This is a genomic window from Arthrobacter sp. SLBN-122, from assembly GCF_006715165.1.
In the GTDB taxonomy this organism is placed as follows: domain Bacteria; phylum Actinomycetota; class Actinomycetes; order Actinomycetales; family Micrococcaceae; genus Arthrobacter.
In genome coordinates, this window is record NZ_VFMS01000001.1 from 1,530,915 (window position 1) to 1,761,600 (window position 230,686).

The following is a 230,686-nucleotide window of genomic DNA, read 5'->3' on the forward strand; positions in this document are numbered from 1 at the left end:
GGGACGGCCAGCTCCCAAAGTGCATGTCCTGCCTGGCTGGACGTTCCGGACGGCAGGCCTTGTCTCAGCCGGTGCCCGAGAACTGGCCGAGATGCTGTACCAGTTCGAGCGGCCGTTCATCATGGACTCGGCCGCGTCGCAGGCAGCCCTGGACGTCAGCCCCACCCCGCTGGAAACGGCTGCTGCCGCCACCGTGGACTGGTGGCGGCAGCAGGGGTAGTGCTCCGGGCGGCGAGGGGCCCAGTGTTAGCGGCTGGGAACCTCTTCCAGGGGTTCGACGCCGGGCTCCCGCGGCCGTGCAGCGCTCGGGCCGTCCGTGCGTCCCAGCTTGCTGGGCCACCAGATCTTCGGTCCGATGTCGTAGGCCAGGGCCGGCACCAGCAGCGAGCGCACCAGGACGGTGTCCAGCAGCACACCGAACGCCACAATGAACGCCAGCTGGACCAGGAACATGATGGGAATGACGCCCAGCGCCGCGAACGTGGCGGCGAGCACCACGCCTGCGGAGGTGATGACACCGCCGGTCACCACCAGGCCGCGGAGGATGCCGGGCCGGGTGCCGTGCTTAAGGGATTCCTCCCGGACCCGGCTCATCAGGAAGATGTTGTAGTCCACGCCCAGGGCCACCAGAAACACGAAGCCGAACAGCGGCACTGTGGCATCGGCGCCGGGGAAGCCAAAGATGTTGTTGAAGACGAAGGCCGACACGCCAAGCGCCGCCGCGTAGGAAAGCACCACGGAGAGCACCAGCAGGACCGGCGCCACGATGGAGCGCAGCAGCAGCATCAGGATGAAGAGGATCACCACCAGGACCACGGGGATGATGACCACCAGGTCATGCTGGGCGGTGGTGTTGGTGTCGAGCGCGGTGGCGGTGACGCCGCCCACCAGGGCGCCGGGGTCGACAGCCTTCACCTCGGTGCGCAGGGCCTTGACGGTTTCCTCCGCCTCCAGCGAGTCGGCCGCATCGTTGAGGGTGGCGTTGATGATCACCCTTCCGTCCCGGACGTCCGGGGCGCTGGGAGCTCCGGGGGCTCCGGTGATGGGCACACTGCCCGGGCCCAGCAGGTAAGCCTCGCCCACGCCGTCGTCCGCTTTCACGCGGTCCAGCACCTCGGCCGCCTTGGCCTGGTCGGCAATGACGACGGCGGGGCTGCCGCTGCCGGCGTCGAAGTGGCGGGCCAACGCGTCCTGGCCGTCAACGGCGTTGGAGGCGGTGAGGATGACGTCGGTCTGCGGCACGCCGTTGGCCTTGAGCTGGAACAGGCCGCCTGCCGCAACCAGCAGCAGGAGGACCGAGGCCACCCAGACGGTCCGGGGCCGCCGTGCCACCAGCGAACCGGTGGCACGCCACAGCCCCTTCTGGCCTTCCAGACCCGTGACCAGCTCGGGTTCACGCTGGTCTGCGGGGAGGAGTTTGGGGCGGAACGGCCAGAAGGCGGCACGGCCCAGCAGTGCCATCAGCGCGGGCAGCAGGGTCAGCGCGGCGAACAGGGCGCACAGGATGCCTGCGGCAGCCACGGGGCCCAGGGCCTTGTTGGAGTTCAGGTCGGAGAAGAGCAGGCACAGCAGCGCAATGATCACGGTGGCGCCGGAGGCCAGGATGGGCTCGAAGGAGGCCTTCCATGCGGTGAGGACGGCGGCCGTGCGGTTGGTGGTGTGGGTGAGCGCTTCCCGGAAGCGTGCCACGAACAGCAGGGCGTAGTCCGTGGCCGCGCCGATCACCAGGATGGAGAGGATGCCCTGGCTTTGGCCGTTGAGTTGGATCCAGCCGGCCTTGGCCATGCCGAACACCAGCAGGATTGCCGCGCACAGGGCAAACACGGATGTCAGCAGCACCATGATGGGCAGCAGGAGGGACCGGTAGACGATGAGGAGGATCACGAACACGGCGGACAGGGCAACCAGCAGGAGGATGCCGTCAATGCCGCCGAAGGCTGCGGTGAGGTCGGCTGCGAGGCCGGCTGGGCCGGTCACGAATGTCTGCGTGCCCTCCGGTGCTGCTTCCGTCACCGTTTCGCGGAGTTCCTTGGCCGCGTCCTTGACCTCAACCGAGGACCCGACCGGGACCACGAACTGGACTGCCTTGGCGTCCTTGGATGGAATCGGGCCAATCACCGTGCTGCCCAGCTTGAGCTCTTCAAGGCTGGCCTTGAGCGTGGCCAGTTCCCCCAGTTGCGCGGGCGTGAAAGCCTCGTTCTTCTCGATGACAATGATGCCCGGAACCTCGTCCGAGTCACGGAACTTTGCCTGCCAGTCCTGGGCCTCGGTGGCCTCGGCGCTGGCGGGCAGGAACGACGCCTGGTCGTTGGAGGACACCTCCTCCAGCCGGCCGAATGTGGGGCCGCCAACCCCGGCCAGTCCCAGCCAGGTCAGCACCAGGATGACGGGGACCAGCCAGCGCAGCCAGAAAGGGACTCGCTCCTTGGCAACTTTTGTGCGGTTCATGGCGCCTTCCATCAATAAGCGGGTGGAGTAGTATTTGTTCCAGCATAGATTATCTCCATGATAGACATAAGTGGCTGCCAAGCTTTTTTCAGCTGCTGAAGACGCAAGCGGACCTGCAGTAATATCCGTCAGTACGGCCGGACAGAAACGTTCGCGTGGAACAAGGAATGCAGGGAGGTGGACATGGCAGGGAAAACTTCGCCTGATGCGGCCCCGGGTCCGCTCGCCGGCGCGCCCGGAGGTCCCCCTCACCCACTGCTGCGCCTTCTGCAGGAGTTCACCATGGAGGCCAACCGCTACGTGGATGTTGCCGGCGGCCGGAAGGACATGCACCGCACTGACATGAATGCCCTGGCCGTCATCATGCGCCACACGGCAGCCGGCAGCGTGGTGACGCCCGGGGTCCTGCGTAAGGAGCTGAACCTGAGTTCCCCGGCCACCACCGCCCTGATCGACCGGCTGGACAAGTCGGGGCACATCGTGCGCGAACGGAACAGCGCGGACCGGCGGCAGGTCCAACTGAAGATGACTCCCAAGGCGTTCCGGGAGGGCGGGGCCGTCTTCGCTCCCCTGGCGCAGCATATGGGCAGCGCCATGGCCGCCTTCTCGGAAGAGGAGCTGGAAACCGTCACGCGCTTCATGACGGCGATGGTGGAAGCCACGGTGGCGGCAAGGACAGAGTCCGGGTAACCGCAAGCTGGCCGTGGTTGGGGGTAGCGTTTGGTTATGAGTGCGCAGCAGCCTGAAGACGACGTTTACACGCACGGCCACCACGAATCCGTGGTCCGCGCCCATGCCGCCAGGACCGCCGAAAATTCCGCGGCGTTCGTCCTTCCGCACCTCACTCCCGGCTCGACACTGCTGGACGTCGGCTGCGGCCCCGGCACCATCACCTGCGACTTTGCCGCCTTGGTGAGTCCTGGGAAGGTCACAGGCCTGGACCGCTCGCCGGACATCATTGCCCAGGCGCAAGCCCTCGCCGTCGAGCGGGAAGTACCCAACGTGGAATTCGTAGCCGGCAACATCTACGATCTCGACTTTGCGGACGAAACGTTCGACGTCGTCCACGCCCATCAGGTGCTCCAGCACCTGACCGACCCCGTTGAGGCGCTGCGTGAAATGCGGCGCGTCGCCAAGCCGGGCGGCATCGTGGCAGTGCGCGACGCCGACTTCCACGGCATGAGCTGGTACCCCGCCGTCCCTGAGCTGGACGAGTGGATGGACCTCTACCAGCGCATTGCACGCCGGAACGGAGCGGAGCCCGATGCCGGGCGGCGATTGGTCAGCTGGGCTCAGGCGGCGGGATTCACCGACGTTGCCCCCAGCAGCAGCAACTGGCTTTATGCCACGGCCCAACAGCGCCGCTGGCAGGCGCGCGTCTGGGGTGAGCGGGTGCTGCACTCGGCCTTCGCGGAACAGGCGCTGGAGTACGGATTCGCGAACCCGGCAGACCTTGCCAGGATTTCTGCCGGCTGGCACCGCTGGGGCTCCACCGACGACGGCTGGTTCCTGATCCCGAACGGGGAGGTCATCGCCAGGGCCTAGGATCGTCGTTATCCACATGGCTCCTCCACGGCCGCCCGCCGCCGCGTCGCCGCGTCGCCGGGAATAGCCTCGAGTGATGACGTACTACAGCGAGAACGAATACTGGGCGGAACCTTATGCGGTGGAGGTTGACCAAGTAGAGTTGGTCAACATGGGGCAGTACAACGTCCAGGAAGCCAAGACCCGCCTATCCGAGCTGCTGAACCTCGTCGAACGCGGTGAGGACGTGGTCATCGCCAAGGCCGGCAGGCCGGTAGCGCGGCTGGTGAAGATAGAGCGCCCCTACAAGCGGGAACTGGGTTTCCTTGGCCCCCTCCACATCCCATACGACTTCTATGAGCCGTGGACTGACGAGGAGATGGGAATCGTCGAGTGATGCAGCTGCTGCTGGACACCCACGTCTTCCTGTGGTCCATCGCTGAACCGAAGAAACTCTCGGCGAAAGCCAGAAATGCGATCATCAAACTTGAAAACCACGTCTACGTCTCGCCCGTAACCGCGTATGAACTGTCGTACAAGCACCGCCAGGGAAAGCTGCCTTCCGGCGCGGCGATCGTAACGAGCTTTGGGCGCCAAATCGCCCATCTCTACGCCTCCGAGCTCGGAATCAGCGCATCCCATGCACTTGCCGCAGGACAGCTCGAATGGGACCACAGAGACCCCTTTGACCGGCTGCTGGCGGCGCAGGCCATGGTGGAGGGGTTCACACTTGTCACTGCCGACCAAAACCTCCAGGCCTTCGAACCGGTGACCACTTTGTGGTGAAGGCCGGCGCCTGGACCGGGCCGAGTAAGATTGATCAGTGCAATTCTCTCTCTGGCTGGCCCTGGCGGGCGCAGGCGCCCTGATCAGCTTCACCCCGGGTGCCGGGGCCATCAACACCATGAGCAACTCGCTGAACGCGGGCTTCCGCCGCTCCATCTGGGGAATCCTTGGCCAGCAGGCAGCGCTGGTGGTGCACGTGCTGATCGTGGCCCTGGGTGTTGGCGTCCTGGTGGCCAGTTCACCCCTTGCCTTCAACGTGATCCGCTATGCCGGCGCCGCCTACCTGGTGTACCTGGGCGTCCGCCAGTTCCTGAGCAAGCCCACGGTGGCCCAGGAGCAGGCCGCCACCCTCCGCAACGAACCCGCCTGGTCCATCTTCCGGCGCGGTTTCTGGGTTAACCTCCTGAACCCGAAGGCGATCGTGTTCTTCCTCGCCTTCACCCCCCAGTTCATCCGGCCCGATCAACCGCTGTTCACCCAGTACGCCGTGCTGACGGCCACCATTGTTGTCATCGACATCCTGGTGATGTGGTTTTTCTTTGCGGCAGCCGCGAGGTCATTTCAACGGTTCACCAACACAGAGCGTGGCCAAAGGGTCCTCAGCAGGGTGTTCGGCGTGCTGTTCGTGGCCGTGGGTATCCTGCTGGCCCTGATCCACTGAAAGAGGCGCTTCCCAAAGAGGGCACCAACGTGACCCGTACCCATTCCGGGGTTAGTAATGCATCTTTACAAAGCCGTAAACCATTGTGAACACGCGGCTAGCCAAGAGTGATCGGAAGCGCGCATGCTTAGGGGCATGAACTCAGCGTCGAGCGCATATCGCGTCATCACCGTCTGCACGGGCAACATCTGCCGGTCCCCCATGGCCGAGCTTATGCTCAAGGCAGCGCTTGAACGCGAGGGCCTTGACCGCCTGGTGGAGGTCGATTCGGCTGGCATCACTGGTTACGAGGCAGGCCGCCCCATCGATCCCCGCGCCGCCCGCCGGCTCGCCGCAACCCAACTCACCTCCGAAGACCACGTGGCCCGGGAGTGGGAGCCCGGCTGGTTCCGCGAGCGCGACCTGATCCTGGCCCTGGACATCGACCACTACGCCTGGCTCAGCGAGGCGGCGCCGGACCAGGAATCCCTGGACAAGATCCGGATGCTCCGCAGTTTCGATCCCGGCATGGCGGAGCGCGACCGGCTGGACCAGGGCATCGAGGACCCCTGGTACGGCGGTCATGCGGATTTCGACGCCGTCTGGCACCAGATCCACGCGGCCCTGCCGGGACTGGTCCAGCACATCAAGTCCGCAGTCCTGCAAAACACCCAGCTTCAGCCGCACTAGCCGCAGCGAAACCAATCGGCATAGGCCCCAAGCGAACGCCCCGCTGGAAACGGTACGCTCTAGTCCATGAGCCTAGCCCCCGTCATTATCGCCGTCGACGGGCGCTCCGGCGCAGGGAAGACCACCCTCGCCGTCGAGCTGGCGGCCCGGCTCCGCGCCCACCACAAGGTCTCGCTGTTCCACCTTGAGGACATTTACCCTGGCTGGGACGGCTTGGCTGCCGGCGTCGAACGTTATGTCTCCACAGTCCTCACCCCGCTGAGCCGAGGCCAGGCGGCCTCGTGGACCAGTTGGGACTGGGAGAACCACTACGACGGCGACGCCCGGGTGACGCTTCCGGCGGAGATCGTCATTGTGGAGGGGGTAGGGGCCGCCGCGGAGGCGGCCCGTCCCATGCTGGACGCCGTGATCTGGACGGAATCCCCTGACGATGACCGGCGGACCCGGGCACTGGACCGCGACGGTGCAACGTATGAACCGTACTGGGACCTGTGGGCCGCCCAGGAGGAGGAATGGCTGGGCCGCGATAACGTGCCCGGCCACGCGGACCTTCGCGTCCTGAACCTCGCCGATGGCGCAGCCCCGACGGAGATTTTGCAGCTGCTCCCCTACCTCCCCGCCCTGGCTCCGGTCCTCGCCCCCGAACTGTCGGCCCGCCGCGGCCTCCGTCTTCGGGCCGAACGCATGGAGGCCGTCCCGGATGCACCGGCCCTGTTCCACTCACTGTATGGCCGCTCCGGCAATGCCGTGTGGCTGGACTCCTCCAACGCGGGCACGGAGCCTGGCGCTGCGGATCCCGCGCCGCGGACTGCCGGCGGGCGCAGCCGGTTCAGCATCATGGCTGACGACGCCGGCACGTTCGGGCAGTGCGTCACGCACCACGGGGGTGTGAGCCGGATCAGCGCAGGCTCGTCCACCGCCAGCGTTCCCGGCCCCTTCTTCCGCTGGCTGGACACGGTCTGGGGCCGCCGCGCGGTGCGGACCCCGGAGGGCTACCCCGCCGAATTCACCCTTGGCTGGCTGGGCTGCCTGGGGTACGAACTCAAACGTGAGACCGGGGGCGGCGACCTTTCCGCACCCACCCCGGACGCCGCTTTGATCTTCGCGGGCAGGGCCGTGGTCCTGGATCATGCCGATGGTACCGCCTGGCTCCTGGCACTCGAGGCACCGGACGCCGGCGAGTGGCTGGCGCATGCCCGGGCAGCCGTGGAAGCCGCGGTGGAGCCGACGGCACAAGCCGGCGGCAGCCCCTGCGTCGTACCCCCTGCGCCGCCCGCTTTCCGCAGCCGGGACACGGGCGTGCGGTACCGGGAGAAGGTCACCGCCGCCCAGCACCAAATCGCCCAAGGAAATACCTACGAGGTGTGCCTGACCACCACGCTCGAAGCCAGGGTCCCGGCCGGCTCCCTGGATCCGTGGGCCACGTACCTGGCGCTCCGCCGCAGGAACCCGGCTCCCTTCGCGAGCTACCTCCGGTTGGGAGACCTTGCCGTGGCCAGCACCTCGCCGGAGCGGTTCCTCAGGATAGGGTCCGACGGCGGCATGCGCGCTGAGCCGATCAAGGGCACCCGTCGCCGGGCTGCTGACCCGCAGGAGGACAGCCGGCTGCGCACGGACCTGGCCACTTCCCTGAAGGACCGGGCCGAGAACATCATGATCGTGGACTTGCTGCGCAACGACCTCAGCCACTTTGCCATCCCAGGCTCCGTCACTGTCAGCCGCCTCTGCGCCATCGAGAGCTACGCCACCGTCCACCAGATGGTCAGCACCATCGACGCGCACCTCCTCCCCGGAGCGCCGCGGGCAGAGGCGGTGGCAGCCTGCTTCCCTGCCGGCTCCATGACCGGCGCCCCCAAGATCAGCACCATGGCCATCCTCGACCAGCTGGAGGCAGGGCCCAGGGGCCTCTATTCGGGAGCCATCGGCTACTTCTCGCTGAACGCGGCGGCGGACCTCGCCGTCGCCATCCGGACCCTGGTGATCAGTGCGGCCGGCGACGGAACCGCGGAACTCTCACTCGGCGTCGGCGGTGCCATCACCTCTGATTCCGATCCCGACGACGAGTATGAAGAGATCCGGACCAAGGCCTATGGGGTCCTTTCCACGCTGGGTGCGGAGTTTCCGGACAACTGAGACGTTTCACCACTCTTAGGAAAGCGGTTTAGGAGGACGCCGCCGCGGGTAGGGAGCTGAGCGTCAGCTGAACCGCTCAAGCAATGCGGCGGGATACCCAAGTGCCCACACGAGTGAGGTTTGCCGCGTGACGGACCCTTCCCATCCCCGCAACACCAGCAAGCAGGCACCACGGAGCGTCAAGTACATCCTCATGCTGGGCGCCCTGGCCGCCCTTCCTGCCATCACCACGGACATGTACCTGCCCTCGCTGCCTGCTGTGGAAGCCGATCTCCACACCACCCAGACCGCCGCCCAACTGACACTGTCCGGAACCCTGGTGGGAGCCGGCGTCGGCCAGCTGGTGATCGGCCCGTTCTCGGACCGGTTCGGCCGAAGGCTGCCGCTGGTCATCGGGATCTCGCTGCACGTGGCCATCTCGCTGCTGTGCTCCCTGACGCCGAACATCGAAACCCTGACCGGGCTGCGCGTGCTTCAGGGCTTCTTCAACGCGGCCGCCGCCGTGGTGGCGCTCGCCGTCATCCGCGACCGCTTCGTTGGTTCCGCCGCTGCCCAGCTGCTCTCCCGCCTGATGCTGGTGATTGGCGTGGCGCCGCTCCTGGCGCCCACTGTGGGCCAGGCGATCGCCGGTGCCTGGAACTGGCGGGCGGTCTTCTACGCACTGGCGCTGATCGGGGTGGTCCTGGTGGCAATCGTCTGGCGGTTCATGCCGGAGACGCTGCCGGAGGACAGCCGCAGTCCGGGTAATCCCAGGCATGTGGCAAACGCGTACTGGTCGCTGCTGCGGGACAGGCATTTCATGGCGCTTGCCGTTATTCCCGGGCTGGGGCTGGCCCTGATCATGAGCTACGTGGTGGGGTCCCCCTTTGTCTTCCAGAACGAATACGGCCTCACCGCCCAGCAGTTCGCCCTGGTCTTTGCCCTTAACGGCGCCGCGCTGGTCCTATCCGCGCAGCTCAACGCCGCCCTGGTCCGGAAGTTCCCGCCGGTCCGCCTCCTGCGCACCGCCCTCCTGGTCCAGTTGTGCCTTGCCCTGGTGCTGCTCGTGGTGGTGGCCACGGGTGCCGGTGGCGCGTTTGGCCTGGTGGCAGCGCTATGGCTGGTCCTGTCAGCCCAGGGAATGGTTCCGGCAAACGCCTCTGTTCTGGCCCTGCACAATTACGGCCATATGGCGGGAACGGCAGCTGCGGTCATCGGCGCCCTGCAGTCGGGGGTGGCCGGCCTGGTGAGTCCCCTGGTGGGGGTCCTGGGCGGAAATTCGCTGTCGATGGCCGGCGTTATGATCGGCAGCTGCGCCCTGGCGGTCATGGTGCTTGCCCTGGGGACTCCCGCCTACCGGAAGGGCGGCTGGGCGGAGCACGCCGGGCGCGACGACGGCCAGCGGGTCAGCGCGGACGAATAGTTGGCTGCGGGGCCGGCTTACTGAACAGTATGTACTGGACCGTACTTACTGAACCGTGGCCGTCAGCCGGGCCACGTTGTCCACATACCGTGCAGCGAGCGGCCTGTTGAGCCAGTCCGCCAGCTTCAGCTCGTGGGAAATGTCCCGGTAGGTGTCCTCCACCGCCCGCATCTTGTTCACGATGTCCTCGCCCAGAAGCATCACCGACACCTCCAGGTTCAGCGAGAACGACCGCATGTCCATGTTGCTGGAGCCCAGGACGGCCACTTCGTCGTCGATGGTGAAGTGCTTGGCGTGCAGCACGAACGGCGCCTTGTACAGGTAGATCCGCACGCCGGCCTCCAGGAGCGCCTCATAATAGGACCGCTGCGCATGGTGGACCAGGAACTGGTCGCCCTTCTCGGACACGAACAGCTCCACGTCCACGCCGCGCTGCGCCGCGGTGGTGATGGCATAGAGCAGTGAATCGTCAGGAACGAAGTAGGGGCTGCAAATGGAGATCCGGTGCTGCGCGGAGTAGATGAGCGTGTTGAAGAGCCGGAGGTTGTTTTCGGTGATGAACCCGGGACCACTGGGCACCACCTGGGCCGTGACGTTGCCGGGTTCGGGGTTCGACGGGAGCTGCAGCTGGTGCTCCAGGGACTCGTCGGTCTCGGTCAGCCAGTCAGTGGCAAAGACGACGTTCAGGGTGGTCACGATGGGGCCGCGGAGGCACGCCATCAGTTCCACCCATTCGCGGCCCGCCTTGCGGTGCCGCGGGTTGTTATAGGAAGGCTCGATCAGGTTCTGCGAGCCCGTGAACGCGACTTCGCCGTCCACCACCAGGATCTTGCGGTGGTTGCGCAGGTCCGGCCGGCGCCACTGGCCGTGGATGGGCAGCAGCGGCAGCATCCGCTTCCACTGGATCTTGCCGGCCTTGAGGCGCTTCAGCAGCTTCCGGTATCCCTTGATGCGCAGCGTTCCGATGTGGTCGAAGAGGAGCCGCACTTCCACGCCGCGTTCGGCGGCCTCCTCAAGGGCGGTGAGCAGGTCGTTGGTGACATGGTCAGAGCTCATGATGTAGAACTCCGCATTGACGAATTTCTTCGCCTTCCGGACGGCGTTCGTCATGTCCAGGATGGAGTCCGGGTAGCCGGGGATGAGCTCAACGGAATTGTTGTCCACCATGGGCAGCGAACCCAGGGTGCGGTTGAGCTCAACGGCGGACTTCACCCACTCCGGGCCCGGATAGTCGCTTTCGGCATCCGCGAGGGCGGTGATGCCGGCCCGCACCCGGTCGTTGACTTGCTGCTGCTGCGCGCGGCGGCGGCTGGAGAGCTGGAAGTTGCCGAACAGCAGGAACAGCACAATGCCCACGAACGGGATGAAGAAGATCCCCAGCAGCCAGGCCATGGCGGTGGTGGGCCGCCTGTTGCCGGGGATGATGCCCAGCGCCAGGACCCTGATGACAAGGTCCGCGAAGCCCAGGAGCACCACAACCCATGTCGGCGCGGTGCCGGCAAGCGAAAAAGGCCACAACACGTCAATAACTCCCGGGGAAATTGGGCTCCCGGAGGACGGTTTCCGCCCGGGGCACTCTGCCCAGCTTATCCGCGGCACCGCACTAAGCTGGTGCCATGAGCTCTCCAGCCCCCGTGGTTCTCGTTTTCCTTGACCCTGCCTACCCCGACGGCAGGGCGGCCGATGCCTCCAAGCCCCAGCTGCTGGTCACGGACCTTGGCGTCACGCGCGGCGACGGCGTCTTCGAAACCATGCTGGCAGTCGGCGGGACGGTACGGAAAATGCAGGCGCACCTGGACCGGCTTGCCGGATCTGCAACTGCGCTGGACCTGGACATCCCGGACCAGGACGCATGGCGGCGTGCCATTGCGGCTGCCGTGGCCCGGCATCGGTCGGAGAACCCGCCGGCAGACCCTTCGGCAGATGAACTGGTGGTCAAACTGGTGGTGACCCGCGGCGTGGAGGGCGCGCCCACCCCCACCGCGTGGGTCCAGGCCTCCCCGGCCGGTGCTGCCGGCCGCCGGCAGCGGGAAACGGGCATCGATGTCATCCTCCTTGACCGGGGCTACGACAGTGACGTGGCCGAACGGGCGCCCTGGCTGCTCCTGGGGGCTAAGACGCTCTCCTATGCCGTCAACATGGCGGCGCTGCGCCACGCGCACAAGCAGGGCGCCGACGACGTCATTTTCACGTCATCTGATGGTCGCGTCCTGGAAGGGCCCACGTCCACAGTGCTGCTGGCGCATGTGGAAAAGTCCGACGACGGCACAACAGTCAAGCGCCTCATCACGCCGCAGCTGGACAGCGGCATCCTGCCCGGAACCTCCCAGGGTGCGCTCTTCGCTGCAGCCAAGGCGGCAGGCTGGGAACTGGGCTATGGCCCGCTGGAGCCCCGCGACCTCCTGGACGCGGACGCGGTCTGGCTGATCTCCAGCGTCCGGCTGCTGGCACCCGTGAACCGGATCGATGGCAAGGAGATCGGCACTCCGTCTGTCCAAAAGGAACTGACCACTGAATTGAACGGGCTCTTCGCCGGGATTCGTTAGGCCCCGACAGGCCGCGGCCGGCCCTTTTCCCCTCCTTGCATCACCCGTAAGGTGTGCACCATGGACTCGCAAAAGCTGCCGATCGAAAACCTGTCCTTTGACGACTGCTGGGATCTCCTTGCCAATGACATCGTGGGCAGGTTGGCCATTGTTGTGGACGGACATCCGGAGATCTTTCCCGTGAATTACGTTGTCCACCTGCGCAGCATCCTGTTCCGCACGGCACCCGGGTCCAAGCTCTGGGGCGCCAGGATGGAGCGGCCCGCCGCACTGGAAATCGACGGCTACGATCCCGCCACCGAACTGGCCTGGAGCGTGGTGGTGCGGGGCGATACCGAGATCGTCGAGGACCAGGCCGTCAAGGATGCCGTGGACGGCCTGGGCCTGGAGCCCTGGCAGCCGGGCGAAAAGGCAAATTACGTCAGGTTGAACGCCAAGGCACTGACCGGGCGCAGGTTCCAGGTGAACCGGCCGGACATCTGGAACACCCGCGCGCAGGACCGGCGCCGGGCGTCATTCGAATAGCGCCACTGCCATAACCCGCGCCTTTGGCACGGAGGCTGCTGTCACGCGCTGGAAGCTGCCACCTGCCGCGAGAGCTGCGTTTCCAGCCCGGACAGCAGGATGGTGAGTCCCTGGTCAAGCTCCCTGGCGCCGTCGTACTCTGCCAATGCCGGCGCCAGGGCACGGAGCCGGGGGAATTCCTTGGCGGGCAGGCGGTGGAGACCCAGGCGCAGCAGTACCTCGTTCTCTTCCGGGTCCACCACGTACTCCTGCAGTTCGTTCAGGATGTGCCCGTAGAGGAAGCCGTAGTAGGCGCGGTAGACATGGAGCGCATCCGCCGGTTCGAATCCTGCCGCCGCCAGCAGGGTCAGGATCTGCTCCAGCGGCCGCAGCGTGCCCAGCGGGCGCAGCCCCAACGGCGTGGACAGCGGCCGGGTCACCAGCAGGGGGACAACGTTGGGATGCTCGAGCGCCAGCATCCGCAGATCATGGGCGATGTTCCGCAGCTGGGCCTTCCAGTCCGGGTCCTCGGGATGCACCGGGAGCTGGTCAAGGACCAGCTCCGAAACCCCGTCCAGGAGCGCAGCCCGGTTCTCGGCATAGCGGTAGAGGCTCATGGGGTCCCGGCCAAGCTCCTGCCCCAGGCGCCGCATGGTCAACGCGTCGAGCCCTTCTGCATCAACCAGCTCGAGGGCCTTGGCCAGCACGGTTTCCCTGCTCAACCTTGCCTTGACAGGTGTGCGGCCTGAAGCACGCGGGGCATCCATGGCATTGTCCTAGCTGTGGGGGTGGTGTCCCGAATAAATCGAGACGGTTGCATCACTTGTAGTCTACTAGTACAGTCTACAGCGTAGACAGGCGCTGACAACGCTGAGGCCCACTGCATTTCAGGGGGACTCAACCTATAAATCCGATGGCCACGTGCAGGACATTGGTTTTGCTGCTGTAGCCGAACGGCGGCGCCGAGCACTTAGCGAAGGGGAGCCATCATGGCACATTCGCAGTTCGATCTCTTTCTCAACGAAGCCACCTACCCCGACCACGCCTCAGGTTCCAGCCTGGACCGTGACCGCCTCTACGGGCTGTACACCAGCTGGTGCTTCATCAACCAGCAGTCGCCCGGCACCGAGGACAGCTTCTGGTCAGCCATGAAGCACCGGATTTCGCCCCGCCGCAACGGCCTTCGCATGAAGGGTCCTGCCGCTGCGGACTACATCCTTACCAGCTACCCCGGACTGGTCTGAGCCCTCCCGGTTTTAGCACAAGGCCACCGGACAACCAGTGGTACCTGATTAAATGCTGTGGCACACCGTGCCGCAGCATTTTTCATGCCCGCCCTGGCTGGCAACAGGGCGGCAGCCCGGGCTGGGCCGGCGCTAGGTAGGGATGATCCGGAACAGGAACCTGGTGCGGACCATCATCCAGAGCAGCGCCAGGACCACGGCGTAGGCGGCGGTGTTCAGGAAGATGCTTTGCTGCTGCAGCGCCGGAATATTGGCCACGACGGCGATCAGCACCACGTGCATGATGAACACGTAAAGCGTGGCCCGGCCCAGCGGAACCAGGAACCAGCCCAGGAGCCGCTCCACCGGTTTCCAGTAGGCGCTGAGGAACGCGTAGGACGCCACCACCAGGACCAGGACGTTGAGCAGGCGGCCCGGGGCCAGGTATGTGCGGGAGAAGAAGGCGTCGTACATGGCCCGGTAGGAGGCGTCCGGCAGGAGCGCCAGGCGGACATCGTAGCTGTTGGCCAGGTACGGGTTGCCCCAGGACAGGAAGGCCAGTGCGAACGCGGCCGCGGTGCAGGCCACCACTATCACGGCGTGCGTGGACAGCCACGCCGTGATGCGGCGCCGGTGGTAACCCGCAACCAGCCCGAGCACGAACAGCACCTGCCACACCAGCAGCGGGAAGGAGTCCTCGAACTGCGAGGGCAGGATCCGCAACCTTGTCACAGCCCCCGCCGCATATACGCCGAGCGTCGCAACCAGCACCCAAATGGCCTTGCCGCGGTTCAGCGCCGCGAGGATCAGCGGGCTGGCCAGCAAAAGCACCACATAGAGCCCCATGACATTGAACTGCCAGGGCCCGAACTGCAGCAGCACGATGGCCGGGAGCACTTGGGGCGGGACGGGGAACTGGAACAGCGATGACATGCCGGCGTACAGGTCGTAGGTCCGGCCGGATCCGGTATGCCCGGCTCCACCGGTTCCCTGGTCAACGAATGTGGTCAGGGCCTCGGTATGGAAGAACGGGAGCAGGGACAGGAGGAAGACGCCGATCAGAACAGCCAGTGCCGTCAGGTAGAGCTTGCCGGCGCGGCGCGTGGTGAGGTCCACTACCCGTCCGAAGTCCTCCTTGGCCCTGGGCCCGTACACCATGCCCACCACCAGGCCGGAGAACAGGACAAACAGTTCGGCGCCGGACACAAAGCCCACGGCCTCCTGGGTGACCAGCTGGAACAGCGAGGCCATGCCCAGGTGGTTCACCACCACGAAGACGATGGCCACTCCGCGCAGCAGATCCACGCGCGAATCCCGGGTGGAGGGATCCCGGTAGCTCCAGGCCGTGGCAGCGTTGATCCGGCGGGGAACCTGCCACAGGGCCGCCAGGAGGATCACCATGGCGGCAGCGACAGACCAGGCGGCGGCCCCCGGGAGTGTGTTGGCCCTGACGTACGTGCTTCCTGAGGCCACGTCGGAGACGGGACCGGTGGCGATTGGTGCTGCCTTCAGTCTCTCCAGGGCCGCTTTGGCGATCTCCGGCTGGCCGGTGAGCAGCCAACTGATGCTTGCCACGCCGGTATCCCTGGTGCTGGTGCGCTCGTCCCAGACCACGGCGGCAGTCCCGGCAAAACCGGAGGAGGTGGCAGTTGTTACCACCTGGTCCCACCAACCGGCTTTGATCTCCGCCTCGGACGGCCCGCCCGAGGCCGGGCTGTAGAAAGCCGCGGTCTGGAGCAGGAAGGGCTTCCTGTGCCCCTCCGAGTAGGTGCCGTAGAAGTTTTCGTTGCCGGAATCCGTCAGCATCTCCTGGAGTTCGCCGGCCCGGGGCAGGGTGTTGGCGGCGGCACCTCCGGCGGTGTCATCGTGATAAGCAGCCAGCCCCACCCAGTCCACGGCGTCATCGCCCGGGTAGTACGGCGCGTAGGCGCTGTCGCTTCCGTCCCAGGCCCCGTCACTGTTCGTGTCCAGGAGGGAAAAGCCTTCACTTCCCGGCTGCGGCGCATCGCGGTTGCGGTCGAAGGGGTAGTCCTTGCCCAGGTAGGGCGCCCACACCATGGCGGCCGGGCCGCCGTCGTACTGCCTGAACGCTGCCGCAACCGCCTGGAAGGCCTCACGGTAGGCGGCAGGTTGCTGGCCCCAGGACACCCAGCTTGAGTTCATGTCCGGGGCAAACCGGATCAGCAGCTGCCCCTTGAAGCCGGCGGCGAGGCCGCGCACCTGCTTGGCGAACGCTTCCGCCTCCGGAGCGCCGAGCTGGTCCAGCGGCACCGATGGCTTTACCGTGAGCAGGGCGTGGGTGCCTTCGGCTCCGGCCTGCTGAAGGAAGCCATCGATGTCATTCCGTTCCGAATCGCGGTACGGAATGGTGATGTCATGGCCGAAGACGGCCGGGCGGGCGCCCAGCCTGCCGCTGAAGCCTGCGGCGGTGTCCTCGCCCCATTCGAGCACGGCACCAAGCCAGGGCTTTCCCTTCTCCGGAGCAGCCTCCGCCGCATGCGACGGAGCAGCGGCCAGCAGGACCATGAGCCCAATGAGGGCCGCAGCCAGAAACGCGCAGATCGGGTGCCGATGGTTCCGGCGGGTTGCGGCGTGGTGGTGCGATGTGACTGCACGCATGGTGAGAAGTCCCCCGGTACTCATTGCCCTGATGACGCCGGCGGCGCCCCGGTAAGAACTTTATCGGCCCGGCGGCTGCTGACAGCGCGCGGCAGGCCGCCCACCTGCGGTGATGTCCGGCGTCGGACCGTCCCCGGGCGCTGCAACTTCCCTCGCCGCAGCTCAATTACGGAACATGACGACGGCGGCCGTGCGGCCCGGCGCGGCAGGTGTTACGTTTTTGGGGAGTAATGAGTACCGGTGTGAAGCCCTGACTGGCCGGTCGGCAACCCTCCCTTTCGCGGCGGGGTGCCTCAGGTGAATACTCGGCATATCGACCGATTCGAGCTGCAAGCGTGAAAGAAGGAGATCCGTCGTGTCCGACGCACCCGCCCCTGACGAAAAATTGTCCTACCGCCTGATCACAGGGCCGGACGACCGCTCATTCTGCGAACGGATCTCGGCTGCGCTGGCTGACGGTTACGTCCTGCACGGCAGCCCGGCAGCCACCTTCAACGGCAGCAGTGTCATCGTGGCGCAGGCAGTGGTCCTTCCGGCAGCCATCGCCTCCGCCGACGCAGCGGTGGCCACCGCAGTGGATCAGCTGGACGCAGAATTTGAGGGCGAGTTCGACGGCGAGGGCCACGCATGAGCTACGCGGGAGATCTCACGCCCCAGGAAGCATGGGCAAAGCTGGAGCAGGGAGCCATCCTGGTGGACGTCCGCACCGAGGGCGAATGGGCCCACATCGGCATCCCGGACACCAAGGCCACGGACAACGATCCCCTCTTCATCCAGTGGACCTTCCCCGGCGGCATCCCCAACCCGGACTTCGTGAAGGACCTCAAGGAGCAGGCGCCGGAGGACCCCTCCGCTGAACTGGTGTTCCTGTGCCGGTCCGGCGCCCGTTCGGTTGCCGCTGCCACCGCCGCCACGCAGGCCGGCTTCACCTCCTACAACGTGCTGGAGGGCTTTGAAGGCGAGCCGGACCGCTACGGTGAGCGCACCGTCAACGGCTGGAAGAACCGCGGCCTGCCCACCAACCTCGGAAAGAACTAAGTGAGCTTCAATCAAGACGCCCCGGGATGGAGCCCTGACACCCAGGCTGTCCGCGGCGGGCTGGACCGCACCAACTTCCAGGAAACGTCCGAGGCCATCTTCCTGAACTCCGGCTTCGTCTACGAATCCGCTGCAGCAGCTGAACGGGCCTTCACCGGCGAAGACGAGCGCTTTGTCTACTCCCGCTACGGCAACCCGTCCGTGGCTACTTTCCAGGAGCGGCTCAGGCTGCTGGAAGGGACCGAAGCGTGCTTTGCGACGGCGTCGGGCATGTCCGCAGTGTTCACCGCCCTGGGTGCCCTGCTGGCTGCCGGGGACCGGGTGGTGGCCGCCCGTTCGCTCTTCGGGTCCTGCTTTGTGATCCTGAACGAGATCCTCCCGCGGTGGGGCGTGGAGACCGTCTTCGTGGATGGTCCGGACCTGGACCAGTGGCGCGAGGCCCTCTCCCAGCCCACTACCGCCGTCTTCTTCGAATCCCCGTCCAACCCCATGCAGGAGATCGTGGACATCGCCGCGGTCAGCGAGCTTGCGCACGCCGCCGGGGCCACCGTGGTGGCGGACAACGTCTTTGCCACTCCCCTGCTGCAGCGCTGCGGCGACCTGGGCGCGGACGTGATCGTCTACTCGGGAACCAAGCACATCGACGGCCAGGGCAGGGTGATGGGCGGCGCCATCCTGGGCACCAAGGAGTTCATCGACGGCCCGGTGAAGCAGCTGATGCGCCACACCGGGCCGGCACTCTCTGCGTTCAACGCCTGGGTCCTCACCAAGGGCCTGGAGACCATGAGCCTGCGGGTAAGCCATTCCTCTGCCACCGCCCTGCGGCTCGCGGAGTGGCTGGAGGAACAGCCCGCCGTGAGCTGGGTGAAGTATCCGCTGCTCAAATCCCACCCTCAGTATGAGCTGGCCGCAAGGCAGATGAGCGCCGGCGGTACCGTCCTCACCCTTGAGCTCGCCTCCACCGGCGGACGCTCCGGCAAGGAAGCGGCCTTCGCCCTGCTGGACGGGCTGCGGATCATCGACATCTCCAACAACCTCGGCGATTCCAAGTCCCTGATCACGCACCCCGCCACCACCACCCACCGCGCCATGGGGCCGGAGGGACGTGCCGCCATTGGCCTCACTGACGGTGTGGTCCGGCTTTCCGTGGGCCTTGAGGATGTTGACGACCTGATCGGCGACCTGGAACAGGCCCTGAAACAGATCTAGCCGGGCGGGGAATGGTCCGTCCGGACTTCCAGCTGGACCTGCACGCTGTCACCGTCCTTGAGGTGCGCCTTGTCCCTGACTTCCTTCTTGACGGGCAGCAGGTACGACGCGCTTTTGCTGTCGCGGAACAGCGACGTCTGCCACGCATGGCCGTCCACCTTGGCCTGGACTTTGACGGAGCCGAACGCCTTGCTTGCCCCTGCCGTTAGAGCGCGGACGTCATCCGCCACCTCTGCCGGCAGGGTCACGAAGTGCCAGCCGGCTTCGCCCGGGTACAGCCACAGTTCGGCATTAAAGGAATACGACGGCGTCACGCGCCGAGTATGGCACGCCACCCCCGCAGGTGCCACAGATTTCGCCGGTGTGGCTATGAGCCCGCTGGAACCTAAAGTGTGGGCTTCGTCGTCTGCTGCTCTGAAGGAAGTGAAACCAAGGCGAGATAACGCATTACCAGGGCCGCTGAAATCAGCGCTGCCGAGAACGGCAGGCAACCCTGGGCTGCCAGAACATAGATTTGCGTCAAGGCGAAGAAAAAGCCGTTGGAACCGTTCAACGTATAGGTTCCGATCGTCTGCATAAACGTATTTGAGAACAACAGGATCAACAGGCCCACCGCACCCAGGATGATTCCCGCCCACAAGGTGCGCCGATACAACATCGACTTCGCGTTTTCCACCAATTCAATCCCCCAATTACAAGAGCAGCCCATGCCACCGATAACCCACCTAAGCACGGGCTGCAACGCTCGACAAGGCTCGGGGAAATCGGGCCGGCTGTCCCTCAAGACTGGCGGACGCGCAGCAATTCGGGCGTGGCCTCCACATCTGCAAGATCCAGGGCATCGCGCATTGTGACGTGGACGGCCTGCCTGACCACCGCGCCGAAGCCCATGTCCTCCGGGGGCGGGCCTGCCAGGGCCTTTTCCCGGGCGCGCCGCTGCTCAGCGGCTCCTGTTCCGCGGGCGATGACATCCTCCACGCCCTGCCGGGCCAGGGCCAGCTCGCCCTGTTCAGCCAGGACGGGAGCCAGGTAGTCCACCAGTGAGCGCACCACGTCCGCGGCCGGCGCGGGTCGGAAATTGCCGAAATCCAGGAGTTCACCACTGAGGCCGGCGCTGCTGGCCTGCCAGGAGGCCATCCGTAAAAGGACAGTCGGAACCGGCGCGGGGTCCACGCCGTCCCGCCATTCCCTGCTGGCGGATTCCACCAGCGCCCGGACCAGCACGGCAATGAGCGCGGCGTCCTCGGCACGAAGGCACACGTCCGCCACGCGGACCTCCACCGTGGGGTGGTTGCGGGAAAGCCGGGCATCGAAATACAGCATGCCCTCATCGAGCATGACGCCGCTCTCCAGCAGCCGGGTGACAACCCGCCGGTAGGCAGCGTAGGTGCCATAAATACCGGCAGGTCCTGCGGTGGGCCACCGGTTCCAGGCCTGCGTGCGGTAGCTTTCGAAGCCGGTGGGAACGCCGTTCCAGAAGGGCGAATTGGCGCTTAGGGCCGTCAGCACTGCCAGCTTGTCCCGGATCCGGTCCAGGACCGCCACGCCCTCTTCGGGCGATTCGATAAAGGTGTGCACGTGGAAGCCGCAGGTCAACTGTTCCTGGGCGGTGAGGCCAAAGCGCTCCAGCATCCTTGCGTAGCGCGGGTCAGGAGTGGTGTGGGTGGTGGACGCCATCGGCGAGGTGGCCAGTGCCGCCACCCGGGCGCCGTGTCTCCTGGCGGACTGATCAGCCAGGGAGCGGCCCGCGCGGATCTGTTCGAGCAGGCTCCCGTATTCCAGGCACGGCCGGGTCTGCGTCTCGATCTGCTCAAGCTTCAGCTCGGCACTCAAGCCCATCTCGTCGTCGTAATCCGCCTGCTTTCCCGTGTGGTGGACCTCCGGGTCCACGGGAAGATCGTCGGCTGCAACGTGGTGGTTGGCCAGGAGGGCGTCGGCCAAGGCAAGGGGCTCCCCGGACTCCGGATCAACGATCAGGAGTTCTTCCTCCACGCCAAAAGTACGCATACCAACATTCTGCGATACTTGCCCGGCATTGAAAGGCCACCAGCGGTTCATGACGAACCGTGAATCCTAGTCCTGGAAGTACTCCACCTTGGCACCGATGGTGTTCAGGCGCTCGGCCAGGTCCTCGTAGCCACGCTCGATCACGTAGATGTTCCGCAGCTCGGACACGCCCCGCGCGGCGAGCATGGCCAGCAGCAGGCAGGCGGCCGGACGCAGCGCAGGCGGGCAGCCCACCTCGGCGGCGCGCCACTTGGTGGGTCCGTTGACGTAGATCCGGTGCGGATCCAGGAGCTGCACCTGCGCCCCAAGCCGGTTCAGCTCCGTCAGGTAGATCGCCCGGTTCTCGTACACCCAGTCATGGATCATGGTCTGGCCCTGCGCGTTCGCGGCGATGACCGCGAAGAACGGCAGGTTGTCGATGTTCAGCCCGGGGAACGGCATGGGGTGGATCTTGTCCTCCGGGGCACGCAGCGTGGAGGGCTTGGTGGTGACGTCCACCAGCCTGGTGCGGCCGTTGCGTGCCATGTACTCACCGGAGATTTCCAGCTCCTGCCCCATTTGGCCCAGGGTGGCCAACTCAATCTCCATGAATTCGATGGGCACCCGGCGCACCGTGACCTCGGAGTTGGTGACGATGCCGGCCGTGATAAGGCTCATGGCCTCAATGGGGTCCTCGGACGGGAAGTACTCAATCTCGGCGTCGATTTCGGGCCGGCCGGTGATCTTCAGGGTGGTGGTGCCCACACCCTCGATGGTGACGCCGAGCATCTGCAGGTAGAAGCACAGATCCTGCACCATGTAGTTGGGGCTCGCATTCCGGATCACGGTGGTACCGGGCCGGTGCGCCGCAGCCATGATGGCATTCTCGGTAACGGTGTCCCCGCGTTCGGTAAGGACGAAGGAGCGGTCGCGGGTATCGGCAGGAGGCGCCTGGACGGTGTAGAAACCTGAAGTGGCCTCCACCGAAAGGCCAAACTGGCGCAATGCCTGCATGTGCGGTTCCACGGTGCGGGTGCCAAGGTCGCAGCCGCCGGCGTACGGCAGCCGGTACTCCCGCGACTCATCCAGGAGTGGACCCAGCAGCATGATGACGCTCCGGGTCCTGCGGGCCGCGTCAACGTCCATGGCATCCAGGTCCAGGACGGCGGGACGGCGCAGGCGCAGGTCGGTGTCGTTGAGCCAGGTGCACTCCACGCCGATGCTGGTCAGCACTTCGACGATGCGGTTGACTTCCTCGATCCGGGCCAGCCGGCGGAGCACGGTGGTGCCGCGGTTGATCAGGCTGGCGCAGAGCAGGGCCACGCCGGCATTCTTGCTGCTGTTGACGTCCACGGCGCCGGACAGGGTGTGGCCGCCCTCTACGCGGAGATGCGTCATTTGCGGTTTGCCGACGTTGACAATGCTGCGGTCGAAGATGGTTTCCAGCCTCTGGATCATCTTCAGGCTCAGGTTCTGCTTGCCCTGTTCCATTCGGGCGACAGCGCTTTGGCTGGTGCCGAGTTCGGCGGCCAGTTGACCCTGGGTCCAGCCCTTCTCGGTGCGGGCGTCCCTCAACATGGCGGCAACGTGCTCAGCGGTTTCCTGCGTCATAAGCAAAAATATATCATAAATGAGTTATCGTGGCCGTTGTCGCACCACGAGCGGGGTCAATGGAAAGCCTTTACCCGATACATGCGATACAAATCACCAGTAGGGTAACCGCCAGCCTCAGCTGCCCAGCCACACCATGTTCCATGTTCCGGCAGCCAGCGCCGCAAAAAGGGCAAGCCCGGCCACCAGGACACCGCCGGCCACCACCCCAAGATCCAGCGTGCTGAACGTGGATTCCCGGGCCCAGGTCCGTTGGCCACCGCCGAAACCCCGGGCTTCCATGGTCACGGCGAGCCGGGACGCGCGGCGGACGGCCTGTACCAGAAGCCCGAAGCTCTGCCCCAGGGTCGCTTTCACGCGCTGGCCCAAGCTGCCGCGGGAACCCACACCGCGTGCACGGCGCGCCATCCCGATGGTCTGCCACTCCTCGGCCATCAGCCCCACCAGGCGCATCGCGGCGAGCGTTCCCAGGACGAACCGGTGCGGCAGGCGTGCCTTCTGCGCCAGCGCGTCCGCAAGGTCGGTGGGATCCGTGCAGCTCATCAGGAGCACCGCCGGAAGCGCGATGGCAAAGCCGCGCAGCATGAAGCCGACGCCCAGCTGCAGGGAACCTTCGCTCATGGTCCAGATGCCGGCGTCGAGCAGGATCCTGCCGCTGTCCGGCGCCAGGATGGACGTGCTCCAGCCGCCCACGGCGGCGGCGATGATGAGCGGCCACCCGCGCTGCCACAGCAGGGACAGGGTGAGCCCGGCCAGGGGGAACAGCAGGAGCTCGAAAACCAGGGCCACGGAGGCCGACACCCAGTCGATGGACAGCGCCAGGACCGCGGTGATGAGCAGGACGGCCGCGAACTTGCTCAGTGGATTGGCGCGGGCCAGGAGGGCATGGTTGCCGGCCAAGGTGAGTTGCTGCCTCATGGTGCCACCGCTTCCGCCGCAGCCATCCGCAGTTCGGTCCCGCCCAAGGCTTCGGTGAACTCGGCGTCATGCGTCACGGAGACCACCGCGGTGCCGGCATCCAGGAGTTCGGACAGGAATGAGGCCAACTCAGCCCACGTGTTGGCGTCCTGCCCGAACGTGGGCTCGTCCAGGACCAGGACCTGCGGGCTGGCGGCAAGGACGGTGGCCACGGACAGCCGCCGCTTCTCGCCGCCGGAGAGCGTATAGGGGTTGGCGTCCACCAGGTGGGTGAGCCGCAGCCGCTCCAGCAGTTCGTCCACCCGGTCTTCGCCACGGCCAAGGTGCCGGGGGCCGAACAGCAGCTCATCCAGCACCTTGCCGGTCACGAACTGGTGCTCCGGCTCCTGGAACACCGTCCCCACGCGCGAAATCAATTGCTCGGCCTTCCACCGGTACGGGTCAATGCCGGCCCCGCGGCTGAGGTCCAGGGTGGCTGACACTTTTCCGGAGACCGGCTCCAGCAGCCCGGCCAGGGTCAGCGCGAACGTGGACTTGCCGGCACCGTTGGGACCTGTGACGGCGAGCGCCTGCCCGGCCCGGACCTGCGCGGCCAGGCCTTCCTGGACCGGTACCGGCGGGATCTTCCGGAAGCCCTTGCGGCGGGGACGTTCGCGGGAAACACCCAGCTGTTCGGCGGCCAGCAGCAGCTTTCCCGTGCCCGGCGCCGGGACAAGGGCGCGGGCGCGGGTTGCCGGCACGTAGCCGGGGACCCACACACCGGCTGCGGCGAGCATGGCCCGCGCCTCCGTGAGCACCCGGTCCGGCGGCCCATCCAGGAGCACGGCAGGATTGGTGCCGGAGCCCGGCTGTAGGACCACGATCCGGTCCACCAGGTCCTTCCACACGGAAACCCGGTGTTCCACCACCACCAGTGTGGCCCCGGTCTTGTCGAGGCAGCGCGCCACGGCATCGCGGACCTCCAGCACGCCGTCCGGGTCCAGGTTGGCGGTTGGCTCATCCAGCAGGATCAGGCCCGGGCGCATGGCCAGGATGCCGGCCAGCGCCAGGCGCTGCTTTTGCCCGCCGGACAGGGCCGACGTGGGGTGGTCCAGCGGCAGGTGGGACAGTCCGACGTCGGCAAGCGCCTCGTGCACCCGCGCCCAGATTTCCTCCCGCGGCACCGCAAGGTTTTCGGCACCGAAGGCGGCGTCGTCCCCCACGCGCGACAGGACCACCTGCGTCTCGGGGTCCTGCTGCATGAGCCCGGCGCGCCCGCGCTGGGCGCGGGGCACGGCGCCGTCAACCAGCAGCGAACCTGACTCGTCGGCATCCCCCGCCTCGCCGCCGTCGTCGTTAATGTCCTCCCCCAGCACCCCGGCGAGCGCATGCAGGAGCGTGGACTTGCCGGCGCCCGAGGGGCCGAGCAGGAGCACCCGCTCCCCCGGGCTGATGTCCAGGTCGAGGGCGTGGACGGCGGGCTTGACCCTGCCGGCATGCCGCCAGCCCCAGCCGCGGGCGGTGACAGCGGCAGGGCGGACCGCCGTGCCCTGGGCCATTGCCATCAGGAGAAGACAGGCTCCGTGGCAGCCTTGCGCGAGGCGAAGGAGCTCAGCACTCCTGTACGTGCCAGGCCGCGCGTGGCCACCCAGGACAGGGCGCCGGCAATGACTGCTCCGGAAATCATGCAGAAGACGATGTAGGCCAGCTTGTCACCGCCGGAGTAGGCGATGTTCCAGCCCCACGGCGCAAAGGAGTCGTTCAGGCCGCAGAAGAGACCTGCTGCCGCACCTGCCAGCAGGGATACGGGCAGGTTGAACTTGCGGTAGACGAAGATGGCGAAGATGATTTCCGCACCCAGGCCCTGGACGAAGCCGGAGAAGAGGACCGAGGCGCCGTACTGGGAGCCCATGAGCAGTTCCCCGGTGGCGGCCACGGTTTCGCAGAACAGTGCGGCCCCCGGCTTGCGGATGATCAGCATGCCCAGCACCCCCGGAATCATCCATCCGCCGGCGATGATGCCGGTCAGGGGCGGGTAGGCGGCGTTCATCGGCACGGATACTGCCGCCGCGCCTTGGGACCAGGCCCAGAAAATAACGCCGCCGGCGATGGCCACCAGCGCGGCGACGACGATGTCCACGACGCGCCAGGACTTACTGGTGGTCTTCTTGATTGCTGCAGTGCTCATTGGAATCCTCCTGGGAAACAGGAGGGGAAAGTGGACCCGGCTGACGGCCCGATGCCGTGCAGCCGCGACACTTTGAGAACTCGACTCCCTTGCGCCGGTACTAACCGGATCAGGTTCGAGGGTCTGCGGCTGTCCGCACTCTCAGCGCCCACCTGCGGTGCCCGGCGGATGCCAGGATGCCCGACGGCGGCGCTCCCCTGTCGTTTGTAGTGTTGCTTTTTGTTGGGTAAGGCTTTTGATTGCCCTTCCGGGCGTGGTCAAGTTTACACCGGGCGGGGGTAGATTGAAGGCCATGAGCGCCATTCCACCGGATGTGACCGGGTTCGATCCTGATTCCGCCGACGCCCAGCTTGAGGGGTCGCTGGAGGCACTGGTTGCCCGGGTCGAGGCGGAGGTCCGGGAGCTCCATTTCTCCGGTTTTTCGGTGGATGACGCGTTGAACCTGGGCCTGCTCCTGGTGGAACTGGGCAAGGAGCGGTCGCTTCCCATCGCGATCGACATCACCAAGGGCGAGCAGGTCCTTTTCCACGTCGCGCTTCCCGGCGCCACTCCTGACAACGGGCACTGGATCCGGGCCAAGCAGCGCACGGCCGCCCGGTACGAGGTACCGTCCCTTTTGGTGGGGCTGCGGGGCCGGCTGGGCGGCGGCCGGATCGAGGACAACGCCTGGTTCGACCAGTCCCGGTATGCAGCCCACGGCGGCTCCTTTCCTATTTATGTCACCGGCGTGGGCGCGGTGGCCACGGTCACCGTCTCCGGATTGCCGCAGCTGCAGGACCATGACCTGGTGGTGGAAGCGCTGCGCGACATCTTGGGGTCAGCCCTGTCTGACTGAACTGTCTGACTTGCCGTTGTCCGGCTTGCTACTGGGGGACCAGCGAAACCCCCCATATACAAAGACTGCTTAGCTTTTATTAGTAATCATGCTTACTATATTGTTCCCCGGGTTTCGAGGAGGACAGGGCATGGCAGTCACCATGGGCGGTCCCGCGTTCGTTCCCGTCACCAGCGCGGCAGACCAAGGAGCACCATGAGAATCCCGGAAACCAGAGGCCCCCTCAGCAGCGCCCTGTTCGAGGTCCTGGCGCAGGCTCCGGACTCCGCCGGGACGGAACTGGACGCCCTGTACCGCCTGGCCGCAGGGCAGGTGGCCGGCACCGCTGACATTATTGGCGACGAGGACATCCAGCTGGCCCTCTTCTGCCTCTACGAACTCCATTACTCCGGGCTGGACGGCGTCTCTGACCACTGGGAGTGGGAGCCCGCGGTAATCAAGGTCCGGCAGCTGCTCGAGGAACCGTTTGAGGTTGCCCTCCGCGCCGCCGCACAACAGGCCGCTGGAACCCTCGAACTGCCCGTCGACGGTGCCATGAGCAGCGACCAGGTGGCAGATGTCCTGTTCGGCCTCGCCGGCAAGGACACCGGCCCCAGCGTCTCCCGCTACGTTGCCCGGAAGGCAACCCTGGATCAGCTCAGGGAGTTCCTGGTCCACAAGTCCATGTACCAGCTGAAGGAAGCCGATCCTCACACGTGGGCCATCCCGCGCCTCAGCGGACGACCCAAAGCGGCCCTGGTGGAAATCCAGGCGGACGAATACGGCGGCGGCCGCCCCGAGCGGATGCACAGCGCGCTGTTCGCCCGGACAATGCGCGGCCTGGGCCTCGATGACAACTACGGCGCCTACGTTGACGCCGTTCCCGCCGTCTCCCTCGCATCGGTAAACCTCATGTCCCTTTGCGGACTGAACCGGCGGCTCCGCGGTGCCATCACCGGCCACCTGGCGATCTACGAAATGACCTCTTCCCAGCCCAACCGGTTCTACGGCAACGGCTTCCGCCGCCACGGTTTCGGTGCAGACGTCACGCACTACTTCGACGAGCATGTGGAGGCCGACGCCGTCCACGAACAGATCGCAGGGCGGGACCTGGCCGGCGGGCTCGTCGAAGCCGAGCCGGAACTCCTCGCGGACGTCCTGTTCGGGGCGACGGCGGTCATGGCCATCGACGGCCGGCTCTCCGCCCACCTCCTGTCCTCGTGGGAAGCCGGGACATCATCGCTGCGGGCGGCCGTGCCGGCGGCAGCGTGACGGGCCGAGCGGTGCAGGACCTGCACGGCGTGACCCCCGGGGCGGAGTACATCCTTCCCCTGCGCTGGAGTGAAGACTCCGGCCTGGCTGATCTGTCGGACTACCTCCGGCGCCTCGTGGCCTGGATCCCGGTCACCGTGGTGGACGGCTCCGCCCCCCACCTCTTCGAACGCCACCGCGCCGCGTTTCCCGCCGCCGTGCGCCACCTCTGCCCGGACTCCGATGGTTCCCCGGGCCAGAACGCTTTCCCGGACCGCCCCGTCGTCGGGCGCGACGCCCACAACGGAAAGGTGGCGGGCGTGATGACGGGCATCCGCGCCTCCAGCGCGGAGTTCCTTGTCATTGCCGATGACGACGTCCGCTACACGCGCGAGGCCCTCGCCGCCGTCGTCCATCACCTTGCATCCGCGGACCTGGTGCGGCCGCAGAACTACTTCGACCCCCGCCCGTGGCACGCCTTGTGGGACACGGCCAGGACGCTGCTCAACCGCGCATGGTCCGCCGACTATCCCGGAACGCTGGGAGTCCGCCGCAGCGCACTCCTGGCCACCGGCGGCTATGACGGTGTCCTGTTCGAGAACCTGGAGCTCATCCGGACCGTCAAGGCCGCCGGCGGTAGGGAACGGATCCTGCCCGGCCTGTTCGTGGCCCGGCGGCCGCCAACTGCCCGGCACTTCCTGCGCCAACGCATACGGCAGGCGTACGACGATTTTGCCCAGCCGCGGCGGCTTGCCGCCGAGCTTGCCCTGCTCCCGGCAGTCATCGGGGCAGCACTTTTTCCTGCCCGAGCAAGGCGGAACGCCCTCCTGGGGCTGGCCGGCGCGGCCGTCACCTGCGCGGAAATTGGTCGACGGCGGCACCACGGGACCGCCGTCTTTCCCGCCTCGGCAGCGTGGTTTGCGCCGCTTTGGGCACTGGAGCGGGCCGTGTGCGTCTGGCTGGCGGCCGCCTTCAGGCTGGCTGGCGGGGTCCCCTACGCAGGCAGCAGGATCAGGACGGCGGCGCACTCGGAGGCGGAACTCCGGCGGCGCCATGCTGGAAAGCTCCGCCGGGTGACCGGCAACCAGGAAGCAACGACGAAAGCGGTGCAGGGATGAACCCCGGACAGCATGGAACAGAAGCCCACATGGATCAGGAAGCAGCCAGCTCCATCGTGGTGTGCCCGGACGGGCCCCTGATTATCAGGGGCGAGTTTGAGATCGTCACCCCGTCCGGGGACGCCGTGCCCCGCGACCGCAAGACCGTTGCCTTGTGCCGCTGCGGGGCCTCGGCCATCAAGCCGTACTGCGACGGCACGCACAAGATGATCAAGTTCCGAACCGAGCCGCCCGCCGGTTAGTCCAACAGGCTGTTAGTCCAATAAGCCGCCTGCAGCACGCCACGCCCTTGCCCGGACCGGCACGGGGGTACGGCTAGGCTGGAGGCAGTCCGTTTTCCGCCCGCAAGGAGTAATAGGAATGAACCTTTTCATCAAGCTGCTCGGGACCGGGGTGAGCCTGGGTGCAGGCCTGGTCGGTACCAAGCTCGTCAACACCATCTGGGAAAAGACCACCGGGCAGAAGGCCCCCACCGGCAAGAACGAGGACGTCCCCACCAGCCTGCGTTCGGCGTTGACCTTCGCGCTGATCTCGGCGTCGGTGAGCGCCATCATCCAGGTCCTGGCCAACCGCGGCACCCAGCGCGCCATCACCAGGTTCGCCAAGACTCAGGACATCGTCTAGCGTCAAGCGCTACCGGCCGCCGTCGGGGCTGTCCGTCCGGGCAGCCTCGGCGGCGGCTTTTTGCACTACGGCCTCCAGCTCGTCGGCCGTGAGCAGTTCCCGGTGCAGGTGCTTGGTGCGGTACCCGGCGCGGCCCACCATGTGCGCGGACACTGGAACGGTGAGCAGCTGGAAGATCCAGGCCACCGCCAGGACCGGCCACACCCACCACGTCCGCATCTGCAGCCCAATGGCCGCCAGCAGCAGGAACAGGCCCAGGACCTGCGGTTTGGTGGCCGCGTGCATGCGGCTCAGCAGGTCCGGGAAGCGGAGCAGGCCAATTGCCGCACCCAGGGACAGGAGTGCCCCCGCCACCATGAAGACGGCGGACACGGCGTCGATCCAGCCGTCGGGACCGGAGAGGTCAGGATTCATCAGGCTTCACCCTTCGGTCCGCCACGAAACGGGCCACGGTCACGGATCCGATGAAACCGATGATGGAAATGGCCACGACCAGCATGAGGTTGTTCAGGTGCCGGTTCACGGCCATGTCGATGCACAGGGCCCCGGCCAGGATGGCCAGCAGCACATCGGCCGCCAGCACCCGGTCCAGCAGCGACGGGCCACGGGAGATCCGCAGGATGGCGCCGGCCGCGGCAAGCGAGAAGATGACGGCTGTAACAGCCAGGACAACGTGCATCATGCGGCGGCCTCCATTCGGACGGCTTCGAGTTCCTCAGGGCTGCCCATGATGCGGATCAGGCCGGCTTCGATGGACCGCACTTCGTTCCGCAGGCCCTCCACGTCCTGCTTGGAGGTGATGTTGAGCGCGTGCAGGTACAGGGTGGATGTGGAGCGGTCCACCTCCACCACCAGGGATCCCGGGATCAGGGAGATCACGTGGCCGGTGGCGGTGACGATCAGGTCCTGGTGGCTGCGCAGCTTCACCGCGACGACGGCGTTGGTCACCTTGGGGCCGCGGACCGTGGCCAGGTACAGGACCTGGGCGCTGGCCACCACCACTTTGCCCACGAACGCCAGCGCAAAGGGCACGGCGTGGAGGATGTTGAAGCGGCCGCTGAGCTCCACCGGCGGAAGGTAGAAGAGCCGGGCGACGCCCACCGCCAGCAGGGCCCCGAACAGGAGGTTCCCGGGGCTGAAATCCTGCCAGAGGGCGCCCCAGACAATCACCAGCCACACCAGGAGGGGCAACTCCTGGCGCAGGGAAATGCGTTTGCGGCTCATCGCACTCCTCCCACCGCAGTTGTGGCCGGGATGGGGACATCACTGCCCAGGACCGCCTGGATGTACGGGGACCGGTCCAGCATGTCCCGCGCGGCCCGGTCCGAAAGCCCGAACAGCGGACCCGCAAAGACGGTCAGGGCAACGCCGAGCACCACCAGGCCCAAGGTAGAGCCCACCATGGTGCGCGGCAGGAGCGTCACGGTGCTGCTGAGCTTGGCACCCGGTCCGGCCACCCTGGCCGCCGGGTGGGCAAGCAGCACCGGATCAGGATGTTCGGCGTCCGTGGGGCGGCGCCAGAATGCGCGGTTCCATACCCTGGCGATGGCCAGCAGCGTCAGGAGGCTGGTCACCACCCCGCCGATCACCAGCGCATACGCCAGCGGCGTTCCCAGTTCAACGCCGGCCTGCAGCAGCCCCACCTTGCCGAGGAAGCCGGAAAACGGTGGGATGCCGGCCAGGTTCATGCCGGGGATGAAGAAGAGCAGCGCCAGCAGGGGCGACAGTTTGGCCAGGCCGCCCAGCCGGTCCACGGACGAGCTGCCGCCGCGCCGCTCGATCAGGCCCGTGACCAGGAAGAGGCTGGTCTGGATGGTGATGTGGTGGGCCACGTAGAACACGGCAGCGGCCAGCCCGGCGACGGAGGACATGGCCAGCCCGAACACCATGTAGCCGATGTGGCTGACCAGGGTGAACGACAGGAGCCGCTTGATGTCGCTTTGGGCCAGGGCGCCCAGGATGCCCACCACCATGGTCAGCAGCGCAGCCACCATCAAAGGGGTGTTCAGGGTGTCCCCCGGGAACAGCAGGGTTTCGGTCCGGACCATGGCGTACACGCCCACCTTGGTGAGCAGCCCCGCGAACACGGCGGTGACGGGTGCCGGCGCGGTGGGGTAGGAGTCAGGGAGCCAGAAGGACAGCGGGAAGACGGCAGCCTTGATGCCGAACGCCACGAGCAGCATGACGTGAAGCAGGGTCTTGGTGCCCTGGTCCAGTTCGCCCAGCTTGATGGCCAGGTCCGCCATGTTGACCGTTCCGGTGGCTCCGTAGACCATGGCGATGGAGATCAAGAACAGCACCGAGGACACCACGGACACCACCACGTAGGTGACGCCCGCCCGGATGCGCGGGCCGGTGCCGCCCAGGGTCATCAGAACGTAGCTGGCGGTCAGCAGGATCTCGAAGCCGACGTAAAGGTTGAACAGGTCCCCGGACAGGAACGCATTGGACACCCCCGCCACCAGGATCAGATAGGTGGGGTGGAAGATCGAGACCGGGGCGTCGTGGTCGCCGTCGGCCATGCCCTGCCCCGTGGCGTACACCAGCACGGCCAGGCTGATCGCGGAGGACACCACCAGCATCAGGGATGAGAACTGGTCCACCACCATGACGATCCCCCACGGCGGCAGCCAGCCGCCGATGGTCACCGCTGCGGTCCCGCCGTTCCACGCCGACGCCAGCAGGAGGCATTCCAGCGTAAGGGTCAGCGAGAGCAGGGCGATGCTGACCGTGCGCTGGGCCCGGGTGTGCCGGATCAGCAGGAAGGTCAGGGCGGCGCCCAGGATGGGAAGTACGACGGCGAGCGGGGCAAAGCTTGCGATGTTCACTTTCCGCCTCCTTCCGTGCTGGCGTCGATGTTGAGTGAGCCGGGCTTTTCCTCCGCGGCGGCATGCATCTCCAGGCCGCCGGCCACGACGGTGGCCACCGGCTGGCCCGTTTCCGGGCCCCCATTCCCGCCGGACGTTGCGTGGTTTGAGACGTCCCGGCCGTCCGATCCCAGCATGGTGAGCGGGAACTCGGAGGTTTCTGCCGGCACTTCCGCGTCATCCTCGGCGTCGAAGCTGGGGGTTGCCGCCACGCGGCGGTCTTCCAGGTCGTCCTGGATGTCGTCCTGCCGCGCCAGCACCCAGGTGCGGTAGATGATGCCGAGCATGAACGCCGTGACAGCGAAGGAGATGACGATCGAGGTCAGGATCAGGGCCTGCGGCAGCGGATCGTTGTAGTCCTGTGCGGGCGTGTCCTTGGCGAACAACGGCGCCAGGCCCGCGTATCCCCCGGTGGCCAGGATCAGGAGGTTGGTGGCGTTGGCCAGGAGCATCAGCCCCAGCAGCACCCGGGTGAGGCTGCGTTCCAGGATCAGGTAGATGCCGCAGGCATACAGGGCGCCCATGACGATCAGCAGGGTCAGGTTGACGCTCATGCGTGGCCCTTTGCGGTGGTCTCGGCGGGCACGGTGTGGGCCGGCATGGTCTGGGCCGGGACGGTGTCGGGCTCCAGCGGCGGTTCAGGATCGCGTTCAGCTTCCAGTTCCGGCTGCACCGGACGGTCCTCCTCCGGCTCGTCCTGGTGCGCGGGCGCGGCGGACCGCTCCTCCATGTGCTCGTCGATCTCGGCGCCGAGGCTGCGGAGCACGTCAAGCACCAGCCCCACCACCACGATGTACACGCCGATGTCGAAGATGGTGGAGGTGACGAATTTGATGTCGCCGAAGACGGGCAGCCAGACCTGGATGATGGCGGACTGGAACACCTGGCCGCCCAGCAGCAGGGGCACCACCCCGGACACGGCAGCCAGGGCCAGGCCCGTGCCCAGCAGCGCACCGGCGCTCAGCGGCGCAGCTTCCCGCAGTTCGAACCGTCCGCCGGCCAGGTAGCGGATGGTCAGCGCCAGCCCGGCGGTGAGGCCGCCGGCGAAACCGCCGCCCGGCAGGTTGTGCCCGGCCAGCAGCAGGTAGAGCGAGAAGATGATCATCGAGTGGAAGATCAGGCGGGTGACCACTTCGAAGATGATGGAGCGCCGTTCGGGAGCCAGGGTCCGGCCGGCCACGATCCAGGGATCGCGGGCGGCGGCTGCGAACTTCCGGCTGATGGCCAGGGCCGCGCCGTCGCGGGAGCCGGGGTCCACGCCGTGATGCCGCCCCACCGTGCCTTCGGCAACGGAGGCGGAGGTCTGGAGGCGGTCGCCGCGGCCGCGGATGAAGATCAGGCTGGCCACGCCGGTGGCGGCGAGCGCCAGGACGCTGATCTCGCCGAACGTGTCCCAGGCGCGGATGTCCACCAGGGTCACGTTGACCACGTTGAGGCCGCCGCCGCCCTCGTAGGCAAGCTGCGGGAACTGCAGTGACACCGGAATGGCGGTCCGGGCGCCCATCGCAAAGATCGCCGCGAAGACCATGGTCACGCCGAATCCCAGGCCGATGATGACGCGCACCACCCGGTATTTGCCGCCCGTGCGGTCCCGCAGTTCGGGCGGCAGGCTGCGCATGGCCAGGACGAACGCCACCAGGATGATGGTTTCCACCAGCATCTGGGTCAGGGCCAGGTCCGGTGCGCGCTGCAGGGCGAACACCAGCGCGATGCCGTAGCCGGTCACGGACACCATCAGCACGGCAAGGAACCGTTTGTTCGCCTTGACGGCGGCCAGGGCGCCGATCACGATGCCCACGCCCGCCACGAGCTGAAGCGGGGAGTTCGGGTCCACCAGGTAGACGTCCTGCGGCAGGGCATTTCCGCCCAGGAGGATGGCCGTCAGCGGCAGGACGAACGCCACGCTGAGGATCACCGCAAGGTAGAAATACAGTGAACCGCGCTGGGTCCGGCCTGTAATCCACACCGCAACGTCGTCCAGGGCGCCGATGGTCAGCTGGTAGCCGCGGTCGCCGTCCACCCAGGCCGGAACCAGGGACTGGACACGGGCCACCGCGTTGCGGCCAAAGTACATCGCCGCGCCCAGCACGAAGGTGACCGCCGTCAGCCCAAGGGCCGGGGTCAGCCCGTGCCACAACGCAAGGTGACCCGCCTGCTCAGCCGGAGTGCCGGCGTCGGGCGCTGTGGAAGCGAACAGTGCCGCGTACGGCTGGATCCACGCGTCCACCGGCACCGGCCAGAGCCCATAGGCGATGGTCAGGACGCTGAGGACCGCAGGCGCGGCGAGGAAGGAGGGCGTAATCGCTTTGAAAGGGGTGGGGTCGACGCCGGGCTTGGCGGCGAACGCCCCCCACATAAAGCGGGCGCTGTAGGCGAAGGTCAGGATGGATCCCACCACCAGCCCGGCCAGGACCACCATGCCCCAGAGTCCGGAGTGCGGGTCCGCAGCATGGTGGACGAACGCTTCCAGCACGGATTCCTTGGCGACGAAGCCGCCCAGCAGCGGAACGCCCGCCATGGAGGCGGCGCCGATACCGGCCACGATGCCCAGCGCACGGGAGGAACGGAAGACGCCGGACAGTTTGCGCACGTCGCGGGTCCCGGACTGGTGGTCGATGATGCCCACCACCAGGAAGAGGGTGGCTTTGAACAGGCCGTGGGCCAGCAGCATGGCCAGGCCCGCCAGCGCGGCGTCGGGCGTGCCCAAGCCCACCACCATGGTGAGGAAGCCGAGCTGGCTGACGGTGCCGTACGCCAGGATCAGCTTGATGTCGGTCTGCCGCAGTGCCCGGTACCCGCCCACCAGCATGGTGGCCAGGCCCAGCCCCAGGACCACAGGCTGCCAGTACGCTGTCTCCGAGAACCCAGGGGCGAGCCGCGCCACCAGGTAAATGCCTGCCTTCACCATCGCCGCGGCATGCAGGTAGGCGCTGACAGGAGTGGGCGCAGCCATGGCGCCGGGGAGCCAGAAGTGGAACGGCACCAGCGCGGACTTGGTGATTGCACCCACCAGGATCAGGACGACGGCGGCGCCCACCATGCTGCCGGACGTCCCGGAAACGAGCGCGGGGGCCTGTTCCAGGATGCCGGAGATACGGTACGTGCCGGCGGTGTAGCCCAGCATGATCAGGCCCACCAGCATGGCCAGGCCGCCGGCGGTGGTGACCATCAGTGCCTGGAGGGCGGAACGGCGGGCGGCCAGCCGGGTCCGGGCAAAGCCAATCAGCAGGTAGGAAAGGATGGTGGTCAGTTCCCAGAAGATGAACAGCAGCAGCAGGTCATCCGCCACCACGAGCCCGAACATGGCCCCGGCGAACGCCAGCAGCTGGGCGCCAAACCCGCCCAGGTCCTGGTCTTCCCTTTTGAAGTACCGGGCGCAGTAGACCAGCACCAGGGCGCCGACGCCAAGCACCAGCAGGGACATGACCCACGCCAGCGCGTCCATGCGGAAGGCGAATTCCAGGTGGAGGCTGGGGATCCAGTCGAAGGCTTCGGTGACGGCCCCGGACCCTGAGTAGATGGGGTTGTGCTGGAACATCAGCCAGCCGAAGGAAACCCCCGGAACAGCGGCCAGCGCGTAGAAGGCGTTGCGGCCCCACAGCCTGAAGAGGAAGGGCGCGAGGACAGCCACCGAAAAGTGCACGGCAAGGACTGTGATCACTGTATTCTCCGCAACGTCAGGAATTCGATTGTCAAAAGTTGGAGCAGGCGGCAAAAAGTAAGGTCCGGGAGGGTTCAGTTTACCAAGGGCCGTCAGGTATCCTGCCTCTTCCGTGGCTCAAGGGCAGGCGGAATCCCCGCCACCAAGGGCCCGTCGTCCCAAGGGTGTTCGCCACAGGCGGATACGATGCATCGTATGAACAGCGCCAGCGCTCCGGGAGCAATGCAGCCTGCCTCGGAACTCGAAACCGGACCCGGGAAATCCAGCAAGGGCCGGGTGCTGGCCTGGGCTTCCTGGGACTGGGGCTCGGCGGCCTTCAACGCCGTGATGACCACATTCGTGTTCACCGTCTACCTGACGTCCAACGCTTTCGGCGGCGAGGACAATGCTTCGGCGGTCCTGGGCGCGGCACTGGCCGTTGCCGGGTTTGCCATCGCGCTGCTGGCGCCGGTCACCGGCCAGCGCTCTGATGCGGGCGGCCGGCGGAAGCTGTGGCTGGGGGTGAACTCGGCCGCCGTCGCCATCCTTACGGCCCTGTGCTTCTTCGTGTTCCCGCACCCGGAATTCCTGCTCCTGGGTGTATCGCTGATCGCGCTGGGCAACGTGTTCTTCGAATTCGCCGGCGTCAACTACAACGCCATGCTGGCCCAGGTCTCCACGCCGCACAACATCGGAAAAGTCAGCGGCTTCGGCTGGGGCGCGGGCTACCTCGGCGGCATCGTGGCCCTCCTGATCGTCCTGCAGCTGTTCGTGCAGCCGGCCTTCGACTGGTTCGGCGCGTCCACCCAGGACAGCCTCAACATCCGGCTGGTGGCAGTCTTCTCCGCCCTGTGGTTCCTCGTCTTCGCGCTCCCGGTCCTGTTTGCCGTCCCCGAGCTGCCCCGGTCCGCCCAGGCCGCCCGGCTCGGGTTCTTCGCCAGCTACGGGCTGTTGTTCCGGCGGATCAAGGCGATCTACGCCACCAGCCCGCACACCATCTACTTCCTGCTGGCCAGTGCCGTGTTCCGCGACGGCCTCGCCGCCGTCTTCACGTTTGGCGGCATCATCGCCGCCGGCACTTTCGGCTTTGCCCTCTCCCAGGTCATTTTCTTCGCCATCTTCGGGAACGTGGTGGCGGCGGTGGGTGCGGTGATCGGTGGCTTCCTGGATGACAAGGTTGGCCCGAAAGCCGTGATCACCGGTTCCCTGGTGGGGCTGCTGATCGCCGGAACGGCCATCCTGGCCCTGGGCAACGGGAACTATGTCTTCTTCGGCATGAAATGGGCCGGCAGCACCACGTTCTGGGTGTTCGGGCTCTTCCTCTGCCTGTTCGTCGGGCCCGCCCAGTCCGCGTCCCGCGCCTACCTGGCCCGGCTCGCGCCGCATGGCGAATCCGGCGAACTGTTTGGCCTTTATGCCACCACCGGCCGCGCCGTCAGCTTCCTGGCCCCGGCCCTGTTCACGCTCTGCATCACGGTGGCAACGCCGCTGGTGCCCGCCGGGCAGGCACAGCGGTGGGGCATCCTCGGCATCATGGTCGTCCTCCTGGCCGGGCTCCTGGTGCTGCTGCCGGTGAAGTCCCCGGAGAAGGCACCCATCGCGGTGGTCCCCGCCAGCTGAAGACACCCTCCGGGTCCTCTGCCAAGGCCCGGCCAAGGGTTGCCAGGCAGACTAGGCTGGACGTATGAACGTGGACGAAACCAACCTTCCCGGCCTGGGCCGCAGGAAGGATTTCATGACCGCTTCCGGGCGCCGCATCGGCGTCGTCGAGCGGCGGGAAGGCCAGACGGAACTGATCGTTTCCACCTGGGACGACCCCGATACCTGCCAGGCTTCCATTCCACTCACCAGTGATGAAGCCGCCACACTGGGCAACCTCCTGGGCGGCACGCACCTGGCCATGAAGCTCACTGAGGAACACAAAGACGTTCCGGGCATCGTCACCCGGCAGTTCTCCATCGCCGCGGATTCCCCGTTCCAGAACCAGCCCATGGGCAAGGCGTGCATCCGCACCCGGTGCGGCGTATCCATCGTGGCCATCATGCGCGAAGGCGAAGTACTGCCTTCGCCCGGGCCAGACGTCGTGCTGCACCCCGGCGACCTGCTCGTGGCGGTTGGCACCCAGGAAGGCCTCGACTCAGCGGCCGATATCCTGCGCCACGGTTAGTTCCTATGGACCCGTTGGCCCTGACCCTCATTGAACTGGGGGCCGTTGTGTTCTGCCTGGGCCTGCTGGCCAGGCTGGCCGGACGGATCGGAATGTCGCCCATCCCGCTCTACCTGCTGGGCGGCCTGGCTTTTGGCGCCGGCGGGATCGTCAAGCTCGAAGGCATGCATGAGTTCGCACATCTCTCCGGCGAGATCGGCGTCATCCTGCTGCTGCTTATGCTCGGACTGGAATATACCGCGTCCGAGCTTTTCACCGGCCTGCGCCGGTCCTGGCAGGCCGGCGTCCTGGACCTGGTCCTGAACTTCCTGCCCGGCGCCGGACTCGCCCTGCTCCTGGGCTGGGGCGGCGTGGGGGCCATGGTCATGGGCGGTGTCACGTACATTTCCTCGTCAGGCATCGCCGCCAAGGTCATTACCGACCTCGGGCGCCTTGGTAACCGCGAAACCCCAGTGGTGCTGTCCATCCTGGTCTTCGAGGACCTGGCGATGGCCGTCTACCTGCCCATCCTCACTGCCACGCTCGCGGGCGTGAGCTTCCTGGGCGGGCTCACCACGGTGGGAATCGCCCTGGCCGTCGTCAGCCTGGTGCTCATGGTGGCGCTGCGGCACGGACACCACGTCTCCAAGGCCGTGCACAGCGAGAACTCCGAAGTCTTCCTGCTCAACGTCCTCGGGGCCGCCCTGCTGGTGGCGGGGGCCGCGTCAGCCATGCAGGTTTCAGCCGCGGTGGGGGCCTTCATGCTGGGCATCGCCATCTCGGGCGCCACTGCCCACAACGCCACGCGGATCCTTGAGCCGCTGCGGGACCTGTTCGCCGCCATCTTCTTCGTGGCCTTCGGGCTCAACACCGACCCCTCATCCATTCCCCCGGTCCTGGGCTGGGCCCTGGTCCTGGCGGCAGCCACCACGGCCACCAAAATGGCCACCGGGATCTGGGCCGCCAAACGCGCCGGCATCGCCAGGCCCGGCCGGTTCCGCGCAGGCGCCGCGCTCGTTGCCCGCGGCGAATTCTCCATCGTGATCGCCGGCCTGGCCGTTGCTTCGGGAGTGGTCCCGCATGAGCTCGCGGCGCTGGCCACAGCGTACGTGCTGCTGATGGCAGTACTGGGCCCGCTGGCCGCACGCTACGTGGAAGCGCTGGCCAGGCCGTTCCTCCGCAGGCCGGCCGTCGCCCCACAGCTCTAGGCCACACCAGCGCTCCGGGCTGCTGTGGCCTGACTGCGTACTGCTCTGGCTAAATGCTGGTGCGGTGGAAGTTCAGGTGGCTGCGGCTGGCGGTGGGACCGCGCTGGCCCTGGTACCGGTTGCCGTACTCGCCCTGGCCGTAGGGGTACTCCGCAGCCGAGCTCAGCCGGAAGAAGCAGAGCTGCCCGATCTTCATGCCCGGCCACAGCTTGATGGGCAGGGTTGCCATGTTGGAAAGCTCGAGGGTGACGTGGCCGGAAAAGCCGGGGTCGATAAAGCCGGCGGTGGAGTGCGTCAGCAGGCCGAGCCGGCCCAGGGATGATTTGCCTTCCAGGCGGGCCGCGATGTCATCCGGCAGCGTCACGGTTTCATAGGTGGAACCCAGGACGAACTCCCCCGGGTGCAGGATGAAGGCCTCGTCCTGCTCCACTTCCACCAGCCGCGTCAGCTCAGGCTGCTCCTGCGCCGGATCAATGTGTGCGTACTTGTGGTTGTCGAACAACCGGAAGAATTTGTCGATCCGGACATCCACGGACGACGGCTGGACCATCGCGGGATCAAACGGTTCCAGCACGATCCGCTGGGAATCAATTTCGGCACGAATGTCGCGGTCGGAGATCAGCACCGTCCCAAATTACCGTATTGGTTATCCACAGCCACATTCCCCCGTTGTTGCTGTGGCCTTGTGGGGCTAATGTTGCGAATGATAGCCGCCGGAATGGTCTCCCGGAGGCGTAACAGAGCTGGGGATGTTTGTGAATAAATTTGTGGCGCCCTCTTTTATTGGCGTGCTCTGCGCGTGGGCACTGGTCTCTTCGTCAGTTGCGGTGCCTCCCGCGCCGCTGCAGTTGGGCCAGGCAGGAGCAGCGGGCATCTCGCTGGCGGCTCCCATCGTGCACGACGCCGGGACATCCGCCCAGAGGGACGGCACCGCCGGGAGCCTCACCCCCGCCGTGGACCCGGACATCCGGGTCGCTTCACCCCTGCCGAATGTCATCGCCGCGCCCACTGCAACTTCCGCGCCCACTGCAACCGCCGGCACAGCTTCACCTTCCACGGCTGAGCCCGCGGCCGCCACGGAATCGGCACCGGCGCCCTCCGTCGTTTCGCCGGAGCCGGCCCCCCAAACAGTTTCGCTCCCCCCGCTGTGGGCGCCGGACCAGGAACTGGCTTCGCCTCCCGCCACCAGGCTGGCGGCCCCGGAATCCGCCACAGCGCTTCCCTCCACGGAGGCACTGGTCCCGGATTCCAACGCAGCGGCCATCCTTACCGTGTTCACCAGGATCAACGAGTACCGGGTGGCCAACGGCCTGAACAAGGTCAAGTACCACCCCACGGTGGCCGGCCTGTCGCAGGAATGGTCGGACAGCATCGCCAGCCGCGAGGTGATCGAACACCGGGCAAGCTTCTGGACGGATCCCCGCGCCCTCAGCCCCAACAACGGCGCCGGCGAGGTCATCGCCATCCGTACCGACCGCGACGCCGCCCAGCTGGTGGAATGGTGGAAGGGATCACCGGGCCACAACGCCATGCTCTTGGACCCGCGTTTCAACGTGATGGGCGCCGGAATCTCCTACACCAACTCCACCTACCAGATCTGGGGCGTGGTGAACTTCTTCGGCTACACCACGCTGCCGGCGGGCACCCTCGATTCGCCGGGCGGCGCAGGAGCCAGCGGCGCCTTCCCGGCACCGCCGCCAAGCCTGTGCGACGCCCCGGTCAAACACATGCCGCCCACCCTCAACCTCACCGCCGCGGCGATCACCGGCCCGGCAGACCTCGTGTCGGTTGACTCCGCCGGGCAGCTGCTGGACAGGGCATCCACCGGGCCCCGCACCTATGCCGCGGCCAAGGTCATCGGTTCAGGCTTCAGCGGAGCCAAGGAAGTCTTCGTCACCGACTGGGACCGTGACGGCATATACGACGTCCTGACCCAGTGGACCGGCGGTGACCTGACACTGCACCGCGGCAACTCCGGCGGCGGGTTCCAGGCCGCCATCGCTCTCGGCAGGGGCGGATGGAACACGCTCACCCTGGCGGTTGGCGGCTGGTGCGCCAACAACCGGATGCCCCAGATCCTGGCCCTGGACGGTGCCGGGAACCTGTTCCTCTACGCCAACAAGGGCACGGGTGATATCGCGGAGCGTGCCGCCGTTGCGGCCGGCGTCTACGCTTCCCGCCTCGCCATGGTGGACTACGACGCCGATGGCTTCCAGGACCTGCTGGGACTGAAGGGCGACGGAAGCGTGCAGCTCTACCGCGGGTGGGGCACCACCGCCCTTCGTGCGGAGGCGCGGCCTACCGTGGCCACCGGCTGGACGGATGTCACCGGAATCAAGGCGCTGCGCAATGTCACCGGGCTGAACTCCACGGGTATAGCACTCCGCCGGGCCAACGACACCGTGCAGTACTGGGACCTGACCGGGGGAAGCCTGGCCTCGGCGTCGGCCATTGCCGGGCCCTGGACCGGTCAGCGGCTGGCCCAGTAAGCCGGGGATGCCGGCTGCGGCTCAGATGACCGGTTGAAGTTCCAGCACGTGCTTCAGCCGGTCCAGTTGGGCCACATCCGCGCTGACGCGGCGCTGCAGCATTCCATTCAGGAATCCAAACCTGCTCAGGAAACCGAAACGGCCCTCGCGTTTGGCTTCCATGGCAAACCGGACCCGCGTCCCGGCGTCGTCGGTGCTCAGGTAGTAACCGCCCCAGCGGGTAGCAGGCCCGGAAACAACATGGAACTGGATTTCTGCACCGGGCCGGACATTGGTGACTTCCAGGTCCGCGGGAATGCTCAGGCCGGAGCGCCCCGCCACCATTTTGCGGTAGACGGCACCGGCGGCCTCGGCCGGGCCCTGCACGAGCTTTACACTGCGGACATCGTTCCGCCAGGCGGGGAGATTGGTGGCGTCAAGGAGGTACTGGTAGACGGCCATGGCGTCGCGCTCTATGAGGACCTCGTATTCTGCGATTGCCATGTAGATATTTCCTGTGGTTGACGTCGGCTGCCGCAATAGCTGCCTCCCCCACTGCGGCCGCTACCCGGATCAGGTTAGCCAGCGCTCAACGGCCAAACCTAGCCGGCAGCGCCGACGTTATTGAAGAGTTACTGGATGACGTCATGCGTGCCGGGACACGGTACCCGCCGCCTGCCGGGTTGGCGGGGAGCCCCGAGATCTGCGCTAAGCTAAGTTCTGCCCCGCGCGAGTGGCGGCACTGCGGCTGTAGCTCAATGGTAGAGCGCTAGCTTCCCAAGCTTGATACGCGGGTTCGATTCCCGTCAGCCGCTCTGATCTCCCGCTTCCCATAAAGGGCAGCCTCCCCCGGAGCCCATTAGGTGCACGGGTGTAGTGTCGGTAGCCAGGAACCTTTTCGGTTCCGCTACAGGAGCAATCATGGCTGATAAGTCCCCGCGTCAAACGGCATCAAAAAAGTCCGGAAAGTCCATTAAGGAAAAGCGCGCAGACAAGAAGGCCGCCGCGGCGCCGGCCAGCTCCTTGGACACCACGTCCAGCAAGGCCGCTAAAAAGAAGTGAGCGGCCAACAGACCCAGCTGAGCCTGGGCGTCCTGGCCTCTACGCTGAAACCGGACGAGCGCCGTGTTCCCATCCACCCGCTGCACTTTGAGCGGATCGAACCCGGACTGCGGCAGCGCATCATCCTGGAGCAGGGCTATGGCGAACGCTTCGGCGTCCCGGACAGCCACCTCTCACCTTTGGTGGGACGAATGGCGGCCAGGAAAGAGCTGTTGGCCGCGGCCGACGTCGTACTCCTGCCCAAACCCCAGCCGGAAGACCTTGCCGACATGCGCGACGGGCAGGTCCTCTGGGGGTGGCCGCACTGCGTCCAGGACCGGGCCATCACCCAGCTCGCCATCGACAAGAAGCTCACCCTCATCGCGTTCGAGGCGATGAACCACTGGGCCAGCGACGGCGGGTTCGGCCTGCATGTGTTCCACAAGAACAACGAGCTGGCCGGATACTGCTCGGTCCTGCATGCGCTGGCATTGACCGGCTCCACGGGAGACTACGGACGCCGCCTGAGCGCGGTCGTGATCGGCTTCGGCGCCACGGCCCGGGGTGCAGTGACGGCGCTGAATGCGCACGGCATCCACGACGTCCAAGTGCTCACCAACCGCGGTGTGGCCGCGGTGGGCGCACCGATCCATTCGGTGAACATCGTGCAGTTTGACCACGACGCCGAGGCCCCCTTCCTGAGCCAGGTCATCACGGAGCGTGGCCGGGTTCCCCTGGCGCCGTTCCTGGCCGAAAGCGACATCGTGGTCAACTGCACCCTGCAGGACCCGAACAATCCCCTGACGTACCTGCGGACAGAGGACCTCACGGCCTTCCGCCCGGGCAGCCTCATCATCGATGTCTCCTGCGACGACGGCATGGGATTCAGCTGGGCCCGGTCCACCACGTTCGCCGATCCCATGTTCACGGTGGGTGACCACATCAACTACTACGCGGTGGACCACAGCCCCTCCTACCTCTGGAACTCTTCCAGTTGGGAGATCAGCCAGGCCCTGCAGCCGTTCCTCGAAACCGTGATGGCCGGCCCGGCCGCGTGGGAAGGCAACGACACCATTGCGCGGGCCATCGAGATCCGTGACGGTGTCATCCGCAATGACACCGTCCTCCAGTTCCAGGAGCGGGGCCCGGAGTATCCGCACCGGCCGCTCCACCTGGCTGCCCTCTAGGCACCGCGCCTACGCGCAGCACCTGGGCACCTGGGCACCTAGGCACCAGCGTGCCCAGGCTCCTGCGTGCCTAGGCTCCTGCCCGGCTGACGATCCTGACCGGCTGGCCGCCCTTCAGATCCATCCGGAGCTTCAATCCCCCCTTCCGTGCCAGGATGACGCCCACGGTCATGGCCGCCAGCGCGGGAACGCCGCCGGAGACCAGCAACGCAACGTGGGGATCGGCATGTTCGGCGATCCAGCCCAGCATGGGGCCGCCCAGTGCCTGGCCGCCGATCAGCACCATGATGTACAGGCTCATCACCCGCCCGCGGATGCCCATGTTGGAACTGACCTGCACCAGCTGGTTGGAGCCGGTGAGGAACATCAGGCACCAAAAACCAGACAGCACCATGACGGCGCCAAACCACACCATGGACGGGGCCAGAACTGCAAGGCAGAGCATCAGGCCGTACATTCCGGCGCAGAACACCACGGACCGCAGGCGGAGCTGCCGACGGCGGGTGGACGCCACGGCGCCGGACAGCGCGCCCAGTGCCACCAAGGCATTGAGGAGCCCGTACCCGCCGGCGCCGACCTTGAAGACGTGGTCCGCGAAGGCGGCCAGAAGCACCGGCAGGCTCATGGCGAAGACAGAGATGAAGCCGGCCATGAGCCACGGCCAGTAGATGGTGGGCTTGCTCAAGGCATAGCGCAGCCCCTCACGGAGCATGCCCTTGGTCTTGGGCGCGGGGGCGCTGACATACAGCTGGTCCTTGCGCAGGATCAGGAGCATCGCCACGGTGGAGCAGCAGGCCACCGCGTTGGCGGCGAAGGCCCAGCCGGCCCCCACCGCTGTGAGGAGCAGCCCGGCAAGCGCAGGGCCGATCAGGCCGCCCAGCTGGAAGGTGGTGGAGTTGACGCTGATGGCGTTCCGCAAATACCGGGGGCCAACGAGCTCGTTCACGAACACCTGGCGGGCCGGCTGGTCAAGGACGGTCACCAGGCCCAGTACCAGCGCGATGGCGTAGACATGCCACACCATGATGGCCCCGGTGAGGGCCAGGGTGGCCAGTGTCGCGGCCAGGATGGCGGCCATCCCTTGGCAAAGGATGAGGATCTTCCGCTTGGCGAACCGGTCGGCGATCATGCCGCCCCATGGCCCCAGCAGCAGGGAGGGCAGGAACTGCAGCGCCACGGTAATGCCCACAGCGGTCACGGATCCCGAGAGCTGCAGCACCAGCCAGTCCTGGGCGATCCGCTGCATCCAAATGGCGATGACTGCGATGAAGTGGCCGGCGGCGAAGATCCGGAAGTTGGGCACTTTCAGCGAGATGAAGGTGTGCTTCCAGGGGAGCCGCTCCGCGACGACGGGAAGCGGCTGGGTCTGGCTGTCCGGCGGCGCTGAGCCCGCCGCGTCGATAACTGGCTGGGAGACGGAGGCCGACGAAGGCGGTGGGGGTGCCACAGGAGTGTCCTCAAAATTGCGGGCGGTCTGGGATGCCCTTAACGCTAGGCTGGCGGAGCAGATTATGGAGGCGTATGGTCCCTATAACTCGTATTGCAAAACGCAATGACCTATCAGAGCGGAAGGCCGGGGAGCCAATCATGTTCGAGCCAGCCCAGCTGCGTTCCTTCCTCGCGGTGGCGGACACCCTCAGCTTCACCAAGGCCGCCGAGCGGCTGGGGCTGGCGCAGCCCACCATCAGCCAGCACATCCGCAAACTCGAAGCGGCAGCCAAGCGCAGCCTGATCACCCGGGACACCCGGGACGTCCGGCTCACCGACAACGGCGATGCGATGGCAGGCTTCGCCCGGAACATCCTGTCCGCGCATGACGCCGCCGCCCGCTACTTCTCCGGCTCCGCGATGCGGGGACGCCTGCGGTTCGGCACCGCGGATGACCTCGCCATCACCGGGCTGCCCCGGATCCTGCGTGAATTCCGGCAGATCTACCCCCAGATCAACCTGGAACTGACAGTGGGGCAAAGCGATCAGCTGTACCGCAAGCTCAACGCCGGCCAGCTGGACCTGGTATTCGTGAAATGGGTGGCGGGTGCAAAGGACGGCACCGTGGTCCAGCATGACTCGTTCTCCTGGGTGGGGCTGGAGCAGACAGTATTGGAGCCGGGGACCCCGGTGCCCCTGATCGCCTACCCGGCTCCCAGCCTCAGCCGGAAGCTGGCCATCGACGCGCTGGAAGCCAACGGCAGGACCTGGCGGATCACCTGCACCACCCGCCAGATCAGCGGCGTGCTCGCGGCGGTTCGCGCCGGCATCGGCGTGGCCGTCATGCCCACGTCGCTGGTGCCCGAGGATCTGAAGATCATCACCCGGCGCTTCGACCTTCCCGCCGTCGGGGACGTGGACTTCACCCTGATCCGCAACCCGCTGGCGAACGCCGAAGTCATCGATGCCCTCACCCAATCGATCGTGGGCCGGACCATTAACCGCCAAACTTGACCCCCCGCTGTCGCAATTTCCAGCATTTAGGGGAGTTAGGGGGCCCGTGTCCATTGATAGGGGAAGTGGCATCCCCTATGCTGATCTCCAAGGTCAAGCAGCAGGCCAGTTCACCCAAAACAAGTGCGCATCCGCATGCCGGAACGCCGCCCTTGGGACAGGCAGCCAATGACGACAGCCAGGAACACCCATCTCAGTTCTGCGCACGCGCGACCGTACTCCACAGCACGGCCGTCCACCCGCCAGAACACCCTCGGAACCGGACACGCCTCCGTAGACTCCGGATACGTGGGAAGACCCACCTGCGACAAATGCCGTACCGACGAATTCGTCTACCTTGAGTCGTACATTCCGCCCACGTACCGCCGTGACGGAACAGTGGCCACACTGGGCGAAGTGGCCTACACCTGCACCCGCTGTGAGGAATTCTCAGCCCACAGCGTCCCCGTTACCTGGACGCCGCCCGGCTGGTATCTGGGCTAAAACCACCTGGTCTCCGGGCTAAAGCGATAAGGCCGGGCAATCACCATCAGGTGGCTGCCCGGCCTTTTTAGCGCCGGGAACTTATCCCGGACGGCTCAATCCCGTACTGATCAGATCAGCGCGTCCGACAGGTGGTTCGGGGTGCCGAACCGGTGTGCGGTGATGCTGACGGCCTGTTCGTGCAGGAACGGCAGCAGCTCCACCCGCCCGGCCTCGGTGACGGCGTGGGCGTAGATGGCCAGGTCGGGCCTTCCGCCGGTGGCCTCGGCCAGCGCCGAAGAGTCACCGCCGATAAGGCGGATGCGGGCTCCGGACAGCTTGCCCGCGGAGGCGAGGTGTCCCGCCGACGCCAGCCAGCCGGCGTCGGACTCCACCGTTACCTCGATGTCCTGTGCGGTGAGTACGGAGCGCAGCTGGGCGGGAAGTTCGACGGCGGAGGACACGGTGAGTGCGGATCCCGCCACAACGCCGGCGGCCACGGTCCGGACGAGGTGGGCCAGCGGTTCGCCTTCGGACAGCCGGATGGTGACCGGCAGGCTGCGGTAGCGGAAGATATTGCGCTCGGCGCTCAGCCCGGAAACGTCCTTTGCCGTGCCGAACTCCCCAGCCCATGCTTCGGCGTCAGAGGCCAGGGCACGCTGGACGGACTCAAGCTCAGCCGGTTGCAGGGCGGAGCTCGCCGCGTTGAGGATGCGGCTGACGGCCGGGTGCGTGACCGGGGCCGTGGCGGTGCTGGCTGCGGGGGTCCAGTCACCCAGGCCGGCCAGGTAATTGGGGCCGCCCGCCTTGGTGCCGGCGCCGACGGCGGACTTCTTCCAGCCGCCGAAAGGCTGGCGCTGCACGATGGCGCCGGTGATGCCGCGGTTGACGTAGAGGTTGCCGGCCTGGATGGTATCCAGCCAGATGCCCAGTTCCTCCGAGTTCAGCGAGTGCAGGCCGGCAGTGAGGCCGTACTCAATCTGGTTCTGGATGGCGATGGCCTCTTCCAGGGTGTCCGCGGTCATGACGCCCAGGACCGGCCCGAAGAACTCGGTCAGGTGGAAGTAGGAACCGCGCTTGACGCCGTAGCGCACGCCCGGGCTCCAGAGACGGCCGGCGTCGTCCAGCTTCTTCGGTTCCACCGCCCAGTTCTCGCCGTCACCCAGGGTGGTGAGGGCGTTGAGAAGCTTTCCGTTAGCGGGCTCAATGATGGGCCCCATCTGGCTGGTGGGATCCTCCGGGTAGCCCACCTTCAGCGAGGTGACGGCGTCGATGAGCTGGTTGTGGAACCGCTTGGACTTGGCCACGGAACCCACCAGGATCACCAGTGAGGCCGCGGAGCACTTCTGGCCGGCATGGCCGAACGCGGAGTAGGCCACGTCCTTGGCCGCCAGGTCCAGGTCGGCGCTGGGGGTCACAATGATGGCGTTCTTGCCGCTGGTTTCGGCCAGCAGCGGCAGGTCCTTGCGGAAGGACCGGAACAGTTCGGCGGTCTCGTAGCCGCCCGTGAGAATCACGCGGTCCACCGCCGGGTGGCTGATCAGCTGCTTGCCGAGCTCCCGCTCCCCCAGCTGCACCATGGTCAGCACGCCCTTGGGCACGCCGGCTTCCCACAGCGCCTCCACCATGACGGCGCCGCTGCGGGCGGCCTGCTTGGCGGGCTTGATCACGACGGCGGAGCCGGCGGCGAGTGCCGCAAGGGTGGACCCTGCCGGGATGGCCACCGGGAAGTTCCATGGCGGCGTTACAACGGTGAGCTTGGCAGGGACGAACGTGGCGCCGTCGACCTTGTCCAGCTTCCGCGCGGACTCCGCGTAGTAGTGGGCGAAGTCCACTGCTTCGCTGACTTCCGGATCACCCTGGTCAATGGTCTTGCCGGTCTCGCTGGCCATGACCTCCAGGAGGTCTGCCCTGCGGGCCTCCAGGATCTCGCCGGCCCGGTGCAGGATTTCGGCACGCTCGGCGCCGGACATGGCACCCCAGGCTTTGCCCTTGTCCACGGCATTGGCGATGGCGGAGTTGAGGGTTTCTTCGTCGTTAATGAACGCGGCCTTCACCGAGGCGTTGCCCAGCGTCGACGTCGCGACGCGTTCCAGGATGGCGCGTCCCCAGGTGCGGTTGGCAGGCAGCGCGGGGTCGGTGTCCGGGGTGTTCCGGAAACCGTTGTGCGGCATGGCCTCCGGGGGAAGGTTCCGGTCCTGGCGGCGGTTGGGCAGTGGCACGCTGTTGTCCAGGGCTTCAAGGGAGGCGAGGAAGCGCTGCTTCTCGCGCTCGAACAGGCCTTCGTTCTCACTGAGTTCGAACACGGCCGACATGAAGTTGTCCTGGCTGGCGCCCTCTTCGAGGCGGCGGATCAGGTAGGCAATGGCGACGTCGAACTCGGACGGGTGCACCACGGGGGTGTAGAGCAGGAGGGAGCCCACGTCCTTCTTGACGGCCTCCGCCTGGCCTTGCGCCATGCCCAGCAGCATCTCGAACTCGATGCCGGATTCCACGCCGCGCTGCTTGGCCAGGAGCCAGGCGAAGGCGATGTCGAATAGGTTGTGGCCGGCAACGCCGATGCGGATGTTCTTGATCCGATCAGGGTGCAGTGAGTAGTTGATGACGCTCTTGTAGCTGGTGTCTGAATCCTGCTTGCTGCCCCAGGTTGCCAGCGGCCAGTCGTGCAGGGAGGCTTCCACCTGCTCCATCGGCAGGTTGGCGCCCTTGACCACGCGGACCTTGATGCTGGCGCCGCCATTGGCACGGCGTTCAGCGGCCCACTCCTGCAGGCGGATCATGGCGGACAGGGCATCCGGAAGGTAGGCCTGGAGCACGATGCCGGCCTCAAGGTCCTTGAACTCGGGCTTGTCCAGGATCCTGGTGAAGACCGCGATGGTCATGTCCAGGTCCTTGTACTCCTCCATGTCCAGGTTGATGAACTTGGCCTTCTTACCCGGGCCGGCGAAGGAGTTGGCGCGCTGGAAGAGCGGGGTGAGCTTTTCGACGACGTGTTCCACGGCTTCGTCGAAGGCCCAGGCCGAGTGCGGGGCAACGGTGGAGGAGACCTTGATGGAGACGTAGTCGACGTCGGGGCGCGCCAGCAGGGTGTGGGTGCCTTCGAGCCGGCGGGAGGCCTCGTGCTCACCCAGGACTGCCTCGCCCAGGAGGTTGACGTTGAGCTTGATGCCGTCCTTGCGGATCTTGGCGATGGCCGGGCCCAGCTTGGCGTCGGTGGCGTCAACGATCAGGTGTCCCACCATCTCGCGGAGGACTTTGCGGGCGATGGGGATGACCACCTGCGGCATCACCGGGGCCATGGTTCCGCCCAGTGCCACGGCGCTGCGCATGTACCAGGGCAGGAAGGCCGGAACCTTCGGGGCCAGGGCGGCCAGGTTGCGGGCTGCCACCTTCAGGTCCTCGGGGCGGACCACGCCGTCCACGAAGCCAACGGTGAATTCCAGCCCGTTGGGGTCCTTCAGGACGCCGGCGAGCTGCTGGGCGGAGGCGTCCACCGGGACCTTGGCGGCCTCGGTGAGCCAGCGCCGGACCAGGGCCACTGCGTCATTGGCGAGGGCCTTTGCCTGGGGGACGTCGACGTCAACGGTCTGCTGTGCGGTACCGGCGGAAACTGCTGGTTCCATTGCAACGTGGGTCATGGTTTTTCCCGATCTTTCTGGCTCTGGGAGGAGGTCTTTCCACCAGTATGAGCTTCCGCTCACATAAGATAAAGCGATCTTTTCCAACCAATACAGGTTAGGAAAACCGATGCATTTCTCGGGCCTCCCAGGCGCCCTTAAACTCCAAGCGGCAAGCCCGGCCCCTCCCGTTGCTCCATCACTTTTGGTCCCTAAAACGGCTGTTTAGGGACCAAAAGTGATAGAGGAACTGGTGTTGAGGGGCAGGGCTTGCCGCGCGTCCCGGGACAACCCGCCAAAAGTGGGCGGGCGTCGGGAGCGAGGGTTAGCCGACTGGCCGGTGCATCTCCACAATTTCCTGGTGCCGGGGGCTGTTGGGGTTCATCAGGGAGTGCTTCCGGCCATAGCCGAAGTAAATGACCAGGCCGACGATCAGCCACACGACGAACCGCAGCCAGGTCTCCCAATGCAGCTGCAGCATCAGGAAGGCCGAGGCCAGGACACCGAAGGCCGGGACCACTGGCATCAGCGGCAGTCGGAACGTGCGCGGCGCGTCGGGTCGCTTGTAGCGGAAGATGATCACGGACAGGCAGACGACGACGAACGCGGCCAGGATGCCGATGTTGGTCAGGTCCGCGACCGCCTTGATGGGGAAGACACCCGCCAGGAAGGCGGACGCGATGCCGCCGATCCAGGTGACGCGCTGCGGGGTGCCGTGGCGGTCGGTCTTGGAGAACCAGCCGGGAAGCAGGCCGTCACGGCTCATGGAGAACCAGACGCGGGTGACGCCCAGCAGGAAGGTGAGCATCACGGTGAGGATGGAGAGCACGGCGAACACGGAGATGATGGTGGCGATGACGGGCAGGCCAACCGAGGTGAAGGCGGAGGCGAAGCCTGCCTTGGGGTCGATGTCCTTGTAGTTCTGCATGCCGGTCAGCACCAAGGTGGCGGCAACGTAGAGCAGCATGGCGATGATGAGCGAGAGCACGATCGCCTTGGGCATGTGCTTCTTGCCGTCCTTGGCTTCCTCGGCCGCGGTGCTCATGGCGTCGTAACCGAAGACTGCGAAGAAGACAGTGGCGGAGCCGGCAACCACAGGGCCGAAACCGCTGGGCATGAACGGGTTGTAGTTGTTGGTGTCGATGTAGAACACGCCGAGCCCGATGATGAAGAGGATCAGGATCACCTTGATGGCCACGGCCACGAGCTCGAACCGGCCGAAGGCCTTGGTGCCGCGGGAGAGGATCCACGTGACCAGCAGGCAGACCAAGATGGCGGGGATGTTGACGATGCCGCCCTTGCCCTCGTCTGCGGTTGAGGTCATCCAGATCGGCAAATGGATGCCGATACCGGACAGGAAGGCGTCAAGGTAGCCGGAGATGCCGATTGCCACCACGGCCACAATGGCGATGTATTCCAGCAGCAGGTCCCAGCCGATGAACCAGCCGATCACCTCGCCAAGCGCTACATAGCCGTAGGTGTAGGCAGAGCCGGCGCGCGGGATCATGCCCGCGAACTCTGCGTAGGACAGGGCTGCGGCCGCTGAAGCCAGGCCTGCAATAAGGAAGGAAATCAATACCGCGGGCCCCACCCCGGGTGTACTTTCGCTGCCGGCGGCCACCAGTCCCGCAAGGGAAAAGATGCCGACGCCGATAATTCCGCCAACACCGATGGCGGTGAGCTGCCACAGCCCAAGGGACTTAAACAGTCCACTGTGCTTGTTTTCTTCTTCGATGTCATCAATGGGCTTTCGCCGCATTATCGATTGGCTCAAGTCTTTAGTGCTCATCAGGGACTCCTGCTCGGGGGTGCGACCCCGCCGCGGCACGCCAAGGAAACTGGCTGTGACGGGGGTAACTCGGTTTCAACAGTATGCGTGCGCGGTTGCGTTAGATAAAGTGGCTACTTCTAACCTATATTCGTTAGTTTCAGTTAGGAATCCGCCATGCTTGACGTTCGCAGGCTCCGGCTGCTCCGTGAGTTAAGCATCCGGGGGACGCTCGCCGAGGTGGCTGAGGCACTGCAGTACAGCCCGTCGTCGGTATCGCAGCAGCTGGCCCTCCTGGAGAAGGAAGTGGGCGTGGAACTGCTCCGGAAGACGGGGCGGCGGGTGCAGCTGACGCCCCAGGCCGAGGTGCTGGTGGCGCACACGGCGCAGCTGCTCGAAACCATGGAGCAGGCGGAGGCGGACCTGGCCGCATCCCTGACCACCGTCACCGGAACGGTGCGGATCGCGGTGTTCCAGTCCGCGGCGCTGGCCCTGATGCCGGACACCTTGACTCGGATGGCCGCCACCTATCCCGAGGTCCGGATCGAAATGATCCAGCGTGAGCCCGAGACCGCTCTGCATGAGACGTGGGCGCGCGACTTCGACCTGGTGATCGCCGAGCAGTATCCCGGGCACGCTGCGCCGCGCTACCCGGAGCTGGACCGGGTCAAGCTGACCACCGACGCCATCCGGCTGGCCGTTCCCCCTGCGTCCGACGACGGTCCCGGCATCCGTTCGCTGGCGGACACGGCGGAGCTCGCCTGGGTCATGGAACCGAGGGGTGCGGCGTCGCGCCACTGGGCGGAGCAGGCTTGCCGCAGCGCCGGCTTCGAGCCGGATGTGCGCTTTGAAACCGCCGATCTGCAGGCCCAGGCCAGGCTCATCGAGTCCGGTAATGCCGTGGCCCTGATGCCGGACCTGGTGTGGACCGGCCGCGGCACCACAGCCCAGCTGCTGGAGCTTCCCGGCACACCGCACCGCACCATCTTTACCTCGGTCCGCCGCTCCAGCGCCCAGCGCCCCGCCATCCTGGCCGCCCGGGAGACCCTCGCTGCGGCCGCCGCCGCAGTGGCACGGGACGACGACGGGTGACCGGCCGCCGTCGTCCGCGTCCCAAACTGCGCCATCACGCACCACTTCACTGCGCAGGCGCGCCCCCTGCGCACTGAGGTCCGGCATCGCTGGGCAAGCGTGCACCTGAAATGCGTTGTGTTTCCTGCGTCACTGCAGGTAAAGGGCCGCAGGTCTAGACTGGAGCCGTTATGAATCGAACAATGTTCAAGTCCAAAATCCACCGGGCCACCGTCACGCACGCCGACCTGCACTATGTAGGGTCAGTCACCGTGGACCTTGACCTGCTCGAGGCCGCCGACATCCTGCCCGGCGAGCTGGTGTCCATTGTGGACGTCACCAACGGCGCCCGACTTGAGACCTACACCATCGCCGGCGAGCGCGGTTCCGGCGTGATCGGCATTAACGGTGCAGCGGCGCACCTTATGCACGAGAACGACATTGTCATCCTGATTACTTACGCCCAGATGACCACCGAAGAGGCCCACGCCTACCAGCCGCGCGTGGTCCACGTGGACGCAAACAACCGGATCATCCAGCTGGGCAACGATCCCGCAGAGGGCCTCACTCCCGGCATGATGCGCCCCCCTTTCGCGCTTAACAACTCCACCCTGTAACCGGCGCGTGCGTCCCGGTCCCTTCCTCCGCTGTGCCCAAAAGGCTGATCCTTGTTAGGGGTGCTGGCGGGGTTCTTCGTGGTCTGGTGCATCATCCTGGTGGGATGGTTCGTGGGCCGGCGGAGAATCCTCGGCGATAACGCCCGCCCTGTACTCAGTGGCCTGACGTTCTTCGTCGCCAGCCCAGCACTGCTTTTCGAAACCCTCAGCAAGGCGCGCCTGCAGGAAGTGTTCGCCGAACCGCTGCTGGTTACCGCGGTGGCCGCCATTATTACCGCCGCCGCATTCTTCGGCCTCGCCAGGTTCTGGCTGAAGCGGGCACTCCCCGAAGCGCTGATGTCCGCCATGTCCGCGTCGCTGGCGAACTCCGCAAACCTTGGTATTCCCATTGCGGTATATGTCTTGGGCGACGCCAGTTACGTGGCGCCGCTGCTGATCTTCCAGCTGGCGTTCTTCACACCGATGTTTCTGATGATCCTTGACTCGAGCACCAGCACGCACCGCACCACCGCCGTGGGGTTTTTCCTGATGATCCTGCGGAATCCCATGATCGTGGGCTCGGGCCTGGGGCTGCTGGTGGCCGGCACCGGCTTCCAGGTTCCGGCGCTGGTCATGGAGCCCATCCACCTTATTGGCGGCGCGGCGATCCCTGCCATGCTGATCGCTTTCGGGATGAGCCTGAACGGCACCCGCCCGCTGCAGGCTTCCGCCGGCCGGCGGGTGGACACGCTGCTGGCGAGCGGCTTCAAGCTGGCGGTCCAGCCGGCCCTTGCCTATGTTTTCGCCCGCTTCGCCTTGGGGATGGACGGGCACGCGCTGTTCGCGGTGGTGGTCACGTCGGCCCTGCCCACCGCCCAGAACGTGTTCGTGGCCGCCAGCCGGTACCAGACCGGGCTTACGGTGGCCAAGGACACCGTGCTGATCACCACCGTGGTGGCAGTGCCGGCGATGATCGGCGTCGCGCTCCTGCTGGCGTAAGGCTGCTTTACAACGTGACCACAACCGCTGCTTGGAGGGCTGATGAACACTGTTCTTGACACCGTGGTGATCGGCGGCGGCGCCATGGGTTCTGCCGCGGCATGGGCGCTGTCGCGCCGGGGCCGGCAGGTGACGCTGGTGGAGCAGTTCGGTCCGGGGCACAAGATCGGCGCGTCCCACGGGGCAACCCGGAACCTGAACCCCGGCTACCACCGGCCGGAGTACGTGGCCATGCTCGCCGAGGGGCTGGCGCTGTGGGACGAGCTGGAGCAGGAAAGCGGTACGCAGCTGCTGGCGCGCACCGGAATCGTCAACCACGGCCCGGGCGGGGACCTCCAAAAGGTTTCAGATGCCCTCACCGCTGCCGGGATCCGCGCCGAATTCCTGGACCCGGCGGAGGCCCATGAACGCTGGCGCGGCATCCGCTTCGACCAGCAGGTCCTGCATATGCCCGACGGCGGCCAGCTCAACCCTGAAGCGGCGCTGCCGGCTTTCCAGCGGCTGGCCTCCGCCCGGGGCGCCGAGATCAGGCACCACACCAAGGCCGTGGACTTTGAGGTGTTCGACGACGGCGTGCGGCTGACGCTGGAATCGGCTGCGGGCACCGAGGTGGTCACCGCAGCACAGGCAGTGGTGACGGCGGGCGGCTGGACGGAGAAGCTGCTGGAGATGGCTTCCGGCAGGGTTTCAGGCACCGCTTCAGACCGGGAGGCTCCCGCGATCCGGATTCCCCGGCTCAGGGTCACACAGGAGCAGCCGGCGCATTTCCGGGTGGTGGATGAACGGGCGCTGTGGCCCGGCTTCAACCACTACCCGGGGCCGGACTACCGGGGCTGGTACTCCCCCGTCTACGGCATGCAGACCCCGGGCGAGGGCATCAAGGCCGGCTGGCACGGGGTGGGCCCGGTGGTAGATCCGGACCACCGCGATTTCCGGCCCGAACCGACCCAGCTCGCAGCCCTGCAGGATTACGCGCGGCAGTGGCTGCCGGGAGTGGACCCCGATGACCTGGAGGCCATCAGCTGCACCTACACCACCACGCCTGACGAGGACTTCATCCTGGACCGGGTGGGGCCCGTGGTGATCGGCGCCGGTTTCTCCGGGCACGGCTTCAAGTTCACGCCGGTGGTGGGGCGGATCCTGGCTGATCTTGCCACCGGAACCCGGCCCGCGCCGTCGATCTTCCGCGCGTCCCGCCAGGCACCCTAACCGGCACGGCCCTCCGAGCTGGGCACGGATTCCTCCACGGGTTCCGCGGAATCCGCCGCAGGTTCCCCAGTTTCCGCCGCCGGTTCCGCAGTTTCCGCCTTGACCGCGGGCATGGCCAGCACTGCCGCGACGGTCAGCAGCCCGGCCACCAGCGCTGCCAGGAACACCGCCCCGGATGCGGAAATCACGGTGGCGGGGTCCCCCTCGCCGCCGCTGCTGCCGCCGTAGATGGAGTTGGCCACGGCACCGAACACGGCCACGCCCAGGGCACTGCCGATGGAGCGGGCAAACATGTTGGTGCTGGTCACCACGCCGCGCTCGTGCCAGGGCACGCTGGACTGGGCGGCGATCAGGGTGGGGGTGGCCAGCAGGCCCAGGCCCAGCCCGACGACGAAGCAACTGACGGCGATCAGCGCCACGTTGGGTGCGGCCGCAGTCAGTGACAGGATCAGCAGGCCCACCACGGAGATGGCTATGCCGATCAGGGCGGTGGACTTGAAGCCGATCCGCAGGTAGAACTTGCCGGCCTGCGAGGCGCTAAGCGGCCAGCCGAGGGTCAGGGCCGCAAGGGCCAGGCCGGCCACCAGGGGTGAGGAGGACAGTGCCCCCTCCAGGAAGGTGGGCACGTAGGAGGTCAGGCCGATCATCACCGTGCCAACCCCGAAGGACACCAATGCGGTGGTGCCCAGCAGGCGCCGCGAAACCACCCAGGAGGGCAGGATGGGTTCGGCCGCCCGCCGCTCCACCAGGAGGAACGCGGCCAGGAGGACTGCGCCCACCGCAAAGACGCCAATGCTGACGGGGGAGTTCCATGCCCAGGCCTGGCCGCCTTGCAGGGCGCCGAGAATGAGCAGGCCAAGCGAGCCGGCCAGGAGCACGGCGCCGGCGTAGTCCACCTTGTGCTTTGCCCGTTCCACGTTTTCGTGGAGGGTGCGCACCAGCATCCAGCCAGCCAGCAGGCAGAGCGGGACGTTGACCAGGAAGATCCCGCGCCAGATGCCCAGCGCGGAGAAGATGCCGCCCAGGCTGGGGCCCACTACCGAGGAAACGGCCCAGACGCTGGCCAGGTAGCCCTGGACCTTGGCGCGCTCCTGCAGGGTGTAGATGTCGCCCGCGATGGTGATGGATACCGGCAGCACCGCGCCGGCGCCCAGTCCCTGCAGGGCGCGGAAGGCAATCAGGGACGGCATGCTCCAGGCCAGCCCGCAAAGCACCGAGCCCAGCAGGAACAGGCCAATGCCGGTCAGGATGATGGGCTTGCGGCCCGCCATGTCAGAGAGCTTGCCGTAGATGGGCACGGTCACGGCCTGCGCCAGCAGGTAGGCGGAAAAGAGCCAGGGGAAGGAGGAGAAGCCGCCCACGTCACGGACGATCGACGGCACGGCCGTGGCCACGATGGTGGAGTCGATGGCCACGAGTCCCGTGGACAGCATAAGGGCGATGAGGATGGGCCCGCGGTCGGACCGGAAGCCTACGCCTTCCTTTGCATTCGCTTGTGCCTTCGCCATCTCAGACCCGGACCAGTCCGGCGGCCTCGGCCAGCAGCTCCACGGACCGCAGCCTCTCCTGGGTCCCCGGGCTCTGGTGCGCCACGATGAGTTCGTCGGCGTCGGCGTGCTTTCCGAAACTGTCCAGGTACTCGATGACCGCGTCGGGCGTCCCCACGGCGGAGTACGTCATCATCTGTGCCATGTGGCGTCCCTGCGGCGAGTCGAGGATCATGTCCGCCTCGTCGTCGGTGAATTCGCGGGTGCCCCCGCCGAAGAACAGGGAGACACGGGCACGCTTGGTGGCCTGCAACATCTCCTGCGCCTCGGCTGCGGAGTCGGCGGCGATGACATTGACGCCGGCGATCACGTGCGGGGCATCCAGCTGGGCGGACGGCTTGAACTCCCGGCGGTAAATGGCCACGGCCTCCTGCAGCGCGGCGGGGGCAAAGTGCGAGGCAAAGGCGTAGGGCAGGCCCAGCTGCGCGGCCAGGCGGGCGCCAAACAGGGACGAGCCCAGGATGTACAGCGGCACATTGGTCCCCTTGCCGGGGGTGGCCTCGACGCCCTGGATGCGGGTGGGGCCGGTCAGGTAGCCCTGCAGTTCAAGGACATCCTGCGGGAAGCTGTCGGCAGACATGGGGTCCCGGCGCAGTGCGCGCATGGTGTTCTGGTCGCTGCCCGGCGCCCGGCCCAGGCCGAGGTCGATCCGGCCGGGGTGCAGGGTTTCCAGGGTGCCGAACTGCTCGGCGATGGTCAGCGGGGAGTGGTTGGGCAGCATGACGCCGCCGGCGCCCAGCCGGATGCTTTCGGTGTGCGCGGCCACGTGGGCGATCAGCACGCTGGTGGCGGAGGAGGCGATGGAGGACATGTTGTGGTGCTCCGCGTACCAGACCCGCCGGTAGCCCAGCTTTTCGGCGCTTTGGGCCATGGCCACACTGCCCGCGAAGCTCTCCGCCGCCGTCTGGCCTTTGCCGATGGTTGCCAGGTCAAGGATGGAGAGGGGAAGAGTCACGTCAGGTGCCGGCCTTTCAAAAAGTTTCGTAGGGCGCGCCGGCCGGATTGCGGCGGGCACTTGAGGCATAACGACGGCGGGCCCCACCTTATTTCTGTGATGTGCGGAATACTCAGCACACTGATGAGGTTGCCGCCCCTATGAGCCATGATTCAACGAACCAGCTGGAACTGTCCGCAACGATTGAACTCGAGGACCTGGGAACCGTGCACCGGCTCGGTTTTGGTGCCATGCGCATCGTGGGTGACGGCGTCTGGGGTGAGCCCGCAGACCGCCAGGCCGCCCTGGCCGTGGTGCGCCGCGCCGTCGAACTCGGCGTGGACTTCATCGGCACCGCCGATTCCTACGGCCCCAACATCAGCGAGGAAATCATCGCCGAGGCCCTCCACCCCTACAAGGAAGGGCTGAAGATCGCCACCAAGGTGGGCTTCACCCGCACCGGGCCCAACAAGTGGATTCCCGTTGGCCGGCCGGAATACCTGCGCCAGCAGACCGAACTGAGCCTGCGCAAGCTCAAGGTGGACACGCTGGACCTGCTGCAGCTGCACCGGATCGATCCCAAGGTGGACGCCGAGGAGCAGTTCGGCGTGCTGCGTGAGCTCCAGGACGAAGGCAAAGTCCGCGCCCTGGGCCTGTCGCAGGTGAGCGTGGCAGAGCTCGAAGCCGCCGGAAAGCACTTCACCGTGTCCACCGTGCAGAACCGCTACAACCTGACCGACCGCAGCTCAGAGGACGTGCTGCGCTACTCGGAGGAGAACGGCATCGGCTTCATCCCCTGGGCGCCGATTTCCGCCGGCCAGCTGGCCCAGCCGGGAGGCCCACTGGACGAGGCCGCCAAGCGCTTGGTTGCCACCACCTCGCAGGTCGCCCTGGCCTGGCTGCTGCGCCGCTCCCCCGTCATGATGCCCATTCCGGGCACCGGCTCCGTTCAGCACCTTGAGGAGAACATGGCTGCTGCGGACATCACGCTCGACGACGACACGTACGCCGAGCTTGAAGCAGCCGGCAAGTAAAGAATTAGAGACAGGAGCGACAGCATGGCAAACATTCTGATGGTTGTATCGGCCGCCGATTCCCTCACCATGAAGGACGGCAGCGCGCACCCCACCGGCTACTGGGCGGAGGAACTGGTGGTATCCCACCAGACCCTGACCGAGGCCGGCAACACGGTGCATATCGCAACTCCCGGCGGGAAGAAGCCCACCGTGGACCAGGTCAGCCTGGCCGCCGAGTCCGCCGGTGGCGAGGAACGCGCGCAGGGCTTCCGCGACTACCTGGCGAAGATCGACGGCGAGCTGGCGCACCCGCTGGTCCTTGCCGACGTCGACCTTGCCGCCTATGACGCCCTGGTGCTGCCCGGTGGGCACGGCCCCATGGCGGACCTCTACAAGGACGGCGACCTGGGCCGCCTGCTGGTGGCAGCCAACAAGGATGGCAAGATCATCGCCCCGTTCTGCCACGGCCCGGCGGGCCTGCTGAGTGCAACGGACGACGACGGCGGGTTCGCGTTCCAGGGACGGCGCCTTACGGTCTTCACCAACGAGGAAGAGCTCGGCGGCGGGACCGGCGAGAACACCCCCTGGCTGGTGGAGGACGCGCTCAAGGAGAAGGGGGCCGTCATCGAAAACGGTGCCGCCTGGACCTCCAATGTGGTGCGCGACGGCAACCTCATCACCGGGCAGAACCCGCAGTCCAGCGAGGACGTGGCCAAGGAAGTCCTCGCGGCCCTCAGCTGAGTAACGCCGGCTTTTTAGCAACAGCAGAGGGGACCAGTTCGAAATGAACTGGTCCCCACCTTGCGGCGCGCGTCATTGTGCGCCGGCCTTATCAGGTCAGGCGCAGCCGCCGTTAGCAATGGTCGGATCGATGGCCGTGATCTGGTCCTGCACCTTTGCCAGCTGAAGCTGGAGGTTGCCCACCACGGTCCTCTGCGCCTCCACGGCGTCTTTCTTAACGCCCTTCTGGGTTTGCACCTCCCGGAGCTTTGTCTGGGCGGCCGTGAGCTGTCCGTCGAGGGTTGTCAGCTGCGACTGCAAGGACGAGAGGTTTGCCTCCGCGGCGCTGATTTCTCCGTTGAGCTTGTCCAGCAGGGCCAGCAGCGGCTTCACTTGGTCCTGTAACCCGAGGATCTCGGCTTCTTTTGTCGCAATCTGACCGTTCAGCACCGTGAGTTGCGCTATAAGGCTGTCGCCAATCTTGTTGAGCGAGCTGATCTCAGTTGTCTTATCGCCAACTGCTTTGTTGGCATCGTCGACTGCCTTCTGAAGGGCCGGGAGCTGCTCCTGCAGTCCTACCAGCTCTGTTGCCTTGGCATCCACGGCAGCAACTGCATCTTCCTGCGCTTTTTGCGCTTCGGCCAAGGCAGACCGGAGAGCTTCGAGGACCGCTCGCTGCTCCGTGATCTTTGCCTGGGCTTCGGAGACATTCCCTGCCAGTGCCGGCAGCGCCGCTTCGAGATCTGCCACCACCTTCGCTTGGGCGGCTACTTTGTCCGCCGCCGACGTAGCAGCGCCCTGAAGGGCTGCAAGCCCATTCTGCAGGGTGGTCAGCTCCGCTTGCTTGGTAGTCACCGCGCCATTCGCCTGGTTGACCGCATCCTGCAGCCCAGTCACTTGGCCCTTGAGGGCAGCAATCTCGGCTTCCTTCGAAGCGACTGCGGCGTTTGCAGCGGTCAGCACGTCCTGGAGGGGCTTTGCCTTCAATTGCAGGTCGCTGCTTTCCTGCTGCTTTGTCAGCAACTGGTCGTTGAGGCTGTTGACCTGGCTCTGCAATTTTGTCAGGTCACCCTGGAGCGCGGAGATGCTGGCGTTCTTGGCGCTGATTTCGGCGTTCACTTTGCTCAGATCGGCCACGGCGGCGTCTCGCTGCGCTTCCAACTGTCGCTTAGCGTTGGAGTTGCCATTGATTCCGGCGATCTGGGAGTTCAGGTCCGCGATTTGCTTTGTAAGGGCGTCCTTTTTCGTGGTGAGAGTGGCCAAGTCACTTTGGGCCTTCGTGATCTCGGCCTGCTTGGCCGTAACCGCCGAGTTTGCGTCGGCAATCTGGCCCTGCAGGGCGGTGATTTCGGCGTTGACGGCGGCGATCTTGTCGGCGTTGTCGCTGACAGCCGTCGCCGCTGCTGCCGCCTTGGCCCGCAGCGTCACCAGGGCGTCCTGGGCTGCAATGATTTCGGCGTTCTTGGCGTCGAGGGCTTCCTTTGCCAGGGAGGCCGTCGACTTCAAGCCTGCGAGCTGGGCCTCGGCACCCCCTATCTGGTCCTTCTTCGCGGTGACAGCGGCGTCCGCGGCGGCGGCATCGCGCTGCAGCCCGGCCAGCGTCTCATTCGCGGCGTCGACCAGAGCCTGCTGGTCCTCCAGTTGCGCTGTCGCGGTGGTTCCTGCTGCCTGAAGTACCTTCAGCTGATTTTCGGCATCAGAGACTGCCTGCTGCGCAGCATTTACCTCGACAGCCGCCTGCTCTGCCTTGGTATTCAGTGCAACGAGGTCGATTTGGGCCTGCTGGATTTCGGCGTTCTTGTCCGCGAGGTCGGAGTCTGCCTGGTCCGCTGCCTGCTGCAGCACACCAAGCTCCGTCTTGGCGGTCTCAAGGTTCTGCGTGTTGGCGGTCTGCTGTGCCTGAACGTCGGCAAGCGTGCTCTTCAGGTTCGCGGATTCGGACTGCGCCATTGCCAGTTCCTCCTGCAGTGGCGCCAGGTCGCTTGCAACCTTTGCCTGCTGGCCCTGCAGGTCGGCGAGCTCAGCCTGGGCAGCCTCCACGGCAGCGGTGATGTCCTCCTGCTCAGTGGTCAGCCTGTCCACCTCTGCCTGGGCAGCAGCCTCCTGGTCGCCCAGTTGCTTCTCCTGCGCCGCGAGAGCGTCCAGCTCCTGCTGTGCTGCCGCAACCTGGGCGGTGAGCGAATCCTTGGAGGTTTGAAGCTTCGCGTTGTCCGCCTGCAGCGCAGCGATCGCATCGGCGTTCTTCTTGGCAGCGGCCTTGAGGAGGTTCTCCTGGACAGCACCACGGTGCGCGAGCTGGTTCACCACACCGTTGCACATGCCAGTGGTGGACGTGGTAGCTGCAGTCGCCGGCTGGACCAGCACCATGCTGGTGGCAAGCAGCCCCGGCAGGACAATGGCGGCAGCCAAGCGGCGGGCACGGACAGAGGGGGGCGGGGAAGTGTGCATGCGAGCTCCTGTTAAGACCACTGAAGCGGCCCACTCTGGCCGCCTGATGGCTCAACCGTAAGATCCGGCGTGGGGGGAGAACACGCGTAATCACCACCTGTCTTTCTTCCCCGGGTACTCGTTTTCTGATGAATCGGTGACGGGCCGCCACTTGGGACAAAGCAGCCAAGGCAGACCAAATATGACCGCCGCGGTCCTCTGGTTAACCGCCGTTACTCCCTGTATCCCAGCATTTCGGGGCCTTTGATTCCCCCTCGGGGGCTGCCGGATAGTTGCTGCAAACGCGCACATGCCGTTGCATCCCCGCCACCCTTCCAAGGAGGAACCATGGCCTTCAAACCCAAGCCGGCCGCCGTCGTTGCCCTGGCCGTCTCAGCGCTGCTGGGACTGGCTGCCTGCTCAGATCCCGGCGCCTCGGCGGCGACAGCCCCGTCGTCGTCCGCCACCAGCTCCAGCGGCAAGACCTTCAATTTGTCCCCGCAGCAGGACCGCTTCAAGGTGACCAAGGATGACGGCGCAGCCGCCCTGGTGCCGGAGGCCATCAAGGCGGACGGCAAGCTCACGGTCGTCACCACCGGCGGCACGGCCCCACTCAGCACATTCGCCACAGACAACAAGACCCTGATTGGCAGCGAGGTGGACATCGCCTACGCCGTGGGTGAGGCGCTGGGCCTGCAGGTCGAGGTCCTGCCCGTCGCCTGGGCGGACTGGCCGCTGGGCATCGAATCCTCCAAGTACGAGGCCGTCCTCTCCAACGTCACGGTCACCGAGGCGCGCAAGGAGAAGTTCGACTTCGCCACCTACCGGAATGACCTGCTGGGCTTCTACGCCAAGAGCGATTCGGACATCGGGGAGGTCAAGGAAGCCAAGGACGTGGCAGGCAAGAAAATCATCGTGGGCTCCGGCACCAACCAGGAAGCCATCCTGGTGCGCTGGGACGAGGAGAACAAGAAGAATGGCCTGAAGCCGGTTGAGTTCCAGTATTACGACGACGACTCCGCCTCCACGCTGGCCCTCCAGTCGGGCCGCGCGGACCTGACGTTCGGCCCCAATGCGGCTGCCGCCTACAAGGCAGCACAGGACGGGAAGACGAAGCAGGTGGGCACGCTGAACGGTGGCTGGCCGCTGACCGCGCAGATCGCCTTCACCACCAAGAAGGGCAACGGTCTGGCGGTCGCCGCCGAGGCGGCACTGAACCACCTGATCGAGGGCGGCACCTATGCCAAAATCCTGGACCGCTGGGGCCTCTCCTCGGAGGCCATCCAGAAGTCCGAACTGAACCCGGCGGGCCTGCCCAAGAAGTAGGCGGCCTGCCGACGAATGAATCCCCGCCGGGTGTGCGCTGGTTGAAGTGCGCCCGGTGGGGATTCTTCTGTGTCAGCGCGGGTCCGGCTCCACTGCCCACGCCAACCGGTGCAGGAACGTGGCGGTCCTGCTCCGGGCCGCCGTCCAGGCAGCCGACATCCGCGAAGGCCTGGCAATGATTTGCGGGGCGTTGGGCTCGGCGCTCCGGCCTCCGCCGACAGCACCTACAAATAGCAGGGCCATGAGGCTTGCGCTTTCCATCGATCTCCAAAGCTGTACAGACAAAATCCTGGTGCACAAGCAAAGTGCCCCGCCGAAGAAGGCTTCAAACAAAAATCAACAGCCGCTCGCCTGGTTCCCGGGAAAGTGCGCTCCCGGCCGCTTAGGCAATAGTCTGGCCAGATGGGGACCAGTGCCGTGAACTCCGGCGAACAGACTGACAGACAGACCCGCATTCTCGAGGCGGCGATGGATCTGCTGTCCCGGCACGGCATTTCCGGTGTGAGCATGCGGGCCGTGGCACGGGAAGCCGGCGTGGCGCTGGGCCTGGTCAACTACTACTACGACGACAAGACCACCCTGATCCGGGCAGCCCTGCGCCGGGTGGATGAGCATGACCTTCTGCTCGTTGCCCCGGACCCGTCGTCGCCCCCGGATGAGCAGCTGCGCAAGGCCCTCCGGCGCGTGGCCGCCACCGACCTGCTGACCACCCGCTACCTGTCCCTGCGCCTGCACCTCTGGGCCCTCGCCCAGGCCGACGAGGACTACGCGCAGATCAACGCCGCGGCCTTCGACCGGTACATCGACGGGCTCGCAGCACTGGTGTCCAGCGCCAAACCCGACCTGCCATGGGAGGCCTGCCGGGAGCGGGCGGCGGACATCGTGGTGATCCAGAACGGCATGTGGCTGACGGCGCTGCTCGGCGTGGACAAGGCCTCCATCCAGCGGAGTATCGAGCGCACAGAGCAGATCGCTTTCGCCTAAAACAGCTGCCGCAAGGCAACGGTAGCCTCCCCAAAGTCATTGAACAAGTGTTCAAGAAATGTATTGAACACTCGTTCAACGTGCGTTACTGTCCTTCCTATGACTTACGCCACACCGGTTCGGGATGCAGCCCCAACCGAAGAAACTGAGACAGCTTCCTCCCTGTTCATCAACGGCGTTTGGGAGCCGGCGGCCTCCGGCGCTGTGCGCCGGATCCACAACCCGGCAGACGGCGAACTGGTGGCCACGGTCTCCGAGGCCGGCCGCGAAGATTCCGAACGCGCCATTGCAGCTGCCCGTGCCGCCTTCGACTCCGGCGTCTGGTCCTCGGTCCCGGCCCCCGAGCGCGGGTCCTTCCTCCTGAAGGTCGCGGCGGGCCTTCGCGACCGCCGGGAAAAGTTCGCCCGGGCCGAGTCCCTGGACACCGGCAAGCGGATGGTCGAAAGCCGCATCGACATGGACGACATCGCCGCTTGTTTTGAATACTTCGGCAGGCTCGCAGGACAGCAGGCCGGCCGGGTGGTGGACGCCGGTGACCCCGGGGTCGTGAGCAGGATCGTCTACGAACCCGTCGGCGTCTGCGGCCTGATCACGCCGTGGAACTACCCCCTGCTCCAGGCAGCGTGGAAGATCGCCCCCGCCTTGGCCGCCGGCTGCACTTTCGTCCTCAAGCCTTCCGAGCTGACGCCGTCCACCAGCATCCTGGCCATGCAGCTGCTGCAGGACCTCGGCCTGCCGGACGGGGTGGCCAACCTCGTCACCGGCGCCGGCGCCCAGGCGGGCGCACCGCTCTCTGAACATCCCGACGTCGACCTCGTCTCCTTCACGGGCGGCCTGGAAACCGGGAAGCGCATCGCCGCTGCCGCCGCCGGCACCGTCAAGAAGGTGGCGCTGGAGCTGGGCGGCAAGAACCCCAATGTGGTGTTCGCCGACGCCGACTTCGATGCCGCCGTGGACAACGCCCTCAACGGTGCCTTCGTCCATTCCGGCCAGGTCTGCTCGGCCGGGGCACGGCTGCTGGTAGAGGAATCCATCGCCGAACGCTTCACGGCCGAGCTGGTCCGGCGCGCTGAGGCAATCCGGCTCGGCGGCCCGTTTGACGACGCCGCGGAAACCGGCCCGCTGATCTCCGCCGCCCACCGCGACAAGGTGCACGCCTACGTCCAGCGCGGGATCCAGGAAGGCGCGCGGCTGCGCACCGGCGGCGCGGCACCTTCCGGAGAGAAGTACGACGCCGGGTTCTACTACCAGCCCACCATCCTGGACCAGGTGCAACGCGGCATGTCCGTGGTCACCGACGAGGCATTCGGCCCCGTGGTCACCGTGGAAACCTTCCGCACCGAGGACGAGGCCGTGGCCACCGCCAACGACACCATCTACGGGCTTGCCGGGGCGGTGTGGACGCAGGACGCCGGGAAGGCGCAGCGTGTGGCATCCCGGCTGCGGCACGGCACCATCTGGATCAACGATTACCACCCCTACCTCCCGCAGGCCGAGTGGGGAGGCTTCGGCCAGTCCGGCGTCGGCCGCGAGCTGGGGCCCACCGGCCTGGCGGAGTACCAGGAAGCCAAGCACATCTACCAGAACACCAACCCCCAGGTAACCGGCTGGTTCGCTGACCACGGCAAGGAGAACTAGATGCACGTCGACAACATCGAGGACCTCAGCGGGCGCTCGTTCGATTACATCGTCATCGGCGGCGGATCCGCCGGCGCCGCAGTGGCCGCACGCCTGAGCGAGGACCCGGACGTCACCGTGGCCCTAGTGGAGGCCGGGCCGGATGACCGCAACATCCCGGAAATCCTGCAGCTGGACCGCTGGATGGAGCTGCTGGAATCCGGCTACGACTGGGACTATCCGGTGGAACCGCAGGAAAACGGCAACTCCTTCATGCGCCACGCCCGCGCCAAGGTCATGGGTGGCTGCTCCAGCCACAACTCCTGCATCGCTTTCTGGGCCCCCCGGGAGGACCTGGACGAGTGGGAGTCCAAGTACGGAGCCGCCGGCTGGAACGCCGACGCGGCCTGGCCGCTGTACAAGCGGCTGGAAACCAACGAGGACGCCGGCCCGGACGCACCGCACCACGGGGACTCCGGCCCCGTGCACCTGATGAACGTGCCCCCGGTGGATCCTGCCGGCGTCGCGCTTCTGGATGCCTGCGAGCAGGCCGGGATACCCCGTGCCAGGTTCAACACCGGAAAAACGGTGGTCAACGGCGCCAACTTCTTCCAGATCAACCGGCGGGCGGACGGCACGCGGGCCTCGAGCTCCGTGTCCTACATCCACCCGATCATGGAACGCGAAAACTTCACCCTGCTGACCGGCCTCCGCGCCCGCCAGCTGGTGTTCGACGCGGACAAGCGCTGCACCGGCGTGGAAGTGGTGGACTCGGCGTTCGGCCGCACCCACCGGCTCACCGCGCGGCAGGAGGTGGTCCTGTCCACCGGCGCCATCGACTCCCCCAAGCTGCTCATGCTGTCCGGGATCGGCCCGGCCGCCCACCTGGCCCAGCACGGCATTGAGGTCCTGGTGGACTCCCCCGGCGTGGGCGAGCACCTGCAGGACCACCCCGAAGGCGTGGTCCAGTTCGAGGCCAGGCAGCCCATGGTGCAGACCTCAACGCAGTGGTGGGAGATCGGGATCTTCACCCCCACCGAGGACGGCCTGGACCGCCCCGACCTGATGATGCATTACGGCTCCGTCCCGTTCGACATGAACACCCTGCGGCACGGCTACCCCACCACGGAGAACGGCTTCAGCCTCACCCCGAACGTCACCCATGCCCGCTCCCGCGGCACCGTCCGGCTGCGCAGCCGCGACTTCCGCGACAAGCCCATGGTGGACCCCCGCTACTTCACGGACCCCGAAGGCCATGACATGCGCGTCATGGTGGCCGGCATCCGGAAGGCCCGCGAAATCGCCGCCCAGCCCGCCATGGCGGAATGGACCGGCCGCGAACTCTCGCCCGGCGTCGAGGCGCAGACGGACGAGGAACTCCAGGACTACATCCGCAGGACCCACAACACCGTCTACCACCCGGTAGGCACCGTCCGCATGGGCCCGGCCGACGACGACATGTCGCCGCTGGACCCCCAACTGCGGGTCAAGGGCGTCACCGGCCTCCGCGTCGCCGATGCGTCCGTCATGCCCGAACACATCACCGTCAACCCCAACATCACCGTCATGATGATCGGCGAGCGCTGCGCCGATCTGATCCGCGCCGACCACCTTCGCGCCGACCGGCCAGAAGAAACGTCGACGGCGGAACTGGAGCTCAGCGCGTCGCTCGCCTGAGCGGCAGGTACCCCGGGCCCACCAGGCCACCACTCAACAACCACCGCCCCGCAACCCCAGCGGGCCAACCCGGCCCCGTCCACAAGACGGCGTCAGGCCACACCCTCCCCGACCTTCCCCGCACCACAGGTCGGGCCGGTCCCCATCGTGCTTTTCTGATCTAGGAGTCCATATTGGAACCCAGCAAGAGTATTGATTCAAGCGGCATGGACGAATTCGGCTACACCCAGACCCTGGACCGGAGCATCGGCAAGTTTGCCAGCTTCGCCGCAGGCGTCAGCTACATCTCCATCCTCACCGGTGTCTTCCAACTGTTCTACTTCGGTTTTTCCATGGCCGGCCCTGCCTACGCCTGGTCCTGGCCCATCGTGTTCGCCGGCCAGCTGATGGTGGCCCTCTGTTTTGCCGAACTGGCCGGCCGCTACCCGGTGGCCGGGTCCGTGTACAACTGGGCCAAACGGCTCGCATCCGGGACCACCGCTTGGCTGGCCGGCTGGCTGCTGATGCTGTCCAGCATCATGGCGCTGGGAGCCGTGGCACTGGCCCTGCAGCTGACGCTGCCGCAGCTCTGGTCCGGCTTCCAGTTCGTTGGCGACGGCACCGGCCCGTACGACTTCGCCATGAACGGCGTGGTGCTGGCTACCATCATGATCACCATCTCCACCCTCATCAACGCGTTCGGCGTGAAGCTGATGACCCGGATCAACAGCATCGGCGTCTTTGTGGAACTGATCGCCGCCGTGCTGCTCATCCTCGCACTGGGCTGGCACGTGGTGCGGGGACCTGAGGTCTTCTTCGACACCGCGGGCTTCGGGGAAGGCAACGACCTGGGCTTCTTCGGTGTCTTCCTCATCGGCGCCATGGCTTCCGGCTACGTGATGTACGGCTTCGACACCGCAAGCTCCCTGGGCGAGGAAACGAAGGACCCTAAGCGCACGGCGCCCAAAGCCATCCTGCGCGCCGTCACGGCCTCGTTCGTGCTGGGCGGCCTGATCCTGCTGTTCGGCATCCTGGCCGCACCGGACCTGACCGACCCCAAGGTGGGATCTGCCGACGGCGGCCTGCAGCACATCGTGCTCTCCGTCCTTGGCGGGCCTTTCGGCAAGGCTTTCCTGCTGTGCATCGTGGTGGCCGTGGTGGTCTGCACGCTCGCGGTCCACGCGGCAGCCATCCGCATGGTGTTCGCCATGGCCCGGGACAACAACCTGCCGTTCAGCCGGCAGCTCAGCAAGGTGGATCCGGTCCGCAGGACTCCCACCGTCGCGGCTATCGTGGTGGGCGTCCTGGCCGTCGTCCCGCTGCTCATCAACGTCATGCAGCCGGCCATCTTCACCATCCTGTCCAGCATCAGCATCGTGCTGATCTACCTGTCCTACCTCCTGGTCACGGTGCCCATGCTGCGCAACCGCTTCCTGAAGAAATGGCCCCTGGCGCACGACGGCTCCGAACCCGGTTTCAGCATGGGCAAGTGGGGTGTTCCCGTGAACATCCTGGCGGTCCTGTGGGGCGGCGCCATGACCCTGAACCTGATCTGGCCCCGCCCCGAGATCTACAACTCGGTGCCGCCTTTTGAGTGGTACCTGCAGTGGGGCGGCGTGATGTTCGTCGCCGCCGTGGTCATAGGCGGGACCCTGCTCTACCGCCTCAAGATCCAGCACCAGACCGGGGTGCTGGCCGAGCACGCCGCCGCCGTCGCCGCCCACCCGTCGTCAGGCCCCGCGCAGCACCACGCAACTCACGAGGCACCGCAGGATGCCCTGGCGGCCGACGGAGCCCTGGCAACAGAACCCGCGTAACACCGCACGCAACAAGGGCAGACGGCGGCACTCACCCGAGTGCCGCCGTCGGCCCTTTTGGGTCTGAAGGCACCGTTCCAAGCACAATGCTCACCTGCCCAGGCGTGCCAGCTCCTCCCCCATGGCCCGCGCAAACACGTCGCCTGGGACATTCGAGGCATCGAAGTGGATGCCGCAACACAGGTTGCCGGCGTAGGAGACCGCAGCGACGCCGAGCCGCACGTTGCCGGCAAGCACCGCAACCGGCCAGAGCGCGGTGACCGGAGCCCCCGCGAGGAGAAAAGCTCCTTTCGGACCCGGCACGTTGGTGACGAACCCGCCCACCAGATGCTGCCTTCTGGCGAGGTGGTCCATGACGCGCGCGCCGATCGGGCCGCGCATGAACTCCAGGGTGCCCTGGTCCCTGGCCCGAAGCTTCTCGTCACGCGTCTGGGCTGCGATGAGCCGCAAGCGCTCATCCGGGTCCGGCTCGCCGAGTGGCAGCCGCACCAGCATGACTCCCACCTGGTTCCCCGCAGTGCCGCGGCGCCTCAAAGCCACCGGTTCCGAGACCGGCAACCAAGCCGGAACCGGTTCAGCGGCCGCCAACAAAGCTGCCCGGAACCCAGCCGCCGACGCAGCAAGCAGTGCATCGTTGACGGTGGCACCCCACGGGCGCACCGCCGCTTCAAGGGCTTCGATTTCTGTCTGCAGGAAAGCGACGCCATGGTGGGCGCTGCGCTCACCGAGCAGCACGGTGCGGCCCACGCCATTGCCCCATAAAGTTTTGCGGATGCGGCGAAGCCCCGTCCCGAGGCGACGAAGTGTGCCGCGCGGATCGTTGTGGGGATGGTGTCGGGGAGCCTCCGGCAGCCCGCGCATAGACGGCTGGTTTGATGGACTCTCCAGCGGTTCGCCGGGGTCAAAAAGCCGCTGCACGATGACAGCCGCCGTCATCCCGTCGGCCACCGCGTGATGGATACGCAGCACGACGCCGAGCCCTCCCGCGGTGGCACCCGGTACCACCAGGATCTCCCACATCGGACGGTCCCCTGCCAGCGGCTGCCCCATAAGCTCGGCGCACCTGTCCCCAAGCCCTGTGAGGCCATCCACGGGTTCTACCGTGCGAATGTGGTGCTCGGGGTCGGGAACCGTTTCAATCCAGTAGTGTCGGCGGCCTGCCTGGACGGCGCTTTTGCGGAGTGCCGGCAACTCCGCAATCCGTTCACGGAGGACCGCCCTCAGCGCTGCGATGTCCGCGGTGCCGTCCGGAGCCAGGAAGCCGCCGGGTGCGAGCAGCGCAGCGACGAGGAACACGTTGACCTGGCCGGCGTGGTCGAGCACCAGGTTCGCCTCATCAGCAGGGGCCAGCCGTTGTGTCGCTGGGCGCATGTCTCGAGAGTAGCCTTGAACCAGCCGGACTGTCAGTGGTTCTGATGGAGACCTGGCGTCATACAAGGGCACGGCCTCCTGCTCCGGACGGGCAACGCCCTACCCTTGACAGGTGACTTTGACTAACATCCGTACCGCCGCCGCAGGCTCACTCGCCGCCGCCGGTCTCCTGATTGCCCTCGCCGGCTGTTCCACGCCGACTGCCAACCAGCCCAGCCCCTCCGCCTCCTCGGCACCGGCTTCAACCGGTGCTTCATCCAGCGCCGCCTCTTCCAGCGCCGCAAGCGAGCCCTGCGCGGGCGTGAAGGTCATCGTTGATTCCGGCGCCCTGAAGCAGTCCGCCGCAACCACCTCCACCTGCGTGTCCGTGGACGGACCCACCGTGGCGTCCAAGGTGCTCGACGAGGCAAAGATCAAGACCGAAGGCACCACGCAGTACCCCAACGAAATCGTCTGCCGCGTGAACGGCGTCCCTGCCGCCGATTTCGACATCAAGCACAAGGACGGCACCTACCGCGAGGAATGCAAGGGCATGCCCGCCGCCTTCGCCTACTGGGGCCTGTGGGTCAAGCCCGCCTCCGGTGAATGGGCCTACGCCCAGGAAGGCCTGGCCACCTTGAAGGTCAACCCCGGAGAGAGCCTGGAACTGCTCTTCACGGTCGACGGCGAGCCGGCCGCCCCCGCGGCATGACCTTCCGGCCCGCGCCGTTGCGCGCAGCGGCAGTCCTCGCCGCTGTGTTCATCGCGGCGCGGGTCGTCTACCGCGTCCTCTTCAACGGCGCGGGCACCGGCAGCCCCATCCTGCTCGACCTGCCGCCGCTGCGCCTTCCCGCCCCCTATGCCCACGTGGTCTTCCTCGGTCCGGTCACCGGGCCCGGCCTGTGGGCGGCGGTGCTGTCCGCCCTGCCCATCGCCGCGATCATCCTGGGCTTCGGCCTCCTCAATGCCTGGGTGGATATTTCCCGCGGCTTCGTCCGGCTAGCCCGCGGCGGCCCCCTGCAGGGCGTTGCCCGGATGCTGGTGGTGGCGTGGGCGGCACTTCCGGCACTGGCCGACGCCGTGGCCTCCGTCCGCCTTGCGTTCCGCTTGCGGGGTGAACGCTTTGGGCCCCGCGCCCTGGTGCCCGTGCTGGAGCGCACCCTGGAACACGCCGGCCGGGTTGCCGCGGCGCTGGAGCTGCGCGGCTTCGGAAGCCGGGCAGCGCAAACGCAAGGGTTCGACGGCGGTGCGCCGCTTGTGCTCCGGAACGCCCGGTTCCGGATTGGGGACACCTGCATCAACGTAGGCGGGTTCGCCCCGCCGGGCGGGTCCGTCACGGTGGTCACCGGACCGACTGGCTCCGGCAAGTCAACCATCCTGCGCGGCATCGCCGGCCTGCTCTCCCACGTTGACGGTGGAGAGGCTTCCGGGACTGTGCGCGTGGGCGGACTGGACCGCGCGTCCGCCCCACCGCGGGATACCGCCCGCCTCGTTGGAGTCGTCCTGCAGAACCCCCGCGCGGCCTTTGCCACCACCCTTGTGCGCGACGAAATTGGCCTGGCCCTGGAGCTGCGCGGCGCGCCTGCCTCTGCTGCAAAGGCGCAGGTGCTGGAGGTGGCCGAGCGCATGGGGGTTTCCAGGCTCCTGGACCGGAACGTCAGCACCCTTTCGGCCGGTGAGGCGACGCTCGTGGCCATCGCCGCCGCCGTCGTGGATTCTCCTGCCCTGCTCCTGGCTGACGAGCCCCTGGCGGACCTTGACGCCACCGCACGCGCACGCGTCATCACCGTGCTCAGCGCCCTGGCCCGGGAGGAGGGTGTCTGCGTCATCGTGGCGGAGCACCGGGCGGAAGCACTCGCCCCCATTGCCGACTCGTGGTGGACCATCGACGATGGGGCCCTGGTGCCGGGTACTGCGCCGTCAACCCCCGCTGCCCACTCCGAAGCCGGCCCGGCGCGGGAGGTGCCGGACTCCGTGCCCGTGCTCACCGCGGAACACCTCGCGGTGCACCGCAAGGGCAAGCCGCTGGTGCGCGACGCGTCCCTGGCCCTTCACCCCGGCGAAATAGTGGCCCTGGTGGGGCCGAACGGGGCCGGGAAGTCCTCCCTCCTGGTGGCGCTGGCCCTGGGTGACGGATCTGTTGAAGGCAAGGTCGACGGCGCCAGGGTGGCACTGGTGCCGGATGCCTCGGACGATCTGTTCACCCGGGACACCGTTTCCGGCGAGCTCCGCGCGGCCGAGCGGCGACTGGCACGTGGAAAGGGCCTCCAGCCTTCTGCGCGCGGATTTGCCGCCACACGCCTGGCCCGGCTGCGGGGAGGCGTGCAGATTCCCATTGGCCATGAACATCCCCGGGACCTCTCTGCCGGCGAGCGCCGGATCCTGGCCATCGCACTGCAGACCATTGACTGCCCGCAGGCGCTGCTGATCGATGAGCCCACGCGCGGCCTGGATCCCGAAGCGCGGACAGCCGTCTCGGCGGCTCTGCGGGCAGCGGCGGACAACGGCGCAGCAGTCCTGATCGCCACCCACGACCTCGAGTTCGCCCGCGGCGTGGGCGCCCGCATCCTGCCGATGCGGGACGGTGTGGCACCTGCAGCCGAACCAGCCATCAGCCCCGAGCCGCTTGTCCTCCCACCCCGGCCGGCAGCAACCAGGCCCCAGCCGGACACCCTCAACGAGCAGGCTGACCCACGGGACACTGTAAAGCCCCGCCGCCTTCGGATGCCGCGCCCGGTCGAGCTGGCAGTCCTCGCAACCGCAAACCTGCTGGCCCTCGCGGCGTTCTGCTGGCCGCTGCTCGCAGCCGCCCTGCCGCAGGATGCCACCGCTGCCCTCCCCTACGCGGCGCTGGCCATCGCACCCGTGGCGGCTGTCGCCGTCGTGGTGTCCCTTGATGGCTCCGTCCGGTCGGCACACACGGTGGCACTGCTCGGCGTGCTGGCCGCCGTCGGTTCCGCTGTCCGGGTGGCGAGCACCGGCGTCGGCGGCGTGGAAGCCGTTTTCATCCTGCTGATCCTGGCCGGCCGGGCGTTCGGCGCGCGTTTCGGCCTGCTCCTGGGCGCGGCCACCATCGCCGTCTCCAGCGTCCTGTGGGGTGGCGTTGGGCCGTGGACGCCGTTCCAGATCTTCGCGTGCGCGTGGGTGGGCGCGGGCGCTGGTCTGCTCCCCCGCCGGGTGCGGGGCAGGGCGGAACTGTGGATGCTGGCCGGCTACGGCGTCGTGGCGTCCTACCTGTTCGGGCTGCTGACCAACCTGTGGTTCTGGCCGTTCGCAGTGGGCGCCGGCACCGGCATTTCCTATGTGCCGGGCGCGCCGCTGGGCACCAACCTCAGTAGCTTTTTCTTGTACTCGCTGTTGACGTCGACGGCGGGCTGGGACACCCTGCGCGCCGTCACTACGGTCATCGGCATCGCCGTGGTTGGCCGGGCCATCCTCGCCGCACTGCGGCGGGTGAAGCCGGTCTCCAGCGCGGGCGGGCAGGCCGCGAAGGCCCAGTCCACCCCCGTCAGGGACCGGCTACAACTCAAGGCCTGAGGACCCCGCCGAAAGTAGTGGGGCAGTTATGAACTGTGGACCGATCATGCATCTATTCCGCATGGTTATCTTCAAAATCTCGCGCTTTTGTTGTACGCCTTGTGACCCTAGTCTCATCATTGCAAGCTCTTCGATCATCAGAGGCATGAAGAGCTGTCCCATACCCGTGAAGGGTGCTTCGGTGGCCTGAAACCTGGGGAGGTATCCCTATCGAAGCACCGCTCTCGGGCCATGGGGCAGCGTCTCGTCTGCAACGTTGCAGGACCAGTGCAAGGCCATCCGAATGGAAGGTTTTGCACCAAATACCCCTACCAAAAGGAGTGTCCATGTCAGGAAACAGAGCCGTTGCCTACAAAGAACCCGGTGTCGTCGAAATCATCACCACCGACTACCCGACGTTCGAACTCAAGGATGGGCCTGGCGTCAACCCTGCCAATGTGGGCCGAAAAGTACCCCACGGCGCCATCCTGCGCACGGTGACCACCAATATCTGCGGCTCGGACCAGCACATGGTCAGGGGCCGGACCACGGCCCCGAAGGACCTCGTCCTTGGCCATGAAATCACCGGCGAAGTGGTGGAGGTCGGTCCGGATGTGGAGTTCATTAAGGTGGGAGACATTGTCTCTGTACCTTTCAACATCTCCTGCGGCCGTTGCCGCAACTGCAAGGAGCGCAAGACGGGCATCTGCCTGAACGTCAACCCGGACCGCCCGGGCAGCGCCTATGGCTATGTGGATATGGGCGGCTGGGTGGGCGGCCAAGCCGAATACGTGCTGGTCCCCTATGCCGACTGGAATCTGCTCAGGTTCCCGGACCGCGACCAGGCCCTGGAAAAAATCATGGACCTGACCATGCTCTCCGATATTTTCCCCACAGGCTTTCACGGCGCTGTCACCGCAGGAGTGGGTGTCGGATCCACCGTCTACATTGCCGGTGCCGGCCCGGTGGGCCTCGCGGCCGCCGTCGGTGCGCAGCTGCTCGGTGCAGCCGTTGTGATCGTCGGTGACATGAACGAAGACCGGCTGGCTCAGGCCCGCTCCTTCGGCTGCGAAACGGTGAACGTCACCAAGGGCGATCCGAAGGACCAGATCGAGCAAATCCTTGGCGTCCCCGAAGTCGATTGCGGCGTTGACGCCGTAGGTTTCGAAGCCCGCGGTCATGGCAAGGACGCCTCCCACGAGGCCCCCGCCACCGTGCTGAACTCGCTCATGGACATCACCGCTGCAGGCGGGGCCCTTGGCATTCCCGGCTTGTATGTCACCGGCGACCCCGGTGGAATCGACGAGGCAGCAAAGCACGGCTCCCTGTCACTGTCCCTGGGCACCGGATGGGCAAAGTCCCTTTCGTTTACCACTGGACAGTGCCCGGTCATGTCGTACAACCGCCAGCTGATGATGGCGATCCTGCACGACAAGGTCCAGATCGCCAAGGCAGTAAACGCCACAGCGATCCCACTTGAGGACGCACCGCGCGGCTACGCCGAATTCGACGCCGGTTCTGCAACGAAGTTCGTGCTGAATCCGAACGGATACGTCGCGGCGTAGAACCGCAGCTGGTGGGGCATCCCCACCGTCACACCCCGGCATCTAAACCGAGACAGTACGCAGGCCGTTCACCGTAAGCAGCAACCCGCCCGGGTGGCACGCGCATCCACTCTCCATATATCAGCAGAGGCAATCACATGACCCTTCTCACCGACCAAGAATCAATTCTCCGCCTTAGCAGCAACGGGCAGGAGCATGTCGACATCCGGCTCGAAGCATCGAGTCCGGTGACCGTTCGGCTGCAGCTGGATGGTGGCTGCAATTGCCAGCATGGCACTCAGGTCCGCCCGGGTTCGTATGTGGACACCGACCGCGGCGTCCGCTGATAGTGGCTGGTGGGGCGGGCCATCCTTGCCGCGCTCCACCCAGGCCAGTGACCGGCTACAACTCACGGTTTGACGCGACGGAACCTCAAGTAACTACCCGCGAACCTCGATGTCCGGGTGGTTCTCCTCGACCCATTTAGCCATGCGCTGCGCCCGCTTGTTGATGAAATCCAGTACGTTCTCCCGGTACTCCACGTACTCTGCAGTCGTGGCCGGTGTCCCGCGACGCTGGAAGTTGTCGAACGGCAGGAAGAACCGTACCTCGTTGTAGTCGGTCGTAATCAGGTCCTGGAAGTGGAAGAAGTCCACAAAACACCTGAACCTCTCCTCCTGCTCACCGAAGAGCGCGAAGAAGTCCGCGTAGGCTGTGATGACATCGGCAAGCGGACTCTCCGGTTCTCCTGCGTAGTGGCGCCTGATGCACTCAAGGGTGAGGTCCATGCGGTCAGAGATCAGCGACCTGATCCCTCGTGCCTGGTTCATGGTGGGTCGGTCCTTGGACCTGACCGGCCAAATCATCGCACTGCCGACGGTGTACGTCGGGTTGAGGTAGCGGGCCCGCTGCTCCTCGGTTAGACCGGCAATGGCGTCGACCAAAGCCTTTGGACGCATATATGTCGTGTAGGAGGCGGACCTGAAGATGGGGCGGCTTCTCACGCCGTTTGGTTCCCCGCGTGAGAAGCCGCCGTGAGCAAGACCCAACGCTCCTGAACATGAAGCGGAGGGCTGCCGCGAGGAACAAGGTTTTAAACCGTTGGGGACGTTGCCCTCTGGGCAGGGGAACGGGGGGCGGCGTTCCCGATAGCGCCGTCTGTTACTCGCGGCGCTATATGGCGGCGTTTTCACGACACTGAATGTCGCCCCAGATGACGCTGTGAATGAGGAAGCTCGGACCTAAAAAGCCTGCGCGGTTTTAGGCGGTTCTCTCAAGGTCGGACGGGGATTCGTTCTCCCGCTCCTCCAAGGCACCTGTTACCGATGCTGTGAGGCTGTTTGCGATGTGGGTGCGAGCGAGTTCTGCCGCGCCGGGCCCGTCTCCCGTGGTGACGAGTTCAAGGATTTGGTGGTGCTGGTTCAGGTCGATGGTGCGGGGCTCGTCGCCGGAAGGCAGCTCCAGGCCGATGCGCCGGTAGCGGTCGGACTTGTCCCAGAGGTCATCGAGGAGCTTGATCAGGGTCGCGTTGTGAGAAGCCGTGTAGACGGCGCGGTGGAAGTCGCGGTGAGCGATGATGGCGTCTTCGCCCCACACGCGCGTGACGGGGAGCAGTTTTTCGGCGGCCGCCCGGATGATGGCAATGTCAGTGTCGGTCCGGCGGTAGGCGGCCAGTTCCGTTGCGGACGGCTCCAGGGAGAGGCGGACTTCCAGCAGTTCGCGGGCTTCGGCGGCGCTCATGTCAGCCACCTTGGAGTCGCGGTGGGTGTCCATCGTGATCAGGCCCTCACTCGAGAGCCGGCGGATGGCTTCACGCAGGGGGGTGATGCTCATCTGCATATTTTCGGCCAACTCGTATTGAGAGATGCGCGAGCCGGGGGCCAAGGCGCCGGAGAGGATCATCTGACGCAATTCGCTGTACGCCAGGCTGCCCTTGCTCGAAAAGACGTTGGTACTCATCTGCCGCTCCAAATCTGTGGGAGCGTTGCCCCCGTCCCGCTAAGTGTAGCCCTCCAAGCAACATCTTATAAGAAATCTCGATGCCAGGCTTGTGCTCCGGGTCACGGCCCGCTAACCGCAATTCAACGTCTTATAAGATATTTGCATCCCCCACCCGCCAGATGCGCAGCCAATGCCATGGCGCGAGCATCAATCTTATAAGAAATAAGATCCGACCAAGAGAGATTCAAAGATGAAAATCGTTTCCGCCCACGTAGGCACCATCCCGATCAGTTCCTCGATTCGGAACGCGTTCATTGACTTCACCAAGATGGACTGCACGATCATCGCGCTCGTCTCCGATGTGTTTGTCGACGGCAAACCCCTGATCGGCTACGGGTTCAACTCCAACGGCCGCTACAACGCTACGGGCATCCTGCAGGACCGCATCCTGCCGCGCCTGTTGGATGCTCCTGCCGAGGATCTCATCGATGAGAACGGCGAACTGTCACCGGAGAAGGCATGGGACATCATGATGTCCAACGAAAAGCCCGGTGGCCACGGCGAACGGTCGGTCGCCGTCGGCGTGGCCGACATGGCGCTGCACGACCTCGCCGCAAAGATCGCCGGTGTCCCCTTGTACCGCTGGATCTCGGACCACTACGGTGACGGCAATCCGGACAAGGACGTCTTCGTTTATGCCGCCGGCGGCTACTACGCCCCCGGCAAGACCTTGGAAGACCTGCAGAACGAAATGCGCGGCTTCCTTGACCAGGGCTACAACATTGTCAAGATGAAGATCGGCGGCGCCGACCTGGCGGAGGACCTTCGCCGCATCGAGGCCGTGATCGAGGTCCTCGACGGCGATGCTTCCCGCCTGATGGTGGACGTCAACGGCAAGTTCGACCTGGACACCGCCCTGGAATATGGAAAAGCCATCGATAAGTACGGACTGTTCTGGTACGAAGAAGTCGGCGACCCGCTGGACTACGCCCTGAACGCCACCCTTTCCGAGCACTACAGGAACCCCATCGCCACGGGAGAGAACTTGTTCTCCCTCCAGGACGCACGGAACCTGGTCCGCTACGGCGGCATGCGCCCGGACCGGGATTTCATCCAGGTCGACCCGGCCCTGAGCTACGGCCTCACCGAATACCGCCGGATCCAGGACATGCTTGCCCAGCACGGCTGGTCCTCCCGCCGCTGCATCCCGCACGGCGGACACCAGTTCTCCCTGCACATCGCCGCAGCCCTCAAGCTCGGCGGCAACGAGTCCTACCCCGGCGAATTCCAGCCCACCGGCGGCTTCACCGACGACGCAGTCGTCGTCAACAGCCGCGTAGCCCCCGGCGACCTGCCCGGCATTGGCCTGGAAGGCAAGGCCGAGTTCTACAAGGTCCTGCGCGGCCTGCACGAGTAAACCACCCACACCTGTCTGGTCCCGGGCAGCAGAACCGCCCGGGACCAGACAACCACCCCAAACTTCTCTGTCTGACGTGCAAAGGAGCACCCAAGATGTCTTCCCACACTGTCCAGGACCACCAGCATTCCCCACACCCGCCCAAACAGTCGTCCCGGTTCGGGCGTCTGATCCGTGAACTCTGGTTCCAGGTACTCCTCGGAGGAGTCCTCGGCATCCTCGTAGGCATGTTCATCCCGCAGGTCGGCTCGCAGCTGACCCCGCTCAGCGACTGGTTCATCGCCCTGGTCAAGATGATCATCATCCCGGTCGTCTTCTGCGTCGTCACCCTCGGCGTTGCGTCCATGGACAGCCTCCGCAAAGCAGGACGAATCGGCATCAAGGCCCTCGGTTACTTCATCGTCCTCTCCCTCATCTCGATGCTCATCGGCCTGCTCGTCGCCAACATCTTCCACCCCGGCGACGGCATGAACATCGACGTGTCCAAGCTGAACGCCGACAAAATCCCCGGCGCCGGCAAGAGCTTTGACGGCATCGAGTTCGTCACCAGCCTGATCCCCACGTCATTCTTCGGCGCCCTCACCAGCAGCGCCATCCCGGCCGCCCTCCTGGTCTCCATCGTCTTCGGCGCAGCACTGAACCTCTCGGGCGAATCCGGTGTCCTGCTCACCGGCGGCATCCGCGCCCTATCCACCGTTATTTTCCGGATCGTTGGCTGGCTCATGCGCCTGGCACCCATCGGCACCTTCGGCGCCCTCGCCGCTACCGTGGCCAAGTACGGGGCCACCAGCCTTCAGCAGCTCGGCTTCCTCATCCTGCTCTTCACCGCCACCTGCATCGTTTACGTCCTCGTCGTCCTCGGCATCATCGCCCGGACCTGCGGCCTGAACATCTTCACCGTCATGCGCTACTTCAAAGACGAGCTCCTGATCGCCCTGGCAACATGCTCCAGCGAGGCCGTCCTCCCGCAGGTCATGAAGAAGCTCGAAAACATGGGCGTCGGCAAGCCGACCGTCGGCATCGTCATCCCATCCGCGTTCTCCTTCAACCTCGACGGATCCGCGATCTACCTGACCATGGCATCCGTCTTCCTGGCCCAGGCCGTCGGGATCCACCTCTCCTGGGAACAGCAGCTGGCCATGGTCGGCATCATGATGATTTCCAGCAAGGGAACAGCCGGCGTCGCCGGCGGAGCCTTCATCGTGCTCGCCGGCTCCCTGGGAGCCGTCAGCGCGATCCCCACCGCGGCCCTCGCCCTCATCGTCGGCGTTGACCGCCTCCTGAACGAAGGCCGCGTCTTCATCAACGTCATCGGCAACGTGCTGGCAACAGTCGTCGTCGGCAAATGGGAGAAAGACTTCGACCTGGCACAGGCCCGCGACGTGATACACGCATCGGGTCGAAAGAAAAACGAACTCCCGGCAAGGACGGCCGACCACGTCGAGACCGAGACGGTCGACGCCCACTAAACCCTGTCAGGGCCGCCTCTCTCCCCGGGGGGCGGCCCTGCCCGGTGCGTACTTCACCCAGCACCAGCCCACCGCTATACCGACGAGGAACACCACACCATGGCCCGGCGCATACTCATCACTACCGACTACCTGCACGCCGGAGATGCCGTCTACGACCTCCTCCGCGACCATGGCCTGGAACCCGTCTACGCACCGTCCAGAGGCTCACGGACACTGGAGGAACGCCGCTCGTTGTTCGACGGCATCTCCGGAGCCATCCTCGCCAGCGAACCGGTCACCGCCGACATGCTCTCCGCCGCCGCATCCCTGAAAGTCATCGCCCGCAGCGGCGTGGGATACGACTCCATCGACGTCGAGGCCGCGGCCGCACAAGGAATCAAGGTCTGCAACGCCCCGGGCACCAACCACCACTCCGTCGCCGAACTGGCCATCGGACTGATCATCATGTCCGCACGCCGCCTACTGGAGGTCACCACCGCCGTCCGCCACGGCCGCTGGCCCCGGGAAGCCGGCCACGAACTGCGCGGATCCACTCTCGGCATCATCGGCTACGGTCCCAGCGGACGCGCCACCGCGAACCTGGGCGCAGCGCTCGGCATGAACGTGCTGGTCAGCACCGCCCACCCGGACCCAGCAAACACCACATTCCAGTACACGGATCTCGACACCGTCATCGCCAGCGCCGACTACCTCTCCCTGCATACCCGCGGAGGCCAAAGCCCCCGCAAACTCATCGACGCGCCCCGGCTGCAAACAATGAAACCCACCGCGGTCCTCATCAACACCGCACGCGGCTCCCTCGTGGACGAACAAGCCTTGGCCAAAGCACTCTCCGACGGAACCATCGCCGGCGCCGCGCTGGACGTACTCGAGAGCGAACCCCTACCCGACGACAGCCCTCTACGCGGCCTGGACAACCTGGTCATCACCTCCCACCTCGCCGGACAAACGATCGAGGCACGGGCACGGGCCGGCCTGGCAGCCGCACACGCCGTCATCGACGTCCTCGAAAACCGCGAACCGGCCCACCCGGTCGATCGCTAACCCCAAACACCCGACAACGACGAAGAAGGTTCCCTGATGTCGAAACCCCACCGCATCGCAGTCATTCCCGGCGACGGAATCGGCACCGAAGTCGTACCCGAAGGACTGCGCGTCCTGGACGCCGCAGCCTCAGCCTTCGACCTCAACCTCAAATACGAGCACTTCGATTACGCCTCGGCTGACTACTACACCCGGCACGGCAAAATGCTGCCCGACGGGTGGTTCGAGGAACTAAACCAGTTCGACTCCATCTTCTTCGGCGCCGTCGGCTGGCCCGACGTCGTCCCTGACCACGTATCGCTGTGGGGAAGCCTGCTGCAGTTCCGCCGGCATTTCGACCAGTACGTCAGCCTGCGCCCGGTCAAGCTCCTTCCCGGGGTGCCCAGCCCCCTGACCGGCCGCGTCCCGGGCGACGTGGACTTCTACGTCGTGCGCGAAAACACCGAAGGCGAATACTCCAGCATCGGTGGGAAAATCTTCGAAGGCACCGACCGCGAAACCGTGGTCCAGGAAACCGTCATGACCCGCACCGGCGTGGACCGGATCCTCAAGTACGCCTTCGACCTCGCCCAAAGCCGGCCCAAGAAGCACCTGACCTCCGCCACGAAGAGCAACGGCATCTCCATCACCATGCCCTACTGGGACGAACGCGTGGAAGCCATGGCGAAGGGTTTCAAGGACCTGAAGGTCGACAAATACCACATCGACATCCTGGCCGCGAACTTCGTCATGCACCCGGACTGGTTCGACGTCGTCGTCGCCAGCAACCTCTTCGGCGACATCCTTTCTGACCTGGGCCCGGCCTGCACCGGGACTATCGGCATCGCCCCGAGCGGCAACATCAACCCCGAACGCCGGTTCCCCAGCCTCTTCGAGCCCGTCCACGGCTCCGCGCCGGACATTGCCGGCAAGGGCATCGCCAACCCCATCGGCCAGATCTGGTGCGCCGCAATGATGCTGGACCACCTGGGGGAACCCGAGGCCGCAACCGCCATCACCACCGCCATGGAAACCGTGCTCGCCGATGGACATCAGGCACTCACACCGGACATGGGCGGCAATGCCACCACAAAGGAACTGGGCAAAGCCGTGGCATCGTCCCTGACTGCATCATGGCCCCCTCGACCGGCCCCAGCAACGGGCGCACACCCGCCGTCGGAGAGCGGATCATGCTCCGCCAGCACCTCCACTGGCGACGGCTCATAGGATCGACCGTTCAGATCCGCCAGCACGGCCAACTCATCCGCACTGGAACCGTGGATGACGCCATGGCAGACTCCACAGCTCTCTGGATCGCAGGCGACGCCACCCAACCACGCACCATGTACGAAGCCGCGCCCCGGATCGAGGTGTGGGCGCACCCGGAAGAAGCCGAAGACTGATCTGCTACCGCACGACCTCGACAGCACCATCGCATGACTGAACTAGCACGGAGACCCATGACGCAGCCCACCTACATGCCCCAAAGCACCGAAGACACCTCCTACACCTCCCCGGTGCTAAGCAATGTGCTCCCGGGCTTCGTCCCTGAACGCAATATCTCCGCAGAGATCGCCCGCTCCTGGCTGTTGGTCAATGCCATGAAGCCGGAGCTCTTCGCACAGTCGGCCGTCTCCCGTGCCGACTCGATCATCCTGGATATTGAAGATGCGGTGGACCCGTCCCAGAAGGACCAGGCCCGCGGCAACGTGATTGACTGGCTGACCGCCGGCGGCAAGGCCTGGGTCCGGATCAATGACGCCACCAGCCCGTTCTGGGCCGATGACCTCGCCGGGCTGCGCGGCACGCCGGGCCTGCTGGGCGTCATGCTCGCCAAGACCGAATCCGCGGACCAGGTCACCGAGAGCTTCCACCGCATGGACGGCAAGACCCCCGTGATCCCCCTGGTGGAATCCGCCCTCGGCATCGAGGAAGCCAACCACATCGCCAAGGCCCAGGGCGCGTTCCGCCTGGCCTTCGGTTCCGGCGACTTCCGCCGCGACACGGGCATGGCCGCCACCCCGGAAGCCATGGCCTACCCGCGCGCCAAGCTCGTGGTCGCCAGCCGCGTGGGCAACCTGCCCGGCCCCATCGACGGCCCCACCGTCGGCACCAACCACCCCATCCTGCGCGAGCAGACCGGCATCACCGTAATGATGGGCATGACCGGCAAGCTCTGCCTGGCCATCGACCAGACCCCGGTCATCAACGAGGTCATCAGCCCCACGCCGTCCGACGTCACCTGGGCCACCGACTTCATGAACGACTTCGAAGCCAACGGCCGCGTCATCCGCGACGGCTCCGAGCTGCCCCGCCTGGGCCGCGCCGAGAAGATCATGAAACTCGCCGTCGCCTTTGGCGTGGACCCGGCACACTAACGCCCGCTCCCGACTCGGACGCCTGCATGAGGCGGCCAAGGCGAACAACCAGGCCCTTCGCACGTCCGACCCGAGCAGCCTCATCAGCAAACACAACCATGAAGAGAGAACGAATGGCTTACGCAAACTACCGGTATAAGGGTCACAACTACCTCGGCGAAGTTCACGGCGATTACCTCATCCCGTTAGCCGGGCTCACCGACATCGGACCGGAAACCTCCGCCGATCTCCTTGCCAGTGCCGCCCGTCTGACCGAATCCCGGGTTCCCCTATCCGAAGTCACCCTGCGCGCGGCGTCACCGAGGGCTGGCAAGATCCTCTGCGTGGGCCTGAACTACAAAGACCATGCCGATGACCCCAGCACGGCCACCTTTCCCGTCCTTTTCCCCAAGTACACATCCACCCTCATAGGACCGGCCGACGACATCATCCTTCCCCCGGAATCCACCCAGGTCGACTTCGAGGGCGAACTCGCCGTCATCATCGGCAAGACAGGCCGCCGCATCGCCGAACACAACGCCATGGAGCACATCCTTGGCTACTGCGTCTCCAACGACGTAACCATGCGCGACTTCCAGAACAAGTCCCACCAATGGCTGCAGGGCAAGATCTGGGACAACACCACCCCGCTCGGCCCGCACATCGTCACGCCGGCAGACACCGACATCAGCAAAGCTGGCATCAGCACCACCCTGAACGGGGAAGTGGTACAGAAATCCGACCTCTCCCACCTGATCTTCAGCATCCCCACACTCATCGCCACCATCTCCGAATTCACCACCCTGGAACCAGGGGACGTCATCCTCACCGGTACACCAGCCGGAGTCGGTTACCGCCGGGACCCCCAACTATTCCTCAAGGACGGCGACGCCATCACCGTGGCCGTCGAAGGAGTCGGCAGCATCACCAACACCGTTAGGGCAGAAGCCAGCTGACGAGAACCGGTATCAAGAAACCAACGCACTTCTGTCTCAGAAAACAAAAGCTTTTCGAGACACGCGTCCGCTTCCGCGCCCGCGCCGTCTTCTACACTCCTGAAGTACTCTGCCGTCCCAAAGAACTCATGGCAGAAATCCATCGCTCACAAGTCCGGATCGCCTCCTGTATCGATGGCCACCTCCACCGAGACGACACAACAACCCCCCGCATCATGAACGGCATCACCAAACTGGTCGAACTGCTGATCATCGACGAAGCCGAACGCCTCACCCCCACTGCACTGGAACTTCTCCGCGACAATCACGACCGCACCCACCTCGGGATCATCCTCATCGGCATGCCCGGCATCGACCAACGCTTCCGCCACTACCCCCAGCTATACAGCCGCCTCGGCTTCTCCCACCGCTACCGCCCGCTCGGCCGGGACGAACTCTTATTCGTCCTCGACCGGCACTGGAAAAGACTCGGCAGGACCTCGATCCGGACGACTTCACCGACACTCAAGCAATCGCCGCAATCGAACGCATCACCCGCGGCAACTTCCGGCTCCTCGAACGACTCTTCCCCCAGATCACCCGCGTACTGACCGATCAACCAACTCGAAACCATCACCGACGACGTCATCGAAGCAGCCGCCAGCACCCTCGTTATAGGTAACTAACGACAAAGAGCGCCACCAGAACACCGCCAAAAAGCTCAGGCCACAAGCGCCGTCGACCAAATCTCGTCCCTGAAGGCTCCGTGTCGCAACTGCACGACAATGGCGCCTAATCCCCAGCGTGGTCCTCTGTACGCGCCTTCGGTGGGAGACAGCTCCTTTGCCGGGTATATGCGATGAGCCGAGGGGAGCCTTCTGATTTTTAGGAGACAAAGAAGTTTTCCGAAATTTCACACCTTGAAGTACTTCGCCTCCGGGTGGTGGAACACGAACGCGTCGGTGGACTGCTCGGGGTGCAGCATGAGCTCATCGCTGAGGACCACGCCCATGCGCTCCGGCTTCAGCAGCTCCGTCACCTTGCGCCGGTCCTCCATGTCAGGGCAGGCGGGGTAGCCGAGCGAGAACCGCGCACCGCGGTAGTCGAGCTTGAAATACCCTGCCGTGTCCTTGGGCTCCTCGGCCACAAAACCGAGCTCCTTGCGGATCCGCGCGTGCCAGAACTCCGCCAGCGCCTCGGTGAGCTGCATGACCAGGCCATTGAGCTCGTAGTAGTCGCGGTACTGGTTGGCCGCGAACATCTTGGAGGTGAACTCCTCGATCTTGGAACCGGCGGTAACCAACTGCACCGGCAGCACGTCGATCTGCCCGGACTCGCGGGACTTCACGAAGTCAGCCAGGCACAGGTGCCGGTCGCGCCGCTGGCGCGGGAAATCGAACCGCAGGCGGTCGGTGCCGATCGGGCCGCCTGAACCACCGTCGGGGGCGAGCAGGCCTGCCTGGCCCAGGACGCCGTCGTGATCCTCGCCGTGGTGCAGCACCACCACCTGTTCACCCTCGGAGACCACGGGGAAGTAGCCGTAGGCGACGGAGGCGTCCAGCATGCCCTCGCCCAGGACGCGGTCCAGCCAGTAGCGCAGGCGCGGCCGGCCTTCGCGTTCCACCAGTTCCTCGTAGGAGGCGCCGTCCTCGCCCCGGCCGGGCTTGAGGCCCCACTGCCCCATGAACGTGGCGCGCTCGTCAAGGAAGGCGGCGTAGTCGTGGAGCGAGACGCCGCGGACAATGCGCGTGCCCCAGAACGGCGGCACGGGGACCGGGTTGTCGGAGGTGACGTCGGACCGGCCGGGCATGGCTTCGGGCTCGGTCACCGTGAACTTCGCGCCGCCCTTGTGGATGCGCTTCTTCAGCGGCGGCAGGCCGACGTCCTCCGGTGATTCGCCGCGGGCCACGCGGACCAAGGGCTCCATGAGGGACAGGCCCTCGAACGCGTCCTTGGCGTAGCGGACCACGCCGTCGAACTGCTCGGCGAGGTCCTGCTCCACGTAGGCGCGGGTGAGGGCCGCGCCGCCCAGGATGACCGGCCACTTCTTGGCGAGCCCGCGGGACTGCAGCTCCGCAAGGTTTTCCTTCATCACCACGGTGGACTTCACCAGCAACCCGGACATGCCGATCACGTCGGCGTTGTGCTCCTCGGCGGCGGCCATGATCTCGGCGATGCCCTGCTTGATGCCGATGTTGACTACCTTGTAGCCGTTGTTGGTGAGGATGATGTCCACCAGGTTCTTGCCGATGTCGTGCACGTCGCCGCGGACGGTGGCGATGACCATGGTGCCCTTCCCAGAGGAGTCCGACTTCTCCATGTGCGGCTCCAGCAGGGCCACGGCGTTCTTCATGACCTCGGCGGACTGGAGGACGAAGGGCAGCTGCATTTCACCGGCACCGAAGCGTTCGCCCACCACCTTCATGCCCTCGAGCAGGTGGTCGTTGATGATGCCCAGCGGGGTCATGCCCTCACTGCGGGCCAGGTCCAGGTCTGCCTCGAGGCCCTTGCCTTCGCCGTCGATGATGCGCCGTTCCAGGCGCGCGCCCGTGGGCAGCGCGGCGAGTTCGGCGGCGCGCTGGTCCTTGAGCGCTGCGGTGTCGACGCCGGCGAACATGTCGAGCATGATGGCGAGCGGATCGTAGGTAGTGTTGCCGTCGGCGTCGTATTCGCGGCGGTCCCAGACCAGGTCCAGGGCCACCTTGCGCTGGTCTTCCGGGATCGAGGCGAGCGGGACGATCTTGGCGGCGTCGATGATGCCGCTGGTCAGGCCGGCCTGAACGGCTTCATGCAGGAACACGGAGTTCAGCACGATGCGCGCAGCGGGGTTCAGACCGAAGGAGACGTTGGACACGCCGAGGGTGGTGTTGATGCCCGGGTACTTCGTGGTGATCTGGCGGATGGCCTCGATAGTTTCGATGCCGTCGCGGCGGGTTTCCTCCTGGCCGGTGGCGACGGGGAAGGTGAGGCAGTCGACGATGATGTCTTCGACGCGCATGCCCCACTCGCCCACCAGGGCGTCGACGAGGCGGGAGGCGATGGCCACCTTGCCGTCCGTGGTGCGGGCCTGGCCCTGTTCGTCGATGGTCAGGGCGATGACGGCGGTGCCGTGTTCCTTCACCAACGGCATGATCCGGGCGAAGCGGCTGTTCGGACCGTCGCCGTCCTCGTAGTTGACCGAGTTGACCACCGGGCGGCCGCCAATGAGTTCCAGGCCGGCCTGCAGGACGGGCGGTTCGGTGGAGTCGATGACCAGCGGGAGGGTGGAGGCGGAGGCGAAGCGGCTCACCACCTCCTTGATGTCCGCGACGCCGTCGCGGCCCACGTAGTCGATGCAGACGTCCAGCAGGTGCGCGCCGACGCGGATCTGCTCGCGGGCGATGTCCACGCAGTCGTCCCAGCGCTCTTCGAGCATGGCCTGGCGGAAGGCCTTGGAGCCGTTGGCGTTGGTGCGCTCACCAATGGCCAGGTAGGCAGACTCCTGGTCGAAGTTCACATGCTGGTAGAGGGAGGCGACGCCGGCTTCGCGTTCTTCCGGGATTCTTGCCTGCTTTCCGCTGTTAGTGACCACGGCTTTGGCGCGGAAGGGCGCAAGACGTTCGACGACGGCGGCCATGTGCTCTGGCGTCGTACCGCAGCAGCCGCCCACCAGGCCCAGGCCGAATTCGCGCACGAACTGCTCGTGCGCGGTGGCGAGTTCGGCGGGCGAGAGCGGGTAGTGCGCGCCGTTGGCGCCAAGGACGGGCAGCCCGGCGTTGGGCATGCAGGCGATGGCGACGGAGGACTGCTTCGAGAGGTGGCGGAGGTGCTCGCTCATCTCGTCCGGACCGGTGGCGCAGTTCAGGCCGATGGCGTCGACGCCGAGCGGCTCGAGCGCGGTGAGCGCGGCGCCGATTTCGGAGCCCATCAGCATGGTGCCTGTGGTCTCGACCGTCACCTCGACGAAGATCGGGAGGCGAACTCCCTTGGAGACGATGGCCTGCTTGCAGCCGTTGACCGCGGCTTTGGTCTGCAGGAGGTCCTGGCTGGTTTCAATGAGGAACGCGTCCGCGCCGCCGTCGATGAGGCCCTCGGCCTGGAGGGCGAAGGTCTGCTTAAGGTAGTCGTAGCTGGTGTGGCCCAGGCTGGGGAGCTTGGTGCCGGGGCCCATGGAGCCGAGGACCCAGCGCATGCGGCCGTCCGTTTCCTCGGCCGCTTCGGCGCGTTCGCGGGCGATTTTGGCGCCTTTTTGTGCGAGCTCCTCGATCCGGTCGTCAATGCCGTAGTCGGAGAGGTTGGACCAGTTGGCGCCGAAGGTGTTGGTTTCCACGGCGTCGATGCCGGTGGCGAAGTAGGCGTCGTGGATGTCAGCGATGACGTCCGGACGGGTGTCGTTGAGGATCTCGTTGCAGCCCTCCAGGTTCTGGAAGTCCGTGTCGAGCTGCAGGTCCCGGCCCTGGAGCATGGTGCCCATGGCTCCGTCTGCAATGACCACGCGGTGGTTCACGGCGTCCAGGAGTTCCTGGGAACGGGCGGGGCGGGGGACGGACTCGATGTCCAGTGCGAAACGAGGCATTTAAACAGGTTACGGGCGGGGGCGCCTGCGTTGCGCTGTGTGTCTGTGTACTACGACGGGGGTTGGTGTGCTTGCTGGGTGAGGCGAGGGATAAGCCTCGGCCTGTGAATAGCAATGACACTGAAGCCTTTTGATAGACCGGCAATAAGCCGGTGGCGGGTGTGGATTGCCCACCGATGCCAGCACTGATAGAGCCGGCTCTGGAACCGTGAGTTTCGAAGCAGGTGAGTCCGAGGCGGTCCCACCGACAGCCCCGTCCTGGCGAGCGCGTTCCTAGGTCTTCACAAAAGGATTTACTTGAAGAGCTGCCCTGTAGCTGATCGTTTTCGCAGGTGAGCCGGACAGTATGATCGTAAATGAACCTAAGCGGGGAACGACTTATCACTTTCCGGACTTCAGCCCGGCACAAAGGGGAGCACTTTTGTACATTCAGAGAGTCCAGGTTGAGACGGAGGGGTTCCTATCTGGATTAGATGTTGAATTTTCGCCTGGCTTAAACGTCATAATCGGCGCGCGAGGGACCGGCAAGACCTCCTTAATAGAGCTCATTCGCTACTGCCTTGGAGCTGGAGCGTTTACTGAAGATGCTGCAAATCGAGGACGTCAGCAGGCCGTGGCGATCCTAGAAGGGGGAGCTGTCACCGTCACTATGCGGGATGGTGACTCTTCATTTCTTGTGACGCGATCAGCTTCAGGTCATGTGACCACCACAGGGACAAGGCAACCTACGTGCACCGTTCTCGCCCAAAATGAAGTGGAGGCAGTGGGCGCCCAAGCGGCGGGCAGACTTCACCTCATTGACCGATTCAGGGCCAATCGAGATGAGACAGCAAAGATGATGAGCAATCTGCTGGCTCATGTCCGGAGCTTAACGACCGAGATACTGGCCATCCTCAATGACGGCGGCCGATTGTCGGAACAGATAGCCTCGATGTCCGCTGTCACGGCAGATCTTGATGAGGCAAGGAAGCACCAGCAGCAGCTACTGGATAACGCCCGGGCTACAGAGGATCAGCAGCTCCGGTTGCTGTCGCTCCAACAAGACAGCCAACGTCTCGCTCTGCGTGAGTCCGTGGTGGACCAAAGCGAATCAAGTGTTGAATCCTTGGCTGGCGCACTGACTCGTTTAGCTTCCGATGCCTCGTCCGTCCTGCAGACGTGGCCGGCCGACGACCAAGATGATCCACTGACAGGTGCGCGTTTCCTCCTAGCAGACGTAGAGCGCCTGCTCAACACCTCGTTGACACGGTTGGCAGAGGTAAGAAACAGCCTGCAGGCTGCACGAAACGAAACGGCGCAGCGCCAAGTCCAGGTAGACGAGGCCAGTCGTCAACTTCGGCAAAGTCTTGAAGAGCTTCAGGCAGGAATAGGTCTTACCACTCGGCGTGTGGTCGAGCTCGAGGAATATCAAGGTCAGCTTTTCGCACTTCAGAACCGGCTATCTGAACGGACGGACAGACTGCGGAGCGTCTCAGCACAACGCGATAGCGTCCAGCTCAAGGCAGAGGAACTCCGTGACCAGGTGTATTCAGATCGCCTTGCAATCGTGCGTGAACTGAACCGAACTCTAGCTCCCGCTATCCGCATCAGGCTAGCGAAATCGGAAAATTTGGAGGCATATCGCTCTACCATCGTCGCAGCTCTGAGAGGTAGCGGCCTGCATTACAACTCGCTTGCGCCGATGCTCGCCCAAGCAGCAGCTCCTCACGAAGTCGTTAGTTGGGTTGAGCAAAACAACGCGACTGAACTTGGCGGCGCCATCGGTATTTCACCTGACAGAGCCTCCTCCATTATCGCCGCCCTCAGAGCGGGAGGCACCCCTGACATCATCGCCAGCACTGTTGAGGACGGAGTTACGCTTGAACTCCTTGACGGGCAAGAGTTCAAGGCGAGCGACCGCCTCTCTATTGGGCAAAGATGTACAACAGTTCTACCCATACTTCTTGGTCATCATGGCGACCCCCTCATTGTTGACCAACCCGAAGACCATCTAGACAATGCCTTCATCGCTTCTACATTAGTCTCAGCCCTGCAAAGCCGCCAGCCTAGCGACCAGTTTATTTTTTCTTCCCACAATGCCAATATCCCTGTGCTCGGAGGAGCAAATCGCGTACTTGTGATGAACTCCGATGGAGACCGCGGTTATCTCACCCATGCGGGTGACTTGGACGCGCCAGAAATTATTGCGGCCGTCACTGACATCATGGAGGGAGGCGAACGAGCGTTTGCAACTCGTGCCGCTTTCTATCGCAATGAAACGGTGAGCCGTCGTTGAGCATAGATGAAGGATTTGCGTTGCTAGCGTCCCCCCGCTCGAGCGACCGCCTAAAAGGCGCCCGTCTTCTTGCAAAGTCAAAAGATTTTTCAAAGCTTCCCGAACTTCGCCAATATGAACGCCAAGAAGCCGACTCGTGGGTGCGGCATACCTTGGCGCGCGTCATCGGCAAATGGCAAGCTAGTACAGCCATACCGGATTCAGATGAAAGTTGGATATCCCCCAAGGCGGAGTCCGAGTTAGAGGATATCCGGTCCCAAGCAATACAGAATGTAACTCAAACGCTACTCCACGAGATGCACCCTCTCTTGGCAGACATCTCTGCAGCAGTAGCCGCCGAGATCTCCCTCCCCTTCGCCGGCAGCCGATCTGCTGCGGCTTTGGCTAGAACCACTGAGTTTCTTCAAGTTATTCATCGACTTTACGAGGCATCTGCGTCGGCCAACAATGAAGAGTTTGACCTGTCAAGCCTAATCTTAGAAGTCATTCACTACTGCGGATACACCGAGGAGCAAGTACTGGCGACAAGACTCGATCCGGTAATCACCGTCGGCGATCCCGGCCTACTGCGAATCGCGTTACAGAATGTGATTAAAAATGCCGTGGAGGCAAGTGAAAAAACTGAAGTGAAAGTTCTCGTTAATTGTGCGGTTACGGACAGTTATTCTTGGGTTGTAGTCCTCGACGAAGGAGTTGGATTCCCAGAAGGTCATGAACGCGCTTGGGAACCGGGTATCACAAGCAAGTCGAAAGAGACTCACTTTGGATGGGGGCTTCCCATAACGAAACGCGCCGTCGCCTCACTCGGTGGGACTATCAAACTGGTACCTCGAGAACATAGGGGAATATCGTGTGAGATCCGCTGGCCCTTAGTGGAGATCGTCGGAAAGGAAACTACGTGAAGGTTCTGCTTATTGAAGATGAGGACCGAAGCATTCGACTTACGTCAGATGCACTTGCGAGAGTTACAACCGTAACTCCTACCATTGCCCGCTACAGAGATGCCGCCTTATCAGCCATCCGTTTCGACGAGTTTGATCTGATTCTTTGTGACTTGCGTATTCCCCCAACCGCAAATAGCTTAGATATCTCCGAAGAACATGGGCTCGCGGTTCACTCTGAGGCTAGGACTGTCTGCCCTGGCACTCCCATCATTTTCCTAACAGGATTCGCCACACCTAGCAACATCACGGATCAACTGTCGTCGGGAGGAGTCGCGGATATTTACGGATTGAATTCCGTGCCAATGGTGCAGTTGTGCCTGAAGAGTGACTTGGCTCGACTGGACACACTTCTAAGAGGATTCGCTAAAGCACTGTCCGACCTTGACGACTGGTGCAAGGTGGAATCAACTCTCACAATCTCTCCCATGATGGCGAGGGCGGTGCGCTGTTACGCGAAATCCATCGGTAGTAGATCAGCTGCGGTAACACCACTACAGGGATTATCGGGGGCCGAAGTAGCCACAGCTCGATTTACCGACACACATGGCGGAATCGCTTCCGTATTTGTAAAAGTATTGGATTTCGAATCAGCTCGTGATGAGCTCAATCGCTACCACCAATTTGCCGGCAATCGACTGGAGCCTGGCTTCTTCGCCCCAGCCCTCACTGCTACCTTTAGCGGCTTACGCAAAGAGGCGGCCCTATTTTCCACCCTCGCAGGCAATAGCTACCGCTCCATCTTCCAGGTCCTCAGGGAAAGCCCGGAAGCTGGGGCCGAGATAGTCCGACGACTGCAAGTGGGAATGGAGGCCTGGCACAGTCCGACCGTTCCCCATTCCTTTTCCCTTGCCGATCTTCGACGGGCCCGCATTCCTGACGAAAAGCTTCCCGACGGCATTGCTGCACTGCCTGAGCTTCTCGCGCTAGAAGAAATCTCAGTTGAAGTCAGGACGGGCGTTATTCATGGAGACCTTCATGGCGAGAACGTCCTAGTGAATGCAAACGGTGGTCCCATGCTGATTGACTTCGGTGATTTGGGCGTCGGGACCTCTGCCTCAGATCCGATCACACTAGAATTGAGCGTTCTCTTCCACTTGCAGGGACCAGCCCGAGGGTCAGGATGGCCCCAACCCAGAAACCTTGAATCGTGGTGGGATATAGACCGCTTTGCCGAGGGAGCTCCCCATGAGGAGTTTCTTAGGGCTTGCCGATCGTGGGCTTCAAGTATTGATACTGAAGCCGCGATCTGCGCGATCGCTTATTCGCATGCGCTACGGCAACTGAAGTATGACGATGTAGATCCAGATATAGCGGTAGCGATAGCAGCTTCAGCTGCTTCGTTTCTTACTCGATAACGTCGCGCTACCGCACCCCTGATTCTATGGAACGCCTTAGCTCTTCGCTCCAGTTTTCACTTGTGAGTGAAGTAGTTTAGTGAATCAGCGCAAAACTGTGCACTGCCAACTGAGAGCGCCTAAGACTCCGCCGCAGGCGCCGCGAACTGGGCCTCGTACAGCCGCGCGTAAGCCCCGCCAGCGGCCAACAGCGATGCGTGCGTGCCCTGCTCCACGATCTGCCCGGCTTCCATCACCAGGATGAGGTCGGCGTCGCGGATTGTGGAGAGGCGGTGCGCGATGACAATGGACGGACGTCCGGTCGGACCGCAGCGCGCTCATCGCCTTCTGAACCAGCACCTCGGTCCGCGTATCCACCGATGACGTCGCCTCATCCAGGATCAGCACCTAAGGCCGGGCCAGGAAAGCCCGCGCAATCGTCAGCAGCTGCTTCTCCCCCGCCGACGCGTTCGCGCCCTCGTCATCCAGCACGGTGTCGTACCCGTCCGGCAGCGACCGGACGAACCGGTCCACGTACATCGCCCGCGCAGCCTCAAGGATCTCGTCCTCGGTGGCAGCGGGCTGGCCGTACGCGACGTCGTCCCGAACAGCCACTTATCCTGCCGCCCCATCCCACACGCGAGCGGAGCTCACGCGGCGGCGCCGGTGACGTCCACGCTATCGAGCGTTATCCGTCCGGCGTCCAGCTCGTAAACCGCATCATCAGATTCACCAACGTGGTCTTGCCCGCCCCGGTGGGTCCCACGATCGCCTCCGTCTGCCCTTGGTCGGCCACGAGGGAAAGCCCGGAGATCAGCGGGTTATCAGCCGAACACGAGAACGACACATCCGCAAACACCAGCCGCCCGCGCCCAAAAACCGGCGAAGCAGACGCGGCAGGCTCCGCAGACTCCCCGTCCTCATCCAGCAGGTCAAACCACCTGCTCGGCAGAAGCCACCCCGGACTACAGCACGTTGGCCATGGACCCAGGCTGCGCCAGAGGCATGGTGAACTGCCGCGAGTACTGGATGAATGCCTGCACATCGCCCAGCTGCCTGGCCCCAGACGCCACCTGCGGCCCGCCGACCATGGCGATCCCCATGTACACCAGGTTCCCCAAGGAACGTCATCCTTCAGTTTGGATAAGTGGCGGAAGTGTTACTTGCTGTCTCCGGGAACCCATCCCAAAGCCGGCCCCAGCTTCCCCGCCATGTCCGTCAGGATCTGGACGTAGTCCTCGTGGTCGAAGCTAAAGGGCAGCGCGAACGCCACCTCATCGACTTCTTGGAATCCCGCGCGCGCATAGAGCTGCTCGGCGATCTTCTCGCTCGTCCCAATCAGATCAGCTGCGAACAGCATGCCCCGCGGCCCCTGCTGAGAAGCGGTGCGGGGAGTGCGTTCATCCACATACCGCTGGTACTTCTCCCGCTGGGTCGGCGTCGCGGAGTCGGTAGGGATCACCACCAAGCCCTGCGACACCCGGGCCGCAGCATGCCCGGAGGCAGCAGCCGCTTCGCGGAACGCCCGGATCTGCGACTGCTGGACAAGAGCGAAGTCCGGTTCCTGGTCCTTGTCCGGGAAGATCACGCTGCTGGAGAGCAGGTTGAACCCGTTGGCCCCGGCCCATACCGCTGACTTCGTACTGCCGGCCCCGTACCAAAGCCGCTCCCGCAGGCCGGGCGAGTGCGGCTCCACGCCGTTGGAGAACTCCTCCACCACTCCTTGCTTGCCGGAGAATTCACGCACCGGCTCCCCGGCCACCAACCGCGCAAACCGCTCCACCCGGGCGTAGCTGAAGTCCTCCACGTCCGCGGTATCCGGGTACAACTCATGCTTCACCGTGTCGTACTGCATCGGCTCACCCACGCTCACTCCGGGATTGATGCGGCCTCCGGCGAGCAAATCCACCGTGGCCAGGTCCTCGGCCAGGCGCAACGGGTTCTCCCAACCCAGCGGAGTCACAGCAGTGCCCAGCTCAATGCGGGAGGTGCGCTGACTCGCGGCAGCCATCACCGCCACAGGGGAAGAGATCCCGAACTGCAGGTGCCGGTGGCGCAGCCAGGCGCTGTCGAACCCCAGCCGCTCCCCCAGTTCAATGATCTGCAGCGTCGACTCATGGCCGGCAGCTGGGTCAAGAGGATCGAACAGCCCAATCGTGAGAAACCCAAGCTTGCGCAAAGGACGGTCGGGCTGCGGCATGGCTTCCTCCAGGAATCAGGGACGTGGCTGATCCTCAGCCTAGGCACCGGGCCACCGCATGAACCAACATTTCCCGCGGCCCAGCGCCGCATGCAAAGACAACCTTGACGGCGCCGTCCACCAAGGCGTTAGGCTCGCCACGAGCCAGCGACGGCGCCGGCACGGGAGGAAACTATGTCACTGCAGGAAATCGAGTTCACGTCCGCCAACGGCCGGGACACCATCCAGGCGTGGGTCTACGAGCCGATCGGCCAGCCCAAGGCAATCGTGCAGCTGATCCACGGGCTCGGCGAGCACTCCCGCCGCTACCTCCACCTCATCTCCACCCTGGTGGACGCGGGATTCATCGTGGTGGCGGGCGACCACTCCGGCCACGGTCGCACGGCGATGCAGCAGGGCACCTGGGGCGACGCCGGAGAGGATGCCGCCGGCGTGGTGGTTGCCGACGAGGTCACCCTCCAGGCCAAGGCCAGGGAGGCGCTCCCCTCGCTTCCCTACGTGGTGTTCGGCCACAGCTGGGGATCGATGATTGCGCGCGGCATGGCCGTGGACCCGCGGACGCAGCTGTCCGGCCTGATCCTCTGCGGAATCGCCGCCCAGATGCGCGGCATCGAGAAAATGGTCGACCGGCCGGAACTGGCGCGGCTTGCCTCCGGCGAGCGCGCTGCGGAGCCCGCACCCCAGGAGCTGGTGGCCCAGTTGTTCGACGGCTTCCTGGGCCGCTTCGGCGAGGGCGCCGGCCCCACCGCCTGGGTGGCGCTGGACGCAGACGTGGTCGCCGACCACGGCAGGGACGCCTTCAACAACTTCGGCGCACCCCTGAGCGCGCGGTTCCTCCAGGGCTTCGTGGACCTCTACGACCAGGTCACCTCCGACGACTGGTACAAACAGCTCCCCGCAGAACTCCCCGTCCTGATCCTCGCCGGCGACCAGGACCCCGTGACCAACTACGGCGAGGGCGCGTATCACGTGGCCAACCGCCTGGCGGATTCGGGCCACGCGGACGTCCGCACCCGCGTCTTCCCCGGCGTCCGGCACGAGGTACACAACGAACCCACCACCCGCGCCGAGACGGAGCGCGAGACGGTCGAGTTCATCCAGCGGGTCGCGCACCAGCGGCAGGACTCCCCCACACCACCAGCCACAGCCTGACGGTCCCGGAGGAAAGCAGCCCAGCGGAAGGGTCGACGACGGCACCGGCCCCGCCGCCGTCGTCGGCCCTTCCTGCGTGGCCGGCCGGCGGCGTCCTCGGCGATGTCCTCCGCCCACAAGTCCGGGTTGTCTTCCTGGAACGCACGCATCATCTCCACGCACCGCGGATCATCCAGGACCACCACCTCAACACCGCGTGAGCGCAACAGGTCGAACTCGCCGTCGAACGTGCGCGCCTCCCCCACCACCACCCGGGGGATCTTGAACTGGATGATGGTTCCCGTGCACATGGCACACGGGGCCAGCGTGGTGTAGAGCGTGGTGTCCCGGTAGCTCTTCTGCCGGCCGGCCGCGCGGAGTGCGGACATTTCCCCGTGCGCTATCGGGTCGCCGTTCTGGACGCGTTCGTTGTGTCCGCTCGCGATGACCACACCGTCACGGGCCAGTGCTGCCCCAATCGGGATGCCACCCTCTGCAAGGCTCTTCTGGGCAGCCTGGTACGCGGCTTCGAAGGCAGGGTCGGAGGCTGCTGGCGTAGCGGCGGACGCTTGGGGTTCGTCAATCATGCGGCCATTCTCGCATGCGGCCGTCACGCGCAATTCAGACCGATACTGCTCGCTCCAGCAGTCTCCGGATCCGTTCCACCGTTGTGTCGATCCCGCCCGTTGACTCAATCATCAGGCCGGATTCGTCGTCCTGCAGCTCCTCCAGGGTCTCCAGCTGGGACGTGAGCAGGGAAGCCGGCATGAAGTGCCCGGGGCGTTGCGTGAGGCGGTCCTGCAGTGCGGGCCTGTCTGCCTGCAGCAGGATGAACGTGGTGGCCGGCGCAGCGGTCCGGATGGCATCCCGGTAGCTGCGCTTGAGGGCCGAGCAGGCGACGATGGTTGCGTTGTCGGTGCTGCTGGACAGCTGGGTACCAACGAGGTGAAGCCACGGCCACCGGTCCTCATCGGTCAGGGGAACGCCTGAGGCCATCTTCTGGACGTTGGCTTCGGGGTGCAGGGCATCGCCATCGATGAAATCGGCGCCGAGCTGGGTGGCGAGCGCCTGGCCGACGGAGGACTTCCCTGCGCCGGAGACACCCATCACCACGATGCTTTGGGGCATTACAGGGCGCCCTGGTGTGCGGTGCCGGCGGGAATGGGGACCAAGCGGGTGACCTCGACGGGTTCGGCCAGGAGTCCTTCGAGTGAGGCGTTCAGCCGCTTGACGGCGTCGCCCGCGCCGTGCGCGTCGAGCAGCTCGGCACTCTCCCATTTCTCGATCATGACGATCTGGCCGTTCGGCGCGTCATGGATGGCGTACAGGATGCAACCCGGTTCTTCGTGGACCTCGGCGATGGCGGGCTCGAGGGCCGCGACAACCTGGTCGCGGGCGCCGTCGTTGGGTGTGAAGACTGCTGTGACGACGATGGTCATGATGGTTCCTTCGCTCGATTGCTGGTGATGCTCAAGTAGATGCCGGTGTGGTCCAGGTCCCCGAGGCCATCGGTGACCATTGTTTCGAATGCTGTTTTCAGCGTATTGGCAACGGGCAGGGCGACTCCGGCATCTGCCGCCGCGTCTGCGACAAACCGCAGGTCTTTGAGCTGGTTTTTGGCCGAACCGCCGCCGTGAAAGTCCCCGGTGATCCAGCGGCCGCCTTTCTGTTGGAGGACTTCGGAGTTGGCCAGCCCGCCCTTGAGGATTGCCTGGACCTTGTCCAGGTCCAGGCCCGAGGCCTTTGCCAGTGCCATCGACTCGGACAGGGCGGTAACTGTCGCCGCCACCACGATCTGGTTGCAGGCCTTCACGATGGCGCCGGACCCTGCTTCCCCGAACCACATGACTGTGGAGCTGTAGAGCTCGAAGAGCGGCGTCAGCCACTGGACCACGCTTTGGGGCCCGCCGGCCATGATGCTCAGCCGGCCCTGCTCTGCCCCGATGGTCCCGCCGCTGAGCGGTGCGTCGATGACCACCACCCCGTAACGGGACTTGCAGTCGGCTGCGAAGGCGGCAACCGCCGTGGGGGACACGGTGCCGTGGATGACCAGGACAGGATCAACAACACCCGCCTGCGCCCACCCCGCGAGCAGGCCGTCGTCGCCCTCCAGGAGTGCTTCCACCTGGGGCAGGTCCGGCAGGACGGTGAGGACAACATCCGCTGCGGCATCGGCCGGCCGTGGGGCTACCGTCCCGCCGTCGAGGGCTTCGGCTTTTTGGAGTGTGCGGTTCCACAGGGTCAGGGACACCCCGCCGTCGATGATGTTCCGGGCGATGGGTGCTCCCATGGGGCCCGTGCCCAGCAGTGAAACGGAGACGCCGGGATCGAGGGGTGAGGGAGGTTTGGTTTCTGTCATGGATTAGAAGGGGATCAGGCCGGCGAGGGCGGGAAGGAAGGTGCTGAACCAGGGGACGGCGGCGAGGACGAGGAGACCGACGAACACCGCCACCAGATACGGCCAGAAGTGTTTGAGGCTGTTTTCCACGGTTTCGCGGGCGGTGGCGCAGGCGACGTAGAAGCCAACCCCTGCCGGCGGGGCGAAGGAGCCGATGCCCATGGAGATGATGAGGACCATGGCGTACTGCACCGGGTTGACGCCGAAGTCGGTGGCGATCGGCAGGAGCAACGGGGCGAAGATGAGCACCGCGGGCAGGCCTTCCAGGAGCTGGCCCATGATGATCAGCAGCACCACGGTGAAGAGCATGAACAGGACGGGGGAATCGCCCAGTCCGGACATCAGGTCGTGGATCTGCTGGGAGACGCCCGCCAAAGCGAGGGTCTGGGCCAGGGGCGATGCCGCGGCGATGATGAACAGCACCATGCCCGCCGTCGTGGTTGTTTCACGCAGGGTGTCGCCGAGAAGGCGCCTGCTGCCGCGGCGGTAGGCTGCCGCGAGCACGAAGGCGTAGGCGACGGCGACCGAGGACACCTCGGTGGGGGTGGCGAATCCGCTGAGGATCCCCACCACCATGCCCACCGGGAGCAGAAGCGTGGGCAGGGCGAAGAAGGTGGCGGAGCCCCGGGCCCGCCACGTGGCCTTGGCGCTGGGCACCCCGCCCTGCTTGCGCGCCCTCAGGAACACCATTGCCATGACCACCAGGGCGAGGAAGGCTGCCGGCACGAAGCCTGCGAGGAACAGGGTGGTGGTGGAGATGGTGGTGATGGAACCCAGGATGAGCAGGACGATGCTGGGCGGGATGGTTTCACCCATGATGGCCGACGCCGACAGCACGGCCACCACTTCGCCCCGCGGGTATTTGCGTTCTTCAAGCATGCCGCGCATGGTGGTGCCCACGGCTGCGACGTCGGCGACTTTGGAGCCGGAAATTCCGGAGAAGATGTACATGGTGACCACCACAACCTGCAGCAGCCCGCCGCGAAGATGACCGATCAGCGCATCGACGAGCTTGGCCAGCGGCAGGGTAAGGCCCGCGGAGTTCATGACCGTGCCGGCCAGGATGAAGAACGGGATGGCCAGCAGGACGAATCCCTTGGCTCCGGATGCCATGCCGATGGGGATGGCGCTCACGTCGGAAATACCACCCAGGTACAGGTAGATTCCGGAGGCCAGGGCCAGGACAAACGCGATGGGCAGGCCCAGGAACAGCAGGGCAAACAGGGCCACGAGGACGACGACGAGCAGGACGTTCGGGGAGGTGTAGTAGAACAGCGGCGGGGAGACAAGGACGACGACGACCAGGGCCGCCGCTATTCCGGCACCAACCAGGGCGGGCCGCCAGGCCTCACGCCGGAGTTTGACCAGGGCGAACCAGGCGATGAGGACCATTCCCACCGTGAAGGGCATGTTGACCCAGAAAACGGGGAGCTGCAGGATGGGGGTCTTCTCCTCGATCTGCTGGACGAGGGTGGGCACGAACAGCGCAAGCGCGCCGGCGCTCATGACAAAGACGAGCCAGTCCACAAGCGCTGCGAGGTACGGCTTCCACGTTGCGGGCAGGCGCATGATGAGCGCCTGCACGGACATGTGGGCGCCCTTCGGATAGGCGATTGCGCCACCGATGAAGGCAATGGTCAGCAGGGCGATCTCGGAGACCTCCTGTGTCCAAAGAACTGAGTCCCCGGTGATGACGCGGACGGTGATGTTCAGGAGGATCACCACGAGCTCCGCGAGAATCGCCGCTCCCACAATCCATTCGAGGGTCTTGTCGAGCCATGCAGCACCGCTCCAGCCGGAGGGCACGTGGTCGTGATGGAGGATTTCCTCCGCTTCGAGGGGAAGGACTTCCTCGTAGTCCTGGGGAGCAACGGTGGGTTTCATGGTTTTCCAGACTGTCGACATTGAGAGCGGGATTCTTTATGGGGAGTGGAGGGTCAGTGCGGGTGGGAGCCCTGCGGGAGGCTCCCACCCGTCCGTGTTATTTCTTGCCGGCGAAGGCGATGGCCTGGTCGAAGAATTCCTTGCCGATGAGCTTGGAGAACTCGGGGTAGAGGCTTTGGGAAGCGGCCTTGAACTCGGCGAGCCCGGAGGCGCTCAGCTCGTTGGCCTTCATGCCCTTTGCTGCCAGTTCATCCAGTTGCTTCTTGGACTGTTCCTCGTCATAGCCTGTTTTGAAGGTTGCCGTTTCCTCGGAAGCGGTGGTGAGCGCCTTCTTCTGGTCATCCGTCAGTGAATCCCACTTCTTCGATGACAGGGCCAGTACCCAGGCGTCGTTGATGTGGTTGGTCATGGAGACATATTTCTGCACCTCGGAGAACTTGTTCGTCCAGGGCACCTCAATCGGGTTTTCCTGGCCGTCGATGGTTCCGGTCTGCAGGCCGGTGAAGACTTCCGAGAAGGCCATGGTGGTGGGGCTTGCGCCCAGCTTGCCGAAGAAGTCGGTCCACAGGGTGTTGCCCGGCACGCGGATCTTCAGCCCCTTCAGGTCAGACGGCTGTTCAATCGGGCGCACGGAGTTGGTGATCTCCCGGCCCGTCCGGGTCAGGAAGGAGAGCGCCACCGTGTCCTTTGCCGCCAGCTTCTCCTTCAGGACCTTTCCGGGTTCCCCGGCGAGGAACTTTGCCTCTTCCTTCGTGTCCGCAAAGAGGTACGGGATGCTGATGCCGTTCATTTCCGGCACCACCGAAGCGTAGACGGAGGTGGACAGAATCAGTCCGTCCAGCGATCCGCCCTGCAGACGGGTCACCGCGGCATTCTGGTCGCCGCTGAAGCTCGTGCCGTTGGGCACAACGGTGACCTGGACGGAACCGTTGGAGGTCTTCTTGACCTGGTCGGCGAAGTGCTGGGCGGTGACGCCGACGGAGGACGTCAGCGGATCCGGGATGGAGAGCTGGATCTTGGCCATGGGGCCGCTTTGGCCTGCGGGCTGGGCTCCGCCTGCACAGCCGGTCAACAGCGCTGCTGCCAGGCTGGTTGCCAGCACTCCGGTGATGGCGCGGGTCTTGAGGTTCATTCGATGCCTTTCTTCATTGGAAGGATGCGGTGCTGCGCGGCAGACACGGGCGGTCCGCTGGTTGCAGCGGTGTTGCTTTGAGCCAGGGGTGTGGTTTAAGAAACGGTGACGGGGGTGGCGATCAGCGCTTCGGTTTCGCGGCGGAGTTCCAGTGCTTGGGACAGGGAGTCATCAATGATGACATCGTCCCAACCAACGATGGCCCCCTTGGGCACATCGTTACGCAGCTCCACGTGGTGGGCGAGCGCGACGGGGAGGGCGCCGGTGGCAACCGAGTGCTTGGCGGAAACCAGCTTGCCCCAGACGGTGAAGCCGCCTTCGCCGTCGAGGAATTCTCCGGCCTTGAGGTCTTTCTTGGCGGTGGCCACCACGTCGCCGTAGAAACCGACCGGCCCGCCGGTGGGGATGCCGCGAAGGGCTGCATTGGCAATGGACATGTTCAGTTCGAGGCCCACGTAGTGGTACGGGCGGTAGAGGGCGGCGTACTGGCCCGTGGGGTCCGGGTGCCAGGGGTATTCGTTGAAGCAGCCGGAAACATAGTCGTTGGTCGCCTTGACCACGACGAAGACGCCTTCCTGGGTGTTGTAAGGGATCCAGCTGCCGTCGCGGTTGACGCTGGACATGACGTCGACGCTTCCTTCGTGGGCGAGGGACCCGCCGACGGCGGCCGGGCGGCAGATGGTGGCGATCTCTTCAACATTGCCGGGCGTGAAGCTCAGGCCGGAATCAGAGGGAGCCAGGCCGGCGCCGTTGGCTACCGCTGCCATCTCGATGGCCGCCTTGGTTCCGTCCCGGAACGAGGTGTGCATGTAGGGGTTGAGCTGGCCGGAGTCCGTCAGTTCCTTGGAGAACTCCCAGTTTTCCCAGACGTTGTCCGGGTTCATCTCGTGGTAGTGCTCCAGGTATTTCGCGCCCTTGCCTGCGCAAACCACGTCAAAGCCGCTGGTGCGGGCCCAGTCGACAAGTTCCATGATGAGGGCTGGCTGGTCCCCGTAAGCCATGGAGTAGACCACGCCTGCTTCCTCCGCCCGCTTGGCGAGCGCGGGGCCGGCAAGGGCATCGGCTTCGACGGTGACCATGATGATGTGCTTCTTGGTTTCGATCGCCTTCAAAGCGTGCTTGATGCCGACGATCGGGTTGCCGGTGGCTTCAACAATGACGTCGATGTCCGCGTCGAACAGTTCGTCGGCGTTGGCAATGATGGCCGTGGTGCGGTCCTTCAGCGCTGTCGCGATGTCCGGAGCCACCTGGGAGGCAGGCCAGTCCACCAGCTCGAAGGCCCCCTGGGCCCGCTGGACGTTGATGTCCGCGATGGCGACGACGTGGATGCCGGGAATGTTGTTGGCCTGGGCCAGGTACATGGTCCCGTAGCGGCCGGCGCCGATCAGTCCGACGCGGATGGGACGGGACTGCTGCTCACGGTCGCTGAGGAGTTTATGAAGGTTCACGGGGATCTCTCTAACGGTGCTTGGCGAAAGAAAGCACCTCCGGCAGGCCGGACGGCACAACTTCTTTGTCGCATTTTGTAAGGAAAACTGTCCGGAGTGGAACCGGTTCCACTTTTGTACCAGTCACTGATAAGCTGTGTCAACGATCACCTTCCCGCCCCGTCGTAATGAAGCGAACGGGCAGGAAGGAATGGCGTACGTAATGACGAAAAGGTCTTGGTCTCAAGGAGGAGCGGTGCGCAAAGCGCCTACTATTCGCGATGTGGCAGCGGCTGCGGGAGTGTCCGTCTCCGTGGTCTCACGGGTCCTGAACCCTGATTCGGGACCGGTGGCACCCGCGAAAAGACAAGAGGTTTTGCGGGTCATCGACGAACTGGGTTACCGGCCCAGGGCGGCCGCCCGTGAACTCAGTGCGGGGCAGGCACTCACCATCGGCCTGGTGGTCACCGACCTCTCCAACCCGTTTTTCGCCCGCCTGGCGGACAGGATCGTCTGGGAGGCGCGAAGCCATGGTGTCCAGGTGGTGTTGATGACTACGCAGGAGGATCCGCACCTGGAGGCGGACTCCCTGGATACTCTGCTGGACCGCTCCGTCAGTGGCGTCATTGCCACGCCCACCGGGGGCAACATCGAAAAGTGGCGGCGCCTGCGGGACCTTGGCGTCAACGTGGTCTTCATTGACCGCGCCATCGAAGAGCTCGAGGATGTGGACGTTGTCAGCATCGAAAACTTCGACTCCGCGGAACGCTCCACCGAGCACCTCATCAACCTTGGCCATACCCGGATCGGGCTGATCACCGGCCCGCTCACCACCTCCACCGGTAGTGCCAGGCTGAACGGCTACAAGGCCGCCCACCAGAAGGCGTCCCTGCCGGTAGACCCCACGCTGATACGTGACGTGCCTTTCCGTGGGGACGCCGGCGGCGGCGCCGTAGGATCACTGCTTGCGATGCGTCAGCCGCCCACGGCCCTCATCGTGGCAAACACGGCACAGGTGCAAAGTTCGGTCCGCAGGCTGGTCCAAATGGGCATTGACATCCCCGATGAGCTTTCCCTCATCGTCTTTGACGACAATCCCTGGACGGAGCTGACCACTCCCCCGCTGAGCGTCATCCGCCAGCCGCTCGACATGCTTGCCGTTCACGCCATCGAGCTGGTGCTCGGGCGGATGCACGGGAAGCTGCCGGACGGGGCGCGCCGCATCGAGGTCAAAGCCGACTACCTGCCGCGCAACAGCTGCGCGCCCCTCATCCTGTCAAGCGCCCGTTGAGGTCCGGTTCGGGGCGGGGCTCTTTGCGCGGTTCCGGTCCAGGAGCAGCGCGAGGGCGATTCCGAACATCCAGACGTCCTTTGCCAGCGCGGTCCCTTGCTGGCTTGGCCGGATTCCGTCTTCGAGAGTCATGTCAGGAATTCTTCGGTACATGGTGAGAAGGGATCCGGAGAAGAGGCCCAGGCCCAGCCCGGCCAGCCGGCTTGGCACGAACGGGGCCAGGAGTGTTGCACCCAAGGTCATCTCGGCGTAGCTGAGCAGCTTTCCGAACGTTTCGGGTTCCATCCAGGCCAGTTGCGGGTACACCTTGGCTCCCATGCCCTGCATCTGGGCGGCGCTGTCCTTGTCCAGGTTCCGCTTGCTGTAGCCGGCGTTAAGAATGAACGCTCCGGTGGCCAGGCGGAGGGGAATATGGCTCAGTTTCATCATTAAAGTTTAGTCCTGCACCTCCGGGCCGGCCTAGGAACTACGCCCACTGCTCCCACACCGTCAGCTGTAACCTGACGGTCCCAAGCAAAGCACCTTCCACGGAAGGCTCGACGACGGCACTCACCTCGCCGCCGTCGTCGTCCCTCCCAGCAAACGCGTCCCTTTCACCAAAAAGGAACCAGTGCATCAGGCGGTGACCGCCTCGGCAGTTGTGTCCGCAGTCCGCACGGGCGTCTCCAGCCCGAGGTGCTCGCGGAGCGTGCTGCCGCGGTATTCGGTGGGGTACACGCCGCGTTCCTGCAGCTCCGGCACCAGGTGGTTCACGATGTCGTCCAGGCCGGTGGGGATCAGCCACGGCGAAATGTTGAACCCGTCCACGGCCCCCACCCGGGCGTACTCGGCCAGCTGGTCGGCAACAGCGGTGTAGGAGCCGGTGAAGGTGGCATCGATCCGCGCGGTCTTCGAGGTGACGAACTGCCGGATGGACAGCCCCTTGTCCTTGGCCTCCGCCCGCCACTGGTCCGCCAGCTGCCGCGCCTTGGCACCATGGAAGCCGCTGCCGCGGGTCTCGGACGTCTCCTCCACCACCGGATCGATCTCAGGCAGCGGCCCCTCCGGATCGTACGCGGACAGCTCGCGGCCCCAGAACTGCTCAAGGTAGGCGATGGCCTGCTGCGGGCCGATCTGCAGGCTCCGCACCCACTCCTTCTTTTCCGCCGCCTCGGCAGCGGTGGGGGCAAGAATGAACTCGCTGGCCGGCATGATCTGCACGGCGTTCGCACCGCGGCCCGCGGCCAACGAACGCTCCACCAGGTCCTTGCGGAACTCCACGGCGTCATCGAACTTGGGGTGCGCCGAGAAGATGACGTCCGCCTGACGTGCCGCGAAGTTGCGGCCTTCCGGCGAGTCGCCGGCCTGGAACAGCACCGGCCGGTACTGGGCGCTGCGCGGCAGCCGCGGCGTCACGTCCACCGTGTAGTGCTGGCCCTCGTGCAGAACCCGGCGGGCGGGACCGGCCGGGGTCTCCCACGAGTCCCAGATCCGCTTGGCCGTCTCCACGAAGGCCTCGGCGTGCTTGTACCGGTCGGCGTGGTCCAGGTAGCCGCCGCGGCGGAAGTTCGCCCCGGTCCAGGCGTTGTCCGTGGTCACGATGTTCCACGCCGCGCGGCCGCCCGAGATCAGGTCCAGCGACGCGAGCCGGTGCGCCAGGTCAGCGGGATCGTTGTAGGTGGTGTTCTGGGTGGCCACCAGGCCGATGTTCGTGGTGACCGACGCCAGGGCAGCGAGCATGGTCTGCGCATCCGGGCGGCCCACCACGTCCAGCGCGTGCGGGCGGCCCAGGTGCTCCCGGAGGCGGAGCCCCTCGCCCAGGAAGAACGCGGCAAACAGCCCCCGCTCCGCCGTCTGGGCAATCCGGCGGAACGACTCGAAGCCCGTCTGCGAGCCCGATTCCGGCGCCTTCCAGATGGTGCCCGAGTTGACGCCCTGGAAGAAAACACCGAACTGGATCTGCCCGGATGGTACAAAGGCATCGGATTTAGCACGGCTGTGCTGAGTCATGGTTTTCCCTTACTTTCCGGCGCCGGCAGGCGCAGCGGCGGCGTGTGCGGCAGTGGCGGTTGCGTAGCGGCTCACCGGGCGCGGAAGCCCCAGCAGGTCGCGGAAGGTTCCGTCCTGGACAACCGGACGGAGCACTCCGATGCGGCGCAGTTCCGGCAGGACCAGCCGGGCCAGTTCCTCCAGGTCAACAAAGAGCGACGCCGGGTGCAGCCGTACGCCGTCGGCCTCCTTCAGGATGTCCGTCAGGAAGTCGGTGAGGCCGGCTGCCGAACCGGCGTAGACGGCGCGGCCGGCATCAATGCCAGCCAAACGCCCGGCCGCAGCCTGCCCGCGCGCGTCCAGGACGACGTCGAGCTCTGCGATCACCGCAACGGACGCACCCACCCGGGCCCGCACGTCGCGGATCTCGGCGGCGAGCAGTTCCACGGCAGGCGCGGACACCAGCACGCCATCCACGGCATCCACCGAAACTTCCCCCAGCAGGGACGCCGGACCCAGCACCGGCAACTGGCCCTGCAGCGGCCGGGGGATGATGGACGGCCCCTTGACGGAGTAGCCCGGCCCGGCAAAACCGGCAGGCGTCTCAAAATCCACATAGTGCAGCTTGTCCACGTCGATGTACCGGCCGGTGGCCACATCGCGGATCACGGCATCGTCCTCCCACGAATCCCACAGCCGCCGGGACACCTCTATGGACGCGGCGGCCTCCTGGCCCAGCGCGGCACCGGTCGCGGAGGAGCGTCCGACGGCGGCAGCAGCCTCCGGCGATTCGGCCGCCGTCGTGATCCAGCCGGCCCGGCCGCCGGACACGTAGTCCAGGCTGGCCAGTTGGGTCGAGACGTGGAAGGGCTCCGTGTACACGGTGTCCACCTCCGGGACCAGGGCAATGGTGCGTGTGACGGGCCCGGCGAAGGCCGCCCGCTGCAGGGCGTTCGCCCGGCCGGGCACCGGGGCATCGGTGAAGGTGGCGGCGTGGAAGCCGGCCGACTCGGCTGCCAGCACGGCACGGGCGATGTCCGCGCCTTCCCGGCCGGCGCCGTCGAGCTCGATGGCAAGGAAGCCTTGCGTAGGGGAAGAGGTGCTCACTGCTGGTCCTGACGTTCGTAGGGAATCTTCTCGCCGGCCTCAATGGCCACGGGCAGCCGGTTCTCCGCCGGCGGCAGCGGGCAGGTGGCAAGGTCCGTATACGCGCACGGCAGGTTCACCGCCCGGTTGAAGTCCAGCAGCACCGACCCGTCCGCCGCAGGCACCGCCGAGAGCGAACGGTTGGCCGCATAGGTGGTCTTGCCGGAGGTCTGATCCGTAAACAGCACGGACAGCGAGCCGGGGGCGTGGCCGTTGAACGCGGTCAGCGCCAGCTCCCGGCCGGCCAGCTTGAAGCGGATCTCGCCCGGCGCCTCGTAGACGTGCTGGATGCCCTCGACGGCGGCACCCACCGTGGTGGGCCGCGGCGCCTCGAACGGCACGAACGTACCGCGCACCACGTACGCCGCATCCGGCGAGTAGGCGGGCGTGCCCTGGTAGGCCTGCAACAGCGGGTTCCCGGGATGACGCGGCCGCACAATGTACTCGCCGCCGCGCTTGGCCAGCTCAACGACGGTTTCGCCGGACACCAGGTGGATGCCGCCGCGCTCCTCGATAGGGCCGAGCTCAACGGCGGCGCCGGACTCCGTGTTCAGCTCCTTGCCGTCCTGCCGCAGACTTTCGCCCGCCTCCAAAACGACGCGGACGACGTCGGCCTCCACGCTCCAGGTGCCGGGGGCACCTTCCAGCCGGGTGGGTTCGCTGCCCAGCCAGTGCAGGTGCGTCACGGCCAGGAAGCCGTGCGGGTGGGCCCGGTTCTGTTCGTGGGCGGCGTGCCATTCCTGCCAGTCGGCGTCGAAGGACTCGAGGGCGGTTTCGGTGAATAGTGCGTTCATGATGCCTTCCCTGAAGGAGCCGGAGTGGCCGTGGCCTGCGCGGCAGCGAAGTTTTCCTGGGTGATGGTCTTGGATTCCGGCAGCGCTTCCTCGGACAGGCCCCAGCGTTCCAGGACCTTTCCGTAGGAGCCGTCCTTGATGACAGAGTTGAGCGCCTCCGAGATGACGGGTGCCAGGCCGTTGCCGCGGAGGGTGGTGGCTGCCACCAGCGTCTCGGACGGCCAGCCGGCGTTGACCTTGCCCACCACTTTCAGGTCGTCCCGGGTGTTCTCGCGGTACACAGTGGACGGGTAGGGGGCGATGTTCAGGTCTGTCCGGCCGGAGGACAGCGCCAGGATGGTATCGGCGTCGGACGAGTAGTACTGCAGCGTGGCCGGCGGCTTGCCCTTGGACTCGAGTTCCTTGTTCCAGGCCAGCAGGATCTTCTCCTGGTTGGTCCCGGACCCCACGGAAACCTTCAGGCCTGAGATGTCGTCCGCACCCTTGATGTCATACGTGGCCGATTTCTTTGCCTCGAAGCCCATGTACGCGGCCCGGTAGCTGGCGAAGTCGAACAGCTTCACCCGATCCTTGTTCACGCCGACGTTGGAGAACACGGCCTCAAAGTCGCCGGACTGCGTCTTCAGCGGCCAGTTCTCCCAGGAGGTCACCTGGACGTCCAGCTCCAGGCCCAGCTTGTCCGCCACCAGCTGGGCGATGTCCAGCTCGGAGCCGATCGGCGTCTTGTCATCCGTGGCGTGGAAGGACAACGGGATGGAGCCGGCGGTGGTGGCAATCGTCAGCTTGCCGTCCTTGCCGATCAGCGCGGGGACCTTGGCGGCGAGCGCCGGGTCCTTCCCAGCCCGGATCCGCTGCTGGTCCGGGGAGGTGTTGTACACGACGCCGTTGCGGGCCGCCGTCGTCTGCGCACCTCCGCTGGCATTCCCGGCGGCGGAAGCGCCGGGAGCGGCGCACCCTGCCAGCGTGGCGGTGCCAAGAAGTACGACGGCGGGAAGCACCGCGAGTGCGCGGCTGCGGCGTAGGCCGCTGGTGGAGAATGCCATGGGGTGGGTCCTTTAGATGTTGAAGGCCGGTTCGAGCACCTTGGAGAAGAAGCTCCGGGTGCGCGGTTCCTGGGGGTTGCTGAAGATTTCCTGGGGGGTGCCCTGTTCCACGATCTGGCCCTGGTCCATGAACACCACGGTGTCCGCCACGTCGCGGGCGAAGCCCATCTCGTGGGTGACGATGATCAGCGTGGTGCCGGATTTGGCCAGTTCACGGATGACGTCCAGCACTTCGTTGACCAGCTCGGGGTCCAGGGCGGAGGTGGGCTCGTCGAACAGCAGGATCTTGGGGTCAAGAGCCAGGGCGCGGGCGATCGCGACGCGCTGCTGCTGCCCGCCGGAGAGCTGGCGCGGGTAGGCGCCGGCGCGGTCCTTGAGCCCCACGCGGTCCAGCAGCTCCAGGCCGCGGCGGCGGGCCTCCTCCTTGGAACGCCCCTGCGACACCACAGGCGCCTCCGCCACGTTCTCCAGCGCGGTGAGGTGCGGGAACAGGTTGAAGTTCTGGAACACCATGCCGATTTCGGTGCGCTGTTTCAGGATTTCCTTTTCGCGCAGCTCGTGCAGCCGGTCGCCGCGGATTTCGTAGCCCACCAGCTGGCCGTCGACGGCGATGTAGCCACCGTCCACCTTTTCCAGGTGGTTGATGGTGCGCAGCAGGGTGGACTTGCCGGAGCCGGAGGGGCCCACGATCACGGCCACACCGCCCGGCTCGACGGTGAGGCTGACGCCTTTGAGGACTTCGGTGGCGCCGAAGGATTTGCGGACGCCCGTGATCTCCACCAGGCCTCGGGTGGCAGTGGGGGCGGTAAGGGTCTCAATCATCAGAAGTTCCTCCGGTTGGGCACTGCCGCGTGGGTGGCGAAGAATTTACGGGCCTTCTGCAGGGGCGTCAGCGGCAGGTTCCGCACCGCGCCCTTGGAGTAGTGCCGTTCGATGTAGTACTGGAAGACGCTCAGCACGGACGTGATCACGATGTACCAAAGCGTGGCCACCAGCAGCAGCGGCAGGACCTGCTGCGTGCGGTTGTAGATGACCTGGACCGTGTAGAACAGCTCGGAGTAGGCCAGGACGTAGACGATCGAGGTGCCCTTGACCAGTCCGATGATTTCGTTGAACGCCGTGGGCAGGATGGCCCGCATGGCCTGTGGCAGCACAATCCTGGTGGACCTGCGCCAGGCCGGGATGCCCAGCGCGGCGGCGGCCTCCAGCTGGCCCTGTTCCACGGACAGGATCCCGCCGCGGATGATTTCGGCGGAGTAGGCGGCCTGGTTCAGGGTCAGTCCCAGCACTGCTGCCGCAAACTGGCTGATCAGTGTGGTGGTCTGTACCTCGAAGAACCGGACATCGGTGAACGGGATCCCCAGGCTGATTTTCTCGTACAGGTAGCCAAGGTTGTACCAAAGGAGCATCTGGACCAGCAGCGGCGTGGACCGGAAAATCCAGGAGAACGTCCAGGACACCGAGACCAGCAGCGGCGACGCCGAGAGCCGCATGAGCGCCAGGATGAAGCCGAGCACAAACCCCAGGACGCCCGAGATGGCCGTCAACTTCAGGGTCTCCACCAAGCCGTTGACCACGGACTGGGCGGTGAACCACTGCGCCACCACGCCCCACTCCCAGCGCGGGTTGGTGGCCAGGGACCACGCCACGGCAAGGACGCCAAGCGCGACGACGGCAGTCCCCACCCAGCGCCACGGATGCCTGGCTGCCACCACCCGGTAGGACGAGTAATCCGTGGCCACCCGTTCCGGGACGCCAGCTCCGTCCGGTGGCGCGGCCGCGGCCAGCTCCGGCTCCGGCTGGACGGCTTGCGGCTGCTTTGATTGCGCCACCCTGGTTGCTGAACTCACGGGGCCACCTCGCTTCTCTTTCCTGGACTGGAGCCGGAGTGCCCGGCGTCGGGGCCGCTCGCCCCGGTTACTGGCTGCAAATCTAGGACCGGCCGGAAGCGGCCAGCAAGGCGGCAGGTTGCAATACTTCACGGGGCTTCGCACGGCGTCATGAGTCGGTTTTTTGCGTCCCTTAACGCGTCGTGACGCGGAGTTAACGGCCGTGACCAGGCGCTCGACCGCCGTCGTCACCGCTGCCTAGCATGGGCACTCAACCCAGCCCCCGCCGTCAGGAGAGCCCATGCCAGCCACCATCCCGGCCATCGTCTTCATCGGCGGCGGACCGCGCACGGCGGGCGTGCTGGAGCGGATCGCCGCCAACCGGCCGGACGTCTTCGCCGGCCCGCTGCAGCTCCATGTGGTGGAGCCGCACATCCCGGGTTCGGGCCGCATCTGGCGGTACGACCAGGACCCCGGGCTCCTCCTGAACTCGATGGCCGCGGACATCACCATGTTCACCGACGCGTCCGTTGATTGTGAGGGGCTGGCCGTGCCGGGACCGGGGCTGGCCGAGTGGGCCGCCGGCGTGCTGGACGCCTCCATCACCGACGTTCCTGACTTCCCCCAGCCGCTGTGGGACCAGCTGCGGGCCCTGACCGCCACCACGTTTCCCACCCGGCAGCTGCAGAGCCAGTACCTCGAGTGGTTCTTCCGCCGCGCCGCCAGGTCCCTGGGCCGCAGCGTCACAGTCCACGGGACCACCGCCGTCGGCATTACCGAGCTGGCAGCCGGCGGCCATGCGGTGGAACTGGCCAACGGCCGGACCCTGCGCGCGGACATCGTGGTGACCGCCCTGGGCCACACCGACTCCCGCCCGGACGCCGTCTCCGCCGGCTTTACGGACTTCGCCGCCCGGCACGGCGGGTATCACGCGGCACCCAGCTACACCACCGACGTCGACTACTCCCGCATTGCCCCCGGGCAGGATGTGGTCGTGGCCGGGATGGGCCTGGCGTTCGTGGACCTGCTGGTCCTCCTCATGGAAGGGCGCGGCGGCAGGTTCCAGGAAACGGACGACGGCGGGCTGCGCTACCTTCCGTCCGGACGGGAACCGGTGCTGTGGGCGGGGTCGCGGCGCGGCGTGCCCTACCACTCCAAGATCTCCGCGGTGCTGCGCGGGCAGGCTCCCGGGCCGCTGCAGTTCTTCACTGCCGCAGCTGTAGAGTCCTTGCTTCGGCAGCACGGCGAGCTGGACTTCCGTGAGCACCTGTGGCCCCTGATCGCCAAGGAAGCCGGCCACTACTACTACCGCGAGCTGCTGACCGGAAGCCCCGAACGCGCCACCATGGCGTGGGGGGAGTTTGCCGCTGCGTATGCCGGGCTGGACTGGTACAGCCCGGGTCGCGCGGACCTGGTTGCGGCCGCCGTTCCTGATTCCGCCCTGCACCTGGACCTGGAGCGGCTGGATCGTCCCTTCAAGGGCCTTATCTTCGCGGGCCACCAGGACGTGCAGGAAGCCGTGGCCCAGTACATCGAAACCGACCTGGCGCTGCGGGACGGCCCCGACCACCCCGAGGCCCTTGCCCTCTTCCTGGCCCTGCTGCACGTCTATATGGAGGTGGGGCGCGTGGTCCCGCCCGAGCGGCTGAATGCACAGTCGCAGCAGGTTATCCACGGCTGGTGGCACGGCTTCTTCAGCTTCGTGGACTCGGGGCCACCGCCGCACCGGCTCCGCCAGATGCTGGCGTTGCACCGGGCGGGCGTGCTGCAGTTCCTGGGTCCGGGCCTGCAGGTTTCCGCCGACGAAGCCACCGGGTTGTTTGCTGCTTCGTCCGCGCAGTCGGGGGTAACGGTCACGGCCAAGGCCCTGATCGAGGCCAGGCTGCCGTCCACCTCGGTGGCCCGCTCGCTCAACCCCGTGCTCGCCTCGCTGCACGGGAGCGGCCTGGGCAGCGAGCAGCAGCTGCTGACCTCGGACGGCATCCACTCAACCGGGAAACTCCTGGTCTCCCCGCAGCACCAGCTGGTGGGAGCCGACGGGAAACCGCGGCGCACCCTCTTTGGCATCGGTCCGGGAACATCCGGTTGGGGCGCGGGCGCCTTTGCCCGGCCCAACACCAACGCGGCGCCGTTCCGCGAAAACGACGCCGTGGCCCGCACCATCCTCGGCGTTGCCCGGGACCTGGCTGCCCAGGACCCGCCTGCCCGGGCAACAATTACTCCAGAACCAGCCGCCGCCGGAAAGAACTGAACATGACAGCAGAACCCCACCTTCGTCCCAGGCCTCTTGACCCTGCCAGCCTGGCGGTCCTCAGCCTGCCCATGCACGATGCGCGGGTCCGGCCGCTCCTGGACGAACTCGCCGTCGAATACGACACCCGCTACGGGGACCTGTTCGGACGCTCCGCTGCCGCGGAGGAACTGAACCGCTACCCGGCGGCGGAATTCGAGGAACCGCACGGCGCCCTGCTGATCATCCAGGAGGATGGCGAGTCGATCGCGGGCGGCGCGTTCCGCCGGTATGACGAAACCACCGCGGAACTGAAGCGGATCTGGACGCACTCGGCCCACCGTCGTCGTGGTTTGGCCCGGCTGGTGCTGGCCGAGCTGGAAGCCCTGGCTGCCGCGCGAGGCTACACCAGGCTGTACCTCACCACCGGCCCGCGGCAGCCCGAAGCCAAGCACCTTTACCTCAGCACCGGCTACCAGGCGCAGTTCGACCTCGACGCCGACCCGGAAAGCATTGGACCGCTGGCGTTCACCAAGGAATTGACCACCGCGCCGAAGGACTAACCGCCCGGGCACCGCCCGATCCGGGGCCGCCGCCGCTAAGCTGGCGCCATGGCCACCAAAACCACAGCAGAGAAGCTTGCCACCATCCAGAAGGGCTACACGCTGGAAGGCCCCACGATTGAGCTGGGGGCCGCCATCATCGACGGCGAGCTCCACAAGGACGCGCCGGTGCGGCTGCCGCTGGCCATGATGAACCGGCACGGCCTGGTGGCGGGTGCTACCGGTACGGGCAAGACCGTGACGCTGCACATGATGGCGGAGCAGTTGTCCACCGCCGGCGTCCCCGTCTTCCTGGCCGACATCAAAGGCGACCTCTCCGGCCTGGCGACTGCCGCCGTCGGCAGTGACAAACTCACCGCCCGCACGCAAAGCATCGGCCAGCCGTGGCAGGGCAAGACCTTCCCGGTCGAATTCCTGGCGCTGGGCGGCGACGGCAACGGCGTCCCGGTCCGCGCCACGGTGACCTCGTTCGGGCCCATCCTGCTCTCGCGCATTATGGAGCTGAACGACACGCAGGAATCGAGCCTGCAGCTGGTGTTCTACTTCGCGGACAAGAACGGCCTGGAGCTGATCGACCTCAAGGACCTCCGAGCCATCATCCAGTTCCTCACCTCGGACGAGGGCAAGGACCAGCTCGAGGAACTCGGCGGCCTGTCCAAGGCCACCGCGGGCGTGATCCTGCGCGAGATCGTGACCCTGGAGGCGCAGGGGCTGGAGAAGTTTTTCGGCGAGCCGGAGTTCGATACCGCCGAGCTGCTGCGCACCGCCCCGGACGGCCGCGGCGTAATCACCTGCCTGGAGCTGCCCACGTTGCAGACCAAGCCCATGCTGTTCTCCACGTTCCTGATGTGGCTGCTGGCGGACTTGTTCGAGGACCTGCCCGAAGCGGGCGACCTGGACAAGCCCAAGCTGGTGTTCTTCCTGGACGAGGCCCACCTGCTGTTCAACGGCGCGTCCAAGGCCTTCCTCGAGGCGATCACCACCACCGTCCGGCTCATCCGGTCCAAGGGCGTGGGCATCTTCTTCGTGACCCAGACGCCCAAGGATGTCCCTGCTGACGTGCTGGGCCAGCTGGCCAACCGGGTGCAACACGCCCTGCGCGCCTTTACCCCCGAGGACGCCAAGGCGCTCAAGGCCACAGTGTCCACGTTCCCGCTCAGCGACTACGACCTCGAAGAGACGCTCACGTCCGCCGGTATCGGCGAGGCCGTCATCACCGTCATGAACGAAAAAGGTGCACCCACGCCGGTGGCCCTCACCCGGCTCCGGGCACCCGAGTCGCTCATGGGTCCCAGCGACGAGTCCCTGGTCCGCAGCACAGTGGCAGGCTCAGCCCTGCTGGGCAAGTACGGAACCGAGGTGGACAACCCCTCCGCGTACGAGAAGCTCACCGGCAAGGCCGCCGCATCCACGGGTCCGGCGGCTGCATCTCCTGCTGCCGGCGCATCTAAGACGCCTGGCGGGTACGACGTCGACGCCGAAGCCCGGCGGATCGAGGAGGAGATCCTGGGCCGGCCCAGCAGCAGGCCTGCGCCGGACCCGGCACCGCAGGATCCGGAACCCCAGTACAGCGAACCGGATGACGTTGAGCCGGCGCCGTCCAAGCCTCGGGCAAAAGCGCCGCGGGCCCCGCGGACGCGACAGTCCCGGGAGCCACAGCCACAGCCCGGCGGCATGATGGGTGACCTCGGAGGGGTACTCGGCGGTGCCCTGGGTGGCGGGCTCAAGAGCATGGCGCGGTCCATGGGCACGCAACTGGGACGCGAACTGCTCCGCGGAGTGTTCGGCACGTCCTCCCGGCGACGCCGCCGCTGAGGCTGCCGCTCCCGGCCCTGACGCTGGGAACCTGCCGCTCCTTGCCCTGCACCTCATAGCTCTGCACCGGGTGTCCCGGGGACCTGCCCAAGGTTCCTGTTGACGCTGTCCCGGCCGCCCGGCGTCGGGCGTTCACCCGCCGTTGCCGGGCAGATTAGGGGGACGCCAACTTTAGTGTGTGTCCGCACTGCCGTTACTGTAAGGAACGTGCAGATGAGTCAAGCGTTGGTGAGGATCGCGGCCGGATGGCTGCTGGGCCTCATGCTTGCCGTCGCCGCAGCCGTGGTGGCCATCAACGTGGTGAACAATACCGTGGCCAGTCCGCAGCAGCCGGTCAGGGAGTATCTGGATGCCCTGAAAAGCGGTGACGGGGGGCGTGCGCTGGGGCTCCTGAAGGCCGCCGTTCCGCCCAGCAACGCCGCCATGCTGGACGGCCCCGGGTTGCAGACGTCAGCGTCCCGCGTCGCCAATGTGGCCATCGGCGACCCCGAGGAACGCCCGAACAACCAGGTGATGGTGCCCCTCGAGTACACCATAGACGGCAGCCGCCTGCACACGGAATTCCTGCTGCAGAAGACCGGCACCGAGTGGTTGTTCTTCAACACCTGGGCGTTCGTCCCGTCCCGTCTGCCCACGGTTGATATCACCGTGGTCAACGGCAGCGAGGCCACTGTCAACGGCGTCCCGGTCAACATGCCCAACGGCCGCAACTCCTTCGCCGTGTTCTACCCCGGGGAGTACGAGGCCTCCCTCGACGGACAGTACTTCTCGGCACCGGCCACCCGCGCCACCGTCACTTCCAAGGACACCCCGGTGGCGCCGCTGAACCTGCTGACCCAGGCCACTGACAAGCTGAAGAACGATGTTGCGGCCAAGATCCGGGAATTCCTGGACAGCTGCGCGGCGGAGGCCGTCAAGGAACAGAAGCTCCAGCCCGACTGCCCCTTCTACTACACCAGCAACAACAGGGTCCAGGACGGCAGCATCCGATGGACCGTGACCGAATACCCCGGTGTATCGGTGGAGCCGTTCGACGGCCGCTGGGTGGTGGCACCCCTGGACGGCAAGGCCAAGGTGGAGGCGCTCCAGCAGAACTCGTTCACCGGTGCCTGGTATCCTCTGGATCAAGAGGTGGACTTCAGCTTCACCACCCGCTTGGACGTCACCGGCGACACGGTCAAAGTCACCCCGATGCTGAGCTTCTAGCCCGCCTCCCGCCAGTCCGCGTCACGCCAGGCACGCTTTCAGGCCTGGTGCGTGCTGCCGCCCTTGATTTTCCAGGGTTCCGGCAACTCGGATGGCGTGAAAACATGCTCTGCGTGACCCCGCCGACTCGCTACCGCCGCCGTTTCAGGACGGTAAGCACCTGCTCCACCATCTCCTGCGGCCGGAACACCACGTCGGCGTAGTAGTAGCGGAGTGCTGTGTACCCCTGCAGGACCGACTCGTTGTTGCGCCGATGGTCCTTTTGAACCTGTTTCCACTCCGCGTGATGCCTCCCGTCCAGTTCCACCACCAGCCACCCGTCCAGCAGCAGATCTACATACCCCACCCGCTCCAGGTACACCTGCGGCTGCACCTGGATCCCCGCCTTGCGGAGGTATGTCCGTGCCAGCGTCTCGAGCAGTGAATCCGCCCCACTGTCCACCCAGTCCAGAACCGCCCTGGCCCTTCCGTTGCGATGTCCCGGTAACCGCTTGTGCAGGAAATCCACAGTCATGTCGCCGCGCGTGACGGCGCACTCCACCATCACCAGCGACTCCGCAAAAGGCAGGCATCGCAGCGCATGGATCAGCACATCGGCCAGGGCAGCCACCGGCTGAAGGGGAGAAGGCGGCAGGAGAAGTCCTGCGTGGTGGACGGCGGCGCCGCAGACAGCTTCCTGGCGGCGATGGTAAACGTGGCGCCTTCCATCCGAGGGGAGTGACCAAAGGCTGTAGGGAGACGCGGCGCTGGAACACGTCAGCAGCTCCCGGTTCCGCAGCACGGCAACCAAGTCCGAAGGCGCCGTCGGAAGAGCATAAAGCCCTCGATCCGGTTGCAGCACCCCGGCCCTCACGGCACGCCGAAGGGCGGCGTCATCCACTCCGAGCCTTGCCAGGGCTGACCTTCGGGCGGCGCCGCCGCAGATTTCCAGGGCTTTGAGGGCATCCATGCAGCCATGCTGCCCAGCTCCTGAAGGTGGCCGACAGCCTGCCCCGGGCCTATGTGGACAGCAGCGAACACAGTCCGCGTCACGCCAGGCACGCTTTCAAGACCCTCGGAGAACGAAAACCCTGGAATTCCGCGGCTGCCATTACGCCGGAAACGCGAAAGGCTGCTTCCCGTGACGCAGGGTCACAAGGAAGCAGCCTCTCAGCACAACAGCAGCCGGCCGGGTCAGTCCATGCCGCGCAGGTCCAGGACCAGTTCGGTGTCACCATCGGCCTGCAGGACCACGGGGATGCCCCAGTCCTGCTGGTACAGGTGGCAGGCGGCGTGGTCCGGGATCTCGCCGTCCTCGGTCTCGGGGCCATCACAGGCCGCGGCCCGGGCGGTAATGTGCAGCACGCCCTCGGGCACGTCCCGGGACAGCTCCAGGGTGCGCAGCAGTCCCACGGAGGTCCCGCCGCCGGACACCAGCAGCTCCGGCGGGGTGGAGGAGATCTTCAGCTGCGTGGGGTCGCCCCAGCGGTCGTCGAGCTTCTGCCCGGTGGGCGCGGTGAAACGGACCGTCAGATCAAGCGTCCCGGGAGCCACGGGGCTCTTGGGCCGGTGGGTCTGCGACGCACCCTCATCCACCTGCTGCGCTTCCTTGGGGATGGGAACGTAGACCAGCTGGTGCTTGTTCGCCTCCACCACCACCAGCAGCGGCTCCGAGCCGGCTGACTGCGTGTGGTCCACAATCACGTCGGACGGCTCTGCGAGGCCGCGGGCCAGCGTGGACACCGTGCCGGATGCGGGATCGTAGCGGCGCACCGCCCCGTTGTAGGTATCCGCGATCGCCACGGAGCCGTCCGGCAGGACCGTCACTCCGAGCGGGTGCTGCAGACGTGCCTCGGGGGCGGGGCCGTCGCGGAAGCCGAAATCGAACAGTCCCTTGCCCACCGCGGACTCCACGGTGATGGTGCCGCCATCGGCGATGACCAGCTTGCGCAGGGCGGAGGTTTCGGAGTCCGCCACCCAGATGTTGCCGTCGGCATCCTCGGCCAGGCCGGACGACTGGGCGAACCAGGCCTCATGCGCGGGGCCGTCGAGCAGGCCTTCCAGCCCGTTGCCGGCAATGATGGCCACGGCGCCCGTAATGGGATCGAAGCTGAAAATCTGGTGCGTGCCGGCCATCGCCACCACCACCGCGTTCAGCTTGCGCGACCACACCACGTCCCACGGCGAGCTCAGGGCAACCTCCAGCGGATCGCTGCCCAGGGATCCACTGAACCCGGCGCCTTCCTCGTCCACGCGTGCCGGGCCGGTTTCCAGCAGGCGCTGAATGCCGTTGCCGGCCAGGGTGGAGGCCTTTCCGTCCGTGAGCGAGAGTCCCCTCAGGCGGTGGTTGACCGAGTCGGCAATGACGACGTCGTATCCCGCCTTGGCTGCCACATCTTCCGGGAGCAGGACCAGGCCCTGGGGTTCGTTGAACTGGGCGCTGGCGGTGTCCCCCGCGGCAGGCCCGTCGGCATAGCCCTTGGTGCCGGAACCGAAGGTGGCCAGGACGGTCTGGAAGTCGGTGCCCAGCTCCACCAGGCGGTGGTGGCCGGTGTCGGTGACCAGCCAGGAGCCCTTCTCCGCGGCGCCGCCGGCCGCGGCACTTGCGGAAGAACCGTCGTCGGACGTTCCAGCCGGAGCCGCGGAGCCCCGGCCCGCCGGCAGGAACAAAGCCTTGCCAGGGAAGCGGAGGGTGCCGGAGGTCGCCTCCGGCGCCACGTACGGGCCGGAGCCGCGGTGCAGGGTGCCCTTGGCCTCGTGTTCGGCGATGAGCTCGGGGATCAGCACGGCGAGCCCGTCCGCGTGGCCCTCGCCGGAGAGGTGCGCCACGATGTAGCCCTCGGGGTCGATGACCACCAGGGTGGGCCAAGCGCGGGCGGTGTAGGCCTTCCAGGTGTCCAGCTCCGGATCGTCCAGCACGGGGTGGTGGATCTCGTACCGCTCCACGGCTGCGGCCAGCGCCACCGGATCGGCTTCGTGCTCAAACTTGGGCGAGTGGACCCCCACGGTGACCAGGACGTCCGAGTACTGCTCTTCCAGCGGGCGCAGCTCATCCAGGACGTGCAGGCAGTTGATGCAGCAGAAGGTCCAGAAATCGAGCAGCACGATCTTGCCGCGCAGGGCCTCGAGGTCCAGGCTCTTGCCGCCGGTGTTCAACCAGTTGCGGCCCACCAGTTCGGAGGCCCGGACCCGGGCATGCGTGCGTACGGTTTCGCTCATCAGCGTCCTTCCAGCTTGTTGCGTTCAGCCAGCTTGGCGTCGCGTTCGGCCAATTTGGCAAACATATCGTTGTAAGCGGTCAGATCGGCGTCATTATTCCTGTCCGCCGCTCGGTCCACCCGTTTGGTCTCCCTCTGGTCGGACCTGGACCACATGATGGCGACGCCGATTGCCACCAGCAGCGTGGGCACCTCGCCGATGCCCCAGGCCACCGCTCCGCCGGTCTGCTGGTCAACAAGAGCTGACGGTCCCCACGCGCGGCCAAGGTTGCCAAAGTAATCCGCAGCCAGCAGCCCAGTGCCGCCCATGATGGAGACGCCGAAGAAAGCGTGGAAGCCCATGGTGGCCAGCAGCAGGAGCAGCCGCATGGGGTACGGCGCACGCAGCGGCAGGGGGTCGGTGCCGATCATGCTCAGCACGAAGATGTATCCGGTGAGCAGGAAGTGCAGGTTCATCAGTTCGTGGCCCACATGCTCGCGCATGGCGAAGCCGAACAGGTCCGAGTAGTAGAACAGCACGATCGAACCGGCGAAGTTCGCGGCCGCAAACAGCGGGTGGGTGACCAGCTGCGAGAACTTCGAGTGCACGAACACCAGGAGCCATTCCCGCGTGCCGCGTGAGCCGTCGCCGCGCGCGGGCAGCGCGCGCAGGGCAAGGGTCACCGGGGCACCCAGCACCAGGAAGATCGGGGCCACCATGGTCAGGGCCATGTGGTCCACCATGTGCGCGGAGAACAGGACGCGGCCATAGACCGACGGCGGCCCGGACGTGATGTAGGTCAGGACCACCAGGCCGATGACCCAATTCACGGACCGGAACCACTGCCATGAGTCGCCGCGGCGGCGGACCTTGGCCACACCCAGGAAATAAGTCACCAGGCCGAAGAGGGCCACTGCCACCCAGAGCCAGTCCAGGCGCCATTCGGTCAGCCAGCGTTCTGGCGTCAGCTCCGGGGGCAGGTCGTAGCCGCTGAGGATGAAGGCGGGCGAGGCATTGGGCGCCGGTTCGGTGGGCTGGGGCGGAGCAGAGCGGCCCAGGGCCACGGCGATGCCGGAGGTGGCCCCCATGATCAGCAGTTCGGCCAGCACCAGCTGCCAGAGGACCCGTCGTGAAGACAGGGTGGAGCCCTTGCGGCCCAGCTGCGGGATGACCCACTGCCGGTGCATGAAGCCGATGCCGCCCAGCACCACCGCGGCCGCGCTCTTGGCCAGGATCAGCTGGCCGTAGGCGGAGCCGAAGAGATCACCCCAGCTGGTGACCCGGATGCTCGCGTTGATAACGCCGGAGGCGAAGACCAGCACGAACGCGAAGCCGGCCAACGTGGAGAACCGCCGGAGCGTGGGTTCGGTGATGTCAGTGGCTGCCCCGGCCTTGGTCCCGGTGAGGATCCCGGACAGCAGGGCCAGGATGATGATGCCGCCCACCCAGGTGCTCACGCCCACCAGGTGCAGGCCGAGTGAGTTGATGGCGCCCTCGTGGTCGGAAGAGCTGGACGAGTGGCCGATCAAGGCGGTGGGGACCAGGCCAATGAGGGCCAGGACGAGGGTCAGCGCCAGGCCGCCCAGTGACCTGACGCCGAACAGCGCTGTGGTCACCACCGCGGCGATGATGATGACGGCAAGCCAGGCCCGGCCCGTTTCGATGTCCGTCATGAAATACACCAGGGCCTGGGTGAACGCTGGGTCGCCGGACAGCCCCTGCCCCGCAACGTCGGCATAGGTGAGCACCAGGACTGCGATGGCGGACAGGGTCCACACGGCACCGGCGACGGCGGCGACGGCGAGGACGCGGGTGAAGGCGGGATGCTCGGGTGCACCGTTGTTGCCTGCCGCTTCCCGATCGCGGCCACGGGCATTAAGGCCTTTGGGAAGAATGCCGACGGCGAAGATCAGGCCACCGATGACCGTCGCCAGGGAGACGTTGTGGACGGCCTTGCTGATAGGAAGGCCCCAACGCACCAGGGCGCCGGGATCGGCGACGCTGCGGGCCGCTGCAGCGCCGGAGAAGACCAGTGCTGCTGCGAGGCCCAGGAAGAGTGCTGCCAGGCCTGCAAGCTGCCAGGGCACCGGGATCCTCCGGCTTCCGGCGTCCCGGACCGCAGCTCCCTTGCCAGGATCGGACTGGGGCGCGGTGGAACGTGGTTTTGCGGCAGAAGACACCATTCCATTGTCCGCTACGCCTGCCCGGGCCGCGAATCCGGGAGCGGGCTGTTAAAGCGAAGGAGCGGCAACCCAGGGGGTTGCCGCTCCTCGTTCCAGCCGGCTGCGTGCCGGACGGGACAAACCTTACTTCTTGGAGACTGCAGCCTTCAGCTTGGAGCCGGCGGTCAGCTTGACGCTGTGGCCTGCTGCAATCTGGATGGTTTCGCCGGTCTGGGGGTTGCGGCCGGTGCGGGCTGCACGGTCGGTGCGCTCCACGGCGAGCCAGCCCGGGATGGTGATCTTCTCGCCCGCGGCGACAGAAGTCTCGAAAACCTCGAACAGTGCATCGAGGACGGAGTTGACGGCAGCCTGGCTGGTGCCGGCCTTGCCTGCTACCTCTGCAACAAGTTCACTACGGTTCTTAGCCATTTATGTCCTCCTGGACGATTCTGATTCTGAAGCCTGCACGCGGCATGCGTACAAGCCACTGTCCGAAAACTTACCAGCTTGGGCGCTTCCGGTCCGCAAATTCCGCGTGTTTCCGCGACTTTTTGAGGTTAATCACCGGTTCCAGGGGTCATTTTCAGCCGTTGGCGGAAGCCTTTGAGCTTCCCGGCAGGTTTTGCCTGAGCAGTCCTTCAGGTCCTGGGTTCGTTAAATGTGGGAGGCCCCAACCATGTTCTGGTTGGGGCCTCGACCTAATGTGTGTCCGGCGGTGACCTACTCTCCCACACCCTCCCGGGTGCAGTACCATCGGCGCTGTGGGTCTTAGCTTCCGGGTTCGGAATGGGACCGGGCGTTTCCCCCACGCTATGACCGCCGTAACCCTTGTACCCGTCACCAACCCGTGGGGTGGTGTGGGAAGACTTGTGTGGTTACAACATTGTGGTGTTGTTATTCAGTTGTTGGTTCCTGCCAAAACCCTGGTGTTCGGGGTTGTTGGTTGGGAACCACATAGTGGACGCTAGCAGAGTTTGTATATATCTGTGTGGTGTAAGTTGTTGGCCTATTAGTACCGGTCAGCTTCACGAGTCGTTAGTCCTCGCTTCCACATCCGGCCTATCAACCCAGTGGTCTGGCTGGGGGCCTCTCACACCCGAGGGTGTATGGAAATCTCATCTTGAAGCGAGCTTCCCGCTTAGATGCTTTCAGCGGTTATCCCATCCGAACGTAGCTAATCAGCGGTGCACTTGGCAGTACAACTGACACACCAGAGGTTCGTCCGTCCCGGTCCTCTCGTACTAAGGACAGCCCTTCTCAAATTTCCTGCGCGCGCAGCGGATAGGGACCGAACTGTCTCACGACGTTCTAAACCCAGCTCGCGTACCGCTTTAATGGGCGAACAGCCCAACCCTTGGGACCTACTCCAGCCCCAGGATGCGACGAGCCGACATCGAGGTGCCAAACCATGCCGTCGATATGGACTCTTGGGCAAGATCAGCCTGTTATCCCCGAGGTACCTTTTATCCGTTGAGCGACGGCCATTCCACAATGTACCGCCGGATCACTAGTCCCGACTTTCGTCCCTGCTCGAGATGTCTCTCTCACAGTCAAGCTCCCTTGTGCACTTACACTCGACACCTGATTGCCAACCAGGCTGAGGGAACCTTTGGGCGCCTCCGTTACTTTTTAGGAGGCAACCGCCCCAGTTAAACTACCCATCAGGCACTGTCCCTGACCCGGATTACGGGCCGAAGTTAGATGTCCAAAGTGACCAGAGTGGTATTTCAACGATGACTCCACCCGAACTGGCGTCCGGGCTTCAACGTCTCCCACCTATCCTACACAAGCCACTCCGAACACCAATACCAAACTATAGTAAAGGTCTCGGGGTCTTTCCGTCCTGCTGCGCGTAACGAGCATCTTTACTCGTACTGCAATTTCGCCGAGTTTATGGTTGAGACAGCGGGGAAGTCGTTACTCCATTCGTGCAGGTCGGAACTTACCCGACAAGGAATTTCGCTACCTTAGGATGGTTATAGTTACCACCGCCGTTTACTGGGGCTTAAATTCTCAGCTTCGCCTTGCGGCTAACCGGTCCTCTTAACCTTCCAGCACCGGGCAGGAGTCAGTCCGTATACATCGTCTTGCGACTTCGCACGGACCTGTGTTTTTAGTAAACAGTCGCTTCCCCCTGGTCTCTGCGGCCCCGATCCCCTCCCGGTCGCTAGTACCGTTCAAGGTTGGGGCCCCCCTTCTCCCGAAGTTACGGGGGCATTTTGCCGAGTTCCTTAACCATAATTCTCTCGATCGCCTTGGTATTCTCTACCTGATCACCTGTGTCGGTTTGGGGTACGGGCGGCTAAAACCTCGCGTCGATGCTTTTCTCGGCAGCATAGGATCACCAAATCCCCCCAAACGGGGGTCCCATCAGATCTCAGGCTTCGTGAGTGGCGGATTTGCCTACCACTCGCCCTACATCCTTAGACCGGGACAACCATCGCCCGGCTCGGCTACCTTCCTGCGTCACACCTGTTAATACGCTTGCCTCCCGGGATCAGGTCCTGCGCTCCACCAAAACCCTCACACCACAAGGGTGATCGGGCAGGTTTCGGGCAGTTAGTATCCCCCGCTCAGCATGGGCGGTTTTTCGCCGGTACGGGAATATCAACCCGTTGTCCATCGACTACGCCTGTCGGCCTCGCCTTAGGTCCCGACTTACCCAGGGCAGATTAGCTTGACCCTGGAACCCTTGATCATTCGGCGGACGGGTTTCTCACCCGTCTTTCGCTACTCATGCCTGCATTCTCACTCGTGTAGGCTCCACCGCTGGTTTACACCGCGACTTCACCGCCCACACGACGCTCCCCTACCACTCCGGACGCCTGAACTAACTCCACAAGGAAGCAGCTTAGCTAAAATCCGAAATCCACAACTTCGGCGGTGTACTTGAGCCCCGCTACATTGTCGGCGCGGAATCACTTGACCAGTGAGCTATTACGCACTCTTTTAAGGGTGGCTGCTTCTAAGCCAACCTCCTGGTTGTCTGGGCAACTCCACATCCTTTCCCACTTAGCACACGCTTAGGGGCCTTAGTTGGTGGTCTGGGCTGTTTCCCTCTCGACTATGAAGCTTATCCCCCACAGTCTCACTGCTGCGCTCTCACTTACCGGCATTCGGAGTTTGGCTGACGTCAGTAACCTTGTAGGGCCCATTAGCCATCCAGTAGCTCTACCTCCAGCAAGAAACACGCAACGCTGCACCTAAATGCATTTCGGGGAGAACCAGCTATCACGAAGTTTGATTGGCCTTTCACCCCTACCCACAGCTCATCCCCTCCATTTTCAACTGAAGTGGGTTCGGTCCTCCACGACGTCTTACCGTCGCTTCAACCTGGCCATGGGTAGATCACTTCGCTTCGGGTCTAGATCACGCCACTGCAACGCCCTATTCAGACTCGCTTTCGCTACGGCTGCCCCACACGGGTTAACCTCGCGACGTAACACTAACTCGCAGGCTCATTCTTCAAAAGGCACGCCGTCACCAGAATCAGACTGGCTCCGACGGATTGTAAGCACACGGTTTCAGGTACTGTTTCACTCCCCTCCCGGGGTACTTTTCACCTTTCCCTCACGGTACTGGTCCGCTATCGGTCATTAGGGAGTATTTAGGCTTATCAGGTGGTCCTGACAGATTCGCACGGGATTTCTCGGGCCCCGTACTACTTGGGATACTCTCACAGGCGGTACAAACACATTACGGTTACGGGACTAACACCCTCTCTGGCCGGCCTTTCAAAACCGTTCACCTATGCGCGCACATCACACCCCACCAGCCCGGCAGAACTGGTATGGAAAGTCCCACAACCCCGACCATGCAACGCCCGCCGGCTATCACACATGGAACGGTTTAGCCTGATCCGCGTTCGCTCGCCACTACTAACGGAATCACTATTGTTTTCTCTTCCTGCGGGTACTGAGATGTTTCACTTCCCCGCGTTCCCCCCACGCACCCTATGTGTTCAGGTACGGGTCACCAAGTCACTCGCGCGCTTGGCGGGGTTTCCCCATTCGGACACCCTGGGATCACAGTCCGGTTATCGACTCCCCCAGGCTTATCGCAGATTCCTACGTCCTTCTTCGGCTCCTAATGCCAAGGCATCCACCGTGTGCTCTTAAAAACTTGACCACAAAGATCAAAAACAAAAAACACTCGAGAGAACCATGAAAACCAACCACGCTCCCAACACCCCAAAAGGGCATCAACAACACAGCCAGATCCAGGTTCATTATCTTGGAAATTGCTTCTTATACAAGATGCTCGCGTCCACTATGTAGTTCTCAAACAACAACCCCACACCACACACCCCCACACACAACCCCCAAAAGGGAGCCAGCATGCGCGGAGGCGTCATGGCAGGGAAACCAGAAACAAACAAACCCACAAGCCAAAAGACCCGTGGCCCTGTTGCCTCAGGACCCAACAGTGTGCCAAACACTAAACCATGCCGTCCCCCACCCACCGTTCCAGAACCATCACTGGCTCGTACTAGGACAAGAAGAAAACAACGCGGCCGCTATTTGTTGATATTCCACCCATGAGCACCCGCCGCAGAACTTGCGTCTGCGCAACGGGCTTTGCTTCCTGACAAACCCCCACCACCACATACGCGGCATGAACGATTTGTAGGTGCTCCTTAGAAAGGAGGTGATCCAGCCGCACCTTCCGGTACGGCTACCTTGTTACGACTTAGTCCCAATCGCCAGTCCCACCTTCGACAGCTCCCTCCCACAAGGGGTTAGGCCACCGGCTTCGGGTGTTACCAACTTTCGTGACTTGACGGGCGGTGTGTACAAGGCCCGGGAACGTATTCACCGCAGCGTTGCTGATCTGCGATTACTAGCGACTCCGACTTCATGGGGTCGAGTTGCAGACCCCAATCCGAACTGAGACCGGCTTTTTGGGATTAGCTCCACCTCACAGTATCGCAACCCTTTGTACCGGCCATTGTAGCATGCGTGAAGCCCAAGACATAAGGGGCATGATGATTTGACGTCGTCCCCACCTTCCTCCGAGTTGACCCCGGCAGTCTCCTATGAGTCCCCACCATCACGTGCTGGCAACATAGAACGAGGGTTGCGCTCGTTGCGGGACTTAACCCAACATCTCACGACACGAGCTGACGACAACCATGCACCACCTGTAAACCGACCGCAAGCGGGGGACCTGTTTCCAGGTCTTACCGGTTCATGTCAAGCCTTGGTAAGGTTCTTCGCGTTGCATCGAATTAATCCGCATGCTCCGCCGCTTGTGCGGGCCCCCGTCAATTCCTTTGAGTTTTAGCCTTGCGGCCGTACTCCCCAGGCGGGGCACTTAATGCGTTAGCTACGGCGCGGAAAACGTGGAATGTCCCCCACACCTAGTGCCCAACGTTTACGGCATGGACTACCAGGGTATCTAATCCTGTTCGCTCCCCATGCTTTCGCTCCTCAGCGTCAGTTAATGCCCAGAGACCTGCCTTCGCCATCGGTGTTCCTCCTGATATCTGCGCATTTCACCGCTACACCAGGAATTCCAGTCTCCCCTACATCACTCTAGTCTGCCCGTACCCACCGCAGATCCGGAGTTGAGCCCCGGACTTTCACGGCAGACGCGACAAACCGCCTACGAGCTCTTTACGCCCAATAATTCCGGATAACGCTTGCGCCCTACGTATTACCGCGGCTGCTGGCACGTAGTTAGCCGGCGCTTCTTCTGCAGGTACCGTCACTTTCGCTTCTTCCCTACTGAAAGAGGTTTACAACCCGAAGGCCGTCATCCCTCACGCGGCGTCGCTGCATCAGGCTTGCGCCCATTGTGCAATATTCCCCACTGCTGCCTCCCGTAGGAGTCTGGGCCGTGTCTCAGTCCCAGTGTGGCCGGTCACCCTCTCAGGCCGGCTACCCGTCGTCGCCTTGGTAGGCCATTACCCCACCAACAAGCTGATAGGCCGCGAGTCCATCCAAAACCACAAAAGCTTTCCACCAACCACCATGCGATAGTCAGTCATATCCGGTATTAGACCCAGTTTCCCAGGCTTATCCCAGAGTCAAGGGCAGGTTACTCACGTGTTACTCACCCGTTCGCCACTAATCCAGGAGCAAGCTCCCTTCATCGTTCGACTTGCATGTGTTAAGCACGCCGCCAGCGTTCATCCTGAGCCAGGATCAAACTCTCCGTTGAAGTAAAACAGACACAACCACAACCACCGGAAATAACGGCGACCACGGCTGCACAAAATTTGAAACCAGCTGTAAAAACCATGCCAACCACGGGGTGGCGGCACAGCAAATTCAACCAATTCATAAAAAATCGGTATCAACAAACTTGGCACACTATTGAGTTCTCAAACAACAGACACACCCGGCACCACCCAAACATTCCGTTCAGGATCGCTCCGGAGCAACTTTCCAAACTTACCCGGTTTCAAGGAGCTTCGCAAATCAGCGTTTCCGCGATCTTCTCTACTCTGAAACCGGCCCCACCCACGTCCGGCACGCCAAGAGGCGAACCATTTTCAGGCTGTCTGGTAAGGGGGTTGGCCGCTATCTTTCCGCTTCAGCGGCGGCGACTCAGAAAACAATACCCGCCCCTACACCCAACCGCAAATCGACCCCAAGGAGGCTCCCGTACCCCCAAAAACACCGGAATTTCAGGGTTTTGGGGTTGCCGTCAGACCACTTTCCGATGCCAGGGCGGGTTTGCTGCTTCTATGGAGTGGCTCACATCTGACAAGGAGCCAAAGGAGGCTACTCCTGCACGTTGAGGACCACCTCGAAGTCAGCCTCCCGGGGCTTGAGCCGGTATGGCTCCAGAACGCCGGGCCCACAGGCCGCGGTGCCAACACCCCTCATGGCGTGGTCCACGTAGATGTAGCTCCGGCCGTCCGGTACCAGATCCGGCCTGTGTGTGGCGGCATCCAGAGCCTGCATGCTGTAGGGCCTAACAGTCAGGGCAAAGGGTTCACCGGAAATGCGCAGTTCCCTGCCCCCGGTCTTCAGTACAGCAGACCGTACGCCCAACCGGGCTCCCGATTCCTGCGGACGGACATAGTCCACATCCAGTTCGCCGAGGGGAAGTTCAAACCACCCCGTCCGGGCACCCTGGCCCGTATCCGGGTAACTCTGGTGCGGGCCCTGTCCGAACCACTGCACGTTGGAGGTTTGTGAGCCCAGCACCAGCTCCAGTCCGATCCGCGCCCACTCCACCTCGAAGCCGGCGTTGACCCACTCTCCCACCGGCCGGACCTGGGTCCGCAGGGCCAGGGAGCCGGAGCTGCTGGTCCACAGGTAGTCCACCAGCACACCGAACTGTTTGTCGGCGGCGCCCATGCGCGTGCTGACGCGGAGGTGCTCACCGCCGTCGGGAGAAGACTCCGCGCGGATGCCCAGCAGTCGGGTGTGGAGCCGGTCGAGTCCCGCGTCCTTCCACTGGGTTGCAAGTGGCCGTTCGTCCGGACCTCCCCACTCCCGGCCAAGGTCGTTGTCGGTCGGGGGCCACCAAAGGACCAGGCCGAACTTTTCCACGGGAAGTCCGCCAATGGAAGTTGGCATTCCGGTGGCCCGGTTGAACACCGCGGTCCCCAGCCGGAGTTCGTCATCCCCGGCCTCCACCAGGTCCCCCGCCGGCACCTCCGCGCCTGGAGAGGTGACACGGACAGCCTGCCCCCACGCAACCTCGTGGCCAGCGGCCGCCCAGCCGGTGTCCACGGCCAGCACAGCGCCGACGGTGAGCACCGCCCTCTGGTCCTGCGGCAGTCCCGCCACATACCCGGCAACCTCCGCCGGCAGCTGAACTGCAGCCGTCGACTGCGCCGCCAGCGGCGCAACAGCCACCGTTCCCTCCAGCCGCGTGCCGTCGTCGTCCTCCACCTTGTACTGAAAGCGGTAGGCAGAGGTATCCGCAAAGTCCTGCCCGTTCCGCACGGTGAAACTGTCCCATGTCGCCGAAACGTCGATGTGCAGCGGCTCAATCACCTTCTTGAAATCCAGCAGGCCGGGGCGGGGGTTCCGGTTGGCGTCCACCAGCCCGTCCGTGACGAAGTTGCCGTCGTGGACTTCCTCGCCAAAGTCCCCGCCGTAGGCGAAATGCTCGCCACCGCCCGGCGAGCAAACAAGGATCCCGTGCTCCAGCCACTCCCAGACGAAGCCGCCCATCAGCCGCGGATACTTGTCGAAGAGGACCTGGTATTCGCTCATGCCGCCCGGCCCGTTCCCCATGGCGTGGACGTATTCGCACAGCACGAACGGCATGGCACGGCGCCGCGCATCCAGTTCCGCGTCCTCGAGCGGTGGCTCGATGCCCTGCCCGATGAGGGCCGTCTCGGCCTGGCTGGCATACATCCGGGAGTAGACGTCCACGTCCGCTGAGGACCAGTCGCCCTCGTAGTGGATGGGGCGGGAGGGGTCACGGTCCTTGGTCCAGCGCGACATCGCCGCAAGGTTCCGGCCGGTGCCGGCCTCGTTGCCCAGGGACCACATGATCACCGAAGGATGGTTCTTGTCGCGCTCAACGGTGCGCCGCATCCGGTCCAGCAGGGCCTCCTCCCACTGCCGATCATCGCTGGGGTTCTGTGCCCAGCCGGCGCTGTGGAAGCCGTGCGTCTCGAGGTCGCATTCAAGGACCACGTAAAAGCCGAGCTGGTCTGCCAGTGCAAGGAATTCCGGGTGCGGTGGGTAGTGGGAGGTCCGGATGGCATTGATGTTGTGCTGCTTCATCAGGCGCAGCTCCGCCTCCACCACGTCCCGCGGCACCACACGGCCCAGCCTGGGATGATGCTCGTGGCGGTTCACTCCCCGGAGCAGGATCCGGCGGCCGTTGACCTTGAACTGCGCGTCCTCGATGACAATGCTGCGGAAACCCAGCTGCAGGGCAACAGACTCACCAAGGGTGCTGACCGTTGCGTTGTAGAGTCGCGGGATCTCGGCAGACCATGGCTCCACAGCGGAGATATGGTGTTCCATGCCTGCAGGCAGTTCAAGGCCAAGTTCCGGAACGCGTACGACGGCGTCAATCGCCTTCCCCGCCCGGCTCACCTCCACACGGAGCGTGCCTTCGCCCGTTCCCGGGTCATAGCCGGCGTGGACGAAGACATCATCGATGCCGTCCGCCGGCCGTGCCTGCAGAGTGACGTCCCGGAAGATGCCCGGCAGCCACCACATGTCTTGGTCCTCCACGTAGCTCGCAGCAGAGAACTGGGCCACCCGCACGGCCAGTGTATTGGCTCCTTCGACCAGGATGCCGGAGACGTCGAATTCGTGGGCCAGCCGGCTCCCGCGGGTGGTCCCGAGCTCCACCCTGTTCAGCCACACGGTCGCGGCCGAGTCGATCCCATCGAAGCGCAGCAGGGCCCGCGGAAAGAACTCGGGGCCGGCGTCGAAGGTCACCAGGTGGTCACCGATGGGGTTGGCGTCCGGCGCATGGGGCGGTTCCACCGCAAAGGGGAACTGGACGTTGGTGTAGGCAGGCGAGCCGTGCCCGTGCATGTTCCAGCTGGAGGGGACGGGCAAGGGTGTGAAGCCGGAGAGGTCCCTTCCGTCCTGCCATCCGTCATTGGGCGCCGTCCGGATTCCCGGGCTCAGGCGGAACCACCATTTCCCGTTGAGTGAGAGCCGGGGTGCATCCGACTCCAGGTAAGCCCGCGCCGGAAGTGCTCCCCGGCCGGGTCCCAGGGAGGCCAACTCAGCGACATCGGCCGCGGCAAGATCGAGGCTGCGGGAGGAGCTTGCGGCTGTCGGAGCGGATCGGGGGCCGCGGGTTGCGGCGGGGGTGTGGGCTGGCATTGATTTTCCTAGCGGGGAGCATTCGTTGAGGCGGCGCGTGAACGTTCACGTACCAGTGCAAAAGCCTATGCGCTTACTACCGATTTGGGTAGGGGTCAGGCTGATTGCCGAAGGATCAGCTGGTGCCGCAGGGTCAGATGAGCCTCAGGGCTGCGGTCCTGGATGGTACCCGTGAGCAAACCATCCAAGAGGCCGACGGCGGCGCGGCCCACTGCGCGCAGGTCCAGGGAGAGGGTGGTCAACTCAGGCGTAACCAGTTCTCCGAGGGGAATTCCGTCCATGCCGATGACAGCACAATCGGCCGGGACGGAGATGCCTGACTCCTGCAATGCCTTCAAGGCGCCGGCTGCCATCAGGTCATTGAAGGCCAGAATGCCATCAGGTCGATCCTCCCCCGCCATATGGACGGCCACAGCAGACGCTGCCGCCGCCGCGGATGGGTGCGCCTGGGAGCGGACAAGGTGGATGCCTGCTTCGGCGGCGACGGCAGCTGCAGCCGCGCTCCGGCTGCCGGAGGGTCCGCCCTGGTCCGAGTCCAGGAAGACAATGCTCCGGCACCCACGGGAAACAAGATGGCTGAGGGCGAGCCGGGCTGCGTGGTGGTAGTCAAAGGAGATCCCGCCGGCGGTATCCGCGTCCGGCGAGTCCAGGGCGACGACGGGGCGCCGGCCCATTAGTGCCTGCGCCTCGTCCGGATGGGGCACAAGGTATCCGATCAATGCATCAACCTGGGGCGCAAGCCGGGCGGCAGCGTCCGCCGCGCTGCCGGTTCCATGCCCGTAGTCATCCACCACCACATTCCAGCCCCGCTCCGTGGCAGCCTCCACCACACTCGACGCGAAGGCGGGGAAGTAGGGGTTGGTCAGGTCCGGGATGGCGAGGCCCACGGAGATCCGCGCACCCTGGACAAGGCCTTTCGCGAAGCGGCTGGGGCTGTAGCCCATCTCAGCAGCGAGTTTCTGGACCCGTTCCCGCGTCCCGGCGCTGATGCCTGCCATGTCATTCATGGCCCGGGTAACAGTCTGGCGTGATACGCCTGCTGCGGCTGCCACATCCAGGATGGTGGCACGCCGGCCCCTGGGGCTCGGGGTTCGGGGAGTCATAAACCGTAAGTCTAGGCGGTGTTAAATCCGGGTGCTTTGTTAAATGTGGGAGGCCCCAACCATGTTCTGGTTGGGGCCTCGACCTAATGTGTGTCCGGCGGTGACCTACTCTCCCACACCCTCCCGGGTGCAGTACCATCGGCGCTGTGGGTCTTAGCTTCCGGGTTCGGAATGGGACCGGGCGTTTCCCCCACGCTATGACCGCCGTAACCCTTGTACCCGTCACCAACCCGTGGGGTGGTGTGGGAAGACTTGTGTGGTTACAACAATTGTGGTGTTGTTATTCAGTTGTGTTGGTTCCGTGCAACCATTCCCCTGGTGTTGGGGGTTGTTGGTTGGGAACCACATAGTGGACGCTAGCAGAGTTTGTATATATCTGTGTGGTGTAAGTTGTTGGCCTATTAGTACCGGTCAGCTTCACGAGTCGTTAGTCCTCGCTTCCACATCCGGCCTATCAACCCAGTGGTCTGGCTGGGGGCCTCTCACACCCGAGGGTGTATGGAAATCTCATCTTGAAGCGAGCTTCCCGCTTAGATGCTTTCAGCGGTTATCCCATCCGAACGTAGCTAATCAGCGGTGCACTTGGCAGTACAACTGACACACCAGAGGTTCGTCCGTCCCGGTCCTCTCGTACTAAGGACAGCCCTTCTCAAATTTCCTGCGCGCGCAGCGGATAGGGACCGAACTGTCTCACGACGTTCTAAACCCAGCTCGCGTACCGCTTTAATGGGCGAACAGCCCAACCCTTGGGACCTACTCCAGCCCCAGGATGCGACGAGCCGACATCGAGGTGCCAAACCATGCCGTCGATATGGACTCTTGGGCAAGATCAGCCTGTTATCCCCGAGGTACCTTTTATCCGTTGAGCGACGGCCATTCCACAATGTACCGCCGGATCACTAGTCCCGACTTTCGTCCCTGCTCGAGATGTCTCTCTCACAGTCAAGCTCCCTTGTGCACTTACACTCGACACCTGATTGCCAACCAGGCTGAGGGAACCTTTGGGCGCCTCCGTTACTTTTTAGGAGGCAACCGCCCCAGTTAAACTACCCATCAGGCACTGTCCCTGACCCGGATTACGGGCCGAAGTTAGATGTCCAAAGTGACCAGAGTGGTATTTCAACGATGACTCCACCCGAACTGGCGTCCGGGCTTCAACGTCTCCCACCTATCCTACACAAGCCACTCCGAACACCAATACCAAACTATAGTAAAGGTCTCGGGGTCTTTCCGTCCTGCTGCGCGTAACGAGCATCTTTACTCGTACTGCAATTTCGCCGAGTTTATGGTTGAGACAGCGGGGAAGTCGTTACTCCATTCGTGCAGGTCGGAACTTACCCGACAAGGAATTTCGCTACCTTAGGATGGTTATAGTTACCACCGCCGTTTACTGGGGCTTAAATTCTCAGCTTCGCCTTGCGGCTAACCGGTCCTCTTAACCTTCCAGCACCGGGCAGGAGTCAGTCCGTATACATCGTCTTGCGACTTCGCACGGACCTGTGTTTTTAGTAAACAGTCGCTTCCCCCTGGTCTCTGCGGCCCCGATCCCCTCCCGGTCGCTAGTACCGTTCAAGGTTGGGGCCCCCCTTCTCCCGAAGTTACGGGGGCATTTTGCCGAGTTCCTTAACCATAATTCTCTCGATCGCCTTGGTATTCTCTACCTGATCACCTGTGTCGGTTTGGGGTACGGGCGGCTAAAACCTCGCGTCGATGCTTTTCTCGGCAGCATAGGATCACCAAATCCCCCCAAACGGGGGTCCCATCAGATCTCAGGCTTCGTGAGTGGCGGATTTGCCTACCACTCGCCCTACATCCTTAGACCGGGACAACCATCGCCCGGCTCGGCTACCTTCCTGCGTCACACCTGTTAATACGCTTGCCTCCCGGGATCAGGTCCTGCGCTCCACCAAAACCCTCACACCACAAGGGTGATCGGGCAGGTCTCGGGCAGTTAGTATCCCCCGCTCAGCATGGGCGGTTTTTCGCCGGTACGGGAATATCAACCCGTTGTCCATCGACTACGCCTGTCGGCCTCGCCTTAGGTCCCGACTTACCCAGGGCAGATTAGCTTGACCCTGGAACCCTTGATCATTCGGCGGACGGGTTTCTCACCCGTCTTTCGCTACTCATGCCTGCATTCTCACTCGTGTAGGCTCCACCGCTGGTTTACACCGCGACTTCACCGCCCACACGACGCTCCCCTACCACTCCGGACGCCTGAACTAACTCCACAAGGAAGCAGCTTAGCTAAAATCCGAAATCCACAACTTCGGCGGTGTACTTGAGCCCCGCTACATTGTCGGCGCGGAATCACTTGACCAGTGAGCTATTACGCACTCTTTTAAGGGTGGCTGCTTCTAAGCCAACCTCCTGGTTGTCTGGGCAACTCCACATCCTTTCCCACTTAGCACACGCTTAGGGGCCTTAGTTGGTGGTCTGGGCTGTTTCCCTCTCGACTATGAAGCTTATCCCCCACAGTCTCACTGCTGCGCTCTCACTTACCGGCATTCGGAGTTTGGCTGACGTCAGTAACCTTGTAGGGCCCATTAGCCATCCAGTAGCTCTACCTCCAGCAAGAAACACGCAACGCTGCACCTAAATGCATTTCGGGGAGAACCAGCTATCACGAAGTTTGATTGGCCTTTCACCCCTACCCACAGCTCATCCCCTCCATTTTCAACTGAAGTGGGTTCGGTCCTCCACGACGTCTTACCGTCGCTTCAACCTGGCCATGGGTAGATCACTTCGCTTCGGGTCTAGATCACGCCACTGCAACGCCCTATTCAGACTCGCTTTCGCTACGGCTGCCCCACACGGGTTAACCTCGCGACGTAACACTAACTCGCAGGCTCATTCTTCAAAAGGCACGCCGTCACCAGAATCAGACTGGCTCCGACGGATTGTAAGCACACGGTTTCAGGTACTGTTTCACTCCCCTCCCGGGGTACTTTTCACCTTTCCCTCACGGTACTGGTCCGCTATCGGTCATTAGGGAGTATTTAGGCTTATCAGGTGGTCCTGACAGATTCGCACGGGATTTCTCGGGCCCCGTACTACTTGGGATACTCTCACAGGCGGTACAAACACATTACGGTTACGGGACTAACACCCTCTCTGGCCGGCCTTTCAAAACCGTTCACCTATGCGCGCACATCACACCCCACCAGCCCGGCAGAACTGGTACGGAAAGTCCCACAACCCCGACCATGCAACGCCCGCCGGCTATCACACATGGAACGGTTTAGCCTGATCCGCGTTCGCTCGCCACTACTAACGGAATCACTATTGTTTTCTCTTCCTGCGGGTACTGAGATGTTTCACTTCCCCGCGTTCCCCCCACGCACCCTATGTGTTCAGGTACGGGTCACCAAGTCACTCGCGCGCTTGGCGGGGTTTCCCCATTCGGACACCCTGGGATCACAGTCCGGTTATCGACTCCCCCAGGCTTATCGCAGATTCCTACGTCCTTCTTCGGCTCCTAATGCCAAGGCATCCACCGTGTGCTCTTAAAAACTTGACCACAAAGATCAAAAACAAAAAACACTCGAGAGAACCATGAAAACCAACCACGCTCCCAACACCCCAAAAGGGCATCAACAACACAGCCAGATCCAGGTTCATTATCTTGGAAATTGCTTCTTATACAAGATGCTCGCGTCCACTATGTAGTTCTCAAACAACAACCCCACACCACACACCCCCACACACAACCCCCAAAAGGGAGCCAGCATGCGCGGAGGCGTCATGGCAGGGAAACCAGAAACAAACAAACCCACAAGCCAAAAGACCCGCGGCCCTGTTGCCTCAGGACCCAACAGTGTGCCAAACACTAAACCACCCCGTCCCCCACCCACCGTTCCAGAACCATCACTGGCTCGTACTAGGACAAGAAGAAAACAACGCGGCCGCTATTTGTTGATATTCCACCCATGAGCACCCGCCGCAGAACTTGCGTCTGCGCAACGGGCTTTGCTTCCTGACAAACCCCCACCACCACATACGCGGCATGAACGATTTGTAGGTGCTCCTTAGAAAGGAGGTGATCCAGCCGCACCTTCCGGTACGGCTACCTTGTTACGACTTAGTCCCAATCGCCAGTCCCACCTTCGACAGCTCCCTCCCACAAGGGGTTAGGCCACCGGCTTCGGGTGTTACCAACTTTCGTGACTTGACGGGCGGTGTGTACAAGGCCCGGGAACGTATTCACCGCAGCGTTGCTGATCTGCGATTACTAGCGACTCCGACTTCATGGGGTCGAGTTGCAGACCCCAATCCGAACTGAGACCGGCTTTTTGGGATTAGCTCCACCTCACAGTATCGCAACCCTTTGTACCGGCCATTGTAGCATGCGTGAAGCCCAAGACATAAGGGGCATGATGATTTGACGTCGTCCCCACCTTCCTCCGAGTTGACCCCGGCAGTCTCCTATGAGTCCCCACCATCACGTGCTGGCAACATAGAACGAGGGTTGCGCTCGTTGCGGGACTTAACCCAACATCTCACGACACGAGCTGACGACAACCATGCACCACCTGTAAACCGACCGCAAGCGGGGGACCTGTTTCCAGGTCTTACCGGTTCATGTCAAGCCTTGGTAAGGTTCTTCGCGTTGCATCGAATTAATCCGCATGCTCCGCCGCTTGTGCGGGCCCCCGTCAATTCCTTTGAGTTTTAGCCTTGCGGCCGTACTCCCCAGGCGGGGCACTTAATGCGTTAGCTACGGCGCGGAAAACGTGGAATGTCCCCCACACCTAGTGCCCAACGTTTACGGCATGGACTACCAGGGTATCTAATCCTGTTCGCTCCCCATGCTTTCGCTCCTCAGCGTCAGTTAATGCCCAGAGACCTGCCTTCGCCATCGGTGTTCCTCCTGATATCTGCGCATTTCACCGCTACACCAGGAATTCCAGTCTCCCCTACATCACTCTAGTCTGCCCGTACCCACCGCAGATCCGGAGTTGAGCCCCGGACTTTCACGGCAGACGCGACAAACCGCCTACGAGCTCTTTACGCCCAATAATTCCGGATAACGCTTGCGCCCTACGTATTACCGCGGCTGCTGGCACGTAGTTAGCCGGCGCTTCTTCTGCAGGTACCGTCACTTTCGCTTCTTCCCTACTGAAAGAGGTTTACAACCCGAAGGCCGTCATCCCTCACGCGGCGTCGCTGCATCAGGCTTGCGCCCATTGTGCAATATTCCCCACTGCTGCCTCCCGTAGGAGTCTGGGCCGTGTCTCAGTCCCAGTGTGGCCGGTCACCCTCTCAGGCCGGCTACCCGTCGTCGCCTTGGTAGGCCATTACCCCACCAACAAGCTGATAGGCCGCGAGTCCATCCAAAACCACAAAAGCTTTCCACCAACCACCATGCGATAGTCAGTCATATCCGGTATTAGACCCAGTTTCCCAGGCTTATCCCAGAGTCAAGGGCAGGTTACTCACGTGTTACTCACCCGTTCGCCACTAATCCAGGAGCAAGCTCCCTTCATCGTTCGACTTGCATGTGTTAAGCACGCCGCCAGCGTTCATCCTGAGCCAGGATCAAACTCTCCGTTGAAGTAAAACAGACACAACCACAACCACCGGAAATAACGGCGACCACGGCTGCACAAAATTTGAAACCAGCTGTAAAAACCATGCCAACCACGGGGTGGCGGCACAGCAAATTCAACCAATTCATAAAAAATCGGTATCAACAAACTTGGCACACTATTGAGTTCTCAAACAACAGACACACCCGGCACCACCCAAACATTCCGTTCAGGATCGCTCCGGAGCAACTTTTCAAACTTACCCGATCAACCACCCCGATGCAAATCCGTCTTTCAGGATTCCCATCAGCATGAAGACCGCCCCCACCAGTTTCCGGCGCCCTAAGGAGCAACCAGATTTTGGCTTGCATTTGGGGGGGGTTTTGCCACCCGCGGTTACCAGCTCTTCGCTGTCTCCCCCGCGGCGACTTAGAAAACAATACACGCACTCTTGGCACACCGCAAACCGGCCGTCCACCGGCTTCCAAACCCCGGAATCCCGGGGCCGATGGGGCATGCAGGCACCCAGGCCGCCTGCCGCCGCCGTCATTCCCCTCTGTGTGCTGCCGCACAGTCTGCAGTACCTGCCTGCAGACAGCAGAAGGGCCGGCAACCCTAAGGTTGCCGGCCCTTCTCAAGCAGTTGGAATCAGCGGTGCTGAATTACCAGGAAGACTTGGTGACGCCCGGAAGCTCACCGCGGTGAGCCATGTCGCGGAAGCGAACACGGGAGATGCCGAACTTCTGGAGCGTGCCGCGGGGGCGTCCGTCGATGATGTCGCGGTTACGCAGACGGATCGGGGACGCGTTGCGGGGCAGCTTCTGCAGGCCCAGGCGGGCTGCTTCGCGTGCTTCGTCGGTTGCGTTTTCGTCAACCAGGGTCTTCTTCAGCTCGAGGCGCTTTGCAGCGTAACGCGCAACGATGACCTTGCGCTGCTCGTTGCGAGCAATCTTGGACTTCTTAGCCATGTTTAGCGCTCCTCTCGGAATTCGACGTGCTGGCGGATCTTGGGGTCGTACTTCTTCAGGACCATACGGTCAGGATCGTTACGACGGTTCTTGCGGGTTACGTAGGTGTAACCCGTGCCCGCGGTCGACTTGAGCTTGATGATGGGACGTACGTCCTTGTCCTTAGCCACTAGAGCTTCACCCCACGAGCCAGGATCTGGGCGACGACAACGTCGATGCCGCGTACGTCGATGGTCTTGATGCCCTTTGCAGATACCTGCAGCGTGACATTACGGCGCAGGGACGGGACCCAGTAGCGCTTCTTCTGAATGTTCGGATCGAACCGGCGCTTGTTGCGGCGGTGCGAGTGCGAAATGCTGTGCCCAAAGCCCGGCTCGGCTCCGGTCACTTGGCAGTGTGCTGCCATGACTTCTCCTCAAGAATTGAAAGTAATGATCCGCATATCTGCTGCTGGACCATGCTGCCAAGTGCGACCCAAAAATGAAGAAGGGCAACGGTTAGTCACGCAACTTGAGCCCCTAACTACCGGCCACCCTGGAGAAAATTACCGGGTAACCGGAGCAATTGCGCACGCTCCGCGCACTTGGCGCCTACCAAGTCTACGAGTTGGCGCAATTAAAGACCAATCGGGCGGCAAAGGGTGTATAAGGGCCACCAAAACATCACAGCCAGGGCTGGCCCTTTTTCACAGCAGGATCATAGTTTTTGCGCGCATCGTGGATGCATGAAGACGCAGCTCCTGCCGGCATCACCGGCCGCAAGCAGCTCCGGCCGCCCGGAGCTTTCACTGCCAGCACCGAAGAATCCCTACCGTGGCTGGTTCGCCCGCCAGTACCGGCAGCGCATGCTGCGGACGGATCTCCTGACGGTCATTGCCTGGACTTCCGTTGCCGCTGCGATTGCCCTTTGGCTTGCCGACGGCGGGGCCACCGGCATCATCTCACCCGCCGCTGCATTCACGGCAGCGGGCATTGTGGCCGGATTGGTGGGCATGGACCTGGTCCTGCTCATGCTTCTCCTGGCCGCGAGGATCCCTTTCATTGACCGCACCATCGGCCACGACCGGGCCCTGGAGTTCCACGGGAAGCTGGGAAAGCCCTCCCTGTACCTGCTCCTGACTCACGGCCTCCTGCTCGTTATTGGGTATGGCATGGCCGAGGGGCTGGATCCGGTCACCGAGTCCATCAACCTATGGGTCCAGGTGCCGGACATGTGGCTGGCATTCGTCTCCATGGCGCTGTTCATCGCCGTCGTGGTGACGTCTGTGGTGGCGGTCCGGCGTCGGTTCCCCTACGAGTTCTGGTACGTGGTGCACCTCCTGACCTATGCCGCGGTGGCAACGTCATTGCCCCACCAGTTCAGCGTGGGCGGCCTCTTTGCGGCCGGCACCTGGCAGCGCTGGTACTGGTTGGCCATCTGCATCTACACGGGCACGGCCCTGGTGTACTTCCGGGTGTTGGAGCCGGTGCTGGCCACGGCACGGCACCGGCTGACCGTGGCCCGCGTGGATGCCGTGGCGCCGGGCGTGGTGAACATCGTCATGAGCGGCCGGAAGCTGGACCAGCTGGCAGGCACGGGCGGACGCTTCTTCATCTGGCGCTTCCTGGCCCCGGGTATGTGGTGGCATCCGCACCCGTTCAGTCTGTCCGCCGAGCCTGTCCTGCAGGGCCCTGATGGACAGGGGACGCTGCGGGTCACCGTGCGGAACCTCGGCAACGGCTCGGCCCAGCTCCTCCGGCTGCGGAAGGGAACCAAGGTGGCCTTGGAAGGCCCTTACGGGTTGCTCAGCACGGCTGCAAGGACCCGGAACAAGGTGGTGATGATCGGTGCGGGCATCGGCATCACACCCCTGCGCGCACTGCTGGAGACCACGCCGTTCGCACCCGGCCAGGCGACCATCCTGCTTCGCGGCCACACAGACCAGGAGCTGTACCTGGGCCGCGAGATCCTTGACCTCTGCCGGGCCCGCGGAGTTCGGCTCTTCCAACTCACCGGGCCGCGGCCACAGGGGCAGGGCCGCTCCTCCTGGCTTCCGGAAGACGCCGTGCGGAGCGGCTACAGCCTCGCCTCCTATGTGCCGGACATAGCGGAAGCGGACGTCTATGTCTGCGGTCCGGCGGCGTGGGCGGCCAATGTCATAGCGGATGCCGGGAAGGCCGGCGTCCGTGAAGAACAGATCCATCACGAAAGGTTTGACTGGTGAAAATACGCGGAACAATCGCAGCGGGCCTGGCCTCCGCCGGGATCCTCATGGCTGGATGGCAGGCCGGCACGCAGGTGGGCGGCATCAGCACGGTGGCAACAAGTACGACGGCGACAGGCACCACGGATTCAACGGGCACCGGGTCGACGGGGACGGGTTCGTCCGGCACAGGTGGATCGACCGGCACGGGTTCGGCAGGTTCCGCCGGCTCGACCGGCTCAACCGGTTCGACCGGCTCGTCAGCCTCCGGCACCTACAAGGGAACCGCGGTTCAGACCCGGTTCGGTCCCGTGCAGGTCCAGATCACGGTGGCCAGCGGAAAGATCACGGAGGTCACCGCCCTGCAGCTGACCAACACCGACCGCAAGTCCATCCAGATCAGCAACCGCGCGGCACCCCTGCTCCGCACCAAGGTCCTCACGGCGCAGTCGGCCGATGTCCAGACCGTCAGCGGCGCAACCATCACCAGCGACGCGTACCTGGCTTCACTCCAGGCAGCCATCGATGCCGCCAGCCTCTAACCCAGTGGGCGCAGCAACCGGCGGTCCCATCCTGAAGGCCCGCACCTTTGAATGCATGGGTACGGTCATCGGCTTGACGCTGCCCATCGGCTCCCCCACGGAACGGCAACCAGGGCTTGACGAGCTCACCGCCGCCACCGCCGTCGTCGAACGCCTTTTCCGGGACCTGGACGAAAAATTCAGCCTGTACCGCCCGGATTCGGAAGCGGCCAGGCTGGCCCGCGGCGAATTGACGCTGCGCCGCGCCTCGGAGCAGATGCGCCAGCGGTATGCGGAGGCACATGAATGGCGGCTGCGCACGGACGGCGCCTTCACCCCTGAACGGCCCGACGGGGTACTGGACCTTTCCGGAATTATTAAAGGTCATGCAATCCGCGAGGCAGGTACCTCACTCCTGGCCCTGGGCCGGCAGGATTGGTGCCTCAATGCCGGCGGCGACGTCCTGGTCAGCGGCTCGCCCCGTCCCGGCAGCAGCGAGCCATGGAAGGCCGGCATCGTGGACCCGGCAGACCGCCGGACCCTGGTCACGGGCTGCGCACTGGGTGGCAGCAGCCGGCACACGGCGATTGCCACCTCCGGCTCCGCCGAGCGCGGGGAGCACATTTGGCGGGTGGGACGCGGAAATGAGTTTGTCCAGGTCACCGTGGCCGCGGCCGATATTGTCACGGCCGATGTCCTGGCTACGGCAATCGTTGCCGGCGGAAGCACCGTGCTGAACCGTGCCACGGAGCAATGGGATGTTGCCGTGCTGGCGATCCGCGCGGACAGCTCCATCCTGGCGACGCCGGCGTTCCACCCCGCCTGAGCCACGGCCGGGACCCCTACAGCCGCGTGAACGTGGGGTACTTCGGCTGCAGGTTGTCCCCGGACGACTTACCGGTTACGCGCCGGACCACCCACGGAGCCGCGTACTCGCGGAACCACTGGGCGTTGGCACGCAGGGCATCGGCACCGCTCAACTCCGGGACCGGGGACATCGGCGGGATGTCGATGGAGTGGTCGTATTTAAGGACCTCGAGGACCCGCTTGGCCATGTTGGCGTGCCCGGCAGCGGACATGTGCATCCGGTCGTGCGCCCACATGCCCCAGTCGTAGTACTCGCTGAAGCGCCAGTAATCCACCAGCAGCGCGCCGTGGTCGCCCGCGATTCCCCGGACCAGCTCGTTGTAAATGGCGGTACGGCCGCGCATCGTGCCAAAAACCTTTGAACCCCGGGCATCGAAACCGGTGAACATGACAACGGTGGCACCGGTGGCAGCCAGCTTCCCAACCGCGTCGTTGTACTCCACCAGGAGGTCATCGATGTCCACGCGCGGGCGAAGGATGTCGTTGGCACCGGCATAGATGCTCACCAGCGTGGGGTTGAGTTCGACGGCGGAGTCCACCTGCTCGGCCAGGATCTGGCGGAGCTTCCGGCCGCGGATGGCCAGGTTGGCGTAGCCGAAGTCAGGATCGGCGGCGCAGAGCTGCTCTGCCACCCGGTCTGCCCAGCCGCGAACACCGTTGGGGCGTGTGGGGTCGTCGTCTCCGACGCCTTCGGTGAATGAGTCGCCAAGGGCCACGAACCGGGAAGAAAAATCCATGCGGCCAGTTTGCCATCCGTTGCCGGGAGCAACCAATCAGTCGGTTATATGGCCGGGTCAGGCTGCGTCTCGCGCAGGATCCAGTGGTCCTTGTCCAGGCGTCCCACCACTTTTTCGCCGATCCGGGCCAGGTCCAGCACATCCTGCTCCGTCAGGGCGTCGAGGAACAGGTCGCGCACGTCCTCCACGTGGCCCGGGGCCAGCCCGACGATGGTGGCCATGCCCTCCTCGGTGAGGTGTACTGTGGTCACCCTTGCATCGTGGGGGTGGGGACGCCGTTCCACCCAGCCGCGCTTCTGCAGCTTGGTGACCACGTGCGACAGGCGGGACAGTGAAGCGCTGCTGCGCGCAGCGAGTTCGCTCATGGGCAGGAACCGGTCCTCGGCCTCGGACAACATGGCCAGGACCGTGTAGTCGAAGAGGGACAGCTTCCCCGCTGCATGCAGCCTGGTGTCGAGCGCCGCGGGCAGCAGCGTATTGATGCTCACCAGCGCCAACCAGGCGCGGCGTTCGTCAGCGGTGAGCCAGCGGGATTCGGTCATGGGCTCCATTCTACGATTGATCTTTCAAGTAGCTTGCTGCAGCACCGGTAGGCTTGGCCTCATGTATGTTGTCTCCCTCACCTACCGCGTGCCGCAGGAGATCGTGGACTTCCACAACGACGCCCACATCGCCTGGCTGCAGAAGGCGTTCGACGACGGCGTCTTCATTGCGGCCGGCCGCAAGATCCCCCGCACCGGAGGACTGCTGCTCTCGCAGTCGGAACGGGAAACCCTGGACGCGAGCCTGGCGCAGGACCCGTTCTACGTCAACGGCGTGGCCGACTTTGAGGTGTTGGAATTCCACGCCGGCCGGGTGGCCCCGGGGTTCGAAAACCTGTTGGACACCCCGCCCGCACAAACCAGCTAGGGTGGGCTGCCGCCGTCGGGCAATTCCGCGGCGACCTTCTTCAGCCCGCCTTTCCGCGGGACCTTCACCGGCCCGGGCCAGCGCGGGCTGAGCGTATCCCCCAGCGTTACGCCGCGGAGCTTGCGGCCAAAGAGCGGCAGCACCCAGTCGTGGACCCAGCGCCGCTGGCGCCGCTCCCACTCCCGCAGGCCGAGCCGGGGCGGCTGCTCCCAGTCCCTGGGCTTGATCTTGTGCGGCACACCCAGTTGGTCCAGCACCTGCCCGGCCAGGTATTTGTGCCCCGCTTTGGACATGTGGAGCCGGTCCGAGTCCCACATGCGCCGGTCGTGGAAGGCGTCCAGGCACCAGTAGTCCACCAGCACCGCGCCGTACTGGTCCGCGATCTCCCGCACCCGCTGGTTGTAATAGGTGTTGCGCTTCTTCAACGGCTCCAGGAGCGCGGAAACCTTGACGTCGAATCCGGTGAAGAGGACCACCGTGGCACCGGTGCCGGCGAGCCGGGCAACAAACCGTTCGTAGTCCGCCATGAGTGCTGCCATGTCCGTCTTCAGGTCCAGGATGTCGTTTCCGCCGGCGTAGAGGGTGACCAGGGTTGGCCGCATCTGCAGTGCCGGTTCCAGTTGCTCGTCGATAATGTGCCGCAGCCGTTTGCTTCGGACGGCCAGGTTGGCGTACTTCCACCCCGGCTGTGCCTTGGCGAGTTTCTCGGCCACCCGGTCGGCCCACCCCCGCACGCCATTGGGCAGCCGCTCATCCCGGTCCCCCACCCCTTCGGTGAAGGAGTCGCCAAGGGCAACAAAGACCCGCCGCCCGGAGTCAGGGAGCAAGGAATCACGCGCCACCGCCCCAACCTAACGGCACAAAGAAAAGCAAGGACGACGCCGGGATGAACAGTAAGTGCGCGGGCGTCGAGGTGAGGCGGCTGCGGAGTGCCCGGGCCCGTTCCCTCCCATAGGGAACGGGCCGGTCATCATGGTGTCCGTGACCCGCTGTCGGTCTGCATCCCTCCCTGGACCGGACGGAACTCCCAAGTGTAGGAGCCGTCAGCCTTCAAGCTCATCCTCAGGTGGCCCCAGGTGTCGCTGAACTTCCGCTGGATGTAGGCCGGGTCGCTGGTGAACGAGCGGAGGCCGATACCGCCAGTGGACACCTGGAACTGCTGCATGCCGTCCGGTACGCATTGGTCCGCGTTGTTCACAGGGCAGGTCCGCTCATAGTTGTGCTGGGAGCCGGACAGCAACACTTTCACCCGGTTGTTCCAGAACATGTCGATCCAAGGCTTCGCCTGGGTGAAGCGGGTGTGGCTGGACGTGTTGGAGGTGAAATATGGGTCATGGTAGACGGCAGCCAGATGTTTCCCGGCGGCCTTGGCCGCCTTCAGGTCAGCGTCCATTTCCGCGGTCATGGCCTGCGCCCGGGACGCGTTGTACCGCCACGTTGCGGTGGGCGCCACCAGGATGTGCCAGTTGCCCTTATCGAACGAATACCACTCCATGGCATCCTGGAACCGGCCCAGAGTAGTGCTGGTAGCGGACTTGGTGGTACTCACGCATTGGCCGTCCATGAACCGGTCCACGTCATCATTTACACCCGGCTCCAGGTCGTGGTTGGGGCCCGTGGTCCAGTACGTCTTGGCCTTCAAGCCGCCCCACAGCGTGTTCCATGCCCCCAGCGTCGAGCAGGTCCCCTTGTCGTACTGGAAGTCCCCGATTGCGAGGAAATTATCCAACGAACCGTCGTTGAGGCCGCCGATGATGCTTGCAGCATTCTTACCGGACGCCGAGCTCGTCGACGTATTTCCTGCAGGGTTCATGTCGCCAACGGCCGCGAATTCGAAAGAATCACCCGACGGCGGAGTGGTAGGCGCCGGGGTCGGGCTAGAGGTAGGCGCCGGGCTGGACGTCGGGGTGGGGGTAGGCGCCGGGCTCAGGCCGGCCGCGCCTGCAGCCGGGTAAACACGTACCCAGTCCACGCGCATTTCCCCTGCACCGTCAGCAGTGGAATCCGGGAACCAATCCAGCTGCAGCGTCTGGTGCATGCTGCCTGGCGGCTGGTGGGTGGGGTCGTTGTCCTCGAACCACTTCACGCCATCCACGTAACCGACCATCCCGGCGGGGGACCAGTCCACGGCGTAGTTGTGGAACTGGGAGACGTCCAGCGTCTTGCTGGCCCTGGTCTGGGAGTTGCTGCAGGAGAAGTGCTGGAAGAACTTGATGACGTTCCAGTCGCCCGATGTTTCCGCGTAATCCACTTCACCGTCGCAAGGCCAGTTCCCGCTGTCCGGCCACAGGATCGAGACCATGTGGTATTCGTTGTCGCCCGACCCGGCGGCGCGGACCTCCCACCGCCCGTACTTCTGGCGGGCGAACTTCGCGGACATGCCGGCGGTTGTCCCGTCGGGTGTTCCGTTCATGACCATTTTGGAGCCGTCCACTTTTACCTGCTGTGGGCTGCGGATGCCCTTGCCGGCGTGTCCTGCGCTGTTGTAGACGCTCCATTTGGTTGCGTCCGGGGCTCCGGTGTAATTGAACTCGTCCCCGGCGACGGGAGCGCCCCAGTTCTGCGTGGTGGCAGCCTGGGCACCACTCGGATCAGTGGGCGCAGGTGTGGGGGTGGGGGTCGGCGTCGGGGTGGGGTTCGCCACCACCACGTCAGCCTCGGTGGTGATCACCAGCTTGGGGCGGAGCGCTGCGTCCAAGGCCTGGTTCGATTTGAAGCCCAGCCACTTCTGAACGCCGGATTCCAGCCTGAAGTTCTGCTCACCGCCGGTGGCGGTGACGCCCCTGGTGACGTCCCATTCCACCCAGGCGCCGTTGGAGAACCCGCCGGTCTTGCCCAGCCAGGTCCCGCGCGCCGGCGCGTTGTTCCAGGTGACGCCCGTTTCGGTCCATGCCCCGCTCGTGGTGTAAACATCCACAAACTCAGTCGATGTTGCCGCCGCCTCGGAGTAGGCCCGCAGCTTTGCCGAGACGATGTGCTCCCCGGCAGGGACCTGGACGTTGAACCGCAGCAGACTGTTCCGCGCGATGCTTGTCCGGCCCTCCGTGGACCATCGGACGCTGGTCCCGAAGTTCTCTGTTGGCCGGTCGGCCTGAACGTAAGTGTCGGCGGTCGGCGCGAATGTCAGCGCTCCAACCGCGTTGGCCACGCTGCCCACTACCGCGAGCGAAACGAGCATGACTAAAAGTGTCAGGGCAGAAATAGCCCGCCGCAGGATGGTTTTCATGGAATGAGACCTTAATGTTCCAGTTGAAATAACCGAAGCATACGGCTTGTCACACCCTATGACATAGCAATTACCGATCTGGAGATTCTTGAAAACGTGTGTTACGCGGGAGCAGGCTGAAGTGACGCCACAACGAGCCGTGACTGACGACTTGCGTAGGAGCGCATCGCCGACACCAGAGCTGAGTGAGGCCGCCCGCGGCCGAAGGAAGCGCCGGGAGGTGTCTAAGCGACGGCAAGTCGGCAGTTACGGCGCCTCAACCAAGGGCCGAAGCTAGCCTTCGGCTTTGCCCTTCCGCCAGTAACCCATGAAGGCCACCTGTTTCCGGTCCATCCCCACGTCGCGCACCAGGTAGCGCCGCAGGTCCTTGATGACGGCTGCTTCGCCGGCTATCCAGGCGTAGAAGGGCATGGCGCCCGCGGGCATGGCGGGGTTCTTGGTGGCGCTGATGTCCGCGGTCTCCAGGCGGGCGGGCGTCTCCCAAAGGATGTCCGTGTCCACGTTGACGTCCTCGGGCTCGGGCCCTGCGCCGCCGTCGTCCGTTCTGATGCCCACCCAGCCCGGCTCGGGGACGGCTTTGCGCACGGCCTCCTGCAGGAGTTGGCCGTGGGGCCGGGAGCGGCCGATGGTGGCGCCGCGGGCCAGCCAGGTGATTTCGATGTCGGCCGGGGAGTGGAGCTCCAGGAAGTCGCCGGCCTGCGGAACCTCAAGGAATGCGTGCCCGCTCATGTACGCCGGGAGCGTTCCGAGGATGGCGGAGATGGCCGGGACGGCGGTCTCGTCGCCGGCAAGCAGGATGCGCTGGGCCAGGCCGGGACGCCATTCGATGCCGGAGTAGGTCTCCGCGGTGACGCAATGGGCGGCGCGGTTGTTGGGGCCGATGATGGTGAGGGCGTCGCCGGGCCGGGCGTTGAGGGCCCAGCCGGCGGCGGGTCCGGTGCTGTCCGGCCCGTCGAGGTGCATCACGAAGTCGACGTCGATCTCGGGGTACACCCCGTCCAGCCGTGCCTCGCGGACGGTGTAGGTCCGCATGGAGCCACGCACTTCCGGGTCCATCGCAAGCCAGTCGCGGTACCACCCGGCCTGGCCCGTGTGGAACGCAGGCAGCGGCAACTGTGAGCCGTCCGGGGCCAGGGACGGAATCAGGAGCTTGATCCGGAGGTCCAGGGTATGGCCGTGGACGCCGAAATCACGCAGCGAGTAGCCTCCGAACGTGATCCTCCGGAACGTGGGGCTGAGCTGCTGGACGGAGGATACGGTCACCTCGAAGGCAAGGCTCATCGGCTGGGCGGTCACAGGCTGGGCAGGTGCGTTGTCGCGGGTCTTCATGAAACGAGCTCCAGATCGTTGGCGGGGACGTGGTGGCGGCCGATGGGAATGATCAGCGGGGTGGCCGAGACGGGGTCCGGGATGACCCTGCTCTCCAGGCCGAAGACGTCGCGGACCAATTCTTCCGTCACCACCTCGCGCGGGGACCCCACTGCCGCCACGGCACCGTCCTTCATGGCGATGACGTTGTCGGCGTAGCGCGCGGCCAGGTTCAGATCGTGCAGGACGATGGCCACGGTGGTGCCGTGCCTGCGGTTCAGGTCCGTGACCAGGTCCAGAACCTCCACCTGGTGGGCCAGGTCGAGGTAGGTGGTGGGTTCGTCCAGCAGCAGGACGTCGGTTTCCTGGGCCAGCGCCATCGCAATCCAGGCCCGCTGCCGCTGGCCGCCGGACAGTTCGTCCACGTCGCGCCCGGCCAGGTCCAGCGTTCCGGTGGCTTTCAGCGCACCCTGCACGGCGGCGTCGTCCTTTTCACTCCAACTCCGGAAGAAACCCTGGTGCGGGTAGCGCCCGCGTCCCACCAGGTCGCGGACGGTGATGCCATCCGGTGCGGTGGGGTGCTGGGGAAGCAGGCCGAGGGTCCGGGCCAGTTCGCGGGCGGGCCGGGTATGGATGTCCCTGCCGTCGAGGGTCACGGCGCCGCCGGAGGGCTTCAGGAGCCGGGACAGTCCGCGGAGCAGGGTGGACTTTCCGCAGGCGTTTGCCCCCACGATCATGGTCACCTTGCCCGCGGGAATCCGGACACTGAGCCCGTCCACCACACAGCGCTGGCCGTAGGTGAGCGTCAGGTCCTGGGCTTCGAGAACTGCCACGTCAGGAATCCTTTCGGTTGGCCGTGACCAGGAGCCACAGCAGGAACGGGGCGCCGAGCGCGCCGGTGGCCACACCCACCGGCAGGACGGTGCCGTCCAGGAACAGCGGGGCGAGGTTCGCGGCGACGAAGTCCGCCGCCAGGACAATCAGGGCACCCACCAGAGCCGACGCCGGCAGGCTGGCTTTGCAGGCGAAGCGGCGGGCGATGGGACCGGCGAGGAAGGCGACGAATGAGACCGGGCCGGCGGCCGCGGTCGCCACGGCCGCGAGCGCCACCGCAATGAGCACCAATGCCAGGCGGGCCCCGTTGACGCGCACGCCCAATCCGCCCGCGGCATCGTCGCCCAGTTCCAGGATGCGCAGCGGACCGGCAACGACCACGACGGCGGGAACCAGCACCACGAGCGCCAGGAACAGGACTCCGGCCCGGTCCCAGTTGGCGGAGTTCAAGGATCCGTTGAGCCAGACCAGGACGTCGGCGGCGGTGCGGATGTCGGCGCGGGTCATCAGGAAACTGACCACGGCGTGCAGGGCGGCCGCGATCCCGATACCGGCCAGGACCAGCCGGTTTCCCGCGGCATTCCCCCGCCCGGTCCCGCGGACAGCCCCGCCGCTGGAGATCCCATGGATCAGGGCGGCCACGGCCAGCGCGCCCACGAACGCCGCCGCGGAAACAACAGCACCGGAGGCGCCGAAAATGACAATGGCGGTCACGGCGGCTGCACTGGCGCCGGAACTGATGCCGATGACGTCAGGGCTGGCGAGCGGGTTCCGCAGCATGGTCTGGAACAGTGCGCCGGCCAGCCCGAAGGCGATTCCGATCATGGTGCCGGTGACGGCCCGCGGAAGCTTGTTCTCCATCACGATGAAGCTGGCGCCGGGAATTTTCGCACCGCCGCTCACATGGTTGACCACGATGGTGAAGAGGTCCGGGATGGTCACCGTGTAGCTGCCCAGCAGCACAGACGCGAAGAACAGGAGCACCACGGCGGCTGCCAACACGGCGGTCCGGTTCAGGTGCGGGCGTCCCCGGCGTTGCTCCATCAGTTGTGGTCCCTTAGAGGGGGTTATAGCAGCCATATCTGATGGAGCAAGCCGGGGTTTGAGGAGCGTCACAGCCCGGCCCCCTTTCCGCGGCGGATCAGCCATACGAACACCGGCGCACCCACCAGGGCGGTCATGATGCCGGCTGGGACTTCGCCCGGAAGCAGGACCACCCGCCCAAGGATGTCGGCACCCATCAGCAGGACGGGGGCCAGCACCAGGGAAAAGGGCAGGATCCAGCGGTAGTCGGGGCCGGTCAGGAAGCGCACGGCATGCGGTACCACCAGGCCCACGAAGCCGATGGGCCCCGCCAGCGCGGTAGCCGTACCGCACAGCAGGACGATGCCAAGGGCCACCACGGCGCGGGACGCCCCAACCCGCTGGCCAAGTCCCCGGGCCACGTCGTCCCCCAGGGCCAGGCCGTTGAGGGTCCGGCCGGCCAGCAGCACGAGGAGGGCACCGGCGGCCAGGAACGGCAGTCCGGGCAGAAGCACGGTCCAGTCACGGCCCGCGATGCCGCCCACCTGCCAGAAGCGGAACCTGTCCAGGGTGTCCTGGCTGGAGACCAGGATGACATTCATGAGCGAGGACAGTCCGGCGCTGAGCGCGGCCCCCGCCAGCGCGAGTTTTACCGGAGTGGCACCATCCCTGCCCAGCGAGGCGATGAGGTACACCACGACGGCGGCAGCGGCGGCCCCGAGAAAGGCGAACCAGACGTAGCCGGAGAAGCTGGCCACGCCGAAGACGTAGATTCCGATGACCACGGCCAGGGCAGCTCCGGCATTGACGCCAATGATGCCGGGATCGGCCAGCGGATTGCGGGCGACTCCCTGCATCGCGGCACCGGCCAGGCCCAGGGCGCCCCCGGCCAGCAGGCCCAGGAGCGTGCGCGGGATGCGGGCCTGGACCACGGCATGGTCACCGTTCGTGGGATCGAACGCGGCGAGGGCCTGCCAGACATCACCCAGGGCAACGTCCCGCGCCCCCACGGCCAGCGATGCTCCGGCCACCAGCACCAGCACGACGACGGCGGCAACCAGCCAGGCGGTGCGCTTCGTTCCCGAAGCATCGCCGCGGCGGGGGGCAGCGGCTCCCTTGGCCGGCACCGGGGTGCCGGTGCCCGTGACCGGACATGCCGTCGTCGTACTCATGAAGGGGTGCCTACTTCACTGCATCCGCGGCGCTGGCCAGCTGCGGCAGGAACGTGTCCAGGGACCACGGCAGGCTCAGCGGCGACGAGGCCGAGATGGAAAGGGTCAGGGTGTTGTCCGAATCGGCCACCAGCGCGCCGTTCTTGATGGCCGGAATCTGCCCGAGCAGCGGATCGGCCTTGATGGCGTCCGTGGTGGAGGCATCGGGAACCCAGGTGACAAAGATGTCCGACTGCAGTTCGTTAGCCTTCTCCGCGGACCAGGCCAGGTAGAACTCCTTGGATCCCTTGGAGTTGTCAGCTACTACCGGCGCGAGGGTCATGCCGATTTCGGTCAGGAAGCGCGGACGGTTGTCGTTGGCGGTGTAGACGTTGACGCCGTCACCCTTGGCCGGCTCCAGGTTGCCGTAGATGAAGCTCTTGCCCTGGATCTGCGGGTACTGGGAAACCTTGTCCTTGAGGGTTGCCTCGGTATCGGAGACGAGCTTGGTGGCGTCCGTTTCCTTGCCCAGGGCCTTGCCGATGATGGCGGTGGAGTCCTGCCAGGAGGTTCCGTAGGCCACCTCCGGGTGGGCCACCACGGGGGCGATCTCGCTGAGCTTCTTGTAGTCCTCCTCGCTGAGGCCTGAGTAGGCGGCGAGGATGACGTCCGGGCTGAGCTTGGCGATTTCGGTGAAGTTGATGCCGTCCGCCTCCGAGTACTGGGCGGGAGCCTTGGCCGAACCAAATCCGGCCCCCAGCTTTTCGAGCGCCGCGTCCTTCCAGGGGGTGGAGCCCTTGTCATTGCCGCCCCACTCGTTCTTGGGAACCCCCACGGGCACCACGCCGAGGGCGATAGCGACGTCGTCATTCACCCAGGAGACGGTGGCAACGCGGGTGGGCTGCTTGTCGATGGTGGTCTTGCCGTACACGTGCTCGATGGTCACCGGGAAGGCGGGGCTGCTGCTGGAACTGGTTGCATCCGAAACCGGTGAGGCGGGCCCCGTGCTGCACGCGGAAAGCGTGAGCGTGGCCGCCGCCAGCACTGCTGCGGCCTTGCCTGCGGAAGAGAAGAGGGTCCGGCGGGTGGAAAGGGGGCCGGGAAAGAGGGGGGATGTCACGGTGCTCCTTGATCAGGCTGTTGAAACTTAAGTAAGGCTAACCTATGTAAACGGCAATTACGCAAATGTTTTGTCACCTAATACTTCCTAGTGACGCAGCGCACAACTCCCGGGCGGGCTCCCTGGCAGTTCCTTGGACAGGAGGCGATTGATTTGGCAGGATGGCCTTGCCGATCCGGCGGAAAGAACACCGGATGCTGAACAGGAACAGGACAACGGGAACAATGAGCACGCAGAAGGCCAGCTGGGCCGCCGCTGCCGTGGGAAGCGGGGTGGCCGCTTTGGCCTGCACCGCGGAGACTGACTGACTCCCCCCGTTACCCCTGGCCCGGCTCCGGGCCGCCCACCTTTCACGAAAGTTCAGCCATGCAATCAGTCACGCCCCAACAGATCCGTTCATCTTTCGTCAACGCCAGCCGCTCGGAAGCCGCGAAGCTCACCCTGCCCAGGAACTTCGACTCCCTCGACTGGGACAACCTGGAGTTCCTGGGATGGCGCGACCAGAAGATGCCGCTCCGGGGCTACCTGGTGGTTCCCGGGCCCAAAGGCCTCACGGGAATGATGCTCCGGGCACCCGAAGGAGGGGCACGAAAGAAGCGCTCCGTGCTGTGCGAGCTCTGCCGCGACGTGTTTTCGAAGGAGGACGTGCTCCTCTGGGTCGCCAAGCGCGCCGGCCAGTCCGGACGCGACGGCAACACCGTGGGCACTCTGATCTGCGCCGACTTCCTCTGCTGCGGCAACGTCCGCAAGGAACCCCCGGTCAACGAGATCAACCCCGACCCGGCTGCCGTGGTGGAGCGCCAGATCCAGGGTCTGCAGGACCGCACGGCCCAGTTCCTGGCCAGGGTGCAGGCCAAATAAAGGTGCAGCCCAGCTGGGAGCTGCCGGCCCGCGCAGGCATGCAGCAGGAAGCCCCGTTCACGGCTGTGAGCGGGGCTTCCCGGCCTGCCGGTCAGCGGTACGAGAAGCTCATCAGCACCGCTTTGAGCGCCTGGCCTTCAGCACCCCAGTACCAGGCCTTCGCCGCCTCATCGTCGGTGAACGGCTGCGCGTCGAACAGGACGTCCGCGCTCAGGACCCGGTCCCCAAGCAGCACCGGACCTTCCCGAACCTGCCCGTCCGGGGAAACGGGCAGTCCGGCCGTGAGTTCCATGCGGTATCTTGCGGCGGCTTCACTGCGGTCTACAAAGAACGAGGAATGCGGCGTGGGAACAGAATGGTCCCGGAGGCCCAGGACAGGGTCTGTTTCGATGACGGTCCGGATGGCAGAGCCGGCCACGACGTCGGCGATTTGGCCGTAGTGGACGTTGATGCGGCTGTTTCCTTCGGCGTCGCGAACCGTGGCCGTTCCCACGTACGGAGTCTTCGACGGCTCGAAAACCTCCACCGTCCAGTCCGCCGGATGGCTGAAGGACAGCCGGCCATCGGGAAAGGTGAAGGTTTCCGGCCCCGCGGGAACCGGGGAAGATGTGGCGGCGGGAACTATTGACCGTGCCGGGTCCGGGGCCACTGTGGAAATGGCGGCGGACGCCGGGGATGAACCGCCATTCTCCGGGGTCCCGTCGGCACAGGCGGCGAGGGAGAGCAACACAACAGCGAGCGTAAGCGGTGCACAGTGCAGGAGGCGCATGGGAAGTGCCTTTCAAGAGGACGCCATCGTTCTCTCGGGGAACAGTGCGGACCCAGCATCCTGCAGTACCTATGGGATTTACTCAGGCGAGGTGAGTTGGTAAAGCCCAGAGTGGCATAGCCGAATTACCGGACACCATGGCCGGAGCAATAAATCCATCAATTTGTTATATAGCAGGATTCCGTTCAACGCAGGACGATGTCCACCGGGTTCGCTTCCGACCGCCAGGCACCTTCCTCACCCTGACGGGGCCGGATCACCGGTGCGGTGAGGACACCGGAGCGGTTGGTGCGGCGGTCACGGAGGATCTCGGTGACGGAGCCCAGGTGCCGGGACAGGTCGATCACGTTTTCCGGCGCAGCGAGCAGCAGCTGGAAGCCGAATTCGTGCAGCGCCTTGATGCCGGCACCGGCGAACTCCTCTGAGGCAAGCACAAAGGCCTCGTCCATCATCACCGTGCCGTACGTCGTGAAGCCCTGCTCGGCGATGCCCAGCTGGTAGCTCAGGGCCGCAGCCATGATGAACGCGGTGAACCGCTGCCGCTCGCCGCCGGACATGGAGCCGGTGTCCGCGTGCATGAACACCTCGGTCTTTTTGGCGCCGCCCTTCTTTTTTTCGCCAGCCGGGGCGGCGACTTCCCGGTGCTCCTTGCACTGGATGAACAGGTGGCCCCGGACGTCCAGCACTTCCGCACGCCACCGCCGGTCTTCGGGCGCCTGCGATCCAAGCCTCTTGACCAGGGTTTCCAGGGACTTGTAGCGGGCGGTGAGCTCGGCGTCGTCGTTGTCCGGCCCCTCCCCCTTGGTTGCGTCCGTCCTGCCGGGCCGCATGTGGCGCGCCTTCAAAGCGTTCTGGATGGCGTCCTTGAACTGCTTTGCGGTGGGCGGCAGCGTCTGCTTGATGTCCAGTTCCAAGTAGCTGCCTTCGTGGAAGTTCACCTGGGAGAGGATGCCGTTGAGGGGCAGGATGCGGCTGGTGATGGAGCGGCGCTCCTCGTCCAGCAGGTGCAGCAGGGTGCTGAAGGATTCGTGGGTGCGCTGGTTGAAGAACAGCCGGAACTCCGCCTCCTGGGCCGGCAGGCCGTCATTCACGATGGCGTGGTAGCGGGCCTCGAATTCGCTGGCCGCGCCGATGCTGGTGCCGTGGTCCGCCGAGATGGCGCTGCCCCACTCCCGCACGAAGCCTTCGAAGATGCGGGTGAGCCGCTCCGCCGTGGCCTGCCCCCGGGATTCAGCGCCGTGCAGTTCGCCCAGCAGGGCGGTCCGGACCCGGTTGGCCAGGTTGTCCAGCTCGTGCATCTCGGTCACGTCGCCGAACTCCGCAAAGTACGGCTCCAGCGCCGTCACGGTGGCGTCCGACGGCGGTGCCTGGGCCAGGCGGTCACGCGCGGCTTCCAGCAGCGAATCCGCAGCTGTGAGCTGCCGGTCCAGTGCCTTGTATTCGCTTTGCAGGACCGCGGCGGACTCGGTGCTGGACTGGTGCTTTTGCCGGACCTCCTCGATGGTGGCCCGCAGCGGCTCCAGGTCTGCCTGCGCGGCGAGGGCGTCCTTGAGCCGCTGCTCGATCCGGGTCAGCTCGTCCGCCGCCACGGCAGCAGACACCTGTTCCCAGGGTCGGTCGTCTTCCGCAATCCGCCCCAGCGCGTCAAGCTGGCGGCTCATGCCCTGGTGTGAATCCTCGCGGCTTTGCGCCAGTTCCGCGGCCTTGACCACTTCCTGCCGGAGGTCCTCCACCTGGCCGGCCACGAGTTCCAGTTTGGCGGCATTGTCGAAGCCCAGGACGTAGTCCTGCCGGCTGGTAAACCGGTCGTCCTTCTCCACCGTGTGCCGGTTGCGCTTGACCACGCCGCCCAGGCTCAGGCCCTTGTCCAGCGCTGCCAGCTCGTCGGGGTCCTCCACGCACTGATAGGCGAAGTCCAGGGCGATCCGCTCGCGGACCCATTCACCGGCTTCGGCCGCCGCACCTGAGGCGAGGATATCCAGCTTGGTGAGCAGGTCGCCGTCGCGCACGTCCTCCAGGGCGAGCGCACCGCCGGCGAGCGGCTTGGAGACGTCCACCGCCCGCAGCGCGCCCCGGACGCTGTGGTCGTTGAGGTAACGGGTGACGGCGCCGAAGTGTTCACCGGGCACCAGCAGGGTGGTGGCCAGGCTGCGGAGCGCGCGTTCGGCGGCGGGGCGCCACCGTTCCTCGCCTTCGGCAAGGTCCATGAGTTCGCCTGCGAAGGGCATGCGGTCTTCCGGGATGCCGGTTGCGGCGGCGATGGCGGCGCGGTTTTCAATGCTCGACGGCGGCAGCAGGGACTTGCGCGTCTTCAACGAGACGAGCTCCTGCTCGGCAGCCGCCAGCTCCCGTTTGCGGCCGGCGTGGGCGTCGAAGGCCTCGAACCGCAGCTCCTGCAGGGCCTGCGAATCATCCTTCAGCTCGGCCGACCGTGCCGCCGCCTGCTCGTGGGCCTGCTCCCAGCCGGCGGCGCTCCACTCAAGCTGCAGCCCGGCGTCGGCCAGTGCCTGCTGGGCAGCCTCCTCAACCTGCCGGCGCAGCTTGAGGCCAACGCGGGCGTTCTCCAGCGACTGCTCAATCGCCGAAATCGCGTTGCCGCCCTGGTTGTTGTAGTCGGTTTCCAGCTGCCGCAGTTCCTTGGCCAGGTTGTCGCGGACGGCACGCTCGGCCCCGAGTTCCTTGGCCTTCGCCTGCGCCAGCTCACGGAAACGGGCCAGCGTCTTTTGGTGGACCGTAACGGCGAGCTGCTGCCGGTACGCCTCGAACTCCTCGCCAACGAGCTCCCGGAGCCGGTTGGCGTCAAGCAGGGACTGCGCATACTCGCGGTTCAGTCCCGGCACCGGCGCCAACTGGTCGCGCTGCTGCCGGACGTCCTCCAGCCGCTGGCGGATGGACATCAGGTTGCTGAATTCCTCCACCACGTCATCGGCGGCGGCGAGAGTTGCCGGAGCGTCCAGCACCTGGTCCCGGAAGAAGGTGTTGACGCTGCCGCCCAGCCCCTTGCCGGCCTGGATCACGCGCAGCAGGGGCAGGGCCTGGTCCGAGCTGATCCCCAGCAGCCGGCGGAAGCGTTCGGCGAAGGCCTTGTGCACGTCGAAGACCTGGGCGTGCGGGAAAATGGCCTCAAGCGCGCCTCTGGTGAAGCGTTTGTCGGCGATGCCCTCCACCGCTTCGAGGTCCAGGGGCACATTGTCGATCAGGTAGAACCGGCCCACGCTCGACTCCGTGCCGTTCTTGGGCAGGTCGAACAAGGCCGAGACCGTCACCCGCGTGCCCGCGGCGTTGTCGAACGTCAGCGCGACGGCGGACCACGTGGCACCCGGGCGCTGGAACGCACTCGCCGAGCCCTCCCCCACCGCCTTGTCCCCCACCTTGCCGCGCATGTAGGTGAACGTGGTCCGCTTGTCCTCCACGGCACCGCCCGAACGCTGCGCCGCCGCCTCATTGGACCGCGGCCGGGCATCGAAAACCCGCAGCATCGCGTCAAACAGCGTGGACTTGCCCACGCCCGAGTTGCCCGTAAGCAGGGTTCCGTTCCGGTCCACATGCATGGTGTGCGCTCCGTGGAACGTCCCCCAGTTGACCACCTGCACCAAGGCCAGCCGCATCTGGCCGGGGTTCGTCACGTCGCCCAACGGGAGCATGCTTGCGATAGTCACTTGGTCACCTCAGTCTTTGTCGCCTTTGACTCCGCAGCCGATGCTTCGTCTTCCCGTCCGTCGCCAGGGGCGGTATCGGCGTCGTCGTCCTCGGCGCCACTGTCCGCGTCCAGGTCAAGCATTGCCTCGGTACCGGTGGGATCGGTGCTTGCCGCCACCAAGGCTTCGATGTGGGCCGGGATGTCGCCGATGTTTTCGAACGGCAGGGCCAGGGGCAGGGCGTTCGAGATGGTGTAGACGTCGTCCAGTCCCGTGGGAAGCAGGAGTTGGCGGGCCAGGAGCTTGTTGACGGCCCGTGTCACCACATCCGAGTCGCGGAGGGCGTCCTGCTGGCCGGCGGGCTGGTAGTGCGCCACGAGGTCGGTGATTTCCTCGCGGGTGATGGTGGGATCGGTCTGGGCCGTGACGTGGCGGTCCAGCAGCAGGCGGAGCCGGAGCAGCACGATGGTTTCCACCCGGCTGAGGGCACGCTGCTGGCGCAGGATGCTGGACCGGGCGCTTCCTCCGATGACGTCCGGATCCACGGGGCGGAGGACCGCGATCTTGCGCTCGTGGTCCAGCTGGAGGGTCAGGAACAGCTCGGACAGGCGGCTGCGCAGGATCACCTGGTTGTCCAGCAGGGTGGTCCAGAGCTTTTCGTCCCGGCCGCCGTCAATGTACGGGCCCTTCAGCAGCTTCACCAGGGCCTGTCGCACTTTCATGGACAGGACGCCGGTGTCACCGGGGAAGAGGGCGGCGCCGTCGACGAACGTGTCGCGGGGTGAGACCGTGAAGGGGTGCCCAACGGCCGTCGTCGTGATTTCCTCAGTCATCTGAATCCTTTGCGAGCGTAACCACGGGCAGGTAGGCCCTGCGGGTGGAGCCGTCGATTTGTTCGAAGTCCAGGCCATCCCAGGCGCCGCGGTCGAAGTCGGCCCCGGCGTGTAGGGCCTCCGACAGGAGCGCGCGGATGGTGTTGATGTGCTGCTCTTCCGGCGGCAGCTGCTGCCAAGCGTCGGCAAGGGTGGCAGCCCCTGCCATGGCGGACCGGACCACGTCCGGCCTGGCTTTGCCGGTCCTCGGCGAGCGCACCCGGTCCGAGTCGGTGAAGGCGATGGGATCGGCCAGCCGGGGTGGCGCCGCGAACTCGTCCGGGTCAAAGAGCTTCACCATGGACAGCGACTCGAACCCGGCGTTGTACAGGACGGGGCCGGGAACCAGTCCGGGGCGTTCGCGCTCGTAGGGAAGGGAACGGATGGCCTGCTCAGCCTCGCGCAGGACCTGCCGCAGCCGGACCGACTGCCGGAAGTCGTCGCTCTGGACGTAGGTGTTGAGGCTCTCGCTGAGCTTGCCGTAAATGCGCTGGATCTGGCTGTGCTGCTGGCGGAGCTCGGCCACCAGGTTCTTGAGCGTCTCCCGGTCGTCCGGCGAGAGATCGTCCGCGAACTGGCGGCTCAGGACCTCCCCGATGGCCGACCGGAACCTCACCTGCTGCTGCGGGTCCTCCAGGAAGGCGGTAAAGGACCGGAACGTCCTGCCCTCGGGGCTTTGGCGGAGCCGCTTGTCCGCTTCCAGGACCTGGGCCATGGTGGCGCCCTTGGTCAGCGACTCCTCGATGATCTGGTTGCGCAGCCCGCCCACCAGTTCCTCGATCCGGTCACGCATCTTCTTATAGTCGGCGGGGAGGCTGGCGGCCAGGTCCAGGATGTTCCCGGCGGCCTCCACGGCTTCGTCGTCATCGAGCAGGCCGTCGAACCCACCCGTGCTGATGTCCTGGATCAGCTGCTGCCGCTCTTCGATTTCCTCTTCGAGGGCTTCGAGCCGGGCGGTCTGGTCCGGGTTGGTCTCGTTGGCGAGCTTTTCCACGTCCCCCAGCAGCGTGCCCAGCCGTGAACCGTTCAGCGTGGACCGCTCGCTGGAGAGGCTGTCCAGGAAAGCGAGCACACGCGCCGCAGGCTCCGTGGCCTCGTAGACAATCCGGCCTGACTGGTTCCGCCGGGTCAGGAACTGCCGCCGGGTCCACTCGTCACCAAAGGCCTTTCCGTTGGCTCCTCCTCCCAGCCCGGGATCCTGGCGCCGGAGCTCCTCAAGGAAGGAGTCGACGTCGGCATGGAATTCCTCGAGCGGAACCTGCGGGCGGGTACGGGTAAAGGAAGCCTGGAGCACGGCAATCACCCAGGGCGCCGAACGCGTCAGGGCCCACGCGGGTCCCTTGGTGAGGAGTTCGAGGTCCCGGAGCCGGGCGCTGATGGCGTCAGCGGATGACCTGGCGGAGCGGGGCACACACTCTCCTTGGCTGTTGGGCAGGGGCTTGGCAGGGCGGCACGCGAGGGACCGGCCGGAAAACTGCCAACTACAAGGTTAACGCAGGCCGCCGCGACCACTCCGTGACCTACCTGCCGGTAGTGTTTCAATCCCGTATCAACAGTCACTTCTGCCCCATCCTGCTCTGGCTGGCTGTGCGGCTGTCCCCCTACGCTTCTGCTACTGGTCTTCGCCACAGCAGTCTTATGCAAAGCAACGTCGCAGCAGGGGGATTCATGCAGTTCGATCTAAGCTCAGTGGAAACAGCCACCTTGGTCTTCATCGGGACACTGGTATTCGGGGCTATCCTGGCCGCCTTCGTGCTCACCGCCGGGCTTATCTCCCTGGCCGTGCTGGGGGCGGGGAAGTTCACCTGGGTGGTGGTGTCCACTACGCTCCTGGCCGTGGTCCACGGCATCAACGCAGGCTGGGACAGGCTGGTCCATCGCGCCTCCGCAGTGGACCTGCCCGGCGATTTCCAGGGCCAGCCCGCCCCTAGCACCGGAACCTACCCGCGGGTAATCTTGAGGGACAGCTGAAGGGTTCTCCAACCCGGCGGATCCATGGCTACACCGGCCAATCCGGCCTAGGAGATAACCCATGACCTCCGCAACTGACAGCCAGGCCAAAGACGCCCCGGCTGAAGAAACCCCCGTCCCCGCCGGCAACATCGGCGCCGGGGCAACTGCTGAAGATGCCCGCGCCGTCGCCGAGGCAGCCCGCGAATCCGGCTGGGACCGCCCCAGCTTCGCCAAGGGCCTGTACCTGGGCAGTTTCGATCTTGGCCTGGTCCATCCCTGGCCGGCCCCGGACCCTGCTTCCGTGGAAAAGGGCGAGGAGTTCATGGCCCGCCTCACGGAGTTCGCCAAAACCATGTCCGGGCAGGTCATTGAACGGGATGCCAAAATCCCCGACGAATACATCAACGACCTCGCGGAACTGGGCGTCTTCGGAATGAAGATCCCGGAGGAATACGGGGGGCTGGGGCTCTCCCTGGTCTATTACGGCCGCGCCCTGGCCCTGCTGGGCAGCGTGCACCCCAGCCTGGGCGCCCTGATCTCGGCACATCAGTCCATCGGCGTGCCTGAACCCGTCAAGGTCTTCGGCACGTCCGAGCAAAAGCGGGAGTACCTGCCCCGGTGCGCCGCGGGCGCCGTCACCGCCTTCCTCCTCACCGAACCGGACGTGGGCAGCGACCCCGCCCGGATGGGCAGCACGGCAACGCCCACGGACGACGGCGACGCGTACCTTTTGGACGGCGTGAAGCTTTGGACCACCAACGGGGTGATCGCCGAACTGGTGGTGGTCATGGCCGTTGTCCCCGCGCACACCGATCCGCACGGCACCAGGCACAAGGGCGGCATCAGCGCGTTTGTGGTGGAAATGGACTCGCCGGGCATCACCGTGGAAAACCGCAACGCCTTCATGGGCCTGCGCGGCATCGAGAACGGGGTCACCCGCTTCCATCAGGTGCGGGTGCCGGCCGCCAACCGGCTGGGCCGGGAGGGCCAGGGCCTGAAGATCGCCCTGACCACACTCAACACGGGCCGCCTGGCGCTGCCGGCGCTGTGTGTCGCGTCGGGCCGCTGGAGCCTGAAGATTGCCCGCGAATGGTCCAACGCCCGCACCCAATGGGGCAGGCCGGTGGGCGAACACGAGGCTGTGGGCAAGAAAATCGCCTTCATCGCGGCGTCGGCTTTTGCGCTGGACGCCGTGTTCGAACTCTCCGCGGAACTTGCCGACGCCGGGCAGAAGGACGTGCGGATCGAGGCCGCGCTCGCCAAACTCTGGGCCACGGAAATCAGCTGCCGGATCGCTGACGAGCTGGTCCAGATCCGGGGCGGACGCGGGTTTGAGACGGCCGAGTCGCTGGCTGCACGCGGTGAACGTGCCGTACCGGCGGAGCAGCAGCTGCGGGACTTGCGGATCAACAGGATCTTCGAGGGTTCCTCCGAGATCATGCGCCTGCTGATCGCCCGGGAAGCGGTGGATGCCCACCTGGCCGCCGCGGGCGACCTCGCGTCCCTGGATGCAAGCCTGGCCGACAAAGCCAAGGCCGCCGTCGGGGCCTCCGGCTTCTATGCCAAGTGGCTGCCCAAGCTGGTGGCCGGCGCCGGGATGGACCCCCGCTCCTATGCGGAGTTCGGCAGGCTGGCCAAGCACCTCCGGTTCGTTGAACGCTCGTCCCGCCGGCTGGCCCGCCAGACCTTCTACGGGATGGGCCGCTGGCAGGCCAAGTTGGAGCGGAAACAGGCGTTCCTGGGCCGCGTGGTGGACATCGGCGCGGAGCTCTTCGCCATGACCGCCTGCTGCTCCCGCGCGGAGATGTTACTGAAGACCTCCCCCGAAAAGGCCGCCGGCGCCTACGAGCTTGCCGATGCCTACTGCGAACAGGCCAGGGTGCGGGTGGACGAGTACTTCGACCAGCTGTGGCGGAACACGGACGACGCCGACCAGGCACTGACGCGCAAGGTCCTCGCCGGCGACTACACGTGGCTGGAGGCCGGGGTCCTGGACCCGTCAGAGGGTACCGGCCCATGGATTGCCGATGCGTCGCTTGGGCCGTCCAAAAAGGAGGACCTGCACCGGAAATACCGGTAAAACCGCAGGTCACGAAATAGTAAGCACGCTTGCTATCCCTCCGGTCGGGTGGTTGAGTTGAATCATGAGCAGCTCAACGGACCCAGAGAACCTGCCTCCCCGCCGTGCCCGGGAGGATGAAACCACCCGCAGCGGAAGCTACCGGGATGCAGCCGCGGACGATGCCGCCACACGCTCAATGGACCAAGCGCCCACACGCCCACGGGAAAGGGACTATTCCACTGCACCCTCGGCGGAGCGGGAATACCAGCCTTCCCCCACCCGGGCCACGCCGGTGGTTGGGCCGGCGTCAGACCCCACGCTGGCGAACCGGGAAACCGCGGTGGCGCGCCAGAAGGAGCGGTTTGGCGGCATCAAGGTGGGCTCGGCGTTCTTTGGCTGGCTGACCGCCACCGGGATGGCCGTGCTGCTGACGGCGCTCGTGGCAGCTGCCGGGACCGCGGTAGGGCTTGCCAGCAACACCGACGTCAACGAGGCCGTGAACCAGGCCGCCCAGAACACCGGCACCGTTGGGCTGGTGGGCATCATCGTGCTCCTGGTGATCCTGTTCCTCTCCTACTACTGCGGCGGCTACGTGGCCGGCAGGATGGCCCGCTTCAACGGCGCCAAGCAGGGGCTCATGGTGTGGATCTGGGCGCTGATCGCGGCCGTCGTGGTGGCCATCCTGGGCGTGGTGGCAGGGCAACAGTTCAATGTCCTGGCCAACCTGAACAGCTTCCCGCGCATCCCCATCAATGAAGGCCAGCTGACCACCACCAGCATCATCGCCGCAATCGTGGTGGCAGCCGTGGCCCTGGTTGGCGCGGTGCTCGGCGGCCTGGCGGGTATGCGGTTCCACCGGAAGGTTGACCGCGCCGGGTTCACCCCGGACAGCGATTTTTACGACGACGAGCAATAGTCAGGCGAGGATGTCGCCGTCCACGTAAAGCCACCGGCCGTGCTCCCGGACGAACCTGCTGTTCTCGTGCAGGACCCCCCGCTCCCTGCCGTGTCGGTAGTACGCCTTGAACTCCACCGTGCCGGCGGTATCGAAAGGTCCGCCTCCGCTGGCGGCCAGGATGTCCAGGCGGCGCCACTGCATCGCCGGGTCCAGGTCAAGGCCGGCCGGTGCGGTGGATGGATGGTGGGTCCGCAACAGGTAGTCCTCATTCAGCAGCACGAACGCGCTGTACCGGGACCGCATCAGCTGTTCTGACGTGGCAGCGGGCGCCCGGCCGGAATGGAACCTTCCGCAGCATTCGGCGTAGGGCTCCCCGGACAGGCACATGCAGTTTGCGGACTCATTCAGTTCGGTCACCCGGTGATGCTGTCATATCGGGTAACAGCTTCGCTACAACCTCGGACCCACCCCGGGCTGCGGCGGCATGGCCGGACAAAAATCCGTATGGTGGAGAAGGAGCTTGCCCCCGGCACCGGATGCCCGGAGCGGACCCAGGATGTCGGCTGGAGAGGAGAGAAGACGTGGAGAACCCGGACACTCTCGTCCTCAACCTGACCTTCCTGGGCACTGTTGGCGTGGCCCTCATGATGTTCGGCGTCCTCTTCCTGCTCGGCGTCATCACCCTGGTCCTCGCGGGCCTGGGGCGCCTTGCCGCCATTATTCTGATGGCCTTGTTCGGGCGGGTGCCCGGGAAGGGGAAACTGGCCCGGTTTGCCGGTTCATCCGCACAGCCGGCCCAGGCCCGCAAGCCGCTGGCGGCAAAGGCCGCAGCGCTGAAGCCGGACAAACTGAAGGAGTCGCTGCGCACCGCCGTCGTACGCCATCCAAAGCTTGCCGCCGCCCGCCCCGAACCGCCGGTCCTCGCTGAAGACTGGGCCTCCGCCGTCGCCGAGGCCGACAAGCGCGCCCAGGCCAGGGCACGCGCCGCCGCGCCCGAAATCAAACTGTCGGTGCGGGACCTTCCGGACCCGGCCGTGCCCGCCGACAAGGTGGCCGAGGTGGCCCCGCTGGTGGAATCCGCCCTGCACAACCACCGGCCGCCGCATGAGCTGCCGCGGTCCTTCAAGAAGCCCCAGCCGCCCCATCCGGTGCCGCCGCTGGATACCGGATCCCTGGTTTCCCTGACGGGCAAGCAGCAGGTGCTCAGGGAACAGGCGCAGGACGCGCACCCCCAGCCGTAAGGGAGAACGGCAAAGCCCTTACCCTGAGCAACCATCTGGGTTAGCGTGAAACCCATGGAATTCAGATACCTCGGAAACAGCGGCTTCAAAGTCTCGGAAATTACGTTCGGCAACTGGCTGACGCACGGCTCGCAGGTGGAAAACGACGTTGCCACCCAATGCGTTCGGGCTGCCCTCGACGCCGGTATCAGCACCTTTGACACCGCGGACGTCTACGCCAACACCGCCGCGGAAACCGTCCTGGGCCAGGCCCTGAAGGATGAGCGGCGCGAGTCCCTGGAAATCTTCACCAAAGTCTTCGGCCCCACCGGGCCCAAGGGCAAGAACGATCTTGGCCTGTCCCGCAAGCACATCATGGAGTCCATCAATGGGTCGCTGCGGCGGCTGCAGACGGACTACGTGGACCTGTACCAGGCCCACCGCTACGACTTCGAAACGCCGCTGGAAGAAACCATGCAGGCGTTCGCGGCCATCGTCCGGCAGGGCAAGGCGCTGTACATCGGTGTTAGCGAGTGGACCGCGGACCAGCTCCGCGAGGGGCACAAGCTGTCAAAGGAACTGGGCTTCCAGCTCATCTCCAACCAGCCGCAGTACTCCATGCTGTGGCGGGTGATCGAGGCCGAGGTGGTCCCGGCGTCGGAAGAACTTGGCGTGTCCCAGATCGTCTGGTCGCCCATGGCCCAGGGCGTCCTCAGCGGCAAGTACCTGCCCGGCCAGCCTGCCCCGGAAGGCAGCCGCGCCACGGATGAAAAGGGCGGTGCCAGGATGATCCAGCGCTGGATGCGCGACGACGTCCTGGCCGCCGTGCAGGAACTGAAGCCGATTGCCGAGGAAGCCGGCCTGTCCATGCCGCAGCTTGCCGTTGCCTGGGTCCTGCAGAACCCCAACGTTGCCTCCGCCATTGTCGGCGCCTCCCGGCCCGAGCAAATCGCCGACAGCGTGGCTGCCGCCGGCGTGAAGCTTGAAGCGGAGGTCCTGAAGAAGATCGACGACGCCGTCGGCGGCCTTGCTGAGCGGGACCCTGCCCAGACCAAGTCGCCGGCCACGCGGGAAGCGTAAGTGGCGTCCCCGTCGGAACTGCCGAAGCTCGCGGTCGCCGGGTCCACGGGAGGCCTGGGCGGAATGCTGGCGCGGCAACTGGCCGCGTCAGGTTTCGCCCAGCGCCTGCTGGTGCGCGACGCCGCGCGGGCACCGCAACTGGATGACGCCCATCCGGTGGTGTGTTCCTACGGGGACGGCGCCGCGTCCCGGCGGGCCCTGGACGGCGCCGAAATCCTGTTCATGGTGTCCGCAGCGGAGGCCGAAGACAGGCTGCAGCAGCATTATGCGTTTGTGGATGCCGCTGCGGATGCCGGGGTGCAGCACGTGGTGTACACGTCCTTCTACCGGGCCGCGCCGGACGCCACCTTCACCCTGGCCAGGGACCATTTCGCCACGGAGGAGCGGGTCAAGGCGTCCGGGATGGACTACACCTTCCTGCGGGATAACTTCTATTTGGACTTCCTGCCGTTGCTGGCCGGCGAGGACGGCGTGATCCGCGGCCCTGCCGGTGACGGGCTGTTCTCGGGCGTGGCACGGGAGGATGTTGCCCGCTGCGCCCACGCCGTGCTGCGGGATCCAGCCATCCACAAGGGCAAGACCTACGACCTGACCGGCCCGGAGGAACTGACCATGGCACAGGCGGCCGAGGTGTTGAGCACCGGGACCGGGCGCACCATCAGCTACCACCCGGAGACGGTGGAGGAAGCCTACGCCTCACGGGCGTCCTACGGTGCTCCACAGTGGCAGCTGGACGCGTGGGTCAGCACTTATACGGCGATGGCAGCGGGCGAGATGGCGGGGCTGTCGCCGGACGTCCACGGGCTGACCGGCCAGGACCCCATCAGCCTTGCCGGGTTCCTGACCCGGCCGGTGCTGTAGGGGGTTTAATTTCGTTGACGCGCGGGTGGTCCCGGCGTAGACCTGTTGGCGGGGGCGTCCCTTAACTCCGCTACCAGAATCGCAGCGCCATGAACTACAGCAACCAGCAGCCCACGCGGGAGCCGCCGACGGAACAGTCAACTGTTGGAGCGCCCGGCGCGCAGCCCACATCAGGTCCACTCACCCGCGAGGAGCTGCAGCTCGCGGCCCGCAACCACTCGATGCCGCTCGAGATGCTCCGCCGCGAAGTGACACCGCCCGGGCTTCACTATGTGCTGACGCACTTCGACATTCCGGATCCCGATGCGTCCTCCTGGCACCTGCGGATTGGGGGTGCAGTGGAGCGCGCCCTGGAGTTGGGCATGGCGGCGCTGCGGAGGGATCCGGCCATCACGGTGCCCGTGACCCTCGAATGCGCAGGCAACGGCCGCTCGCTCCTGGAGCCGCGGCCCGTGAGCCAGCCCTGGGTGCTGGAGGCTGTGGGTACGGCGTACTGGACCGGGGTGCCGCTGGCCTATCTCCTTGGCAAGGCGGGCGTGCTGCCGGATGCGGTGGAGGCGGTCTTCACCGGGGCCGATGCGGGGGTTCAGGGCGGCGTCCCCCAGCAGTACGCGCGGAGCCTGCCGATCCGTGAAGCGCTGCGTCCCGACGTCGTTCTCGCCTACAAGATGAACGGCGATGACCTGCCGCCGCAGCATGGCCACCCGCTGCGGCTGGTGGTGCCGGGCTGGTACGGCATGGCCAGCGTGAAGTGGCTGCAGTCCATTGACGTGGTCCGGGCGCCGTTTACCGGGTTCCAGCAGCAGCCTGCCTACCGCTACCAGAGCACCGCGGACGACGCCGGCACGCCGGTTACGCGGATCAGGGTGCGTTCGTTGATGGTCCCGCCGGGCGTTCCGGACTTCTTCACGCGGCAGCGGTTCCTTCGCCCGGGCCCGGTGATGCTGGAAGGCAGGGCCTGGTCAGGTGAGGGTGCCGTGACCGCGGTTGAGGTGGGCATTGACGGCACTTGGCTGCCGGCCCACCTGGACAAGCCCGTCGGCGGCTTCGCCTGGCGGAGGTGGAGCCTGCCCTGGGTGGCCGACCCGGGCGAGCACGTCCTGGCGTGCCGTGCCACGGACATCACGGGCGCTACCCAACCACTTGAGCAGAACTGGAACTACCAGGGAATGGGCAACAACGTGGTGCAGCGGGTCAGCGTGACGGTGGAGTGACCGGTCCCGGGGCTATACTCGGTGCCAACCATGACCAGTCTCCCTGCCTCCCCCGCCAGTGTCCGGATCGATGCCTGGCTGTGGGCCATCCGCGCCTATAAAACGCGCTCGGCCGCCACTGCAGCCTGCCGGGCAGGGCATGTCCGCCTGAACGGCAGCCCGTCGAAGGCGTCGGCAACCCTGGTTACAGGGGACACGGTGACCGTCCGCATGTCCGGGTACGAGCGCATCCTGGAGGTCCGGCGGCTGATCGCCAAACGCGTTGGAGCCGAGGCGGCCTCGCACTGCTTCACCGACCACACTCCCCCGCGGCCTGTCCTGCCGGCGCTTGGCCTGCCGCAACGGGACCGGGGCGCGGGCCGGCCCACCAAAAAGGACCGCCGCGAGATGGAGCGGTTACGGGGCCCTGCGTGAAAGGCGCGCCGGAGACGTCAAGCGCCGGACCTGGTGCGTGCCTGCACGAGGTTCGCGAACGGCAACCGGCCGAATTCCGCCACGAACGCTGAATGGTAAGCGGCTTCTGCGCTGTTCAGTTGTTCCGCCGGGAGTTCTTTCCACGCAATGGCCAGTAATCCGGCATTGGCAAGCTGCCAGAGTGCGCGCCCGTCCCAATGCCCGGGCGGCTTTCCTTGCCCGAAGTCCACAAACTCCTGGATCTGACGCCGGAGCCCCCGGTTACCTTTGCTTCCGGGCCCGGCTTTTCCGACGTAGAGAACCACGGCGCCGTCCACCCACTGGGCAGTCAAAGCGGCTGCGGGGAGGGACGGTTCCTTCTTCTTGAAGATGCCCGCGGTGCTTTTCGGGAGGAAGCGGGGCTGGAAACCTTCCGGAGCCACCACCGTGAAGAGGCCCGTTCCTTGCGGGATCCTCATGGTCTCGAGGTCCTGGATCGGCCGGAAGCCGGCGAAACCTTCGGCCTTCAGGCCGTTCCTGGTGAACTGCATAATCCATTGAACAGCATGTCCCCGGGCCGTTGCTGGCCGACCGGACAAACTCGGTGTGCCCACCCTTCCCCGCAAAAGCGTAGAGTGACATAGGACGCCTGATTCTGGACGCCTCGCTGCCAAGGGAGAAATCGTGACGATTGATTGGGACGAAAAAAAGGCCCTGCTACAGGAACCGAACATCGCGAAGGTAACCCAGCTTTGCGATGAACTCATGGAAAAGAAGCCCGGTTCCACAGTCCCCTATATCGACCCCGTCCACGACGAAGATGAATGCAGGATCATCAGCCTCCAGGCCAGTCCCGGCAAGGGGACTGAGTCCGGCTTTGTCTCCCACAATAACGATGACGAAGCAGCCCGCCGCGCCACCCAGATCTACGAACTCGCTGAACTGGACCCCCGTTACGTCATGCCTTGGAACGCCTACCCTTGGGTCCGCGAAAGCGGCAGCCCATCGGCCCTGAGCGTCCAGGAAAAGACCGATGGCCTGCGTCCTTTCCGGCAGTTCCTCAAAATCAACTCCCGGGTGTCCGCGATCATTGCTCACGGCACAGACGCATCCACCTTCCTCACCCTGTTCGAAAAGACCTACCATTCCTCGTTAAAGAACGCCGGCATCAAAATCTACAAGGCCTCCGCCCTGGGCGGCAGGGCCTTTGCTGTTTCCGAAGCCAAGCAGGAAGAGCTGCTGGCCAAGAGCGTGGACACCTACCGTGACGCCATGCAGCGGGCAGGTATCCAGCACCTCTAGCTGCACTCTTCACAGGCTTCTTTCAGCCGCGCGGGCGCATACTCGTAGGTACCCTGACCGGCGAGAGAACCAGGCTTAACCGTGACGTCCCCCACCAACCGATCCCACGAGGCGGCATCCCCAACGGAGGCCGCAGCCCTACGGATGGCCGCCCTCCCCCAGCTGCGCCACTGGGTCGCCGTCCCCGTCCTCGCGGCAGTCCTGATCGTTGCCGGCGGGCTTGCGCTGAGGTTCATCCCCGCACTGACGACAGCGGATATGTCGGTGGACGCCGAGCTGAGCCATGACCACACGCCGCCGCTGACGGCCGTGGCCATGGTCATCAATGTGGTGTTCAGCCCGGCAGGCGGCGTACTGATGATCGCCGCCCTGTGCCTCTACCTGCTGCTGGTGCGCCGCAGCCCCGTCAACGCCGTCGCAACAGGGCTGGTTGCTGCCGGCGGCTGGGTGAGCAGCGAACTGTTTAAGGTGCTGGTGGCCCGGCACCGCCCCGACTCCACTGCCCTGTACAACCCGCTCATTCCAGAGCCGGGAACGGACAGCTTCCCCAGCGGCCACGTGGCACTGGCCTCCGCGCTGGCCATCGCCGTCTTCCTGCTGGCCCGCGGCACCAGGTGGCAGCGGCCCGCGGCCGTCCTCGGGATCGTCGTGGCGCTTGCCGTCGCATTCTCCCGCGTCTACCTCGGCGTGCACTATCCAACAGATGTCACGGCGTCCTTCCTCACCGCAGCCACCGGTGCGGCGTTCCTGACGGGCCTGTGGAACCGGTTCGGCCTGGCGCTGCTGGCCCGCATACCGTTCCTGGCGAAGCTCGGCCCCGTCCCGGCACCCCAGGCCTGATCCACTGCCATGACGGGCTTTATCGACGGCCTCCTGAACGTCAGCCCGATCGTGGCGTATATCGCCGTCTTCTGCCTGGTGTTTGCCGAGGACGCATTGTTCGTCGGCTTCGTCATCCCAGGCGAAACAGCAGCCGTCCTCGGGGGCGTGGTGGCCAGCCGGGGCGAGGTGCAGTTGGGCACCATGATGGCCCTGGTGGTGGGTGCCGCCATCATTGGTGACAGCGTCGGCTACGAGGTGGGCAAGCATCTGGGCTCCCGCATCCTGGACGCAAAAACGCTCCGCCGACACGCCGGGAGGCTGGAGAATGCTCAGGATTTCCTCCGCCGGAAAGGCGGTTCCGCCGTCTTCCTTGGCCGGTTCACAGCCTTCTTCCGGGCTGTCATGCCCGCCCTCGCCGGCACTTCCCGGATGCCCTACGGCCGGTTTCTCACCTGGAACGCGGCGGGCGGCATCGTCTGGGGCATCGGCTTCGTCCTGCTGGGCTTCCTCGCAGGCAACTCCTACGAGGCTGTCGCCCAGGCAGTGGGCCGGGATCTCGCCGTGGTCATCGCTGCGGTGGCCGTGGCGGCGCTCATCGTTTGGCAGGTGCGTTCACGACGGCGACGGCAGCGGCGGCGTGCCGCGAACCAACGGCAGGTCTAGGGAGAGCTTGACAGCAACTGTGACCAGTGCCATATTTGAGACGTGAACCTGTCAGACAGCCGGACAGCAGGACAGCCTGCACGCCGTCCCCTTGCCCGGCTGAGCGCTGCCGAGGCGGTGTTCAACGCCATCCGAGGGGACATCGAATCCGGCGCCCTTCCGGTGGGAAGCAAGCTCAGTTCAGAGTCCGCCCTCTCGCAGCAGTACGGAGTCAGCCGCTCGGTCATCCGGGAAGCCCTCCGCTCCTGCACAGCCTTGGGCCTCACGGTCACCAGGACCGGCAAGGGCACTTTCGTCGTTGCCAGCAAGGTGGCGAACGACCTCACGCTGGGGCAATACTCGGCGCGGGACCTGACCGAGGCACGCCCGCACATTGAGGTTCCGGCCGCAGGCCTGGCCGCGGAGCGGCGCACTTTGGAGGAACTGGACATCCTCCGCGGCGTCGTGGCCGCCATGGCCACGGAAACGGATCCGGAATCCTGGGTGGCCCTGGATTCCAGTTTCCATGCCACCATTGCGCGGGCCAGTGGCAACAAAGTGTTCGCGAGCGTTGTGGCTGACATCCGCGACGCATTGGCCCACCAGTCCGAGACACTGAACATGGTGGCCGACCGCCAGCACGCCTCCGATATTGAGCACCAGCAGATCCTTGCCGCCATCGAGGCCGGTTCCGCGGAAAATTCCCGCGCAGCCATGGCCCACCACCTGGAAGCCGTGGGCGCAGCCCTGGAATCCATCCTTAACAGCTAGCCGAACCCAACCAACCCTCCCAAGGACTCCATGCCATCCCCCGTGTTTTCTGCTGCCCACACCGCTGCCCCGGATCAGCTGGCCCTGCCACAGCACATCCCGCTGGTAGCCGCCCTCCGTGACGGCCTGGTGGAAAGTGTCCACTATGGTTCCGGGATTGCCCTTGGGGCTGACGGTTCAGTGGCGGCAGCCGCAGGTGACCCGCTGACTCCGTTCTATCCCCGCTCGGCGCTCAAGCCCCTCCAGGCCGTGGCCATGGTCCGCGCCGGCCTGGAACTGCCCGCGGACCTCCTGGCGTTGGCCTCCGCAAGTCATTCGGGCGCGGCAGTGCACCGGGACGGTGCCCTGCGCATCCTGGAACTGCACGGGCTCGCCCCCACGGACCTGGAAAACAGCACGGACCTCCCCTACGGCACCACTGAGCGCGAGGACTGGCTGCGCAACGGCGGCAGCGCCACCCGGATCACGCAGAACTGCTCCGGTAAGCACGCCGCCATGGCCGCGACCTGCGCCATCAACGGCTGGCCCGTCCAGGGATACCTGGATCCCTCCCACCCGCTCCAGCAGCTCGTCGCACGGACCGTTATTGATCTGACCGGTGAAGAGCCCGCCGGCGTGAGCACCGATGGCTGCGGGACACCTTTGTTCGCCCTGACCCTCCACGGCATGGCGCGCTCCTTTGGCCGGATCGCCCAGGCGGCCGCACGGCACGACCGCGATACCTTCGATTCGACGAATGCGGAAGCCGCCGTCGGGCTCGCCATGCAGCGGCACCCGCACATGGTGGCCGGCGAAGGCCGCGACGTCACCGAACTGATGCGCCTGCTGCCCGGCGCCGTGGCCAAGGACGGCTTTGAGGGCGTCCAGCTGGTAGGCCTGGCTGACGGCAGTGCCGTGGCCGTGAAGATTTCCGACGGCGGCGACCGCGCCCGGATGCCCGCCACCGTCCGCCTGCTGGAGGCGCTGGCCGTAGACACCGAACCCCTCGGTGGGATCGCCACCGCACCTGTGCTGGGCGGCGGCCACCAGGTGGGCCTGCTGTTGGCCACTGACTTCCTGAACACCACCCAGTCCACGCCCGACAACGAAGCCCTGTGAGGACCTCAATGACCATGATCGACACCGCCGCGGACGCCACGTCCGCCCCCACCACCAGGTCCGAGCACGACCTGCTGGGCGACCGGGCCGTGCCCGCCCAGGCGTACTGGGGCGTGCACACGCTCCGCGCCGTAGAGAACTTCCCCATCACCGGCCAGAAGCTGTCCTCCAACATGCACCTGGTCCGCGGGCTCGCCGCCGTGAAGCTGGCGGCCGCCCGCACCAACCGGGAGCTCGGACTGCTGGATGCCGAACGGGCCGATGCGATCGAGCAGGCATGCCACGACGTCCTGGCCGGCCGGCTTGCCGACCAGTTCGTGGTGGACGTGGTCCAGGGCGGCGCCGGGACGTCGTCGAACATGAACGCCAACGAGGTCATCGCCAACCGGGCCCTGGAAATCCTGGGCCACCCCAAGGGCGATTACGCGAGGCTGCACCCGAACGACCACGTCAACCTCAGCCAGTCCACCAACGACGTGTACCCCACGGCCGTCAAGCTGGGCACCATCTTCGCCGCCAGGGAGCTGCTCGCAGCACTCGAGGAACTCGAGGATGCCTGCGCTGCCAAGGCCATGGAATTCCGCACCGTGGTGAAAATGGGCCGCACCCAGCTCCAGGACGCTGTCCCCATGACCCTGGGGCAGGAGTTCGGCAGCTACGCCGTCACCATCGGCGAGGACCGGCTGCGCCTGGCAGAGGCTGAACTGCTGATCCACGAGATCAACCTCGGCGCCACCGCCATCGGCACCGGCCTGAACGCGCCGCACGGGTACGCCGAAACCGCCTGCCGGCACCTGGCGGAGGTCACGGGCCTGCCGCTGGTCACCGCCGTCGACCTCATCGAAGCCACGCAGGACGTGGGAGCCTTTGTGCACCTGTCCGGCGTACTGAAGCGCGTGGCGGTCAAACTGTCCAAGATCTGCAACGATCTCCGCCTGCTCTCCTCGGGCCCCCGCGCCGGCTTTGGCGAGATCAACCTCCCGGCCGTCCAGTCCGGATCCTCCATCATGCCCGGCAAGATCAACCCGGTGATCCCGGAAGTGGTCTCCCAGGTGGCCTACGAGGTGATCGGCAACGACGTCACCATCACCATGGCCGCCGAAGCCGGACAGCTGCAGCTCAACGCTTTCGAACCGATCATCGTCCACAGCCTCCACAAGAGCATTTCCCACCTGGAAGCAGCCTGCCGCACCCTTACGGCCCGCTGCATCCGTGGGATCACCGCCAACACCGAACACCTGCGCCGCACCGTGGAGCAGTCCATCGGGCTGGTCACCGCGTTGAACCCCCACCTCGGCTACGCCACCGCCACTGCCATTGCGCAGGAAGCACTTGCCACCGGCAAGGGTGTGGCTGAACTGGTCCTCGAACACGGACTCCTCACCGATGCCCAGCTCCAGGAACTCCTGAGCCCCGAACGCCTGGCCAACCTCAGCAAGTAGTCCCCACATCCCCAAAGGACACTCCCATGACAAATACTCCCCTTCCTGACCACGTTATTGATGGTGGTCACGCGCATGCGTCCGAGACCTCCCTGCACGCGGAGGACAAGGGTTACCACAAGAACCTCAAGCCCCGGCAGATCCAGATGATCGCGATCGGCGGTGCGATCGGCACCGGCCTGTTCCTGGGCGCCGGCGGCCGGCTGAACGCCGCGGGCCCGTCCCTGGTCATCGCGTACGCGGTCTGCGGGTTCTTCGCGTTCCTGATCCTGCGCGCCCTGGGCGAACTGGTCCTGCACCGGCCCTCCTCCGGCTCGTTCGTCTCCTACGCCCGGGAATTCTTCGGCGAAAAAGCCGCGTTCGTCTCCGGCTGGTTCTACTGGATCAACTGGGCCACCACCACCATCGTGGACATCACCGCCGCCGCCCTCTACATGCACTTCTTCGGCAACTACATCCCCTGGATGGCCGAGGTCCCGCAGTGGGCCTGGGCACTGACCGCCCTCATCGTCGTCCTCGCCCTGAACCTCGTCTCGGTCAAGGTCTTCGGCGAAATGGAATTCTGGTTCGCCCTGATCAAGGTCGCCGCCCTCGTCGCATTCCTCATCATCGGCACCTACTTCGTCATCTTCGGCACCCCCGTGGACGGCCAACAGGTCGGCATCAGCCTCCTGAACGACAACGGCGGAATCTTCCCCAACGGCCTGCTCCCCATGATCATCCTCATGCAGGGCGTCCTGTTCGCCTACGCCTCCATCGAACTCGTCGGCACCGCCGCCGGCGAAACCGAAAACCCCGAAAAAATCATGCCCAAAGCCATCAACTCCGTGGTCTTCCGCATCGCCGTGTTCTACGTCGGCTCCGTCATCCTCCTGGCCCTGCTGCTGCCCTTCACCTCCTACCAGAAAGGCGTCAGCCCCTTCGTGACCTTCTTCGGCTCCATCGGCGTCCAGGGCGTAGACGTCATCATGAACCTCGTGGTCCTCACCGCCGCCCTGTCCTCCCTCAACGCCGGGCTCTACTCCACCGGCCGGATCCTGCGCTCCATGTCCGTCAACGGCTCCGCCCCCAAATTCGCCTCCCGCATGAACAAAGCAGGCGTCCCCTACGGCGGCATCGCCATCACCGCCACCGTCTCCCTCCTCGGCGTCCCCCTGAACTACCTCGTCCCCGCCGAAGCCTTCGAAATCGTCCTGAACATCGCCTCCGTCGGCATCATCATGACCTGGGCCACCATCGTCCTGTGCCAAATCCAACTCAAACGCTGGGCCGACAAAGGCTGGGTCACCCGCCCCTCCTTCCGCATGTTCGGCGCCCCCTACACCGGCTACCTCTCCCTCCTCTTCCTCATCAGCGTCCTCATCATGGTCTTCATCGACTCACCCCTGACCATGCTCGTCACCGCCATCGCCTCCATCCTCATGGTCATCGGCTGGTACGCCTGCCGCCAACGCATCCGCGACATCGCCGAAACCCGCGACGGCTACACCGGCACCTCACCGGTGGTAGCCAACGCCCCGGCTGAAACCTTCAAGAAGTAACTCGGCTCCACGCGCAGTAACTGCTGAAACGCCCGACGGCGGCACCCAGGTTCCGGTAATCCGGAACCCGGGTGCCGCCGTCGGGGTGTTTAACGCAGCGGTTGTCCTACTTTGACGGCTTGACCACCATCGCGGAGCCGCCGCCGCGCCGGACCGGTTCGGCTGCCGCCAGGGTGCGGCCGTCATGGAGGAATTCGATGGCGGTGGCTGCCCCGATTTCGGCCGCCGACGTGAACGAGTCGCCTGACTTTGCCAGGGTGTGGCCGAACCGGTTAGTCAGGTCTGTGCCGTACTTGTCAATGAAGGCTGGCTCCGCAGTGACCGCCTTGGTGTTCCGTTGTGCGGCACGCGGCGCCGCAATGGCATCCGGGGTGCTCATGCCCAGGTCGATCCGGTTCACCAGGGTCTGCAGGACGGTGGTAATGATGGTGGATCCGCCCGGGGAGCCCAGGGCCAGGAACGGCTTGTCGTCCTTCAGCACGATGGTGGGCGACATGGACGAGCGCGGCCGCTTGCCCGGCTCGATCCGGTTGGGGTCGGCAGCGTCATAGACGGTGGAGAAGTCAGTGAGTTCGTTGTTGAGCAGGAACCCGCGGCCGGGAACCACCATGCCGGAGCCGCCGGTCTGCTCGATGGTCAGCGTGTACTCCACCACGTTGCCCCACTTGTCCGAGACCGTCATGTTGGTGGTGGAGATGTTTTCCGTGTCCTTCTCATCGGCGGCCGCAGCCGGCTTTACCGGGCAGGTGCCGTCGTAGTTGGTGACATCGCCCGCAGTCTCCAGCGGCTTCGTGGCTGCCTTCATCGGGTCAAGCTCGCAGGCGCGCTCCTTGCCGAAAATGGGATCGGTCAGGGCCTTGGTGGGCACCTTCACGAAGGCGGGGTCGCCCACGTACTTGGCGCGGTCCGCGAAGGCCAGGGCACTGGCTTCCAGGTAGTGGTGCAGCACGGAGGGCTGGTCAGCCTTCAGGGCCGGCAGGTCGAAGACGTCCAGGATGTTAAGGGATTCACCCACGGTGGTGCCGCCGCTGCTGGAGGGCGCCATGCCGTAAACGTCATAGCCTCTGTAGTCCACGTGGGTTGGGTCCTGGTCCACAACCTTATAGTTCTTCAGGTCCTTCTCGGACATGGAACCTTTGGGGACCGGCAGTGTGGTGTCCTTTGACTTGGGCGGGTTCTGCACAGTCTTGGCGATCTCCTTGGCCAGCGGGCCGTCGTAGAACGCGTCCATGCCCTTATTTGCCAACAGCCGGTACGTGTCTGCGAGGTCGGGGTTCCTGAAGACCGACCCCACTTCCGGGAGCTTCCCGTCGTGCAGATACAGGTCTTTTGTGGAGGTGAAGGCTTCAAACCGGAGCTGGTTGTCCGCCGTCTGCTGGCGGAACGTCTCATCAACGACAAAGCCGTCTTCTGCAACGTCAATAGCCGGCTCAAGTGCATCCCCCAGACTGATGCTGCCCCAGCGCTTCAGGGCGCGCTCCCAGGTAGCGGGTGTGCCGGGGACGCCCACTGAGACGCCACTGGTGACAAGTTCTGGAGTGAAGTTATAGGGCTTCGGGTTATCTTTGGGACTGGCCGGATCGATGAAGGCATCGTGGGTAATTCCTGCCGGCGCTGTTTCCCGGCCGTCGATGGTGCTGACTTTCTTGCTCTTGGCGTCGTAGTAGACGAAGTAGCCGCCGCCGCCGATGCCTGCGCTGTAAGGCTCGGTCACTCCGAGGGTGGCCGCGGCAGCCACGGCTGCGTCCACCGCGTTTCCGCCCCTGCGGAGGACTTCGATGGCCGCGGCTGATGCCTCAGGGTCAACGGTGCTGACCGCACCCCCGTAGCCGGTGGCTACGGGGTCCTTGTGAGTGTGCCGTTCATCATCGTGTTGATTGGTGGCAAAAGCGGGGCTGATGGCCCCGGTGGTAACGCTCATGGCCAGCGCTGCAGTAACAGCTGCGAGCCGGCGTCCAAAATGTGGCATGGTGGCTCCTACGTGGGGGTTCGAGTGATGTGGGCCACGCTACTCTTCGGGTAGGACACACTCAACGGCCCCGGAAAGGGAGAGTGCACCATGGCAGGATCCAAGCTCGCAGTGGTGGGCGCCGGGAGCGTGGGAACATCGCTGGCATACGCCGCGCTGATCCGCGGCTCGGCCAGCAACATCGCGTTGTACGACGTCAACACCCCCAAAGCGGAGGCCGAAGCCCTGGACCTTGCCCATGGCAGCCAGTTCGCCGCGGCGTCGGCGACCGTCACCGGTGGCGGGGATATCGCCGTAACGGAAGGGGCCGACGTCGTGGTCATCACGGCAGGTGCCAAACAGAATCCTGGCCAGAGCCGCCTGGACCTTGCCGGCACCAATGTGCGGATCCTCGAACAGCTGATGCCGCCGCTGCTTGAACGTGCGCCGGACGCCGTCTACGTGCTGGTGACTAACCCCTGCGACGTCCTGACGGTGGCTGCCCAGCGCATCTCGGGGCTGCCCGCGGAGCGGATCTTCTCCTCCGGCACGGTACTGGACACCTCCCGGCTGCGTTGGCTGCTGGCCCGCGAGGCCGGGGTTTCCGTCACCAGCGTCCACGCCAGCATGGTGGGAGAGCACGGGGACACGGAGTTCCCGTTGTGGTCCGGCGCCACGATCGGCCCCGTCCCCATCCGGGAGTGGACGGCCGGCGGGAAACGGATCTTCACGCCCGAATACCTCGACAACACCGCCCGGGAAGTAGTGCAGGCCGCCTACAAGGTCATCGCAGGCAAGGGCGCCACGAACTACGCAATAGGTTTGTCCGGCGCACGCATTGTGGAGGCACTGCTCCGCGGCGACAACGCCGTCCTTCCGGTTTCCACCGTGCTGTCAGGACTGCACGGGATTTCCGGAGTGGCGCTGTCCCTCCCCAGCGTGGTGGGCAGGGGCGGGGTGCACCGCGTCCTGGAGACCCCCATGGACGACGCCGAGCTGGCTGCCCTGCAGCATTCCGCTGACACACTGCGGAACACCATGGACAGGCTGGGGGTCTGAGCGGTTTGCAAGACGCGGGCGGCGCACGTCATGCAACGCCACTGCAACCCCGCCCGGCAGCTGCTTCACATATGCTCACCTGAGATGTCCACGCTGGCTCAACCACGACTGGCTCAATGACGAACCAACAGGAGTAACGCATGACCAACTGGCGGATCAGGGATTTCCACTCGGCGGACCTGGACGGGATCCTGCACCTGTGGGAGACACTGAAGGCACACAATGTGGAACCCGTGTACGCCCTGTCCGAGGTCCTCGCGTCCTGCGAAAAAGACCATGCGGTGGTTGCCGTGCAGGGCGAGCAGGTGGTGGGCGCCGCCGTCGGCCGGGCCGCGCACGACCAGGGGTGGATCGTCTTCCTTGCCACCCTCCCCGAGTACCGGGGCAGGGGCATCGGCACCTCGCTGCTGGCCGCCGTCGAGAACCGGATGGCCCCCCACGGCCTGAACAAGCTCTCAGCCCTGATGCCTGAGTCCGAAACCCGTGTGGAGGCCTTCCTGGGCCGCGGCTTCGCGCTGAAGAAAAACCTGCGCTACTTCGAGCGGACCATCCCGGTCCAGCGCCAGGAACTCGGAGCGCTGGGGCAGCTGGGCGGCCGCGTCCTGGCCCGCGACCTCTGGGAGAACGTGGCCGGCATGCGCAGGGAAAAGGAACTGCTGGAACGGCGCCTGGTGCTGCCGCTCGCCGAGGCGGACCTGGCCGATGAATTCGGCGTGGTGCCGCCGCGCGCCGTCGTCCTTTTCGGCCCTCCCGGCACCGGCAAGACCACCTTCGCCAAGGCCATCGCCTCCCGGCTGGAGTGGCCGTTCGTGGAGGTGTTCCCGTCCCGCCTTGCCGGCGACCCGCAGGGCCTGGCCGGCGCGCTGCGCGAGACCTTCCTGGAAATCGCCGAACTGGAGCACGCCGTGGTGTTCATCGACGAGGTGGAGGAGATCGCCTCGCAGCGCTCCGGCGAGCCGCCATCGCCGCTGCAGGGCGTCACCAACGAGCTGCTCAAGATCATCCCCGCGTTCCGGGAGCAGCCGGGCCGGCTCCTGGTCTGCGCCACCAACTTCATCCGCGCGCTGGACTCGGCCTTCCTGCGCCACGGGCGGTTTGACTACGTCATCCCCATCGGACTGCCGGACCGGCAGGCGCGCGAGGCCATGTGGCAGCGCTTCATCCCCGCGGCCGTGGTGGACGCCGTGGACGTGGAGCTCCTGGTGGAACGCACCGAAGGCTTTTCCCCGGCGGACATCGAGTATGCCGCCCGCAGCGCTTCCCAGCGGGCGTTGGAAAAGGCAGTGTACGACGACGGCGGGCTGGCCTCCGGGGGCGACGTTTCCGTCCGTACGGCAGTCAGAAAGGGGCCGTCCACACAGGACTACCTGGACGCCATCGGTGATACCCGCACCACCGTGAGCGCGGAGGTGCAGGCGGACTTCCTCGAGGACATCGAAGCGCTGGGTCGGGTTTAGCCGGCGGCTTTCCATCGGAGGTTTGCAGGGACTTTTGCCCCTTTGCCCGGTTCCTGCGGGACGCCAGAGTGGTGGTCATGGCAAAGATCCTGATCCCCTACGGAACCTCCGAGGGCCAAACGGCCCGCATCGCCGACTACATCTCCGATCTGCTGCAGGCCCACGGCCACCAGGCCGACACGTTGGACCTCAAGCACGCGGAGCACGAGCTGCCTGACGGCTACGATGCCGTCATTGTGGGCGCCTCCGTCCATGCCGGGAAGCACGAAGGGTTCGTGGCCGACTTTGTCCGCCGCAACCGGTCCAGACTGGAGAGCCTGCCGACCGCCCTGTTCTCGGTCAGCCTTGCCGCCCACGGCGATCCGGAGGATGCGGAAAAGTACGTTAAGGAGTTTGAGGACAGCACCGGCTGGCAGCCTGACAAAGTGGCCATGTTCGGCGGCGCTCTCCTTTATACCCAGTACGGATTCCTGAAGCGCATGATGATGAAGAAGATCGTAAGCAGCAAGGGCAGCGAGGACACCGATACCGGCCGCGACTACATCTACACCGAATGGGACGGGGTGCGGCGGTTCGCGGAGGCGTTCCTGGTCTACGTGGACAGGAACCCCGGGCCGTCGTCGTAACGGAGGTTCTCGTAGTCAGTGTCGTCGGCCTCGTCCAGCTGCGCGTCGAATTCCTCCAGCAGCCAGGGGTTGACCCGCGCCAGGATCTTCCGGACTTCATCCTCCTCCACGGCGGCGTAAAGAACGGGCCGGGCATCCCGGTACTTTGTGACGGGGGGCTTGTCCGGCCATTTCTCCGCCAGCGCCTGGACCCGCTCGGGCAGAGAGTTGTGCGCGTTGTCCGCAATCTTGACCAGGGCGGCGTCGTGGTCCTCGGCAATCTCACGGATGCCGGACTGGTAATCGTCCGGGTTGCTGTGCAGCCGGTTAGTGACGCGTTCGATGATGTCCACGGAGCGCTCCGGGACCCCCATGTCCAGCAGGGCCTGCCGGGTCATCGGCGTGTCCTCGGCAATGTCGTGAAGGTAGCCCGCAATCCGGATTTCGTCGTCGAAGTCCGCCAGGGCGTCGCCGACCGCGAGGACATGGTCCCGGTAGGGCCGCTTCAGCTTGTCCTTCTGCCGGTTGTGGGCCACCTCGGCCAGGACCTTGGCGGTCTCCACCGTGAACGTGGGCGTGCGGACCTGGTCCGGCATGTGCTCGTCTGACATATCCACAAGCTTAGCCAGCGGACAGGCGGTCCATTCCCGTCCACACCCAGGGTTTGCGCGGCAGCCGTGCGGGGTCAAGTGCCGGCAGGGCCTGGTCCAGCGTTCCGGTGGGCAGTCCCAGGGACTCCAGCAGCAGGTCCCGGACGTCTTGTGCGCCCACCCCGGCCTGGGCGAGGTCTTCCAAAGTGACTGCGCCGTCACGCTTTGCCAGCCTCACGCCGTCGCGGTTCACCACCAACGGAACGTGCACGTATTCCGGAACAGGAATATTGAGGAGCGAGGCGAGGTAGGCCTGCCGCGGCGTGGAGGGGAGCAGGTCGTCCCCGCGGACCACCTGGTCTATGCCCTGCGCGGCATCATCCACCACCACGGCAAGGTTGTAGGCAGTGACCCCGTCATTCCGGCGAAGCACGAAGTCATCCACCGCCCCCGTGAATGCGCCATGGAGGACATCCTGCACCGTGTATTCCCGCACGTCCGCCCGCAGCCGTATGGCGGCCGGACGGGTGGCTCGCTTGTACTCCAGTTCCGCGGGCTCCAGGTCGCGGCATGTGCCGGGATACGCTCCCAGCGGGGCGTGCGGGGCAGACGGCGCCTCCTGGATCTCCCGGCGGGAACAGAAACACTCGTACGTCAGGCGGGCCTTTCCGAGCCGGCTGATCGCGTCGGCGTAGAGGGCCCCGCGGTCCGTTTGCCGGACCACGTCGCCGTCCCAGGTGACGCCCACTGCCGCGAGGTCGCGCAGCTGCACCGCCTCCGCTCCTGCGCGGGCCCGGTCCAGGTCCTCCACCCGCAGCAGGAAGCGGCGTCCGGTGGAGCGGGCGAAAAGCCAGGCAAGGATTGCAGTCCGGAGGTTGCCTACATGCAGCTCACCGGAGGGGCTGGGGGCAAAACGGCCGGCGGAGGTCATGGATCAACCCTAGACGGAAGCACACAAGAGTCCCTCAGCTACCGATGAATCCGCAGAATGCGGACGTCGGTAGCTCAGGGGCTCTTGCCGTGTTTACAGAATGAGCGTGGTGTGAACAAGCGTCAATCAGCGGCGGCCTCCTTGCGGGAAGCGGTGTCCAGGTGCCGGGTGGTGTGCCGGGGAAACTGTAGCCTGCGTGGACCAGCGGTAGCTTTTGTCCTTGTTGCCACTATTCCAGCAGAGAACATACAGTTGGGGCAACCGGGTGAACTTTAATTGGTCAGTCTGATCAATCACCGGAGTTTGGAGCGACAGGAAATGATCAGATTGCAGGAACTGGACGCCACGGACCGGCGGATCCTGAATGCGCTGGACCAGGATCCCCGCGTCCCCATCATGGTGCTCGCGCAGCGCTTGGGCCTGGCCCGCGGGACCGTCCAAAGCCGGCTGGAGCGGATGACGGCGTCGGGAGCCCTCCGGCCCAACAGCAGCCGGGTAATTCCGGCAGCCCTTGGACGCGGGGTGGCTGCTGCGGTCAGCGCCGAGCTGGACCAGAGCCACCTGAACGAGGCCATCGCTGCCCTGCGTAAGATCCCAGAGGTCCTGGAATGCCATGCGCCGGCCGGCGATACTGACCTCCTCATCCGGGTAGTGGCCAAAAGCCCGGACGACCTCTACCGGGTGTCGGAGGAAATCCGGCTTTGCCCCGGCATCGTCCGCACGTCCACCAGCATGTTCCTCCGCGAGGTCATTCCGTACCGGACCACAGGGCTCCTGCAGGACCAGGCGGAGTAGCCGGCGGCACCAGGGGCAGCTCTCCCCATCGCCGCAGGAAGGATGCCCCGCTAGGCTGGCACGCGGGAGATCCAACAGCGGGGGACCAACAGGGGGACAACATGGCGGGGAACTTTTACGGCGGCGATGTGGCGCAGCTGCGGCAACTGGCCAAAGACCTTTCCGCCGGCGCCAACCGCCTCAACGCCTTGGGGCAGCAGCTCAGCAGCAGCGTTGGTTCCGGCCTCTGGAAAGGGCGCGACGGCGACAGGTTCCGGAGCGAGTGGACGTCATCGCACGCAAAGCTGCTCCGTTCTGCAACGGCAGGGCTGGAGTCGGCCGCCAAGGCAGTCCTGGCCAACGCGGATGAACAGGAGAAGGCCAGCACCACCGGATCGGGCGGCGGCGGTGGTGGTTCTGGAGCAGGCGGGCCTGGCGGCAGCGGTGCCGCCCAGGAACTGACAGACACACTGAACGGCATGACCCCCGCGGAGCGGCGCGCCTACCTGCAGAGCGACGAATTCCGCCGTTGGGCCGAGGCGAACCCCGATGCTGCCAAATCCGCCATGGATGCCGCCGCGGACTCGGGCCTGATCAGCAAGAACTCCAAGGGGTACCAGGACTTCCTTAATTCCTACTGGAACGGCCAGGCGATGCTGGAGATGGGCATTGATCCTGCCGACTGGGACACGTCAAAGGGTACGGAATACAACTGGGAGACCATCGCCAAGGTCTATGACTTCTACGGCCAGGCCTACCTTGCCAATCCGGACCTGCAGTGGGCAGGGATGGCCAACATGATCGGCCCATCCTTCGCCGGCGGATTCCGGGATATGGCCATGTTGCGGGACCTGGCCCAACAGATCACCGACAACCCGGCCTCCGACATACCCCTTCCCGTCCTGGACCAGCTGGAGCAGCTCGCAGGGATGACGGATGGTGAAATCCGGTTCTATGAGACCAGCATGCTGGACATGAACAAGGAAATTTTCCTGGACCAGGCCCGCCAGCACCAGGCGTACCTGAACGGCGGCCTCGATGAGATCAACCGCCTTCGCGACTCCGGCGCCATCGACCACGCCACCGCCAACGCCTGGGCTCAGATCGATTCGGGGGATCCCGGCCAGGTCCAGGAGGGCAACACGGCACTCCTGTACCGCGAGCAAAACGAAATCATCGCCGACGACTACGACACCATGCGCAGCCATACCGGCGGCGAAGCGGTGACCTATATGGTGACGCTTGCCGGTGAACCCTCCATCCCCGGCGCCAGGAGCTACCCTGAGGTGTTCCCGTACAGCTTCAGCGTGGAGAGCCCAGGCCCGGAGAACATCCCTTTCACCAGCTGGGACAACCCCGCGCAGTTCCGCACCGATTTCACCACCGGGTTTCCGGACGGCAACATCGCCGATGCGGACCAGCGCTGGAACCTCATCCGGCAGGACACCCTCCCCGCTTACCAACACCTCCTGGCCACCGACCCGGACCGCGCCGCTCAAATCATCGGCTCCGACTTCAACGGCCGCGTGGACCAGTACCGCCCCACCAACAACATTCCAGGCATCATGGACCGCTTCCTTGACGGGTTTGACGCGGAGGTCCACCAGTGAGTGCGCCACGCCGGGCCGCCGCACCCGGCGGAGGTGCCGCCGTCGTCATTGCCCTCCTCCCAATCCTTGTCCTGACCGGCTGCCAGGCCCCCACGCCGGCCCCCGCCGATCCGACTGCCGCCACTTCACCTTCTGCAGGGAGCACCATGAAAACCTCCTCTTTCTCAACCCTTGACGCCGCCGGCGTGGAAAACATCCGCGCCACCAGGACTGCCCGGCTGGATATGGGCTCGGGGCGCCTGGAGAAGGACGCCGTCCGCGTCACCAGGGACAGTTTCGGGCCCGAGATCAACACCCGCGACTCGGGCAGGATCAGCCTCAGCATCCTGGCACCCAACGGCGAAATCACCGCCGAAACAGACCGGATCCGTTTCAACACCACTGACACCCGCACGGACTTCAGCGAGGTCACCTACTTCCTCACGGCCAGCTCCGCGGAGGAGTACTTTGAGCTGATCAGGGACGGCGTCCAGCGGTACGGGATATCAGCGGAATCGGCTGAAGAGTGGATCAGCAGCACACAGGCCGACCCTGCGGCCAGGAGCGATTTCTCCATTACACCCGGAACAGACACCGGGCTGACGGTGAACTACGATCTTCGCTACGACGGCAGCAAGGACACGCAGGTGATCATCGTCCACATCCTGCCTGCAGCCTGACCGGCCGGATCCGGTTCCTAGACCGGCGGGCCCGCGTTGGACTTCAGGTTCTTCATCACCAGGGTGGAGGTCAGCCGTTCCACGCCTGGCAGGGACGTCAGCTCGGTGTCGTAGAAGCGCTGGTAGGCGGGCAGGTCCTCGGCGATCACCTTCAGCAGGTAGTCCGGTGAACCAAACAGCCGCTGCGCCTCGACGATGTTCGGGTTGTCCGCCACCCGGTTCTCGAAGATCTCCATGGTGGGCCGGTCCACCTGGCGGAGCGTGACGAACACGATTGCCTCGAACCCCAGGCCCACGGCGGCCGGGTCGACGTCCGCCTTGTACCCGCGGATCACCCCGGACTGCTCCAGATCGCGCAACCGCCGGTGGCACGGCGCCACCGTCAGGCCCACCTTCGCAGCGAGCGCGGTGGCAGTCATGCGGCCGTCCTCCTGGAGGTGCCGCAAGATGTTCCTGTCGATGTGGTCAATCACGCAATAAACATACAGGTTCTGCCGCGGGGCGGGCGAAAATCGGACAGCACTTTTGGCTGAATTCTCCCTATGGTTGCTCCTGAGAGTCCGTCGACAGGAGAAACCCCATGAATCCGCAGCTGTTCCTGGCCTTCCTGGTGGTGGCTGCAGCCCTGGCCTGCACGCCCGGAGTGGACTGGGCCTACACCATCGCGGCGGGCCTGCGGCAGCGCAGTTTCGTCCCGGCCGTTGCCGGGCTCTGCGGCGGCTATGTCCTGCATACTGTCCTGCTGGTGGCCGGGTTGGCCGCTGTGCTGGCCGGCATGCCCGGCGTCCTGGGCTGGATTACCCTGGCCGGTGCGGGTTATCTGCTGTGGCTCGGAGTGGGAACCCTTCGTTCCTGGCGCGGCGCCAGCTTCAGCGTGGACGCAGCCGGCGCCGCCGGAACCCAGCTGCGCACCTTCCTGCAGGGGATGGGCACCAGCGGGATCAACCCCAAGGGACTGCTCTTCTACGTGGCCCTCATACCGCAGTTCGTCAGTTCCGAGGCCGCCCTTCCCGTGCCGGTGCAGTCCGGGCTGCTGGGCATGACGTTCGTGGCGCTGGCGGGTCTGGTCTACACGGTGGTGGCCCTGCTCTCGCGCACCCTGCTGCAGAGCAGGCCTGGCGCCGCGCGGGCAGTAACCCTTGCCAGCGGCATCATCATGGTGGCACTGGGAGCCGTGCTGCTGGGCGAGCAACTGCTGCCGTTCGCAGCCAGCCACATCCAGTAGCCGGCCGGGCTCCTAGTCCCCGCTGAGTTCCTTCCAGTCCTGCTCCCAGATCCGCCGCATTTCTTCGTCCTTGCGAATGGGCGCCGGAGCCTCCAGCTCGCGCTGCAGTTCCGGGTCCTCGCGCCGTTTTCCCCAGTCACGGGGGTTCAGGGACCGCCGGCCCGATTCGAGCATGAGCAACGCCCGGTCCGTCAGGGCGTCGTTGCGGAGCGCAAGGTGTGTCTTGCGGCGGCGCAGGACTTCGGCGATCGCCTGGTGCGCAGCATCGAGGCGGCCTTCCCTCCGCAGGGCGCGGGTGCGGACCAGCAGCAGGGCGGCTGAGAGGTCGTCCGCGTTCAGCAGCCCCTCCGTCCAGTCGATGACGGTGCGGCTTCGTCCCAAAGTAAGGGCCAGGGAGCAGCGGGCCAGGGCCATGGGGAGCGACGGCGGCAGCCCGGTCAGCGCGTCGAGCGCGGCTTCGGTGCGGCCGGTCTCGCGCAGTGAATGGGACAGGGCAAGGAACACGGATTCTTCGCTGAACAGGACCGGGATCTCCACCCGCTCAGCCAGTTCAATCCGGGTGACGATCCCCGTGAGGTAGGTCGATGAGTAGCGGTTGGCTTCGTCGTCATTCCGGGTGGTGAGCCCGCGTTGCAGGAGCTCGGAAGCACGCAGGTAGCCGCCGTGCTTGTACACCAGGAGCCCGCCCATGAGGTAGCAGAGGCCGGCCCATCCGGGATAGGCGCGGGCAAGGGTAATCAGGCGCTCCGGTTCGCGGCTGGTGTAGACGGCTTCGTGGACCACCTTGGCGGGCTTGGGCAGCAGCCGCTTGAGCCGCGGCACCTCGCCGTCGATGGACAGCAGGGCAGCGTTGCGGCCGCCCAGGACACCGGTCAGCAGGCCACCCACTCCCCCCGCCAGGTCGTGGACCGGGGTGCGCAGCTGTGCCTGCCCGAAAGGGGTGAGGTCGCGGCTGTCCCAGTAGATCGGTGCGGTGTCCCCGGCGCTCATCTTTCCATGCTAACCGGCAAAGGTTCACGGCCCGGCGCGCCCAATCCGGCGGGCAATCTCGCCTGGGCCTTGTCCCCTGCGTCATTATCGGGAAAGGTTGTAAGCCCCCTTAGTAATGAGCCCGATGCAAGGAGAATGCCATGCAGATCGACAAGAACCAGATCCTTGAACTCCTCCGGTCGCAGGGAGACCAGGACAAAGCCTCGCAGGCGGAATCGGAGCTGCCGGACCAGGTGGACACCGAACAGCATGCAGGCCTGCTGTCCAGGCTCGGCATCAACCCGGCCGAGCTGCTTTCCAGGCTTCCCGGTGGGCTGGGAGACAAGCTTCCGGGCGGACTGGGCGACAAGCTCGGCGGTCTGGGGCTATAGCTTCAGCCGTTGGCGGCGGCGATCCATACGCCGATCACCCAGGTGCTGGCGGCAAGGCAGGCCAGCCCGAATTCTGCCAGCATTCCCAGCCCGGTGGCCTTCAGGGCAGCCCAGCTGGACCTTGCCGCCGTCGAAAAATTCCGTGTCCGGGTGAACTCGCTGACCAGCAGCCCGGCCGCGAAGCCAACGAAGAGGCCCACCACCGGGATGATGAACATCCCGGCCACGCCCGCCACGAGGGCCACCACGATGCTGCGGCTGGGAATGGCGTGCTGCTTGAGCTTCCTGCCCGTGAGGACGGCGCCCGCCGTCATCCCCGCCGCGACAAAGATCATGGCCACCGCGAACACCACCCACCCCGCCGTCCCGGCACCGCCCCAGATAGCCCACGCCAGAAGGCTTAGGCCGATGAGGACGCTGCCGGGCAGGACGGGAATGATGGTGCCGGCCACCCCCACCAGGATTGCCAGGCCGCACAGGATGGTCACTACGGTCTCGGCGCTCATGGACCCCAGTCTAGGGGCGGCCGTTAATGCCCGACGGCGGTGCCTCCTTTGGGAAAGGAGACACCGCCGTCGTGGTTTCTGCCGGAAGGCGCTACTCCGCTTCGACTGCCGCTGCCACGGCGGCGGTGACCGCGGGTGCCACCCGCGGGTCCAGCGGGCTGGGGACGATGTAGTCGGCCGACAGGTCTTCGGCGGCGAGCCCCGCGATGGCGCGCGCTGCTGCAAGCTTCATGGCGGGCGTGATCCGGCGGGCACCGGCGTCGAGGGCACCGCGGAAGATGCCGGGGAACGCCAGGACGTTGTTGATCTGGTTGGGGAAGTCGCTGCGGCCGGTGGCCACCACGGCGGCGTACTTGACGGCCACCTCGGGAAGGACTTCGGGGTCCGGGTTGGACAGGGCGAACACGATGGCGTCCTGGTTCATCGAGGCCAGGTGTGCCTCGTCCAGCTTGGAGGAGGAGACGCCGATGAAGACGTCGGCGCCGGCCAGCGCCTCAGCGGGTCCGCCGCTGACGCCACGGGGGTTGCTGCGGCCGGCAATGTCGGCCTTCTTGCTCGCCGGGTCCGCGGCAAGGTCCTTGCGGCTGCTGTTGATGACGCCGCGGGAGTCGAGCAGGACGACGTCGGTGATTCCGGCTGCGAGCAGGATTTCGGCGACGGCGATCCCCGCCGCACCGGCGCCGGACACCACTACCTTCAGGCCCTCGAGGCCCCGGCCGGTCACCTTGGCGGCATTGGTCAGCGCGGCAAGGGCCACGACGGCGGTCCCGTGCTGGTCGTCGTGCATCACCGGGCAGTCAAGGGCTTCGATCAGCTTTTCCTCAAGCTCAAAGCACCGCGGTGCCGAGATGTCCTCGAGGTTGACGGCGCCGAAGCTGGGGCGCAGGCGGACCAGCGTTTCAACGATTTCGTCGACGTCCGTGGTGTTGAGGACCAGGGGGATGGAGTCAAGGTCGCCGAAGGTCTTGAAGAGGGCGGACTTGCCTTCCATCACGGGAAGCGAGGCGCTGGCCCCGATGTTGCCCAGGCCCAGGACGGCAGTGCCGTCGCTGACCACCACTACCAGGCGTTCGGCCCAGGTCAGGGTGCGGGCCAGTTCAGGCTTCGCATGGATGGCCCGGCTGACCTCGGCCACTCCGGGGGTGTACGCGATGGACAGGTCCCGCTCGTTGGAGAGCGGAACAGTGCTGGTGACGGACAGCTTTCCGCCCTGGTGGGCACCGAAGATTTCGTCTTCGGTCAGGGCCGTGGCTGCGGAACTGTCGGTGGCTGTGAATGCGTCAATGGACACGTCGTTGTCTCCTGGTGCTCGCCGTGGGCGCACGGCACATGGGGCTGGAACCCGGCCGGGCCCAAGCGGGAAAGTAGTGCGGCAACCCAGGGGTGGCGGGTCTGAGGGAACGCCGGGGATGTTTCCGCCCTGCCGCTCCGGTGCCCCCATGGTAGGCAGCCCGGGAGGGCCGCTTTCGCCCTCCTTGACAAGAGTCAGCCGGGACAAAACGTTTAACCAGCCCTTTTAGTGGTCTACATCACGGCATTATGGCGTATTTAATACCTTTTTGGTCTAGACCAGTTACGCAGACTTGGCCACTGTGAAGCACGCTTCTGCCGCCGTCGACAGCCTTCCGCACGCCTTTTTCAGGTCCTCCTCGGCTTCGAAGAGGGACAACCGCCGGTTGCGCACGGACTGGACCAGACCAGTGACCGTCAGGAGGAGGACCCTCGCCCCCACGGCGTCACCGCAGGCAGCGGCGACGAGCTTTTCACTGAGCGCATCAATCTCACGAAGGAGTTCCGTGGTGTCCTTTTCCGGGTGGTACACGCCCCTGCTGAGGCATTGCTCCACAGCGGGTTGCATGACGCGCATGTGGAAGATCTCCATCAGCAGCCCGGACAGTGCGCGGCCGCGGAAGCGTGGGGACGAGCCCCTGGTCCCGGCCTGCAGCTCGTCCAGCTGCTGCCGATACAGTGCCAGCATCAGGTGTGTGGGGGACGGAAAGTAGCGGTAGAGGGTGCCCAGCGGGACGTCTGCTTTTTCTGCCACCTGGGAGAGTTCCACGGCATCAAGCCCCGTACGGGCGAACCCGGCGGCGGTGTCCAGGATCCGGGTGTAGCGGAGGCGCTGGCGTGGAGCGGAAGGCCGGGCGGCCATGGGCGGATGGTCTGAAAAAGTCTCGGGCATCAGCATTCCGGGGTTGTGTTTTAGAGACTGCGGCCAGGAGCGCCCCCACTTCCGTACCGCCCTGCAGCCCTGTTCAACTATACGGCACACCAGTGTGCCCTAATTAGTCAGCGGCCTTAGTTTTGGGGCACGGACCGGTCAGTCGACGCCCTTGATTTTCACCACGAAAACCGCGCCCAGCAGTCCGACGGCAGCGGCCGTAAGGAACAGCGTCCGGTAGCCGCCGCCGTAGGTCACTGCCAGCAGCGCCAGGGCCGGAGCAACCACCTGCGGCAGCGAATTGGCCACGTTAATGACGCCCATGTCCTTGCCCCGGCTCGCTGCGAACGGCAGGACCTGGGTCAGCAGCGCAAAGTCCACGGCCAGGTAGGCGCCGAACCCGATGCCCAGGACCGCGGCGCCGGCGAGCGCGCCAGGCCAGACCGGGAAGAACGCCATGATGGCGCCGGCCATGGCTATGGTGGCCGAGGAACCGATGACGAAGGGTTTCCGCCTGGCCATCCGGTCACTCCACGGTCCGGCCAGCACCGCAGTGATCATCACCATCACCGCGTAGATACCGGTCAGGACCAGCACCCCCGTGGCGGGATCTTCATGCCCGATGACGTCCCGCAGGAAGAAGAGCAGGTAGACGATGGTCAGCTGGTTTCCCACGTTGACCAGGAAGCGGGTGAGCCAGGCCCAGGCGAAGTCCGGGTAGCGCCGGGGGCTGATCCAAAAGCCCCGCAGGAAACGGCCCATCCGGAACCTGCCGGCTTCCTCCGCCGGCAACGCCGGATCATTCCGGTGGAACAGGTACGGCAGCACGGACAGCAGCAGGGCGCCCGCACACAACCAGTAGCCCACCAGGAAGTTCCCCGACACCACCGCGCCGAAGACAGCCCCCGCAAGGATGCCAAGGGTCTGGCCCATGGCCGCGAGGCCGCCCACTCCCCCGCGCTGGATGAGGGGCACCCGGTCCGGGACGGCCGCGGTGATGGCTGCATAGGCGGCGTTTGCGCCCAACTGCACCAGGCACCAGAAAAGGACCATCAGGGAAACCGCAGCGGAGAAGGACATGGCCAGCAATGCGGCCGTGGCCAGGACTGCCCCGGCCAGCACCCACGGGGAGCGCCTGCCGAACCGGGAGGTGGTCCGGTCCGAGAGGGCACCGAAGAGCGGGTTGGCCACCAGCGAAACCGCCGCGCCGCAGGCCGTGACCAGCGAGAGGATGGCTTCCTTGGACGGCGCATCAATACTGATGGCCTGCTGGCCAATGAACACATTGATGGGCCCGAAGAACGCCGCATTGATGCCCACGTTCACCAGCACCAGTCCGGTCACCCAGCGGGCGGTGACCTTCTGTACCGGCTCCGCGAGCGCCGCCGGGGCTTTCCCTGCCGGTGTGCCGTCCAGCGGCGCAGGCGTGTTGAACGGACTCATTGGCTTGGCTCCCCCTGGTGCGGCCGGCTGACGGTGGAATCAGACTATCGTGGGCGGTACCCTGCCCCGGGCACCCCGGGGCCAGGCCACCCCCGGCATCATGCTGCCGGGACCATGTAACTGAGAAACAAGGAGAACCAGATGGGCGCATCCACCCCGGCCGAAGGCACAGCGGTTAATACCGCGGACCTCTACGACGAGCGCGGCGACCAGCTGGCGTCCGTCTCCCTGCAGTTCCTGTCCCTCGGCGGCCGCTCGCACTTCAGCGGTCCGGTCCGGACCATCCGCTGCTTCCAGGACAACGCCCTGGTGAAGTCCACGCTCAGTTCACCCGGCAACGGGGCGGTACTGGTGGTGGACGGCGGGGGGTCGCTGGGCACGGCCCTGATGGGGGACATGATCGCCGAAAGCGCCGTGGCGAACGGCTGGGCCGGCGTCGTCATCAACGGCGCCGTCCGCGACCGGCTGGCCATCGCGGACCTGGACCTCGGCGTCAAGGCCCTGGGCAGCAACCCGAAGAAGAGCCAAAAGGCAGGCGCGGGTGAGGTTGACGTCGATGTGGTGATCGACGGCGTGACTTTCCGTCCAGGCGCCACCGTCTGGTGCGACCCTGACGGCATCCTCGTGGAGCCGTAGCAGGAAAACCGGCAGGGCGGGGAATAGAAACAACGAGTAAGATAGTTACTGAAAGCAACCATGGCTGCTTATATCCTTCCTTTTCCTTGGAGCACCCATGTCCAAAGCCACTGCCGCGCCCCGCGCCGGAGAAGTCCTGACGCAACGCCAGATCGTCACCGTCATGGTGGGCCTGATGCTGGGCATGTTCCTGGCATCCCTTGACCAGACCATCGTCTCCACCTCCATCTACACCATCGCCAATGACCTGGACGGGCTCTCCCTGCAGGCATGGGCCACCACGGCGTACCTGATCACCTCCACCGTCAGCACGCCGCTGTACGGCAAGCTGAGCGATATCTTTGGACGCCGCCCGCTCTACCTGACGGCCATCGTCGTCTTCCTGGTGGGCTCGCTGTACGCTGGCTCCGTTCACTCGATGACCGAACTCGCTGTCGCCCGCGGCATCCAGGGCCTGGGCGCCGGCGGGCTGCTGGCCCTGGCGCTGACCATCATCGGCGACATTGTCTCGCTCAAGGACCGCGCCAAATTCCAGGGCTACTTCATGTCCGTGTTCGGCATCTCCTCGGTGCTGGGCCCGGTGGTGGGCGGTGCATTCGCCGGTTCCTCGAACATCCTGGGCTTCGATGGCTGGCGCTGGGTCTTCTTCATCAACATCCCCATTGGCCTGGCCGCCCTGACGGTGGTGTTCCTGTTCCTGCACCTGCCGGCGAAGCACCTGAAGCAAAAGATCGACTACTGGGGCGCCGCCGCCATCACCGTGGCCATTGTTCCGCTCCTCCTGGTGGCTGAACAGGGCCGCACCTGGGGCTGGACCTCCGTGAACTCCTTCCTCTGCTACGGCCTGGGCGTGGTGGGCATTGCCTGGTTCCTGCTGGCTGAAAGGCGTGCCGGCGACTACGCCCTGATTCCCCTGCGGCTCTTCCATAACGTCACGTTCGGGCTGTCCTCGCTGCTGAACTTCATCATCGGCATCGGCATGTTCGGCGCCATCGCGATGCTCCCGATGTACCTCCAACTGGTCAAGGGACTCACCCCCACCGAGGCCGGCCTGATGATGATCACCTTCACCGTGGGCATCCTGTTCGGCTCCATTACGGCAGGCCGCACCATCTCGGCCTCCGGCACGTTCCGCATCTTCCCCATCATGGGCACCGGCATCCTGACCGCGGCCGCCCTGGTGATGGGCTTCTCCCTGGCAGTGGACACCGAACTCTGGGTTCCCGGCCTGATCGCCGTGTTCTTCGGCGTGGGCCTGGGCTTCTGCATGCAGCCGCTCACCCTGGCCATGCAGACCTCGGTGCCGCCGCGGGACATGGGCGTGGGCACCTCCTCCGCAGCCTTCTTCCGCTCCATGGGCGGCGCCGTGGGCACCGCCGTCTTCATCTCCATGCTCTTCAGCCTGGCTGCCGGCCGGATCGCCGACGGCATGAAGACCGCCGCCACCGATCCCGCCTACCTGGCCGTCCTCAAGGACCCTGCCGTCGCGTCGGACCCCGCCAACGCCAAGCTGTATGAATTCTTCAGGAACGGCGCCTCCAACGACTCCCTGAACGACACGAGCTGGCTGCACACCGCCAACAGCACGCTGACCAGGCCCATCACCGAGGGCTTCGCCACGTCCATCGACACCGTGATGCTGACGGCGGCGGCGCTCACCGGCCTGGCGTTCCTCATCAGCTTTGCCCTTCCCCGGAAGAAGCTGACCGACCAGAAGGCATCCCCGCAGGACAGGGACAGCATGGAGATTCCGGCGCACTAACCCGGAAGCGCATGGTTGGGACGACGACGGCGGCACGGCCCGCCGTCGTCGTCCTGCGTTTAAGGGGCAACAGGCGCCAAGTGGAACCTCGGGCGGTGACGTGCCACACTGTTTAGCGCGTGTGCGCCGGCCCCTCTGGCCGGTACCGCAGCCGACGACGTCCGCACCGCATCCATAAACCCCCAAACCCAGGGAGAACCATGCCCACTGCACAGGAGCAGACCACAACCGGGATACCGCGGCGGGTGATCTGGCTGGCGCTCGCGGGGGCGGTGGGCGGATTCCTCTTCGGCTTCGACTCATCAGTGGTCAACGGAGCCGTGGACGCTCTGAAGGAGGAGTTTGCGCTCTCCGAGGCCGTCACGGGCTTCGCTGTGGCCATCGCCCTGCTGGGCTGCGCAGCCGGCGCCTTCCTGGCCGGCAAGGTGGCAGACCGCTACGGCCGCATCCCGGCCATGAAGCTGGGCGCCCTGCTCTTCCTGGTCAGCGCCGTGGGCACCGGCTTTTGCTTCGGAGTGTGGGACCTGATCTTCTGGCGCCTGGTGGGCGGCCTGGGCATCGGGTTGGCCTCTGTCATCGCCCCTGCCTACATCTCCGAAATTTCGCCGCGGAAGGTGCGCGGACGCCTGGCGTCGCTGCAGCAGCTGGCCATCACCACGGGTATCTTCGCCGCGCTGCTGTCCGACGCGCTCCTGGCCACCAGTGCCGGCGGCGCGGACCAGGCCTTCTGGCTGGGCATTGAATCATGGCGCTGGATGTTCCTGGCCGCGGCCGTCCCGGCCGTCGTTTACGGCTGGGTTGCCTTCACCCTGCCCGAGTCCCCGCGGTTCCTGGTGTTCCAGGGCAAGGAGGACCAGGCCCGGAAGGTCTTCGAGTCCATCGCGCCCTCGGAGGATGCCGACCGCCACATCCGGGATATCCGCGAAGCCATCGAGGAAGACAAGCTGGCCGGCCAGAAGGGGTCCCTCCGCGGCAGGACGTTCGGCCTCCAGGCTGTGGTCTGGGTGGGCATCACGCTGTCGGTCCTGCAACAGTTCGTGGGCATCAACGTGATCTTCTACTACTCCACCACCCTATGGAAGGCCGTAGGGTTCCAGGAGAAGGACTCCCTGGCCATCTCGGTGGCAACCTCCATCACCAACATCCTGGTCACCCTGGTAGCCATCGCCCTGGTGGACCGGGTGGGCCGCCGGCCCATCCTGCTGGCCGGATCCGTGGGCATGGCCGTGTCCCTGGGCGCCATGGCCCTGGCCTTTTCCTCGGCAACGGGCAGCGGCGAGGACATCAGCCTGCCGGGCGCGTGGGGTCCCGTGGCCCTGGTGGCCGCGAACATCTTCGTGGTCAGCTTTGGCGCGTCCTGGGGGCCGCTGGTCTGGGTCCTCCTGGGCGAGATCTTCCCGTCCAGGATCCGTGCCCGGGCGCTGGGCCTTGCCGCTGCGGCGCAGTGGGTGGCCAACTTCGCGATCACCCTCAGCTTCCCGGTCATGGCCGCGGCTTCACTGCCGCTGACCTATGCCATGTACGCCCTGTTCGCTGCGGCGTCCTTCTTCTTCGTCATGTTCAAGGTCCCTGAGACCAACGGCATGTCCCTGGAGCAGGCGGAGACGCTGTTCGTGCCCAAGGGTTCAGCAAAGTAACGGCCCATCACTTTTGGCGGCTTCCCCCCGGGACGCCCCATCAGCTTTCGCAGGAAAACAACAAACCCTCCATCACATGGCGTGATGGAGGGTTTGCTGTTTTGCGGCTTCCTACACGACGTGCGGCTCGTGCGAGGACAGGTAGGCGCGGCCGCCGAATGCCACCAGGATGGCGATGGCCATGGCCACCGCCCCGGCAAAGAACGGAACCTGGGGGCCAAAGTGCTCACCGAGCTGTGCCGCCGCGAACGGGGCCAGGGCGCCGCCCATCCAGCGGACGAAGTTGTAGCCGGAGGAAGCCACCGGCCGCGGCGAATCAGAGACGCCCATGGCCAGTTCCGTATAAATGGTGTTGTTGATGCCCAGCAGCGCACCGGCAGCAATGACCAGGACGACGACGGCCGGCACCGAGTGCCCCGCCGCGAGTCCCAGCCCGGCCAGGTCCAGCATGAGGACGAACAGCGTACCGGTCAGTACCTTGACGGCGCCGAAGCGGCTCTGCAGGACCGGCGCAACGAAGACGGAGAAGACGGCCACGGCCACACCCCAGCCGAAGAAGACACCGCCGATGCCGTAGGCGTCCATGCCCAGGATGAACGGGGTGAAAGCCAGGATGGTGAAGAAGCCGTAGTTGTAGAACAAGCCGCTTGCCGCCGTCGTCCGCAGTCCCTTGTGGCCCAGCGCCAGCAGGGGGTCCCGCAAGCGAACCTTGCGCTCCGGCAGGGGCGTTTTGGGCAGGAGCGCGATCAGGGCAATGAAGGCGGCGGCCATCAGGACCGCGGCGCCGAAGAACGGTGCGCGCCACTGCCAGCCGCCCAGGAGGGCGCCCAGCAGCGGGCCGAGCGAGATGCCCAGGCCCAGGGCGGCTTCGTAGAGGATGATTGCGGTGCCGGCGCCGCCGCTGGCCACGCCCACGATCACGGCGAGCGCGGTGGCGACGAACAGGGCGTTGCCCAGCCCCCAGCCGGCCCGGAAGCCCACCAGTTCACTGACGCTGCCGGACAGCCCGGACAGCGAGGAGAAGACCACGATGACGGCCAGTCCGATCAGCAGCGTCCGCTTGCCGCCGATCCTGGAGGAGACAAACCCGGTGATCAGCATGGCCAGCGCGGTGACCAGGAAGTAGCTGGTGAAGAGCAGGGACACCTGGCTGGGGCTGGCGTCCAGGTTGGTGGCGATGGCCGGGAGGATGGGGTCCACCAGCCCGATGCCCATGAAAGCGAACACTGCGGCGAGGGCGGTGGCCCATACCGCCTTTGGCTGCTTGAGGAACGAGGCCTTTTCGGCCTTCAAGGTTGTTTCTGGTGCTTGCAGGGTTTCTGCGAGCTGGCCGTCCATGGAGGGTTCTCCTAAGTTCGTGGCTGGTTCAGTTCAGTTCTGGAGGGAGGCGTTGATTTTGTCGATGACCGGCAGGGCCGCAGCCAGGGCTTTGCGGTCCTGGTCGGTGAGCGTGCCAAGGATCCCGGCCATCACCTGGTTGCGGCGCCGGTTCGCGGAGTCGACGGCGGCGCGGCCTTCGTCAGTCAGGATCACCCGGACAGCGCGGGAGTCCGCCGGGTCCGGCTCGCGGCGGGCCAGACCCGCGCGCTCGAGTTTGATGATCTGTTCCGTGGCACTGGGCACGCGGACTCCGAGGTTCCGGGCAATCTCACCGACGCGCTGGCCCTCGCCCAGCATCATCTTGAGGGTGCTGAGCTGGGACGCACTGAGTTCGCCGTCCGCGTCGAGGCGGCGGACCAGGTACACGCTGTGGCGCAGGGCTTCGCGGAAGCCGCTGGCAAGTTCCTGCAGTTGGGAGTCGTCGTCATTCATTGTTAGGTAGCCTAACATTTAGGGTACCTAACATGCAAGGGGTTAGAGCGCCAGTTTCATGCCCACGTGGCTGGCGTCAAAGCCCAGCTGCTCATAGAACCGATGGGCCGCGGTGCGGCTCTTGTGGGTAGTCAGCTGCATCAGGCGGGTGCTGACAGTTCGCACACCAGCAGCAGGTGGGACGGATCGGCCTCGATCGCCGCGAAGGCGCGCTCGTAGGGCTCCATGTCCATGGCTGCTTCGCGGCCGGCGCCCAGGGCATCGTCCGCCAGCAGGCGCACCATGGCGGGCAGGTCGGCGTGGTTGGCATGGCGGAGCCGGAAAGTCCCGCCGTGGACGTCGGCGGTGAGCAAGGCGGCGGCATCCGTATTCTGGTTCACCCGCCCAGCCTTGCACAGGATCTGCGCGGGGGTTGGGGAAAAACGCGTCAAAGGTGAGGGGGCGTTGGCTGAGGCGCAGCAAAAAGGACGCCGCCGGCACCCCGCCACTGGAATGCAAGTGGTGGGTGCCGGCGTCGTTGTGCAGGCGCGGATCAGGTGATGCTTTGGGCGGGGGTGTCGGCCATTTCCGCCTGCCGCTCCTCCACAAGGGTGGCAACGGCGGCGAACAGCGGGTGGCCAGGCGCCAGCCCTGTGATCCTTTCGGTGGCATCGGCGGGGCTGGTCGATGCCAGGATGCCGGCAAGCTCGGTGGCCTCGGCATCAGCGGGGTCATTGAACCGGAGGGCTGCCGCGATGGCACCGAGCAGGGCTTCCGGCACCATGCCGCGTTCTGCCAGTTCGGCGGCCGGGCCGATGAAGCGCTCGTTCCGGCTCAGCTTCCGCAGCGGAGCCCGCCCTACGCGGTTGACGGTGTCCGGCAGGTACGGGTTGGAGAACCTGACCAGGATCTTCTGGACATAGGCTTCCTGATCGTCGTTGCTGAACCCGTGCTTGGCCACCAGGAGCTGCTTGGTTTCCTCCAGCACGGCCCGGACGTCCTCGGCCACGTCCTGGTCCGCCATGGCGTCGGAGATCTTCTCCAGGCCCGCCTCGAACCCGAAGTAGGCCGCCGACGCGTGGCCGGTGTTCACCGTGAACAGCTTCCGCTCGATGTAGGGCGAGAGGTCATCCACGAACGTGGCGCCGGGGATCGCGGGAGCTGCGTCACCGAAGGCAGTGCGGTCGATGACCCATTCGTAAAAGGTCTCCACGGTGACGTCCAGGCCCTGCCCGGCTTCCTGGTTGGGCACGATCCGGTCTACCGCCGTGTTGGCGAACACCGCCTTGCCGTCCAGGGCTGCGGCGGTGGCTCCGGGCTGGGCCGCCACCTCCTTGGCCAGGATGTCCGTGGCATTGATCGCGTTCTCGCAGGCCATCACCTGCAGGGGCGCCCGGCCGGGTTCCCTGGCAACGATGCCCTTGGCGATCACAGGGGCCACGAACTTCAGGATGTGCGGACCCACCGCGGTGGTGACGATGTCCGCCGCGGCGATCTCGGAGACCAGTTCCGCTTCCTGGGCGTTGGAGTTCAGCGCCCGGAAGTTGTCCACGGTCCGCACGGCGGGGTTCTCCCCCACCTCGTGCACGGCATAGCTGTCCGCTTCCTTGAGCCGGTTGATCAGGTCCTCGGCCACGTCCGCGAACACCACTTCGTAGCCGGCGTCATGCAGGAGCAGCCCCACAAATCCGCGGCCGATGTTGCCGGCCCCAAAATGTACTGCCTTCACTATGCGTTGACCTTCCCGAAGAGTTCCAGGACTTCATCCTCGGACGTGGCGGCCTCCAGCCGGGCAACCTGTTCCTTGTTCGTGAAGACCTTGGCGATGGAGGACAGGATGTGCAGGTGCTCGTTGTTGATGCCGGCAACGCCCACCACGAACTTGACCTGCTTGCCGTTCCAGTCAATGCCGTCCGGGTAGCGGATCACGGACACGGCCGACTTGCGGATGTGGTCCTTGGCGGCGTTGGTGCCGTGCGGGATGGCCAGGAAGCTGCCCATGTAGGTGGACACGGATTCTTCCCGCTCGTGCATGGCGGCGATGTAGCCCTCATCCACAGCTCCGCGGGCCAGCAGCAGCCGGCCGGCTTCGTCAATTGCGGCGTCACGGGTGGTGGCCGAACCGCGCATGACCACGCTCTCGCGGGCCAGGATGTCGGAGCTTCCGTTCGCGGAGGCTGCGGCGGCACCTGCTCCGGCAGGGGCTGCGTCCACCGGGGCATCGGCGGCGTGGGCGCCATGGGTGGTGCCGGCGTCGGACGTTCCACCCTCGGTGTTGCTCTCGCGGACCAGGTCCACGATCTCCTCATAGCGCGGGCTGCTCATGAAGTTGTCCACGGAGTAGTGGACGGCGCTGGAGGTGGCGGGCTTGGCCCGTTCGGTCAGGTCCTGGTGGGTGACCACGACGTCGTACGTGTCGCTCAGGTTCGCGATGGAGGCGTTGGTGACCTTGACGTCCGGGAAGCCGGCCGCCTTGATCTTGTTCCGCAGCACTGAGGCGCCCATGGCGCTGGAGCCCATGCCGGCGTCGCAGGCGAACACGATGTTGCGGACGGGGCCGGCCAGGACGCCCACTCCGCCGCGGCCTGAGGCGGCACCGGCGGAAGCCCCTGCACCGGTGAGGGTGGAGGACACTGAGCTCTTCTTGCCCTTCATGGCCTCCATGCGGGCGGTGGCGTCGCCCAGGTCGGCTTCGTCGCTGTGCTTGGTGGTCTTCATGATCACGGAGGCCACCAGGAAGGATGCCGTGGTGGCGAGCAGCACCGACAGGATCACGCCGAGGTAGCTGTCCCGGGACGTCTGGGCCAGCACCGCGAGGATGGATCCCGGGGCGGCAGGGGCAACGAGGCCTGCGCCGGTGACGGCCAGGGTGGCGATGCCGGTCATGCCGCCGGCGATGGCCGCCAGGATCAGCAGCGGGCGCATCAGCACGTACGGGAAGTAGATTTCGTGGATGCCGCCCAGGAAGTGGATGATCGCAGCACCGGGGGCCGATGCCTTGGCGGCGCCGCGGCCGAAGAACATGTAGGCAAGCAGGATGCCCAGGCCGGGGCCCGGGTTGGCCTCAAGCAGGAACAGGATGGACTTGCCCTGGTCCAGCGACTGCTGGACGCCCAGCGGCGTGAGCACACCGTGGTTGATGGCGTTGTTGAGGAACAGCACCTTGGCAGGTTCGATGAAGATGCTGGTCAGCGGCAGGAGGCCGTTGTTGACCAGGAACTGCACCACGTTTCCGGCTGCGGTGCTGAAGGCGGTCACCAGCGGTGAAATTCCGAAGAAGCCGAGCATGGCGAGCAACGCGCCCCAAATGCCGGCGGAGAAGTTGTTGACCAGCATCTCGAAGCCGGGGCGGATCTTGCCGTCCCAGAGCATGTCGATCTTCTTCATGGTCCAGCCGCCCAGCGGGCCCATGATCATGGCGCCGATGAACATGGGGATGCCGGCACCGACGATCACGCCCATGGTGCCGATGGCTCCCACCACGCCGCCGCGGACGTCATAGACGTTCTTGCCGCCGGTGTAGCCGATCAGCAGCGGCAGGAGGTACTTGATCATGGGGTCAACGAGGCCCAGGTTCTTCACGCCCGCGGCGTTGGTGCCGAAGCCGCCAAGCTCCGGAACCGGCAACCAGCCCTTCTCAATGAAGAGAGCGGTAATGAGGCCCCAGGCGATAAACGCCCCGATGTTGGGCATGATCATCCCGGACAGGAATGTCCCGAACTTCTGGACGTGCACGCGCGCGCTGGTGCGGGGTTTTGCAACTGTCTCTGTTGCCATGTGATTTCCTAACCTCATTCCTGCTGCTCCGCAGGAGTGGTCCGATGATTACGACGACGTACTGCTGGGTACTACGGGGTTGCGGGGCTAACCGGCGGGGCTGGTGGAGATCCGGTGCAGCCATTCGAGGAAGAGCTTAAGTTCCGAGCTGGAAAGCTGGTCAGAGTGCGAAGCCTGAAGTGCGGCGTTCAGGGCGATCGCTGCCACCACCACCGAGGACTTTCCGGTGCCGCCCGGGGCCGGGCCGCTGGCGGGCTCGGCGGACACCGCGAAGATCATGGCGTCCCGGGTCATGGTGGACAGTTCAAGGTTGCGTTCGGAAGCGGGTTCCGCAATCAGCATCAGCGTCACGCCCACATTGGCCGCCAGGATGGACCTGGCTGCCTCCCTGGGCTGGACGTTCAGCTGGCCCGCCGCCGCTGCCTTGTTCAGCATCTCCTCCATGAGCGCCTCGGCGTCTGCCACGATGGCAGGCCGGCTCTCCGGACGGATGTTGCCGAACATCACCAGGTACAGCTCAGGCTGGTTCAGTCCGAACTGGACATGGTTGTCCCACATTCTCCGGATGTCCTCGAGCGGCTGTCCGGAGGGGGCGAAATCCCTTTCGCCCGCGACATATTCTTCAAACCCTGCGGCGACGACGGCGTCGAACAGACCTTCCTTGTCACCGAAGTGGTGGTACAGGGTGGGCGCCGAAACCCCCGCCAGCTGGGTGATCTGGCGGGTGGACACCGGAGCTCCCGCGGATTTTGCCAGCAGTTCCGCGGCAGCACGGAGCAGCCGCATTTTGGGGGGAAGCTGGCCATCCAAACTCATAACCGCTACCCTAGCACCTATAGCGTTGCTATATGAACTGAATCACATACAATTTTTTCAGGCACGTTTCCCGCCCTGGACGTAGCAGTCCCCGGGTGGACCCGGCACGGCGCCGGAGAACTTGGCGGGCCTGTCTACCGGCAGAGAATGAGGACCTTCAGTGCAGAACTTCCCAGGAGTAGGCGTCAGCCCAGGCCGCGTCATCGGCACCGTCCGGCAGATGCCCAAACCGATCAGTGAGCCTCCCGCCGGTGAACAGCTGGCCCCGGGCACCACTGCCGAGGAAGCCACAGCAGCACTGAAGGCAGCCGCCCAGGCGGTGCACGACGAGCTGAAGGACCGTGCTGCCCACGCCACCGGCGATGGCAAGGCCGTCCTGGAGGCCACCGCGCTGATGGCCAAGGACACCATGCTGATCAAGGGGGCAGCCAAACTGGTGGCCCGGGGCACCTCCGCCGAACGCGCCATCTGGGAATCAGGTTCCTCCGTATCCGAGATGCTGCACAACCTGGGCGGCTACATGGCTGAACGCGCCACCGATGTCCTTGACGTGCGCGCCCGGATCGTGGCCGAACTCCGGGGGGTACCAGCGCCCGGCATCCCCGCCTCCAACACCCCGTTCGTGCTGGTGGCAGAGGACCTGGCCCCCGCGGACACCGCCACCCTTGACCCCAACAAGGTCCTGGCGCTGGTGACCGCCGGCGGCGGTCCCCAGTCGCACACGGCCATCATCGCCCGCTCCCTCGGACTGCCCGCAGTGGTCGCCGCCGTGGGCGTGGACGAACTCCCGGACGGCACCGAGGTGTACGTGGACGGCGCGGCCGGCCTCATCACCTCCGCGCCCGACGAATCCCTGCGGGCAACAGCGGAAGCATGGGCCGCCACGGCATCGTTGCTGGCAGAGTTCACGGGCACGGGCACGACGGCGGACGGCCACGAGGTGCCGCTGCTTGCCAACGTGGGCGGCGGCAAGGACGCCGAAGCGGCCGCCAAGCTGGGAGCCCAGGGCGTGGGCCTCTTCCGCACCGAGTTCTGCTTCCTTGAACGCGATACCGAGCCCAGCGTCGAAGAGCAGGCCGCTGCCTACAAGAGCGTCTTTGATGCCTTCCCCGGCAAGAAGGTGGTCCTGCGCACCCTGGATGCCGGCGCGGATAAGCCGCTGCCGTTCCTTACGGACTCCACCGAGCCCAACCCGGCCCTCGGCGTCCGAGGCTACCGCACCGACTTCACCACGCCCGGCGTCCTGGACCGGCAGCTGGAAGCCATCGCCCTGGCGCAGCAGCAGTCCCAGGCCGATGTCTGGGTCATGGCCCCGATGATCTCCACGGCGGAAGAAGCGGCCCGGTTCGCTTCCATGTGCGCCGATGCCGGTATCAAAACCCCCGGCGTGATGGTGGAGGTCCCGTCGGCAGCCCTGACCGCAGAGTCCATCCTCCGCGAGGTCGGCTTCGCCAGCCTTGGCACCAACGACCTCACCCAGTACGCCATGGCCGCAGACCGCCAGCTTGGCCCGCTGGCCAACCTGAACACCCCATGGCAGCCTGCCGTCCTGCGCCTCGTCGGCCTCACGGTTGAAGGATCCCGCGCGGAGGGCCACAACAAGCCCGTGGGGGTCTGCGGCGAGGCTGCCGCCGATCCCGCCCTCGCCGTCGTCCTTACCGGCCTTGGCGTCAGCACCCTGTCCATGACGGCACGCTCCCTCGCTGCGGTGGCAGCAGTCCTGAAGACGGTGACCCTGTCCGAAGCCCAGGACCTGGCCAAGCTTGCCCTGTCCGCGCCGAGCGCCACCGAGGCGCGGGCCTGGGTCCGGGAAAAGCTGCCGGTACTGGAGGAGCTGGGACTCTGACGCGTCCGCGGCCAGGCCGGCCGCGGCCGGGATAGGCTACGTCCATGGCACTGATAGCCCCCCGCGTCACGGCCGGCCTGCCTGCCGGCGACGCCCGCAGCCTTGCGCGCGCCCTGGCGGACAGCAATGACATCACCGTCTTCGTGGACGGCACGGTCCACCGCCTGCCCGGACAGGCCCGGGACGCCGTCGTGGATCTTCTTGCCCGGCTCAGCCGGGGCGAAACGGTGACCGTGAGCAGCGTGGAGGACATGCTGACCACGTCCCAGGCGGCCGAGCTTGCGGGCATCTCGCACACCTACCTGCGGAACATGACGGACCGCGGTGAGATCCCGGTGGAGTACCGCGGCTCGCACCGGCGGATCCGGACAGCTGACATCATGGCCTGGCTCGAGGCCCAGAAACTCGCAGAACAAAAACGCCGGCATGACAAGACCGCCGGGGCCGACGCCGCCGGCACGGGCGAGTAGTGCGCATCGCCTTGCCCCGGGCCCGGAAGGAGCCGCTGAGGTCAGCCGACGTGGAAGCCGACGGGCTCCAGGGCCGCATCCTCTGGGCTGACGGTACTCCTGCGCCGGGAATGGAGAGCGCCGGCAGCCAAGCCGCGCCCGCCTACATCCTTATCCACGGCATCGGAGTTTCCCACCGCTACCTGCGGCGCCTGCACGACGAGCTCGCCGCCGTTGCCCCCACCTATTCGCTGGACCTGCCGGGTTTTGCCGGCACCCCCAAGCCCGGGCGGCAGCTGTCCGTGGAGGACTACGGCGCGTTCATCGCGCAGGCATTGAAGGCCTGCGGCATTGGCCCGTATGTCCTGGTGGGACATTCGATGGGGGTCCAGTTCGCCATCGAAGCCGCGCTCTACGCCCCGGAGCAGGCGCGCCGGCTGGTGCTGATGGGTCCCGTGGTGGACTCGGAGCACCGCAGCGTCCGGCGGCAGGGCCTGGCGCTGTTCCTGGACTCGCTCCTGAGGGAAAGCGCCTCCTCCAACTGGCTGGTCTTTTCGGACTATTTCCGCTGCGGCCCGCGCTGGTACTTCACCGAGCTGCCCGTCATGATGGCCTACCCCACCGAACTGCGGCTGGCGGGCATCAACGTGCCCGTGCTGGTCCTGCGGGGTGATCACGACCCCGTGGCGGGCGCAGACTGGTCGCTCCGGCTCTCCCAGGTTGTGCAGCAGGGAAGCCTCATTGAGATTGGCCGGGCAGGACACGTGGCCCAGCACCTGCGGCCCCGGCAGGTTGCGGACGCCATCAGGTCTTTCGCCGAAGCTTCCGCCTAGCGCCGGATTCCAGGCCTCAAATCCTGGGCCTCCCCGCCCAGCGCCGCATCTTGAGGGCGGCGTGCAGTTCCAGACGCAGCATGCCCTTCAGCGGGTCCACCCCCAGCAGCTGCCGGATCCGGCCCAGCCTGTTGTAGATGCTGCTCCGGTGCAGGTGGAGCCTGCGGGCCACGTCCTGCACTGAGCCGTCGTTGTCATACAGGAGTTCAAGGACCGGGATGAGTTCGTCGTTGCGGTCGTGGTCCTCAAGCATGCGGAAGTAGACCGAACCGGAGTCCGCCCAGGCTCCCACACCTCCCCCGGCCGACGCGAGAAGCTGGTAGACGCCCGTTGCCCGGCAGTCCACCAGTTCGCCCAACTGCGGGTCCACCGCCGCTGCCTGCGCCGCCACCCGCGACTGCCGGTATGCCTCCGACAGCTGGCGGGTCTTCGAGAAGCCCTCGCTGATGCCCAGGATGATCCGGTGGACCGGGCGGCCGGACCGCTTGGCAAGCTCCAGCTGGTAGTGGACCAGGACCTGCGCGTGGTTGGCCCGGCCGGTCGACTCGCGGAACAGCACCACGGAATGCGTCTCCGTTCCGGCGCTGAAAAGGGCGGCGTCCACGCCAACGGTTGCCTGCAGCGCCGTGGAGCGGTGGATCAGGGTGGACGCGATGGGGTCCGGTCCGCTGGCCCAGCCGTCCGCATCGAGCACCGTAACCATCTGCCACGGACCCCGGCCCTGGACTTCCTTCCAGCCGGCCACGGCGGCCACGGCGTTCGGTTCCCCTGCACAGGCGGCGAGGAACTCCCGCTCCCGGCCCCGCCGGAATTCAGATTCGGCCGTATTTGAGTCGAGCAGGAGGCCGGACAGCAGCTCAAGCTCGTGGTTCACGCCCGGCAGCTGGGTGAGGATCACCGTCGGGTTTTCCTCCACGGAGTCCTGCTGCACCCAGAGGTAGCCCACGCGGAATCCCCGCACCATGAGCGGAACGCAGACCCGGCCCAGCATGCCCAGGTCCGGGTTGGCGGGAACCACAACGGGCCGCACGGCGGTGGCGATGCCGTGGGAGAGCTGCCAGGCGCTCACGTCCGCCGGGACCTTCTTGCTGAGGAGGAAGTTCACCCGCACCCGGTCCGCGTGGGATTGGTTGGAGCTGTAGGCGAGCAGCAGGCCGTCCAGGTCCTCGAGGGAAAGGCCGCGTCCCAGCTTCTGTGCCACCTGTTCCACGAGCTGTTCCACACCCTGCTGCTGCATGGGCCCACACTACTGCTCCGGAAGCCCGGTGCACGAACGGACACGAGGCGACACCTGACGCTTCGCGTCTCGACAGATGTCTAGCCGGCGGCGGCAAGAACCGCGGAATTCCGAGGTTCTTGCACAGGGCTCCGGGCTCCCTCGTGTCATGTGGCTCACAGCCGGATTTATCGTTGAAACACGAAATCCTTCCGTTTTACGGCCCACCGGCCCCACACCCTGGAGCAGACGATGATCATCGGCGTCCCCAAAGAAATCAAGAACAACGAGTTCCGCGTGGCCATCACCGCGGCCGGCGTCCACGAGTTCCTTACTCACGGGCACACCGTCCTGGTGGAGCGCGGGGCCGGCCTGGGCTCGGGTATTACCGACGAGGAATACTCGATCGCCGGCGCCGAAATCGTCAACGAGGCCGATGACGTCTGGGCCCGCGCGGACATGGTCATGAAGGTCAAGGAACCCATCAAGGCCGAGTACCACCGCTTCCGCAAGGGCCTGATCCTCTTCACCTACCTGCACCTGGCCGCCGAGCCGGAACTGACCAGGGAGCTCATCAACTCCGGCGTCACCGCCATCGCCTACGAAACCGTGCAGGAGGGCCGGTCGCTGCCGCTGCTCGCCCCGATGTCCGAGGTTGCAGGCCGCCTGTCCGTCCAGGTGGGTGCCACCTCCCTGATGGCTCCGGCCGGCGGCAAGGGTGTCCTGCTGGGCGGCGTGCCCGGCGTGCGCCCCGCCAAGGTGGTTGTCCTTGGCGCCGGTGTTGCCGGCACCAACGCCGCAGCCATGGCCCTTGGCCTGGGTGCCGACGTCACCATCCTGGACATCAACATCAACCGCCTGCGCGAACTGGACGCCCAGTACCAGGGGCGGCTGAAGACGGTCGCTTCGAACAAGTACGAGATCGAAAAGTCCGTGGTGGATGCAGACCTGGTCATCGGTTCCGTCCTGATCCCGGGCGCCAAGGCCCCCAAGCTGGTCACCAACGACCTCGTGGCCCGGATGAAGCCCGGCTCGGTCCTGGTGGACATCGCCGTGGACCAGGGCGGCTGCTTCGAGGACACGCACCCCACCACGCACCAGGAACCCACGTACAAGGTGCACAACACCATCTTCTACTGCGTGGCCAACATGCCCGGCGCCGTGCCCAACACCTCCACCTACGCGCTGACCAACGTCACCCTGCGCTACGCGGTGTCCCTCGCCAACCTGGGCGTCAAGGCAGCCTTCGACCGCGACCCTGCCCTCGCCGCCGGCCTGAACATCGCCGCCGGCCACGTGGCACACCACTCCGTGTCCGAGGCCCACGACCTGCCCCTCGTTGCCGACTGGCACGAACTGGTTTCCGCCTAGTCCACTCCATCGATTGCTCGGTACTTGTCCTTTTGAACGCTCAGAACGACAAGTACGGAGCAATCGATGCGTCTTTTAATCGAGTTCCCGGGCGGCCTCGATGATTTTGAGGACCTCGACGGCGTCTTCCGGGTTTACTGGGAGCGGCCGGGGTGATGCCGTTCCGCCGTCGAGAATCTTCTCCGCAAGGAGCCGGTAGAACTCCGGGTAGGCGCCGCGTTCGGTGGGGAGGCGGTCCAGGTGGCCGTCGCGGCCCAGGAGGCCTGCCCATTCCGGCGCCTCCTGGCCGTAGGCGGAGTCCAGGGGACTGCCGCCGGCTGCGATGTAGGGCTCCTGCGGATCCACGCCGTTCTTGGTGAAGCCGCCGATTGAGCCCAGCACCCGGAAGCGGGGGCCCTGCTGCGCGCACAGCATGTTCATGGTCAGGTGGCTGGTCACATCGGAATCATGCCGGAGGACCAGGAAGACGTCGTCGTCCGCCCGCTCGTCGGACCGCCGGGCTTTCAGCTCCGCGTGCATGACGGTGGCCCGGCCAAACAACTGCAGCGCCTGGTCGATCAGGTGGCTGCCGAGATCGAACAGTGCCCCTCCCCCGTCGGCGGCCGTGGCCCGCGCCTTCCAGGCTTTGGCGATCGCCGGGGACCAGCGCTCGAAGCGGGACTCGAACCGGGTCACGTTTCCAAGGGCCTGGGCGGCCAGGAGCTTCCGCAAGGTGAGGAAGTCGCCGTCCCACCGGCGGTTGTGGAACACCGTGAGCACCCGGCCCCGCTGCCGCGCCAGCTCGATCAGTTCCTGCCCCTGGCCGCTGGTGACCGCGAAGGGCTTGTCCACCACCACGTCCAGCCCCGCTTCCAGCGCCGCCCTTGCCAGCGGATAGTGCGTCGCGGGCGGCGTCGCCAGGACCACCAGGTCGAGGTCGGCTGCCCGCCCCAGGACGGCATCGGCGTCGCGCACCACTGCCGCGCCCGGAAGCCGGGATGCGGCAGCCGCGCTCCGGCCGGCGTCGGAGGTGGCGACGCAGTCCAGCGAATAATCGCTGTTGGCCGCCAGTAACGGCACGTGGAACACGCTGCCGGCAAGCCCGTAGCCGACGACGGCGGTACGGATGGTGCGGGGGTTGCCTTCAGTTGCGGTCATGAAGGCTACGCTACCCCCGGGCCCGGCACCGTTGGACAGGAACCGTTAAACGCCGAAGCCGGCACCCTTGGTCACCAGGGATGCCGGCTTCGGTTAAGCGGCTACAACCGGAGGGGTTACTTCTTTTCCCAGCCGATGGTGGTCCAGTCCGGAACCTGCGAGTTGCTCTGGAACAGGGACGGGCCGTAGTTCGCCAGGCCGGTGCGGACGAAGGAGATCTGCGGGCCGTTCATGACCACGCCCATGGAGAAGTACTTCGCCATGTGCTCCTTCTCCACGTCCATTGCGGCCTTGTTGCGGGCTGCGTTGTCCTCGATGGAGGCAAGGTCCGCGATCTTCTTGTCCAGCTCCGCGTCGCCCAGCTTGTTCTCGTTGGTCTTGGAGTCGTAGTACTGCTTGACGGCGTCGGTGGCGTCCGCGCCCACCGTGTAGCCGGAGACGCTCATGTCGAACTCGCGGGAACCGAGAACCTTGCCGAAGTCGGCGGAGGCGCGCTGGTCGATGCCCACGTCCATGCCGCCTGCCTGGAGCTGCTTCTGCAGGGTCTGGGTGAAGGCGAGGGTGGTGGGATCGTCCCCGAAGTTGCTGATCTTGAAGGCCGCGGGCTTGCCGTCCTTCTCCATGATGCCGTTCGCGTTTGCCGTGTAGCCGGCGTCGGTGAGGACCTTCTTGGCGGCGTCCGGGCCGGTTTCCTTGACCGGGTAGTTGTCCTGGTAGTACTCGGAGAAGGGCAGCAGCATCATGGAACCGGAGCTGGGCTCTTCCCAGTTCAGGCCGTTGAAGCGCACCTTGCGCAGGGCTTCACGGTCCACGGCGGCGAAGATGGCCTTGCGGACGTTGACGTCGGTGATGCGCTGGGCGTTCAGGTTCATGCCGCCTGCGAAGAGACGCTGGCCGCGGCGGACTTCTGAATTCTTGGTGCCGTCGAGCTGCTTGTAGAGGGAGATGGTGTTGGCGGACATGGCGTCGATCTCGCCGTTCTTGAAGGCCGCGATCTGCGCGCTGGTTTCAAGCTGGCGGAAGGTCACGTTGGCCAGTACCGGCTTGGTGCCCCACCACTTGTCGTTGGGCACCAGGGTGACCGTCTTGGCGGCGGTGTCGTACTGGTCGAGCTTGAAGGGGCCTGCCATCCACTCGGGGTGCATGTTGCCGTTGAAGCCCTCGTTGAAGACCTCCGGGGTGTTGACGGCAGGGTGGATGAGACCGAAGAAGAGCGAATCCACGGGGAACACCGGGCGGCTCGTCTTGACGATGACTTCCTTGTCGCTGCTGCCTGCCTCGACGGAGTCAACGAATTCGTAGGCGCCCGAGCTGACGATGTCGTAGCCTGCGTCCGGGCTCTTGAGGATGTTCCAGGTGTTCTTGAAGGCCTTCACGTCGATGGGCGTGCCGTCGTTGTACGTTGCCTTGGGGTTCACCTTGATGGTGATGGTCTGCTTGCCGTCCTTGACCTCGCTGTCCACCGACTCACAGAAATCGGTGTTGGGCGTGACCTTGCCCTTGAAGTCCACTTTCCAGCACCCGCCGACACCGCCGCTGTTCATGGCGACCGGGTTCATGGGGACCTGCAGGGCGGAGTTGTCCGCGCTGTTGCCGTTGTTGGAGAACCCGTTGAAGTCGGGCCCGATGTTGCCCAGCGGCAGGGTGACCTTGCCGCCCTGCTGAAGGTCCGCCGCAGGCTTCTCGTTGATGCTGATCAGCTTGGACAGGTCGCTGCCTGCCTCCTGCCCCTTGGCTGTTTCGGGCCCGCTGGCACCGCCGCCACCGCCGCAGGCCGTCAGCGCCAGGGCCGCAGCAACGGCTGCAGCTCCGCCGATCCTGTTCAGTTTCCTCATGGTTTTCCCTTCATTGGTGCGAGTGGTGGTGCGTGTGGGTCGATAAGTTTCAGGGGGCATGGTGGTCCGCCGTCTCGTGGACCACCAGCATGTCTTCATCCAGTTCGCCGTCCGGGAAGAAGCAGGCGAACTGCTGGTCCGTGGCGGACGCCGCTGCTTCCAGGGGCGGTTCCAGGGTCAGGCATTTCTCCTGTTTGGCCGGCGGCAGCGCCGCGAAGACCGGACAACGGGTGGCGAAGTTGCAGCCCTTGGGCGCCTGCAGCGGTGAGGGCAGGTCGCCCTGCAGGATGATGCGTTCACGGGTGCGTTCCAGCTGGGGGTCCGGCACGGGGATGGCGGACAGGAGGGCCCGTGTGTAGGGGTGGCGGGGGTTGTCGAACACCCGGTCCACAGCGCCAATCTCCACGATCTTGCCCAGGTACATCACTGCCACCCGGTTGGAAATGTGGCGCACCACCGAGAGGTCATGCGCCACGAGCAGGTAGCTCAGGCCCAGTTCGGCGCGCAGGTGGTCCAGCAGGTTGATCACGCCGGCCTGGACTGAGACATCGAGGGCCGAGACGGGTTCGTCCAGCACCACCAGCTTGGGGTTAACGGCCAGTGCGCGGGCGATGCCGATGCGTTGGCGCTGTCCACCGGAGAACTGGTTGGGGAAGCGGTTCACGTGGTCCGGCTGCAGGCCCACGAGCTTCATCAGCTCCATGATCCGCTTCCTGATGGCAGCACGGTCCATGCCCGCGTTCTGCAGCGGTTCGGCAAGGACTTCATACACCGTGAACCGCGGATCCAGGGCGCCGGTGGGGTCCTGGAACACCATCTGCAGCTCGCGCCGCATTTTCGCTTTGGTCTTCGAATCGGCCGCCTGCTTGTTGCTGAGGCCGCCGATCACCACCTCGCCATCCTGGTCCGCGTGGAACTCCATGATTTCCAGCAGCGTGGTGGTCTTTCCGGACCCGGACTCGCCCACGATCGAGAAGCATTCACCCTCGCGGATATCGAAGCTCAGGCCGTCCACGGCCTTGACGGTGCCGATCCGGCGCTTGATCAGGGCACCCCTGGTGAGCGGGAAGTGTTTCCGGACATCCTTGAGCTGCAGGACGGTGGACCGCTCTGCCCGGGGAACTGCGTCGAAGCGGGACACCGGCACCGGCGGGGCGGCGAACACGTCGTGGACGTCCACGTCCCCGCCCAGGGCCTCGGACTTGATGCAGGCGGCACGGTGCAGCGCCCCGCCCTCGACGGGTGCCAGGGCGGGTTCGCCATCAAGGCAGGCTTCCGAGGCAAGAGGGCAGCGGGGAGCGAACGAGCATCCGGTGGGGGCATGGAGCAGGTTGGGCGGCATCCCTTCGATGGGAACGAGCGAGGACTTCTCCGCCACGTCAACCCGGGGCACGGCACCGAGCAGGCCCATGGTGTACGGCATCCGCGGGTTGTAGTAGATGTCATCCACTGCACCGGTTTCCACCGGCTTGCCCGCGTACATGACCATGATGTCGTCTGCCATCCCGGCCACCACGCCGAGGTCGTGCGTGATCATCACCACCGCGGCACCGGTCTCCTCCTGCGCCGTGTGGAGCACCTCAAGGACCTGGGCCTGGATGGTGACGTCCAAGGCCGTCGTCGGCTCATCCGCGATCAGGACGCGGGGGTTGTTGGCGATGGCGATGGCGATCATGACACGCTGCCGCATGCCCCCGGAGAACTCGTGCGGGAAGGCCTTCAGCCGTTCCCTGGGACTGGGGATCCCCACCATGGCCAGAAGTTCGACGGCGCGGGTTTCTTTGGCTTTCCTGCTCATGGAGGGGTGGTGGATGGTCAGAGCTTCGATGATCTGGGTGCCCACCGTGAACACGGGCGTGAGGGAGGAGAGCGGGTCCTGGAAGACCATGGCGAGCTCGTTCCCGCGGTATTCGCACATGGCCTTGTCGCTCAGCCCCAGCAGCTCCCTGCCCTTGAGCCGGACGGAACCGGAGACCTGGGCCGTGGGCGGAAGGAGGCCCATGATGGCCAGCGAGGTCACTGATTTTCCGGAGCCTGATTCACCCACGATTCCCAGGGTCTTGCCGGGCATCAGGTCGAAGTCGACGCCCCTGACGGCGTGGACCACGCCGTTCTCCGAACTGAACCGGACGTTCAGGTCACGGACGGAGAGCACGGCGTCGGTGGGGGCGTGCAGACCCGCCACGTGCAGGCGCTCCACGTCTGACCGCGCGGGTTCCATGGCTCCGGTGGTGGTTTCGCTGCTCATGCCGTCTTCTTTTCCGCGCGGATGGTCCGGGTCTTGGCCTTCTTGGCTTTGCCGGTGGAACTGGAACTGGGGTCGAAGGCGTCCCGCAGGCCGTCGTTCATCATGGCCAGCGAGCCGGTCAGCAGGAACATGACGGCCAGCGGTACCCAGAACATCCAGGGGAAGGTCTGCACCTGGGACGTCGCGCCGCCGATCAGCACGCCGAGGCTCACGTCCGGGACCTTGATCCCGATGCCAATGAAGGAAAAGGCCACCTCCGCGAGGATGGCTGCGGTGACGCCGCGGGTGATGTCCAGGATCAGCAGCGAGCCGATGTTCGGCACCAGGTGCCGCCAGACGATCCGGCGCGGCGGGACACCCATGTACTGGGCTGCCTTGACGAAGTCCCGCTGCATGAGGGACATGGACATGGAGCGGATCAGCCGGGCGGTGCCCATCCAGCTGAACACCAGCAGGACAATGATGAGCAGCAGCCAGGAGGGAAGGTCGCGTTTGAGGCCGGCGCCGCCGCCGCTGGTGGCCACGGCCACCACCAGGAGCGCCGGCATCATGATCAGCGCCTCCAGGATGAACAGCATGACCTTGTCCACCTTGCCTCCGAAGTAGGCCATGCTGCAGCCGTAGACGGCCGCAATCAGGACCGACACCAGGCCCACCACCAGGCCGATCAGGATGGAGATCCTGGTGCCTTCGACCGTCATGGCGTACAGGTCGATGCCCGCCTGGGACGTGCCGAGGAAGTGGTCGGCCGACGGTGGCATCCCGATGTTGAAGGGGTCGATGGTTTCCTTGTCCCACGGGGTGAAGAACCCTCCGATGAACGAGAACACCGTGAGGGCCAGGAAGATGGCCAGGCCGGCAACAGCGGTCTTGTTCCGCAGGAAGCGGCGGAAGATGATGGTGTTCTTGCCAATGACGACGTCGGCGCTCTCCAGGTGCGCGTCCTGCGCCGCGGCTGCCGGGTCAACTGCGTTCAGGTTGGTCACGGCTACTGCACCCGCACTCTCGGATCGACAAGCGTGGTGGCGAAGTCCGCCAGGATGGCGCCCAGGGCGAAGATCACGGAGCCGTAGGCCAGGGTGGCTGTGGCGGCGTTGACGTCCTGCAGCGAGATGGCATCGATGCTCCAGGACCCGACACCCGGCCAGGCGAAGATCTTTTCAGCGAAGAAGCCGCCGGCGAAGATGGCAGGGATGGTGAACGCGATGCTCTGGGCCACCGGAATAAAGGAGACGCGGAGCGCATGCCGTGCAATCGCCTGGTTGCGGCTCAGGCCCTTGGCCCGGGCGGTCCGGACGAAGTCGGCGTTGACGTTGTCCAGCAGGTACTGCCGCTGCGCAATCTGGTAGGCGCCCCAGCCCACCAGCGTGATGGCCACAGTGGGCACCACGTAATGCGCCGCCAGGTCAAGGAACTGGGGCCAGCCCGGGGCTACGCCCGGAGTGGAGATGCCGGTGACGAAGAAGATCCGGTCCCCTACGGATTCATTGATGTTGATGGCTCCCAGCTGAACCAGGAAGTAGGCGATGGGGGCGGGCACAATGTAGGCAAGGTAGCTGTAGGAGGTGATGACGCGGTCCTGGAACTTGTACTGCCGGGCCGCCGAATAGACGCCGAGCGCGACGCCGATAACCAGGGTCAGGATGATGGACGCCAGGAAGAGGCGGGTGGAGATCCAGACCCGGTCGCCGAACTCGGCGTTGATGTAGGCGCCGTTGGGGCTCCGGCCCCAGTCCCAGCGGGTGAGGACCCCGGTGAGCCAGTCAACGTAGCGCTCCCATGGGCTGAGGTCCGGGTCCAGGCCCTTGAGCCGCATTGAGTTGGCAACCTGTTCGGGGGTGGGCCGCGGAATGCGTTCCTGCTCCAGCAGCGCCGGCTTGAGGGAGCTGACGGCCAGGAAATAACCGGCGGAAGTGGTAAGGAAGATCATCACCACATAGGTGAGGCCGCGCTTGGCAAGGTATTTGAGCATGGGGTGCTATTTCTTCGGCAGCGCCGCCGGATGCTGGACGGAGGAACACTCCGGTGTCCGCTGGCGTGCCGTGCTGCTGGCCAAATCAACCATCACTGCTGGATCCTTCCGTCGTCCCCGGACAAGCACGGGTTGTGCCGCCTCACCGGGTTCTGCACCAGCGGGTAGCTGGCCTCCCGCAGCCCCAAGGGCAGGTCCTGGTGGACTATGTCGCGGGTCACATTCCAGAGGAAACTATCACAAGCCGTCACCGGAAAAGTGCCGCAATCCCGGGAAATCAGGCGCGCCGTATCAGATCGTTATGAATAGTTCTGTGAAGTTGGTTTGACTGGACGCAAAGGCATTCCACCGCGTAGTCTACGCGGCGCCCGCTACCCGTGTGACAAGATCGCGCCAGGAAGTTGCCAGCCGGCCGGTGGTGACCCCATGCCCGCGGACGAGGTGGAGGAGCCGTTCAGCGTCCAGCGTGGCATTGAGGGATCCCGCCATCAGCCATGGTTCAGGGGAATCGACGCCGGCTTCGCGCAGGAGCAGCTCCACGTGCTGGTTCCAGAGCGCGGCGGCCGGGACGTCAAACCTGTCGCGGGAGGCGTGGCCGGCGGCGAGGACCAGGTCGCCGTATTCCAGCACGTAGGCGATCCGCTCCGCGCCGAAGGCGATGAGCCGGTCAAGCGGCGCGGCGCCTGGCCCCAGGGGCGGGGGGCCGAACAGAACGCGGGCCTGGAAGGCGGCCTCCGAGTCATTCAGCAGCGTCAGCATCAATCCCGCCCGGCTGCCGAAGCGGCGGAAGACGGTGCCCTTGCCCACGCCGGCGTGTTCCGCCAGGCGGTCCATGGTGAGTGCCGCCACCCCGCCCTGCCCAATCAATTCCCGGGCAGCCAGCAGGAGCCGTTCCCGATTCCGGGCAGCATCGCTGCGTTCCGCGGCCGTTACCGGTGTCATTCCCGGCCGCACTGGGATGGAACTCACAAAGACAGTGTAGCCACTGGGAATAGAACCGGACTACGGTCCGTTTAGTCCCGTGAAGGCTTCCTGAGCCTCCCTTCCTAACCGTACGCGGTCCCCTCCGCGACCCTAGCCAGGAGTTTCCATGACCAAGAGCACCGTCCTTACCCTTGTGGGCAGCCTCCGCGCCGAGTCCACCAACCAGAAGCTGGCCGAAGCCATCCAGCTCAACGCCCCTGAGCAGGTGGACGTGGTGATCCACGAGAGCCTGGGCAACATCCCGTTCTACAACGAGGACATCGACGTGGAGGGCCAGGTGCCCGCTGCCGCCGCCGCATTGCGCGCCGCCGCCGAAGAGGCCGACACCCTCCTGCTGGTCACGCCCGAACACAACGGCACGGTTCCCGCCGCCCTGAAGAACGCCATCGACTGGTTGTCCCGCCCCTTCGGCGCCGGCGCCCTGGCAGGCAAGCCCACCGCCGTCGTCGGCACCGCGTTTGGCCAGTACGGCGGCGTGTGGGCCCAGGACGAGGCACGCAAGGCCGCCGGCATTGCCGGCGCGCAGATCCTGGACGACGTCAAGCTGGCTGTCCCCGGCTCGATGGTGCGTTTCGCGGAAGTCCACCCCAAGGACGACGCCGAGGTAGTGGAGCAGATCAAGGGCATCTTCGACGTCCTGGCCGCCGCAGCACCGGCAGCCTAGGCTCCCGCGCAACCGCGCCCGGCACGCAACTCCGCGTGCCGGGCGCGGTGCGTTAAAGGGCACTTCCAGGGCCGTGACCAACTCTTGTCCCAACCGGTACCTTCCGGACATCCAGGCAGGCAGGGGCAGCCGTAGCGTTAATCCACTGGACCTACCGGATCGGATTGCGGTGCCCCATGGCAAAAAGAAGGAGTTGGGGCGGCGGCCCCGGCAGCCTTGCGGCGGCAGCGGGCTGCCTTGCGCTGCTGCTGTCCGCCTGCAGTGCCCCGCTCCCCCAGCCCGAAGGATCTTCCCTGCCCGCGCCCGGCGGAACTGCCACAACCAGCGCCGCCCCGCTGGCCCTCCTGCCGGCCACGGTGGGCGGCAGTACGCCCGGCGCGTCGTATGGACGGGCGGCAGGAGAGCCGGAAAACCTCCCGCAAGGAACGGCAGTGCCCACGCCTGGCAGGAGTGCTGCCGCGGCCCCGCCGGTAACGGCGTACCTGGTGATGGTGGACGACGGCGGCAGGCACGGCGTGCGCTTTGGCTGCAACGACAGCCTGGTTGGCCTCGCCCCGGCAGGCGGCGCCGGGGATGCCCGGCTCAAGGCGGCAATCGGAGCCCTGCTGGACGCCGAACAGCACCAAGGTGGGCTGTTCAACGCGGTGGGCGGCTCCCGGCTGAAGTTCCTGTCCGGCAGTTTTGACGGCACCACGGTCACGGTCTACCTGGCAGGCACCCTGAAGCCCGGCGGGACCTGCGACATTCCCCGCATAGAGGCCCAGCTCACCCAGACGGCCCTTCAGGCAGTGGGAGCCATCAGAGCCGACATCTACATCAACGGCGAGGCCCTCGCCGATTTCCTGAAATTAAAGTAGGCCGCTCGGTGAATCGTTGATAAACAAGTGTTGCTTTGCAAGCAACAAGTAGCTGTATCCTGACTTTGTGACCCACGAAACACTTGACGCTTCAGCAGGCACGCTGCCCGCGGAGGCAATTGACGCGATCGAGCGTGCCGCCACATCCGCACACCGGCATGAGGAGCTGTTTTCCGAGCGCGCGGCAAACATCCGGCAGTCGGCAGTCAGGGACGTCTTCGACATCTCCCTGCGGCCGGGCCTGGTGTCCCTGGCGGGGGGAAGTCCCTACCTGCAGTCGCTGCCCCTGGACCGGCTGGCAGCAACGGCAGCCAAAATCATCGCGGAGGACGGCCTGACCGCCCTCCAGTACGGGGCCGGGCAGGGAACGGCGGAGCTCCGCGCGCAGATCTGCGAGGTCATGGCGGCCGAAGGAATTTTGGATGCCCGGCCGGAGAACGTGGTGATCACCGCAGGTTCCCAGTCGGCCCAGGATGTGGCCACCAAACTCTTCTGCAATCCAGGTGACGTGGTGCTGGTGGAGGACCCTACCTACGTGGGTGCGCTCAACACTTTCGAGTCCTATCAGGTCCAGGTGGAGACCGTGGAGATGGACCAGTACGGGCTGGTTCCGGAGCTGCTGGAGGCCCGGATCGCCGCCCTGCAGCTTGCCGGCAAAAGCGTCAAATTCCTGTACACCATTCCCAACTTCAACAATCCGTCCGGCATCACTCTGGCCAGGGAGCGCAGGCAACAGGTGGTGGATATATGCCGGCGCGCAAATATTCTGGTGCTGGAGGACAACCCGTATGGCCTGCTCCGCTTTGAAGGGGAGCCGCTGGCTCCCTTGCGGGCGGCAAACCCTGACGACGTGATCTACCTGGGGTCCTTCTCCAAGATTTTCGCGCCCGGACTGCGCATCGGCTGGGCGCTTGTGCCGGAGCACCTCCAGCGACGCTACTACCTGGCGGCGGAATCGGTAACGCTTTGCCCGCCTGCCCTGAACCAGATGCTGGTCTCGGCGTACCTGCGCGGCTACGACTGGAAAGGCCAAATCGAAACCTACCGCGGGCTGTACGCCGAGCGCTGCCGTGCCATGCTGGCCGCCCTCAAGGAATACATGCCCACGGGGACCACCTGGACCAGCCCGCAGGGCGGCTTCTTCGTCTGGGTGACGCTTCCTGAGGGCGTTGATACCTACCCGCTGCTGCACAAGGCGATCGATGCAGGCGTCGTGTTTATCCCCGGCGCCGCCTTCACGCCGTCGGACGATCCGTCCAACAAGCTGCGGCTCGCGTTCAGCGCCGTACCTCCCGAAGCCATCGCCGAGGGAGTGCGCCGGTTGGCGCCGGTGCTGCAGGAAGCCATTGCCGCGCTGTAGCGTAAGCCACACGAGTGCCGAAAACCGAGCAAAGGAGCATGCATATGGCTGGAATCATCGTTGTAGGGGTTGACGGCAGCGAGACCGCGAAGAGGGCGGCGCAGTCAGCCAAGGACCTGGCGGCAGCCCTGGGCGCGTCCCTGCACGTCGTGTCCGCCTTCGACAGCGACAAGACCGAAGTGTTCGGCAGCGGCAGCGACCGCTGGATCGTCTCTGACGCCGACGCCGCGGAGCAGGTTGCCAGGACGGTGGCGGAATCGCTGGGCCGCGACATAACGGTGACGTATTCTGCGGCCCGGGGACGGCCGGCCGACGCCCTCATCAAGGAAGCCCTGCGGATGGATGCACGGATCATCGTGGTGGGAAACCGGCGCATGCAGGGCATCGGGCGCGTCCTTGGCAGCGTGGCCAACAGCGTGGCCCACAACGCGCCCTGCGACGTGTACATCGCCAACACCTACGACGCCGACTAGTCCCCCGGGACCGGCTGCCGGCGTAACGCCGGACACGCCCCGTGGTGGCGCATATCGCTGCGGGGGGTGTCCGTTCTCACCGCCATATCACCCTTTTGGCTGCTGGCACAAAGATAAAATTGAGGGAGGCCCCCAAAGGCGTGGACACTGACGAATCCACCCCCAGCGAAGGGCTCCCCTTGATCACCTTGCAGCGCCGCCAGCTCGTTGGCCACGACATCCTCCTGGCCCGCCACGGCAACCACATCTCCTCCATGCGGGTGGACCGCAGCAACGGCAGGGTTGTTGCCCTCCTTGATGACGGCACCCTGGACAGCGCCCCCAACCTGATCGCGCCGGGGCTTGAGCTTCCCCAGACCGTGCGGAGCGTCCTGCGCGAGGACTGGAAGCTCCTGGGCGCGTGGGCCGGAATGGCGGCCCTGATGGGCGGCCTGATGACCGCAGCCGCTGTGGTTTTGGGGACCACGGCTGATCCTGCCCTGCTTGAGGCACTCACCGCCTACTCCGCCTACTAGGACGGGCGCCTCCCGGCACGGGTCCGTTCAGGCCACCAGCAAGTCCTGCAGCAGCCACCAGATTCCGGCCATCACCATGCCGCCGAAGAGCGAACCGGCCACCACCTGCGCCGGGGTATGAGCCCGCAGGACCACCCGTGACCAGCTGACCGCAGGAACCAGGAGCAGCAGCGGCACCCAGGCGGGGCCGAGCATCAGCACCAATACGACGGCGGCGCAGGACACGGCAGCGGCGTGGCCGCTCATTTTCCAGAACGGACTGACGGCCGCCAGGACGGCGACTCCGCCCACCACCGCCAGGACCATCGCGGTTACACTCCGGGGCGCGTCCACGGCGTTCAGCACCAGCAAACCCACAGCAATGCAGCCCAGCGCCATCAGGAGCACAGGGGCGCGCTGCTTCCGGTCGCTCACGTGGTGGTCGGTGACCTTTCCCATCCTGACCAGCACCAGCAGCACCAGGAGCGGAACCACACACACAAAGAGGGCCGCCAGGGCTCCGTAACCGATGGTCCCGGGGAATCCGGCCTCCGGCAGGGGGCTGATCAGCAGTTGGATGCTGACCACCACCGGCGGCTGGAAGACCTCCGTCAGCCACTTGGCGGCGTGGTTCCTGACCCGGATGGAGCCGCCGCTTACCGTCACTTCCTTGTTCAAGCCCTGGCCCAAAACGCCTAGTCCAGGAGGAGTGCGGGCTCTTCCAGGATGGCCGCGACGTCGGCCATGAAACGGGCGGACAGATCACCATCCACCACGCGGTGGTCGAAGGATCCTCCCAGCGTGGTGATCCAGCGGGGAATCACCTCGCCGTCCAGGACCCAGGGCTTTTGCTTAATGGTTCCGAAGGCGACGATGGCCACTTCGCCCGGATTGATGATGGGCGTGCCGGTGTCGATGCCCAGGGCGCCGATGTTGGTGATGGTGAGCGTGCCGCCCTGCATCTCGCCCGGCTGGGTCTTCCCCGCCCGGGCGGTGGTGGCCAGGTTGTTCAGCGCCAGCGCCAGCTCCTTCAGGGAGAGGTCCTGGGCGTTCTTGATGTTGGGGACCATCAGTCCGCGCGGAGTTGCAGCGGCAATGCCGAGGTTCATGAAGTGCTTGACATGGATTTCAGCGGTGTCGGAGTCCTCGTTGTCCACCCATGAGGCATTCACGCTGGGGTTCCGGGCGGCCGCCCAGATGACGGCCTTGGCCAGGATGAGCAGCGGCGAGACCTTGACCCCCTCGAAGTCCCGGGAAGCCTTGAGCCGCTTGACGAATTCCATGGTGCGGCTGGCATCGACGTCCACGAAGATGCTGACATGCGGCGCGGCGAAGGCGGATTCCACCATCGCCTTTGCCGTGGCCTTGCGGACGCCCTTGACTGGGATCCGCTCCACGCGCTGGTCCTGCGGCTTACCGGGCTTGCCCCAGAAACCGTCTGCCTTGTCCAGTTCGGCATCGCGCTGCGCCTGGTAGCTGACCAGGTCCTCGCGCGTCACCTCGCCCCGTGATCCGGTGGCAACAACATCCGCGAGGTCGATGCCGAGATCCCGGGCGATCTTGCGCACCGGCGGTTTGGCCAGCACCCGGTTGACCAGGCCCGTAATGGTGCCGCCAAAGGTGGGCCGGTTGTCGACGGCGGCGGGTTCGGTGGCGGTCACAGCAGCGGGCGTGTGCGGCTGGACGGGCTCGACCTGCGGGGCGTTGACAGTCACGGCGGCGGCCGGCGTGGTCTTCCGCGGGCGCCGCTTGACGGCATCGGCTTTGGGGCCGGAACCCACCAGCGGACCGGCGGCCGGGGCACTTTCCCCAGTGCCGCCGTCGGCCGCTGTCTCCTCTGCGACATCCTCCGGGAGCTTGCCGTACAGCGGCTGCACCGGCGTTTCGTGGGCAACGGGCGCCTCCGGCGCACGGACGTCCGCCGGCGTAGGATCGCCGGAGACGTCATCGCTGACGCTGATGATGGCGGTGCCGACGTCCACGGTCACCCCTTCATCCACCAGCAGTTCGGTGACCGTCCCGGCAAACGGGGACGGCAGCTCCACGATGGACTTGGCGGTTTCAATCTCGCAAAGGACGTCATTGATGGCGACGGCGTCGCCCGGCTTGACCTTCCAGGAGACGATTTCCGCCTCGGTGAGGCCCTCGCCGACATCAGGCAGGTTGAACTTGTTCAGGGTCATGGTGTCCTCAGTAGGAGAGGGCGCGGTCCAGCGCCTCCAGGATGCGGTCGATGTCCGGAAGGTAGTCTTCCTCCACCTTGGCAACGGGATAGGGCATGTGGAATCCGCCGACGCGCATCACCGGGGCCTCGAGCGAGTGGAACGCACGTTCACTGATGCGGGCGGCGATTTCACCGCCGATTCCACCGAACGTCGGTGCCTCGTGCGCCACGATCAACCGCCCGGTCTTCTGGACGGACGCGGTGACGGCGTCGAAGTCGATCGGCGAAATGGACCGCAGGTCGATGACCTCCACACTCCTGCCGTCCTCGGCCGCGGCGTTGGCGGCGGCCAGCGCCACGGGAACCAGGGGACCGTACGCAACCACCGTGGCATCCGTGCCTTCACGCAGCACGTGGGCCTTGAACGGGTCTTCCGACGGGCCCGGCGCCTGGACGTCGACGTCACCCTTGAGCCAGTAGCGGCGCTTGGGCTCGAAGATGATCACCGGGTCCTGGCACTCCACGGCCTGCTGGATCATCCAGTAGGCGTCATGCGGGTTGGAGGGGGTGATGATGCGCAGGCCCGCCGTATGGGCGAACAACGCCTCGGGCGATTCGGAGTGGTGCTCCACGGAACCGATGCCGCCGCCGTACGGGATCCGGATGACGACGGGGACCGTGAGGTTGCCGTGGCTGCGGGCGTGCATCTTGGCCAGCTGCGTGGTGATCTGGTTGAAGCCGGGGAAGACGAACCCGTCGAACTGGATCTCGCAGACCGGGCTGTACCCGCGCAGGGCCAGACCGATCGCGGTGCCGATGATGCCCGATTCGGCCAGCGGCGTGTCCACCACCCGGTCCGGGCCGAACTCGCCGATCAGGCCGTCCGTCACCCGGTAGACACCGCCCAGGGGGCCAATGTCCTCGCCCATCAACAGGGACTTGGGGTTGGCGGCCAAGGCGGCCCGCAGACCCTCGTTAATGGCCTTGGCGATGGTCATGGTGGTCATCAGTGGCCTGCCTTTGCTGCCTGCCCGGCGGACTCTTCCTCGCCGGCGAATCCTGCACTGTACTCCTCGAACCACGCCAGTTCCTCGGCCACCAGCGGGTGCGCCTGCGCATAGACGTTGGCGAAGGCCTGCCGGATGTCCGGGTTTTCGAGGTCATGGGCGGTGCGCCGGACATACCCGGCCAGCTCATCGCCGTCGGCTTTGACCTTGGCGAAGAAGGCATCGTCCGCAAGATCCTGGGCACGCAGGTACTTCTCGAGCCGTGCCAGCGGATCCTTGGCGCGCCAGGCGTCTTCCTCCGTCGACGGGCGGTACTTGGTGGGGTCGTCGGCGGTGGTGTGGGCGCCCACGCGGTAGGTGAACGCCTCAATGAGGACGGGACCGTTGCCCTGGCGCGCATGCTCCAGCGCCCACTCCGTGACTGCGTGCACCGCGATCACGTCATTGCCGTCCACCCGGATCCCGGGGAAACCGTAGCCCTTGGCGCGGTTGGAGAGCGGCACCCGCGTCTGGACGTTGGTGGGTACCGAAATGGCCCAGTGGTTGTTCTGGCAGAAGAACACCACCGGCGCCTTGTAGGAAGAGGCGAACACCATGGACTCGTGCACGTCGCCTTCGGAGCTGGCGCCGTCACCGAAGTAGGCGATGACCGCAGCATCCGGCTGCTCTTTGGCCCCATCCGTTGCGGCGGCGAGCTTCTGGTCGCGCTGGATCCCCATGGCGTAGCCCACGGCGTGGAGGGTCTGGGCAGCCAGAACCAGGGTGTAGAGGTGGAAGTTGGTGTCCTTGGGGTTCCAGCCGCCATTGGAGACTCCCCGGAACTGGCGCAGGAGTTCGGCCAGATCCACGTTACGGGTAAGCGCGACGCCATGCTCCCGGTAGGTGGGGAAGATGTAGTCCTGCGGCTGGCTGGCCCTGCCCGAGCCGATCTGCGCTGCTTCCTGTCCCGTCAACGGTACCCACAGTGCCAGTTGGCCCTGGCGCTGAAGAGCGGTTGCTTCAACGTCGAACCGGCGGATTGCGGCCATGTCCGCGTACAGCCCGCGCAGGTCCTCCTGCGTCAGTTTGTCCGCGTAGGCACTGAAGACCGGATCGGCGCCCAGCTTCCCGTCCGGGCCGAGCAGCTGCACCATCTGTGCCGCGGGCTCGCCCATCACGGCCTCAGCATCGGCTTCCCGCTGGTCGTCTACCGCTGTTCCGTCGAACTCGGTGGAAGGCAGATGAGTGCCCATACCGTCTCCTTGCTTGCCGCATCCGGATGCAATGCAAATGTCGCTGGGATATATGCCTCATAAGGAATAGATTCCCTGCACGGCATATACATTGGCTTACTGATCCTAACTTTATCTTCGGTAGGTAGCGGGAGGGCTACTTGTTAAGTGCTAGGAAGTTGCCGGTGCCTTTGTATAGTCGGCACACAACTGGAGGAACCGGGTGTTTGCCTCCGGTTCCCCGATACTGACGCGCACACCCTCTCCGGGGAAGGCCCGTACGGAGAGCGCCCGGGTCCCTGCCAGCTCCGCGAAAGCGGCACTTTCGGCACCAAGTGCAAGCCAAACGAAGTTGCCCTGGGCGTCCGGAATATCCCATCCAAGCTCCCGGAGACCCGCCGTGACCCGCGCCCGTTCATCCACCAGTTTTTGTACCCTTTCCACAACCTGGGCGTGATTCCCAAGGGAAACAATTGCGGCTTTTTCGGCTATTTGGGACACGGCGAACGGGGTCGCCGCAACCCTTAGGTACTGCGTCAATTCAGGATGGGAGACGCTGTACCCCACGCGCAGGCCGGCCAGGCCGTGTGCTTTGGAAAAGGTCCGAAGCACCACCACGTTGGGGTATTTGCGGTAGAGATCGATCCCGTCGACAGCGTCAGCGGCCCTGACAAATTCCTGGTAGGCCTCGTCAATGACCACCACGACGTCGGCCGGCACGGACCGGATGAACGCTTCGGTTTCATCCGCGGCAAGGGCCGGCCCGGTGGGGTTGTTCGGTGTGCAGAGGAGAATGACTTTGGTGCGGGCGGTTACGGCGGCCGCCATGGCTTCCAGGTCATGCCGCCCGTCCGCGGTCACGGGGATGCGCACGCTTTCGGCACCTGCAAGGCCCACGCTGATGGGGTACGCCTCAAAGGAGCGCCAGGCATAGATGACTTCGTCCGCCTTGCCGTCCTCGTTCTGGCCGGCAAACGCGGCAAGGATCTGGTTCAGGGCGCCCAGGCTTCCAGCCCCGGTGACGATGTCTTCGGCGGGCACGCCAAGGAATTCCGCCAGGGCAGCCCGCAGCTTGCTGCTAAGCGGATCGGGGTACCTGTTGAAGTCCGTCTGGTTGGCGATCGCCTCGAGCACGGCCGGAATCGGCGGCAGCGGGTTTTCGTTGGATGACAGCTTGTAGCTGGCAAGTCCATTGACGGTGGCCGGCGGCTTTCCTGCGGCGTAGCGGGGCAACCGGTCCAGCACAGGGCGGGGTGCGATGCCGCCGGCCCTGGTCTCAGGTGAAGTCATGGCCTCTAGCCTACTTCCAGGGCCCCAGGGGGATCAGGGAGCAACCCAATGAAATTGAGGGCATGCTGCCGGCCGCTCACCAGGACCGATATGGAACCATGGTGCCATGGGTTCACTTATCCTCCGGGTCATCGTCAATGCCGCAGCTCTTTGGGTGGCCAGCTGGATCCTGCCGGGCATGGACATCTCAAGCACGGCGGCATCGGATGCGGTGGCCAGGACGGGCATTTCACAGGACACCGACACCATTGGGATTGTCCTGGCCTACCTCTTTATCGGCCTCATCTTCGGTGTGGTTAACGCCCTCGTGCGGCCACTGGTCAGGCTCCTGGCACTTCCCATCACCATCCTGACCCTCGGCCTGTTCGCGATCGTGATCAACGCCGCCATGCTGTACCTGACAGCCTGGATCAGCAGTTACACGCCCGTGCACCTCACCATCGATTCCTTCTTCTGGACTGCCGTCCTCGCAGCGATCATCATCTCCCTGGTCTCACTGGTGGCGGGCTTGCTGCCGGGCGCCAGGCGCTGACTCCGGGCGGGGATTGGAACCCGAGTAGGCGGGCAGGAGGAATCAGGTACCGACAAGTGGCGTCCCCGTAGGCAATTCCCAAAACTTCAGTACCCGCCACCCATGACCCCCAAGGCACGGGCCGCTTAGGCTGCCAATCGGGCCCCTCCAGAGGCCTGCTTCCTGCCAGTTTCGAAACACGGGGGCCCACGAATGAAGCCCATCAAAATCCTGCTTGCCGCCTGCCTGCTTTTGGCTTGGCAGGTGGGCCCGGCACAGGCGGACGCCGAAGCCGGGCCGGTACCGGAGACGGTCGCCGCGCTGGGCAATGACATTTCGTGGCCGCAGTGCGGGAGCGATCTCCCGGCGCCCCCGGCGTTCGCAGTGGTGGGTGTCAACGGCGGGAGGCCGGACACGGTCAACCCGTGCCTGGCGGCCCAACTGGCCTGGGCGGACCAAACGTCAGATGCAGCCAGGGGAACTCCCGCGGCGGTATATGTGAACACCGCCGCAACAGGACCCGTGGATTCACTATGGTGGCCGGCAGCCAACACTTACCGCGGCATGGACATCATTAATCCCTATGGGGGGTGTGATGGCAGTGAAACACCTGCCTGCGCCTACGTTCACGGTTACGCCATGGCCTTCAATGACGTGGAGATCCTGAAGGGTTCGGGGGATGCCGCGGTGCGGCGCGTGTGGTGGCTGGACGTGGAAACCGGCAACAGCTGGCTGTGGGACAAGGCCGTCAATGCTGCCGAATTGGAGGGCATGACCGCGTATCTGACGAGCACCGGCGTGGAAGTGGGGATCTATTCCACTGAGTACCAGTTCGGCGAAATTGTGGGCGAGGTGGGTCCGGGCAGCAACCTCTACCGGCTGCGGAATTGGCTGGCGGGCGCGGAATCCACTTCCTCTGCCCAGGAATACTGCACAGCTTCCCCGCTCACGTCCGGCGGCACCGTGGCGCTGACCCAGTTCACTGAAGGCGACCTCGACTACAACTATCGTTGCCCCGGCGCTCCGGTAACGGCTCAGCACCCCGACCCGCAGCCGGCTTCGCAACCGGAGAAGGCGCGCAGCAGAGCGTACGCGGAACTGCACGCCGCCCAGATCTCTTGAACCCTGCTGATCTGGATGGCGGCAGGGTTCTGCCTGGTACCCGTTCCAGATAGGCACATTCCTACCTGGCACCCGGCTGCGGCCGGCCTGAAGAGGGGTCCCTGCGTTCCCGGGGAAGGACAGGCGGTGGCGGCTTGGCCAG

Annotated in this window: 196 protein-coding genes, 1 tRNA gene, 6 rRNA genes, 4 pseudogenes and 2 riboswitches (2 of these 209 only partly in view); of the genes and pseudogenes, 102 read left to right on the forward strand and 105 right to left on the reverse strand. The window is 65.4% G+C overall.

Annotated features, from left to right (window positions below):
• Positions 1–220, forward strand: the end of a protein-coding gene (locus tag FBY36_RS07210; protein ID WP_200830457.1) for an NAD-dependent epimerase/dehydratase family protein. Its footprint begins 710 nt before the window's first position; 220 of the gene's 930 nt are visible here — the last part of the coding sequence; its start codon lies beyond the left edge, outside the window; its stop codon occupies positions 218–220.
• Positions 221–246: 26 nt separating this feature from the next.
• Here FBY36_RS07210 and FBY36_RS07215 read toward each other — a convergent pair whose 3' ends face one another.
• The gene (locus FBY36_RS07215; protein ID WP_142118143.1) at positions 247–2,448 is read right to left on the reverse strand and encodes an MMPL family transporter; all 2,202 of its coding nucleotides are present in this window, start codon (positions 2,446–2,448) and stop codon (positions 247–249) included.
• A gap of 183 nt (positions 2,449–2,631) precedes the next feature.
• On the opposite strand from FBY36_RS07215, the gene FBY36_RS07220 reads away from it, so the two are divergent.
• The 8 genes from FBY36_RS07220 (at position 2,632) to FBY36_RS07255 (ending at position 9,623) form a co-directional block, all read left to right on the forward strand.
• Positions 2,632–3,138 carry a MarR family winged helix-turn-helix transcriptional regulator gene (locus FBY36_RS07220; protein WP_142118145.1) on the forward strand — a complete coding sequence of 169 codons (507 nt, stop codon included), beginning with the start codon at positions 2,632–2,634 and terminating at the stop codon, positions 3,136–3,138.
• Between the two features lie 36 nt (positions 3,139–3,174).
• Positions 3,175–3,993 carry a methyltransferase domain-containing protein gene (locus FBY36_RS07225; RefSeq protein WP_142118147.1) on the forward strand — a complete coding sequence of 273 codons (819 nt, stop codon included), beginning with the start codon at positions 3,175–3,177 and terminating at the stop codon, positions 3,991–3,993.
• Between the two features lie 76 nt (positions 3,994–4,069).
• On the forward strand, positions 4,070–4,369 hold the full coding sequence (locus FBY36_RS07230) for a type II toxin-antitoxin system Phd/YefM family antitoxin (RefSeq protein WP_235008752.1): 300 nt from the start codon (positions 4,070–4,072) through the stop codon (positions 4,367–4,369).
• Positions 4,369–4,758 carry a type II toxin-antitoxin system VapC family toxin gene (locus FBY36_RS07235; RefSeq protein ID WP_142118149.1) on the forward strand — a complete coding sequence of 130 codons (390 nt, stop codon included), beginning with the start codon at positions 4,369–4,371 and terminating at the stop codon, positions 4,756–4,758. The genes FBY36_RS07230 and FBY36_RS07235 overlap by 1 nt, the downstream gene beginning before the upstream one ends.
• A 37-nt stretch (positions 4,759–4,795) precedes the next feature.
• Complete coding sequence (locus FBY36_RS07240) at positions 4,796–5,419, forward strand: LysE family transporter (RefSeq protein WP_142118151.1); 624 nt, start codon at positions 4,796–4,798, stop codon at positions 5,417–5,419.
• Between the two features lie 135 nt (positions 5,420–5,554).
• Positions 5,555–6,088: a low molecular weight protein-tyrosine-phosphatase gene (locus FBY36_RS07245; protein WP_142118153.1), complete on the forward strand. Its 534-nt coding sequence runs from the start codon at positions 5,555–5,557 to the stop codon at positions 6,086–6,088.
• A 66-nt stretch (positions 6,089–6,154) separates the two neighbouring features.
• Complete coding sequence (pabB, locus tag FBY36_RS07250) at positions 6,155–8,221, forward strand: aminodeoxychorismate synthase component I (protein ID WP_142118155.1); 2,067 nt, start codon at positions 6,155–6,157, stop codon at positions 8,219–8,221.
• Between the two features lie 127 nt (positions 8,222–8,348).
• Positions 8,349–9,623, forward strand: coding sequence for a multidrug effflux MFS transporter (locus FBY36_RS07255; RefSeq protein ID WP_142118157.1), 1,275 nt, complete (start codon positions 8,349–8,351; stop codon positions 9,621–9,623).
• A gap of 45 nt (positions 9,624–9,668) precedes the next feature.
• On the opposite strand, the gene cls is transcribed toward FBY36_RS07255, so the two are convergent.
• Entirely contained in the window at positions 9,669–11,144 is a 1,476-nt protein-coding gene (gene cls / locus FBY36_RS07260; protein ID WP_442858233.1) for a cardiolipin synthase, read from the reverse strand.
• A gap of 95 nt (positions 11,145–11,239) precedes the next feature.
• Between cls and FBY36_RS07265 the strand changes: the two genes are divergently transcribed.
• Both FBY36_RS07265 and FBY36_RS07270 read left to right on the forward strand, forming a co-directional pair.
• Entirely contained in the window at positions 11,240–12,169 is a 930-nt protein-coding gene (locus FBY36_RS07265) for an aminodeoxychorismate lyase (protein ID WP_142118159.1), read from the forward strand.
• Between the two features lie 60 nt (positions 12,170–12,229).
• A complete protein-coding gene (locus tag FBY36_RS07270) occupies positions 12,230–12,694 on the forward strand; it encodes a pyridoxamine 5'-phosphate oxidase family protein (RefSeq protein WP_142118161.1) in 465 nt (154 codons plus the stop codon).
• Between the two features lie 41 nt (positions 12,695–12,735).
• Here FBY36_RS07270 and FBY36_RS07275 read toward each other — a convergent pair whose 3' ends face one another.
• Entirely contained in the window at positions 12,736–13,440 is a 705-nt protein-coding gene (locus FBY36_RS07275) for a TetR/AcrR family transcriptional regulator C-terminal domain-containing protein (RefSeq protein WP_142118163.1), read from the reverse strand.
• A 222-nt stretch (positions 13,441–13,662) separates the two neighbouring features.
• Here FBY36_RS07275 and FBY36_RS07280 point away from each other — a divergent pair, with 222 nt between their 5' ends.
• On the forward strand, positions 13,663–13,917 hold the full coding sequence (locus FBY36_RS07280) for a hypothetical protein (RefSeq protein ID WP_142118164.1): 255 nt from the start codon (positions 13,663–13,665) through the stop codon (positions 13,915–13,917).
• Between the two features lie 132 nt (positions 13,918–14,049).
• Here FBY36_RS07280 and opgC read toward each other — a convergent pair whose 3' ends face one another.
• Positions 14,050–16,515, reverse strand: coding sequence for an OpgC domain-containing protein (opgC, locus tag FBY36_RS07285; protein ID WP_142118166.1), 2,466 nt, complete (start codon positions 16,513–16,515; stop codon positions 14,050–14,052).
• Positions 16,516–16,741: 226 nt separating this feature from the next.
• Positions 16,742–16,857: riboswitch (SAM riboswitch) on the forward strand.
• 13 nt (positions 16,858–16,870) lie between these two features.
• On the opposite strand from opgC, the gene FBY36_RS07290 reads away from it, so the two are divergent.
• Genes FBY36_RS07290 through FBY36_RS07300 form a run of 3 tightly spaced genes read left to right on the forward strand, consistent with a single transcriptional unit; the run spans position 16,871 to position 18,762 of the window.
• Positions 16,871–17,146 carry a DUF1737 domain-containing protein gene (locus FBY36_RS07290; protein ID WP_142118168.1) on the forward strand — a complete coding sequence of 92 codons (276 nt, stop codon included), beginning with the start codon at positions 16,871–16,873 and terminating at the stop codon, positions 17,144–17,146.
• Positions 17,143–17,553, forward strand: a complete 411-nt coding sequence (locus FBY36_RS07295; protein WP_142118170.1) for a rhodanese-like domain-containing protein — start codon at positions 17,143–17,145, stop codon at positions 17,551–17,553. The genes FBY36_RS07290 and FBY36_RS07295 overlap by 4 nt, the downstream gene beginning before the upstream one ends.
• Positions 17,554–18,762 (forward strand): O-succinylhomoserine sulfhydrylase, encoded by a 1,209-nt coding sequence (locus FBY36_RS07300; RefSeq protein WP_142118171.1) that lies wholly within the window; start codon positions 17,554–17,556, stop codon positions 18,760–18,762.
• Here the strand turns inward: FBY36_RS07300 and FBY36_RS07305 are convergent.
• The 7 genes from FBY36_RS07305 to FBY36_RS07335 all read right to left on the reverse strand — a co-directional run bounded on the left by FBY36_RS07305 (position 18,759) and on the right by FBY36_RS07335 (position 25,444).
• A complete protein-coding gene (locus tag FBY36_RS07305; RefSeq protein ID WP_142118173.1) occupies positions 18,759–19,076 on the reverse strand; it encodes a DUF1905 domain-containing protein in 318 nt (105 codons plus the stop codon). The genes FBY36_RS07300 and FBY36_RS07305 overlap by 4 nt on opposite strands.
• 71 nt (positions 19,077–19,147) lie before the next feature.
• Positions 19,148–19,438, reverse strand: a complete 291-nt coding sequence (locus FBY36_RS07310) for a hypothetical protein (RefSeq protein ID WP_142118176.1) — start codon at positions 19,436–19,438, stop codon at positions 19,148–19,150.
• Positions 19,439–19,542: 104 nt separating this feature from the next.
• Positions 19,543–20,769, reverse strand: a complete 1,227-nt coding sequence (locus tag FBY36_RS07315) for a glutamate--cysteine ligase 2 (protein WP_142118178.1) — start codon at positions 20,767–20,769, stop codon at positions 19,543–19,545.
• Between the two features lie 66 nt (positions 20,770–20,835).
• Positions 20,836–22,359: a UDP-N-acetylglucosamine 1-carboxyvinyltransferase gene (locus tag FBY36_RS07320; RefSeq protein ID WP_142118180.1), complete on the reverse strand. Its 1,524-nt coding sequence runs from the start codon at positions 22,357–22,359 to the stop codon at positions 20,836–20,838.
• Between the two features lie 117 nt (positions 22,360–22,476).
• Positions 22,477–23,277 (reverse strand): energy-coupling factor transporter transmembrane component T family protein, encoded by an 801-nt coding sequence (locus FBY36_RS07325; protein WP_142118182.1) that lies wholly within the window; start codon positions 23,275–23,277, stop codon positions 22,477–22,479.
• Positions 23,274–24,821: an ABC transporter ATP-binding protein gene (locus tag FBY36_RS07330; RefSeq protein ID WP_142118184.1), complete on the reverse strand. Its 1,548-nt coding sequence runs from the start codon at positions 24,819–24,821 to the stop codon at positions 23,274–23,276. The genes FBY36_RS07325 and FBY36_RS07330 overlap by 4 nt, the downstream gene beginning before the upstream one ends.
• Positions 24,821–25,444, reverse strand: coding sequence for an ECF transporter S component (locus FBY36_RS07335; RefSeq protein ID WP_142029339.1), 624 nt, complete (start codon positions 25,442–25,444; stop codon positions 24,821–24,823). The genes FBY36_RS07330 and FBY36_RS07335 overlap by 1 nt, the downstream gene beginning before the upstream one ends.
• Before the next feature lie 68 nt (positions 25,445–25,512).
• A riboswitch (TPP riboswitch) is annotated at positions 25,513–25,653 on the reverse strand.
• 83 nt (positions 25,654–25,736) lie between these two features.
• Here FBY36_RS07335 and FBY36_RS07340 point away from each other — a divergent pair.
• The 5 genes from FBY36_RS07340 to FBY36_RS07360 all read left to right on the forward strand — a co-directional run bounded on the left by FBY36_RS07340 (position 25,737) and on the right by FBY36_RS07360 (position 29,251).
• Positions 25,737–26,279 (forward strand): heme-degrading domain-containing protein, encoded by a 543-nt coding sequence (locus tag FBY36_RS07340; protein ID WP_142118186.1) that lies wholly within the window; start codon positions 25,737–25,739, stop codon positions 26,277–26,279.
• A gap of 195 nt (positions 26,280–26,474) precedes the next feature.
• Positions 26,475–27,530 (forward strand): iron-containing redox enzyme family protein, encoded by a 1,056-nt coding sequence (locus FBY36_RS07345; protein WP_142118187.1) that lies wholly within the window; start codon positions 26,475–26,477, stop codon positions 27,528–27,530.
• Entirely contained in the window at positions 27,479–28,627 is a 1,149-nt protein-coding gene (locus tag FBY36_RS07350; RefSeq protein ID WP_327436691.1) for a glycosyltransferase, read from the forward strand. Before FBY36_RS07345 ends, FBY36_RS07350 begins: the two co-directional genes overlap by 52 nt.
• 29 nt (positions 28,628–28,656) lie before the next feature.
• Entirely contained in the window at positions 28,657–28,869 is a 213-nt protein-coding gene (locus tag FBY36_RS07355; RefSeq protein ID WP_056331533.1) for a CDGSH iron-sulfur domain-containing protein, read from the forward strand.
• A gap of 118 nt (positions 28,870–28,987) precedes the next feature.
• Positions 28,988–29,251, forward strand: coding sequence for a DUF4235 domain-containing protein (locus tag FBY36_RS07360; protein ID WP_142118189.1), 264 nt, complete (start codon positions 28,988–28,990; stop codon positions 29,249–29,251).
• 9 nt (positions 29,252–29,260) lie between these two features.
• Here the strand turns inward: FBY36_RS07360 and mnhG are convergent, their stop codons facing one another.
• The 6 genes from mnhG to FBY36_RS07390 are packed head-to-tail and all read right to left on the reverse strand — an operon-like array spanning position 29,261 to position 35,779.
• Complete coding sequence (gene mnhG, locus FBY36_RS07365; protein ID WP_142118191.1) at positions 29,261–29,665, reverse strand: monovalent cation/H(+) antiporter subunit G; 405 nt, start codon at positions 29,663–29,665, stop codon at positions 29,261–29,263.
• Positions 29,655–29,933: a monovalent cation/H+ antiporter complex subunit F gene (locus FBY36_RS07370; RefSeq protein WP_142118193.1), complete on the reverse strand. Its 279-nt coding sequence runs from the start codon at positions 29,931–29,933 to the stop codon at positions 29,655–29,657. The genes mnhG and FBY36_RS07370 overlap by 11 nt, the downstream gene beginning before the upstream one ends.
• Positions 29,930–30,475, reverse strand: a complete 546-nt coding sequence (locus FBY36_RS07375; RefSeq protein ID WP_142118195.1) for a Na+/H+ antiporter subunit E — start codon at positions 30,473–30,475, stop codon at positions 29,930–29,932. The genes FBY36_RS07370 and FBY36_RS07375 overlap by 4 nt, the downstream gene beginning before the upstream one ends.
• Complete coding sequence (locus FBY36_RS07380) at positions 30,472–32,079, reverse strand: Na+/H+ antiporter subunit D (protein ID WP_142118197.1); 1,608 nt, start codon at positions 32,077–32,079, stop codon at positions 30,472–30,474. Before FBY36_RS07380 ends, FBY36_RS07375 begins: the two co-directional genes overlap by 4 nt.
• Positions 32,076–32,672: a Na(+)/H(+) antiporter subunit C gene (locus FBY36_RS07385; RefSeq protein WP_142118199.1), complete on the reverse strand. Its 597-nt coding sequence runs from the start codon at positions 32,670–32,672 to the stop codon at positions 32,076–32,078. Before FBY36_RS07385 ends, FBY36_RS07380 begins: the two co-directional genes overlap by 4 nt.
• Entirely contained in the window at positions 32,669–35,779 is a 3,111-nt protein-coding gene (locus tag FBY36_RS07390) for a Na+/H+ antiporter subunit A (RefSeq protein ID WP_142118201.1), read from the reverse strand. The genes FBY36_RS07385 and FBY36_RS07390 overlap by 4 nt, the downstream gene beginning before the upstream one ends.
• Positions 35,780–35,974: 195 nt before the next feature.
• On the opposite strand from FBY36_RS07390, the gene FBY36_RS07395 reads away from it, so the two are divergent.
• The 3 genes from FBY36_RS07395 to FBY36_RS07405 all read left to right on the forward strand — a co-directional run bounded on the left by FBY36_RS07395 (position 35,975) and on the right by FBY36_RS07405 (position 39,112).
• Positions 35,975–37,378, forward strand: coding sequence for an MFS transporter (locus FBY36_RS07395; RefSeq protein ID WP_142118203.1), 1,404 nt, complete (start codon positions 35,975–35,977; stop codon positions 37,376–37,378).
• 64 nt (positions 37,379–37,442) lie between these two features.
• Positions 37,443–37,925, forward strand: coding sequence for a cation:proton antiporter regulatory subunit (locus FBY36_RS07400; RefSeq protein ID WP_056331515.1), 483 nt, complete (start codon positions 37,443–37,445; stop codon positions 37,923–37,925).
• A 5-nt stretch (positions 37,926–37,930) separates the two neighbouring features.
• Positions 37,931–39,112 carry a cation:proton antiporter gene (locus tag FBY36_RS07405; protein ID WP_056331513.1) on the forward strand — a complete coding sequence of 394 codons (1,182 nt, stop codon included), beginning with the start codon at positions 37,931–37,933 and terminating at the stop codon, positions 39,110–39,112.
• Between the two features lie 49 nt (positions 39,113–39,161).
• Here the strand turns inward: FBY36_RS07405 and dcd are convergent, their stop codons facing one another.
• Positions 39,162–39,737 (reverse strand): dCTP deaminase, encoded by a 576-nt coding sequence (gene dcd / locus FBY36_RS07410; RefSeq protein WP_018769967.1) that lies wholly within the window; start codon positions 39,735–39,737, stop codon positions 39,162–39,164.
• Positions 39,738–39,861: 124 nt separating this feature from the next.
• Here dcd and FBY36_RS07415 point away from each other — a divergent pair, with 124 nt between their 5' ends.
• A complete protein-coding gene (locus tag FBY36_RS07415) occupies positions 39,862–41,601 on the forward strand; it encodes a CAP domain-containing protein (protein WP_142118205.1) in 1,740 nt (579 codons plus the stop codon).
• A 21-nt stretch (positions 41,602–41,622) separates the two neighbouring features.
• On the opposite strand, the gene FBY36_RS07420 is transcribed toward FBY36_RS07415, so the two are convergent.
• Positions 41,623–42,084 (reverse strand): SRPBCC family protein, encoded by a 462-nt coding sequence (locus tag FBY36_RS07420; protein WP_142118207.1) that lies wholly within the window; start codon positions 42,082–42,084, stop codon positions 41,623–41,625.
• Between the two features lie 240 nt (positions 42,085–42,324).
• Here FBY36_RS07420 and FBY36_RS07425 point away from each other — a divergent pair.
• The 3 genes from FBY36_RS07425 (at position 42,325) to FBY36_RS07430 (ending at position 43,808) form a co-directional block, all read left to right on the forward strand.
• A tRNA-Gly gene (locus FBY36_RS07425) sits at positions 42,325–42,395 on the forward strand.
• Between the two features lie 106 nt (positions 42,396–42,501).
• Positions 42,502–42,642, forward strand: coding sequence for a hypothetical protein (locus FBY36_RS20680; protein WP_200830458.1), 141 nt, complete (start codon positions 42,502–42,504; stop codon positions 42,640–42,642).
• Positions 42,639–43,808, forward strand: a complete 1,170-nt coding sequence (locus FBY36_RS07430) for a N(5)-(carboxyethyl)ornithine synthase (protein WP_142118209.1) — start codon at positions 42,639–42,641, stop codon at positions 43,806–43,808. The genes FBY36_RS20680 and FBY36_RS07430 overlap by 4 nt, the downstream gene beginning before the upstream one ends.
• 70 nt (positions 43,809–43,878) lie before the next feature.
• Here FBY36_RS07430 and FBY36_RS07435 read toward each other — a convergent pair whose 3' ends face one another.
• Entirely contained in the window at positions 43,879–45,255 is a 1,377-nt protein-coding gene (locus tag FBY36_RS07435; protein ID WP_142118210.1) for an MFS transporter, read from the reverse strand.
• 140 nt (positions 45,256–45,395) lie between these two features.
• Here FBY36_RS07435 and FBY36_RS07440 point away from each other — a divergent pair, with 140 nt between their 5' ends.
• A complete protein-coding gene (locus tag FBY36_RS07440) occupies positions 45,396–46,250 on the forward strand; it encodes a LysR substrate-binding domain-containing protein (protein WP_142118212.1) in 855 nt (284 codons plus the stop codon).
• A 288-nt stretch (positions 46,251–46,538) separates the two neighbouring features.
• On the forward strand, positions 46,539–46,733 hold the full coding sequence (locus FBY36_RS20815) for a hypothetical protein (RefSeq protein WP_235008753.1): 195 nt from the start codon (positions 46,539–46,541) through the stop codon (positions 46,731–46,733).
• 110 nt (positions 46,734–46,843) lie between these two features.
• Here the strand turns inward: FBY36_RS20815 and FBY36_RS07450 are convergent, their stop codons facing one another.
• Positions 46,844–50,350 carry a bifunctional proline dehydrogenase/L-glutamate gamma-semialdehyde dehydrogenase gene (locus FBY36_RS07450; protein WP_142118216.1) on the reverse strand — a complete coding sequence of 1,169 codons (3,507 nt, stop codon included), beginning with the start codon at positions 50,348–50,350 and terminating at the stop codon, positions 46,844–46,846.
• Between the two features lie 304 nt (positions 50,351–50,654).
• Positions 50,655–52,118, reverse strand: coding sequence for an amino acid permease (locus FBY36_RS07455; RefSeq protein WP_142118218.1), 1,464 nt, complete (start codon positions 52,116–52,118; stop codon positions 50,655–50,657).
• 156 nt (positions 52,119–52,274) lie between these two features.
• Between FBY36_RS07455 and FBY36_RS07460 the strand changes: the two genes are divergently transcribed.
• The 4 genes from FBY36_RS07460 (at position 52,275) to FBY36_RS07475 (ending at position 55,972) form a co-directional block, all read left to right on the forward strand.
• Complete coding sequence (locus FBY36_RS07460) at positions 52,275–53,189, forward strand: LysR substrate-binding domain-containing protein (protein ID WP_142118220.1); 915 nt, start codon at positions 52,275–52,277, stop codon at positions 53,187–53,189.
• A 170-nt stretch (positions 53,190–53,359) separates the two neighbouring features.
• Entirely contained in the window at positions 53,360–53,785 is a 426-nt protein-coding gene (panD, locus tag FBY36_RS07465; RefSeq protein WP_200830459.1) for an aspartate 1-decarboxylase, read from the forward strand.
• Between the two features lie 51 nt (positions 53,786–53,836).
• Positions 53,837–54,763: an AEC family transporter gene (locus tag FBY36_RS07470; RefSeq protein WP_142118222.1), complete on the forward strand. Its 927-nt coding sequence runs from the start codon at positions 53,837–53,839 to the stop codon at positions 54,761–54,763.
• Positions 54,764–54,805: 42 nt separating this feature from the next.
• Positions 54,806–55,972, forward strand: a complete 1,167-nt coding sequence (locus FBY36_RS07475; protein WP_142118224.1) for an FAD-dependent oxidoreductase — start codon at positions 54,806–54,808, stop codon at positions 55,970–55,972.
• On the opposite strand, the gene FBY36_RS07480 is transcribed toward FBY36_RS07475, so the two are convergent.
• Positions 55,969–57,480 (reverse strand): MFS transporter, encoded by a 1,512-nt coding sequence (locus FBY36_RS07480; protein WP_142118226.1) that lies wholly within the window; start codon positions 57,478–57,480, stop codon positions 55,969–55,971. The two genes, FBY36_RS07475 and FBY36_RS07480, sit on opposite strands and share 4 nt — an antisense overlap.
• A gap of 1 nt (position 57,481) precedes the next feature.
• Positions 57,482–58,474: an LLM class flavin-dependent oxidoreductase gene (locus FBY36_RS07485; RefSeq protein WP_142118228.1), complete on the reverse strand. Its 993-nt coding sequence runs from the start codon at positions 58,472–58,474 to the stop codon at positions 57,482–57,484.
• A gap of 140 nt (positions 58,475–58,614) precedes the next feature.
• On the opposite strand from FBY36_RS07485, the gene FBY36_RS07490 reads away from it, so the two are divergent.
• Positions 58,615–59,487: an aldo/keto reductase gene (locus FBY36_RS07490; RefSeq protein ID WP_142118230.1), complete on the forward strand. Its 873-nt coding sequence runs from the start codon at positions 58,615–58,617 to the stop codon at positions 59,485–59,487.
• A gap of 24 nt (positions 59,488–59,511) precedes the next feature.
• Positions 59,512–60,210, forward strand: a complete 699-nt coding sequence (locus FBY36_RS07495) for a type 1 glutamine amidotransferase domain-containing protein (RefSeq protein ID WP_142118231.1) — start codon at positions 59,512–59,514, stop codon at positions 60,208–60,210.
• A 96-nt stretch (positions 60,211–60,306) separates the two neighbouring features.
• Here FBY36_RS07495 and FBY36_RS07500 read toward each other — a convergent pair whose 3' ends face one another.
• Positions 60,307–62,637 (reverse strand): chromosome segregation ATPase, encoded by a 2,331-nt coding sequence (locus FBY36_RS07500; protein WP_142118233.1) that lies wholly within the window; start codon positions 62,635–62,637, stop codon positions 60,307–60,309.
• A gap of 327 nt (positions 62,638–62,964) precedes the next feature.
• On the opposite strand from FBY36_RS07500, the gene FBY36_RS07505 reads away from it, so the two are divergent.
• Positions 62,965–63,942, forward strand: coding sequence for an ABC transporter substrate-binding protein (locus tag FBY36_RS07505; RefSeq protein WP_142118235.1), 978 nt, complete (start codon positions 62,965–62,967; stop codon positions 63,940–63,942).
• 72 nt (positions 63,943–64,014) lie between these two features.
• On the opposite strand, the gene FBY36_RS07510 is transcribed toward FBY36_RS07505, so the two are convergent.
• The gene (locus FBY36_RS07510; protein ID WP_142118236.1) at positions 64,015–64,203 is read right to left on the reverse strand and encodes a hypothetical protein; all 189 of its coding nucleotides are present in this window, start codon (positions 64,201–64,203) and stop codon (positions 64,015–64,017) included.
• 141 nt (positions 64,204–64,344) lie between these two features.
• Here FBY36_RS07510 and FBY36_RS07515 point away from each other — a divergent pair, with 141 nt between their 5' ends.
• From FBY36_RS07515 to FBY36_RS07530, 4 genes are all read left to right on the forward strand, one after another.
• Positions 64,345–64,926, forward strand: a complete 582-nt coding sequence (locus FBY36_RS07515; RefSeq protein ID WP_142118238.1) for a TetR/AcrR family transcriptional regulator — start codon at positions 64,345–64,347, stop codon at positions 64,924–64,926.
• Positions 64,927–65,025: 99 nt separating this feature from the next.
• Positions 65,026–66,564, forward strand: coding sequence for an aldehyde dehydrogenase family protein (locus FBY36_RS07520; protein WP_142118240.1), 1,539 nt, complete (start codon positions 65,026–65,028; stop codon positions 66,562–66,564).
• Entirely contained in the window at positions 66,565–68,220 is a 1,656-nt protein-coding gene (locus FBY36_RS07525; RefSeq protein WP_142118242.1) for a GMC family oxidoreductase, read from the forward strand.
• A 206-nt stretch (positions 68,221–68,426) separates the two neighbouring features.
• The gene (locus tag FBY36_RS07530) at positions 68,427–70,016 is read left to right on the forward strand and encodes an APC family permease (RefSeq protein WP_235008942.1); all 1,590 of its coding nucleotides are present in this window, start codon (positions 68,427–68,429) and stop codon (positions 70,014–70,016) included.
• Between the two features lie 90 nt (positions 70,017–70,106).
• On the opposite strand, the gene FBY36_RS07535 is transcribed toward FBY36_RS07530, so the two are convergent.
• A complete protein-coding gene (locus FBY36_RS07535) occupies positions 70,107–71,387 on the reverse strand; it encodes a wax ester/triacylglycerol synthase domain-containing protein (RefSeq protein WP_142118246.1) in 1,281 nt (426 codons plus the stop codon).
• A gap of 112 nt (positions 71,388–71,499) precedes the next feature.
• On the opposite strand from FBY36_RS07535, the gene FBY36_RS07540 reads away from it, so the two are divergent.
• From FBY36_RS07540 to FBY36_RS07555, 4 genes are all read left to right on the forward strand, one after another.
• Positions 71,500–72,078: a hypothetical protein gene (locus FBY36_RS07540; protein ID WP_200830460.1), complete on the forward strand. Its 579-nt coding sequence runs from the start codon at positions 71,500–71,502 to the stop codon at positions 72,076–72,078.
• Positions 72,075–74,903: an ATP-binding cassette domain-containing protein gene (locus tag FBY36_RS07545; protein ID WP_142118247.1), complete on the forward strand. Its 2,829-nt coding sequence runs from the start codon at positions 72,075–72,077 to the stop codon at positions 74,901–74,903. Before FBY36_RS07540 ends, FBY36_RS07545 begins: the two co-directional genes overlap by 4 nt.
• A 326-nt stretch (positions 74,904–75,229) precedes the next feature.
• A complete protein-coding gene (gene fdhA, locus FBY36_RS07550) occupies positions 75,230–76,447 on the forward strand; it encodes a formaldehyde dehydrogenase, glutathione-independent (protein ID WP_142118249.1) in 1,218 nt (405 codons plus the stop codon).
• Between the two features lie 137 nt (positions 76,448–76,584).
• Positions 76,585–76,773 (forward strand): hypothetical protein, encoded by a 189-nt coding sequence (locus FBY36_RS07555; RefSeq protein ID WP_142118251.1) that lies wholly within the window; start codon positions 76,585–76,587, stop codon positions 76,771–76,773.
• Between the two features lie 93 nt (positions 76,774–76,866).
• Here FBY36_RS07555 and FBY36_RS07560 read toward each other — a convergent pair whose 3' ends face one another.
• Entirely contained in the window at positions 76,867–77,385 is a 519-nt protein-coding gene (locus FBY36_RS07560; RefSeq protein ID WP_442858258.1) for a DUF6994 family protein, read from the reverse strand.
• 301 nt (positions 77,386–77,686) lie between these two features.
• Positions 77,687–78,385, reverse strand: coding sequence for a GntR family transcriptional regulator (locus FBY36_RS07565; protein WP_142118253.1), 699 nt, complete (start codon positions 78,383–78,385; stop codon positions 77,687–77,689).
• A 232-nt stretch (positions 78,386–78,617) separates the two neighbouring features.
• Between FBY36_RS07565 and FBY36_RS07570 the strand changes: the two genes are divergently transcribed.
• The 7 genes and pseudogenes from FBY36_RS07570 (at position 78,618) to FBY36_RS07605 (ending at position 86,257) form a co-directional block, all read left to right on the forward strand.
• A complete protein-coding gene (locus tag FBY36_RS07570; RefSeq protein ID WP_142118255.1) occupies positions 78,618–79,784 on the forward strand; it encodes a mandelate racemase/muconate lactonizing enzyme family protein in 1,167 nt (388 codons plus the stop codon).
• Between the two features lie 95 nt (positions 79,785–79,879).
• A complete protein-coding gene (locus FBY36_RS07575; protein ID WP_142118257.1) occupies positions 79,880–81,253 on the forward strand; it encodes a cation:dicarboxylate symporter family transporter in 1,374 nt (457 codons plus the stop codon).
• Between the two features lie 99 nt (positions 81,254–81,352).
• A complete protein-coding gene (locus FBY36_RS07580; protein ID WP_142118259.1) occupies positions 81,353–82,300 on the forward strand; it encodes a phosphoglycerate dehydrogenase in 948 nt (315 codons plus the stop codon).
• Positions 82,301–82,336: 36 nt separating this feature from the next.
• The gene (locus FBY36_RS07585; protein ID WP_142118261.1) at positions 82,337–83,506 is read left to right on the forward strand and encodes a tartrate dehydrogenase; all 1,170 of its coding nucleotides are present in this window, start codon (positions 82,337–82,339) and stop codon (positions 83,504–83,506) included.
• Positions 83,507–83,739: 233 nt separating this feature from the next.
• Positions 83,740–84,657, forward strand: a complete 918-nt coding sequence (locus FBY36_RS07595) for an HpcH/HpaI aldolase/citrate lyase family protein (RefSeq protein WP_235008754.1) — start codon at positions 83,740–83,742, stop codon at positions 84,655–84,657.
• Positions 84,658–84,770: 113 nt separating this feature from the next.
• Positions 84,771–85,592 (forward strand): fumarylacetoacetate hydrolase family protein, encoded by an 822-nt coding sequence (locus FBY36_RS07600; protein ID WP_142118265.1) that lies wholly within the window; start codon positions 84,771–84,773, stop codon positions 85,590–85,592.
• A gap of 11 nt (positions 85,593–85,603) precedes the next feature.
• Positions 85,604–86,257: pseudogene (locus tag FBY36_RS07605) on the forward strand (AAA family ATPase).
• A gap of 227 nt (positions 86,258–86,484) precedes the next feature.
• Here the strand turns inward: FBY36_RS07605 and metH are convergent.
• Positions 86,485–90,126 carry a methionine synthase gene (metH, locus tag FBY36_RS07610; protein WP_142118267.1) on the reverse strand — a complete coding sequence of 1,214 codons (3,642 nt, stop codon included), beginning with the start codon at positions 90,124–90,126 and terminating at the stop codon, positions 86,485–86,487.
• Positions 90,127–90,472: 346 nt separating this feature from the next.
• On the opposite strand from metH, the gene FBY36_RS07615 reads away from it, so the two are divergent.
• The 3 genes from FBY36_RS07615 to FBY36_RS07625 are packed head-to-tail and all read left to right on the forward strand — an operon-like array spanning position 90,473 to position 94,700.
• Positions 90,473–92,401, forward strand: a complete 1,929-nt coding sequence (locus tag FBY36_RS07615) for an AAA family ATPase (RefSeq protein WP_142118269.1) — start codon at positions 90,473–90,475, stop codon at positions 92,399–92,401.
• Positions 92,398–93,303 (forward strand): sensor histidine kinase, encoded by a 906-nt coding sequence (locus FBY36_RS07620; protein WP_142118271.1) that lies wholly within the window; start codon positions 92,398–92,400, stop codon positions 93,301–93,303. Before FBY36_RS07615 ends, FBY36_RS07620 begins: the two co-directional genes overlap by 4 nt.
• On the forward strand, positions 93,300–94,700 hold the full coding sequence (locus FBY36_RS07625; RefSeq protein WP_142118273.1) for a phosphotransferase: 1,401 nt from the start codon (positions 93,300–93,302) through the stop codon (positions 94,698–94,700). The genes FBY36_RS07620 and FBY36_RS07625 overlap by 4 nt, the downstream gene beginning before the upstream one ends.
• Positions 94,701–94,819: 119 nt before the next feature.
• On the opposite strand, the pseudogene FBY36_RS07630 reads toward FBY36_RS07625, so the two are convergent.
• Positions 94,820–95,800: pseudogene (locus tag FBY36_RS07630) on the reverse strand (ABC transporter ATP-binding protein); the annotation flags it as partial.
• Positions 95,801–95,838: 38 nt separating this feature from the next.
• Complete coding sequence (locus tag FBY36_RS07635) at positions 95,839–96,879, reverse strand: LLM class flavin-dependent oxidoreductase (protein ID WP_142118275.1); 1,041 nt, start codon at positions 96,877–96,879, stop codon at positions 95,839–95,841.
• Between the two features lie 174 nt (positions 96,880–97,053).
• On the opposite strand from FBY36_RS07635, the gene FBY36_RS07640 reads away from it, so the two are divergent.
• On the forward strand, positions 97,054–98,031 hold the full coding sequence (locus FBY36_RS07640) for an alpha/beta fold hydrolase (RefSeq protein ID WP_142118277.1): 978 nt from the start codon (positions 97,054–97,056) through the stop codon (positions 98,029–98,031).
• Between the two features lie 95 nt (positions 98,032–98,126).
• Here FBY36_RS07640 and FBY36_RS07645 read toward each other — a convergent pair.
• The 7 genes and pseudogenes from FBY36_RS07645 to FBY36_RS07675 all read right to left on the reverse strand — a co-directional run.
• A pseudogene (locus FBY36_RS07645) lies at positions 98,127–98,597 on the reverse strand (nucleoside deaminase); the annotation flags it as partial.
• A 34-nt stretch (positions 98,598–98,631) separates the two neighbouring features.
• Positions 98,632–99,138 carry a gluconokinase gene (locus FBY36_RS07650; protein ID WP_142118279.1) on the reverse strand — a complete coding sequence of 169 codons (507 nt, stop codon included), beginning with the start codon at positions 99,136–99,138 and terminating at the stop codon, positions 98,632–98,634.
• On the reverse strand, positions 99,138–99,449 hold the full coding sequence (locus FBY36_RS07655; RefSeq protein ID WP_142118281.1) for a putative quinol monooxygenase: 312 nt from the start codon (positions 99,447–99,449) through the stop codon (positions 99,138–99,140). The genes FBY36_RS07650 and FBY36_RS07655 overlap by 1 nt, the downstream gene beginning before the upstream one ends.
• Positions 99,446–100,369, reverse strand: coding sequence for an NAD(P)-dependent oxidoreductase (locus FBY36_RS07660; RefSeq protein ID WP_142118283.1), 924 nt, complete (start codon positions 100,367–100,369; stop codon positions 99,446–99,448). The genes FBY36_RS07655 and FBY36_RS07660 overlap by 4 nt, the downstream gene beginning before the upstream one ends.
• Positions 100,370–100,372: 3 nt before the next feature.
• The gene (locus FBY36_RS07665; protein ID WP_235008755.1) at positions 100,373–102,313 is read right to left on the reverse strand and encodes a TRAP transporter large permease; all 1,941 of its coding nucleotides are present in this window, start codon (positions 102,311–102,313) and stop codon (positions 100,373–100,375) included.
• A 76-nt stretch (positions 102,314–102,389) separates the two neighbouring features.
• Positions 102,390–103,424, reverse strand: coding sequence for a DctP family TRAP transporter solute-binding subunit (locus FBY36_RS07670; protein WP_142118284.1), 1,035 nt, complete (start codon positions 103,422–103,424; stop codon positions 102,390–102,392).
• A 95-nt stretch (positions 103,425–103,519) separates the two neighbouring features.
• Positions 103,520–104,872, reverse strand: coding sequence for an NAD(P)H-dependent oxidoreductase (locus tag FBY36_RS07675; protein ID WP_142118286.1), 1,353 nt, complete (start codon positions 104,870–104,872; stop codon positions 103,520–103,522).
• 235 nt (positions 104,873–105,107) lie between these two features.
• Here FBY36_RS07675 and FBY36_RS07680 point away from each other — a divergent pair, with 235 nt between their 5' ends.
• Positions 105,108–106,142: a LacI family DNA-binding transcriptional regulator gene (locus tag FBY36_RS07680; protein WP_142118288.1), complete on the forward strand. Its 1,035-nt coding sequence runs from the start codon at positions 105,108–105,110 to the stop codon at positions 106,140–106,142.
• Here the strand turns inward: FBY36_RS07680 and FBY36_RS07685 are convergent.
• From FBY36_RS07685 to FBY36_RS07715, 7 genes are all read right to left on the reverse strand, one after another.
• Positions 106,128–106,568 (reverse strand): hypothetical protein, encoded by a 441-nt coding sequence (locus tag FBY36_RS07685; RefSeq protein WP_142122542.1) that lies wholly within the window; start codon positions 106,566–106,568, stop codon positions 106,128–106,130. The genes FBY36_RS07680 and FBY36_RS07685 overlap by 15 nt on opposite strands.
• A 189-nt stretch (positions 106,569–106,757) precedes the next feature.
• Positions 106,758–108,131 carry an NtaA/DmoA family FMN-dependent monooxygenase gene (locus FBY36_RS07690; RefSeq protein ID WP_142118290.1) on the reverse strand — a complete coding sequence of 458 codons (1,374 nt, stop codon included), beginning with the start codon at positions 108,129–108,131 and terminating at the stop codon, positions 106,758–106,760.
• A 9-nt stretch (positions 108,132–108,140) separates the two neighbouring features.
• Positions 108,141–109,217, reverse strand: coding sequence for an LLM class flavin-dependent oxidoreductase (locus tag FBY36_RS07695; RefSeq protein ID WP_142118292.1), 1,077 nt, complete (start codon positions 109,215–109,217; stop codon positions 108,141–108,143).
• Positions 109,214–110,050, reverse strand: coding sequence for a DUF1684 domain-containing protein (locus FBY36_RS07700; protein ID WP_142118294.1), 837 nt, complete (start codon positions 110,048–110,050; stop codon positions 109,214–109,216). The genes FBY36_RS07695 and FBY36_RS07700 overlap by 4 nt, the downstream gene beginning before the upstream one ends.
• Positions 110,047–111,093, reverse strand: coding sequence for a transporter substrate-binding domain-containing protein (locus tag FBY36_RS07705; protein ID WP_142118296.1), 1,047 nt, complete (start codon positions 111,091–111,093; stop codon positions 110,047–110,049). The genes FBY36_RS07700 and FBY36_RS07705 overlap by 4 nt, the downstream gene beginning before the upstream one ends.
• 12 nt (positions 111,094–111,105) lie before the next feature.
• Positions 111,106–111,915, reverse strand: coding sequence for an amino acid ABC transporter ATP-binding protein (locus tag FBY36_RS07710; protein WP_142118299.1), 810 nt, complete (start codon positions 111,913–111,915; stop codon positions 111,106–111,108).
• The gene (locus tag FBY36_RS07715) at positions 111,915–112,925 is read right to left on the reverse strand and encodes an amino acid ABC transporter permease (RefSeq protein ID WP_442858259.1); all 1,011 of its coding nucleotides are present in this window, start codon (positions 112,923–112,925) and stop codon (positions 111,915–111,917) included. The genes FBY36_RS07710 and FBY36_RS07715 overlap by 1 nt, the downstream gene beginning before the upstream one ends.
• Positions 112,926–113,223: 298 nt before the next feature.
• On the opposite strand from FBY36_RS07715, the gene FBY36_RS07720 reads away from it, so the two are divergent.
• The 4 genes from FBY36_RS07720 to FBY36_RS07735 all read left to right on the forward strand — a co-directional run bounded on the left by FBY36_RS07720 (position 113,224) and on the right by FBY36_RS07735 (position 118,736).
• On the forward strand, positions 113,224–115,173 hold the full coding sequence (locus FBY36_RS07720; protein ID WP_142118301.1) for an FAD/NAD(P)-binding protein: 1,950 nt from the start codon (positions 113,224–113,226) through the stop codon (positions 115,171–115,173).
• Between the two features lie 2 nt (positions 115,174–115,175).
• Positions 115,176–115,715: a GNAT family N-acetyltransferase gene (locus FBY36_RS07725; protein ID WP_142118303.1), complete on the forward strand. Its 540-nt coding sequence runs from the start codon at positions 115,176–115,178 to the stop codon at positions 115,713–115,715.
• A 48-nt stretch (positions 115,716–115,763) separates the two neighbouring features.
• Positions 115,764–117,530: a helicase HerA-like domain-containing protein gene (locus FBY36_RS07730; protein WP_142118305.1), complete on the forward strand. Its 1,767-nt coding sequence runs from the start codon at positions 115,764–115,766 to the stop codon at positions 117,528–117,530.
• A gap of 213 nt (positions 117,531–117,743) precedes the next feature.
• Positions 117,744–118,736, forward strand: a complete 993-nt coding sequence (locus FBY36_RS07735; RefSeq protein ID WP_200830463.1) for a hypothetical protein — start codon at positions 117,744–117,746, stop codon at positions 118,734–118,736.
• A gap of 130 nt (positions 118,737–118,866) precedes the next feature.
• Here the strand turns inward: FBY36_RS07735 and FBY36_RS07740 are convergent, their stop codons facing one another.
• The 15 genes from FBY36_RS07740 to rpmB all read right to left on the reverse strand — a co-directional run bounded on the left by FBY36_RS07740 (position 118,867) and on the right by rpmB (position 141,841).
• Entirely contained in the window at positions 118,867–119,685 is an 819-nt protein-coding gene (locus FBY36_RS07740) for a DUF559 domain-containing protein (protein ID WP_142118307.1), read from the reverse strand.
• Between the two features lie 224 nt (positions 119,686–119,909).
• A complete protein-coding gene (locus tag FBY36_RS07745) occupies positions 119,910–121,934 on the reverse strand; it encodes an NHL domain-containing thioredoxin family protein (RefSeq protein ID WP_142118309.1) in 2,025 nt (674 codons plus the stop codon).
• Positions 121,934–124,096, reverse strand: a complete 2,163-nt coding sequence (locus tag FBY36_RS07750; RefSeq protein ID WP_142118311.1) for a cytochrome c oxidase assembly protein — start codon at positions 124,094–124,096, stop codon at positions 121,934–121,936. The genes FBY36_RS07745 and FBY36_RS07750 overlap by 1 nt, the downstream gene beginning before the upstream one ends.
• A gap of 123 nt (positions 124,097–124,219) precedes the next feature.
• Entirely contained in the window at positions 124,220–124,504 is a 285-nt protein-coding gene (locus FBY36_RS07755) for an HU family DNA-binding protein (protein ID WP_011693739.1), read from the reverse strand.
• A gap of 278 nt (positions 124,505–124,782) precedes the next feature.
• Positions 124,783–124,899, reverse strand: a 5S ribosomal RNA gene (gene rrf / locus FBY36_RS07760).
• 164 nt (positions 124,900–125,063) lie between these two features.
• Positions 125,064–128,203, reverse strand: a 23S ribosomal RNA gene (locus FBY36_RS07765).
• A gap of 512 nt (positions 128,204–128,715) precedes the next feature.
• Positions 128,716–130,237 (reverse strand): 16S ribosomal RNA (locus tag FBY36_RS07770).
• The 16S, 23S and 5S rRNA genes sit together here, the layout of an rRNA operon.
• Before the next feature lie 566 nt (positions 130,238–130,803).
• Positions 130,804–133,836 (reverse strand): glycoside hydrolase family 2 TIM barrel-domain containing protein, encoded by a 3,033-nt coding sequence (locus FBY36_RS07775; protein ID WP_142118313.1) that lies wholly within the window; start codon positions 133,834–133,836, stop codon positions 130,804–130,806.
• Positions 133,837–133,931: 95 nt separating this feature from the next.
• Entirely contained in the window at positions 133,932–134,939 is a 1,008-nt protein-coding gene (locus FBY36_RS07780) for a LacI family DNA-binding transcriptional regulator (protein ID WP_142118315.1), read from the reverse strand.
• A 92-nt stretch (positions 134,940–135,031) separates the two neighbouring features.
• Positions 135,032–135,148: ribosomal RNA gene (rrf, locus tag FBY36_RS07785) — 5S ribosomal RNA — on the reverse strand.
• A gap of 171 nt (positions 135,149–135,319) precedes the next feature.
• Positions 135,320–138,459: ribosomal RNA gene (locus FBY36_RS07790) — 23S ribosomal RNA — on the reverse strand.
• 512 nt (positions 138,460–138,971) lie between these two features.
• A 16S ribosomal RNA gene (locus tag FBY36_RS07795) occupies positions 138,972–140,493 on the reverse strand.
• Between the two features lie 636 nt (positions 140,494–141,129).
• Entirely contained in the window at positions 141,130–141,435 is a 306-nt protein-coding gene (gene rpsN / locus FBY36_RS07800) for a 30S ribosomal protein S14 (protein ID WP_142029403.1), read from the reverse strand.
• Positions 141,436–141,437: 2 nt separating this feature from the next.
• Entirely contained in the window at positions 141,438–141,605 is a 168-nt protein-coding gene (rpmG, locus tag FBY36_RS07805; RefSeq protein WP_013602737.1) for a 50S ribosomal protein L33, read from the reverse strand.
• Positions 141,605–141,841, reverse strand: coding sequence for a 50S ribosomal protein L28 (gene rpmB, locus FBY36_RS07810; protein WP_142118317.1), 237 nt, complete (start codon positions 141,839–141,841; stop codon positions 141,605–141,607). The genes rpmG and rpmB overlap by 1 nt, the downstream gene beginning before the upstream one ends.
• Before the next feature lie 318 nt (positions 141,842–142,159).
• Between rpmB and FBY36_RS07815 the strand changes: the two genes are divergently transcribed.
• The 3 genes from FBY36_RS07815 to FBY36_RS07825 are packed head-to-tail and all read left to right on the forward strand — an operon-like array spanning position 142,160 to position 144,964.
• Positions 142,160–143,638 carry a ferredoxin reductase family protein gene (locus tag FBY36_RS07815; RefSeq protein WP_142118319.1) on the forward strand — a complete coding sequence of 493 codons (1,479 nt, stop codon included), beginning with the start codon at positions 142,160–142,162 and terminating at the stop codon, positions 143,636–143,638.
• On the forward strand, positions 143,635–144,159 hold the full coding sequence (locus FBY36_RS07820; protein WP_142118321.1) for an FMN-binding protein: 525 nt from the start codon (positions 143,635–143,637) through the stop codon (positions 144,157–144,159). The genes FBY36_RS07815 and FBY36_RS07820 overlap by 4 nt, the downstream gene beginning before the upstream one ends.
• A 55-nt stretch (positions 144,160–144,214) precedes the next feature.
• A complete protein-coding gene (locus FBY36_RS07825) occupies positions 144,215–144,964 on the forward strand; it encodes an FAD:protein FMN transferase (protein ID WP_200830566.1) in 750 nt (249 codons plus the stop codon).
• Between the two features lie 16 nt (positions 144,965–144,980).
• Here FBY36_RS07825 and FBY36_RS07830 read toward each other — a convergent pair whose 3' ends face one another.
• Both FBY36_RS07830 and FBY36_RS07835 read right to left on the reverse strand, forming a co-directional pair.
• Positions 144,981–145,742 (reverse strand): SGNH/GDSL hydrolase family protein, encoded by a 762-nt coding sequence (locus FBY36_RS07830; RefSeq protein WP_142118325.1) that lies wholly within the window; start codon positions 145,740–145,742, stop codon positions 144,981–144,983.
• A 44-nt stretch (positions 145,743–145,786) separates the two neighbouring features.
• Positions 145,787–146,284, reverse strand: coding sequence for a MarR family winged helix-turn-helix transcriptional regulator (locus FBY36_RS07835; RefSeq protein WP_142118327.1), 498 nt, complete (start codon positions 146,282–146,284; stop codon positions 145,787–145,789).
• 61 nt (positions 146,285–146,345) lie between these two features.
• Here FBY36_RS07835 and FBY36_RS07840 point away from each other — a divergent pair, with 61 nt between their 5' ends.
• Positions 146,346–146,651, forward strand: coding sequence for a YciI family protein (locus tag FBY36_RS07840; RefSeq protein ID WP_142118329.1), 306 nt, complete (start codon positions 146,346–146,348; stop codon positions 146,649–146,651).
• On the opposite strand, the gene FBY36_RS07845 is transcribed toward FBY36_RS07840, so the two are convergent.
• The 7 genes from FBY36_RS07845 to FBY36_RS07875 form a co-directional block, all read right to left on the reverse strand.
• The gene (locus tag FBY36_RS07845; protein WP_142118331.1) at positions 146,648–147,493 is read right to left on the reverse strand and encodes an SGNH/GDSL hydrolase family protein; all 846 of its coding nucleotides are present in this window, start codon (positions 147,491–147,493) and stop codon (positions 146,648–146,650) included. The two genes, FBY36_RS07840 and FBY36_RS07845, sit on opposite strands and share 4 nt — an antisense overlap.
• Positions 147,494–147,621: 128 nt before the next feature.
• Positions 147,622–149,829 (reverse strand): CBM96 family carbohydrate-binding protein, encoded by a 2,208-nt coding sequence (locus tag FBY36_RS07850; protein ID WP_235008756.1) that lies wholly within the window; start codon positions 149,827–149,829, stop codon positions 147,622–147,624.
• Between the two features lie 321 nt (positions 149,830–150,150).
• A complete protein-coding gene (locus tag FBY36_RS07855; RefSeq protein ID WP_142118335.1) occupies positions 150,151–151,206 on the reverse strand; it encodes a siderophore-interacting protein in 1,056 nt (351 codons plus the stop codon).
• The gene (locus FBY36_RS07860; RefSeq protein ID WP_142118337.1) at positions 151,203–152,018 is read right to left on the reverse strand and encodes an ABC transporter ATP-binding protein; all 816 of its coding nucleotides are present in this window, start codon (positions 152,016–152,018) and stop codon (positions 151,203–151,205) included. The genes FBY36_RS07855 and FBY36_RS07860 overlap by 4 nt, the downstream gene beginning before the upstream one ends.
• 1 nt (position 152,019) lies before the next feature.
• Positions 152,020–153,063 (reverse strand): FecCD family ABC transporter permease, encoded by a 1,044-nt coding sequence (locus tag FBY36_RS07865; protein WP_235008757.1) that lies wholly within the window; start codon positions 153,061–153,063, stop codon positions 152,020–152,022.
• 68 nt (positions 153,064–153,131) lie between these two features.
• On the reverse strand, positions 153,132–154,214 hold the full coding sequence (locus FBY36_RS07870) for a FecCD family ABC transporter permease (RefSeq protein WP_142118340.1): 1,083 nt from the start codon (positions 154,212–154,214) through the stop codon (positions 153,132–153,134).
• A 10-nt stretch (positions 154,215–154,224) separates the two neighbouring features.
• Positions 154,225–155,313 carry an iron-siderophore ABC transporter substrate-binding protein gene (locus tag FBY36_RS07875; RefSeq protein ID WP_142118341.1) on the reverse strand — a complete coding sequence of 363 codons (1,089 nt, stop codon included), beginning with the start codon at positions 155,311–155,313 and terminating at the stop codon, positions 154,225–154,227.
• A 366-nt stretch (positions 155,314–155,679) separates the two neighbouring features.
• Between FBY36_RS07875 and FBY36_RS07880 the strand changes: the two genes are divergently transcribed.
• The gene (locus tag FBY36_RS07880; RefSeq protein ID WP_142118342.1) at positions 155,680–156,174 is read left to right on the forward strand and encodes an FBP domain-containing protein; all 495 of its coding nucleotides are present in this window, start codon (positions 155,680–155,682) and stop codon (positions 156,172–156,174) included.
• 91 nt (positions 156,175–156,265) lie between these two features.
• On the opposite strand, the gene FBY36_RS07885 is transcribed toward FBY36_RS07880, so the two are convergent.
• The 4 genes from FBY36_RS07885 to FBY36_RS07900 form a co-directional block, all read right to left on the reverse strand.
• Positions 156,266–156,943 (reverse strand): hypothetical protein, encoded by a 678-nt coding sequence (locus tag FBY36_RS07885; protein WP_142118344.1) that lies wholly within the window; start codon positions 156,941–156,943, stop codon positions 156,266–156,268.
• A 185-nt stretch (positions 156,944–157,128) separates the two neighbouring features.
• Positions 157,129–160,602 carry an ATP-binding protein gene (locus FBY36_RS07890; protein ID WP_142118346.1) on the reverse strand — a complete coding sequence of 1,158 codons (3,474 nt, stop codon included), beginning with the start codon at positions 160,600–160,602 and terminating at the stop codon, positions 157,129–157,131.
• On the reverse strand, positions 160,599–161,414 hold the full coding sequence (locus tag FBY36_RS07895; RefSeq protein ID WP_142118348.1) for a DUF4194 domain-containing protein: 816 nt from the start codon (positions 161,412–161,414) through the stop codon (positions 160,599–160,601). Before FBY36_RS07895 ends, FBY36_RS07890 begins: the two co-directional genes overlap by 4 nt.
• Complete coding sequence (locus FBY36_RS07900; RefSeq protein WP_142118350.1) at positions 161,407–162,864, reverse strand: DUF3375 family protein; 1,458 nt, start codon at positions 162,862–162,864, stop codon at positions 161,407–161,409. The genes FBY36_RS07895 and FBY36_RS07900 overlap by 8 nt, the downstream gene beginning before the upstream one ends.
• A 257-nt stretch (positions 162,865–163,121) precedes the next feature.
• Between FBY36_RS07900 and FBY36_RS07905 the strand changes: the two genes are divergently transcribed.
• From FBY36_RS07905 to FBY36_RS07915, 3 genes are all read left to right on the forward strand, one after another.
• Positions 163,122–163,424: a hypothetical protein gene (locus tag FBY36_RS07905; protein ID WP_142118352.1), complete on the forward strand. Its 303-nt coding sequence runs from the start codon at positions 163,122–163,124 to the stop codon at positions 163,422–163,424.
• A gap of 61 nt (positions 163,425–163,485) precedes the next feature.
• Positions 163,486–165,486, forward strand: coding sequence for an acyl-CoA dehydrogenase family protein (locus FBY36_RS07910; protein WP_142118354.1), 2,001 nt, complete (start codon positions 163,486–163,488; stop codon positions 165,484–165,486).
• A gap of 64 nt (positions 165,487–165,550) precedes the next feature.
• Positions 165,551–166,384 carry a TIGR04086 family membrane protein gene (locus FBY36_RS07915; RefSeq protein WP_142118356.1) on the forward strand — a complete coding sequence of 278 codons (834 nt, stop codon included), beginning with the start codon at positions 165,551–165,553 and terminating at the stop codon, positions 166,382–166,384.
• Here FBY36_RS07915 and FBY36_RS07920 read toward each other — a convergent pair whose 3' ends face one another.
• Positions 166,385–166,753, reverse strand: coding sequence for a YchJ family protein (locus FBY36_RS07920; RefSeq protein ID WP_142122545.1), 369 nt, complete (start codon positions 166,751–166,753; stop codon positions 166,385–166,387). It lies immediately after the preceding gene.
• A gap of 194 nt (positions 166,754–166,947) precedes the next feature.
• On the opposite strand from FBY36_RS07920, the gene FBY36_RS07925 reads away from it, so the two are divergent.
• The 5 genes from FBY36_RS07925 to FBY36_RS07945 all read left to right on the forward strand — a co-directional run bounded on the left by FBY36_RS07925 (position 166,948) and on the right by FBY36_RS07945 (position 171,155).
• Entirely contained in the window at positions 166,948–167,607 is a 660-nt protein-coding gene (locus FBY36_RS07925) for a hypothetical protein (protein WP_142118358.1), read from the forward strand.
• 54 nt (positions 167,608–167,661) lie between these two features.
• Positions 167,662–168,666 carry an aldo/keto reductase family protein gene (locus tag FBY36_RS07930; protein ID WP_142118359.1) on the forward strand — a complete coding sequence of 335 codons (1,005 nt, stop codon included), beginning with the start codon at positions 167,662–167,664 and terminating at the stop codon, positions 168,664–168,666.
• Entirely contained in the window at positions 168,667–169,527 is an 861-nt protein-coding gene (locus FBY36_RS07935; RefSeq protein ID WP_142118361.1) for an SDR family oxidoreductase, read from the forward strand. It begins immediately after the preceding gene.
• Positions 169,528–169,616: 89 nt separating this feature from the next.
• Entirely contained in the window at positions 169,617–170,741 is a 1,125-nt protein-coding gene (locus FBY36_RS07940; RefSeq protein WP_142118363.1) for a sulfite oxidase, read from the forward strand.
• A gap of 30 nt (positions 170,742–170,771) precedes the next feature.
• A complete protein-coding gene (locus FBY36_RS07945; protein WP_056332115.1) occupies positions 170,772–171,155 on the forward strand; it encodes an RNA-binding S4 domain-containing protein in 384 nt (127 codons plus the stop codon).
• A gap of 17 nt (positions 171,156–171,172) precedes the next feature.
• Here FBY36_RS07945 and FBY36_RS07950 read toward each other — a convergent pair whose 3' ends face one another.
• Complete coding sequence (locus tag FBY36_RS07950; RefSeq protein ID WP_142118365.1) at positions 171,173–171,685, reverse strand: hypothetical protein; 513 nt, start codon at positions 171,683–171,685, stop codon at positions 171,173–171,175.
• A 133-nt stretch (positions 171,686–171,818) separates the two neighbouring features.
• Here FBY36_RS07950 and FBY36_RS07955 point away from each other — a divergent pair, with 133 nt between their 5' ends.
• The 7 genes from FBY36_RS07955 (at position 171,819) to FBY36_RS07985 (ending at position 178,752) form a co-directional block, all read left to right on the forward strand.
• Complete coding sequence (locus tag FBY36_RS07955; RefSeq protein ID WP_056332119.1) at positions 171,819–172,436, forward strand: uracil-DNA glycosylase; 618 nt, start codon at positions 171,819–171,821, stop codon at positions 172,434–172,436.
• Positions 172,437–172,517: 81 nt separating this feature from the next.
• The gene (locus FBY36_RS07960) at positions 172,518–173,276 is read left to right on the forward strand and encodes a phosphatase PAP2 family protein (RefSeq protein ID WP_235008758.1); all 759 of its coding nucleotides are present in this window, start codon (positions 172,518–172,520) and stop codon (positions 173,274–173,276) included.
• Between the two features lie 9 nt (positions 173,277–173,285).
• Entirely contained in the window at positions 173,286–173,921 is a 636-nt protein-coding gene (locus FBY36_RS07965) for a DedA family protein (RefSeq protein ID WP_142118367.1), read from the forward strand.
• Between the two features lie 42 nt (positions 173,922–173,963).
• Complete coding sequence (locus tag FBY36_RS07970) at positions 173,964–174,671, forward strand: FadR/GntR family transcriptional regulator (protein WP_142118369.1); 708 nt, start codon at positions 173,964–173,966, stop codon at positions 174,669–174,671.
• A 30-nt stretch (positions 174,672–174,701) separates the two neighbouring features.
• A complete protein-coding gene (locus FBY36_RS07975) occupies positions 174,702–175,769 on the forward strand; it encodes an asparaginase (protein WP_142118371.1) in 1,068 nt (355 codons plus the stop codon).
• A gap of 8 nt (positions 175,770–175,777) precedes the next feature.
• On the forward strand, positions 175,778–177,211 hold the full coding sequence (locus FBY36_RS07980; RefSeq protein WP_142118373.1) for an aspartate ammonia-lyase: 1,434 nt from the start codon (positions 175,778–175,780) through the stop codon (positions 177,209–177,211).
• Positions 177,212–177,237: 26 nt separating this feature from the next.
• A complete protein-coding gene (locus FBY36_RS07985; RefSeq protein WP_142118375.1) occupies positions 177,238–178,752 on the forward strand; it encodes an amino acid permease in 1,515 nt (504 codons plus the stop codon).
• Between the two features lie 106 nt (positions 178,753–178,858).
• Here the strand turns inward: FBY36_RS07985 and ggt are convergent, their stop codons facing one another.
• Complete coding sequence (gene ggt, locus FBY36_RS07990; protein WP_142118377.1) at positions 178,859–180,721, reverse strand: gamma-glutamyltransferase; 1,863 nt, start codon at positions 180,719–180,721, stop codon at positions 178,859–178,861.
• A gap of 90 nt (positions 180,722–180,811) precedes the next feature.
• Between ggt and FBY36_RS07995 the strand changes: the two genes are divergently transcribed.
• From FBY36_RS07995 to FBY36_RS08005, 3 genes are all read left to right on the forward strand, one after another.
• Positions 180,812–181,759 carry an L-lactate dehydrogenase gene (locus FBY36_RS07995; RefSeq protein ID WP_142118379.1) on the forward strand — a complete coding sequence of 316 codons (948 nt, stop codon included), beginning with the start codon at positions 180,812–180,814 and terminating at the stop codon, positions 181,757–181,759.
• A 140-nt stretch (positions 181,760–181,899) separates the two neighbouring features.
• On the forward strand, positions 181,900–183,216 hold the full coding sequence (locus tag FBY36_RS08000) for an ATP-binding protein (protein ID WP_056335586.1): 1,317 nt from the start codon (positions 181,900–181,902) through the stop codon (positions 183,214–183,216).
• Positions 183,217–183,293: 77 nt separating this feature from the next.
• On the forward strand, positions 183,294–183,842 hold the full coding sequence (locus tag FBY36_RS08005) for a flavodoxin domain-containing protein (RefSeq protein WP_142118381.1): 549 nt from the start codon (positions 183,294–183,296) through the stop codon (positions 183,840–183,842).
• On the opposite strand, the gene FBY36_RS08010 is transcribed toward FBY36_RS08005, so the two are convergent.
• Together FBY36_RS08010 and gluQRS are read right to left on the reverse strand one after the other, a co-directional pair.
• Positions 183,809–184,432, reverse strand: a complete 624-nt coding sequence (locus FBY36_RS08010; RefSeq protein WP_142118383.1) for an HD domain-containing protein — start codon at positions 184,430–184,432, stop codon at positions 183,809–183,811. The two genes, FBY36_RS08005 and FBY36_RS08010, sit on opposite strands and share 34 nt — an antisense overlap.
• 10 nt (positions 184,433–184,442) lie before the next feature.
• Positions 184,443–185,342, reverse strand: coding sequence for a tRNA glutamyl-Q(34) synthetase GluQRS (gluQRS, locus tag FBY36_RS08015; RefSeq protein ID WP_142118385.1), 900 nt, complete (start codon positions 185,340–185,342; stop codon positions 184,443–184,445).
• Between the two features lie 318 nt (positions 185,343–185,660).
• Here gluQRS and FBY36_RS08020 point away from each other — a divergent pair, with 318 nt between their 5' ends.
• The 3 genes from FBY36_RS08020 (at position 185,661) to FBY36_RS08030 (ending at position 188,385) form a co-directional block, all read left to right on the forward strand.
• Entirely contained in the window at positions 185,661–186,137 is a 477-nt protein-coding gene (locus tag FBY36_RS08020) for an Lrp/AsnC family transcriptional regulator (protein WP_142118387.1), read from the forward strand.
• 101 nt (positions 186,138–186,238) lie between these two features.
• The gene (locus tag FBY36_RS08025; protein WP_142118389.1) at positions 186,239–187,726 is read left to right on the forward strand and encodes a WXG100 family type VII secretion target; all 1,488 of its coding nucleotides are present in this window, start codon (positions 186,239–186,241) and stop codon (positions 187,724–187,726) included.
• Complete coding sequence (locus FBY36_RS08030; RefSeq protein ID WP_142118391.1) at positions 187,723–188,385, forward strand: hypothetical protein; 663 nt, start codon at positions 187,723–187,725, stop codon at positions 188,383–188,385. The genes FBY36_RS08025 and FBY36_RS08030 overlap by 4 nt, the downstream gene beginning before the upstream one ends.
• 17 nt (positions 188,386–188,402) lie before the next feature.
• Here FBY36_RS08030 and FBY36_RS08035 read toward each other — a convergent pair whose 3' ends face one another.
• A complete protein-coding gene (locus FBY36_RS08035; protein WP_142118393.1) occupies positions 188,403–188,858 on the reverse strand; it encodes an Lrp/AsnC family transcriptional regulator in 456 nt (151 codons plus the stop codon).
• 107 nt (positions 188,859–188,965) lie between these two features.
• On the opposite strand from FBY36_RS08035, the gene FBY36_RS08040 reads away from it, so the two are divergent.
• Positions 188,966–189,610: a LysE family translocator gene (locus tag FBY36_RS08040; protein WP_142118395.1), complete on the forward strand. Its 645-nt coding sequence runs from the start codon at positions 188,966–188,968 to the stop codon at positions 189,608–189,610.
• Between the two features lie 12 nt (positions 189,611–189,622).
• Here the strand turns inward: FBY36_RS08040 and FBY36_RS08045 are convergent, their stop codons facing one another.
• Entirely contained in the window at positions 189,623–190,600 is a 978-nt protein-coding gene (locus tag FBY36_RS08045) for a hypothetical protein (RefSeq protein ID WP_142118396.1), read from the reverse strand.
• A 140-nt stretch (positions 190,601–190,740) separates the two neighbouring features.
• Between FBY36_RS08045 and FBY36_RS08050 the strand changes: the two genes are divergently transcribed.
• On the forward strand, positions 190,741–190,971 hold the full coding sequence (locus tag FBY36_RS08050) for a hypothetical protein (protein ID WP_142118398.1): 231 nt from the start codon (positions 190,741–190,743) through the stop codon (positions 190,969–190,971).
• 2 nt (positions 190,972–190,973) lie between these two features.
• Here the strand turns inward: FBY36_RS08050 and FBY36_RS08055 are convergent, their stop codons facing one another.
• The 4 genes from FBY36_RS08055 to FBY36_RS08070 form a co-directional block, all read right to left on the reverse strand.
• Positions 190,974–191,477: a DUF456 domain-containing protein gene (locus FBY36_RS08055; protein ID WP_142118400.1), complete on the reverse strand. Its 504-nt coding sequence runs from the start codon at positions 191,475–191,477 to the stop codon at positions 190,974–190,976.
• Between the two features lie 91 nt (positions 191,478–191,568).
• Positions 191,569–192,768, reverse strand: coding sequence for an NAD(P)-dependent malic enzyme (locus FBY36_RS08060; protein WP_142118402.1), 1,200 nt, complete (start codon positions 192,766–192,768; stop codon positions 191,569–191,571).
• Positions 192,769–193,050: 282 nt separating this feature from the next.
• Positions 193,051–193,659, reverse strand: a complete 609-nt coding sequence (locus tag FBY36_RS08065; protein ID WP_142118404.1) for a TetR/AcrR family transcriptional regulator — start codon at positions 193,657–193,659, stop codon at positions 193,051–193,053.
• A 138-nt stretch (positions 193,660–193,797) separates the two neighbouring features.
• On the reverse strand, positions 193,798–195,081 hold the full coding sequence (locus FBY36_RS08070; RefSeq protein ID WP_142118406.1) for an MFS transporter: 1,284 nt from the start codon (positions 195,079–195,081) through the stop codon (positions 193,798–193,800).
• A 141-nt stretch (positions 195,082–195,222) separates the two neighbouring features.
• On the opposite strand from FBY36_RS08070, the gene rraA reads away from it, so the two are divergent.
• The 3 genes from rraA to FBY36_RS08085 all read left to right on the forward strand — a co-directional run bounded on the left by rraA (position 195,223) and on the right by FBY36_RS08085 (position 199,116).
• On the forward strand, positions 195,223–195,717 hold the full coding sequence (gene rraA, locus FBY36_RS08075; protein WP_142118408.1) for a ribonuclease E activity regulator RraA: 495 nt from the start codon (positions 195,223–195,225) through the stop codon (positions 195,715–195,717).
• Positions 195,718–195,814: 97 nt separating this feature from the next.
• A complete protein-coding gene (locus tag FBY36_RS08080; RefSeq protein ID WP_142118410.1) occupies positions 195,815–197,479 on the forward strand; it encodes an MDR family MFS transporter in 1,665 nt (554 codons plus the stop codon).
• A 200-nt stretch (positions 197,480–197,679) separates the two neighbouring features.
• Complete coding sequence (locus FBY36_RS08085; RefSeq protein ID WP_142118412.1) at positions 197,680–199,116, forward strand: sugar porter family MFS transporter; 1,437 nt, start codon at positions 197,680–197,682, stop codon at positions 199,114–199,116.
• A 111-nt stretch (positions 199,117–199,227) separates the two neighbouring features.
• Here FBY36_RS08085 and FBY36_RS08090 read toward each other — a convergent pair whose 3' ends face one another.
• From FBY36_RS08090 to FBY36_RS08115, 6 genes and pseudogenes are all read right to left on the reverse strand, one after another.
• Positions 199,228–200,454 carry an MFS transporter gene (locus tag FBY36_RS08090; RefSeq protein WP_142118414.1) on the reverse strand — a complete coding sequence of 409 codons (1,227 nt, stop codon included), beginning with the start codon at positions 200,452–200,454 and terminating at the stop codon, positions 199,228–199,230.
• Between the two features lie 33 nt (positions 200,455–200,487).
• Positions 200,488–200,928: a MarR family winged helix-turn-helix transcriptional regulator gene (locus FBY36_RS08095; protein WP_142118416.1), complete on the reverse strand. Its 441-nt coding sequence runs from the start codon at positions 200,926–200,928 to the stop codon at positions 200,488–200,490.
• A gap of 42 nt (positions 200,929–200,970) precedes the next feature.
• Positions 200,971–201,281: pseudogene (locus tag FBY36_RS08100) on the reverse strand (hypothetical protein).
• Between the two features lie 179 nt (positions 201,282–201,460).
• Entirely contained in the window at positions 201,461–202,636 is a 1,176-nt protein-coding gene (locus tag FBY36_RS08105; protein ID WP_142118418.1) for a mannitol-1-phosphate 5-dehydrogenase, read from the reverse strand.
• Positions 202,636–204,684, reverse strand: a complete 2,049-nt coding sequence (locus FBY36_RS08110; RefSeq protein ID WP_142118419.1) for a PTS mannitol transporter subunit IICBA — start codon at positions 204,682–204,684, stop codon at positions 202,636–202,638. Before FBY36_RS08110 ends, FBY36_RS08105 begins: the two co-directional genes overlap by 1 nt.
• An 87-nt stretch (positions 204,685–204,771) precedes the next feature.
• Positions 204,772–205,500: a TetR/AcrR family transcriptional regulator gene (locus FBY36_RS08115; protein ID WP_043450869.1), complete on the reverse strand. Its 729-nt coding sequence runs from the start codon at positions 205,498–205,500 to the stop codon at positions 204,772–204,774.
• 160 nt (positions 205,501–205,660) lie between these two features.
• Here FBY36_RS08115 and ptsP point away from each other — a divergent pair, with 160 nt between their 5' ends.
• From ptsP to FBY36_RS08130, 3 genes are read left to right on the forward strand one after another with little or no spacing between them, the layout of a single operon-like run.
• A complete protein-coding gene (ptsP, locus tag FBY36_RS08120) occupies positions 205,661–207,346 on the forward strand; it encodes a phosphoenolpyruvate--protein phosphotransferase (RefSeq protein WP_056335652.1) in 1,686 nt (561 codons plus the stop codon).
• 44 nt (positions 207,347–207,390) lie between these two features.
• A complete protein-coding gene (locus tag FBY36_RS08125; protein ID WP_142118421.1) occupies positions 207,391–207,816 on the forward strand; it encodes a helix-turn-helix domain-containing protein in 426 nt (141 codons plus the stop codon).
• A complete protein-coding gene (locus tag FBY36_RS08130; RefSeq protein ID WP_235008759.1) occupies positions 207,816–208,628 on the forward strand; it encodes an alpha/beta fold hydrolase in 813 nt (270 codons plus the stop codon). Before FBY36_RS08125 ends, FBY36_RS08130 begins: the two co-directional genes overlap by 1 nt.
• 16 nt (positions 208,629–208,644) lie before the next feature.
• Here the strand turns inward: FBY36_RS08130 and FBY36_RS08135 are convergent, their stop codons facing one another.
• Positions 208,645–209,865, reverse strand: a complete 1,221-nt coding sequence (locus FBY36_RS08135) for a PucR family transcriptional regulator (protein WP_142118423.1) — start codon at positions 209,863–209,865, stop codon at positions 208,645–208,647.
• 231 nt (positions 209,866–210,096) lie between these two features.
• Between FBY36_RS08135 and ald the strand changes: the two genes are divergently transcribed.
• The gene (gene ald / locus FBY36_RS08140) at positions 210,097–211,215 is read left to right on the forward strand and encodes an alanine dehydrogenase (protein WP_142118425.1); all 1,119 of its coding nucleotides are present in this window, start codon (positions 210,097–210,099) and stop codon (positions 211,213–211,215) included.
• A gap of 75 nt (positions 211,216–211,290) precedes the next feature.
• Here the strand turns inward: ald and FBY36_RS08145 are convergent, their stop codons facing one another.
• The 7 genes from FBY36_RS08145 to FBY36_RS08170 all read right to left on the reverse strand — a co-directional run bounded on the left by FBY36_RS08145 (position 211,291) and on the right by FBY36_RS08170 (position 219,376).
• Positions 211,291–212,352, reverse strand: a complete 1,062-nt coding sequence (locus FBY36_RS08145) for a Gfo/Idh/MocA family protein (RefSeq protein ID WP_142118426.1) — start codon at positions 212,350–212,352, stop codon at positions 211,291–211,293.
• Between the two features lie 116 nt (positions 212,353–212,468).
• Complete coding sequence (locus FBY36_RS08150; protein WP_142118428.1) at positions 212,469–214,187, reverse strand: ABC transporter family substrate-binding protein; 1,719 nt, start codon at positions 214,185–214,187, stop codon at positions 212,469–212,471.
• 49 nt (positions 214,188–214,236) lie between these two features.
• Positions 214,237–216,435, reverse strand: coding sequence for an ABC transporter ATP-binding protein (locus tag FBY36_RS08155; protein ID WP_142118430.1), 2,199 nt, complete (start codon positions 216,433–216,435; stop codon positions 214,237–214,239).
• Positions 216,432–217,421: an ABC transporter permease gene (locus FBY36_RS08160; protein WP_200830464.1), complete on the reverse strand. Its 990-nt coding sequence runs from the start codon at positions 217,419–217,421 to the stop codon at positions 216,432–216,434. Before FBY36_RS08160 ends, FBY36_RS08155 begins: the two co-directional genes overlap by 4 nt.
• A 2-nt stretch (positions 217,422–217,423) precedes the next feature.
• Positions 217,424–218,407: an ABC transporter permease gene (locus FBY36_RS08165; RefSeq protein ID WP_142118432.1), complete on the reverse strand. Its 984-nt coding sequence runs from the start codon at positions 218,405–218,407 to the stop codon at positions 217,424–217,426.
• Between the two features lie 92 nt (positions 218,408–218,499).
• Entirely contained in the window at positions 218,500–218,628 is a 129-nt protein-coding gene (locus tag FBY36_RS20995) for a hypothetical protein (RefSeq protein WP_268815550.1), read from the reverse strand.
• A gap of 136 nt (positions 218,629–218,764) precedes the next feature.
• Positions 218,765–219,376, reverse strand: a complete 612-nt coding sequence (locus FBY36_RS08170) for a TetR/AcrR family transcriptional regulator (protein ID WP_442858234.1) — start codon at positions 219,374–219,376, stop codon at positions 218,765–218,767.
• Positions 219,377–219,497: 121 nt separating this feature from the next.
• Between FBY36_RS08170 and FBY36_RS08175 the strand changes: the two genes are divergently transcribed.
• From FBY36_RS08175 to FBY36_RS08195, 5 genes are all read left to right on the forward strand, one after another.
• Complete coding sequence (locus FBY36_RS08175) at positions 219,498–220,055, forward strand: NAD(P)H-dependent oxidoreductase (protein WP_142118434.1); 558 nt, start codon at positions 219,498–219,500, stop codon at positions 220,053–220,055.
• Between the two features lie 176 nt (positions 220,056–220,231).
• Complete coding sequence (locus FBY36_RS20820; RefSeq protein ID WP_235008760.1) at positions 220,232–220,912, forward strand: hypothetical protein; 681 nt, start codon at positions 220,232–220,234, stop codon at positions 220,910–220,912.
• A gap of 67 nt (positions 220,913–220,979) precedes the next feature.
• Positions 220,980–222,272, forward strand: coding sequence for an aminotransferase-like domain-containing protein (locus FBY36_RS08185; protein ID WP_142118436.1), 1,293 nt, complete (start codon positions 220,980–220,982; stop codon positions 222,270–222,272).
• A gap of 44 nt (positions 222,273–222,316) precedes the next feature.
• Positions 222,317–222,745: a universal stress protein gene (locus FBY36_RS08190; protein ID WP_142029470.1), complete on the forward strand. Its 429-nt coding sequence runs from the start codon at positions 222,317–222,319 to the stop codon at positions 222,743–222,745.
• 179 nt (positions 222,746–222,924) lie between these two features.
• On the forward strand, positions 222,925–223,260 hold the full coding sequence (locus FBY36_RS08195; RefSeq protein WP_082566808.1) for a hypothetical protein: 336 nt from the start codon (positions 222,925–222,927) through the stop codon (positions 223,258–223,260).
• A 27-nt stretch (positions 223,261–223,287) separates the two neighbouring features.
• On the opposite strand, the gene FBY36_RS08200 is transcribed toward FBY36_RS08195, so the two are convergent.
• The 5 genes from FBY36_RS08200 to FBY36_RS08220 all read right to left on the reverse strand — a co-directional run bounded on the left by FBY36_RS08200 (position 223,288) and on the right by FBY36_RS08220 (position 228,911).
• Positions 223,288–223,905, reverse strand: coding sequence for a phosphatase PAP2 family protein (locus tag FBY36_RS08200; RefSeq protein WP_142118437.1), 618 nt, complete (start codon positions 223,903–223,905; stop codon positions 223,288–223,290).
• A 29-nt stretch (positions 223,906–223,934) separates the two neighbouring features.
• A complete protein-coding gene (locus FBY36_RS08205) occupies positions 223,935–225,422 on the reverse strand; it encodes a dihydrolipoamide acetyltransferase family protein (protein ID WP_142118439.1) in 1,488 nt (495 codons plus the stop codon).
• Positions 225,423–225,429: 7 nt separating this feature from the next.
• Positions 225,430–226,410, reverse strand: a complete 981-nt coding sequence (locus tag FBY36_RS08210; protein ID WP_142118441.1) for an alpha-ketoacid dehydrogenase subunit beta — start codon at positions 226,408–226,410, stop codon at positions 225,430–225,432.
• Complete coding sequence (gene pdhA / locus FBY36_RS08215; RefSeq protein ID WP_142118443.1) at positions 226,410–227,642, reverse strand: pyruvate dehydrogenase (acetyl-transferring) E1 component subunit alpha; 1,233 nt, start codon at positions 227,640–227,642, stop codon at positions 226,410–226,412. Before pdhA ends, FBY36_RS08210 begins: the two co-directional genes overlap by 1 nt.
• Positions 227,643–227,792: 150 nt before the next feature.
• Entirely contained in the window at positions 227,793–228,911 is a 1,119-nt protein-coding gene (locus FBY36_RS08220; RefSeq protein WP_142118444.1) for a histidinol-phosphate transaminase, read from the reverse strand.
• A 106-nt stretch (positions 228,912–229,017) separates the two neighbouring features.
• Here FBY36_RS08220 and FBY36_RS08225 point away from each other — a divergent pair, with 106 nt between their 5' ends.
• The gene (locus FBY36_RS08225) at positions 229,018–229,443 is read left to right on the forward strand and encodes a phage holin family protein (RefSeq protein WP_142118446.1); all 426 of its coding nucleotides are present in this window, start codon (positions 229,018–229,020) and stop codon (positions 229,441–229,443) included.
• 192 nt (positions 229,444–229,635) lie between these two features.
• A complete protein-coding gene (locus FBY36_RS08230; RefSeq protein ID WP_142118448.1) occupies positions 229,636–230,544 on the forward strand; it encodes a hypothetical protein in 909 nt (302 codons plus the stop codon).
• A 61-nt stretch (positions 230,545–230,605) separates the two neighbouring features.
• Here FBY36_RS08230 and FBY36_RS08235 read toward each other — a convergent pair whose 3' ends face one another.
• On the reverse strand, positions 230,606–230,686 hold the end of the coding sequence (locus tag FBY36_RS08235; protein WP_235008761.1) for a hypothetical protein. 1,266 nt of this gene lie beyond the right edge of the window; only the last 81 of its 1,347 coding nucleotides appear in the window; its start codon lies off the right edge, out of view — the gene reads right to left on this strand; the stop codon is at positions 230,606–230,608.

Bases quoted from the DNA above. Each gene is read 5' to 3' on its own strand.
- FBY36_RS07735 (WP_200830463.1), top strand. From the start codon at position 117,744: ATGAGTCAAGCGTTGGTGAGGATCGCGGCCGGATGGCTGCTGGGCCTC.
- FBY36_RS07670 (WP_142118284.1), bottom strand. From the start codon at position 103,424: ATGAACCTCAAGACCCGCGCCATCACCGGAGTGCTGGCAACCAGCCTG.
- ald (WP_142118425.1), top strand. From the start codon at position 210,097: ATGATCATCGGCGTCCCCAAAGAAATCAAGAACAACGAGTTCCGCGTG.
- FBY36_RS07530 (WP_235008942.1), top strand. From the start codon at position 68,427: ATGGACGAATTCGGCTACACCCAGACCCTGGACCGGAGCATCGGCAAG.
- FBY36_RS07495 (WP_142118231.1), top strand. From the start codon at position 59,512: ATGGCAAACATTCTGATGGTTGTATCGGCCGCCGATTCCCTCACCATG.
- FBY36_RS07560 (WP_442858258.1), bottom strand. From the start codon at position 77,385: ATGCGTCCAAAGGCTTTGGTCGACGCCATTGCCGGTCTAACCGAGGAG.
- FBY36_RS07295 (WP_142118170.1), top strand. From the start codon at position 17,143: ATGAGCTACGCGGGAGATCTCACGCCCCAGGAAGCATGGGCAAAGCTG.
- FBY36_RS07280 (WP_142118164.1), top strand. From the start codon at position 13,663: ATGGCACATTCGCAGTTCGATCTCTTTCTCAACGAAGCCACCTACCCC.
- FBY36_RS07780 (WP_142118315.1), bottom strand. From the start codon at position 134,939: ATGACTCCCCGAACCCCGAGCCCCAGGGGCCGGCGTGCCACCATCCTG.
- FBY36_RS07520 (WP_142118240.1), top strand. From the start codon at position 65,026: ATGACTTACGCCACACCGGTTCGGGATGCAGCCCCAACCGAAGAAACT.
- rraA (WP_142118408.1), top strand. From the start codon at position 195,223: ATGGGCGCATCCACCCCGGCCGAAGGCACAGCGGTTAATACCGCGGAC.
- FBY36_RS07330 (WP_142118184.1), bottom strand. From the start codon at position 24,821: ATGGCAATGGCCCAGGGCACGGCGGTCCGCCCTGCCGCTGTCACCGCC.
- FBY36_RS08135 (WP_142118423.1), bottom strand. From the start codon at position 209,865: ATGCAGCAGCAGGGTGTGGAACAGCTCGTGGAACAGGTGGCACAGAAG.
- FBY36_RS07490 (WP_142118230.1), top strand. From the start codon at position 58,615: ATGAGCCATGATTCAACGAACCAGCTGGAACTGTCCGCAACGATTGAA.
- FBY36_RS07325 (WP_142118182.1), bottom strand. From the start codon at position 23,277: ATGAGGCAGCAACTCACCTTGGCCGGCAACCATGCCCTCCTGGCCCGC.
- pabB (WP_142118155.1), top strand. From the start codon at position 6,155: ATGAGCCTAGCCCCCGTCATTATCGCCGTCGACGGGCGCTCCGGCGCA.
- FBY36_RS08050 (WP_142118398.1), top strand. From the start codon at position 190,741: ATGCAGATCGACAAGAACCAGATCCTTGAACTCCTCCGGTCGCAGGGA.
- FBY36_RS07245 (WP_142118153.1), top strand. From the start codon at position 5,555: ATGAACTCAGCGTCGAGCGCATATCGCGTCATCACCGTCTGCACGGGC.
- FBY36_RS07585 (WP_142118261.1), top strand. From the start codon at position 82,337: ATGTCGAAACCCCACCGCATCGCAGTCATTCCCGGCGACGGAATCGGC.
- pdhA (WP_142118443.1), bottom strand. From the start codon at position 227,642: ATGGGCACTCATCTGCCTTCCACCGAGTTCGACGGAACAGCGGTAGAC.
- FBY36_RS07460 (WP_142118220.1), top strand. From the start codon at position 52,275: ATGCTTGACGTTCGCAGGCTCCGGCTGCTCCGTGAGTTAAGCATCCGG.
- FBY36_RS07545 (WP_142118247.1), top strand. From the start codon at position 72,075: ATGACCTTCCGGCCCGCGCCGTTGCGCGCAGCGGCAGTCCTCGCCGCT.
- FBY36_RS07640 (WP_142118277.1), top strand. From the start codon at position 97,054: ATGTCACTGCAGGAAATCGAGTTCACGTCCGCCAACGGCCGGGACACC.
- FBY36_RS07570 (WP_142118255.1), top strand. From the start codon at position 78,618: ATGAAAATCGTTTCCGCCCACGTAGGCACCATCCCGATCAGTTCCTCG.
- FBY36_RS07580 (WP_142118259.1), top strand. From the start codon at position 81,353: ATGGCCCGGCGCATACTCATCACTACCGACTACCTGCACGCCGGAGAT.
- FBY36_RS08090 (WP_142118414.1), bottom strand. From the start codon at position 200,454: ATGGACGGCCAGCTCGCAGAAACCCTGCAAGCACCAGAAACAACCTTG.
- FBY36_RS07655 (WP_142118281.1), bottom strand. From the start codon at position 99,449: ATGACCATCGTCGTCACAGCAGTCTTCACACCCAACGACGGCGCCCGC.
- FBY36_RS07225 (WP_142118147.1), top strand. From the start codon at position 3,175: ATGAGTGCGCAGCAGCCTGAAGACGACGTTTACACGCACGGCCACCAC.
- FBY36_RS07510 (WP_142118236.1), bottom strand. From the start codon at position 64,203: ATGGAAAGCGCAAGCCTCATGGCCCTGCTATTTGTAGGTGCTGTCGGC.
- FBY36_RS07525 (WP_142118242.1), top strand. From the start codon at position 66,565: ATGCACGTCGACAACATCGAGGACCTCAGCGGGCGCTCGTTCGATTAC.
- FBY36_RS07975 (WP_142118371.1), top strand. From the start codon at position 174,702: ATGCCATCCCCCGTGTTTTCTGCTGCCCACACCGCTGCCCCGGATCAG.
- FBY36_RS07850 (WP_235008756.1), bottom strand. From the start codon at position 149,829: ATGCTCGTTTCGCTCGCGGTAGTGGGCAGCGTGGCCAACGCGGTTGGA.
- FBY36_RS07600 (WP_142118265.1), top strand. From the start codon at position 84,771: ATGGCTTACGCAAACTACCGGTATAAGGGTCACAACTACCTCGGCGAA.
- FBY36_RS07375 (WP_142118195.1), bottom strand. From the start codon at position 30,475: ATGAGCCGCAAACGCATTTCCCTGCGCCAGGAGTTGCCCCTCCTGGTG.
- FBY36_RS07665 (WP_235008755.1), bottom strand. From the start codon at position 102,313: ATGTCGACAGTCTGGAAAACCATGAAACCCACCGTTGCTCCCCAGGAC.
- FBY36_RS07705 (WP_142118296.1), bottom strand. From the start codon at position 111,093: ATGGCATTCTCCACCAGCGGCCTACGCCGCAGCCGCGCACTCGCGGTG.
- FBY36_RS07660 (WP_142118283.1), bottom strand. From the start codon at position 100,369: ATGACAGAAACCAAACCTCCCTCACCCCTCGATCCCGGCGTCTCCGTT.
- FBY36_RS07345 (WP_142118187.1), top strand. From the start codon at position 26,475: ATGAGAATCCCGGAAACCAGAGGCCCCCTCAGCAGCGCCCTGTTCGAG.
- FBY36_RS08175 (WP_142118434.1), top strand. From the start codon at position 219,498: ATGACCAAGAGCACCGTCCTTACCCTTGTGGGCAGCCTCCGCGCCGAG.
- FBY36_RS07920 (WP_142122545.1), bottom strand. From the start codon at position 166,753: ATGTGCCTGTCCGGGGAGCCCTACGCCGAATGCTGCGGAAGGTTCCAT.
- FBY36_RS07720 (WP_142118301.1), top strand. From the start codon at position 113,224: ATGCCAGCCACCATCCCGGCCATCGTCTTCATCGGCGGCGGACCGCGC.
- FBY36_RS07270 (WP_142118161.1), top strand. From the start codon at position 12,230: ATGGACTCGCAAAAGCTGCCGATCGAAAACCTGTCCTTTGACGACTGC.
- FBY36_RS08040 (WP_142118395.1), top strand. From the start codon at position 188,966: ATGAATCCGCAGCTGTTCCTGGCCTTCCTGGTGGTGGCTGCAGCCCTG.
- FBY36_RS07320 (WP_142118180.1), bottom strand. From the start codon at position 22,359: ATGACGCAGGAAACCGCTGAGCACGTTGCCGCCATGTTGAGGGACGCC.
- FBY36_RS07835 (WP_142118327.1), bottom strand. From the start codon at position 146,284: ATGACCGAATCCCGCTGGCTCACCGCTGACGAACGCCGCGCCTGGTTG.
- FBY36_RS07700 (WP_142118294.1), bottom strand. From the start codon at position 110,050: ATGAACGCACTATTCACCGAAACCGCCCTCGAGTCCTTCGACGCCGAC.
- FBY36_RS07480 (WP_142118226.1), bottom strand. From the start codon at position 57,480: ATGGCGAAGGCACAAGCGAATGCAAAGGAAGGCGTAGGCTTCCGGTCC.
- FBY36_RS07725 (WP_142118303.1), top strand. From the start codon at position 115,176: ATGACAGCAGAACCCCACCTTCGTCCCAGGCCTCTTGACCCTGCCAGC.
- FBY36_RS07535 (WP_142118246.1), bottom strand. From the start codon at position 71,387: ATGCGCCCAGCGACACAACGGCTGGCCCCTGCTGATGAGGCGAACCTG.
- FBY36_RS07985 (WP_142118375.1), top strand. From the start codon at position 177,238: ATGACAAATACTCCCCTTCCTGACCACGTTATTGATGGTGGTCACGCG.
- FBY36_RS07910 (WP_142118354.1), top strand. From the start codon at position 163,486: ATGACCTCCGCAACTGACAGCCAGGCCAAAGACGCCCCGGCTGAAGAA.
- FBY36_RS07855 (WP_142118335.1), bottom strand. From the start codon at position 151,206: ATGAAGACCCGCGACAACGCACCTGCCCAGCCTGTGACCGCCCAGCCG.
- FBY36_RS07940 (WP_142118363.1), top strand. From the start codon at position 169,617: ATGAACTACAGCAACCAGCAGCCCACGCGGGAGCCGCCGACGGAACAG.
- FBY36_RS07880 (WP_142118342.1), top strand. From the start codon at position 155,680: ATGCAATCAGTCACGCCCCAACAGATCCGTTCATCTTTCGTCAACGCC.
- FBY36_RS08165 (WP_142118432.1), bottom strand. From the start codon at position 218,407: ATGCTCAAATACCTTGCCAAGCGCGGCCTCACCTATGTGGTGATGATC.
- FBY36_RS08205 (WP_142118439.1), bottom strand. From the start codon at position 225,422: ATGACCCTGAACAAGTTCAACCTGCCTGATGTCGGCGAGGGCCTCACC.
- FBY36_RS07265 (WP_142118159.1), top strand. From the start codon at position 11,240: ATGAGCTCTCCAGCCCCCGTGGTTCTCGTTTTCCTTGACCCTGCCTAC.
- FBY36_RS07870 (WP_142118340.1), bottom strand. From the start codon at position 154,214: ATGAGTACGACGACGGCATGTCCGGTCACGGGCACCGGCACCCCGGTG.
- FBY36_RS07740 (WP_142118307.1), bottom strand. From the start codon at position 119,685: ATGGATGCCCTCAAAGCCCTGGAAATCTGCGGCGGCGCCGCCCGAAGG.
- FBY36_RS08155 (WP_142118430.1), bottom strand. From the start codon at position 216,435: ATGAGCAGCGAAACCACCACCGGAGCCATGGAACCCGCGCGGTCAGAC.
- FBY36_RS07730 (WP_142118305.1), top strand. From the start codon at position 115,764: ATGGCCACCAAAACCACAGCAGAGAAGCTTGCCACCATCCAGAAGGGC.
- FBY36_RS07420 (WP_142118207.1), bottom strand. From the start codon at position 42,084: ATGGCAATCGCAGAATACGAGGTCCTCATAGAGCGCGACGCCATGGCC.
- FBY36_RS07905 (WP_142118352.1), top strand. From the start codon at position 163,122: ATGCAGTTCGATCTAAGCTCAGTGGAAACAGCCACCTTGGTCTTCATC.
- rpsN (WP_142029403.1), bottom strand. From the start codon at position 141,435: ATGGCTAAGAAGTCCAAGATTGCTCGCAACGAGCAGCGCAAGGTCATC.
- FBY36_RS07575 (WP_142118257.1), top strand. From the start codon at position 79,880: ATGTCTTCCCACACTGTCCAGGACCACCAGCATTCCCCACACCCGCCC.
- FBY36_RS20680 (WP_200830458.1), top strand. From the start codon at position 42,502: ATGGCTGATAAGTCCCCGCGTCAAACGGCATCAAAAAAGTCCGGAAAG.
- FBY36_RS07230 (WP_235008752.1), top strand. From the start codon at position 4,070: ATGACGTACTACAGCGAGAACGAATACTGGGCGGAACCTTATGCGGTG.
- FBY36_RS08145 (WP_142118426.1), bottom strand. From the start codon at position 212,352: ATGACCGCAACTGAAGGCAACCCCCGCACCATCCGTACCGCCGTCGTC.
- FBY36_RS07475 (WP_142118224.1), top strand. From the start codon at position 54,806: ATGAACACTGTTCTTGACACCGTGGTGATCGGCGGCGGCGCCATGGGT.
- FBY36_RS07235 (WP_142118149.1), top strand. From the start codon at position 4,369: ATGCAGCTGCTGCTGGACACCCACGTCTTCCTGTGGTCCATCGCTGAA.
- FBY36_RS08230 (WP_142118448.1), top strand. From the start codon at position 229,636: ATGAAGCCCATCAAAATCCTGCTTGCCGCCTGCCTGCTTTTGGCTTGG.
- FBY36_RS08055 (WP_142118400.1), bottom strand. From the start codon at position 191,477: ATGAGCGCCGAGACCGTAGTGACCATCCTGTGCGGCCTGGCAATCCTG.
- FBY36_RS07315 (WP_142118178.1), bottom strand. From the start codon at position 20,769: ATGCGTACTTTTGGCGTGGAGGAAGAACTCCTGATCGTTGATCCGGAG.
- FBY36_RS07565 (WP_142118253.1), bottom strand. From the start codon at position 78,385: ATGAGTACCAACGTCTTTTCGAGCAAGGGCAGCCTGGCGTACAGCGAA.
- FBY36_RS08190 (WP_142029470.1), top strand. From the start codon at position 222,317: ATGGCTGGAATCATCGTTGTAGGGGTTGACGGCAGCGAGACCGCGAAG.
- FBY36_RS08065 (WP_142118404.1), bottom strand. From the start codon at position 193,659: ATGCCCGAGACTTTTTCAGACCATCCGCCCATGGCCGCCCGGCCTTCC.
- FBY36_RS08005 (WP_142118381.1), top strand. From the start codon at position 183,294: ATGGCAAAGATCCTGATCCCCTACGGAACCTCCGAGGGCCAAACGGCC.
- FBY36_RS07965 (WP_142118367.1), top strand. From the start codon at position 173,286: ATGACGGGCTTTATCGACGGCCTCCTGAACGTCAGCCCGATCGTGGCG.
- FBY36_RS07400 (WP_056331515.1), top strand. From the start codon at position 37,443: ATGAACGTGGACGAAACCAACCTTCCCGGCCTGGGCCGCAGGAAGGAT.
- FBY36_RS08080 (WP_142118410.1), top strand. From the start codon at position 195,815: ATGTCCAAAGCCACTGCCGCGCCCCGCGCCGGAGAAGTCCTGACGCAA.
- FBY36_RS07515 (WP_142118238.1), top strand. From the start codon at position 64,345: ATGGGGACCAGTGCCGTGAACTCCGGCGAACAGACTGACAGACAGACC.
- FBY36_RS07395 (WP_142118203.1), top strand. From the start codon at position 35,975: ATGAACAGCGCCAGCGCTCCGGGAGCAATGCAGCCTGCCTCGGAACTC.
- FBY36_RS07275 (WP_142118163.1), bottom strand. From the start codon at position 13,440: ATGGATGCCCCGCGTGCTTCAGGCCGCACACCTGTCAAGGCAAGGTTG.
- FBY36_RS07750 (WP_142118311.1), bottom strand. From the start codon at position 124,096: ATGGTGTCTTCTGCCGCAAAACCACGTTCCACCGCGCCCCAGTCCGAT.
- FBY36_RS08045 (WP_142118396.1), bottom strand. From the start codon at position 190,600: ATGAGCGCCGGGGACACCGCACCGATCTACTGGGACAGCCGCGACCTC.
- ggt (WP_142118377.1), bottom strand. From the start codon at position 180,721: ATGCCACATTTTGGACGCCGGCTCGCAGCTGTTACTGCAGCGCTGGCC.
- FBY36_RS08210 (WP_142118441.1), bottom strand. From the start codon at position 226,410: ATGACCACCATGACCATCGCCAAGGCCATTAACGAGGGTCTGCGGGCC.
- FBY36_RS08115 (WP_043450869.1), bottom strand. From the start codon at position 205,500: ATGAGTTTGGATGGCCAGCTTCCCCCCAAAATGCGGCTGCTCCGTGCT.
- FBY36_RS07335 (WP_142029339.1), bottom strand. From the start codon at position 25,444: ATGAGCACTGCAGCAATCAAGAAGACCACCAGTAAGTCCTGGCGCGTC.
- FBY36_RS07745 (WP_142118309.1), bottom strand. From the start codon at position 121,934: ATGAGCGAAACCGTACGCACGCATGCCCGGGTCCGGGCCTCCGAACTG.
- FBY36_RS07815 (WP_142118319.1), top strand. From the start codon at position 142,160: ATGAAGACGCAGCTCCTGCCGGCATCACCGGCCGCAAGCAGCTCCGGC.
- FBY36_RS07945 (WP_056332115.1), top strand. From the start codon at position 170,772: ATGACCAGTCTCCCTGCCTCCCCCGCCAGTGTCCGGATCGATGCCTGG.
- FBY36_RS07895 (WP_142118348.1), bottom strand. From the start codon at position 161,414: ATGACTGAGGAAATCACGACGACGGCCGTTGGGCACCCCTTCACGGTC.
- FBY36_RS07360 (WP_142118189.1), top strand. From the start codon at position 28,988: ATGAACCTTTTCATCAAGCTGCTCGGGACCGGGGTGAGCCTGGGTGCA.
- FBY36_RS07340 (WP_142118186.1), top strand. From the start codon at position 25,737: ATGAGCGCCATTCCACCGGATGTGACCGGGTTCGATCCTGATTCCGCC.
- FBY36_RS07555 (WP_142118251.1), top strand. From the start codon at position 76,585: ATGACCCTTCTCACCGACCAAGAATCAATTCTCCGCCTTAGCAGCAAC.
- FBY36_RS07885 (WP_142118344.1), bottom strand. From the start codon at position 156,943: ATGCGCCTCCTGCACTGTGCACCGCTTACGCTCGCTGTTGTGTTGCTC.
- FBY36_RS07450 (WP_142118216.1), bottom strand. From the start codon at position 50,350: ATGACCCACGTTGCAATGGAACCAGCAGTTTCCGCCGGTACCGCACAG.
- FBY36_RS07455 (WP_142118218.1), bottom strand. From the start codon at position 52,118: ATGAGCACTAAAGACTTGAGCCAATCGATAATGCGGCGAAAGCCCATT.
- FBY36_RS07635 (WP_142118275.1), bottom strand. From the start codon at position 96,879: ATGCCGCAGCCCGACCGTCCTTTGCGCAAGCTTGGGTTTCTCACGATT.
- FBY36_RS07685 (WP_142122542.1), bottom strand. From the start codon at position 106,568: ATGAAACTGAGCCATATTCCCCTCCGCCTGGCCACCGGAGCGTTCATT.
- FBY36_RS20820 (WP_235008760.1), top strand. From the start codon at position 220,232: ATGGCAAAAAGAAGGAGTTGGGGCGGCGGCCCCGGCAGCCTTGCGGCG.
- FBY36_RS07915 (WP_142118356.1), top strand. From the start codon at position 165,551: ATGAGCAGCTCAACGGACCCAGAGAACCTGCCTCCCCGCCGTGCCCGG.
- FBY36_RS08010 (WP_142118383.1), bottom strand. From the start codon at position 184,432: ATGTCAGACGAGCACATGCCGGACCAGGTCCGCACGCCCACGTTCACG.
- FBY36_RS07650 (WP_142118279.1), bottom strand. From the start codon at position 99,138: ATGCCCCAAAGCATCGTGGTGATGGGTGTCTCCGGCGCAGGGAAGTCC.
- FBY36_RS07440 (WP_142118212.1), top strand. From the start codon at position 45,396: ATGTTCGAGCCAGCCCAGCTGCGTTCCTTCCTCGCGGTGGCGGACACC.
- fdhA (WP_142118249.1), top strand. From the start codon at position 75,230: ATGTCAGGAAACAGAGCCGTTGCCTACAAAGAACCCGGTGTCGTCGAA.
- FBY36_RS07415 (WP_142118205.1), top strand. From the start codon at position 39,862: ATGTTTGTGAATAAATTTGTGGCGCCCTCTTTTATTGGCGTGCTCTGC.
- FBY36_RS08225 (WP_142118446.1), top strand. From the start codon at position 229,018: ATGGGTTCACTTATCCTCCGGGTCATCGTCAATGCCGCAGCTCTTTGG.
- FBY36_RS07825 (WP_200830566.1), top strand. From the start codon at position 144,215: ATGGGTACGGTCATCGGCTTGACGCTGCCCATCGGCTCCCCCACGGAA.
- gluQRS (WP_142118385.1), bottom strand. From the start codon at position 185,342: ATGACCTCCGCCGGCCGTTTTGCCCCCAGCCCCTCCGGTGAGCTGCAT.
- FBY36_RS07775 (WP_142118313.1), bottom strand. From the start codon at position 133,836: ATGCCAGCCCACACCCCCGCCGCAACCCGCGGCCCCCGATCCGCTCCG.
- FBY36_RS08070 (WP_142118406.1), bottom strand. From the start codon at position 195,081: ATGAGTCCGTTCAACACGCCTGCGCCGCTGGACGGCACACCGGCAGGG.
- FBY36_RS07595 (WP_235008754.1), top strand. From the start codon at position 83,740: ATGACGCAGCCCACCTACATGCCCCAAAGCACCGAAGACACCTCCTAC.
- FBY36_RS08125 (WP_142118421.1), top strand. From the start codon at position 207,391: ATGGCACTGATAGCCCCCCGCGTCACGGCCGGCCTGCCTGCCGGCGAC.
- FBY36_RS07830 (WP_142118325.1), bottom strand. From the start codon at position 145,742: ATGGATTTTTCTTCCCGGTTCGTGGCCCTTGGCGACTCATTCACCGAA.
- FBY36_RS07405 (WP_056331513.1), top strand. From the start codon at position 37,931: ATGGACCCGTTGGCCCTGACCCTCATTGAACTGGGGGCCGTTGTGTTC.
- rpmB (WP_142118317.1), bottom strand. From the start codon at position 141,841: ATGGCAGCACACTGCCAAGTGACCGGAGCCGAGCCGGGCTTTGGGCAC.
- FBY36_RS07215 (WP_142118143.1), bottom strand. From the start codon at position 2,448: ATGAACCGCACAAAAGTTGCCAAGGAGCGAGTCCCTTTCTGGCTGCGC.
- opgC (WP_142118166.1), bottom strand. From the start codon at position 16,515: ATGCGTGCAGTCACATCGCACCACCACGCCGCAACCCGCCGGAACCAT.
- FBY36_RS07755 (WP_011693739.1), bottom strand. From the start codon at position 124,504: ATGGCTAAGAACCGTAGTGAACTTGTTGCAGAGGTAGCAGGCAAGGCC.
- FBY36_RS07220 (WP_142118145.1), top strand. From the start codon at position 2,632: ATGGCAGGGAAAACTTCGCCTGATGCGGCCCCGGGTCCGCTCGCCGGC.
- FBY36_RS08110 (WP_142118419.1), bottom strand. From the start codon at position 204,684: ATGGCAACAGAGACAGTTGCAAAACCCCGCACCAGCGCGCGCGTGCAC.
- FBY36_RS08095 (WP_142118416.1), bottom strand. From the start codon at position 200,928: ATGAATGACGACGACTCCCAACTGCAGGAACTTGCCAGCGGCTTCCGC.
- FBY36_RS07370 (WP_142118193.1), bottom strand. From the start codon at position 29,933: ATGATGCACGTTGTCCTGGCTGTTACAGCCGTCATCTTCTCGCTTGCC.
- metH (WP_142118267.1), bottom strand. From the start codon at position 90,126: ATGCCTCGTTTCGCACTGGACATCGAGTCCGTCCCCCGCCCCGCCCGT.
- mnhG (WP_142118191.1), bottom strand. From the start codon at position 29,665: ATGAATCCTGACCTCTCCGGTCCCGACGGCTGGATCGACGCCGTGTCC.
- FBY36_RS08000 (WP_056335586.1), top strand. From the start codon at position 181,900: ATGACCAACTGGCGGATCAGGGATTTCCACTCGGCGGACCTGGACGGG.
- FBY36_RS08025 (WP_142118389.1), top strand. From the start codon at position 186,239: ATGGCGGGGAACTTTTACGGCGGCGATGTGGCGCAGCTGCGGCAACTG.
- FBY36_RS08085 (WP_142118412.1), top strand. From the start codon at position 197,680: ATGCCCACTGCACAGGAGCAGACCACAACCGGGATACCGCGGCGGGTG.
- FBY36_RS07355 (WP_056331533.1), top strand. From the start codon at position 28,657: ATGGATCAGGAAGCAGCCAGCTCCATCGTGGTGTGCCCGGACGGGCCC.
- FBY36_RS07840 (WP_142118329.1), top strand. From the start codon at position 146,346: ATGTATGTTGTCTCCCTCACCTACCGCGTGCCGCAGGAGATCGTGGAC.
- FBY36_RS07995 (WP_142118379.1), top strand. From the start codon at position 180,812: ATGGCAGGATCCAAGCTCGCAGTGGTGGGCGCCGGGAGCGTGGGAACA.
- FBY36_RS07505 (WP_142118235.1), top strand. From the start codon at position 62,965: ATGGCCTTCAAACCCAAGCCGGCCGCCGTCGTTGCCCTGGCCGTCTCA.
- FBY36_RS07865 (WP_235008757.1), bottom strand. From the start codon at position 153,063: ATGGAGCAACGCCGGGGACGCCCGCACCTGAACCGGACCGCCGTGTTG.
- FBY36_RS07930 (WP_142118359.1), top strand. From the start codon at position 167,662: ATGGAATTCAGATACCTCGGAAACAGCGGCTTCAAAGTCTCGGAAATT.
- FBY36_RS07980 (WP_142118373.1), top strand. From the start codon at position 175,778: ATGACCATGATCGACACCGCCGCGGACGCCACGTCCGCCCCCACCACC.
- panD (WP_200830459.1), top strand. From the start codon at position 53,360: ATGAATCGAACAATGTTCAAGTCCAAAATCCACCGGGCCACCGTCACG.
- FBY36_RS07500 (WP_142118233.1), bottom strand. From the start codon at position 62,637: ATGCACACTTCCCCGCCCCCCTCTGTCCGTGCCCGCCGCTTGGCTGCC.
- FBY36_RS07950 (WP_142118365.1), bottom strand. From the start codon at position 171,685: ATGCAGTTCACCAGGAACGGCCTGAAGGCCGAAGGTTTCGCCGGCTTC.
- FBY36_RS07690 (WP_142118290.1), bottom strand. From the start codon at position 108,131: ATGACTCAGCACAGCCGTGCTAAATCCGATGCCTTTGTACCATCCGGG.
- FBY36_RS08220 (WP_142118444.1), bottom strand. From the start codon at position 228,911: ATGACTTCACCTGAGACCAGGGCCGGCGGCATCGCACCCCGCCCTGTG.
- FBY36_RS07615 (WP_142118269.1), top strand. From the start codon at position 90,473: ATGATCGTAAATGAACCTAAGCGGGGAACGACTTATCACTTTCCGGAC.
- FBY36_RS07710 (WP_142118299.1), bottom strand. From the start codon at position 111,915: ATGATTGAGACCCTTACCGCCCCCACTGCCACCCGAGGCCTGGTGGAG.
- FBY36_RS08020 (WP_142118387.1), top strand. From the start codon at position 185,661: ATGATCAGATTGCAGGAACTGGACGCCACGGACCGGCGGATCCTGAAT.
- FBY36_RS08150 (WP_142118428.1), bottom strand. From the start codon at position 214,187: ATGAGGAAACTGAACAGGATCGGCGGAGCTGCAGCCGTTGCTGCGGCC.
- FBY36_RS07385 (WP_142118199.1), bottom strand. From the start codon at position 32,672: ATGAGCGTCAACCTGACCCTGCTGATCGTCATGGGCGCCCTGTATGCC.